We start from the raw sequence: 230,686 nt of genomic DNA, 5'->3' as shown, positions 1-230,686 counted from the left end.
AGGGAGAAATCCGGATACTTCCGGCAATCTTCATACATATGCCACATCATAGAAGCTCTTTACCTGTAATTGAAGTTCATTAAGGTATGTGTCTGCTTTCACTTGCCTGAAATGAAGTTTTGGGCGATGTGTTGTTGGCAATGTATCAATAGTACTGCTGGTGACACATGTCTCTCATCATCCCCATCGAACGGTTTGTTCGACGGGGATTTTTTAATATCAGTAAAGTAAAAACTTCGAAGTATGATGCTCTTGATATTGCAAGAAAAAATTCCGCTAAACGCGGTCTGGCTTCCTTGGAGTACTTCGATAGACGTTTTTTCTTATTGGATATGGAACATGCCTCTCTGTTGGAAGGGAGGTCTATAACTTGAGATTTTAACCGTGGGGTGAACGGACTTGGAAATGATTAATGATGAATTTTATATGGCGCTGGCACTGGATATGGCAGAGCGGGCACAAGGACAGACTGGAATCAATCCGGTAGTAGGTTGTGTCGTTGTTAAAGAAGGACGTATCGTGGGCCTCGGAAGTCATCTCAAACGGGGAACGGGTCATGCAGAGGTTCATGCGCTGAACATGGCGGGCAGTGATGCGGAAGGCAGTACAGTATACGTTACGCTTGAACCCTGTAGCCATTATGGCAAGACTCCACCATGCAGTGAACGTCTCATTCATGAGAAAGTGAAACGTGTCGTCGTATGCTGCGAAGATCCGAATCCGCAAGTCTCAGGCAGAGGGATCAGCATGCTGCGTCAACAAGGGATCGAAGTTGAAGTTGGAGTGCTGCGTGAGCGCGGAAGACGGATGAACGAGAAATTCATCAAATACATTACAACAGGTCTCCCCTTTGTAACTTTGAAGACGGCCTCTACTCTGGATGGCAAAATCGCTACGCGTAGCGGTGACAGCAAATGGATCTCTAACGAGTCAGCTCGCGAGATTGTACACGCACTTCGTCATCGCCATCAAGGAATTATGGTTGGTGTGGAAACGGTCATTGCAGACAATCCCGAACTCACGACTCGCTTGCAAGTGGAAGGGATCAGCCCGGTACGAATTGTGGTCGATTCCAAGCTACGTCTGCCTGTAGGAGCCAAAATGGTTAAGGATGGCCTTGCACCAACCTGGGTGCTTACAACGGATGAGGCGAGCCCTGAAGCCGCTGAGCGGCTTGAGGCCTATGGGGTGGAGATTATACGTTGTGGTCCAGGACCACGTGTTGATCTGCTAAGTGCACTCAGCAAGCTCGGTGAGCGTGAAATTGGTTCGATTCTGCTTGAAGGCGGGGGTACTCTGAATGGTGCCATGCTGGAAGCGCGATTGGTAGATCGACTGCTCATGTTCATTGCTCCGAAAATTGTCGGAGGATACGAAACACCAGGCAGTTTCCGCTTCGAGGGTGTTGAGCGCATGAGTCAGGCGATTCAATTGCATCAGCTGGAAATTGAGCAAGTTGGAGATAATATTAGCATTGGCGGAATTCCGGTTTGGCCTGAATAAATGAATTGATTGAATTAACAATAACGAAATAAATAAAGGAGGCGGTAGCATGTTTACCGGTTTGGTGGAAGAAGTCGGTCAGATCCGGCGTATAGGTCGGAAAGGCGAAGCGATGGTCCTGAATATCGGAGCTTCCGCCATCATGAACGACTTGAAGATTGGCGATAGTGTAGCCGTAAACGGGGTATGCTTAACTGCGACTACCCTGGAGGGTGGCGGTTTTACTGCTGACGTGATGCCTGAGACCTATCGACATACCAATCTTAGTCAATTGCAATCCGGCAGCAAAGTTAATCTGGAGCGAGCCATGTTGTCAGGTGGTCGTTTTGGCGGGCATATCGTTCAGGGCCATGTCGATGGCACTGGGGTCATTGGCAGCATTACACGTGACCAGAATGCGATTGTTTTCGAGATCAAACCTGATGATACGCAACTGTTCAAATATCTGATACCCAAAGGGTCTGTAACCCTGGACGGAATTAGTCTGACCGTTGTGCATACTTCACAGACCGCATTCACTGTATCCATTATTCCACACACCATTGGTGAGACCGTATTAAATGTGAAAAAGACGGGGGATACCATCAATATTGAGTGTGATATTTTGGGCAAATATGTGGATCATCTGTTGCACTATGGTAAGGGACATCAGGAGACAGGTACGGGCAAGCCGAGAAGTATCAGTGAGGATTTCCTTGCTAATCACGGATTTGCTTAACAAATCGTAATTGCTTAACTACAAATATAAATTGAAATAGAAACTGGAGGGGGACCTATGTCAGAGAAATCCATTCTGAATTCTATTGAGGAAGCCATCTACGATCTCATGCAGGGTAAACCAGTTATTGTGGTGGATGATGAGGATCGGGAGAATGAAGGTGACTTTATCGCTTTGGCGGAAAAGGCTACACCTGAAGTGATCAATTTCATGATTACCGAAGGCAGAGGTCTGGTGTGTGTTCCCATTACGCAGCAACGTGCCGATGAACTCAACCTGAAACCTATGGTCCAGCAAAATACGGACTTTCATGGGACGGCTTTTACCGTCTCTGTAGATCATAAAGATACCACAACGGGCATCTCGGCTCATGAACGCTCCATTACAGTTAAGGGTCTAATTGATCCCGAAGCGAAAAGCGGAGATTTCCGCAAGCCGGGCCACATGTTCCCACTTATTGCTAAAGATGGCGGTGTGCTACGACGCGCGGGCCACACGGAAGCGGCTGTAGATCTCGCCATTATGTGCGGTTCCTATCCGGCAGGTGTAATCTGTGAAGTGATCAAGGAAGATGGCACGATGGCCAGACTTCCGGATCTACAGGAGATCGCCCGCAAGCATGATCTGAAGCTAATCAGCATTCAGGATATGATTCGGTACCGGAATGAGAAGGAACAGCTGGTTCAACGCGAAGTAGCTGTACGTATGCCAACGGACTTTGGTGAATTCCAGGCGGTGGCCTACACCAATGCGGTGGACAACAAGGAGCATGTTGCTTTGGTTAAAGGCGAAATTGATGGTTCGAAGCCTGTATTGGTCCGCGTACACTCCGAATGTCTCACAGGGGATGTTTTCCATTCCCATCGCTGTGACTGTGGTCCACAATTCGATGCAGCTTTGAAACAGATCCATGACGAAGGCAATGGCGTCCTGCTCTATATGAGACAGGAAGGACGAGGCATTGGACTGATCAACAAGCTCAAAGCCTACAAACTGCAAGAAGAAGGTCTGGACACCGTGGATGCCAATCTGAAGCTTGGGTTTGCTGCCGATCTTCGAGATTACGGCATTGGTGCCCAAATTCTCAAGGATCTTGGCGTTCGTCAAATCCGTTTGTTAACCAACAATCCACGCAAAATTAAAGGGCTTGAAGGTTACGGACTTGAAGTGGTGGAACGAGTTCCGATTCAGATGGAAGAGAACGAGGATAATACGGTTTACCTGCACACGAAGCAGGCAAAACTCGGCCATATGCTAAAGTTCGACGATATCGAGCAGAATGAAGAAAAAAACTGAGTAGCTTTTCTGAGTTAAATAAGTGAAATATTTGCCGAAGATCAGCTGCATACATCATATAATACAATTAGGGAGATGACTTGAATGCCACACTTTTTTGAAGGACATTTGGTATCAGAAGGATTAAAATATGGAGTGGTTGTAGGACGTTTTAACGAGTTCATTACAAGCAAATTGCTCAGCGGAGCACTGGATGCGTTCAAACGTCACGGTGTACAAGATAATGAAGTGGATGTAGCGTGGGTTCCAGGAGCTTTTGAAATCCCGTTGATTGCACAAAAAATGGCTGAAAGTGGAAAATATGATGCAGTCATTACGTTGGGGACGGTTATCCGTGGTTCAACAACACATTATGATTATGTGTGCAATGAGATGGCTAAGGGTGTAGCCGCAATTAACCTGAAAACAGGCGTACCTACAATCTTCGGCCTCGTTACAACAGAGAATATTGAACAGGCCATTGAACGTGCTGGAACAAAGGCAGGAAACAAAGGCTGGGATGCAGCTACTGCCGCGATTGAAATGGCGAACTTGACGAAACAGCTAAAATAGTGCTTATTTAATATAGTGCCCTGCTCTGCGCAGACGAAAACGGGAGACCGGATTCGGCGGCTTAGCGGGGGTTTTTATTTTTCTGGCGGGAGGATTCGTCTAGTGACGGTAGTTACATACAAACTGGAGACTTTTGAAGGGCCTTTGGATCTGCTGCTTCATTTGATCGATAAGGCAGAGATTCATATCCAGGATATTCCCATCAGCGATATTACCGATCAATATATGGCGTATCTGCATTCGATGCAGGAGCTGGAGCTGGATATTACGAGTGAATTTTTGGTAATGGCAGCAACATTGCTGTCAATCAAGAGCAAACTATTACTGCCCAAACCACCGGTAATCGAGGATTTTGAGGATTATGCATATATGGAAGATGAAGATTATGATCCACGTGCCGAACTGATTGCACGTCTGATTGAATATCGCAAATACAAGGGAATTGCGCGTCACTTGCACGAACGGGAGTGGGAACGCAGCCTTATTTTCTCCAAAGAGCCCGAGGATTTGCGGCCGTATATGCCTGTAGAAGCACAATCGAATCCGGTAGAGGGTTTGCATACCTCTGATCTGATTGCAGCCTTTCAGAAGGCGCTGCGTAAGGCGGAGAAGCGGACAACCGTAACTCGGATCCAGCGGGATGAAATCTCGGTTAAGGATCGCATTCGCGATGTTATCGGCGCGTTGGAAAGTATGGGACCGGGGGGCAGGCTGTTATTCTCCAAGCTGCTGGATAACCAAATTTATCGGCATGAGATTGTCGTAACTTTTCTGGCGGTGCTGGAGCTGATGAAGATGAAGCAGATTGTCTGTTATCAGGAGCGGATGTTTGAGGATATCGTTATGGAGTGGAGAGGGGAAACAAAGAATCATGGATTTTCCGAAATTGAAATCGATTATTGAAGGCCTGCTGTTTTTGTCCGGAGAAGAAGGTCTGAGTATCAAACAAATCGCCGAGATCGTGGATCAGCGAGCCGAACTGGTATCGGATGCGATCGAGGAAATGATCGCTGAATTTGCCAAGCAGGGACGAGGCGTACAAATTCTTAAAATTGCAGGGGTAGTCCAACTGGGGACATTACCGGAACATGCAGCTTATTTTGAGAAATTGGCTTATTCACCTGCACGTACCTCTTTATCCCAGGCGGCTTTGGAGACGCTCGCTATTGTGGCGTATCGTCAGCCTATCACGCGGGTGGAGATTGAGGAGATCCGTGGCGTAAAATCCGAACGTGCCATTCATACCCTTGTGAACAAGGATCTCATTCAGGAAGTGGGACGGGCTGAGGCCATTGGACGCCCAATTCTATATGGCACTACCAAGTCCTTCCTGGATTACTTTGGCTTGGCTTCGCTCAAAGATCTGCCTGAGCCAGGGTTGTTTGAAGATTCCGAGAACCTGGAGGAAGAAACACAGCTGCTTTTTGAAAAATTGGATGTGCAGCATGTGGATCTGGATCTTGATAATACAAATCTTGAAGATGATACAAATGCAAACGATATTAATAACGAAGATGATCCTTTGAACTCATAACTTTGCAGTCTGGATCGATCCAAAACCGGTACCCTGTCGGAGGGCCGGTTTTTTTGACGTGGTAAACGGAATGTATTACAAGGTGGTTGTGCAAAGATTAAATGGAATTTTCAGGTCAGACGTGAATTTTTTCCTATATAGAGTGTCATACTAGACGAGAAAAGAATTGAGGGCTTGGAGGTAAGGCCTGTGTGGATTTGGCTTGGAGGAATCGGCTTGTTGATCGCACTGCTTCTTGTCGCAGTCCTCATCTCGTATGTTCATGTGCATTTTACATTCAGGAAACACAATCATGATGATTATGCCAAGATTACGGTTCGTCTGCTATATGGCATTGTGCGTATTAACTATGAAATTCCTAGTATCGTCTTTCGGAATATGAAGGAAGGTTTCCTTGTGAAGACGGAGCAGCGAATGAATCATTCGAGGGGCGAAGCCCAGAGCAACGAGCGTGTTAACAAACGTAAAGTCAAAAAATGGGCTAAGGATGTAAAGATCATGCTCAGGGCAACGGAAGCATTAAAGCTCTGGATCAAGCAAACGCTCACTCGTGTACATATGACTCACTGGTCCTGGTCCACTCGCATTGGCGTCGGCGATGCAGCATATACGGCTGTTCTCATAGGTTGGGTGTGGAGTATCAAGTCGATCATCATTGGATACCTCTCTTATCAAATCCGTTTTGAACAAACGCCAAAGTTACAAGTTGTGCCGGTGTGGGAAGACGAGATGGAGTTCCAAACCGAGCTGGATTGGAAACTAAAGATCCGGATCTCAGCAGTCATGATCGCAGGACTTACGTTGTTAACCCGAGTGCTTCAAGTTGAGGGAGGATGGCGGATGTGGTTCAAACTCCTACAAGAACAACGTCGCAGACGCAAACTAAAGCTCAAGAAACAACACAGTAAATCGCACATATGAGTGCATGTATTGTTCCGTGTTATTTAGCTTTCATGAAAATGATTGCGGGTGCGAGTGGAACAATGGCTCTTGGCTGGATCTATTCGGTAGTTAAAGTGAAGCCGAGTATGCGACAATTTTCTACAGTTTGCTTGCAACTGCCTGGTTTTATTTTGCCGAGTCAGCGGTTTGAAGTATTGAGGTTTAGTTAAATGGCTGGCTTACATAAGTCCCTACAAGTTTGGGGATGATATGGTTAGATCAAACCTAGCTTAAATTGAAACTGGAGGGAATTCAAATGTCAGATCATCCAATTCAAGGCTTAATGGAAACCGCAATGGAAAATATCAAGGCCATGGTGGATGTCAATACAATCGTGGGCGATGCGGTTGAAACACCTGATGGTACCGTAATTTTGCCGATCAGTAAAGTAGGATTCGGATTCGCTGCGGGTGGCAGTGATTTTCATGTGAGTGATGGAAGCAGCAAAGGTGGAAACGGTGGTAGCAGCGGAAACAGTACTACTGAGCATGCCAGCTCCGCATCAGTTGCCTCACCATTTGGAGGAGGAAGTGGGGGCGGCGTATCCATTCGTCCTATCGCATTCCTGGTAGTTGGCAAACAGGGCGTTCATATCGTGCCGCTTGACAACTCAACGCATCTGTTTGAGAAACTGATCGATTCCACACCGTATGTGATGGACAGAATTCAGGACATGTTCCGCAATCGTAATACAGCACAATCTGCCGAGTCCGGTATTCCTGTCACACCTGATCCTTCTACGTACAGCTAAATGATTCGTTTAAAATCCCTTCCGCAGCGCATGCGAGAGGGATTTTTGCTGTTTTCTAACACTGGGACATACTTCGGGTTGTCCAGACATAAGCTAGTACAAGATTCCAAGTGACCCGGAGGAATGAATCGATGCGAAAATTAATGAAATTTATGGCGTGTATGTTTGTACCTTTGTTTCTGTTTCCCTCTATTGGGCTTGCTGAAGCCCAGGGAACCATACCTGGCCCCTCAAACCATGCGCAAAGCGCTGCTCTCATTGATGTGACTTCAGGCCGAATATTGTACAGCAAGGATGGGGATAAGGAACTCAGAATTGCCAGCTTAACCAAAATCATGACAGCAATTGTTGCGATTGAACACGGTAAACTGGATGACAAAGTAAAGGTAACTTCTTCGGCTTTTGCCAAAGAAGGCTCGTCCATCTATCTCAAGCTGGGTGAAGAAATGACGCTGGAAAATATGCTGTATGGGCTGATGCTGCGATCAGGCAACGATGCGGCCTCGGCGATTGCTGAACATGTCGGTGGATCTGAAGAAGGTTTCGTGCTGTTAATGAACAAAAAGGCAGAGCAAATGGGTCTGACGCATTCCCATTTTATGAATCCCCATGGACTTGATGCAGACGGTCACTACTCTACCGCCAATGATCTGGCACGCTTAACCGCGTATGCGCTCAAGAATCCGGTTTTCAAACGAATTGTAGCTACAGAGAACAAATCAGCTCCAAATCCGAATGAGAGCTGGCAGTACTCCTGGCAAAACAAAAATAAAATGCTGCGGTTGTATGAGGGAGCCGATGGCGTAAAGACCGGATATACCAAAAAGGCGTTCCGTTGTCTCGTCAGCTCGGCTACTCGCAATGGACAACAGCTTGCTGCGGTAACCCTGAACGACGGCGATGACTGGAATGACCATGCTCGCATGCTGGATTTCGGTTTTGAAAACTTCCCTTTGGTGGAAATTGCAAAAAAGGAACAGCCTGTACAGAACACGGATGTAGTCACAGGTCGCGGGTTCACCTATCCTCTGGCGAAGAGTGAGACAGCCTCATTGGCGAAAAAGCTGATTTTACTCGAAAACCGTGCCCAGAAGGGTTCGAAGGGAGATGCAACATCGACAGATCCTTCCTTTGGACTGGCCGGTCGAATTGATATGCAGCTTGACGGAAAACTTGTAGGTTCTATTCCTGTGTATCGCAAAGGAAGTTATATTCCGCCGGAGCCGAAGGCAGAGGATGCAACTCTGGGGGGGATTGGTGAAATTTCTACCTGGGCTTCCGCATGGCGTGCAGTATTAAGCCATTTGTTATCTCCATAATGAGGGGAGGGTTATCCTTTGATCAATGTAATCTGGCTTCTCATGATTGTAACCGGCTTTGCTTTTGCAGCAGCACAAGGCAAAATTGAAATTGTTACACAGGCGGCTTTTGATGGAGCAGCAACCGGAGTAACGGTATGTTTTGGGCTGATCAGTGTGCTCGTGTTCTGGATGGGCATGATGAAAATGGCTGAGGATGCCGGGCTGCTGGGCCGAATTGCGAAGCTGTTGGGTCCGGTTGTTGCCTTTCTGTTCCCGGATGTTCCGCGGAATCATCCAGCTATGGGCTATATTTTATCCAACATGAGTGCCAATCTGCTCGGCCTAGGCAATGCGGCAACCCCAATGGGGATCAAAGCCATGCAGCAGCTGCAAGAGTTGAATCCGGATAAACAAACGGCTTCCCCTGCCATGTGTACTTTGCTGGCTCTGAATACGGCGAGTATCACTATTATCCCGACAACCCTGATAGCTATTCGTCTTAATTATCATTCCGCGAACGCCACGGAAATTGTAGGCACAACGCTAATGGCAACCATTATTGCGACATTTGCAGCCATCGTAGCCGATCGCTGGTACCGAAACAGGGCACTTCACAGGCCGCCGCGTGTACATAAAAGTGATAATCCCGGTATGAAAGGATGAGCAACGTTGTTAACCTTCATCAACTGGATTTCCGTCTGGGCCATTCCGGTTATCATCGCGTTTGTTCCATTATATGCGTTTACCAAAAAGGTCCCGGTCTACGAGTCTTTTGTTGATGGGGCCAAAGATGGTTTCTCTACGGCAATCAGCATTATTCCCCATCTGGTAGGCATGATGGTAGCGATCAGTGTATTCCGTGCCTCCGGTGCATTGGATTATGTGATCAGTCTATTCGCACCACTTGTGTCCTGGATGGGGGTTCCGGGAGAAGTATTGCCACTCGGTATTTTGCGTCCTTTGACCGGGACAGGCTCGCTTGCTTTTACGACAGATCTGATCAAAACGTATGGTCCTGACTCGATGATTGGCCGCATGGCTTCTACGATTCAAGGCAGTACGGATACAACACTATATGTATTGACAGTTTATTTTGGAGCGGTAGGTATACGTAATGGTCGATATGCGCTCAAAGTTGGGTTGTTTTCCGATGTGGTTGGTTTCATTGCTGCCTTGGTCATTTGTTTAATTGTATTTGGGTAAAAAATATGCCCTCTCCTTCCGATATACGAATTATGCTAGAATGAAAGCGGAGGAGAGTGAGAACCATGCAAAAGAGTTGGAAAAGAATGCTCCGCTTTGGGATGTCAGGCATGCTTGCCATTGCGTTGCTTGCAGGACAGACGGGATTGGCTGCGGCTCAAGCCGTTAATACGATTCATTTTACAGGTTACTTCGATAAACAGTTACGTGCTCAGTTGGCCGTTACAGCGGATTCTTTTCCAGTTGTGAACGTACGTCTGGTCAAGCAGGATGAACCCGATACAGTATATTATGATGTAGGTACATCCATACTGATCTCCAAGGATGAGGTGCTAACCAACTATCATGTCATTCAGGATTATGCTGAACTGTCTGATGGGGATGAAGGCACACTTACTGTAGCAAGCCCAGGTCATCTGGACAAGCCGGTTAAAGCGAAAATCGTTAAAACAGATCCGGTGACAGATATGGCATTGCTGAAGCTGGACAAAGAAATCGACGCACAACCGGTGACGTTTGCAAATGCGAAAGATAATCAAATCGTCTATACCATCGGTTTTCCTAAAAATTCCGCCGGGGAACTTGTGCTGTTGGACGAACAATTCCCTTCAACTTTCAATACAATCGCCAAAAGCCGAGTATTTAATTCACAGGATTCGGACGTTCCAGGCAAGAAGGGCATTGGCAGTATCGTAAAATCAGTGGCACAAGGCAATTCAGGTGGCCCTGTTCTGGATCAGAACAATCGGGTTATTGGCATGATGACCTTTGTATACGGAGGACGTACTTATTATATTACTTCCAAAACGTTGCAATCCTTCATTAAAGAAAGTGAATCCCCTGGAAAAAAACAGGTCGTTGTTGCAGGTAAAGTATCCAGCTAACCTTATTCACATTGCATTGGTTACATACGGTTGAAATTGAACGGCTCACCTTAACGCTCCTGTCGCATACAGGCAGTGAGAGGGTGAGCTTTTTTGGACTGAATTTATAGCTAAATGCAGCTTAAAAGGTCTTTACAACCCCTGCGTTAACAAAATCGATGGATTATCCTTGTGATTTCCGGCCTTGATGGGTATCATTAGTGTGAGGTGACATGACAAACATGGAAAGATTACAAAAAATTATCGCACAGGCAGGCATTGCATCCCGCCGCAAGAGCGAGGAACTGATCCTGTCCGGCAAAGTAGAAGTTAACGGGGAGGTCGTAACCGAACTGGGTACGAAAGCGAACCCCGAAGAGGATATGATTACGGTTAATGGTAAACCGATCCGCAGTGAAAAGAAAGTGTACATGATGTTGAACAAACCGAAGGGTGTTATCACAAGTGCTTCAGACCCGGAAGGTCGGAAAATTGTATCCGACTATCTTAAAGGTGTCAAAGAACGTGTGTATCCCGTTGGTCGTCTGGATTATGACACAGAAGGCTTGCTCATTCTGACCAATGATGGTGAATTTGCTCATTTGCTCACGCATCCGAAGCATCACGTACCGAAGACGTATCTGGCAACGGTTAAAGGGGTTCCCCATGGTACTGCCCTGGAGAAATTAAAGACAGGCATTATGCTGGATGACGGCATGACCGCTCCTGCAGAGGTTGAATACAAGGATGTCGATACGGCAGGCAATGAAGCTGTAATCTCCATCACGATTTACGAAGGACGTAACCGTCAGGTTAGACGTATGTTCGAAGCGATTAACCATCCGGTAACACGTCTGAAACGGATTTCGTTTGGTGGCATTTTGCTTCAAAACCTGAAACGGGGACTCACACGCAATCTAACCAAAGAAGAAGTCAACAACCTGATTACGCTCGCAAAATCAGAACCCGCCAAAAAAATGAAAAAAAGGTAATGTGAGGACACATAATTTTCATAAAAGCGCCGCAGTTTTGTGACGGAATTCGCTATAATTGTTCATAGGATGTTCACAGTTGTCCAAGACCGTTATATGCGAATGCTAGTCACTCAAGCTTTTTGCATAAATCCCCGGAGCGACTTTCAATCCGCATGAGTTAGATCGAAATGGTTTTAATCGTCTAATTCTTGTACCCGGGAGCGTTTAGAATCAAATTATGCAAAATGCTGAATTAAAAGGGGAGCAGCACATGGGGAAATCAAGAAGAGCGGTGCAAATCGTCATTTTGTTATTGATCCTGGTGTTGGGCGGATATGCGATTACTACATCGGTATCCGGCTCGAATGGCAAGCCAAAAGAAGGGGACAAGGCTCCTTCTTTTGAACTGCTGGGCCTGGATGGACAAGTTCATACGTCTGAGGAATACAAAGGCAAAGCCATGGTAATCAACTTCTGGGGAACTTGGTGTGAGCCTTGTGTCAAAGAGATGCCTGCGCTACAAGCTCAAGCGGACAAATGGAAGGACCAGGGTGTGCAATTTGTTGGTATCAATGTTGGGGAAGACCAGATGACCGTGGAAAATTTTGTTCGACAGGTGGGCGTTACGTTTCCGATTATGCTCGACCGTGACAAAAACTCGATCCGGGATTTCGGTATATCTCCGATGCCAACGACATTTTTTGTCTCCGACACGGGTAAAATCTCCACCATTCATATCGGTCAACTTGATTTGGACACACTTGACGCTCAAATTTCACAATTGGCGAAACAGCCCTGACAGGAGGTCTAGTCGTGTTCCAAAATACGAAATGTGAGTGCGGACACCAAAATCCGGTGGGCACTGTACTGTGTGAAGCATGCGGCAAGCCGCTGCTGGAGGCCGAGGTCAAATCGGATGAAGTATTGGAAATGCGTTATGATGGCATGGCCCGTCGTTCGCAGCGTACGAATCCCAAAATCATTGACCGCATATGGAACTTTTTTTCATCGGTCAAAATTGCTGTTTACATGATTGTGTTTACGCTTGTAGGTTCCATGCTGGGCACGATCTATCCACAAGAAAGTACATTTCTGAATATTGATCCATCCGTATATTATAAGGACACATACGGTCAATTGGGTCATATCTATTATCTGCTGGGTCTATCCCATACATATGAATCCTGGTGGTTTATTTTGCTACTGGTGCTGATCGGTGCCTCACTGGTCATATGCAGTCTTGACCGGGTACTTCCACTGTACAAAGCGCTGAATAAACAGAAAATACGCAAACACATGCAGTTTCTTACACGCCAGCGACTGGTGTACCAAGGCTCCATAGATGAGGCATCAGAAGACTGGATTAAGAAAGCGGTTACGCCGCTTAAAAAGAAAGGTTACCGTGTGCATACCGAGGGTAGTGCATTGCTGGCTGAGAAGCAGCGATTCAGTCGCTGGGGACCTTATGTTATCCATATCGGCTTGATTATCTTTCTGCTCGCAGTACTTGCCCGAGGACTTCCCGGGCTCAATCTGGATGAGCATGTTGCTTTTCCCGAAGGTGAGATCAAGAAAATACCGAATACCTCCATGTATTTGAAAAATGAACAGTTTAATGTTGAGTTTTACAGTGAAGATGAGGTTCCAGAACAGTTCCGTAATTTGAACAAAACCGTTCCAAAACTGTTTGAAACCAAAGTGGTGTTGTACGAATGTACGGCAGATTGTTCTGATCCTTCGAAAAAACCTCAATTGACCGAGGTGGACCGACATGATGTTCGAGTGAATCATCCACTGAATTACAAGGGATTGAAAGCATATCAGTTTGATTATGATCTGACACCAACGATTCGTTCGGTAACGCCTGATTTGGTCAATGCTCAGACAGGTGAGAAATACGGAGCAATCCAAATTGCTATGGTAGATACACAGCGAACGTTCGAAGCTGGACCTTATAACCTGACTGTAAAAGAAAAATATATGGATTTTGGGCTGGATGAAAATGGAGAACCTAAGTCAAAGTCTCCTTCACCGAATGCGCCCGCCTTTCTATTTAATATCAAGGGACCCAATTTACCTAAAGAGGGAATGCAGTACTTGTATTTTGCGAAGCAGATCGATAAACAGCGTTTTCAACAGGATGCAATTAACGAACAGCTGAATGGAGGAGCCATTCCTTTGCAGCTGGAGGTTGACAGCATGGATAAGGTGGACATTATTCAATCCGTGAGTTACCTCAATATCCGTATTGATAAGGCCATGCCTTTTGTATGGGTTGGGGCAGGAATCGTTATGTTGGGTCTGGTTATGGGCTTTTACTGGCACCACCGACGTATTTGGATTCGGATTGATAATGGACAACTCACCCTAGGCGGCCATACGAACAAAAACTGGTTTGGATTTAGGCGTGAGGTTGCAGCTGTGTTAAAACATATGAATGTGGAAGTGGATGAGAAGTCGTTGGATAACGGGGGGAACCAAACATGAGTTTATTGGATTTCAGCAGCGACGCATTTATCGTATCTTTTTTTCTATATTGTGCCGCATTTATGTTATATGGCGTTGCCGTCATGGGCAAAAAATGGAGTAATCGTGACCCGCAAGCTCATGTAGAACGATGGGGAAAACGAGCCTTTATTGCATCAACTGTTGCACTAGCTGCACATCTTATCTTCTTTGGTACACGCTGGGCTGGAGCAGGGCATATCCCCGTAAGTAATATGTATGAGTTTATGAGTTTTCTATCCATGATGATTATGGTCGCATTTATTGTTGTTTACGCCATATATCGTAAATCGTTGCTAGGACTGTTTGCATTGCCACTAACCATCATTATTATGGCATATGCAGCCGTATTTCCTCAGGAAGTACAGCCGCTGATCCCTGCTTTGCAATCGATATGGCTCAAGATCCACGTGACGTTGGCTGCACTTGGCGAGGCATTCTTCGCCGTAGGCTTTGCGGCAGGATTCATGTACTTGTTACGCACGGTCGATTTCAGTGGCAAGGATAAGTCATCCAGACGCCAGCGGGGATGGGTTGAGTTTACATTAATCACTATCGTCGTTGTGGTTGGGTTTATCGGGTCGGTATTTGCTTTCCGTGCATCCGGATATGAGGCGGTTTTTGTTCAGGAAACCACGAGCATTGACACAGAGGTACAGGGAAATAGTACAATAGAGAAAGTGATTTATCGCATGCCTCCTATTTTTGCACCTTATAATAGCGAAGTGGAGAGCATAAAACCGTTTCTTGGCATGAAGGAACCTTTACTTGAAACACCTTCCTGGATGAACGGAGTTAATGCTGGACGTAAACTGAATACGGTGGTCTGGTCTTTGATTGTAGGGCTGATCTTATATGGACTTATTCGTTTAATTATAAGAAGACCGCTTGGACAAACTCTGCAACCGATGCTGGATGGTATTGATGCCGACGATCTCGATGAGATTAGTTATCGCGCAATTGCTATCGGATTCCCGATATTTACATTGGGAGCATTAATTTTTGCTATGATCTGGGCTCAGATTGCCTGGAGCCGCTTCTGGGGATGGGACCCCAAAGAGGTGTGGGCACTGATAACATGGTTATATTATAGTGTGTACCTGCATTTGCGTTTGTCCAGAGGCTGGCAGGGCCGCAAGTCTGCCTGGCTTGCAGTACTTGGATTTTTGGTCGTTATGTTTACGCTCGTTGGTGTGAATTTGATCATCGCCGGGTTGCATTCTTACGCAGGGGCAGACTAGGATAGGTAGTTTCGTGAAGTTCCCGAGAGAAATCCATGAAACACATACGTAAGCCCCTACGTCCAATGGGGCATTCAAATATTGTTCGCCAGATCGAACATAATAGAAGTGATGAGGAGTTATTGCAAAGGGGCTGGAGTGGAATGGCTGAACATGAGAACCGTATACTCGTCGTGGATGATGAGGAAAGAATCCGACGGCTTTTGAAAATGTATCTCGAAAAAGAAGGTTATGAAATCGATGAAGCAGAGGATGGGGAAACTGCGCTGCGAAAAGCAACTGGTGGTGACTATGGTCTGATTTTGCTTGATGTGATGTTGCCGGGCATGGACGGCGTTGAAGTATGTACCCGTTTGCGTCAGGTGAAATCAACTCCGGTTTTGATGCTTACTGCAAAAGGTGAAGAAATCAACCGCGTTCAGGGCTTTGAAGTTGGAGCAGATGATTATGTCGTTAAACCGTTCAGTCCACGTGAAGTGATTTACCGGGTGAAGGCAATTCTGCGTCGTTCTTCTGCGACAGCATATCTGTCCAAGGAGAGTAATTCAAGCAACAATATCGTATTTCCTCATTTGGTCATCGAACATGATGCTCACCGCGTAACTGCGGGTGGGGAGGAGATCAGTCTAACACCGAAAGAATATGAACTGTTGCATTATCTTGCGACATCTCCAGATAAAGTTTTCTCCAGAGAAGAGCTGCTGAAGGATGTATGGAATTATGAATTCTTTGGTGATCTTCGTACTGTGGATACACATGTGAAGCGTCTTCGCGAGAAGTTAAACAAGGTTTCGCCAGAATCAGCGGCGATGATTACGACGGTGTGGGGTGTGGGTTATAAACTGGAAGTACCGAAGTAGTTTTAGTTTCTGGAGATCGCTGGTCGGGAAGTTATGGATTACGATTATTTGCCTTGTGGGCTGTGTACTCATAGCATTGGGTCTTTTTTTGCTGCCGTATATTGATACGAATTTTGCGGAGTCTGAGTCGAGAGATATCAAACGTTTGTTCACGTATGTTTGTATTATCGGATTCAGCTTAACGACCTTTTTTGCGCTGTTTCTTTTCACGAAAATTACGCAGCCGATGCAGCAGTTAATTCAGGCAGCCAATGCGATTCGGAAAGGTAACTACGGTACGCGTCTCTCCCTTGTAACAAGCGATGAGATTGGAGAATTAGGTAATACATTTAACCATATGGCTGCACAGCTGGAAGATAACATTCGCAACCTTAACCATGAGAAAGAACATCTGGCAAGCGTGCTCCGAAGCATGACCGATGCCGTAGTGACATTCGACGGTGAGGGAAAAGTTATTTTGACAAACCCTCCTGGTGAGAAAATCATGCAGGCTTGGTGTGATTTGGATTGGGCACAGATGGATGAGGGACAGGGTTTGGATAATTCTGTGAATTCTTCACGAGAGGTACCGGAACCACTTGTTCCTTTGTTCAAAATGGTGATGGAGCAAGGTGTCGATCAGAACTCTAACGTGCATGTGCAGCAGGGCGTCTGGTCTGTTCAGATGGCACCTTTGTATGCGGATAGTGTCGTACGAGGCGCGGTAGCTGTGCTTCGTGACGTAACGGAGGAAGTGCGACTGGAGAAGATGCGTCGTGATTTTGTCGCCAACGTATCCCACGAAATACGTACTCCGCTATCCATGATGCAAGGGTACAGTGAAGCTCTTTTGGATGGGATGGCGGCTTCTCCGGAAGAAAGTGAAGAATTAATTCAAGTGATTCATGATGAGTCTTTGCGTATGGGCAGGTTGGTTAAAGATCTGCTTGATCTTGCGCGAATGGAAGCGGGTCATACGGATATGGCCGTGAAGGAAGTGGATCTGATTGAACTATTGGAGCGTGTCTATAGAAAGTTCTCTGTACGTTCCAAAGAACAGGATATCCATCTTCGGTTTGAGTGCAAACAGACTTCGATTGAACTTCACCAGGCTGACGAGGACCGGCTTGAACAGGTATTTACAAATTTGCTGGATAATGCGTTTCGGCATACTCCCTCAGGCAAAAATGTTGTCATATCTGCAGAGCTGTTATCCGATATCCGGACACCTCTAGCTAAAGTGACTGTAAAAGACGAGGGCGTAGGCATTCCGTCTTCTGATCTGCCATTCATCTTTGAACGATTCTACAAAGCAGATAAGGCTCGTGTTCGGGGTGAAAGTGTCGGTACAGGGCTGGGGCTCGCAATTGTAAAAAATATTGTAGATGCACATCACGGTACCATTATCGTTAATAGTGTACTTGGCGAAGGTACAGAGTTTATTTTACAATTTCCTGTGGATTCTTCGAAATAGCCCGAATTCATACAAAAAGTGCGAAAGCACCCTCATGCTGAGGGTGCTTTTTTTGTTGAACAGTACCGTTTAATCTTGTTCAACGTGGAACAAGTATGTTCACTTTTTTTGCATCAAAAAGGTGTCCAAGATAATTTTACCTCTTATGAAACATAAGCTTGAAAAGCGAAGAAGTTAGAGGAGGAGTGGATTAGGCATGTCTGATGAAAGAAAAAGGGTGAATATTAAAGCTTTTTTAGAAGGAAGATCCTTTCGAGCGGGATCACCGTTTATTCCAATTACATCGAGTGAAGTGGAGCAGTTTGAGTCCATTTTGAAAGCACTGGCATTGACTATTCCTGTAGCTGTAAGTCAGCCTACAGCGTCTAATATTCTCGCGTTGCAAAACAGTTTACGGAGTTTGCTCACTTTTGTTAATACCTCTGGTTTTCGAGCTGGGGTGAAAGCGGAGTTACAATCCGTTCTGGAACTAACTATAGCAGGTTCTGAAGTTGTACCTGTAGCCGTCATCAATCTGGCTGGCAACTTGCAAAATTTGCTCGATGATTTGTTAAGTATAACGTTGCTTCTGGAAGTTCCGCCTGCGGAAAAAGATAAACTGGTCGGATTGATTCGCTCCATATCTGTATCCTTGAGTCGTGCTACCAGTTCATTTGGTACATCGGGAACACCCGGTCCTCCAGGCCCCCCGGGAGTTCCAGGAGTTCCAGGAGTTCCAGGTGTTCCCGGAGTCCCAGGTCCGGCTGGCCCAGGGGGGACAGTTGGGCCAGTGGGCCCGGTAGGTCCGGTAGGTCCTCAAGGGCCCCAAGGTGTACCAGGTGCGCAAGGGCTGCCGGGAGTTGGACTGTATGATATATCCGTTTTTGATCCAGCTCAGGCACCTGGCTATGTGCAAGGTCAAGTAGTTTCGTATAACGGCAGTCTTTATGTTGTTAACGTGAATGATCCTACCGGAGTACCGGGAAGTTCTCCAGACTACACGTCGTTTTTGTCAGGAGGAACGACTGGAACAACAGGGGCAGGTTTTACGGGCTCTATTCCATTCGATCAGGCGCTCGCACCAGGTTATCCGGCAGGACAAATTGTAACATTTGGCGGTAGTACCTATATTACTAATGTGGCATCGCCAACGGGAACACCGGGTAGTTCACCGGATTATACTTTGCTAGCAGCGGCCGGAGTTACTGGAGCCACCGGGGTAACAGGTGTGGGACTCGGTGGTTCTGTTCCGTTTGATCCGGCAGTAGCACCAACGTATCCAGCGGGTCAAGTCGTAACGTTTGATGGCAGCACGTATATTGCAAATGTCGCATCGCCAACGGGAACGCCGGGAACATCCCCTGATTACATATTATTGGCTGGTGCTGGGGCAACGGGTGCGACAGGGGCAACCGGCGTCGGTGTAACGGGCGCAACCGGAAATACGGGTGTAACGGGAGCCACCGGTGCAGGCCTGACAGGCGTCGTTCCATTCGACCCAGCAGTAGCACCAACGTATCCAGCGGGTCAAGTCGTAACGTTTGATGGCAGCACGTATATTGCAAATGTCGCATCGCCAACGGGAACGCCGGGAACATCCCCGGATTATACGTTGCTGGCTGGTGCTGGGGCAACGGGTGCGACAGGGGCAACCGGCGTCGGTGTAACGGGAGCAACCGGAAATACGGGTGTAACGGGAGCCACCGGTGCAGGCCTGACAGGCGTCGTTCCATTCGACCCAGCAGTAGCACCAACGTATCCAGCGGGTCAAGTCGTAACGTTTGATGGCAGCACGTATATTACGAATGTCGCATCGCCAACAGGCACCCCAGGAACGTCCCCAGATTACACGTTGCTGGCTGGTGCTGGGGCAACGGGTGCGACAGGGGCAACCGGCGTCGGTGTAACGGGCGCAACCGGAAATACGGGTGTAACGGGAGTCACCGGTGCAGGTTTGACAGGCGTCGTTCCATTCGACCCGGCAGTAGCACCAACATATCCAGCGGGTCAAGTCGTAACGTTTGATGGCAGTACGTATATTGCAAATGTAGCATCGCCAACGGGAACGCCGGGAACATCCCCGGATTATACGTTGCTGGCTGGAGTAGGAGCTACGGGAGCGACAGGGTTTACCGGAGTCGGTGTAACGGGAAGTACCGGAGCCACGGGAGATACGGGAGTAACCGGAGCAACAGGGGTCAGTGTAACCGGAAGTACCGGAACAACCGGAGATACGGGTGTAACTGGGGCGACTGGAGATACAGGAGCTACGGGGGTAACTGGAGCTACAGGGGTCAGTGTAACCGGAAGCACCGGAGCCACGGGAGTAACCGGAGCAACCGGAGCAACCGGAGCAACCGGAATAATTGGAGTTACGGGAGAGACAGGAATCACCGGAGCGACGGGATTAACCGGGGCCACTGGGGTTGCGGGCTTAACGGGTGCAACAGGGGTCAGTGTAACCGGAAGTACCGGAACAACCGGAGATACGGGTGTAACCGGAAGTACCGGAACAACCGGAGATACGGGTGTAACCGGAAGTACCGGAACAACCGGAGATACGGGTGTAACTGGAAGCACAGGAACAACAGGCGTTACGGGGGATACTGGATCAACGGGAGTAACAGGTGCTACTGGAGTGAGCGTCACAGGAGCAACTGGGGCAACTGGAGGTACAGGAGCAACTGGTGATACAGGTGTAACCGGAGCCACTGGAGTTACCGGCGATACAGGGGCTGCGGGGGTAACGGGTGCTACCGGTGTTGGTGTAACAGGAGTAACAGGAGTAACAGGAGCAACTGGTGATACAGGTGTAACCGGAACCACTGGAGTTACCGGTGATACAGGGGCTGCGGGAGTAACGGGTGCAACAGGAGCAACCGGAATAACCGGAGCCACAGGAGCCGGTGTAACTGGAACCACAGGAGCGACAGGCGTTACGGGGGATACTGGATCGACGGGAGTAACAGGTGCTACTGGAGTGAGCGTCACAGGAGCAACTGGGGCAACCGGAGGTACCGGAGCGACGGGTGCAACAGGAGCAACAGGTGCAACAGGAGCAACAGGTGCAACAGGAGCAACTGGTGATACAGGTGTAACCGGAGCCACCGGTGACAGTGTAACGGGAAGTACTGGGGCCACGGGAGATACGGGAGTAACCGGAGCCACTGGAGTGAGCGTCACAGGAACAACTGGGGCAACCGGAGGTACAGGAGCGACGGGTGCAACAGGAGCGACGGGTGCAACAGGAGCAACTGGTGATACAGGTGTAACCGGAGCCACTGGAGTTACCGGCGATACAGGGGCTGCGGGGGTAACGGGTGCTACCGGTGTTGGTGTAACAGGTGCAACAGGAGCAACTGGTGATACAGGTGTAACCGGAGCCACTGGAGTTACCGGTGATACAGGGGCTGCGGGGGTAACGGGTGCTACGGGTGTTGGTGTAACAGGAGTAACAGGAGTAACAGGAGTAACAGGAGTAACAGGAGTAACAGGAGCAACTGGTGATACAGGTGTAACCGGAACCACTGGAGTTACGGGAGAGACAGGAATAACCGGAGCCATTGGGGTTACGGGCTTAACGGGTGCAACAGGAGCAACTGGAATAACTGGAGTTACGGGAGAGACAGGAATAACCGGGGCCACTGGGGTTACTGGCTTAACGGGTGCAACAGGAGCAAGCGGAACAACTGGGGTTACCGGAGCCACAGGAGCCGGTGTAACTGGAAGCACAGGAGCGACAGGCGTTACGGGGGATATTGGATCGACGGGTGCAACAGGAGCCACAGGAACCTCTGTAACATCTAATTCAGCTTTTGGTGAAAACACAAATGGAACCATCCTTGTTATTTTGGGTGGAACACTAATACCATTACCAAACAACCAAAATATAGGCACTGGCATAACCATCAATGGAGCGAATGATACTTTCACTCTTGCCAATGCAGGGCGTTACTATATCTCTTACAAAATAAATCTGACAGCCGCACTTGCTATTCAATCCCGTATATTACTTAACGGGGCAGCAATTCCAGCGAGTGTAGTTTCACCATTACTTTCCCTCAGTCAGTTACAGTCTGACTTTATTGTGACGGTAACTGCTGGAGCTACAATACAGTTCCAATTATTTGGTCTTGTTGCTACAGCTGTCCTCTCTCCACCAGGAGCTACAATAAACATTATTCAATTAAGTTAATGCATGAATTACGATCTTAAAAAAGAAGTTTGAGTTTATAGAAAAGAGGCGACCCAATAAGGGTTCGCCTCTTTTTTATCTTATGAGTGAATAGTCCGACAATAATTAATTCAGAACGATTTCAACGGCTGTATTGATTTCCTGAAGAGCAGCGAGTTGCACCAGAACATCTTTTGGAACTTCTTTGTCAACAGTCAGAATCATGATAGCTGCCCCACCAATGATTTTACGTCCGACTTGCATGGAGGCGATGTTAACTTCGTTCTCTCCAAGCAAAGTCCCAACGCGTCCGATAATCCCCGGTTTATCATTATGCGAAATCAGAATCTGGTGACTTTCGGGAGCAATATCTACTGGGAATTTGTCCAGACGCACGATACGTTCACCGTAACCGGCGAGCAGTGTACCCGCAACACGACGCTCCTCGGCATCCTGAGTCGTCACCAGTGTGACGGTAATCAGATTTGTAAATCCTTTCGTCGCCGACGTTTGGCTAACCACTACGTTGAGATCCCGCACTTTAGCCAAATGCATGGAGTTGACAATATTGGCTTCTCCGCCTAAATGTCTTGCCAGAATACCTTTTACAATGTAACGAGTCAAAGGCGAAGTATCCACTTCCGACAGATCTCCAGCGTAGTCGATCCGAATTTCCTGAACTGCATTTTGAGTGATCTGAGCTGCAAAGCTACCCAGTGTTTCACCCAGTTTAAAGTACGGCTGCAGTTTGTTCATTACAGTTGGGGCTACTGCAGGCATGTTAACTGCGTTTTTGAACGGTTCATTGCGCAGGATATGCAGGACTTGCTCGGATACGTCGATCGCTACATTTTCTTGTGCTTCTACTGTGGATGCACCAAGATGAGGCGTTACAATAATGCTAGGATGATTCAGGAACGGGTGATCAGCAGCGGGTGGTTCGCTCTCGAATACGTCAAATGCTGCACCAGCAACGATACCTCCATCAATTGCTTCTACAAGGGCCATTTCGTCAACGACTCCACCACGGGCACAGTTGATAATACGCATACCTTTTTTCATTACTTCGAATTGTGGGCGGGAAATCATATGGCGTGTCTCAGGTGTTAATGGTGTGTGAACGGTCATAAAGTCGGCATTGCGAATGATGTCATCCACACTAGCCAGCTTAACCTGAAGTTTTTCTGCGCGATCTTGAGTGAGGAACGGGTCGTAAGCCAGGATATCCATTCCGAACGCTTTGGCACGTTTAGCTACTTCGCTACCGATTCGTCCCATACCAAGTACACCCAGCGTTTTATTTCTTAACTCTACACCCAGGAAGGTTTTACGATCCCAAGTACCTTGAATGGTTTTGGCATATGCCTGAGGAATATGTCGTGCCAGTGCCATCATCATGGCAAATGTATGCTCACATGTCGTAATCGTATTACCGTCAGGGGCATTAATAACAATGATACCGCGTTGGGTAGCAGCTTCCAAATCAATGTTATCTACACCAACGCCAGCACGTCCGATGACTTTAAGGTTTGTACCTGCTGTCATAATACGATCTGTTACACGAGTCTGACTTCGAACCAGAAGGGCATCATAATTGCCGATAATTGCAACAAGCTCATCTTCGCTAAGACCTGTTTTCTTCTCAACTACAACATCATTTGCATCCACCAGCTGCTGAATTCCCAGATCACTAATCGGGTCCGACACTAACACTTTGTACATGGTTTCTTCCTCCTTAGGTATGTGTATCTATATCGTCAAGGTTTCACCTCACGAAAGAGGCATTCCTTAAAACCATTAAAACTCTTCCTTCCAACAACGCGGTGTCGCAGTAGAGGAGGAGGGTGTAGCGAATAGGGCGATTTCCACGTTTTTACTCTAAAATAAATCAAAAAACTCTCAATCCACATACTGCTTGCGCAATAAGGGACGAGAGTTGTCGTGGTACCACCCTAATTCACCGCCGTTTCGCAACGACAGTCTTAGCGGTCAATGAAGACCGAAGAGGATAACGGGTCTAAACCGATTGCACCTACTCCAATTTCAATGCAATAACTCAGGAGCGCTCAAGATCATTTGCCTGCCACCGATTTACACCATCCATCGGCTCTCTGTAAGACAAAGCAACATCTTTTTTCCATCATCGTGTTTAACGTGACTAATTTTTTCATAATGTATCATGGCTGACATGAGCATGTCAATAGGCTTAAATGTTTTAATTCGATTTACTAATAAGATTTTCTTCAGTGGAGGAGAAGGCGCATAGATGTAAAGAATTGACTTCCTTGATCGTTCAAAATAGCTCGATTACAAGCTGTTTTGTGAATCGGATTTTAACACATTAATGAACTAATTCAATAGATATCGCTTCGCTTAAAAACCGGGACTTGGGGCAGGCCTTGAACCTATTTGGTTTTTTGGCTATCATTTAGTATACTATCCGATTGGACAACGAATTTGTTATCCATCAAATATAAGTCAAGAGGACAGACACAGGCGATGAAAAAATTAAAGTTTCCCAAGTTCAAGATTCAGAAGGCTGAACCACAGCAACTCACCGAGCGTTTGCTTCTGATCAATCTATACTTTACACAAGGGTTAACTTTGATCATTGGGGTTGTATGGATTTTATTGCAGAAGAGAAATCTTTTTGATGTACTTGCGTTGCCAGACAGTTACCAGTTTATATGGTGGGGGCTTGGTCTTGCTGGCATTATGCTTGTTATGGACTTGATTCTTTCTTATGTTATTCCTCAAGAGAGCATGGACGATGGGGGAATTAATGAGATGCTGTTTCGCAAGCGTCCAATCTGGCACATTGTATGCATAGCGGCCATCGTTGCTGTTTGTGAGGAATTGTTATTTCGTGGAGCCATACAACATGCGTTAGGTCCTTACTGGACAAGTATTTTATTTGCGGTCATCCATATACGCTATTTGCGGCACTGGATTCCAACTGGTTGGGTATTTGTTTCGAGCTATGGATTGGGTTGGATTTATATGCAATCCGGCACATTATGGGCGCCTATATTATGTCATTTTATTATTGATTTGGTGTCTGGATTAGCGATACGTTTTCGGAGGGGATCATGAATCAGCAATTAAGTAGAATGAAGACTTACGGCAGTCAGCGCCATCGTCACTCGGATAAAACAGAGACATCTGAGCGTCCTGAAGCTTCTCAGGTAAATTTGGTTGTTGAATCAGCTGCTGCCTCAGAGGTGGGAGGACTCACACCAATTACCTCGGTCTCCATACCAAGATCACAACGCAAGTCTTATGCATCATCGCTGGAAAGTCCGGTACTTCCCCGGCGGGCTCCAGCACGTGCCAATAAAGTACAAAAGCCATCAGATGAAGTCGTTTCCGAAGCGGGTACACTTCCTACGCGGACTGAGCTTCATCCATCTCGCCGTTTACGTCTCAGTAAACGATTTGTTAACTCGCTCATATTTATATTTGTTTTGCTTACAATCAGTCTGGTTTGGTGGGGGATAAAAGGAGCACCTTCATTGGATACTTTCCTTCCATGGCCATGGTAATACTGGCGTGGATCGTTGCCGTTATTTTGGCCGTGTTTGCCTTGCTGGTTCATATGTGGCGTGAGGCGCACCTTCATCACATTGTTTCAGAAGAGGTTGAAGTTCCGAATTTGCCCTCTTCTTTTGATGGCAGCAAAATCCTGTATGTATCTGATATCCATAAACGCATGCTGAAAAAGAATGACCTGGAACATCTTCGGAATCAGGTGGACTGGGTTATCATTGGGGGAGATGTGGCGGAAAAAGGAATTTCATGGCCCATCGTCAGACATAATATGAGCTTGTTATCTTATATCGCACCTGCCTTTACAGTGTATGGAAACCATGATAAAAGAGCAGGAACTGTGCATCTTGAACGTATATTTCGAGATACGGGCGTTCATCTTTTACAGGATTCTACCGCTTATCTTCGTAAAGGAGAAAGTAAATTATGCCTGGTCGGAATTGATTATCGTTCACGGCGAGGGGATTCGCTGCTTGCAGAATTGGACACCAAAGATTGCAAGATTGCCATCGTCCATGATCCCTTAGAGGCTCTTCATTTGAATGCTCCTGTTGATCTGATATTGAGTGGTCACACACATGGAGGACAATTGGTAATTCCAGGCTTCGGCCCTGTCTTTCTTAACAAAGCGTATCGCTCCGTGTCTAGCGGATGGTTCTCTTTGAAAAAGGATGATAATGATACCGAGCAAGCAGGCAAAATGCTGGTAAGCAGAGGATACGGAACAAATCATTTGCCGTTCAGACTTTGTTGTCCCGCAGAAATGCATATGATTACTTTGCGAGTGCTCTCAAACAAACAGCCTTGATCCGCTTAGGACCAAGGCTGTTTGTTATAAATTTGTAAGTTCCTTCATGTCAATTCCAACTCATCAATGATTGATAGTAAGCAGAATGTTGGGCAAATAATCGATGCTCAGCGTGCTTCCAGTTCAATGGAGCGAGGATCGACAAAAGAGTAGCCTTTCTGTTCAAGTTTGGTTAACAACTCATCCAACGCTTCAACCGTCCATGGCAACTCATGCATCAAAATATTACTGCCTGGATTTAATTGATCGAGCACATTCTGGATCACTTTCTCCGGTTTGTTTTTGGTGCTCTTATCCCAATCCAGCGAACCATTGGACCATGTCATGTATAACATGCCGTTCTTCTTGACTGTGGCCTTTAGTGCATCATTTCCAGAACCGAACGGCGGGCGGAAAAACTGAGGTTCCACACCAATCGTTTCTTTCACAATCTTTTGCACATCGTTTACCTGTTTGGCGGCTGCTGTGGTGGACATTTTTTTCAGATCCTCATGATCCCACGCATGATTTCCTACAACTTGACCACGTTCATGAATGATCTTGAGCAACTCGGGATGACTTTTCACGCGGTAGCCGTTAACAAAAAAAATCGCTTTCGCGTCATGGTTATCCAAGGTATCGATTAATCCATTAATCATTTTTTCTTCTTTGGGCCCATCATCAAATGTCAATAATACAACCTTGCTTTCGCTCGTCTTATCGTTGGGTTTGATGTAGTAATTGGCGTTCATGTGATACGTTTTTTCGATATTATCTTCGGTTGCTTGTGATCCTGAAGTAATATCAGTTCCTTCTTTTTCTGTCGGGGATGTTTTGTCATCACTTGGTGATTCTTGATCCGAATTGGAGTCCGTTGAGGACGAGGAATCCGTGGTTGGTGTTTCACCTGTGCCAGCGGAAGTTGGCTCGTTCTGCTGCTCCTGTGTTGAAGTAACCGAATCATTGCTGGAGTTCGTGGATTCAGGTGTTTTTTCCTCCGTTGTACTACAAGCTGACAACAGCATGCATGCGATCATAATTAAGGCGGTGGTGTGTCTAATCATGATTTCAACTCGCTTTCCTGTATTTATGCGGAATGAGATGACGCACTCCCGCAAACACTAGTTGTGATTTTAACATTAAAAGGAGGTTGGTGTAATGAAGGCGTCATCCTTTTTCTGGGGTGTTGTAATTGGCGTAGCAGCCAGCACTTGGCTGTCCAAAGGTAAAATGTCAATGCTGTCTTCCGGTTCATCCCGCAACATGATGAATCAGGCCAAACACAAAATGATGGAGATGACGTTCCCGGGCATGGACGGATTCAGCTCCAAACCAAACGAACAGAGCGGAGATTCCCACAAAAGCACGCATAAAAAAAGTGCTAAGCCGATCACTCCGCAGGAAAAAGAAGAGAACATGAACATGCTCAAAGATTTTATTCGCTCCAATCCGGATGTTAAACATGAAGTTGAGCAAATTTTAACTCAAACAAACACAACAGTACCGGGTTTATAAACACAAACCTCCCATTAGAATCATCCACAGTCCTGTTTTGATGTGGAATGATTCTTTTTTTGTCGATTTTACTTCGTGCATTTGCAGGTATAAAATGATAACATAACTACATAGATTTATTTTCAGCACATATTGTTTTGTGCTTCATAATCTGTTATAAGACTTGCTTATAAAGGGGAGATCCTGTATGAAAATAGAACGATTAAGTCACGATAAGATACGGATTTTCCTGACCTTTGACGATCTGAGCGAGCGCGGAATACAAAAAGAAGATATGTGGCAGGAAATACCTAAAGTTCATGAACTGTTCACTGAAATGATGGACCAGGCCTATTCCGAACTTGGATTTGATGCTACAGGTCCACTTGCTGTCGAAGTATTCGCACTTCCCGCTCAAGGGATGGTTGTCATTGTCACCCGGGGGAAATATGATCCGCAACAATATGGTTCAGGTAATGAGGATGATTTGCCTGAAGAAGTATATGAGATGGAAGTTACACTTGAGCAGAGCGATTCCATCGTCTACGCATTCAAAGATTTTGAAGTGCTAATTGAGGCTGCACATATGTTGCATCAGCACGTAACGGATGCCGGAAGACTTTATTCCTATAAAGACAAGTGGTTTTTGCATTTTGAACCGGATGACTTGGATTCCACCAAACATGCAGCATTGATTGCCTTGCTTGCTGAATTCGGTGAAGGATCTTCCGTTACCCCTGCCGTCATGGAAGAGTACGGAAAGGTTGTTATGCCTGAACAAGCGGTTGAGGTTATCTGCACCCACTTCAAACGTCAGGATTAAGCTCTAGTTGTAATCGCGTCTTAGTTGGAGGAGGGAATTTCGGTGCTTTTGTTTTCGGTTTTAGCGGCAGCAGTAGCTCCGGGTCTCGCCTTGTTAACATACTTTTATCTGAAAGACCGTTATGACTCTGAACCTCTTCACATGGTATTTCGAGTCTTCCTCATGGGGATTCTGATGGTATTGCCTGTGATGATTATTCAACGTGGCATGATGATCTGGCTTGGAGATAATCCTTATGTTGAAGCCATCCTCATTTCGGGTGGGGTTGAAGAGTTCGTCAAATGGTTTGTGATATACCATATCATCTATAACCACACCGAATTTGACGAGCCTTATGATGGGATTCTATACTCTGTAGCTGTTTCACTCGGATTTGCTACGGTTGAGAATGTGTTGTATGCCTTTGCGGGGAATGCTTCCGTCTCAGCCATGTTCATTCGTGCATTGCTTCCTGTATCGGGTCACGCCATGTTTGCAGTAATTATGGGTTATTACATGGGGCGGGCCAAGTTCTCGGATGGCAAGAAAAAACGTTGGTTTCTTATGCTTTCACTCGTCTTGCCGTTCTTCTGGCATGCCCTTTACGATGTCATTATGAATACGATGGTCAATCATTGGTTGTGGTTCATTGCGCCGTTGATGGCCGGATTATGGTACGGAGCGATGGGCAAAATTACAAGGGCCAACAATCGTTCTCCTTTCCGTTTTGTGAAGCGTGAGGAAGAGATTAAATTATAAAAATACGGACACACTGGTGGACATGGAGCGCAACCTGCGCCTAATGCCCCGGTGTGTTTTTTGTTGCAATAAAATAAAAATTCCCGGGGAAAGACAAATAGAAACGGGGATACGCGTGATGAGAATCAAAATTAAAATCAGATGCAAACAATGCGGAGAACGTTTTACACTGCGAGGCAAGAAGGAAAGAGGAAGAATTGAGACCGGTTTTAAACAGTGTTTGTGTGACAATCGGGACCAGTTCGAAATTGAGGAAGATGGCGGCACAAGCTGGGTGCAATTGAATTAAACAGACCGTTTGGGATCATGCGTGATAAGCCCGTCATTGGACAGACTGGAAATCGCATGCATAAGAGGTCTTTCTTCGATCCACAATAGAGGTAGTGGCTTAGAAGAAAGGAGACTCTACCGATGTATAAACGTTTAAGTTCAGTTATGTTTCCGATATTTGCAGTTCTGTTAATCGGTGCTCTCGTATGGGGTTACCAAGAGAACCAGGAGAAAAATGCAATTCTGATCAAGGCAGAGAATCAATATCAGCGTGCCTTTCACGATTTATCTTTTCATATGGACAAATTGCACTCGGAGATTGGGAATACACTGGCCGTCCATGCTACGTCCCAAGGGATGCATCGCAAAGGTCTGATGAATGTATGGCGACTTACCAGTGAAGCGCAGAATGAGATTAACCAATTGCCGCTTACGATGTTGCCATTCAGTGAAACGGAGGAGTTTCTCTCCCGCATCTCCAACTTTGCTTATCAGGCGTCCATGCGTGATCTGACCAATGAACCTTTAAGTGAGAAAGAAATGGGTAACTTGAAAAAACTGTATGCGAATTCATCCGAGATTACCAAAAATTTGCAGGATGTACAGCAGAAAGTCATTTCCGACCGTTTACGCTGGATGGATGCCGAGTCGGCTATGGCAACGGAAGAGCAAACGATGGACAATACCATCGTGGATGGATTCCGGACGGTTAACAAAAAGGTACAGGAATATCCTGAACTTGATTGGGGCCCTTCAGTCTCCAGCATTTATGCCAAACGTTCGGTGAAAAAGCTGGATGGTCTACCTGTGACCAAAGAGCAGATCCAAACTAAAGCTGCGAAGTTTTCGAATGCTGAACACGGCAAGATTCAAGTACAGGAAAATGGTAAAGGTACAGACTGGGAATCGTACACAGCCACGATTGATCAATCCAAAGACAGCAAATTGAGTATGGACTTCACGCGTAATGGCGGTCTGCTCATCTCTTACAGTGACACTCGGCCAATCGGAACAAAGAAAGTAACACGTAAGGAAGCTATGGCAAAAGCAGATCATTTCCTTTCCAATAAGGGTTACAAAGATATGAAGGCAGTCAATTATGACGAATTTGGCAATCTCGGTAACCTGACCTATGTCCGTAAACAAGGTGATACCCTGATCTATCCAGAAAAAATGTCTGTTCGGGTTGGCCTTGATAATGGGGATGTTACCGGCTTTCAGGCAAGTGATTTTGTATATGAGCATCAGAAGAAGCGGGAGATTCCAAAAGCAGCGCTCACGGTTGAACAAGCCCGCAAAAAGCTGAATCCGGAATTCAAGGAGAGCTACGCTCGCAAATCACTCATTAAGAATGATTACAGCAAAGAAGTTCTGTGTTACGAATTCGGTGGACGCATCAATGGTGCAAAATATAAAATTTACATCAACGCCGATACAGGTACGGAAGAAGCCGTTGAGGAAATCAAACCGGTGAATGAGACCACATAACATCAAGAGCCGGGAGCATGATAAATGAAAATGAATTACTGAAACAGACCACGTAGTGGTCTGTTTTTTGTTGTCCACTATGAGAAAGGTCATGGTATAATAGTCCTTGTACATACGATACGAAGATAAAAAGCTAAGGTGGCGGTGAACAGCTTGTTTCCCAAAATAAATGAAGTTTTATACATCCAGATTGCCTCTGCAGATGAAAAAGAGGAAAGCAAAGAATATAAATCACGCATAGCGGATGTGGATGACAACAGTTTCCTGATCGAAGTTCCGATGCAACAGGGAAGCAGTCGGTTGAAACGGTTGTTTTTTGGTGAGGAATTGTCCATTTCGTATATTACAGAAGACGGGGTTCGTCATTATTTCAACACGTATGTGACCGGATTTGAAGAAGATGTAGTTCGGCTAGTACGAATTCGCAAGCCATTGCCGGACGACATCACCAAAATCCAGCGTCGCAGTTTTCTGCGTGTTCATGCAAACCTTGAAATGGCCATCCAGAGCGAAGATCTAACCCGAGCCGTGGGCTTGACTGAAGATATCGGCGGCGGGGGATTGTCCATTTATGGTGAACCCGGTTTTGTTATTGCGGAAGGGCAGAAGCTCAAGTGCTGGTTGCTTATTCCTTATCGGAATGCAGTGATTGAGCATGCGAATTTTGAAGCTGAAGTGGTTCGGATCAAAACACTGGAGACGGGCAGACAGCTATGCATGTTAAAGTTTGTGCAGATTACGGATTCGGAACGACAGAAGATCATCAAGTTTTGCTTTGAACGGCAATTGGATTATCGCACGAAATAAAGAATGGGGATTGGCTGGGATAAAAAGGTGCAGCAGTGGGCACTGTAATGGAAAAAACGGAGGTTCAGCTTGTGAACAATCGCAATGCATCCCGCAGATACGAGCGCCTGTATTATGTTTTATCCAAACGAATGGAAAGAAGGGCTCTGCTGCTGATTACAGCTCTTCTTGTTCTGCTTGTGATCTATCAGTTATTACTTCTTGTGCCTGATATGAAAAAGAATATGACCTCCATTGATCGTCTGGAAGGAACACCAATTCAGATGCAAACGGTACACGAACAATCACATCACTGATTTGTCTGTTTTTGCATCCATGTGTATAGTGTGGTATAATTTTGACGATGCAGGCAATGCCTGTTTTTTTATTGAGGCTTATCGTTTGAGGAGGAATGCCCCGTTGGCAAGCCAGAACACATCAGAGAACGGGAAGATGAACGTCGCAATTGACGGACCTGCCGGTGCCGGGAAAAGCACGGTGGCCCGATTGGTTGCAGAGGCGCTCGCGTATATATACGTCGATTCTGGCGCAATGTACCGTGCGGTAACCCTGCATATGCTTCGAAAAGGTATTTCACCGGAAGATGTGCCAGAGGTGCTTCAGGAAACCCAAAAGCTGGTCATTGATTTACAACCGGATCCCGACGGACAGAAAGTGTTCTGTAATGGGGAAGATGTTACCTCGGAAATCCGCTCCCGTGAAGTGACGGGAATCGTGTCCCGATATGCGCAAATCGAGGGGCTGCGTACGCAATTGGTGGATACACAGCGGCAAATGGCTTTGCGCAAGGGCGTCGTCATGGATGGACGCGATATCGGAACGACAGTATTGCCCGACGCGGAAGTGAAAATCTTCATGACTGCCAGTGTGGAAGAGCGTGCACTTCGCCGCTTCAAAGAACTGGATCCCTCAGAAGGACTGACGTTGCAGCAGCTTGAGCGAGACATCGCCACCCGTGACAAATTGGATGAAAGTCGGGAAATATCCCCGCTTCGCTGTGCTGAGGACGCTACTGTGCTCGACACAACAGAGATGAGCATCCATGAAGTGGTTGACAAAATCGTGTCTTATTGCACAATGGTCAGAGGAGAGATCGGTCTATGATTTACACATTTTGCAGCACATTACTGCGGATCATTTACACCATTCTTTTCCGCCTGGAGGCAGTTGGACGGGAGAACATCCCGAAAGAAGGCGGCGTACTTTTATGTTCTAATCATATCAGTAACTTTGATCCTCCAACGGTTGGTATCAAGATTCGTCGTCAGGTGCGCTTCATGGCCAAAAGCGAATTGTTTGATATCCCGGTCTTTGGCCGAATTATCAAAGCCGTAGGCGCTTTTCCCGTTAAACGTGGAGGCGTCAGCAAGGAATCCATCAAGACCTCACTCAACATTTTGCGTGACGGTGAAGTGCTTGGTATTTTCCCTTCGGGAAGCCGACACAATGATGGAGGCATCGGCAAAAAAGGGGCAGCGAGTTTCGCTCTCCGAAGTGGTGCTACAGTTATTCCTACTGCTATTATCGGTAACTACAAGGTTTTTCGTAAGATGAAAGTGGTTTATGGAGCACCGGTGAATTTGGACGAGTTCAAGGAAGATCCATCCGGCGATGCGCTGGAGAGAGCGACGGAGAAGATTATGTCCAAAATTAATGAAATGGTGCAAACAGGCGTGCCGAGCAAATAACGGCATCGTCGGACAACTGAGTGCATGTTTCCATTTCTTTGAGGGAAGCTAAGTTAGGCATTCAGTTCTGAAAGTGTTTTGAACTCTGCTACAGGCAGGTTTGAATATAATGGGGTTTTTGAATTGAGGAGGGTATTTGACATGTCGGAAGAAATGAAAAATCAAGAAGCAACCCAAGATGAGTTGGATCAATTCGTTTCCTTGAAAAAAGGAGATACCGTAAAAGGAACCATCGTCAAATTGGAAGATAACCAAGCCTATGTGAGCATTGGATATAAATATGACGGTGTAATTCCAATTCGTGAACTGTCTTCCCTACACGTAGACAGCGCGTCTGATGCAGTTGAAGTTGGACAAGAAGTTGAAGCTAAAGTACTTAGCATCGACGACGAGAAAGAAAAACTCGTTCTGTCCAAACGTGCAATCGACAGCGAAAACGCTTGGGATCAATTGCAAAAGCATTTTGAAGACCAAGACGTATTCGAAGTTGTTGTAGCTGACGTTGTTAAAGGCGGTCTGGTAGCAGACGTGGGCGTACGCGGATTTATCCCGGCTTCCATGGTAGAGCGCCATTTCGTTGAAGATTTCAGCGATTACAAAGGACGCACATTGCGTGTTAAAGTGAAAGAGATCGACCGTGAGAACAACAAAGTGATCCTTTCCCAAAAAGACGTACTTGAGCAAGAATTCGAAGCAAACAAAGCTACGGTTATGGCTGGTTTGCAAGAAGGTCAAGTTATCGAAGGTACAGTACAACGCTTGACTCAATTCGGTGCTTTCGTTGATGTGGGCGGAGTAGACGGATTGGTTCACGTATCCGAGCTGGCTTGGACACACGTTGACAAACCATCGGACGTTCTGTCTGAAGGCGATAAAGTAAACGTTAAAGTGCTGAAAGTTGATCCTGAAAAAGGTAAAATCAGCCTGAGCATGAAAGCTGTTCAACCAGGTCCTTGGGAAACAGCTGGCGACAAATTCAATTCTAGCGATATCGTAACAGGTGTTGTAAAACGTCTGGTTGACTTCGGTGCTTTCGTTGAAATCGCTCCTGGTGTTGAGGGACTTGTGCATATCTCGCAAATCTCCCACAAACATATTGGCACTCCGCACGAAGTGTTGAAAGAAGGACAAGAAGTTCAAGTTAAAATCTTGGATATGAATCCTTCTGAGCAACGTGTAAGCCTGAGCATTAAGGAAACTGAAGAAGCTCCTGCTCAAGCACCAAAATCAGAAAGACCTGCTAGAAACAACGCTCCACGTGAAGAAATCAACAATCCGAACGTTTCCTTGAGCAATCAAGGTCTGAGCATCACGCTCGGTGAGCGCTTCGGTGACAAACTCAGCAAATTCAAATAAGTTAACAATGCATGGTTCTTAGTTATATACTGCATATTTTGCTGAACAATAAAAGCAAGATCGGCGAGCCCCAGCGGGTTCGCCGATTGTTGTTATTGCGAGTATAACGGCATGAAACGTTAGCCAAGACAGGTGTTTTTTGCTATGATGAGTATCGTAAGTATGGACAGGAGGAGTGGAATGTATGGCAAGACCCGTTGTGGCAATTGTCGGGCGACCGAATGTGGGCAAATCCACCATTTTTAATCGGATCATCGGCGACAGATTGGCCATTGTGGAAGACAAGCCGGGCATTACCCGTGACCGTATCTACGGAATCGGCGAATGGAACGGTAAACCATTTAGCATTATCGATACAGGTGGTATCGAAATCGACGGCGAGGACGTCATTTTAAAATCAATCCGGATGCAGGCAGAGCTCGCCATTGAAGAAGCGGATGTTATTGTATTCATGTGTGATGCAAAAGCAGGGATTACGCAATCTGATGAAGAAGTCGCAGAGATGTTGTACCGCTCAGGCAAGCCTATCGTTGTAGCCGTTAACAAAGTGGATAATATCGGGCGCAGTGAGCTCATTTATGAGTTTTATGGATTTGGATTTGGTGATCCAATCGGAGTATCGGGAAGTCATGGTACAGGTGTAGGTGATTTGCTCGACGCCATCGTAGAGAAATTGCCTGAACTTGAGGAAGAGACTTACGATGACGATGTCATTCGTGTAGCTCTGATCGGACGTCCTAACGTGGGTAAATCTTCATTGGTGAACGCCATTTTGGGGGAAGAGCGTGTTATTGTCAGTGATGTTGCTGGAACGACGCGGGACGCGATCGATACACCGTTTGAAAAAGATGGCCAGCGCTATGTGCTGATTGATACAGCAGGTATGCGTAAACGTGGTAAAGTCTATGAAACCACGGAGAAATACAGCGTGATGCGTGCGATGCGTGCTATTGAGCGTGCAGATGTTGTTCTGATTGTTATTAATGGCGAAGAAGGCATTATTGAGCAGGACAAGCATATTGCAGGTTATGCATTTGAAGCAGGCAAAGCCTCCATGTTTGTTGTGAACAAATGGGACGTTGTAGAGAAGTCTGATAAAACAATGAATGAGTTTGAGAAAAAAATTCGGGATCATTTCCTGTTTATGACTTACGCTCCGGTTGTATTTTTGTCAGCTAAGACAAAACAACGCTTACAAAAATTGTTGCCTGTGGTGCAACGTGTGGCCCAGCAGCACTCTATGCGTGTTCAGACGCATCTGCTTAACGATGTAGTGTCTGATGCCGTAGCCATTAATCCGCCACCAACAGATAAAGGACGCAGAATGAGAATCAACTATGTGACTCAGGTTGCCGTTAAACCTCCGACCATGGTTATTTTTGTGAACGATCCGGAATTGATGCACTTTTCTTATGAACGTTACCTGGAGAATAAAATTCGTGCAGCGTTTGATTTTGAAGGGACGCCAATTCGCATATTTACTCGGAGGAAGTCCGACGAAGGTTAGGGGAGAAGTTTGTGATTTTACAAATCGCAGCGATTGTACTGAGCTATCTGCTCGGTTCAATCAGCTTTAGTGTCCTCCTTGCAAAAGCACTACGGGGGATCGATATCCGTCAACACGGAAGCGGAAATGCAGGGGCTACCAATACTTTGCGGATATTGGGTAAAGGACCAGCAATTCTGGTACTGCTGTTGGATGTACTCAAAGGTATTGCGGCCGTTTGGATTGGTGTTTGGTTCAGCAATGGTTCTGATTGGATTCCTGCACTTAGTGGTATAGCTGCCATTGCAGGACATAACTGGCCGCTGTACTTCCGTTTCCGTGGAGGAAAAGGAATTGCGACAGCGATTGGTGTACTCGTGACTCTTGCACTTATTCCTGCGCTATGCGCCGGGGTATTTGCGATCCTGTCCATCGTATTGACACGATATGTTTCATTGGGTTCCCTTATTTTTGTAGCTTTGACACCGCTCTGCATCCTTGTGTTACCCGGATATTCGATGAGTATCTTCTGGGGAAGTCTGATTATTTGTCTGTTTGCGTTCTGGAGACATCGTACCAATATTGCGAAGCTCGCCAAAGGACAGGAAAATAAATTGGGATCGAAAAGCCCTGGAGGGGGAAAACGCGTTGTCTAAAAAAGTTGCTGTTCTGGTTGCGGGCAGTTGGGGTACTGCACTTGCCAGTGTATTGGCTGCCAATCAACTGGATGTGATCATGTGGACACGTGGTGAAGACCAGGCCGCAGAGATCAATACTAAACATACAAACCAACGCTTCCTTCCCGATGCAGAGCTGTCACCCCGTATTCAGGCAACCACGGATATGGCGACGGCAGTTGAAGGGGCTTCTGCTGTGTTAATTGTTGCTCCTTCATCGGCGATGCGTTCGGTAGCTCATCAGCTTAAGGCCTATTACAAACCGGAAATGTTAATCATTCATGCAACCAAGGGATTTGAGACAGAAAGCCTGAAACGCATGTCCACAGTCATTTCGGAAGAACTCGAATGTGAAGAAGGACGTATCGTTGTACTTTCTGGTCCAAGCCATGCGGAAGAAGTGGTTAAGCGTTGCCCAACAACGGTTGTTGTGGCATCACTGGATAAAGCTTCTGCCGAGGCAGCCCAAGGTTTATTTATGAATGCTTATTTCCGTGTGTACACAAATCGAGATATGATCGGTGTAGAACTGGCGGGAGCGTTCAAAAATATTATCGCGCTGGGAGCAGGGATGTCAGACGGGCTTAACTTTGGTGACAATGCCAAAGCAGCGTTGCTAACACGTGGGCTGGCCGAGATCACACGCATCGGTGTGGAGATGGGAGCGAATCCGCTCACGTTCTCTGGACTTGCAGGGATCGGCGATTTGGTCGTGACCGCGACTAGTCAGCATAGTCGTAACTGGAGAGCCGGTTCCTTGCTGGGCAAAGGACAGAAGCTGGACGATGTTTTGAATTCCATGGGCATGGTTGTGGAAGGTATTCGGACCACACAGGCCGCCCACTTTATTTCTCAGAAATACGGTGTGCAAATGCCGATTGCAGATCAGCTTTATCACGTTCTTTTTCAGGAGAGACAGCCGCGGGATGCTGTTGAAGCTTTGATGGGACGTGATCCCAAGACCGAAATGGAAGTCATGACGCTTGAAACCTGGGAGCAGTGGCATTCCTGATGGCAGCGTAGGCTGTTTTCCCGAAATGAGAAGCTTATTCACCTTTTTTGCGGTGCACTCATATTATACACATGAGTATTGCCGGAGGAGGGGAGACGAATGGCTAACAACATTTCCAAGGAAGCGCTGAAAGCGATCAACAAAAAAACAGGGAAATCGATTACGGAAGGTGCCGTCAAGAAATTGGCGAGTACAGTAAAACCGTCCACCATGCAGAATGAAGCTCAGTTGCGCCAACTGATCAAGCAAGTATCCGCCATGGCAAAAGTGCCGGTATCTGAGGATACAGTTCAGGATATCGTGAGTGCCGTCAAAAAAAGCGGATTAAACCCAAACAGTATGGAATCATTAATGAAAATGATGATGAAAAAATAATAGATCGCGCCTGCGTGCAGGCGATCGAGCAAGACAAAAAGACAAGTCGGCATCTGCCGGCTTGCTTTTTGTCTTTTTTTTGGAAAGCTGAGCAATGTTTCGTGTTATAATAGTTGCAATTGTCACAGTGTCAGTGATGAATAACGGACTGAAGGGGAGAACTCTGGATTATGAACGCGATGGACAAGATGTGGCTATCATTGGTCGCAATCCTCATTATGGGACTATCTGTATTCCTGATTACGTTTGCTCGATCCAAAACGAAAGGCATTGTACGGGGGATTCTTTCTTTAATTGCTTTTCTCATTATGCTGATTGGCTTTTTCGGCGGAATAGCTTCTCTGACCTGATCTTTCTCACCTGAGAGATAACATCCGCATAAACACATCATAAGAACTGACACAACGAAAACGGATGAAGGGAAGTGAGCGGATGAGGCCGCATGAAACGGAGGATCGGACAGAGCGCTATCCGGAATTACACGCGGCTTTGCTGGAAACGGCGAAAGCTTGGGATGCAGAGCCTTATACGTGGCTGCTTGGGGGAAGCTGTGGGTTGTTGCTCCAACAGGTGGAATTACAGCAGGCTCCCAGAGATATTGATGTTTACGCTGATATCACCGCCGCGAAGTTGCTTCATAAATCTGCGCCTGGAATGGTGCTGGACGAGCCTGTCGTAGATAAGACGGGACCTTATGCCTCGCTGCTCAGTCATTATCAGGTAGGGACTTGTTCGTTGGAACTGGTTGGTGGTTTCGAAGTATGGTCACGTAAAAGCTGGTACCGCATTGAAATTGAGCATGTATTGGCCAAGTATGCACCTGAAGCCAAAGTGGGTTCTTACACATTGCGTCTAATGCCACTTGCTCATGAGCTGTTGTTCAATCTAATGAGAGGCCGTGCCGATCGTTACGAACCCATTGCAAGACAGATTCGGCAGATGCCCGAATTACATCAACCTCTAATGACTTTATTGGGGAAGCAAAATATATGGACAAGCCGATTTAGAGCAGAAGTGGAAGAGCTTGTTGGCTTCGAATGGCCTCAGTAGGTTGGGAGGAAGAATGATGGATTACAATATTACATTTTTACCGCAAAATAAAACGATTCGGCTAAAGCCAGGGGTAACGCTATTAAATGCTGCACGCCGTGCAGGGGTGAAAATAGCAACGCGATGTGATGGAAAGGCAGCCTGCCTGATGTGTAAGGTGAAAGTAGATTCGGAACATCTTGCAGCACTGCATCCTCCAACAGATGCGGAGAGGCGTAAGCTAGGTTCACTGCTGGATGCAGGCACTCGGCTGTCATGTCAGGCGAAGGTTCGGGGATCGGTGACAGTTCATGTTCCGGAGGACCCGCTGAAGGCAGCGATTCGTAAACAATTGGAGCGTCAGCAGCAGGAAGAGGACGATTGGTTCTAAGAATACCTGAGTGGAACGATTCAAGGAGGATACGGATGAACGTGAATATGACGAAGAACGTGAAACCAAGAGGGCAGAGGCGTCATTTGCAGAAGATGTCCTGTCTGCTCTTATTCCTGTTGTTTTCTATCACTGCAACGGGGTGTATGTATCAATCCCAGAGTAATCCCGATCCCAAAATAGCTTATAGGGAAAGCGTAAGCCGTATTCAAACTGCGGTAGAAGCATTCCAACAGGATCAAGGGATTTTGCCCATGGTCAATGCAGATATGGAAACACCGAAATATGAAAAATTCAGAGTTGATCTGTCCAAGCTGAAACAGCAGGGGTATCTGGATGAAATACCGGGCACTGCGTTTGAGAGTGGTGGGAGCGCTTACTTTCTCATTCAGGATGAAGAAGTGAACCCGACTGTCAAAGTCATGGATCTTCAAACGGTACAGAAAGTAAATGATGTTCAACGAATGGTCAATCAGTACAAGTCCGTACATAACAATCAACTGCCAAGTGGGGAAGAACTGTACCCGGGTCTGTACGCTGTAGATATGGAGCAAGCCGCACAGGCGGGTGCCCCAGCGGTTACACTGAATAGTGTATATTCGGGTCAGGAGCTGCCTTTCATGATGGATGATGAGGGCAATGTGTATGTGGATTATGCTTTTGACATTATGCAGGCTGTAGAGAAGTCAGAGAATCCTCCATCGAAAGTGGAAGATATGCGTGATTTCTTGCTGGAGCATTCTTATTTTGTCCCTGTAAAATCGGTTGCCTACACCTGGCAGAATAATACCCCAGTTGCAAGAAAGTAATCATGAGCGTTAATTCGATTCGAATGCACATAATCCAATGAATTGACCTTAAAGTAAAAAAAGAGATATTCCGCATCACGGAATATCTCTTTCTTATATGCTGGTTTATAGTTCATATCATATAGTACCCATCATATGGTCCACAAGCTATCTTTCGATTACTTTGTTCAGACCTCGACTTTATAACTCAAGTCAAGTTCATCGCCGGGTAATCCCCGAATACCCCAATGACTGCGCGGTGTTTCAAAAAGGGTAATCTCCACATCATTAGGCGACAATTTCAACTGTTCATCTATTCGTGTGAATAATTGCTGAATGAGTTCTTTCTTGACTTGATCTGTGCGGCCTTCGAACATGCTGATTTCAATAATGGTGTACCCTGCTGAACGATCAGAGGGAAAAAGAAAATCATCCGTGCTCATGGGAAAGTAGCGTTGAAACTTCTTGTTCTCTGGTAATCCCACAACGTCCATCATAACCGAGTGTATGACTTGTGAAAGCTGTTCTTTCAATGGGTTCAGATGCTCACCTAGTCCATATACTTTAATCTGTGCCACGCTCATCTCACCTTTCTCAGCTCGTTATCTCTGCTCTTCTCTGCTAAAAAATGCCTTACTCTCACATTATACCTCCTGTACGGCTTGAACGGTACCACGAAACCCAAATCAATGATCCGGCATAAAAGCTTCGGCACGCTCATAAAGTAGATTGAAATAAAGACGCGCAGTCCGAGAGCGGGGCGATTCTCTTAAGGCAACTACCTTGAGAAAAAAACAAAAAATACGCGTCATAATGCTGCATACGGATACATAAGATGATACTAGTCCAATTGCATGTACGAGTTAACGCCGCTTTCGCCGGTTTCATCAGAATGCAACGTTCGGCGGCGGACGACTTCCGGGCACTCACAAAGGCGGCTCTACCGTTGCAGGGATTTCAGTCTTCTGATTGAAAAAACGAAGCGGATGCTCTTTAGCATTTTTCCTTCGGAGTAATTTAGGGAGGGGATTTCATTGGAGAAAGTGGACATTTTTAAGGACATTGCCGAGCGGACCGGAGGGGATATCTATCTCGGGGTTGTCGGCGCAGTCCGGACAGGTAAATCAACATTTATCAAACGTTTCATGGAAACGATTGTCTTGCCAAACATCACAAACGAGGCAGACCGCGGGCGGGCAGTTGATGAATTGCCACAGAGCGCAGCTGGCAAAACAATCATGACTACGGAGCCAAAATTCGTACCGAATAACGCGGTTCAAATCAAGGTCGCTGAGGGACTTGATGTCAATGTGCGCCTTGTGGATTGTGTAGGTTACGCGGTGGAAGGAGCCAAGGGATACGAGGATGAGAATGGACCACGCATGATCTCCACGCCTTGGTTCGAAGAACCGATTCCTTTTCAGGAAGCAGCCGAAATTGGCACACGCAAAGTCATTCAGGAGCATTCCACACTGGGTGTGGTGGTCACAACAGATGGCACGATCGCTGAGATTGCCCGGAGTTCATATGTGGAATCAGAGGAACGTGTCATTGCCGAACTGAAGGAAGTGGGCAAACCGTTTGTGCTGGTCATCAACTCCACTCGCCCTCGCAGTGAAGAAGCGCTGCAGTTGCGCAGTGAGCTTGCTGCCAAGTATGACATTCCGGTTATGACACTCAGTGCAGCTACAATGACCGAAGATGATGTAACAGGTGTGCTTCGCGAAGTATTGTATGAGTTCCCTGTGCATGAAGTGAACGTGAATCTGCCGAGCTGGGTGATGGTACTGAATGAAAACCACTGGCTGCGCAGCAACTACGAAAATTCCGTTCGCGACACGGTTAAGGATATCCGCAGGCTGCGTGACGTGGATCGGGTTGTTGCTCAGTTCATGGAATATGAATTCATCGATCGAGCCGGACTGAGCGGCATGAACATGGGGCAGGGTGTGGCAGAAATCGATCTGTATGCACCGGATGAATTATACGATCAGATCCTCGTGGAAGTTGTTGGTATTGAAATTCGAGGCAAGGATCATCTGCTGCAATTGATGCAGGAATTCTCCCATGCGAAGAGGGAGTACGATCGCTTCGCTGAGGCGCTGGAGATGGTCAAAACGACCGGCTACGGTATCGCAGCGCCATCCCTCGCTGAGATGGCACTGGATGAGCCAGAACTCATCCGCCAGGGTACCAAATTCGGCGTCCGCCTGAAAGCAACCGCACCATCCATTCATATGATCCGGGTCGATGTGGAATCGGAGTTTGCACCGATTATCGGAACGGAAAAACAGAGTGAGGAACTGGTGAGGTACTTGATGCAGGACTTCGAGAACGATCCGATCAAGGTATGGGATTCAGATATGTTCGGTCGTTCGCTGCATTCCATCGTGAGAGAAGGCATTCAGGGTAAAATTGCGATGATGCCAGATAACGCACGATACAAATTGCAAGAGACATTGGGACGTATCATTAACGAAGGTTCAGGTGGATTAATCGCCATCATTCTGTAAGTCCAAAAGGCCGTAGGGGTAAACCTCGCGGTCTTTTTCTTGTTTTATTTTCATGATTCTGGATGAACTGGATAAGATACTTTAGTTTCGAATAAAAACTTAGCGAGTTTTAGCTTTAAATTACTAAAACCCATTTACATACTAGGGATTAGCCGTTATATTAATATTCAACTATTGTGATCGAGATCACAGAGAGTGTGAACAGGGGGAGAAAGAGATGAGAGGGAAAAATTCAAAATGGGTATGGTTGAGTGTGCTGCTTGTATTTACATTGGCGCTGTCCGCTTGCGGAATTAAAAAAGAACCTGCTTCAACTACAGCTTCCGGCGCAACGGAGGACAAGCCTCAAACCGAAGCAGTAACAGGTCCACTCAGCGGAAAACGAATTGCACTGATTATGGAATTTAACACAGGTACGTTCTCACAACAATACGTGCAAGGGGTTAAAGAAGAAATCGAAAAATTCGGTGGACAACTGACTACGTTTGTCGCCGATAATGATAAAGCCAAAATGGTTTCGTTGCTCGATAGCGCAATTAACCAGAAATTCGATGCCATTCTAACGGATCATGGGGATTCCTTGCTGACGCCGGGCGTGAAAAAGGCAGTAGAACAAAATATCCCGGTTGTTGTTTTCGATGCAGATATTAACGTTCCGGGAGCAACAGTGTTGTCCCAGGATGATCAGAAGATGGCTGAGCTTACGCTCGAGCAAATGAAAAAAGATATTAACGGACAAGGCAATATCGTAAAAGTATGGGTAGCCGGCTTTGCACCAATGGAACGTCGTCAGATTGCTTATGGCAAGTTCCTGAAAGAGAACCCGGACATCAAGGAGATAGCAACGTTTGGTTCAGCACAGAACCCGGCGCTGGATACACAAGCTAAAATGGAAGCGATTCTGAAACAATATCCAAAAGGTGAAATCACGGCGGTATGGACTGCATGGGATGAGTTCGCTAAAGGTGCGGCGCGTGCCATTCAGCAAGCAGGACGTGACGAGATCAAGGTATATGGTATCGACATGAGTGATGAAGATTTGCAGATGATCCAGGATCCGAAAAACCCTTGGGTAGCTTCCGCAGCGGTTGATCCAACCGACATTGGACGTGTTCAGGTTCGTTATGCATACCAGAAGCTGAATGGGGATGAGACTGAGGATCAAGTGGTTCTCAACCCGGTTTATGTACAGCGTGATGCGCTGCCAGACAAACAAATCTCCACTTCAGAGCTGTCCGAGTATGTGGAGGGCTGGGGAGGAAGTACACAGGGAATCAAGGATTGGATGTCGGAATACGGAGTTACTGCTAAATAAAACAGCGTAACGGGGGCGCGCCACAAGGCGCGCTTTTTCCTACCATGATGAAAAAACTACATGAGAATGTGATACTCCCGGAGGGGAGCGATTGGAGGTTGGCGTCATGAGTACTGCACCGATTCTGCTTCAAATGGAACATATCCACAAGCAGTTTGCAGGCATTCCTGCACTGAAAGACGTGGAGTTCTCCGTCAAAGGTGGGGAAATACACGCGCTGCTTGGTGCGAATGGTGCCGGCAAGAGCACATTGATGAAAATTCTGTCTGGTGCCTATCAACTGGATCAGGGCAGCATCCAATTAAGTGGGCAAACGCTTCATCTAAATTCACCGGGAGATGCCAAAGCGAGTGGAATTCACTGTGTGTATCAAGAGGTAGATGCTGCGTTGGTTCCCCAATTGACAGCTGCCGAGAACATTATGCTGGATCAATTGGCGTCACCTGACGGAGGTTGGTGGAAAAGTCCGCGGAAACTGCAACAGCGTGCGGCTGAAGCTTTACAGCAATTAGGAGCGGCTATATCCGTTCACAAAAAAGTAGCCGACCTGACGCTCGCGGAGAAGCAGATGATTCTGCTCGCACGTATCCTGATTCAGGATGCCAAGGTCATTATTTTTGATGAACCAACTGCACCGCTAAGCCAGGAAGAAACGGATGCTTTTTTCCGAATTGTTCATTTATTGAAAGAACGCGGTGTGGCATGTATTTTCATTACGCACCGTCTTCCTGAAGTTACGAGTCACTGTGACCGCGTTACCGTTATGAGAGATGGACAACATGTGTTTACGGGTGAGGCAAAAGAGCTTACGATCAATGATCTGGTGACGCAGATGCTCGGAAAACCGTTTGAGGAAGAGTTCCCCAAGACAGAAGCACCGGTAGGTGAAGTGCTGCTGGAAGCAAGAGGACTTCGGCGTGGAGTCCGCGTCAAGGGGGTGGACCTGTCTGTTCGTCGAGGCGAAGTGCTTGCTGTGGTAGGGCTTGTAGGTGCGGGGAAAACGGAATGTTCCCGTTTGTTGATTGGTGCAGATCGGCTGGAGAGTGGAGAGATTCGGCTTAACAATCGTGAGCTCCGTCTTTCCCAACCTGCTGATGCTGCGGCTCTGGGCATTGTCTCAGTGCCTGAGGAACGGCGGAAACAGGGGATTCTGATTGAGGAAAACGTGGAACGGAATTTGAGCCTGCCTTTGCTTGGACGTCTTAGTAGATTAGGTTTTGTAAGTCGAAAGCGAGAGCGTGAGAATGCGGAATCTTTAGTGCAGCAGCTCGGTATCAAAACATCCTCAGTGCGGCAGGAAGTGAAGTATTTAAGCGGTGGAAATCAGCAAAAGGTGGCCATTGGCAAATGGCTGAATGCCGACGCAGACGTATTTATCTTTGATGAGCCAACAAAAGGTGTGGATATCGGCGCCAAAAGTGACATTTTTCGCATCATTAACGAACTGGCTTTGGCGGGTAAAGCTGTTATCTATTTCACGTGTGAACTGGATGAAGGATTGGGCATAGGTGATCGGATTGCAGTCATGTGTGAAGGGACCATTGTAAAAGAATTCAAACGGGGCGAGACCAATCAAGAACAGCTGCTATACTACGCAAGCGGTGGACAAGAGGTGGAAGCATGAAGGATAAATCATTGGATTTTGCGTTCCGTTATGGCGCGATTATCGTTATTATTGGTGTTATCGCATTTTTCGGTATTAAATTGCCTTATTTCTTCACGTATAGTAACTTGACCGATATTTTGGGTTCAATCTCTATCGTGACATTTGTGGCGATAGGTGTTACCTTATCTCTCATTGTAGACGGATTTGATCTTTCAGTGGGGGCAACCGTCTCGCTGACAACTGTCGTTACCGCTTCATTAATGATTTGGTATCAGCAGCCGCTGGCAGTTGTCATTATCGTCCCACTGATTATTGGGGCTGTGATTGGTTGGCTTAATTCCTTGCTCATTGTGAAACTTCGTATTCCCGATCTGCTGGCTACCCTTGCCACAATGTACATTATCGGAGGAATTCATAAAACGTATGCTCAAGGATACACGATCTATAACCATATGCAGTTTCCAGACGGAAGCAAGGCTGCTGGAGAGATGGATCCTACATTTCTGCAGCTGGGGCAAGGGAAATGGCTGGGAATGCCGATTTCGGTCATCCTGCTGCTCATTGCGGTTATCGGTGTGCATATCTTTTTGACGTATACGAAGTATGGGCGCCAGATGTATGTTACTGGGGGAAATGAAGAAGCGGCACGCCTATCCGGTATTAAGGTGAAAAAGGTGCGTACACTCGCTTATGTAGCTGCTGGAGTGTTTGCTGCAATCGGCGGTATTATCTATGCATCGAAAGTAGGTTCAGGGCAAATTGATGCCGGTTCTCCGTTGTTAATGGAATCTGTGGCCGCTGTGTTTGTCGGATTCTCTGTATTTGGTGCAGGTAAGCCAAACGTGATCGGAACATTCATTGGCTCGGTTCTAATTGGTGTACTGGTGAACGGTTTGACGATGATGAATGTTCAATATTTCACGCATGATATTGTAAAAGGTGGGGTACTCGTGCTTGCTCTGGCCGTTACATTTTACGTGTTAAACCGCAACCGCACTTGAAATTGTGTGCTGTCTGTATTAGTATAAAATTTGTTCGGCGTCTGAAACAACCTTTGTTTCAGGCGACATTCTGCCGGAAATGACTGTTGACCGCAGGCCGAGATTTGTGTTCATCACGCTCAAGATGTACGTAGATTTTTTGTGTATGAACGTATATTTCGCTATAAAACGGAAACACAGTATAACATTCAGGACATTGATTCAGGAGGTGAAAAAACAAATGAACAAATCAGACTTGATTACACACGTGTCTGAAGCGACAGAATTGTCCAAAAAGGATGTAACGAAAGCGGTTGATGCCGTATTCGAAGCAATCTCTGAGGCTCTTCAAAGCGGAGACAAAGTACAATTGGTTGGTTTTGGGAACTTCGAAGTTCGCGAGCGCTCTGCACGTAAAGGACGCAACCCGCAAACAGGTGAAGAAATCGAAATTCCTGCGAGCAAAATTCCTGCATTCAAACCAGGTAAAGCGCTCAAAGACGGAATTAAATAAGATTTCTACATATTCCATATGTCGACAAAAAGACCGTGACTTGTTCACGGCCTTTTCTTTTGTCTTTAATCATTGTTCTTCCTGTCGTTTAGCGACTCCGGTTCATCCGGTTGCTGCGCATAGGCAATCAGAATCAGTTCTTCTCCAGCAGCTGAGGACAGTTGCTGTTCGGTTTCTTTTAACTGGCGAATATGCTCGTCTGTCAGTGCTGCGGGAATGTATTTCATAGAGACTCTCCTTTCTGTGGCTGGATCACTTGTAGTATGACCTGGGAGTAACAGATTATTGCGCTCCATTCACATAAGGGCTGGTTGACAAATGAAACAATCTTAATCATCATTAACGCTATTGAACAAGGAGAGGGGATGTGCGTGATGGATCATCCAACCGGCAGTGATTATATCGTAATTAAGGCGGAGGAGAACGGTGTTCAGGTGATCGGCTTAACCCGAGGTCAGGATACCCGTTTCCACCATACCGAGAAGCTGGATAAGGGAGAAGTCATGTTTGCCCAATTTACCAATCATACTTCCGCCATTAAAATCCGTGGAAAAGCCACGCTGATCACCAAGCATGGACAGATTCAGTCTGAATAATGAAAATTGCAGGCATAGCCTGCTTTTTTTCATTGTACAATGAGGTATGAGCCTTTACCGGACAGACTACACTAACAGGTAAGGGCAGGGAGGCATTTATGAAACCGCGGATGATCGTGACTGCTTCGCTGCTGGCAACGGTTGCGGCGGTCCTTCTGCTTGTTGCCATACAAACCTTACATATGCGTACCTTGGGCGGTGAAAACATACAACCCGTTTCTGCGACGCAGCATCCCGTCCAGCTAACGGAAGACAATCTGGTGGATGTGCTGAGCACCATGAAATTATCGACACCCATTGCCAGGGTGGAGTGGAAACAATCCATTTTGACGCTTGATCTAAAGGTGACCGGAACCAGCACAAGTTACACCGAAATCTATGGTAATATGGCTACTGTGGCAGATTTGGGCTTTCGAAGTCTGGATAACGTTGAACAGGTGATGCTGCGTGTTATGGCAGAGGATGAATGGCTTCACAAAAGACATTTGTTGATCGCTGCGGATTTTCGACGTGGGGAATGGCCGATGTATGCGATCGAAACGCTTCGAGACTGGAATAGCCCGATCCTCTCCGACGAATTGAAGGACTGGTTTCACATGATGGAGACCGAACTTTGGAAGAAGCAATTCGAAATGTCAAGTCAGGGGTAATAGAATAGCAGGATTCAGTGCGTGCCCGATAAACATATGCTATAATATATAAGATTGTAGTGCAGAAATGGTTTAACAATGCAAAGGCTCGGAGGCTGAGAATGAATTCATATCGCGTACCCCAACTAGCAAAGAAATATACGGATTACGACATGATTCGACAACATACGGAAATCCCATCATTTCCGGATAGCCGGGCTCGTCTGCTGCAGGTATTTGTGGGCCGCACAGACGAAAAGGTGCATGATGAGCTATACGCTCTCGCAACCTCGCTCGTTCAGTTGGCCATGGATACGCATGATCGAATCGATACGATATCCGGAGAGCGTAGAGAAGTGGAGATGCGTTCACGCCAGCTGAATGTTCTTGCCGGAGATTATTTCAGTAGTCGTTTCTATCAGTTGCTTGCCCATGCAGGCAAAATTGAAATGATCGGTAAACTTAGTGGTGCTGTATCCGAAGTGAATGCTCGTAAGATGACGCTGTATGAACGGATGAAAAAGCTTCTCGTTTCGGCTGAAGAATACTTGCGTGAAACAATACAGCTGAAGATGCAGCTGTTTCTTTCTTTTACAGGCATGATTCGCGATGACGAAGCATCACTATGGAACGACCTGTTGACCGAATTCAGCTACTGCGAGGCAATTATGGAAGAGCTGCAGCAGATGAATGACGAACAGAACTTTTATCACAGTTATGCTTTCTGGCATATTTACGAGTATGGCAATGACGACGAGCGGAATATGCTGCGTCAGCCAGAGCCGGATACAAGAGCATGGAGCGGTATGGTGCTGAAGTATCGGATCGGCGAGTTTTTGCTGGACAAGCTTCGTGAGTGTACACACCGTATACAACTGTTGCTGCAAGACGAGGAAGATCAACTGGGCCTGCATGAGATCAATGCAATTCTGGAGCCTTACCTGACGTATTTGCAGCCTTCACATGCGGCAGTAAGGGAAGATTGAGGGGGAGACAGACGAATGGGGAGCGGAGAGACCAAACCTAAAGAAGAATTTGTCCATTCTGTTTTTCAGAGTATAGCCGGTAAATATGACGTCATGAATGATATTCTGAGTTTCCGCAGGCACAAGGCTTGGCGTAAATTCACCATGAAGAAGATGAATATGTCCAAAGGTGATACCGGTCTTGATCTGTGCTGCGGCACATGTGACTGGACGCTCGCGATGGCTGAAGCAAGTGAAACAGGTCACATGCATGGACTGGATTTCAGCAGCAACATGTTAGAGGTGGGACAAACCAAGGTTGACGCTGTAAATCGTCAAAAACAAATTACGTTGGTACAGGGCAATGCGATGTCGCTTCCCTTTGAAGACAATTCATTCGATTATGTGACGATCGGTTTTGGACTGCGTAATGTACCGGATCTGAGACAGGTTCTGTCGGAGATGAAACGTGTAGTGAAACCGGGTGGCATGGTGGTGTGCCTGGAATTGTCCAAGCCGACATGGCAGCCGTTTAAAGGTATTTATTATTTTTATTTTGAACAAGTATTACCCAATCTTGCCAAATTGTTTGCCAAACGTTATGAGCAGTATAAATGGCTGCCGGACTCACTTGCACTTTTTCCAGGAAGAAAGGAACTGGCCGATATTTTCGCTGAAACTGGATTAAAGCAAGTGCAGGCCTATCCTCTGACCGGAGGTATTGCGGCATTGCATATTGGAACCAAGGAGAATCAGCATGTTTAGGAAAATTCGCATCTTTTTAGAAATGATCAAAATTGAACACACGCTTTTCGCTTTACCTTTTGCATTTATGGGAGCCATCCTCGGTTCCATGGTAGTGAATGATACATTCCCGACCTGGATGCAGATTATGTGGGTACTACTGGCTATGATTGGTGCAAGAAGTGCTGCTTTTGGCTTGAACCGCATGATTGACCAGGCCATAGACAAGAAAAATCCACGTACCGCGATGAGAGCAATTCCGGCCGGTTTGTTGAAAAATGGTGAGGTCGTTATTTTTATCATAGTATCATTTGTGCTCTTGTTCTGGGCCTCATCCAACCTTAACGTGTTATCCATGCAGCTGTTGCCGATAGCTGTATTTATGCTGGTATTGTATTCATATACCAAACGTTTCACCTGGTTGTGTCACGTAGTGCTTGGTATGACCATTGGTCTGGCTCCACTTGGGGGTTGGGTAGCGGTAACGGGTACGATGGATTGGACAGCGATTGTGCTGTACGTTACGATTGTGTTCTGGACTGCAGGGTTCGATATCATCTATGCATGTCAGGATCTGGATTTTGATCAGGGCGAGGGTCTTCATTCCATACCTTCCCGTTTTGGTCTTAACAAATCATTGCAGATCGCAAAGTTCTTCCACGTGATTACAGCAATCGGTTTTCTTGCTTTGTTATTGTTGACCGATCTGAGCTGGTGGTATGGTGCCGGAATGCTGATTACTTATGGTATCCTCTTCTATGAACACTATATTGTATCGCCAAATGACATGAGCCGGGTGCAGACCGCATTCTTTACAATGAACAGTGTGCTCAGTCTGGTTGTATTCACATTTACTTTAATTGATCTGGCGGTGAAATAAAGATGCAGCAGCCGGACAATAAACGACTAGTTGTCGGAATTACCGGGGCCAGTGGAAGTATATATGGCATCAGATTAATTGAAACGCTGCTTGATCTTGAATACACCGTGCATCTGGTGATCTCCAATGCTGGGTGGCGTGTATTAAAAGAAGAAATGGACTGGGATGTTGCGAATCGGGACCGTGTACTGGAAGAAAAATTCGGCGGCCGTGCGGGTTCCCTGATCTATCATCCCGTTAGTGATATTGGTGCCTCCATTGCAAGTGGTTCTTTCCTGGCAGAAGGCATGATTATAATGCCGTGCTCCATGGGTACTCTTTCATCCATTGCACAAGGCTCGTCGGACAATCTGATGTCCCGGGCTGCTGATGTCATGATGAAAGAGGGAAGAACGCTGATTTTGGTGCCACGTGAGACGCCACTGCATGCCATCCATCTGGAAAACATGCTGAAGCTCTCACGGCTTGGTGTCCGAATGATTCCGGCCATGCCTGCTTTTTATTACAAACCCCAAACGATGGACGAGTTGATTCTGTTTCTGGTGGGTAAAGTGCTCGATAGTCTGCGCATCCCGCATCAACTGTTTACCAGATGGGGAGAACCGGATGAACGGGGATAGCTTCTGAGTTTCCTTTAATTTTGAATCTGCTGACCGAAATGCAGTGGCAACTCAACTTGCTGTCCCCCAATCCCGGGGTATTGGTGAGCGCTGATGGTGATGTTTGATGGAACCACAGCCTTGACCCATGCTCCGGCAACTTCTGTACTTATGTTTCAGAACAAGTCGCAGAGTTTAATTCCCGGATGTCGGCCTTGACATTCGAAGAAGATTAGTACGTCTTAGAAGAACACAAGCAGGAAAGGCAAGCCCTGGTTTTTCGTTATGCCTGCAGGCCCGACTTGCTGGAGGGGAAGGTAAGCATGGATTTATGGACTGACAATACGCTGACACGGGTGAACGAATGAAACTATTGGATATTTTCGGGTTGTTAAAAAAAGACATGGACTACATTGAAAAAGAGCTGTATCGCAGTGTTCAGGGAGAACAGAAGCTGCTAAGCGAAACGTCACTTCACCTGCTCAAGGCAGGGGGGAAACGTTTGCGTCCGGTATTTGTGTTACTGGGTGGGAAATTTGGTACATACGACATTGAACGTCTGAAGCTGGTAGCGGTTCCGCTGGAACTGATTCATTCGGCTTCTCTGGTTCACGATGATGTTATTGATAACGCCGCGACACGCAGAGGTAAACCTACGGTGAAGTCCAAATGGGATAATCGGATTGCCATGTACACCGGAGATTACATTTACGGCAAGGCGCTTGAAATGACTGCGGGCCTGTCCGATCCGGCGATACACCGTATTCTGGCCAAAGCGATGGTGCAGATGTCCATTGGTGAAATGGAGCAAATTCGGGACTTTTTCAATACGGGACAAAGTGTACGTAATTATCTCTTGCGCATTCGTCGCAAAACGGCGCTTCTTATTGCTGTCAGCTGCCAATTGGGGGCGCTTGCTACTCGTGCGCCGGAACATGTATCTTCGTTGCTGTACACCTACGGTTACAACGTGGGTATGGCGTTCCAGATTCAGGACGATGTGCTTGATCTGGTTGGAACCGAGAAGCAACTGGGCAAGCCTCCAGGCAGTGATATGAAGCAGGGAAATATTACGCTGCCTGTACTGTATGCATTGCAGGAACCCAACTTGCGTGAGCCTTTGCTGGAGGAGATAAGCCGCGTTCAGCACGAGGAGGGACGGGCGAGTGCATCCGATGCGATTGGAATGATTCGCCAAAGTCAAGGAATTGCTAAAGCAGAAGCCTTGGCTGACCGATATATGAAGAAAGCGCTCGATGCTCTGGATCAACTGCCTAACATCAAGACCACCAAAAACTTGCGTGATATCGCTCATTTTGTAGTCAAACGTACGCATTAATATGTTTGGACTTTACTCTGCTATGGACGGCGCCTTTTCATGATGCAGTTTTTCGTGTAGCTGTTCTCACTCAAAAAAATAATGTTCATGTGATATTCCTCATTGGGGGGATTTGGACATGTATGTTACAATCAAAGGGATTGCGTTTACATAATGAAATAACTTTGAACCGTGAGTGAGGAGTGAGCCTATGGATCGTACATTTTTGATGGTGAAGCCGGATGGTGTGCAGCGTGGTTTGATTGGGCGTATCGTTAGCCGTCTGGAAGACAAAGGATTTAAGTTGGTGGCAGGCAAGCTGGTGCAGATGTCTGAAGATCAGGCCAAACGCCATTATGCTGAACATGAGGGGAAACCGTTCTTCGATGATCTGGTTCGTTTTATCACATCTGGACCTGTATTTGCTATGGTCTGGGAAGGTGACGACATCGTGGCGCTTGCGCGCATCGTAATCGGGAAAACCAATGTGAAGGAAGCGGCTCCGGGTACCATTCGCGGAGATTTCGCCAGCCACACACCGCATAATCTGATTCATGGGGCGGATTCACCGGAAAGCGCCACTCGTGAAGCAGCAAACTTCTTTGCTCCGGATGAGCTGGTAACGTACGACAAGAGCATCGCAGCCTGGTTGTAATTTTTTAGCCAGAAGGGTGATACGATGCTGGAGCAGGAACAACTACTAGACCCGGATTACGCCGGATTTATTCGGAAAATCAAAGAGAGCACAGGCATTGATCTTGCTCAATACAAGGAAGGCCAGATGAAAAGACGGCTGACCACACTTCGTAACAAAAACGGATTTCATACGTTTTCTATCTTTTTTGATGCCATGCAAAAGGACAAGTCTCTATTTTATGAGTTTCTGGACCGCATGACCATTAACGTCTCGGAATTTTGGCGCAACCCTAATCGCTGGGAAGTACTGCGGGATGAAATCTTGCCCGAGTTGCTGGGTCCGAAGCGTGGCGTTAAGGTGTGGAGTGCCGCTTGTTCCACAGGCGAAGAACCTTACACGCTGGCGATGATTCTGGACACGATGGGCATTCTTAAGGGAAGCTCCATTACGGCAAGTGACTTGGATGAAGGTGCTCTCGCAAAAGCCAAGGAAGGGCGTTATATGGAACGCTCGCTTAAAGATGTTCCGAAGGAAACGGCCAATCGATACTTTAAGCAGGATGGCTTGGTGTACCGTATTGATGAACAACTGAAAAGTTCAGTTAAGTTCATGAAGCAAAATCTGTTGCTGGATCGTTTTGACGAGGGATATGATCTGATTGTGTGCCGCAATGTCATGATCTATTTTACCGAGGAAGCCAAAAACCTGTTGTATCACAAGTTTGCAACAAGTTTGCGTCCAGGTGGTATTTTGTTCGTGGGCAGTACGGAACAGATTTTCTCCCCAGGACAATATGGTCTGGAGACAGCGGAAACATTCTTTTATCGCAAAAAATAATTTTAATTATTTCATAACCGTCTGGCGTGCACATGTATATGTGTCCAGGCGGTTATTTGCATAATGGATGAATGGATATTTCCCAGACACGTCGGAATCTCAAACAATCACCATTCGAGTCCAATCCATTTTAGGACAAGAAACGACCGGCTTTCTTGTCAAAGCCGGTCAGCTATACTATAATAAGCAAAGAAATTATGGGATTTTAGCAATGTGAAGTTTAACAGTTTAAAGGGGGAACGTATTATGAGTTTACGCTATTTAACCGCAGGGGAGACGCACGGACCCCAATTAACCGCAATTATTGAAGGCTTGCCAAGCAATCTGAATATTGACTTTGAAGAGCTGAATTTTCAGCTTCACCGCCGCCAGAAGGGATATGGCCGTGGACGTCGCATGCAAATTGAGAAGGATCAGGCCAATTTCGTTGGTGGTATCCGTCACGGATATACAACGGGTGCTCCCGTAGCGTTGGTTGTTCAAAATAATGACTGGAAACACTGGCAGAATATTATGAATATTGAGCCGATTGAAGGCAGTGACGAAGAGAAACGTCGCGTTCATCGTCCACGTCCGGGACATGCCGACTTGAATGGCGGGCTCAAATATAACCTGAAAGATTTGCGTAATGTGCTGGAGCGTTCCAGTGCGCGTGAGACAACGGTGCGTGTAGCGTGTGGTGCTATTGCACGTCAATTCCTCGCTGAATTCGGAATCAAAGTAGCTGGACGTGTGTTGCGTATCGGAGAAATTGAAGCTCCTTATCAAGATCTGCCGATCGATGAACTGATCGAAGTGACAGAAGCTTCCTCCGTACGTGTAACTGATGCAGAAACCGAGAAGAAGATGGAAGCCTACATCGACCAGATCAAGCAGGAAGGCGACTCCATCGGTGGAATCGTTGAATGTATCGTTGAAGGTGTGCCTGTGGGTCTTGGTAGCCACGTACAATATGACCGTAAACTGGATGCACGGATTGCTCAGGGCGTAATGTCCATTAACGCATTCAAAGGTGTGGAAATTGGTATCGGGTTCGAAGCCGGAACGATTCGTGGTTCTCAGGTGCATGATGAGATTGTGCATAGTGAAGAGCGTGGTTATCACCGGGCTACCAACCGTTTGGGCGGATTCGAGGGCGGAATGACTAACGGTATGCCAGTTGTGGTACGTGGGGTTATGAAACCTATTCCTACGTTGTACAAACCGCTTCAAAGTGTGGATATCGATACCAAAGAAGCATTTACAGCTCAGGTTGAACGTTCTGATGCATGTGCTGTTCCGGCAGCGAGTGTCGTAATGGAGCATGTGGTAGCCTGGGAAATTGCAAAAGCTTTCCTTGAGAAATTTGGCGGAGACTCCATGGAGGAAATCCGCGCGAACTTTGCCAACTACAATAATCAACTGGAGAATTACTAAGATGCGCCAGCTGACAGTGCAGTTGGAGGAGCGCTCTTATCCAATCCTGATTGGCAGCGGTCTGTTGGCTCAAGCGCCTCAATATTTTGAGCAATATGGCTTAACCAAAAAAAGCCCCTTACTCATTATTACCGATGAGCATGTGGCCCCCAAATACTTGTCTGGTCTGGAACAAACATTGCGTACGGCTGGTTTTACAGTCGTCTCCGCAGTTGTTCCATCGGGTGAAACATCCAAATCCCTTTCGGTATATCAGGATATGATGACTGTCGCCATTGAAGGCAAACTGGATCGCAGTTCGGCGATTGTTGCTCTAGGCGGGGGTGTAGTAGGGGATCTGGCTGGTTTTGTTGCTGCTACATATATGCGTGGAATCAAGTTTGTACAAGTGCCTACGACGATTCTGGCGCATGACAGCAGTGTTGGCGGCAAGGTGGCTGTCAATCATCCGCTGGCTAAAAATATGATCGGTGCATTCCATCAGCCAGAGCTGGTACTTTATGATGTGGATACTCTTCAAACCTTACCGCCACGCGATGTCTCGGCTGGTTTGTCAGAGATGCTGAAGCATGGACTGATTCGTGACGAAGCTTTTGCATACTGGTGTGAGGAGCATGCGGATGAGCTGCTTGCCCTTGATCCGGAAGCTCTGGGATATGGCTTGGAACGAGGCTGTGGTATTAAAGCAGAGATTGTATCGCGTGACGAACGGGAAAATGGAGAACGCGCATTGTTAAACCTGGGTCATACGATTGGTCATGCCATTGAAGCGATTGCCGGTTACGGCGAATTTCTGCATGGTGAAGCCATCTCGATTGGTATGGCGGGTTCGGCATTGCTCGGTGAGAAGTTGGGAGCCCCAGCAGGCCTCTATGACGATACGGTTCGCATGCTGCGTTCACTGCGCCTGCCGGTGACGATGCCAAAACATTTGGATACGGATGCATTAATGGATGCAATGATGCACGACAAAAAGTTCCGTGAAGGCCATATGGTCTTCATTATTCCTGACCGGATCGGCGCTGCCAGAATTGTGAAAGATGTACCGGTATCGGCAGTACGCGACGTCATTGAATTGCTCAAGAAGGGAGATTAAAAGCGATGGTTACTCGGGGAATTCGCGGGGCTACTACGGTCACGCATAATAACGAAGAACATATTTTGAAAGAAACGGCTGTACTATTGCAGGAAATCGTGGATCGTAACGAGATCCAACCCGAAGATATTTGCAGTGTGTGGATTACGATGACTGGAGATTTGGATGCTGCTTTCCCGGCAAAGGCAATTCGCCAGTTGGATGGCTGGGAGCTTGTACCCTTGATGTGTGCGCTGGAAGTTCCGGTTGCAGGCGCCTTGCCACAGTGCATCCGTTTTATGGTACATGTTAACACTGCAAAAGGTCAGAATGAAATCAACCATGTGTATCTTAACGGAGCACAGTCTCTGCGTCCCGATTTGGCGGCACCTTCCAAATCGTAAGATTAGAGTGGTTGTCAAATCATTCGGAATGCTGTATAGTGAGAACCAGTTGAGTAGAGTAGAGATTGAGCTGAGAGCAGCTGAGATGAGTGGAGTATATAGCAGAGTCTAGCGGGTGGTAACCGGAGCAACAGAAGCCGGTCAACTGATTCGCGGTACGTCGTGCTACGGAATTGTTGGAAACAGGATGAAGGAATGCAAACGTGTCTAGCGACATCGTTTTGTTTAGGTATAACACAACCGATATCCTCATGCATTTCATGAAAGAATGAGTGCTATGGATGAGAATCAGTGTATACCGGTACATTTCCTTATGATTTGATGGATATATATTACATCAATACAACAGCCTGTGTGATAATTCGGTAAGGATGCATGTATATGGACTTGTTATTTATGAAGCACCAACCTGTTGAAACAGCTTATAACCAAACCTCTACCTGATGGTAGAGGTTTTTTTGTATATTGAATTGTTTCTTCTACCCATATAGGTTCAACTAAACTTTTTACACAAAAACGGAGAGGACAGAAATAACCTGAAGAAGCGGAGCGTTCGCCTTTATCACCGGATTTTCCCTTTAGAAAGGGAATCAAAAAATCTGGGGATAACAGCGATCGGAAGGTTGTTCTGTCATCGGAGTGCTCAGTGTAAACCTCTTTAGTTGAACTTATATAAATCTGAAAGGACGTGATCTGATGATAACGCCAAACGTTAATCAAGTACTGAAAATGTCGAATGAATATAATCTGATTCCGGTAGTCAAACGGATTCTGGCAGACATGGAGACCCCGATTCGGATTTTTCGCCGTTATGCTGACAACGACCGGGCATTTCTGCTGGAAAGTGTGGAGGGTGGAATTCAATGGGCGAGATATTCCTTCATTGGTACAGATCCGTTCCTGATGATCTCCGCCAAAAAAGGCCGGATCGTGGTAGAAGAAGCGGGACAGATTCGAGAACTGCCAGGCAAGCCGATTGAAGAACTCAAAGCGCTGCTGCGTAAGTATCGTAGTCCGAAGGATGATGAACTGCCCCCATTTACAGGCGGGGCCATCGGTTTCTTTGGATACGATCTGCTGCAATATTATGAGAAGCTTCCGGCCCACGCGCTGGATGATCTGAAAATGGATGATATTCGCTTCATGTTCTGTGACCAGATTATCGTGTTTGACCATGTGAAGCAGCAGATGCTGCTCGTGGGCAATGTGCACGTGAAAGACGGTGCAACGGATGATGATATCCGTAAAGCTTATGCTTTAACTTCTGAGAAGCTGGAACAGGCGGCTGAACGCTTGCAGCAGCAAGGACCAGGGGAGAACCTGAACCCGCGTTCCATCCCAGGAGACGTGGAACTGGGAGATATCCAATCCAATCTCACGAAGGAGCAGTTTATCGGGAATGTAGAACAGGCCAAAGAGTACATTCGGGCAGGAGATATTTTTCAGGTGGTGTTATCCCAACGTTTCCATATTGATACCGAAGTTTCTCCGCTGCATGTATATCGCGTGCTTCGGACGTTGAATCCATCACCCTACATGTATTATCTGAAGATGGACGATGAAATTATTGTAGGGACTTCACCGGAAGCGTTGGTAAAAGTGGATGGAAACCGCGTAGAGACACGGCCGATTGCGGGAACCCGTCCAAGAGGAGCTACGGAAGCAGAAGATCGTGCATTGGCCGCAGATCTGCTGCAGGATGAGAAGGAACGTGCGGAACATCTGATGCTTGTCGATCTGGGTCGTAATGATCTGGGACGTGTGTCTAACTTCGGAAGTGTGAAATGTGACATGTTCATGGAGATTGAACGATATTCCCACGTCATGCACATGGTGTCCAACGTTACAGGTGAGCTTAGAGAAGACAAGGATTTCTTTGATGCATTTCTTTCATGTTTGCCTGCGGGTACCGTATCAGGTGCGCCGAAGCTGCGTGCGATGGAAATTATCGCCGAACTGGAAAAAGAAGCACGGGGTGCTTATGCAGGTGCAATCGGTTATCTTGGTTTCTCAGGCAACATGGACTCCTGTATTACAATCCGAACGATTATTTTCAAAAAAGGAAAAGCTTATGTGCAGGCTGGAGCCGGAATCGTATGGGATTCGGTGCCTGAGAATGAATATGAAGAAACAGTAAACAAAGCCAAAGCGTTGCTCAAGGCAATTCGTACAGCAGAAGCGATGTTTCCTGCCAAAGAAAAGGATCACACGTTGAAACTTGCCAACGCCGATTATTTTGTTACCCCGGCCACGGCCGCACAAAACTGAGAGAGGAGAGACCGGAAATGAATATGAACCCAGTCATGAATGAAGAATTCGAGCGATCTGTAACTGAAGTTAGTCATGCTGAAGGCATGAAGAATGGCCTTGCCAAAATTTTGGAGGGCAGCCACCTGGAGCAGGCAGAAGCGCGCGACCTAATGTACTCCATCATGAGAGGTGAGGCGACTCCGGCTCAAATCGGAGGTTTGCTTATGGGCTTGCGGATGAAGGGGGAAACGGTGGATGAAATCACGGGGTTTGCCGAAGCCATGCGTGGACAGGGCGGACGGATTCTGACGGACGGCAATGGACTGCTGGACACCTGTGGAACAGGTGGTTCAGGGATTCATAAGTTCAACATTTCAACGGCGTCAGCCATCATTGCCTCAGCAGTCTCTGTCCGGGTGGCTAAGCACGGTAATCGCTCTGCCTCAGGCAAGGCGGGCAGTGCGGATGTACTTGAAGCATTGGGCGTGAATATTCATCTGGACGGAGAGCAGGCGAGACAATGTCTCGATGAGATCGGAATCTGTTTTTGTTTTGCTCAGGTGTACCACCCTTCTATGAAACATGCTGCTGCGCCAAGAAAAGAGCTGGGTGTGCGTACGATCTTTAACATGCTCGGACCTCTCACCAATCCTGCGGGAGCGGATCGACAATTGCTTGGTTTATATGACCGCAGCCGGACACCGATGATCGCTGAAGTGTTGAATCGTCTGGGGCTGAAAAGAGCTTTGGTCGTAGCGAGTCATGATGGACTGGATGAAATCAGCATTTCCGCACCTACCCAGGTATCCGAGCTGCGCAATGGTGAAGTGCATACGTATGACATTGATCCACGTGACATGGGATTATCGTTGCATCCGCTGGAATCGGTTCTTGGAGGAGATGCGGCTCAGAATGCCGAAATTATTAAAAGGATCTTCCAGGGAGAACGGAGCGCATACCGCGATGTCGTTCTGTTGAATGCTGGAGCGTGCATCTATGTATCCGGTCTAGCGAATACCATTGCAGAAGGTGTGTTGATGGCAACAGAAGCTGTAGACTCTGGTAAGGCTGCCAGAAAGCTGGAACAGTTAATTCATACAACGGAGGCGTACAGTCATGTATCTTGATCGAATCGTAGCAACCAAACATAAAGAAGTTGAAGTTCTCGCACAAACATTTCAGATGGACGATGCGCTGAAAAAGATAGAGGCATTACCCAATACTCGTGGATTCGAACGTGCTTTATCAGAGAGACGTAATCGTAAACTGGGTCTCATTGCCGAAGTGAAGAAGGCTTCTCCGTCCAAAGGACTGATTCGTCCTGATTTCCATCCGGTAGAGATTGCTTCCGCATACGAACGGGCTGGAGCGGATTGTATATCCGTATTGACCGACGTTTCTTATTTCCAGGGAAATAGCGAATACTTGCAGGCTATTCATGAAGCTGTGAACATACCGCTACTGCGCAAGGATTTTATTATAGATGAGCGACAGATTGCCGAGGCAAGGCTGCTTGGCGCGGATGCCATTTTGCTGATTGCGAGCATTCTGACACCCGAACAGATGCGTCAATATCTGACGTTTGCCAAAAGTCTGGGCCTTGATGCATTAATTGAAGTCCATGACCGTGCAGAGCTGGAGCAGGTACTTGATATTCCGCAAGCAACACTTGTAGGCATCAACAACCGCAACCTGAAAACATTCGAAACCAGTCTCAACACCACGTTGGATTTGATGAACTTGATTCCGGATGGTGTAACATTAATCAGTGAAAGTGGAATTGACGGCCCTCAACCATTGGAATCTCTTATTGAGGCAGGTGTGCATGGTATCCTTGTTGGGGAGCATCTGATGCGCAAGGACGATGTTGAGGCAGCTGTATATGAACTGATGGGAACAAAAGCATGAATGCATTCAATCATGACGGCAAAGGCAGCAGAGACGTGGATCTGCGAAACCGGCCGGCAGCGGCTGTAAAAATATGTGGACTTCAGGACGTTGAAGTGCTAAAATCGATGATAAACTTGCCTGTGGATTACATTGGTGTTGTTTTTGCCCCATCTCGTCGCCGTATTACACCTGAACAGGGTGCCGAGCTAAGAACGGTTCTCTTGGACTGGACGATGTTCGATCGGCCGAAGCTGGCGGGTGTTTTCGTGAATCCCACGCTCGAAGAGCTGGAAAGCATCATGCAGATTTCACGCCTGGATGTCATTCAGCTGCATGGACAGGAATCGCCGGAATTTTGTGAACAGGTGAAGCAGCGCTTCGGTACCGAAGTGTTTAAGGCTTTCTCTTTTCCCAAGGATGAAACAGGTTCATTATCTGACGATACCGCCTTGCTGGCACTTGATCCATATAAAAATGTGGTGGACGCCATATTGCTCGATACGTTTGACCCGCTCTATGGAGGGGGCTCCGGTAAAACCTTTGCCTGGGAACGAATTCCTTTCTATGCCGAATGGGCAAGAAAACATGGAATCGCGTTGTTCGTGGCAGGAGGATTGCAGCCGGATAATGTGCAACAACTGATACAGACATATGCACCGGACGGCGTCGATGTATCCAGCGGCGTAGAGTCCGAAGGTGTGAAGGATATTGCGAAAATTACAGCATTTGTAGAAAGGGTGAAGCAGGCATGACACATCAATTGCCGGATCAACACGGGCGTTTCGGTCCCTTCGGAGGCCGCTTTGTACCTGAGACACTAATGAACGCTCTAATCGAACTGGAGGAAGCGTATAGCCACTTCTCCGAAGACGAGGATTTCAACAAGGAACTGAATTACCTGTTAAGCGAGTATTCTGGACGGGAAACGCCTTTATATCATGCAGAGCAATTGTCCCGCCGCTTGGGTGGACCCAAAATTTATCTGAAACGTGAAGACCTGAACCATACGGGAGCGCACAAGATCAATAACGCTATTGGACAGGGATTGCTGGCTAAACGGATGGGGAAAAAGAAAGTCATCGCTGAAACAGGTGCAGGACAGCATGGTGTTGCCACGGCAACCGTTGCTGCATTGCTAGGGCTTGAATGCAAAGTGTTTATGGGCGAAGAAGATACGCAGCGACAACAATTGAACGTATTTCGGATGAAGCTGCTTGGGGCGGAAGTCATTCCGGTGACATCTGGAACGCGCACATTGAAAGATGCAGGCAACGAAGCACTCCGCTACTGGGTTAGCAATGTGGAAGATACCTTCTACGTGCTTGGATCGGTAGTCGGTCCTCATCCGTATCCAATGATGGTACGTAACTTCCAGCGAGTGATCGGTGATGAGACACGGCGCCAGATTCAGGAGATTGAAGGACGGCTGCCGGATGTGATTGTTGCAGCTGTAGGCGGCGGAAGTAATGCAATCGGCATGTTCTATCCGTTTATTGGCGATCAGGATGTGAAGCTTGTTGGTGTTGAAGCAGCAGGTAAAGGGGTGGACACCGAGTTCCATGCGGCTACGATGAGCAAAGGAACACATGGTGTATTCCAGGGTTCGATGAGTTATCTACTGCAAGATGAATACGGACAGGTTCAGCCAGCCCATTCCATTTCGGCGGGACTTGATTATCCAGGTGTTGGTCCCGAGCATTCCTATCTCAAAGATATTAAACGTGCAAAATATGTCCCGATTACGGACCAGGAGGCATTGGATGCCCTGCAGTTACTGAGCCGAACCGAAGGCATTATCCCTGCTTTGGAGTCAGCCCATGCTGTTGCGCAGGTCATCAAGCTTGCACCTGAACTCAGCGCTGATGATATCGTTGTGATCTGTCTTTCCGGTCGTGGTGATAAAGACGTTGAATCCATTATGAAATATACAGGAGGGGACTTGGCATGAACCTGATGGACCAGACCTTCCAGCAATTGAAAGAACAGAACCGGACAGCACTTATCCCATTCCTTACGGTTGGAGATCCAGATGTAGACACCACGGTAGAAATCATTAAGGAATTGGAACAGGCGGGGGCAGACATTTTGGAGCTCGGTGTTCCCTATTCTGATCCGCTCGCAGATGGACCTGTAATCCAGCGTGCTTCCGAGCGTGCATTGAAAAGCCAGATCACGATTCGGACTTGTATGGAGACAGCGGCAAGAGCGCGTGCTGCGGGTGTAAAACTGCCTTTTGTACTGTTCACCTACTATAATCCGGTATTACAGACGGGACTGGATGTATTTTTTGACGAGTTGATCAAACACGAAATCAGCGGCATGATCATCCCGGATCTTCCGATTGAGGAAGCGGAGGATATGCGACGCCGTGCGGATGCTGCAGGTGTGCATCTGGTTCCGCTCGTAGCTCCTACGTCCAATGCGAGAATCGAGCGTATTGTCACGGGAGCACGTGGTTTCATCTATTGTGTCTCTTCTCTAGGTGTTACGGGAGAGAGAGCTTCCTTTTTCGATGGGGTAGAGAGCTTCATTGAAACTGTAAAGAGTCTTACAGATCTTCCGGTCGCTGTTGGCTTCGGCATTTCCAGTCACGAGCAGGTCGCTCGTTTCTCCCGTATCTGTGACGGCGTTGTTGTAGGCAGTGCTATCGTTCGTCAGGTGGAAGAAGCCATACCTCTTCTTGGAAACCCGGATACACGTCAGGCGGGACTGTTGCAAATTCGCAACTTTGTGGCACAATTAAAAGGATAGGGATTCAATGATGTTACATCCACGGGGCATGCTCAGCACAGGCTGAGGCATGTCCATAACTATTTTAATAACAGGAGGCGGTCGAGTTGAAACCGAAGTCCCAGATTGTCAATCTGCCTGTATATAAACCGGGCAAACCGATTGAAGAAGTGAAACGTGAACTGGGTTTGGAGCAAGTGATTAAGCTGGCCTCCAACGAAAATCCATATGGAAGTTCGCCTGCTGCGCTTGAAGCGATCACCAGAGAGCTGGTCAATGTAAGCATATATCCGGATGGAAGTTCCAAGGAACTGACTGAAGTGCTGGCGAAGCATCTGGGAGTGGAACGGAATAATCTGATCTTTGGTTGTGGATCGGATGAGATCATTGCGTTGATCACTCGTGCATTTTTCCTCCAGGGAGACGAGAACATCATGGCCGACCAGACGTTCTCTGTATACAAAAGTAATGCTGACATCGAAGGTGCTGTCAGCATTGAAGTGCCACTTAAAGATGGAACTCACGACCTGACTTCCATGCTGGCGCAAATCAATGATAAGACCAAAGCAGTTTGGGTGTGTAACCCCAATAACCCAACGGGTACAATTATCTCTGAGCAGGAATTGACGGCATTCCTGGATCGTGTACCTTCTCATGTCATGGTTGTGCTGGATGAAGCCTATTATGAATTTGTAACGGATGAGGCGTATCCACAAAGCATCCCTATGATTGAGCGTTATCCTAACCTGGTCATTTTGCGGACATTCTCCAAAATCTATGGCTTGGCTTCATTGCGTATTGGATACGGTATTGCACGTCCCGAAGTGATCGATCTGATCAACCGCGTGCGTGAGCCGTTTAATACTTCACGCTTTGCTCAGGTTGCCGCAAAAGCAGCGCTGGAGGATCAGGCTTTTGTCCAAGCATGTGCGGAGCGTAATGCAGTAGAGCGAGCGTATTTGCAAAATGAATTCAAGCGGTTAGAATTGCCGTTTTTCCCTTCCCAGGGTAACTTTATCATGGTTGATCTGGATATGCCTTCCGCAACGGCGTTCCAGTCGCTATTAAAACAAGGTATTATTGTTCGTCCTGGATTCGATGTATATCCAACATACATTCGTGTGTCCGTCGGAACATCAGAACAGAACCGTGCGTTCGTCACGGCACTGGAGAACACGCTGGCTGAGAAGGCGGTAGCACGCCCTTAAATCTGGCGACGAAAAGAGTGAGGACCCATGAAATTAAAAATTGCAATGATCGGTGTAGGGCTCATCGGCGGTTCATTGGCGCTTTGCTTTAAAGGCAAGCCCGGTGTAACGGTGATGGGCTATGCCCACCTGCCTGAATTGAAGGACAAGTACATAGCGAGTGGTGTAGTGGATGATGCTACACTCTCCCTGGAGGAAGCGGTACAGGATGCCGACTTTATTTTTTTGTGCGTACCTGTTGGGCTGCTCGAATCATATTTTGAACAGTTGGCCAAGCTTCCCTTGAAAAAGGGATGTATCATTACAGATGTTGGCAGCACAAAGGCGTCCATCGCAGCCTGTGCGGAGCATGTACGCATGAGTGATGCCTACTTTATTGGCGGTCATCCTATGGCCGGATCTGAGCGTGCAGGTGTGGATGCAGCCTCAGCTGTGTTATTCGAGAATGCATACTATGTCTTGACCCCTTCAGAATATGTACCTGAAGAAGCTTACGACAGGTTATCTGATCTTCTTGCGTATACACGTGCCCAGATTGTTCGTGTAGAGCCGCTGCTGCACGATGACATTGTGGGAGCGATCAGTCATTTGCCACATGTCATTGCAGTTGCGCTCGTCAATCAGGTGCGCGAATATAATGAATCGAACCCTTTATATAAAATGCTGGCTGCAGGCGGTTTCCGGGATATTACCCGGATTGCCTCCAGTGATGCCATTGTATGGAGAGATATCCTGCTGAGCAACCGTGAGGTGCTGCTGGGCTTGCTGAAGGACTGGAACAGCCAGATGACGGCTTTCACTGAAATGCTGGAGCAACAAAATGGTGAGGGCATTGAGGAAGCGTTCCGTCAGGCACGCGAGTTCCGCAGCGTGCTGCCAGAACGTCGGAAAGGTATGATCTCGTCGTTGTTTGATCTTTATACGGATGTGCAGGATGCGCCGGGAATGATCGGCAAGATTGCCACCGAGCTTGGGGCGAATGATATTAACTTAAGCAACATGGAAATTATTGAAAACCGGGTCGATGTGCCGGGCATTATGCGTTTGTCGTTCCGGCAGGAAGAAGAAATGGAACGGGCCAAAACGTTGCTGGATTCCCTGGGGTATCAAGTATGGGTTTAGGTTTTTGAAAGGGGGCGAAAGCCCTCTTTTTTATGTTGAAAACCGTCTGTTACAGGATATGTCCTAAAAAAGGACAAAAAAAAGACCGCTTACATAAGCGGCCATTGCTCACGTGGAGCAATACAGTTATTGGATAGGAGTGGAGAGAAACCATACTGTACTTTTATTATATGTATACGTTTTCATTTTGTCAACACTTTGAGTAAAATTGTTTAAAATAATTATAACATTCGTAAATTAAGGAAATATAATCCTTGCTTAAAGTGGAATTGATCCTTATTTGGACAATTGCATGGTAACGAAATTCTTCTGAAATTTTAAATTAATTCTTTATTCGCATAAACTTTTTGAGGCTTTCGTTCGTCCAATATAATAGTGGCTTCACAAAAGGGATCAAATTGAAGTCATGGACGAGAAAATGGCTGCATAATAATGACTGGTCGGGCTTCAATGGAAGCCATGGATTTGCCAGGATGATGCAGACCGTTGTACAATAAATACTGTTAATGTAGAAACGTTGGGGAAATTGCCATTACATAGGGGAATTTGGCGGGAAGGCCTGTTTTGGCGCTGAACGCTGTTTTATGCGGTGAAAACCGCAACTTTTTTGTGCCTGTTCGGTAATACATGGATAGAGTCGAACGGGGAGAAGCACATGGATGGGCGAGGAGGGGTCGCACTCAAATGACGGATTCCCAGTTGATTCGAGAGATCAAGGAAGGTAACCTAGAGTTATATTCCGAGCTGATGAGTCGTTATCAGCGTAAAATACTGGCTTTCGTATATCATATGTTGAAAAGTTCTAATATGGAGCTGCTTGCGGAAGATCTCTGTTCTGAGACTTTCTATAAGGCGTTCCGCAGTCTGCACTCATTCCGAGAGGTGGATGCCTCGTTCTCAACCTGGTTATATACCATTGCGAGAAATACGGTATTGAGTGAGCTTCGCAAACAGCGTAGTGGGAGTGTTCCACTTGAAGAGAGCGGTATTGTACCTGTTGCTCCTTCTGAGAATGCGCCAGAGCATGCTGTATTGCGCAGTGAGCGGGTGATGCTGGTTAGGGATGCAATTAACAATTTACCGGAGAAGCAGCGTTCTGCCATTATACTCCGTGAGTATGATCAACTAGATTACCAGGAGATTGCAAATATTCTTGGGCAGAGCGTTAGTTCTGTGAAATCGTTATTGTTCAGAGCAAGATCAAGCGTAAAAACTCAATTGGAACCTTATTTCTTCGAACCGGTCTACGAGCCATATGAAGGGATGAAGAACCGATGAATTGCAATGAAGCCCAGGAGCTGTTTGCACTGGTCTGGGACTTGCCGGAAGCTCATCCTCAGCGGATTGCATTTCATGCTCATCTCGCTGGTTGTGAAGATTGCTCGCAGCAATTTGAGGTTTGGGAAGAAGCTCAAATTCTGCTGCACAGCATACCGGTCCCAGTGACAGAACAACAGGCAGAGAGAGTAAACCGTAATGTTATGGAACGGATCTATGCGGAGTCTCCATGGCTATTGCCGGAAGAGGCAAAGGTTAATCGTTTCTCTGCTGTGATCCGCAAGCATATGTCTTTGTGGATTGCTGCTTTCCTGGCAATTTTCTTATGCAGCTTTTTGTACATGGCGATGTTTAAGCCAGACGTAACAGAAGCTGAGCAGACCAGCGTGGTCTCTACAGGTATTTTGGAGACAGGGGTAGCGGGCAGTGAGCCTACTTCCTCCGGATTGTACAAGTACAACATGACGGGAGCGGACAGAGGGAGCATTATTGAGCCCTTCGTTGTGAGCATGGGCCCAGCGTATCCTCAGTACTGGATGGCGTTGTCGTTGCTTGCAATTGGTATGGCTCTGTTCTCTCTTGGGCGTATGCATCGTTCAACGAACAAACGCAAACAAGGTGCACGTGCTTAGGTAAAGCTTTCGTTCACCGTATAGAGAAATGAGGGATGAGATGCGGATCGGGCTTATTCGTCACGGCCTAACCGACTGGAATGCGGCAGGACGTATTCAAGGACAGACAGACATACCTCTGAATGCAGAAGGTCGAGAGCAAGCTGAGCGTCTGGGTAGACGTTTGCTTACCGAAGAGTATCGTTGGGACCACATCATAACAAGCGGGCTGTCCAGGGCTCAGGAGACAGGAGAGATCATCTCCGGGCTATTGAATGTTCCTTTGCTGGAGCCAGATGCACGCTTGAAGGAGCGTGCTTTTGGTCAGATTGAAGGTCTGACGTCCGAAGAACGTGTGGCTCGCTGGGGCGCTTCCTGGGAGACGCTGGATCTGGGACAGGAACAGATTGTTGATATTCAGACACGTGCATTGGGCTTTCTGGAGGATTTATGGGAGGCTCATCAGGACCAAAATGTGCTGATTGTCTCCCATGGCGCTTTTTTAGCCAATCTGCTATCAGCTTTGTACAAAGACCGCTATACGGAACGAATTGGAAACCTGTCACTCACGATCCTGGAGAAGGAACGTGACGATTGGAGACCATTGCTTTACAACTGCACACGACACCTTTCATTGGATCTGGCGAAACAACCTGAGTGATTGACTCAGGTTGTTTTTTTTGCATTATGGGCGTTTATTACCATCTTTCTATATGATTTGGAACCTCTCATTCTTCTTCTGAGCAGGCAACTTTGGGCATAGTATGGTTAAAACATAAAAGATTTGCAAAAAAGAGGTTTAGATCATGGGAATTCCGTCAACGATGTTTACAAAACCAAACTACTCCAGGCCCCGAATCAACAGCCAAAAAGTAGTCAAGGGCGAGGCGATGGACCCATGAATCTAGCGGATATGCTTACTTTTGCCGATATCGGCCAGCTTAATCGAATAGCAGACTATTACCAGTGCGAGTGTAAGCCCAATTCCAAACATGAACTCATCCAGAGTATTCTCACTACATTGGGCAGCAGACCATTTTTTGAGCAGCAGGTTCGTGAACTAAACCAGGTAGATCTGCGATTTTTAAACAACTTGCTGTTTGATACCCGCCAATACTTCGGTATGGAGGAACTTGTCGCCATTGCTCGTCAATCGATGGATAAAAAAGATAGCGAAGCTGGAGCCAGTCCACGTGATCTTATCGTACGCTTCACGAAGAGTGGATGGTTGTTCAATGGCACAACTCAGCAGACCAGATACCTGTATCAGGTACCTAAGGATTTGCAAATGAGATTTCGGGATGTGTTATCCAATCATCTGAAATCAGGCATTGCACAGACGAGCGAGCCTCCCGTTTACAGGGATGAATACCATCTACTCGCGGATGATCTGAAACTGTTTCTACAATTTGTCCAGCAGCATGAAATCGCACTAAATGCAGAAGGCATGATGTACCGTCGTTCCCAGCAGCAGATCATGGAGCATTTACATGTGAGTGAGGCGCTGGTGGGTAAAGCTGGATGGAGATTTGGTTATGGTCGTTCGTTCAAAGACTACCCCGACCGATTTGCATTCATCTATGACTACGCTTTTCATCATCGTCTGGTCCGCGAGGAGCAGGGCACGCTGAAATTGTCACCTTCCGGTGAAGACAAGCTGGGTGCGGAGAAAACAGCCGAGATTATACAGCTATTTCGGTTTTGGTTAAGACTTTATAAAGGTGCTATTCCCAATCTGTCCTCCATTGTGTACTGGACAGGGGAATGTGCAGCTGGCTGGTCCACAGTAGAGTCTTTGTTCCGCCAGATTGGTCCTTACATTCAGCCGTTCTATTATGACACTGCAGAGACAATTTATGACAACAGGATACTTAAAATGATGCTGCACCTAGGCATGCTTCGCATTGGAGAACATGCAGATGGGCGAACAGTACAAATGACAGCATGGGGTTTACGTCTTGCGTCATCCTGTCGCTCGCTGTCCGGGGATATTACGCCCGTTATGTTTGACAAGTGAAGGACAAGTTGCTAAAATCACTCCCAAATTAAGGAGTGATACTTATGATAATTCCATACCAAGGTATGCAACCCCAGTTACACCCTTCGGTATATATGGCTGAAGGCGCCAAACTTATAGGTGATCTGACAATGGGTGAAGAATCTACGATCTGGTTCAATGCTGTGCTGCGCGCCGATCTGGCACCCATTGTGATTGGACGGCGCTGTAATATACAGGATAATGCTGTTGGGCATGTCAACACGGATCAGCCTTTGATTTTGGACGACGATGTGTCGGTGGGGCATTCTGCGATTATCCATGGATGTCGTATCGGAACAGGTTCGCTGATTGGTATGGGCGCTATCCTACTCAATGGAGCCGAAATTGGTGAATATACGCTGATCGGGGCCGGTTCTGTTGTTACTGAAAATACTAAAATACCGCCTTATACTCTTGCTTTGGGCACACCAGCCAAAGTGATACGTGAGTTGACTGACGCAGATCTTGAGCGGATGTCGAGAACTACACTAGGTTATGTTGCCAAAGGAAAGGAGTATAGGAGCTCTTAAATCCGTTTTGGAGGTGCATCCTATTGGATAAAATGAAAGTTACGTATGAAGTCATGTTGGGGCTGGCTGCTGAGATGGTGTGGGACGACGCGCTTCGTAAACAGCGCAGCGAGAAGCTGTATATGGAAATCGATAAGGCATTGGCTACCGGAGACGAAGTAGCTTTCCGGAATCTGACGGATGAACTGAAGGCCATAAACTGATGAGCATGTAAAAATAAATATATAACACAGGAAATGCGTGAAACACGCATTTCTTTTTTTGCGTTTATTACCATTCCTGCACAGAAAAAGTATGAATCTCTGGATTTATAATATACGCTCATATATAATATGGGAATAAAATGGATAGAGAGGGGAATTAGGGAATTGAAATTCAGTGAGATGACTCAAGACAGCTGGGCGGAACTGCAACTCTATCTGGATACATGCCTTATTCCATATACAGCCCTGACGGGCAAGCAGTCCCCTGTTGAAGCAACCGAGGCTTTGGAGCGGCTTAGAGATTTTTTGGATATGGTAGAGATTCCGTTCAAAGGGCGTATCATGACTTACCCTGCATTCCATTATGCGTGTCCGGATATGTCAATGGCATTAAATACCTTATCCGAGCAACTCAAATCCTCCGGTTTCAAATATGTGGTTATAATGTCATCCGATGGAGAATTGGAACAGACCCAAATGACTTCAGCTGATTTGGTATTAAGTCGTTCTGTTTTAATTCAAGAGGTTGGAGAAGAGGGGATTTCGCGTTTGGTCGGGGAAAAAATTCGTGAGTTATGGAAAAGATGACCTTCCTATGACAAATGTGACAATTTACCAACAATTTTTTAATAACGCTTACAAATGAACCTTAAAAATGTGTGACAAATTCTTGACGGTGTTCTAGGGCTACTATATGATTATGTATGTTCTAGTAAGTCGTGGAATTTTTGATAATGAAAACGATTGAGAGAGTTGGCTGAAAAAGGGGGTTGGAGACAGTATGAGCAGTGAGCATGACCAGCACGAAGCTTCGATGAAATTGCCAAGCCGCATGGAAATGTCACGCAGGCAGTTTTTGACGTACACGCTTGGTGGAGCTACAGCCTACATGGCCGCCGGTGCAATACTCCCCATGGTCCGTTTTGCGGTGGACCCGATATTGCAGCACAAGGGAGAAGGCACCTCTGTCAAAGTAGCGGAAATCAGCAAAATTACGAATGAACCTCAAGAATTTACGTTTGAATTGAAACAGCAAGACGGTTGGTATTTGAGCAATGCTTCGTTAATCGCCTGGATCAGGAAAGATGAGCAGGGCAAAATTTATGCGCTTTCACCCATTTGTAAACATTTGGGATGTACCGTAGGTTGGAACAGTGATAAGCAATATCCCGACGAATATCATTGTCCATGCCATGGCGCGCATTATGACAAGGAAGGCAAGAATCTTGCCGTAGCCCCGAAGCCGCTTGATGAGTATGTGGTGAAGGAAGATCAGGGTTGGGTTTATCTGGGCGACATTATTCCGAACACCCGAGTCAAATAGGAGGCGTGAACGCAGATGTTTAAAAATGTCTATGACTGGATTGACGAGCGTCTCGATATCACGCCAATTTGGAGGGACGTTGCGGATCATGAAGTTCCAGAGCACGTAAACCCGGCTCATCACTTTTCCGCATTCGTGTACTGCTTTGGTGGATTGACGTTCTTTATCACTGTTATTCAAATTTTGTCAGGGATGTTCCTGACCATGTATTATGTGCCTGATATTATTAATGCTTACGCCAGTGTCGAGTATCTGCAGACTAAAGTAGCCTTCGGCCAAATTGTACGCGGGATGCACCATTGGGGAGCCAGCTTGGTTATCGTTATGATGTTTTTACATACGATGCGTGTGTTCTTTACCGGCTCTTACAAAGCGCCACGCGAGATGAACTGGGTTGTCGGCATGCTGATCTTTTTTGTCATGCTGGGTCTGGGGCTTACCGGGTATCTGTTGCCTTGGGATAACAAAGCCTACTTTGCAACCAAGGTTACGCTTGAGATTGCGAATACGGTTCCTTGGCTGGGACCGATCATTAAGGAATTCCTGCAAGGCGGAACTATTGTAGGTGCGCAGACGTTAACACGGTTCTTTGCCCTGCACGTCTTCTTCCTTCCGGCTGTGCTTCTGGTGCTTCTGGTCGGTCACTTTATTATGATCCGCAGACAGGGCATTTCGGGACCACTATAATCTGAGAAGGGAGGAATCGACATGGCTCACGGACACAAGTCAGATGACCAGGAAAAGATTATCTTCGTCGGGGACTCACGCGTCCGTAAAGGAGCGGGGTTTATAACTCCACCGGATTACACGGCGTATCCCGGCAAATCAGAGGCTTTTATTCCTAACTTCTTGCTGAAGGAATGGATGGTTGGTGTCGTTGTACTGGTTGGTATTCTGGTATTAACGATTTCGGAACCTGCACCACTGGGCTACCCGGCCAATCCAAGTGCATCGGTTATCCCGATGCCGGACTGGTACTTCCTTTTTCTGTATCAGTATTTGAAATACCCATATGCCTCAGGTGATTATGTCCTGCTCGGGGTACTTGGAGTCAGCGGAGTTGCTTTCGGCGCTTTGTTACTGGCCCCTTTTCTGGATACAGGCAAGGAGCGGCGTTTCTACAAACGTCCGATTGCATCATCACTTATGATTCTATCGGTGATGGCCGTTTTCTACCTGACCAATGTTGCGTGGACACACTACGCGCATGAGTTGGAAGCAAGCGGCCAGAAGCCGGAACATATTCAGCGTGAAGAAGAAGCGCGGGAGAAACACGCGCAGGGCCTTCCTACGTCGAATGCGCCAGGTCAGAAAGAAGAAGTGGCGATCGTCGAGAAGGATGACCCTGCAATGGAAACCTTCAAAAAGGCCGGATGTATCGGATGTCATGCGGCAGATATGAAGGGAGCAGGAGGCCCTTCGCTTCGGGGTGTGGGCGACAAACACAGCCAGGAAGAAATCCTGACGATTATCAAAGAAGGATATAACAGCATGCCTGCTCAGTACGACAATGCCATCGCCCAAGGGCTGACAGATGATGACATCAATCACCTGGCAGAATGGCTTGCGAAACAGAAGGCAGAACAGTAAAATCGAAATAAGCAATGAAACCTGATCGTTTATGCGGTCAGGTTTTTTTGAGGCGTTTTTCGCAACATCATTTTTTGGAACGTACAATACATATGATGAAAGGGGCAGAGCCTGTGGCTTTATCGTACTTTTGGAGCCGGGAATTTCTAACGAACCGTTATTTCCTGTGGCTTCTTTTTTGGTGTAACGCATTAGGAACAATATATGGATACATATGGTACGGGGATCAATTGGAGTATACGCTGGCACAGCAACCACTGTGGCAAATTGTGTTTGTGCCGGACAGTCCGACTGCGAGTCTGTTTTTCACACTATCCTTGTTGTGGATTTTGTACAAGCCGAAATCGATGCTTCTGAATCGGATTGGACATGTCGTACAGGCGCTTGCTGTGGTTACTTCGGTAAAATACGGAGTATGGGCAGTCTCCATCATTTTTGCAGGCTGGATGCAGGGGGGCGCACAGAATTGGCAGGATTGGATGTTAATTGCGTCGCATAGCGCCATGGCTATCGAGGCTTTGCTGTATGTGCGATTCTTTGGGTTCCGTTGGGGTGCTCTGGTGATTGCTGCATTATGGACGCTGTTAAACGATACAATGGATTATACCTATGATATCTTCCCTTGGCTGCCTGCATCGCTGATGGACCATCTGGATGGTGTCCGCAATTTCACCGTTGGACTGACGCTAGTGAGCATTCTTTGTGCATGGCTTGCCTTAAGGCAGGCCAAACGGGCCTGATTCATCATGTAAGCTTGTTCTAAGGCACCCTCCCCTGCCATACATTGGTGATGGGAGGGATGTCCATGAAGAGAACGTTCAGGATCAAAACTGGATTTATGGTGGCGTCGTTCATGACTCTATTGTTCTGGACGAACTTATCATACAGCGTATCAGCAGACAGTACAGGTGCGAACGGAAATACAGATCAGCAAGTATCAGCCAAAAATTCAATTGAGCAATTAAATGAAGAAGCGGCCCTGCTGTATCGACATGCCTTGGAGAATGATATTGAAGAGGTTAGAGGCAGTATTTTGCGAATCAGTAAAGGTCTGGAGCATATATCCTTTGAGGGTCAGACGACAGTAGAAGGCATTCATGCCCTATCCGAGACCATTGTTGAAGTGAAAGAAGCTGCGGTCAGGGTGAAAAGTGATGATGCGTCTTTGCAGCAGGCCTCTGCCAAACTTCGACTTGCGGCAGATAGTCTCGCCAACCCGGCCAAACCTTTATGGCTCCAGTATTATAAAATCGTAAAAAATGATATTGATGCGCTGTCAACCGCGGCAGATCAGCAATTAAGTTCGGCGATAATCGCAAGCCGCTACGCCTTGCTGGAGGAGCATTACGAGACCATCCGGCCTGCGGCGATGATCCGCCGTGAACCTTACGAGATCGCCCAACTGGACGCCTGGTTATCTCATACCAAGGGTCTGGCTGAGGCCAAGCAGACTGACATTGCACAATTGAAGAGTATGGTAGCCCACGGTGAAGAGCTGGTAAACCAGTTGTTCGGTCGTGAAAAGGACGAAAGTGCCTTTGTACCGTTTGTTCAGGGGCCTAATCGGAGGGTAGCCGGGTTGCTGATTACTTCCATAATCATAGCAGCGCTAAGTTATGCGGGGTACCGAAAATATCGGGCGCAGCAGCAAGGTATTTTTCCGTTTCGGCGTTAAGCTATTACTGCTATTACTGCCATTAGAATATGACAAAGACCTCTATCTGCAAGGAAGGCCAACCCGTGGCTCTTCTCTTGGGGAGAGAGGTTTTCTTTTGTGTACAAATATAAGGTCAGCTTTCCTTGAACCCTTCTCCATGTACATCATGCACATCGCTAATAATAACAAAAGCTCTTGGGTCAACCGAACGCACAATCGTCTGCAAACGTCGGAATTCCTGCCTGGAAATAACACAGTAAGCAACATGCTTGGCTTGTTTCGAATACGCACCAATGGCGGGAATGAGCGTTACACCGCGGTCCATATCACGGGTAATCAGATCTGCAATTTCGGGTGCATGGTCACTGATGATCATAAATGCGCGAGCCGAGTAGGCTCCTTCCTGAATAAAGTCGATCACTTTAGAGGCGATAAACACAGCTACAAGGGTATACAGTATTTTTTCTTTGGGAATGTAGACGAGGGAGATACCAATAATGATGAAATCGATACCTAATAGAACACGTCCCATACTCCAGCCATATTTTCGATTAAGTATGCGGGCAATAATGTCAGAGCCACCTGTCGTTCCGCCCCAGCGGAATACGATACCAAGGCCTGCCCCCAGGGTAACTCCAGCGTAAAGCGCCGCAAGTAAAAGGTCATTCTGGGTATGAAGCGGTTCAATCCAGCCAAGATGAATCATTTTCTCAAATAACCACAGAAACACCGTAAGTGCTCCTATGCCCACGCCTGTATAGATCATCTGTCTGCCGCCCAAAATCTTGAGCCCCACCAGAAAGAGCGGAATATTAACAACCAAGGTTGTAAGCGAAGGAGAGATGTTGAATGCATAGTTCAGCAGGACCGTAATCCCGGTTACGCCGCCTTCCATAAGCTGGTTGGGGATGATGAAGTACAGAAGTCCAAAGGCATATAATGCCGTACCCAATAGGATGGGGAGAATCAATTTGAATTGAACCCAGGTTTTGGAAGTGCTCATAAGTTCCCTCTCCGTTTTACAAATTAGAATGAGAAAGCAATCATTCCCATCTTAGTATACCTGTTTATCGATTCTTTAAAAATGATTTGTCGTTTATGATGGTGGAAGTGAATCTAAATAACTGATATATTAGGAACAAATACGACACAATTTCAAAAGGAGAATCCGTTCTCATGGAGAAAAGCATTGCAGAAATGCAGCGTGAGGTTGATCTGTATATTTCTCAGTTCAAAGAAGGATACTTCAGCCCGCTGGCCATGCTCGCCCGTATGTCTGAAGAGGTGGGAGAGCTTGCAAGGGAAGTGAATCACGAATTTGGTGAGAAGCCGAAAAAATCTTCCGAAGCAGACAATTCCATTGAGCTTGAGCTCGGGGACATATTATTTATCACGATTTGTTTTGCTAACTCTCTAGGGATCGACCTGGCTGAGGCGCACGACAAAGTCATGCATAAATTTAACACACGCGATGCAAATCGGTGGACGCCAAAAAACACCGATTAGGCGTAGATTACATATGCTGTACCATCACCTCATTGGGGAGGGACAGCTTGGATGATGACACCGGAAGAGTATATGCAGCATGCTTATCGCTGTATTTTGCAAAATGATTTTGAGCAGGCGATTCGTTGGTTTGAATCTGCTATTAATGCTCACCCGGAACATGCGGAGCTCTATTATCGTTGTTCCATTACACATGCCCGCAGTCAACACCTGGCTCCAGCGCTTGAATATGCGCGTAAGGCTGTTGAACTGTCACAGGGGATAGAGGAATATGTTTTGCATTTGCAGACCCTGGAAGCCAAACAGATAAGCCTTCAGGCCAAGGTGCTGCTGGAGCAGGCCGGAGACGGAACGCATGAACGATATGTGCAGGCGGCCGATCTGCTGAAACAGGCGGTTAAACTTGATCCGTTATATGTGGAAGCGCATATCATGCTTGCACTTGCTTACAGCGATCTGAATGAGTTCGATCTTGCAACCCGGTCCGTTCGTGACGCATTGTTACTGGACCCGCAGAATGAGCAACTGCATCTAATGTTACAGGAAATTAAGCAGCGTATGAAGTCCATTCAATAAGGGTCCATTTCATAACGGAATGGATATCTGTTGAAATGGATTCAACCAAACGAACCAACATAGTGAGGAGATGCAGCCAAGATGAGTGAAGTAATAAGAGTTGCCGTAATCGGAGCGGCTGGCCGGATGGGCCGTGAAGTAGTGAAACTGGTGCTTCAAGATCCTGAACTGGAGCTCGCCGCAGCGGTCAACCGCTCCGGAGTAGGCACGGATGCCGGAACACTTGTCGGTCTGCCCGAATGTGGGGTGCTTCTGACCGATGATATCGAGATGGCTTTTGCAGAGACTAAACCACAGGTTATGGTGGACTTCACAGTCCCTCAATACGCCTTTGCCCATACAGAGATTGCCATTCGTCACGGTGTAAGACCTGTTATGGGTGTTACCGGCTTTACGCCGGAGCAGATTGAACAGCTGGACAAGCAGTGTCAGGACAAAGGCATTGGAGGGCTAATCGCCCCGAATTTCTCGATCGGTGCTATTCTGATGATGAGATTTGCCGCACAAGCTGCCAAACATATGCCGAACGTGGAGATCATCGAATATCACGGCGATCAGAAGCTGGATGCTCCTTCAGGTACAGCAATCAAAACAGCCGAGCTAATTGCAGCAAACCGTGAGGAACTTCGTCAGGGCAATCCGAATGAAGAAGAGACGATCGAAGGATCGCGTGGCGGATATTATAATGGATTCCGAATTCATAGTGTACGGTTGCCGGGGGTATTCGCCCAGCAGGAAGTGGTATTTGGAGACTTTGGCCAATCTCTCAAAATTCGTCATGACTCTTATGAACGGGCAGGTTATATGCCTGGTGTTAAGATTGGTGTACAGAAGGTTATGGAATATACAGGACTCATCTACGGATTTGATCACTTTATCGACTAAAAGAGGTAGTTCAAAAAGTCAACTTTTGATCACGAGGTCACTCGAGAAGCGGATACGACATCGAATCTTGAATTCAGCCGGGCCTTCCGTTGCTCACGTAGGTTCGCAAGCACATGCTTCCGAAGCCGTTTTCTCCGAAAACGTGTAGCTCCGCTACTCAGTCCCTAGCTTTATCCAACCTTCTTGGTGCTGAAAACCTGACTTTTTGAACACACACTAAAAGGAGATTGTCATGTTGAAAATCGCATTTATTGCCCATGATCGCAAAAAAGAAGAGATGGTTAACTTCGTGACAGCCTACGAAAATGTATTTACAGACCATCAACTCTACTCGACAGGTACAACAGGTCTTCGTATTATGGAAGGCACCTCATTACAGATCCATCGGTTTGAATCCGGTCCACTGGGCGGGGATCAACAGATCGGAGCTTTGGTTGCGCAAAATGAGATGGATTTGATTATTTTTCTGCGTGATCCATTAATGGCACAGCCGCATGAACCAGATATTAACGCTTTGCTGCGTTTGTGCGATGTACAGGGAATACCGCTTGCTACCAATATTGCAACGGCAGAGATTCTCGTTAAAGCGCTCGATCGCGGTGATTTTGGCTGGAGAGAGCTTGTACATAAATACAAGCCTGAGGGTGGATTGAATTCGGGTGATGCTCAATGAGTTTGGACATTCTCATATTTGGTGCACACGCGGATGATGCAGAGATTGGAATGGCAGGAACGATTGCCAAACATACTGCAGCGGGACTGAAAGTAGGCGTGTGTGATCTGACCCGGGCAGAGATGTCCTCCAACGGGACAGTAGAGCGCAGAGCCGAGGAAGCGGAGCAAGCCTCCCGCGTCCTCGGTCTTTCGTGTCGAAGCAATCTCGGTTTGCCTGATCGGGGACTGTATATGACTCCTGAACACATCGAAGCTGTGACTGCCGAGATACGGCGTCATGCCCCTCGAATCGTGTTTGCGCCTTATTGGGAGGATCGTCACCCGGATCATGTGATGTGCAGCAAGCTGGTGCAGGAGGCTGTCTTTAATGCCAAGCTTAGAAACTATAAGCCGGACATGCCCGCAGTTCAGGTGAAAGAATTGTATTTTTACTTCATTAACGATATCGGACCAACGGATTTGATTGTGGATATTACGGAACACTATGAGCAGAAGGAAAATTCATTGCTCAGTTATCGTTCCCAGTTCGAATTGGGAGAAGGCGCAGTTGCCACTCCATTGACTCAAGGATATATTGAACGTGTAAAAGCCCGGGATTCTTTGCTCGGACAGCGTAGCCTTATTCCATTTGCAGAAGGATTCGCTAGTATTACACCATATGTAGTTCATCAATTTGGCCAAGCTGCCAAGTCATAAAACGATTGAACTTTCTCGTATAAATCATTTATCAATTGCAATTCCGTTGCATTACATCAACCTGCACACGCGGGAGATTAAAGGAGCGTCCACCGGATGGATCAAAAGCTAAAAATTGGTATAACCTGTTATCCGTCCCTCGGAGGGTCTGGCGTTGTCGCAACGGAGCTGGGCAAATTGCTTGCCGAACAGGGTCACCAGGTTCATTTTATTGCCAATAGTATTCCGTTTAGACTGGGTAAATTTCAGAAAAATATTTTCTATCATGAAGTTGAGGTCAACGATTATTACGTCTTCCGTTATCCACCGTATGACCTGTCATTGGCCACGAAAATGGCGCAAGTAGCCAAAGCACAGCAACTGGATCTGCTGCACGTACATTATGCAGTGCCACATGCGGTGTGTGCCTTTTTGGCTAAACAAATGGTGGGTGAGGATTTAAAGGTGGTCACAACGTTACACGGAACAGATATTACCGTACTGGCGCAGGATGAGTCGTTGAAGGATTTGATTCGACTTGCCATCAACGAGAGTGATGCGGTTACGGCCGTTTCCCAGGATTTGATTCGTGAAACGGTTGAATTGCTGGATATAAGACGTCCAATTGATCTGACCTATAACTTTATTGATAAACGAATTTATTATCCGCGTGACGCCGCAAGTCTGCGTAGAGACTTCGCAGCACCTCACGAAAAAATACTGATGCATATCTCCAACTTCCGTCCTGTGAAGAGAACACAGGATGTTGTAGAGGTGTTCCGCCAAGTACAGGAGCAAGTACCTGCCAAACTGTTATTTGTTGGAGAAGGACCGGATTTGCCGAAGATTCAATGGAAGATTAATGAGCTTGGACTGAATGACAAAGTTCATTTCCTGGGTAAGCAGGATGATATTGCTCAAGTCATTTCGATGGCTGATGTGCTTATGCTGCCGTCCGAGAAGGAAAGCTTTGGTCTGGTGGCACTCGAAGCCATGGCTTGTGGCGTACCTACCATTGGTTCACTAGCAGGAGGTATCCCTGAGCTGGTATTGCACGGCAAGACCGGATTTTTGTCTCCAATCGGCGACACGCAATCGATGGCGGAGAACACGATTCGTTTGTTGACAGACGATCGTTTGACTGCGGACTTCAGAGAAGCGTGCTTGAGACGGGCACACCATGATTTCTGTAATGATGCCATTCGGCACGAATATGAACAAATATACTACCGGGTACTGGGACGTGAAGTTCCAAATCTGAAGCCGGTTTGTGGCTGATCGTCAGATAGGATAGTTCCATCTTGGAAATAGTTCTGTGTAAGCCACACCAAGCAACACGTAGTTATGGGGTGAGAGTAAGTGGTTGAATGGACACAGGTAGACCATGAAATGGCAAGACAAAGTGAACAGGTGCTGCGGACATTAAATGAAAAAGGGTACGAGGCCTACTGGGTCGGTGGTTGTGTACGTGATGAACTGCTGGAACGTAGCGTGGATGATATGGATATCACCACGTCCGCTTCCCCTGAGCAAGTCATGGAACTGTTCGCCGATTGCATTCCTACAGGCCTCCAGCATGGAACGGTTACTGTTCGTTCAGGAGGTTTTTACTTTGAAGTTACGACCTTCCGCACCGAATCTGAATATAAGGATAATCGAAGACCCGCTGCCGTTCAATTTGTGCAGGATGTCAAAGAAGATTTGCAGCGGCGTGACTTCACAATGAATGCTCTCGCTATGGATCGAGACGGAAATATCGTTGATCCTTTCGGGGGACAATCGGATATTCAGGATGGGCGGGTCAGATGTGTGGGATCGGCAGCAGAACGCTTTGGTGAAGATGCGCTGCGGATGCTTCGCTGTGTTCGTTTTGCTTCGGTATTTGATTTCAAAATTGCCTACAACACCTGGAAGGGGCTTGTTCATCAAAAGGATCTGCTCCAACATATCGCCATGGAAAGAGTACGTACCGAAATGGTGAAAATGATGGCAGGCCCCCATCCGCTGCGCGGTCTGGAATTGCTGTTTCGCAGCCAGGCGCTGGAGCATGTGAAAGCACCGATCCATATGGAACGATTCAATAAAGCCCTCATGTGCAATATGGAACAATTGATGGAAGAGAACGTTTTATTGCGCTGGTCCATGATACTGATTGCAGGTCGTTATACCCGAGATGAAGCAGATGCTTTGCTTCGAAAATGGACGTTTTCTAATGACGATCGTTCCCGCATTAGTGGAGTTCTCCAGGTCGAACAGTTAATTCAGACTGTCGTACAGGAGCTGAGGGATGAAGAGACACTACGATCAGAATGGATCGTGACTGTGCTAGCTTGCGGACGTCAGGCAACAGAGGACTGGCTCATCGTTCAACGACTGTTTCCAGCAGGTTGGCGAGATCAAGAGGTTCTGCACGAAGAACAGATCGACATAATACAATCCCGAGGTGCTGCATGGAGTCAATCTATGAAAGTGCATGAACTGAAAGATCTGCAAATTACAGGTGAGAACGTTCTGCAGCTGCTTGGACGTAAGGGTGGACCATGGCTGGGACAATTGATGAAACATCTCTTAAGAGAGACTGCGATCGGAAATATAGCGAATCAGCATGACATGCTGACCAACGAAGTAAAGCGGGTGGCTGCAGATGACAAAGCATGAGGAACTGTTACATATGTTACTGAATGCCGAAGGGGAGTTTGTGTCTGGTGAGGAGATCAGTCGCAACCTTTCCATTAGCCGTACGGCCGTGTGGAAGCACGTAAACAAACTGCGCGATATGGGTTATGAGTTTGAAGCAGTATCTCGCAAAGGGTATCGCTTGGTGACGAAACCGGACAGTATCGATGCTACAGCGCTTCAGCTGGCTCTGGAAACGACGGTGTTTGGTCGGAAGGCGATCATTCTGAATTCCACGTTGTCTACCCAAGGTGATGTTCAGCACATGGCTGAGCAGGGGCAGGGCGAAGGGGCAGTGGTTCTGGCAGAAGAACAGACGGGTGGACGAGGTCGCTTTGGACGTAAATGGTACTCCCCACCTGGACGAGGCATCTGGATGAGTGTTCTAATGCGTCCGGAGCTTGCACTGCAAAATACACCACAGCTTACGTTATTAACGGGTGTGGCGGTGTGTCGTGCCATTCGGTCATATACAGGTGCTGATGCCGGGATTAAATGGCCTAATGATCTTTTTATTGATGGTCGCAAGGTATGCGGGATTCTGCTTGAATCGACTGTTGAAGACCACGAATTACGCTACTGTATCGCAGGCATAGGCGTAGATGTGAACTTTGATCCTAAGGATTATCCTGAGGATCTGAGTTCAATCGCAACTTCACTTAAGATGGAAACGGGACAAACCGTAGACCGAACCAAACTTGCAGCGGCCATTCTCTCAGAATTGGAGCGTTTGTATTTTTTGTATCAAAAGGAAGGGTTCGATGTGATCTCTTCGCTCTGGGAAGCTTTGTCCGTATCCATGAATCGTGAAATTAAGGTGGCTAATCCACAGGGGATCATCGAAGGTACAGCCATAGGCCTTGATTCTTCTGGCGCATTGATTTTGGAGAAGAAAAACGGTGAGCGTGTATCGGTTTACTCCGGTGAAGTTTCATTGGTAAATTAAACAATTTGTCGAATTTACACCGTTAAAATGAACATAAGACGTGAACTTTGGGCAGAACTTTGGTATACTGTGTTCGTGAGGCGATATCGGCTAATGCAGACCGAATTGCACTCCGGCAGTAGTATGCTTTGTTCTGCTTCAAAATGTTGCAGTGACAAGGCAGCAATGGTAATAAAGTGAGTTGTTGGATTCTGCTCTGAGCCGAAGAGGACCGAGACAGAAGGGACGATCGCAAGTGACTCTTTTTTGACTTTTCGGGACTTTTTAGTGGAAACTAAAAGGTTTTTTTGTTGTTTTTAAATTGAAAAGATGAGAGGAGCCATGACGAAAATGGCAAACAAATCAGCGTTGAATATTGTGAAAATGAAAAAATATAAGCAGGACGGCGTGCCGCTTAGCATGATTACAGCTTACGATTATCCGACAGCCCAATTGGCTGAGGAAGCGGGTATCGATCTGATTCTGGTTGGTGATTCACTGGGAAACGTGGTATTGGGTTATAACTCCACCTTGCCTGTTACGATCGACGATATGGTGTACCATACACGCTCTGTGGTACGTGGTGCGGGAAATACGTTTATCGTTGCTGACATGCCCTTCATGACGTATCATGGCAGCCTGGATGAGACGCTCAAAGGTGTTCGTCGCCTGATGCAGGAGGGGCATGCACAAGCAGTCAAGATGGAGGGCGGTCTCGAAATCGCGGATACGGTAAAAGCGGTTGTGCAAGCCGGTGTACCTGTACTTGGACATATCGGACTTACACCACAGTCCGTGAATCAAATTGGCGGTTATCGTATTCAGGGCAAGGATGCTGCAGATGCCAAACGGCTGATGGACGAAGCCAAGGCGCTTGAAGCAGCCGGAGCTTTCGGCATTGTACTAGAGCTGGTTACGGAAGAAGTGGCTAGAGCAATCTCGGAAGAACTGTCTATTCCTACGATTGGTATTGGGGCAGGTAGAGGGTGTGATGGTCAGGTACTGGTATTCCATGATGTGGTTCAGTATGCTTCCCCATACACCCCAAAACGCTTTGTCAAATCGTATGGAGACGTAGGTACATTAATTCGTAATAGCATTGAGTCCTATGTGAAAGAAGTCAAAGATCGCTCATTCCCGGCAGAAGAGCATATATTTACCGCCGCTGACGGCGTTCTGGATCAACTGTATGGACATCGCAAAGAAAAGGTGGAGACGAACGCATGAAAGTGATACGGACAATCGCAGAATTAAGACAAGAACTGAGCTTGAAACGTCAGTCGATTCAGTCCAGAGAGTCCGTTGTAGGACTTGTGCCTACGATGGGATTTCTTCATGATGGCCATGCAAGCTTGATGCAAGCGGCCAAACAACAGAGTGATATCGTGGTTTTGAGCATATTCGTAAATCCCATTCAATTTGGTCCGAATGAAGACTTTGACAGTTACCCTAGGGATGAAGCCAGAGATGTGGAAACAGCACGAGCAAAAGGGGTGGATATCGTATTTATTCCCTCTGTTGAAGAGATGTATCCACAGCCTACACAAACGACCGTATCGGTTTCCCGTTTAACAGATCGCTTGTGCGGTGCTTCTCGTCCAGGGCATTTTGACGGAGTGACTACGGTCGTGTCGAAGCTGTTTAACATTGTACAACCGCAGCGTGCATTTTTTGGCATGAAGGACGCACAGCAGGTAGCTGTGATCCAGCAGATGGTTAACGATTTGAACATGGCAGTTGAGATTGTACCTTGTCCTATCGTTCGTGAAAGTGATGGATTGGCGCTTAGTTCGCGCAACGTGTACCTCAGTACAGAACAGCGTCAGGAAGCTCTCGTTCTGTCCAAGGCGTTACGTGAGGCACAGGAAGCTGTAGATGCGGGGACGGCGTTGACGGCAGCGGATATCCGCGGCATATTGCGTCAGAACATTGAACGTTCACCAATGGCTGTGATTGATTATGCTGAAATTCAGGCTTTTCCAAGTCTGGAGCCACTTGCGGATCAGGAAAAAGTTCATGGTCGTGACGATTTGTTGATCGCACTTGCAGTAAAATTCGGCAAAACAAGATTGATTGACAATATAAGGCTGCAAAAATCGGAGGTACTGTCCCATGTTTAGAACACTAATGAAATCCAAAATTCACCGGGCAACCGTTACGGAAGCAAACCTCAACTATGTGGGTAGCATTACCATTGATGAAGATCTAATGGAAACTTCCGATCTGATGGAAAATGAGAAAGTGCAAATTGTGAATAACAACAATGGCGCACGTTTGGAAACCTATGTCATTCCAGGTCCACGGGGAAGTGGAGTAATCTGCTTGAATGGAGCAGCGGCCCGTCTGGTACAGCCTGGGGATACCGTCATTATCATTTCCTATGCGATGATGTCTCAAGAAGAGGCAAATAATCACAAGCCTACCGTTGTATTTGTGGATGGACAGAATAAACCTGTGCAAACGATGAAGCAAGAAGTTCATGCGACGATTATGTAATCGACTGGTAAGGGGAATGAAATCGCCCCATTCTACAAAAAATGAGTACAGGTCACTGCACTAATCCATTTTTTCAAGGGTGGGGATGCATCGATGTTCCAGCATGTTTTCGCAGAAATGAACGACATGTTAGATGAAATTATCAAGCGCTACCCTTCTGCTGAAGGCCTAAACAAACAGGAATTGCTGCAAAAGTGGAATTTTCTGAAGCGGATGAGTGACGGGATGATTGATGAGTGGCTGATGTTTGAAGAAAAAATGAGCCAGGTAAGGGAAAGGGAGCTGGATAAGCCCGCTACCCTCGAACCTGAACAGGAAGCTGTTACCGCTCTGCCGGAACTGCATCTGGAGTGTTTCAGTCGCGGTCAGGGATATTTCAAACTGCAAATGTACCCGCAGGCGATTATGCAATTTTCCAGGGTTGTGACCGACTATCCAGAAAGTGCATTAACTCGTTTTTACCTGGCTCTTGCTCATCTTAACCTGGAACAAACCGAGGAAGCAGGAATACACTTGCAGCGGATCATGCATCTGAATGGTTCGCCGAGATTGAAGGGGCTGGTGTGTAACGTCCTGGGCTGTATCGAGGCCAAGCTTGCGAACCCTGAAGGTGCATGTTCACTATTTGCTCAGGCGCTTCAGTATGACCCCACGTTGACCGAACCGCTGTATAACATGGAAGCCTGTCGTTTAAACAGCGGAAAATTGCAATATGCAAATCAGCTGACTGCCTTAAATTAAAGGCTATTCGGCGGCAAAAAGACGGTGTTCCCTCCTCTGGCATAGCGGCGGGGACACCGCCTTTTTTGTCAGTTAATTTTCAAATGCCCTTTTTTTTGCTATGCTGTAACATAGACTGGAATGGAAGGGACCGTACATTGCAATGAAATTTGCCGTATTGGATTTCGAAACAACCGGCACGCAGTCCGACGGTGAGATAATACAGGCCGGACTTGCCATCATAGATCATGACTACAGCATAACTCAAATATATAGTTCTTATGTGAACCCAGGTGTACCGATTCCCCCGTTTATTACGGGGTTAACCGGTATTACCGATGAAGATGTGGCGGATGCTCCCTCATTGGAAGAGATGATGATGGAGATGGTTCCGCTGCTTGACGATGTGGTTCTTGTTGGACACAATGTTGCTTTTGATTTTCATTTTCTTCAAAATGCACTTGATCGATGCGGTTATTTGCCATTTACCGGACGGATTCTGGATACGATTGATTTCCTGAAGATTTCGTTCCCGTCACTGGGCTCTTACCAACTCGGTTATGTGTCTTCAGAATTCGGATTTCAGCATGACCGCCCTCATCAGGCAGACAGTGATGCACTTGCCACAGCTTTTGTATTACTGAAGTGTCTAGATGAGCTGCGTGCATTGCCTCTGATCACGATTCAGCGCCTGAGTGACCTGTTTGCACCGGAAGACAGTGACTTGGGTTGGTTCTTCGACGGAATGCGTACTGAGAAGGAAGCAGAGCCGATTCAGGATCTGGATGGTCATACGTATTACCGCCAGCTTGCCTTGAACGTGAGTGACTGGACCGATATAGGCTCACCACGCGATGAGCGAGAAGGTAATCCGCTGGAAGGCGTAAGTTTTGAGCAGTTTATGGATCAGGTTAGAGATAACCTGAAGGAGACGCTGGACCATTATGAGGAGCGTGAGGCGCAAACTCAGATGTTCAGCAGTGTACGACAAGCTTTGGATGAAGAGAAACATCTCTTGATCGAAGCTGGGACAGGTACAGGCAAATCACTTGGTTATTTGCTGCCTGCCATCTATGAAAGTGTGAAACAGGAACAGAAAGTCATGGTCAGCACACATACCATCAACCTGCAGGAGCAATTGAGAGAGCGGGATATTCCTATGCTGACCCAAGTGGTTCCGTTCCCGTTCAAGGCAGCAGTGTTCAAAGGACGTGGGCACTATCTGTGTCTGCGTAAGTTTGAGCATAAAATCAATAAACGTGAATTTGCTACACCGAAAGAGGATTATTTTACAGCGGCTCAGATGATTGTCTGGCTTACCCAGACGGAGACTGGAGACGACGAGGAACTGAATCTAAGCGGGCGCGGAGGAGACTTCTGGGAGACGGTACAGAGCGAGTCTGAATCCTGTCTTGGACGTTCCTGTCCTTGGTTCCGCAAATGTTTCTATCATCGTGCCAAACATGAAGCCGGGCTGTCCGATATCGTCATTACGAATCACTCGAAATTATTTACGGATGTCAAAGCAGCACATCAGCTGCTGCCGGCCTACGAAAGTCTCGTCATCGATGAAGCACATCATCTGGAGGACGTAGCAGGTAAACACCTTGGTCTTCATATGAAATACTTTACGTTGGTTCATACACTGACCCGACTGTTTAAAGATAGCCGTAATGGCCAACTGCCGATGCTTCGTTCTCAATTGTCGGGACATGAAAATTCGGTACAGTGGGGCTCCATGATTGATCAGATGTTCCCGCTTGCTGTAGAAGTCAAGGAGATGTGGGATCGACTAAGCGATACCTTGTTCGGCCTGCTGCCTGAACGCAGCGATGCCTCTCCAGGGGAGACAGGACAATTTTCTCTTAGACTGAAGCCTTCGCAAAAACCAGCCAAATGGCAGGAATTGCAGGATGCTGAAAACCAAATCTATGTCACTCTAGGTGATTTGATTCGTAAAGGCGACAAGCTACTGCTTGAAGTGAAAGAAGATCAGGACGATTATCAGTCCGATAGTCTGATTACGGATATCTCAGGTCTGCTGAAGGATTTGGCAACGATCAAGGATAACCTGCGTTTCTTCATGCGGATGGATGATGCCAACACCGTGTACTGGATGGAGGCCAGCGGCCAGTTCCGCAGTAAATCACTGCAGCTCTACGCTGTTCCTGTCGATGTCAGTGCCCAATTGAAGGATATGTTCTTTGATAAAAAGAAAAGCGTTGTGCTTACATCGGCTACGCTCTCCGTTGACAAGTCATTTCAATTCATGATCGAACAGCTGGGCTTGCAGGAAGCTGCCGAGAATAACCGTCTGTTGACGTCCATGCTGCCGTCACCGTTCAATTATCGCGATCAGGCTTTGCTTGTCATTCCGCGTGATTTCCCAAGCGTGAAGGGCAGTGTAGGCGATGCCCACTTTGTGGATATGCTCGTACACTCGCTCGCGGAAACGGCTATTGCGACTCGTGGACGCATGATGGTGTTGTTCACCTCCTACCGCATGCTGCGCCAGGTCTATGACCCGCTCAAGGAGGCTTTGTCAGGCAATGATATATCTTTGCTGGGGCAAGGGGTGGACAGTGGCAGCCGTTCCAAGCTTACACGCCGCTTCCAAGATGCGAAAGCAACGGTGCTTCTTGGCACAAGCAGCTTCTGGGAAGGGGTGGACATTCCAGGAGAGGCTCTGACCTGTCTTGCGATTGTCAGACTGCCATTCCAGCCACCGAATCATCCATTGGTCGAAGCGAAGAGCGAGCTCTTGCAGCAGCAGAAGAAAAACCCGTTTATGAAGCTGTCCGTACCACAAGCTGTCATCCGCTTCAAACAGGGATTTGGCAGACTGGTTCGTACAGGCAAAGACAGAGGCATTGTAATTGTATACGATACACGCGTTATTGAAGCGTATTATGGCAAGTACTTTTTATACTCATTACCTGGTCCCAAAATGGAGCACATGCTCACTGAGCAGATGGTTCCACGCATTTCGGAATGGCTCGAGAGACCCACTGAAGAGCAACAATAACAGATACGCTCTATAGCTTCCATTATTGCATGACGCCACTGATTGGCTGTAAAATTGAGTAATATCATGTATTCGTTTCATGGATATGCGAGTAAGGCGAATAAAGCAATTATCCATTATATAACAAGGAGCATCCTGTTTAATTCAGAAATCATGTTGCATCGTTTTAGACAGGGTGCTCATCTTTCATCTATCTATCGTGGCTTTGGTAAGGGGGAGCAATTGAATGAAATCAGATAAAATTTCGGAAGCCGTGGTGCGCAGATTGCCTGTTTACTTGCGTTATTTGAATGAACTGCATCAGCGCGAAGTCAATACGGTTTCTTCACAAGAACTTGGACTGAGGTTGGATTTGAATCCGGCCCAGATTCGTAAAGACTTGGCTTACTTCGGTGACTTTGGTCGTAAAGGAATCGGGTATGACGTTTCATATCTCATCGAGAAAATTCGCCATATTTTAAAAATAGACCAGCAGATCAATGTGGCTCTTGTCGGAGCTGGTAATTTGGGACATGCCTTGTCCAATTACAATGCTTACCTCAAAGACAACATGAAGATTGTCGCTGTATTTGATGCCTATGGTCCGAAGATTGGGAGTCAAATCAACAGTTTGACGGTGCAGCCGATGAATGAATTAACGGATTCGGTCAAAAAGGATAACATACGCATCGGTATTATCACGGTTCCGGATACAGAAGCCCAAAATGTTGCGGATCAGCTAATTGAGTCAGGAATCGAAGCAATTCTTAACTTTGCGCCAACCATCCTGAAGACCCCGCCGCATATTCGCATTCACCATGCTGATTTTACGACGGATCTGCTTAGCCTGGCTTATTACTTGGAGAATGGAAAGGACGACGAGGAAGATGACGACAAATAGATGGGTAATTCACAACGGCAAATTTGCCGTGAGTGAAGGCGCGAATTGGAACGTGGTTCAAGGCTTTATGGTTGTAGAGAATGACAAGATTGTGCATATTGGTGAGACATTGCCGGAAGGAGACGAAAGTCTGACAAAGGTGGACGGAAAAGGACTGTTCTTCTTGCCGGGTCTGATCAATACGCATGGTCATGCGGCCATGTCGCTTCTGAGAGGCCATGGAGACGATCTGGCGTTACAAGTATGGTTGCAGGAGAAAATGTGGCCGATGGAAGCCAAAATGACGTCTGAAGACGTTTATTGGGGTACATCCCTATCCGTGCTTGAAATGTTGAAAGGTGGAACAACAGCTTTCCTGGATATGTATGATCATATGGATCAGGTTGCGAAAGTGGTGGAACAATCCGGCGTTCGGGCTGCTCTGGCACGTGGGGTCATCGGACTTTGCTCAGAAGAAGAACAACTGCGCAAGCTGGAAGAGTCCGCCGCATTTGCTCGTCAATGGAATGGACAAGCAGACGGAAGAATTACAACCGTAATCTCTCCACACGCACCTTACACTTGCCCTCCGGATTACATAGAGAAGCTGGTACAGGTTGCTCATGACCTGAATCTGCCTTTGCATACGCATATGTCTGAAACGCTTCGCGAAGTGGAGCAGAACGTGGCTGATTACGGACTGCGTCCAGTCGCACATCTGGAGAAGCTAGGATTTTTCTCCCGTCCTTCTCTGGTTGCACACGCGGTACATCTGAATGATGAAGAGATCGAGATTCTCGCAAAGCATGATGTAGCAGTGTCCCACAATCCAGGCAGTAACCTGAAATTGGCTTCGGGTGTTGCACGTGTGCCTGATCTGTTGAAAGCTGGCGTAACCGTGTCCCTGGGAACAGACGGACCAGCAAGTAACAACAATCTTGACATGTTTGAAGAAATGAGACTGGCTGCCTTGATTCACAAAGGGGTGTCCGGTGACCCTACTGCAGTGCCGGCAGGGGAAGCACTTCTGCTTGGAACTTCATATGGGGCCAAATCTATATTCCTGAACAATACAGGCGCTCTGCAAGTTGGCATGAAGGCTGACTTCATCGCGTTGAACATCGAGCAGGCCCATTTCTATCCGCATACGGACCTGATTTCCCATACGGTCTACTCGGCTTCAGCCAAAGATGTGGAGCATGTGTGGGTGGATGGTAATCAGGTGGTTAAACATGGCGAATGTCTTACGATGGATGAAGAGCGCATTCTGCGTGAGTCTCAACTGGCATTTGACAGTTTGCTGGCCCGTTAATTACAAGGACAGCAGCGTCATAGGGAAAGGAAGTTCGGCTTTTGAAGAAAAAAAAGAAGTGGATATGGATTTCGCTGCTGCTCCTGGTTCTGATTCTGTTTGGACTTCAGCGTTATTATGTCTATGTTACCCAGGATCAGCGCAAGGAAGAGGCGTTGGCCATACAGGCGGCTCAGAAACAGCTGGGGATTACGTCCCACGAAGAGTTGCGTAAGTATGTCTGGGGGCAGAAAGACGGCGGAGACAACATATACTGGACCCTGATCGGCAAAAATAAGGATAACCAGGATGTCATGGTGTGGATCAAGTTTGATGAGAATAACAAACCGGTGTCGGGAGCCAATGCGGTGCACAGTGAACTGTTGAAGAATGGCATGTCTGAAGCTCAGATACGAAATCGGTTCAGCTCTGAAGTTCCCGGTGGAGAGATCAAACGAATCATGCCAGGCGTTGTCAATGGAATCTATGTATGGCAAGTGTATTATAACGATGATACTCACAACTATTATCGGTTTTACCGTTTCAGTAACGGGGAACAGGTGGACCTGGTCTATACGATCCCGAACAGCTAGAATTGGCAGACCTGCTATGGTCTGAAAAGAATAGATTAAAGAACCGGCAGACGGAAACCCGACTGACCGGTTTTTTGACGTACTTTGTTGATCATTTTGGATTTGAATAGTTAAAATTCATATTTTCGCCTTAGATATTGTATATACGATGTGATATACTCAAATATGTATTCAAGGATACATCATACACAAATAAATCCTGTTAGGCACATCACAGGACATTATGTACACATATTCATATTCTTGCCTACAAGTTATAGGATGGGCCAAAATTTAGGAGGGGTAACTCACTTGAAGATAAAAGTATTGCCTATTGCTCTGACTGCCGTCATTTCAGCCGTTGTGTTGTTTGGAGGTTGGTTTGTGTATCGTCATGTGGCTGTGCAAAGCCCAATTGAAAAGATGGTTACCCAGTACGATGGAGTCAATGATGTTCAATTAACTATTAACCGCAATGATGTACAGTTGAAACTTGATCTGCAGCCGGATGTTGATCTGGGCAGATTGGTACAATATATTCACAAAGAAGGACAGACCTTGATTGGCACTCGTTCGTTGAAGCTGGATGTCGTGGATCATTCGAACGAAGCGTTAGAAAGCTGGTGGGGAAGCGCGATGTTTACCGTAGCTCAAGCGATGGAGAACAAGCAATACACCGAGATTACACCGACCTTGTCCAAAATGGCTACGAATGGAATCAAGGTAAATACAGCCATGGATGACAATAATGTATATGTCAGTCTCAGAGATGGAGATGCCAGCAAGTTTATTATTCTGCCGCGTGTGCCCGGTCAGATAGGAGTGTGGCCAAATGCCTAAATGGACGAAAGAAATTGTCATTGGATTTGTACCCGTATTGATTATCTTTATTGCTTTTATCGGTGTAAACATGATTCCCATTCTGATCGCTGCAATGCTTGTGGGTGCTCTGCTGCTCATGATGCAAATGCGTGGTGGAATTACAGTGGGCGCAGGTCAGGAACGTAAACGCAAGAAAAAAGGACCGTCCAAGCTGACTTTTGAAGAAATCGGTGGTCAGGAGAGTGCCAAGCAGGAACTGCGGGAAGCGCTCGATTTTCTCATTCGACATGAAGAAATTCAGAAGTTTGGTATTCGTCCTTTGAAAGGTATCCTGCTTACTGGGCCTCCAGGGACTGGTAAAACCTTGATGGCCAAAGCTGCTGCTCATTATACCGACTCTGTTTTTGTAGCTGCATCAGGCAGTGAGTTTGTTGAGATGTATGTTGGTGTAGGTGCTGGCAGAATACGGGATTTGTTCCGTGATGCAAGAACACGTGCCGCTAAAGAAAATAAGGAAAATGCCATTATATTTATCGATGAAATTGATGTGATTGGTGGAAAACGGGAAGGTGGACAACAGCGTGAATATGATCAGACGCTGAATCAGCTGTTGACGGAGATGGATGGCATATACTCTTCCGACACACCGCGCATACTTGTGATCGCCGCTACAAACCGAAAAGAAATGCTGGACAGCGCGTTGACACGTCCAGGTCGTTTTGACCGTCATATTCAGGTAGACTTGCCGGATAAGAAAGGCAGACAACACATACTGGAGCTGCATGCAGTCAATAAACCTCTTCTTGAAGGGGTCAGCCTTGAGAAGACAGCAGAAGAATCCTATGGTTTCTCTGGAGCACAGCTGGAAAGTGTGATGAACGAAGCCGCAATTTACGCCATGAGAGACGGGCTGCCTAACATTGAACAGCGTCATCTGTCCCTTGCAATTGATAAGGTAATGATGGGTGAGAAGACAGACCGCGAATCCAGCGTGGAAGAGAAGAAAAGAGTCGCTATCCATGAATTGGGACATGCCATCATGGCTGAACTGGTTCGTCCTGGCAGTGTGAGTCAGGTTGCACTCAGCCCTCGTGGACAGGCCCTGGGATATGTACGTCATAACCCGCAACAAGAGCAATTTCTGTACACGAAGCGCTTCCTTGAAGAGCAAATCATGATTGCCCTTGGAGGTGCAGCAGCGGAGGAAATGTATTACGGTGGACGCAGTACAGGATCACGCAATGACTTTGAGCAGGCAACGAATGTGGTACAGACGATGATGGCTTCCGGGCTCACAACGTTGGGCATTGTTAACATGGATATGGTCACTACGGAAGAATTAATGCGGGAGAACAAATTGATCCTGCAAGACCTGATGGAACAGACCAAACGATTGCTTGAAGAACAGCGGACAATTTTCGACAATTCCCTCGACACATTGCTCAGGGAAGAAGTATTGTCTGGCGATCAATTTCGTTGTCAATTTCGTGACAGCGCCCTTCTACCGGCATAATTTATTTATGTCGGTTATTTTTTTTTACATTTCAGTCGTGCTAAGATATTATTATATGTTGGGTCGAAATTTGTAATTTTCGGCGAACAGGGTACAATAGAGAAATAGAGAACCGAAAGGATGGAGCAGAACCATGTTTTTCAAAAAGATAGGAGTTGTCGGCGGCGGCACGATGGGGCAAGGTATTTCCCAGATGCTTGCAGCCAAAGGACTTGATGTGCTTCTGGTGGAACACACAACGGAGAAGCTGGATCATGCATATAACATGATTGAGACCAACCTCGATAAACAACTGGAGAAATGGGCGATTACAAAGGCTGAGAAGAAATTGATTCTCTCCCGTATTACCAAAGTTGCTCATCTGGCTGAACTCGGAACTTGCGATATGGTCATTGAGACTATTTCTGAAGATCTGGAAGCGAAAAAAGCGGTATTCAGTCAACTGGACCAAGTTTGCCCAAGCAACGTAATTCTTGCAAGTAATACATCCACGCTGAGTTTGACTGAGCTTGCAAGCTCAACCAAATACCCAGAGCGTGTTATTGGTATGCACTTTATTCACCCGGTTTCCCGGGTTGATCTTGTAGAGATTATTCGTGGTCTGAAAACATCCGATAGCACTTTTGCAGAAACGAGACGTTTTGTGGAAGAAGTTGCGGACAAAAAAGGCGTTATGATCTATGAATCACCTGGATTTGTGACGTCCAGACTGATCTGTCTTCTGATCAACGAAGCGCTGCATGTACTGCAGGAAGGTGTCGCTTCCGCTGAAGATATAGATGACGCTATGCGTATCGGATACAATTTCCAGCACGGACCGCTTGAGATGGCAGACCGTTTCGGATTGGATTCGGTAGAAGCTGCACTCGAAAGAATGTTCCGTGAATTCGGTGAATTGAAATATCGTCCTTCCACAGTCCTGAAGAAAATGGTGCGTGCAGGACACCTGGGTGTCAAAACAGGCGAAGGATTCTTCAAGTACGACAAGGATGGTGACCGGCTGTGAAAGTACTCGTAATTAATGCGGGGAGTTCCTCGCTCAAATATCAATTGTATAACATGACGGATGAATCCGTATTGGCAAAAGGTCTGGTAGAGCGGATCGGGATGGATTCTTCCATTCTGACTCATAAACCAACCGGCCGTGAGGATGTTACGGAAGTTAGCGAAATTCTTGAACATACTACAGCGATTCGTAAAGTTATTGACATCCTGACAGACAAAGAAAACGGTGTGCTTGGTTCCGTTGATGAAATTCAGGCTGTTGGGCATCGTGTAGTTCACGGTGGTGAAGCATTTAAGGAATCAGCATTGGTTGATGATGCTTCCAAAGCAGAAATTCGCCGTCTGTTCGATCTGGCTCCACTGCATAACCCTGCAGCAATGATGGGTATTCGTGCGGCTGAATCCAACATGCCAGGCGTACCACAGGTAATGGTCTTTGATACGGCTTTCCATCAAACGATGCCGGAAAAAGCATATCTGTATGCCATTCCACGTGTGCTTTATAAAAAGTATAAAGTGCGTCGTTATGGAGCACATGGTACTTCCCATGATTACGTAAGCAAGGCAGCAGCTGAATATCTCGATCGTCCATTGGAAGATCTGAAGATCATCACATGCCACGTTGGTAATGGTGGTAGCGTAACAGCTGTACAGGGCGGCGTATCCGTGGACACGTCCATGGGCATGACACCACTCGAAGGATTGATGATGGGCACACGTAGTGGTGACCTGGATCCGGCCATTGTACCTTATGTTATGAACAAGGAAGAACTGAGCGTGAGCGAAGTAAACTCCATGTTGAACAAACATAGTGGACTTCTTGCAATCTCCGGTATCAGCAGCGACATGCGTGAAATTACGGAAGGTATGGAGGCTGGCGATGCTAACTCCACGCTTGCATTCGAGATGTACGAATACCGTCTGCGTAAATACATCGGTTCTTATGCAGCAGCAATGAACGGTGTAGACGTGATCGTATTTACGGCTGGTGTAGGTGAAAACTCCGTTGTTCTTCGCCAAAAAGTATGTGAGCAACTCACGTACCTGGGTGTTGAACTGGATGAAGCGCTGAATGCAATCCGCTCTGGAGAACCACGCCGCATCACAACAGCCAATTCTAAAGTAGACGTTCTCGTAGTTCCTACGAACGAAGAATTGGTGATTGCAAGAGATACACACCGAATCGTATTGAATTCTCTGTAATCTAATTGTAAAGTGAATATAGCATGACAAGGAAGTGCAGGGGACAGGCATATAGCCTGCCCGCTGCATTTTCAAATTCAGGATTCCAAGGAGAGATATGTGCATGAGTACGGATTGTGTAATTCGTAATGTGAGTGAGCATGTGGGCGAGACTGTTAAGATCGGCGCCTGGATTAACAACAAACGTTCCAGCGGCAAAATTCAATTTTTGCAACTGCGTGATGGAACCGGATATATTCAAGGGGTAGTCGTTAAAAGTGAAGTCAGCGAAGATATCTGGAATGCTGCGAAGAGCTTGACTCAAGAAAGTTCATTGTATGTAACGGGAATTATCCGTGAAGAACCACGTAGTGCATCCGGTTATGAGATGACGGTTACTGGCGTGGACATTATTCATCTTACTGAAAACTATCCAATTACTCCGAAAGAGCATGGGGTAGACTTCCTGATGGATCATCGCCATCTGTGGCTGCGTTCGACAAAACAACGTGCGATTATGGTTATTCGTGCGGAAATCATCCGCGCTGTTCAGCAGTTCTTTGATGGTAACGGATTCACACAGGTTGATCCTCCGATTCTTACACCTTCATCTGCGGAAGGAACAACGAACTTGTTCCATATCAAATACTTTGATGAAGATGCCTATCTGACACAAAGTGGACAGTTGTATATGGAAGCTGCGGCTATGGCGCTGGGCAAAGTATATTCCTTCGGTCCTACGTTCCGTGCCGAGAAATCCAAAACACGTCGTCACCTGATTGAGTTCTGGATGATTGAGCCGGAAATGGCGTTTGTGGATCACGAGGAAAGCCTGCGAGTGCAAGAGAAGTTTATTGCTCACGTGGTTCAAACGGTTCTGAAAAACTGCCGTGCTGAACTGGAGTCCATCGGACGTGATGTATCCAAGCTTGAAAAAATTGTAGCTCCATTCCCGCGCATTACGTATGATGAAGCGATTGAATTCTTGAATGGACAAGGCTTCGATATTCCTTGGGGAGAAGACTTTGGTGCTCCACACGAAACGGCGATTGCTGAGAAATACGAAACACCGGTCTTTATTACCCATTATCCGGCTGGAATCAAGGCATTCTACATGAAACCTGATCCGAATCGTCCTGAAGTGGTCCTCTGTGCAGATATGATCGCACCAGAAGGATACGGAGAGATCATTGGCGGTTCCCAGCGTATTGATGATCCGGAACTGATGCAGCAGCGCTTTGATGAGCATCAGTTGTCGGAAGAGGCATATCAGTGGTATCTGGACTTACGTAAATACGGATCGGTTCCTCACTCCGGCTTCGGTCTGGGATTGGAGCGGACGGTAGCATGGATCTGTGGATTGGATCACGTACGTGAAACAATTGCATTCCCGCGTATGCTCTATCGTCTGTACCCTTAATGCTTAACCGCGAGTCCATGGAAGAAACCGGCTCCAAAGCCTGGTTGAACGGAGCAGCTTACGGTATGGCATCAGGGACAGCGCAGCTCCCATATGCTTTATTGCGCTATTATCATCAGCTGGGGTTAAGTGACGCAGAGGTGCTTCTGCTGATTCAATTGTTTGGATTCCGGCAAGTTGAATTCAATGAGTTTCCAACGCTTGAAGAGCTTGCAACCCGTATGGGTCTTGCTCCTGAAGGTATCGCCAGAATGCTGCAGCGTCTTATGAGAGACGGGTACATTCACATTGACGAGCATCGGGATGAAGAGCGTGACATTCAATATGAACGGTATGATCTGCATGGATTATATGCCAAACTAGCAGGATGTACAGCAGAGGATATGGCCGTTGCTCGTAAGCAGCAGCTGGACAGTAATGCATTGCGCCCGGATTCGAACAGTGTTCAAAAAGAAGAGGAAGAACGAAATATGTTCTCTATTTTTGAAAAAGAATTTGGCCGCCCGCTTTCCCCGATGGAATGCGAGACGATATCCGGCTGGCTGGATCAGGATCGCTATCAGGAGGAACTGATTCTCATGGCATTGAAGGAAGCGGTCTTTGCTGGTAAAGTACATTTTCGCTATATCGACCGAATTCTGCTTGAATGGAGCCGTAACCGCGTGAAGAATGTGCAGGATGCCAAGGCATATACGCAGCGGTTCCGTAACGGTGGACGTTAATACCAATGTTAATTTAAGCAACAATTTCATTCAGAATAAACCAAAAACAGGCCAGAATTTATTCTGTGCCTGTTTTTTTTAGATTATAGAGATGTTAAGTAAGATACGTTAAATTCCTGGTAGGACTGACTTTTCAGGCAATGTGTAACCTTTTTATAAAAAAATAAATGAATACGCAGGGGTCAACAAACAAGTTGTCGTCTATTGTAGTGGAGAGGAGGGGAGAGTCATTGATGAAGCGCGCTTAATCGAACAAATCCGTCAAGGCGATACATCCCAGATACGCTTGTTGATCGAAAAGTACAGTCAGCATGTATACCATGTGGCCTATTCCGTATTGCGGAACGATCAGGATGCACAGGATGCAGCGCAGGAGGCGTTCATTCAGATGGTTAAATCTCTCCCCGATTACCGATCCGAAGGTTTCAAAACGTGGTTAACCCGAATTGCCTTTCACAAAGCAATAGATGCCAAACGCAAGCTGGGCAGACGAAGCGCTGAGGATCTGGGCGGAGAAGAAAAAATAATGAACATGCCCGGTCGTGAAGAAGATGTTCTTGCCCGCCTCGTGCGTGAAGAGCGTCAGGAGAAGTTGCGCGAGCGAATCAACCAGCTGCCTGCCCAGCATAGGGACATTATTACTGCGTATTACTTAAGCGAAAAAAATTATGAGCAGATTGCCCGTGATGCACAGGTAGCAGTGAAAACCGTGGAGTCCCGTCTGTATCGTGCCCGGCAGTGGATTCGAAATCATTGGAAGGAGGATGAGTGGCGTGAGGAATAAAAGGATGTATACCGTCCAGGAATGGACTGATTATATTGAAGGCCGAATGACTGCAGACCAGGCAAGTATGATGGAACAGATGCTTATGGACGTTCCGGAAGCGATGGACAACTATCTCGAAGCACTCGACATTCATCGGGAGCTGCCACAACTGAAGGACCCGGTAGGCTTCGCCGATTCGGTGATGAATCAAATTACGGAAATGCAATCCTCCAAGCCAAAGCGCAAATCGCGTTCTGGACGAAGACGTATCTGGCTGGATCACAAAGTGTTTCATTATGCCGTAGCGGCTTGTCTGACGTTAATCTTCCTCTCCTCAGGATTGTTTGACAAGGTAGCGCCATATCATAAGTTCCAGGACGGTGAGCACAGGGGGTCATTTACGGAAAAGTGGACAGAGGCAGCCACGTCATGGCTGGATCACTTCAAGCCTGGACCATAAATTGTTTCGCATTGCCTGAAAAGAAAGGATGAAGACTGTGCAATCAGATCGTAACAAAATACTTGCATTTTTATTAAACCTGATACCGGGTCTTGGTTTTCTCTATTGGAGGCGGCCTACCAGAGCTGTGGTCTATCCATTACTCTTTTTTGGAACAGGCATTGGCTTCGTCATGTTGGCGTTGTTGACTGATGAGAAGGATTTGATGATTGTCGGGTTCCTGGGAGCCATATTCTTCTGGTGTATCAGCATGCTGGATATGATTATCGTTCTGCTCCGTGCTCCTTCACTACATGATGCCCGATACCATGGATATGGCGCACATTACAGTGGACCGCATCAGGGGGCGGCATATCAGGGAGCATACACTGGGCAGGAAGGTCATCTGGGACAGATGGAGATGGACATGGAGGGGATACATCAGAATCAGAACGGTGAGTATGGCGTGCCTGCGGCTCCTTATGGTCAACCCATGTATCAAAAAGGCAGTGAAAGCGAACGATTTTTTACGATTCTACTTTCTTTTGTTCCAGGTCTGGGACATCTTCATCTCGGACTGTTACATCGTGGTTTATCATTCCTGATGGCGTTCTTTGGCTCATTTGCGATGATGGTATTTGTAGCTTCGATTACGAATGAATCGGTATTTCTGATGTTCTTGCTCATTCTGCCTGTCATCTGGGTATACTGCATGTTTGATGCGGTTCAGCATGTGCATCGCAAACAGGCCGGTGAGGTATTGCAGGATCGTACGTTGTTCGAGGAGCTGGAGATGGGCAGGGCTTCTGGACGGCGAAGCAAAGTGCTGGCAACCCTGTTATCAGCCTTCCCGGGTGCGGGACATCTGTATCTGGGACTGCAAAAAAGAGGCATGCAACTCATGTTCCTGTTTCTCGGCAGTATCTACGTTCTGGACCTGCTTCATTTATCGGTGTTCCTGTTCATGATTCCGTTGATCTGGTTCTACAGCTTCTTTGACGGACTTCAGTGTTCAAGCCGTTATGGCCGCGAACCGTTGACCGATCAACCCATTTTCAAGGATTGGGCTCGTCACCAGCGCCTGATTGGATTCGGAATTGCTGCATTGGGATTGTACTATCTGTTTATCCGCCTGGTCATTCCACAGCTGAATGAAATGTTCCCGAATGCATTTATGACGTACGAGATTCGTTCGTATGTGAACACCGTCATTGTGTCCTTGCTGCTCATTTTTGGCGGTCTGAAGCTGCTGTTTGGCAAGCAGCGCGGTGCGAGTACGAATAGTACGGTTCATCGAACTGATGAGGGAGCAGACAGTCTCTTTTTATTCAAGGATCGGGAGGATCGATTGTAGAACTTTACAGATTTTTTCGATTCCCTTTTCCAAAGGGGAACAAAGAGAATCATAGAAAACAAGGAATTAACCAAACATAAAAACACGCCGTGGGCTATGTCTATCAGCCTTGGCGTGTTTTTGGTTGTGCAGCTTTGATTTCGAATGAATGATTGCTATTTCGTAGCACCCTTCAGTAGAAGTTGACGGTACATCACTTCGAACAGGAACTCGAACGCTTCCAGATGACGTTTCGCTTCAAAAGCATCTTTGCCCCAGGCATAAATCCCGTGATTACGCAGCAAAATTCCCGGTACATTCGCGTCAAGTACACCTGGTACCAATTCAGCGATGGATGGAATATCAGCGAAGTTAGGCAGAACTGGTACACGAATCTCTGCATTTTCTTCCCAGATGTTGAAAGCCTTGATCAATTCGATGCCTTGAATCGGTACGTGTCCATCTGCTCCAAAGAACTCACTGATCAGGTTGTTAAATACGGTATGCACATGGAACACCGCGCCACAGCCGGTTAAACGATAGATTTCGCAGTGAATCAACGTTTCAGCGCTTGGTTTCAGGGTTGTGGTCTCAATGGCTTTACCATGCTTGTCTACAAATAGAAAGTCTTCCGGTGTACGGAGAGATTTGTCTTTGCCTGATGCAGTAACTGCAAAGTAGAATTGCTCCGGGTCGAAGTCGCCCACACGCATTGACAGGTTGCCACTTGTACCAGGGAACCAGTTACGGCTGGCAAACAGCGCTTTGATATCAGCCAGTTCTTCGAGCACCTGACGTTTATGTTCCAATGTAATCTTTTCAAAACCCATCTTTACAGCACTCCTTGTGTTTGCTTCTGTTTCATATCTTTCATAATATCGTAGAAGGTTGTGAATGGGACATGATCCACACCCAGCTCTATACACTTATCCGTCAGGATAGAACGAGAGTAGACAAGATCAGCGATTTTGGCACCTTCAAAATCCGTCAGACTGTCTCCAATGAGGATACGATTATATTGTTCTTCCGGGAATGTACGAATAACCGTCGTTTTACACATGCCGCAGCCGTTCTCACAAGGAGGCCGACATGGATTAGGCCATTCAATACGTATGAATTCATCTGTGAAATCCGCCCCGTTGCAATAAACATGATCCTGTGGAATATCGAATGGAGCGAGCAAAGGCTCGATAAAAAAGTCCATTCCGCCGCTCGTGACATTAAATTCAATGCCCTCGTCCCGAACGTATGCAAGAAATTCGCTGAACCCTTCTCGGATGCCAGCCTGTCCAAGTACAAATTCCACAATCTCATCTTTTTGCGAAGAAGGCAACAGAGCGAACATCGCTCCCACACCTTCGCGAAGCGAAATTCGCTGTTCAATCGTGTCTTTCATAATTACTTCAATACCTTCGGGTTTAAAATGTTTCATAATCGCTACGATATTGTCCGAAAGGGTGATCGTGCCATCAAAATCACAGAAAATAACTGTTTTTTTATCACTTCTCATCGTTCGCCACCCCACAGATCTATTGCACTTTTCAGTTCGGGATGTTCGACTGCATATTCTGCCAGTGGAATGGAACGTTGGGCTGCCTCGATAGCCTGCAAGAATGCCCGTCCGCCTGCCTCAGTACCCATGGGATGCCCATGAATACCTCCGCCGGCATTAACGATGACATCGGTGCCGAAGTCACGCAGAATAAGAGGTACAAGCCCTGGATGTATACCAGCCGAAGGCACAGGCATGCTGGTTCTGACAGGAAGCTCAGGTGACAGCAACTGTTCTGTAATGGCCATATTCTCTTCCTTCGGCATCGTCACCGATCCGTAAGGGGAAGGGAAGAGCACCAGATCCGCTCCGGCAAGTCGCATCAGCTGTCCCAGCAGGACGGAAGCCGAGATTCCATAGTGTGGTGAAGGATACAGTGCACCTGCAAGCGCAGGGTGAGCCATGATCGGTACGTTGATGTCCGGATCACTGCTTAGTTCGTGCAGCACGTCATATCCGTATGACAAGACATTGAACAACAGCGCATTTGCTCCTGCACCTATCGCGCGTTCAGCCTGTTGTTTCAGGCGTGAGGTAGGTCCAGTTAAATTTGCGGCATAAAGAAGTTTCTTACCCGTTTCCTTGCGTGCCTGTTCCGCAGCTTTCATGCAGACCTCGACTCTTTTCTCAATCGGAGTCAGTTTGTTCTCAAACAGAATTTCATCATCTTTAATCAAGTCTACTCCACCAAGAGCTTGGCGAATAAACTGTTCCCTCAGTTCGTCAGCATCCAGTCCAATGACTGATTTAAAAATACTCATTAACAACGGACGATCATGTACACCTAGCAGATCACGAACACCGTTCAGTCCAAACTTGGGACCAGGGAATGCGCTGAGGAAGCCGTCCGAGAATCCAAGCCGTGTCAGTTTGATGCGTCCATCCATTGAAATTTTGCCAAAGACCGTCACGAGCAGAGCAGGAATATCACGGCTAAAGTTGATATCGGGATAGCCGATGGTAATGTCAGCGTAACGCTCACCCGCAGCCATTCCATCAGCTTCATGTACTTCTACGCTTATGACTTCACCCAGATGCTTCTGCATTGCTTCACGCTGGGCTTGCGGCAACTCCGTCCAGCTACCCACGGTCATGCCGATCGCGATGGACTCGGCCTTCTTGCGAAAGTCTGCATGATCATCATGCAGACGATATGTGGCTGTGCACATGTTATTCATTTTTTAAATCCCCTTCCAAAGCAGCTCCCATCTCCCGTGAGCGCTCTGCACAGCGGTTGACGGCTGCGATTACATTTTCAAAGAAATCTCCCTCGTCCAGCGTTTTTAGTGCTGCCTGAGTTGCACCTCCCGGGGAGGTTACATCACTACGAAGTTTCATTGGTTCCAAGCCAGTTTGCTGCACCATACGTGAAGCACCCAGCACGGTCTGAACAGTCAGATCGCGGGATTGTTGGCTGGACAAGCCGCCACGAATACCTGCGGCAATCATGGCCTCCATCAAATAGTATACATAAGCCGGACCACTTCCGGAAATACCTGTGAGCACTTCGAGTTTATCTTCAGGCACGATGGTCACGATTCCAACAGCTTCGAACATCGTCATGACTGTACTGCGCTGGTCATCCGTAATTTCTTCAGAGAAGGCAAGTCCGGTTGCGCCAAGCCCGATTGTACTGGACGTATTCGGCATGGTGCGGGCGATCGGTTGCTTGCGTCCCAGCAGGGATTGCATCGTACGGATCGATAATCCGGCAATAACGGAGACGATTAATTGATCCGGAGACAGGAGCGGCCCAAGCTCACGCAGCGCTGCGGCAGCATCCTTCGGTTTCATGCAGAGTACAATAACGGGAGAAGCGGCGAGATGATCCAGCGATTGTGCAGCAGTTCCGGTATGTACGGCATAACGGGTACTGAGCTCCTCCTGACGTTTCTGGTTGCTGCGGTTCAGCATCGTAATATCCTGAGGACGAACGACAAGGCGGGAAATTAATCCGCGCACGATGGCTTCCGCCATCGCACCTGCTCCGTGAAAAGTAATCTTTTGTTGTAATAACGTCTGTTGTTCTTGACTCATATTTATCGTTCCTCCTATATAACTGTAGCTGCGATATTATTGCCGGATTTGTCCATTGCCAGTGATACGGTATTTGGTTGACGTTAATGCAGGCAGACCCATCGGTCCACGAGCATGCAGCTTCTGGGTACTGATCCCAATTTCGGCTCCATAACCGAACTCAAATCCGTCTGTGAAACGTGTGGAAGCATTATGGTATACAGCAGCTGCATCTACATCATGTAAAAAACGTTCTGCATTGCTCGTATCCTTGGTGACGATACACTCTGAATGCTTTGTGCCATAACGTGCGATATGCTCCATCGCTTCATCCAAATTCTGAACTACACGAATATTTAAAATATAATCATTGTACTCTGTCGCATAATCTTCTTCCGTCACAGGAAGGGCAGAGGGAACCAGACGACGAACCGTGTCACACCCCTTCAACAGGACGTTCGCCTCACGGAATTGTTCAGCCAGTGTCGGCAGATGCTCCTCGGCGTAAACAGCGTGCAGCAACAAGGTTTCCATGGAGTTGCATACGGATGGACGCTGTGCCTTGGCATTAACAGCAATCTCCGCTGCCATGACCGGATCGGCAGATTCATCCACATAAGTATGACAGATACCTGCGCCGGTTTCGATCACAGGCACTGTTGCATTGGTGACCACATTGCGGATCAGTGAAGCTCCGCCGCGTGGGATGATGACATCGAGCAGTCCATTTAACTTGAGCATTTCGTCCACGGAGGAACGGTCTGCATCCTCAACAAGCTGCAATGCATCAGCTGGCATGTCTGTTGTTGCCAGTGCCTGATGAAGTACCTCCACAATTTTGCGATTGGAGGAGAGGGCAGAGGAGCCGCCTCGCAGCAGTACAGCGTTGCCTGTTTTGAGGCAAAGTCCCGCTGCATCTACTGTAACATTTGGACGTGCCTCGTATATGATGCCGATTAGACCGATAGGCACTCTCAATTTTTCAACGTGTAATCCGTTCGGACGAGTGAATGTTTCTAGCACTTCGCCTACAGGGTCCTGCAACTCCACGATCTGACGCAGTCCTTCAGCGATGCCGGCGATCCGCTCCTTATTCAAAGCGAGGCGATCCAGCATCGATTCTGGCGTGCCTTGCTGTCTGCCTCGTTCCAGATCGTCAGCGTTTGCTGCAATAATGGAATCCGCTTGCGCAATCAATGCGTCCGCCATGACCAGCAGGGCGTTATTTTTTTGTTCTGTGCTCAGTCGATTCAGCTGTGGAACGACGGCTTGGGCCTTACTCGCTTTTTCCCTGACTTCACTCATTATAAATTCCTCCCATATATAAATTGGAAACAAAAGATTATTTAATGGCTATATCATATGATTTTGAGCAGTACACTCGGTAGGATTATAGGAGTTCTATTTTAACGTAATCCACTCGTCCCGATGAATAACCTCAAGTCGATGGATGCTGTTCAACTGCTTCATTACTTCGCCACTTGGCAGTCCTGCGATGAGGCGTAGCTGGTCATCATCATAATTGACGATACCACGACCGAGCAAGGTGTCATCCATACCCAGCACCTCTACAACATCTCCTGCATGGAAGGTACCCAGCACGCGTTTGACACCTACAGGCAGGAGGCTATGACCACCATGGACCAGTGCTTCTTCGGCACCATTATCCACAACGACGGTGCCGAGCGGAGTAGACATGAAGCCAAGCCATTGCTTTTTACGAGAGAGAGCCGCAAGGCGAGTCTCGAAGTAGGTTCCTTTTCCGGTCCCATCAACTGCCCTCTGCATATCTCCAGGTTCCTTAACACTTCCTACAAAGACAGGTACGCCTCCACGCGTTGCCACTTTGGCTGCATCTACCTTGGATCGCATGCCGCCTGTACCTACGGATGATCCTGAACCGCCAGCATAGGCGTAAATTTCTGCCGTAATTTCGGGGATGCGGTCATAACGAAACGCAGACGGATCTTTTCGCGGATCAGCCGTGTACAGACCGTTGGTATCCGTAAGAATGACCAGATGCTGTGCCTTGACCAGATTCGCTACCAGAGCAGACAGGAGATCATTATCTCCGAACTTCAATTCATCGACAGATACGGTATCATTCTCATTAAAGATTGGAATGACGCGCTGCTTGAGCAGCTCTTCCACCGTCATGCCCGCATTGCCCATACGTTTCCGGCTGTGAAAGTCGGTACGGGTGAGTAGAATTTGTGCTGTAGTAACGCGGTGCGCTGCAAAAGCCTGTTGATATGACTGCATCAGCAAAGCTTGCCCAACAGCCGCTGCAGCTTGTTTTTCATGCAATTGCTTGGGACGCTGGGGGTAACCAATCTCCCGGAATCCGGCAGCTACCGCTCCTGATGTGACCAGAAGAACCTCATGGCCTTGTTCAGCCAAGCCAGCAATTTCTCCGGCAAAAAAAGTAATGGCATTTCGATCAAGTCCGCCTTCTTCCGTAGTAAGCGAACTGCTTCCGATCTTAACTACAATACGTGAGGTCATGTTTTCACTTCCTTAAACAATATTAATGATTGACCCTGGAGCAGACCGTTGGGTACAAAAAAAACTCCCGCCCTTTTAATTAAAAAGGACGAAAGTTCGTTACTTCCGCGGTACCACCTTTATTGATGATTGGATCATCCGGCTTCATGCCCTGTAACAGAAGGCACTGTCCTGTGCATCACAGGCCGCTCAGGGGTAGGTTTCGGAGAGAAGTCGCGGTAAATTCTTGCAGCCGGGTGGAATTTACTCTCTGGGCGCGGCTGATCCTCTCGTACTGGTCCCGTCATCACGTTTCGTTCAATATTTCCTTATAACATACCATGGAAACTTGGCAGATGCAAAGGGGTTATGCACCTGTAAATTACTTGAATAAATTCAACTTGCCAATCCGCTCTACAGCTTCCCTTAATCGATCTTCATCACTTAGTAGCCCTGCGCGCACATAGCCCTCACCATGTGAACCGAAACCAATACCCGGTGCTACCGCGACTTTTGCTTCACGTAGTAACACGTCGGCAAATGAAGCAGAAGTAAAGCCTGCTGGTACAGGCAGCCAGCTAAAGAAGGAACCTCCCGGTTTTGGGGCCAGCCAGCCGATGGCTGAGAGTGCTTCATAGAAAGCATCGCGGCGTGATTCATAACGTGCAACCAGTGAAGTGACACATTCCTGGGAAGATGTCAGTGCTGCCGCAGCAGCGGCCTGGATGCCTCCGAAGAGGCTCACGTAGATATGATCCTGCAGCAGATTGATTTTGGAGATGATCTCTGCATTGCCCAGAGCAAATCCGACACGCCAACCCGCCATATTGTAGGTTTTGGATAACGTGTAAAACTCAATGCCCACTTCTTTGGCACCTGGTGCCTGCAAAAAGCTTACCGGACGATGGCCGTCGAATCCAATTGCACCATAGGCGAAGTCACTGGCTACGACAATTTTATTTTGAATGGCGAACTCTACCGTATCTTTATAGAAGGAAAGCGGGGCTGTTGCCGATGTTGGATTGTTGGGATAGTTCAGGAACATCAGCTTGGCCTTTTCCCGATCCTCGGTAGAGATTGCTTCATAATCAGGCAGAAATGCATTGGACTCCAGCAGTGGCATAAAAGACATGTGCGCTTTTGCCAGTGCCACACCGGACCAATAATCCGGATAACCTGGATCAGGTACGAGACATACGTCGCCAGGATTGAGCAATACCTGAGGTAGCTGGACCAAGCCCGTTTTTCCGCCAAATAAAATTGCAACTTCCGTTTCGGGGTCCAGGTCCACGTTGTAATCTTCCTTATAACGCTTCGCAACGGCTTCCTTCAGGAAAGCATGCCCGCTAAAAGGCGAATATTTGTGATAGAGCGGGTTCTCCGCCGACTCCTGCAATGTTTTAACAATGTGGGGTGGTGTAGGTGTGTCCGGGTTACCCTGACCCAGGTTAATCACGTCATGACCACTTGCGATTTCGCGGTTTACATTTTGAACTAGGGTCGCAAAAAATTGTGTGGGAAGCTGTGTCATTACATCGGATGTAGGTATGGTAAAGGCTGAACGACCCGATGTTTTAGGCTGATTAGTCATGCTTTACATCACTCCGGTTATTAAAGATGGCAATATAGTACTCATTAATTTATCACGTCAATCCCGAGCTGTATAGGGGGAAAACGCTTCATGAATACTTGAATGGAGCCAATATCCGAGTTTTTGTACAAAACTGAAATGAGGTATTTTAATTTGTCCATTGAGATTAGGATAAAGCCTGTTTTATGATAATATTCGATAATGATAATCAATATCATTGATGAAATAGGAACGAAGCACTTATTAGGGAGAGAAATAGAAATGAAAAAGGGTATACGAAATACGGCAGTATTATTGACGGTGACGTGGTTGTCCATGCTTCTGCTTGCTTGCGGAAATCAGGCTTCAACTCCATCTGCCGGAGCGGATGATTCCAGAACGGTCGGTGAAACACAGACAGATGGGGAAAATGGGGATCAGTCCAATCAGGAACAGACGGCATCCGCGGATAACAGTGAGGGTGAAACCCGGATGTTCAAGGACTGGACAGGCCATGAAGTGGAGGTTCCGGTTACGCCAAAGCGTGTGATTTATCATGGTGAAGTTACAGGAGATCTGTTAGCGCTGGGCGTTGTACCTGTAGGTATTCTTCGTCAGAATGGAACGGTATATGATGATCAGGTGGCACAAGCGGAAGATGTGGGTTTCCCTATGAGTGTTGAAAAGGCGCTTACCTTGAATCCTGATCTGATCATTTTCTCGAATAGCGATGAGGCACAATATGATCAAATCTCGAAGGTAGCGCCAACGGTTACCTTTGATTCATTTGCCTCATTGGACGACCGCATGCGTATTCTCGGCGATCTGTTGAACAAAAAGCCGGAAGCGGGAGCTTGGATCACGGCCCATCAAGAAGCAACGGAAGAGATGTGGAAGCAGCTTCATGAGAATGGACTGAAAGAAGGGGAAACGGCTTCGGTATTCACCATGTATCCTGGTAATCGACTGTTTGTCATGGCCGGAGCAGGATTGCCACAGTTGTTATATGGAGCCGATGGGATGAAGCCAACTGCGGAAATTCAGAAAGTGTTAGATGAAGGAATGGGCTTTGCAGAGATTTCTACTGAAAAGCTGCCTGAAATAGCGGGGGATCGCGTATTTATACTGAATCCAGTAACGGATGATGCGAAGCAGTCCACCAAAGAATTGCTGGATAGCCCGATTTGGAAGAAATTGCCTGCTGTAAAAGAAGGAAAAGAATATCGCTTTGATCTGGTTAAGGCTTCAAGTGATGCAACTTCAAGAGAATGGCTTTTGAAAGAGTTGCCGAAACAAATGATTCAATAGTTGTTTATCGATTGATACATCATAATATAGTATTGGATTAAGAACGAGAATGCCGACTATAAAAGAGCCTTCAACATTTCGTTGAAAGCTCTTTTTTTGTGCTGATTACAGCCAGATCTGGATTAATGACAAAAGCTCGCTTATAATCAGTTCATACAGAAATAATGATAATCATTCTCATTTTAAAAAACGAGGTGAACCATCATGCAGGCTTTGAATGCCGATGCGGGAGGGTTGTATTTTTCAGCATTCATGTTTCGGCTGGCTCATCTGGAACAACGAATTGAACCACCAGAGCAGGTGATGCTTGAAGTAACATGCGATAAACATACATTCTTGATCTGCGAAGAAGGGGAAGGTTGCTTATATATAGGATATGAACAGTTTCCCTTTACCACCGGATGTGTTTACCCGCTTTCTCCGAGCGAGGGATACCAAATTGAACATGGAAACCGAATGGAATTGAAATATATGGTGATATCATTTGATGTTATTCATGTGTTGACAGGAGATCCGGAACAGTATACGCGCCCTGTATTCGAACATAGAAATCAATTGAACGGCTATCCTTATGCCCCGTTAAGTGGGCTGCTGGAGCAGATGTATGCCATTCGGGATTATCAAACAGATGCCGAATACAGCCATTTGAATGCACAGTTTCAGAGATGGATGGAGATGGTCATCACCTGGTACACTTCACCAAAAACGGAGCAGAGTATGGAATCCAGACTACACAGTACAATTCAATATGTAGAAGACCATTACGCTGAAGAAATCACAGTAACGAAACTGGCCCGTCTTGCAGATATCCGACCCGTGCAATATACAACCTTGTTCAGACAATTAACCGGCCACAAGCCGCTTGATTATGTGAACCATATACGAATTAAACATGCCAAGGATTGGCTGCGCAAATCCGATGAACCACTTCGGGATATAGCAACCCGGGTGGGCTTTAAGGATGAGTATTATTTTAGCAGGCGTTTTCGTCAAATGACCGGATTATCGCCTCGTCAATATGACCGATCTATTCAGCAACAAACACTGGTTCAGGATTGGTTGGGTCATGATGTGAATATTCCGGCACGGCCGGAGCGAATTATGTTTTATGGTGATTCCGGTGGAGATCTTCAAGTGCTGGGCATAGGTCTATTAGGAGATCAGACATATGATGCGGTTGCCCCGGTTAATGTGGAAGAGGCAGTCCGGATGAGACCAGACCTGATCATTTTCGATAGCACCAACGAACAACAATATGACCAATTTTCCCGAATTGCACCCACACTGGCATACAACTCTCACGCAACGCTGGAAGATCGGATTTGCAGGGTGGGAAGCTGGTTTGGCAAGCAAGTAGAGGCTGAGAAATGGCTCTCCTCCTATCAGGAGCGTATGGAAAAGATGTGGATGAAGATTCATGCTTCAATTGAACCGGGGGAAACGGCGTCCGTATTTACATATCATCGGGGTGCACGATTGTTTGTCATGGGCAATATTGGTCTGGCCTCGCTCTTGTATCATTCGATGGGATTCAGACCCGTTACGAAAGTGAAGGAGGCGCTTGTGGCGGGCAGAGCATATAAGGAGATTTCGTCTGAAGCGATTCGTCAGTATGCGGGTGATCATATATTTGTCTTGGTTCCTGAAGAGGTTATTGCAAGGCAGGCCACAGAGAAGTTGATGCATAGTCCAAGCTGGCGAGCACTTCCAGCCGTGCAGAAGGGGCAAGTGTACGGAGTGGAGGAAACAACATGGAATTTGGACGATGCAATGACTAGCAACCGTTTGTTAACTTTGTTGCCCGAATTATTATGTAGGAGTTCAGCACGAAAACAGGTTGCAGATGATTGAATGATCAAGCTATGATTACAGGTATTACGGTTCAGAGGAGTGCTGGTTATGACAGAACAACAACAAGGGGAAATGCGTGTAGCCCTGATTCAGGGCGATATTCAGATCGGAGACCCTGAGGCCAACCATAAACATATGCAGTCTTTGCTCGAACGAGCGGTAGAACAGGTTCCCGACTTGGGATTGGCTGTGCTGCCCGAGATGTGGAATACGGGCTATGCTTTGGAACAAATTCATGAGCTTGCTGACCCGGAAGGCCAGAAATCAAGAGAGTGGCTAGCGACTTTTGCCCAAAAACATCGAATCTCCATCGTTGGCGGTTCCATTGCGGAGAAACGTGATGGCCAAATCTTCAATACAATGTACGCCTATAATAGTGAAGGAAATCAGGTGACACGTTACGATAAATTGCATTTGTTCCGCCTGATGGATGAAGAGAAGTATTTGCAGCCTGGTGCAGAACCGGAAATATTCGAATTGGAGAACGGCCTCACCGCTGGAGCTTCGATCTGTTACGATATCCGTTTCCCTGAGCTTGCTCGAACGCTTGCCTTGAACGGAGCCAAAGCATTAATTGTCCCCGCTGAATGGCCGAACCCGCGCTTGCATCATTGGCGCACACTGCTTACAGCAAGGGCCATTGAGAATCAGATGTATGTTATTGCCTGCAATCGCGTTGGGAAAAGCGGAGACACCGAATTTTTCGGGCATTCCCTCATTATTGATCCTTGGGGTGAAATTGTGGCTGAAGGCGGAGAAGGAGAAGAGATTGTGACCGGAATTATCCGTCCTTCGCTTGTGGATGAGGTTCGTGGCCGTATTCCGGTATTCGAAGACCGCAGACCTGGCATTTATTTTGGCAGCAAATAAAAATCTGTAATTTTCCAATAAAGTGTTTATTGTTCCGGGAGGCGGGTAATGATAACTATCCCGTCACCAAGGAGGATGATCAATCAATGGACAACCATGTGAAAGATACGCTCAGGAGACTGGAACAGGAAAACACTAGGGTAGATCACTTGAGGCCATTCTTAGAGAATGGGGCAGGAGGGCTATCACCCCCTGAACAATCTGTTCAGGACGAAGGCCGCCTTGTGAATCGGCAGAACAGGCTGACAAGTGAACGTAATTTGCGAAAATAAACCGCCAAACTTGAAATTCTTATATGTACGTTTTTACGTTAACAATTCAATGGTGATATCAGCAACATTGTACTGTAACGATGATGTACTGCTAATACCATGTAAGAACTTTATCCTGCGGATGCGGGAGACGAGTATAGAACAAAGGCTTGGCCCTTATGGGTCAAGCCTTTGTTTATTTTATTGCCATGTATGGCGGGCTAGTTCGCTGACTGTCCAATTATTCTCCTTGAGAGAGCTCGGCAACGGTTTGTTGAAACGTATGAATGAACGCCTCCGCGGCTTTGGAGAGAACCCGTCCTTGGCGGTATGCAACGACAAGAGTACGACTGGGAGTTGGCTCGGCCAATGGTACATAAACAGGAATAAATTCACTGCGCGGCGCGCGAGCAATAAAGCGCGGAACGAGCGTAATCCCCATACCTGTAGCCACCAGTGACTGCACCGTCTCAATATTCGTGCTCTCAAACACCACGTTGGGGTCAAACCCGGCTTCTTCACACAGATCAAATGTAAGCTTCCGGAAGCCTTGTCCTTTCTTCAGCACAACAAAGGGTTCATCGCGAAGCTCTTCCATCCGTACTGGAACCGGATGTTCCGGATCTCCTCTACGTGCAAGAGGGTGATTTGGTGGAACAGCCAGATCAATTCGCTCTTCACCAATCGTCACATAAGATAGGCTTGACTCCTGCAATGGGAGCGAGAGAAGGCTTAAGTCGGCCTTGCCACTGGCGGTCAACTTTTCAAGCGTAAGTCCGGAGTCTTCCAGCAACGTTACTTCAATCTCGGGGTAGGCCTGCTGAAATGCGGGAAGCACATGCGGAAGCAGGTGGGAGCCAGTGATCGGCATACTGCCTACAACGACTTTACCTTTACGCAGCTGGGAGATGTCCGACATTTCCTGTCTGAGCAGCTCGACTGCATCAATAATTTTCTGAGCCTGCTCTACAAAAGTCACCCCTGCATGGGTCAACTCCACGGTGCTGGTATTACGCTGAAATAACAGTACACCCAGTTCCTTTTCGAGTTTGGATAGCTGCTGACTTAAAGAAGGCTGGGCAATGTGCAGCTTCTCGGCTGCCCGGGAGAAATTCCGCTCTGCCGCAATTTGCAGCGTATATTGAAGTTGTCTGAATTCCATATCCACACGTCATTCCTTTCGTTATGCCATCATTATATCACTACAGATGAAGAAATCATTATTTTTGCTGAAACGCTTGCACTGCTTAAAAAGAGCTGATATACTGTGTCTGAAAACGCTTAATGGTTTAAACTTACCCGGGTATAACAAGAAAATCGTTTTCAGATGTATTCTTTTTCAGTACAGATAAAGTCCAGCTATTCATATTCTTTTCGTTAATATAATTGAATAATAGTTCATCCAACGATGGCGTGTTACTGTTCGGCAGGCAAGACCTAGATTGGGTGGGAAGAGTTTCTTTTTCCTACCCTATTTAGGTCTTTTTTTGTTCCCAGCAGAAAAAAGGCGGAGGTGCACCATGAATCACAAACAATTAGCCCAATCGATTATGGAGCTGGTTGGTGGCAATGATAATATCAACACGGCAATTCATTGCTCCACCAGGCTCAGACTTACTTTGAAGAACCCTGATTTAGCGAAAACGGCCGAGATCAAAAACCTGGATGGCGTCATCGGCGCAGTGAATAGTGGCGGCCAATACCAGGTAATCATCGGCAATGATGTTGGATATGTCTATAACGAACTTGCCAAGATGGTGGATACCCAGCAATCCAGTGAGGTTCTGGAAAAGAAAAAAGCGGATTACAGTCCCAAAGGTCTGTTTAACACCTTTGCCAGTGTAATTGCAGGCATCTTCCAGCCGATTATCCCGGCCATTGCTGCTTCAGGCATGTTGAAGGCGCTGCTGCTTCTGGCGACCGTGACTGGATTAATGTCCAAAGAAAGTCAGACGTATACCGTTTTGAGTGTTATGTCGGATGCAGCCTTTTATTTTCTTCCGGTCCTGCTGGCCTATTCTAGTGCAAATAAATTCAAGACCAACCCTTTTGTAGCTGTCCTGTTCGCAGGAATCATGCTGCATCCCAATATGATTGGATTGCTTGGCGGTGAAGATCCGGTATCCTTTATCGGATTGCCTGTGGCTTCTGTTCAATATGCATCATCGGTTGTACCGATTATTTTAACAGTCTGGTTTATGTCCTATATCGAACGTTTTGCCGACAAGGTCTCACCAGGACCCGTTAAGATATTCCTTAAACCGTTGATTGTCATTCTGATTGTTGCTCCAATTGCGCTAATTGTACTTGGTCCACTGGGCATGTATCTCGGCACAGGCATGTCCAACCTGATCTACTGGATTCAGGACAAAATTGGCTGGTTGACTGTTGTCATTATGGCGATTCTGATGCCTTTAATTGTGATGTTCGGTATGCACAAAGTGTTTTATCCCATTATTTTCGCAGCACTCGCTTCACCTGGTTACGAGACACTAGTACTGGTTGCCATGCTGGCATCTAATATGGCGCAGGGAGCAGGATCGCTGGCTGTATCGTTCAAAAGCAAGGATGTGAAGCTCAAACAAGTCGCGCTGTCTGCGGGCATCTCCGGTGTATTTGGCATCACGGAACCAGCATTGTACGGTGTACATTTAAGACTCAAGAAAACGCTGTTTGCATGCATGATCGGTGCGGGCATCGGGGGATTATTCGCAGGAATTGTGAATCTCAAGGCGTATGCAGCCGTGGGACCAGGGATTGCATCCATGCCTATGTTTATCAGTGAAGACAACATGAACATTATATATGCCATTATTACGATGTTAATCTCCTCCATTATCGCGTTTATTGCAGTGTATGTTATTGGATTTCAGGATGTTGTTCCAGCAGCAGTTCCAGCAACAGACTCTTCGGTAGCAAAAGTGGAAGTAAAACCTGAGATCAGGCCTTCGGCTGGAATCAAATCAAAAAAAATGGTATTTGCGCCACTGGAGGGTACAGTCCTTTCCTTAAGAGAAGTGAAGGATGAGGCTTTCTCCCAAGAGGCAATGGGACAGGGGATGGCGATTCAGCCAAGCATCGGCAAAGTGTTTGCTCCGTTTGATGGTACCGTTGAGACGGTATTTCGTACCAAACATTCGATCGGGTTGAGATCGGTGGATGGGGTGGAACTCCTAATTCATGTAGGACTGGATACTGTGAAATTGAAAGGGCAGCATTTTGATGTAAAAGTAACTGAAGGGGAACCAATCTCCCATGGTCAACTTCTGATGGAGTTTGATCTTGCAGCAATACAAGCCGCAGGTTATGACACCACGACCCCTGTAATTGTGACCAATTCCTCGGATTACCTGGAGGTATTGGGTAATGAATCATCACCAATAACGGGACCGGAGAAACCATTAATTACAGTGTTATAACCGCCCGAAATATCAATGAGAGGCAGGCAGCCAGATATGGAAGTCGTGAAAATACTGAACTCGAGCGTTGTTCTTGCCAGACGTGGCGAGGATGATAAGGAAATTATTGTGATGGGGAAGGGCATCGGCTTCAAGAGCAAACCTGGAGATGTCGTGAATGAGGACGAGATTGAGAAGGTATATGTGCTTGAAAATGAAACAATTTCTTCGGATCTCACCGCTCTGATGAAGGAAACGCCAAAAGAATATCTCATTCTGGCTGACGAAATCATTTCTTATGCCAAACATACATTGTCCCGACATCTGAGTGATCATCTCTACGTCTCATTGACGGATCATCTGTATATGGCGACTAAACGGTTCAAGGACAATATGACCATCCAGAATCGTATGCTTTGGGAAGTAAAGAAGTTCTATCCACAGGAATTCAGCATTGGCATGCATGGTCTGTCTCTCATTCACAATCAGCTTGGTCTCTCCCTGCCTGAAGAAGAAGCGGCCAATATCGCTTTTCATCTCGTCAATGCTCAGCAGAATGATGACAATATGAATCAGGTCATGCTGATGACGGGCACGGTCAAGGATGTACTCAATATTATTAAAATTCATTATCAGGTGGAGCTGGATACACACAGCATTAACTATTCCCGCTTTTTAACCCATTTGCAATTCTTCATTCAGCGACTGTTTGAGCATAAAACGTTAAATACGCAGGATCATGAGCTGTTTGACCAGATTGCGAGCAAATATCCGCAGGAAGAACAATGTGTACAGCTGATCAAAGAGTACATTGAAGCCCGCTTCGAACATACGATTTCTAGCGAAGAAATGATGTACCTGATTATTCATATTAATCGTGTAATGAGTCGCAATTAAGATAGAACCAATCAAGGAGGAATACACAATGACCAATACAACAAGAACGTTCCCGGAAGGTTTTTTATGGGGAGGAGCCATTGCAGCCAATCAGGCGGAAGGTGCCTGGAATGTGGATGGCAAGGGTCTGTCTACAGCTGATATCGCCATTTATCGAAAAGGTGTTTCCAAGAGTGAGTACAAAAAACATAACGCAATTACGGAAGAACAGATCCAGGAAGCGATGGAATCAACGTCGGACAGAGAATATCCGAAACGCAGGGGCATCGATTTCTACCATCGTTACGAGGAAGACCTAGCCTTGTTTGGGGAAATGGGTCTAAAAACATTGCGTTTGTCCATTGCATGGACACGGATCTTCCCTAATGGGAATGAAACGCAGCCCAATGAAGCCGGTTTGCAATTCTATGATCGTGTCATTGATGGCATGTTAAAGGAGGGCATTGAACCGTTGATTACGTTGTCTCATTATGAGATGCCGATGTATCTGGTCAATCATCATGGGGGATGGACGGATCGCATAGTGGTCGATTACTTTGTTCACTTTTGCCAAACGGTGTTCAATCGATATAAAGACAAAGTGAAATATTGGATTACCTTTAATGAGATTGACAGCATCGTTCGTCACCCGTTTACGAGTGGTGGTATCGTTTCGGATCGTTTCAACAACGTGGAACAAGCTGTATATCAGGCGCTGCATCACCAATTTGTGGCCAGTAGCCTGGCGGTGAAATATTGTCATGAGATCATTCCTGGTTCTCAGATCGGATGTATGCTTACCAAGCTTACGACATATGCCCATACGTGTAACCCCGAAGATGTATTGGTCGCTTCCCGGGATAATCAATTTAATCTTATGTTCACGGATGTTCAGGTCCGTGGGGCATACCCATATTTTACGAAGAGATTGTTTGCTGAAAAAGGGATTGTACTGGATATGCTGGAAGGTGACGAGGAGATTCTGAAAGTGCACACGGTGGACTTTATTTCATTCAGTTATTACATGTCGCTTGTATCGAGTGTTGATGGGGATCGATTGGAACAGGTGAGTGGTAACACTACTGGGGGTGTAAAGAATCCTTATCTGAACACCAATGACTGGGGCTGGCAGATTGATCCGGTAGGTCTGCGCATTTCCCTGAACGAACTTTATAGTCGCTATGGAGTGCCATTATTTATTGTTGAAAATGGGATTGGAGCCGTCGATACGTTCGAAGAAGACGGTAGCATTCAGGATGATTACCGGATCGATTATTTCCGTTCCCATATGGAACAGATGCATGAAGCAATTCTCGATGGAGTCGAATTGATGGGTTACACGAGTTGGGGCATTATTGATCTGATCAGTTATTCTTCCTCCGAAATGGAGAAAAGATATGGTTTTATTTACGTTGATCAGGATAATGACGGTAACGGAACGCTGGAGAGAAAGCGCAAAAAGAGTTTCTTCTGGTACAAAGATGTGATTGCCAATAACGGTTTGTAGAATCCGTGTAGTAGTCTGGCATAATTACAAAACCGCGCATACAGCAATTGATTGTAAAAAGTTAATGAAGACAGCGCAGCCCTGGTATCAGGGCTGTTTTTCTGTTTAACATAAAAAGCATTGACAGCGAAGAGGCTGGAACGTAGTATAGATTTATATGATAATGATAATTGTTATCAACTGAAACCTCTGCGTAGAGCAGTGGTTTATTTGCGCTCCCCTCATTATAGGTTAAACCTATTACATCTATAGATATTATATCTTGGAACAATCAAGGACAGGGTGATATATTTATGTCATTCAAGAGCTTCACTTTTAGAGGAATACAACATGAGGCTCTTCCAAGGACCGAACTTATGATGAGGTGAAAATGATGAGTAAAAAAACGATGTTTGAGAAAATTTGGGAAAATCACGTGATTCATCAGGAAGAAGGCAAACCAAGCATTTTGTATATCGATCTGCATCTGGTGCATGAAGTAACATCCCCGCAGGCGTTTGAAGGTCTGCGTCTGAGCGGCCGTAAAGTTCGTCGCCCTGAGCTGACGTTTGCAACCATGGATCACAACGTTCCAACGAAGGATCGGTTTAACATAACAGATCCAATCTCCAAACAACAAATTGACACCCTTTCACAAAACTGCCGTGACTTTGGCGTAAAACTGTATGACCTGGATACGATTGATCAAGGTGTCGTACACGTTATGGGTCCTGAACTCGGTCTGACTCATCCAGGTAAAACGATTGTATGTGGCGACAGCCACACATCCACACATGGTGCATTTGGCGCACTCGCATTCGGGATCGGAACGAGTGAAGTAGAGCACGTTATGGCAACTCAATGTTTGCAGCAAGCCAAAGCCAAAACGATGGAAGTTCGTTTTGTCGGCAAACGTAACCCGGGTGTAACGGCGAAGGATATGATTCTCGCAGTCATCGCCAAATACGGTACAGACTTTGCTACTGGATATGTTATTGAATACACAGGTGAGTCGATCCGTGAACTGAGCATGGAAGAGCGTATGACCGTCTGCAACATGTCCATTGAAGGTGGAGCAAGAGCGGGCATGATTGCTCCGGATGAAACAACTTTTGAGTATCTGCGTGGACGTGAATACGTACCTGCCGATGGCCAATTCGATGAAGCGGTTGCTGCGTGGAAAGAGCTTGTAACTGACGAAGGTGCTGAATTCGACCGTGTGGTTGAAATCGATGTGGAAACATTGATTCCGCAAGTAACTTGGGGTACTAGCCCAGGTATGGGAACCGATATTTCTTCGAAAGTTCCTGTCCCGGCTGAACTGCCAACTGAAAACGAACGTAAAGCTGCTGAAAAAGCGCTTGAATATATGGGCTTGGAACCTGGAACACCGATCTCCGAAATCCCGGTTGATTATGTATTTATCGGTTCATGCACCAATGGACGGATTGAAGATCTGCGAGCTGCTGCACAGGTAGCCAAAGGTCACACCGTATCCAGCAATGTTACAGCGATCGTTGTACCAGGCTCGGGACGTGTTAAAATTCAGGCAGAAAAAGAAGGTCTGGATAAAATCTTCACGGAAGCTGGATTTGAATGGCGTGATGCAGGATGCAGTATGTGTCTGGCAATGAACCCGGATGTACTGAAACCAGGACAACGTTGTGCTTCGACATCCAACCGTAACTTCGAAGGACGTCAAGGACGCGGAGGACGTACTCACCTTGTATCTCCTGCAATGGCGGCAGCAGCAGCGGTTAAAGGACACTTCGTTGACGTACGTGACTGGAATTTCAAAACGGAAGCAGCTATTTAACTAGGAACGGATTGAAGGGAGAACGAATGATATGGATGAATTCAAAACACTGCAAGGCATCGTTGCACCGGTAGACCGGGTCAATGTAGATACAGATGCAATTATTCCAAAACAATTTTTGAAACGGATCGAACGGACCGGATTTGGACAATTCTTGTTCTACGAATGGCGTTTTGACGAAGAGGGCAACAACAATCCTTCTTTCGAAATGAATAAACCTCGCTACGAAGGAGCATCCATTCTGATCTCACGCGCTAACTTTGGTTGTGGATCTTCTCGTGAGCACGCACCATGGGCGATTATGGATTACGGATTCCGTTGTGTAATTGCACCATCGTATGCGGATATTTTCTACAATAACTGCTTCAAAAACGGCATTTTGCCAATCAAACTGTCGGAAGAGCAGGTAGAAGATCTGTTCCAGCGTACAGCGACTCATGAAGGTTATGAACTGAATGTCAATCTGGAAAACAAAACGATTACAGATGCGCTCGGATTGCATATTGATTTTGATCTGGATGAGCACCGTCGTCAGTTCCTGTTGCAAGGCCTGGATGATATTGGCCTGACACTCCAGCATGATGATGAAATTACCGCTTATGAACAGCGCCACGCGGCAAAGCTGTTTGGACAAACGGCCTCAGTCTAATCTTTCATCTGTAGTTCGTATATCTAACCTCCAATCATGCAGGGAACTTCACCGTTCCTTGGATCGAATTGGAGGTTTTTTTGCATTTGGCAATGAAGCGATTTGTCTTCGAATTGCAGGATAATCCGACTAAATATGACAACGTTGTAACCGGATGAAGTGACAATATCTGATAAACTGATTAGTAGATTATGGAAGGGTAGATAGAGTCGAGTGTTGCACCACAGCGAATCAGGTCGAAGGTTCAAAAGACAAACAGAATGGTGGTAGATGTATGAAGAAATGGTGGACAGCAGTCTTTGTTTTTCTGTTCCTATGTTTATTTCCTGTCATGGCAAATGCCGATTCGTCTCCCTCGATTGTGCTGGACGGTGTGACCATTAATCAGCCGTCGGGAGCTCCGGCCGAGAATACTGGCAAAATCGTGATGGTGCCCATTCGGATCGTCTCGGAAAACCTCGGTTATCAGGTGAAATGGGAGAAAGCTACCCAGACGGTTCGTATTCTCAAAGGCAACAGCAGTATCCAGATGACGGCAGGCGAAGATGCGGCCACCGTGAATGGAAATCGGGTGAGTCTCGATTCTCCGCCTCTAATTAAACAGGGGACTACACTGGTTCCGTTACGTTTTGTTGGTGAAGGCATGGGCCTTCAGGTGGGATGGGACAATGGAACCAAGACAGTTAGCCTATCTAGCATTCCTCCTGTAGCCGGTACGGAAAGTGAAAATGACCCAGTGGAAGCTCCTGAACCGGATGGTCTGTCAAAGCTTCAAAGCATCAGCTTCGGCGGGGATCGTCTGATCCTGGCGACGAACGGGAAAATCACACCGAAGGTTTCCAGTCTTAGCGAACCTGATCGTATTATCGTAGATCTGCCCGGCACCACATTTGCCAAGGAATTTATCCAGGGACAGGCTTCCAATCCGGATGGTAGCGGAACTCTGCTGGTTACGGATTCATCGCTGGTATCCAAGGTGCGATATGCAATGTTCAGCCAAACGCCTTCAACGGTTCGTGTGGTCCTTGATCTGAGTCAGGTAGCGACAGCCAAATGGTCACTGGGCGAGAACAACGTGTTGCTTGTTGACGTTGCGGCGAGTAATGGAGAACCAACAAGTCAGCCTGCTGTGCCAACCAATGATGGCAAAAAGGTTGTCATTATCGATCCAGGACATGGCGGACGACAGTCGGGAGCCGTCAGTGTGACAGGCGCCTATGAAAAGGACTTTAATTTGGCAGTGGGACTCAAAGTTCAGGCACTTCTGCAGCAGCGTACAGAGATTCAGACTGTGATTACAAGGCAGGACGATACGGAATTATCCCTGCAGCAGCGTGTGGATATCGCCCAACTGAATCAGGCAGATATTTTTGTGTCGATCCATGGAAACAAGTTTACAACGACTGTTCCTAATGGAATTGAAACGTTGTACAGTCGTAAGGAGAGCAAGGATCTGGCTGACATTTTGCACAAGCATGTATTGCCGATTACGGGATTTAAGGACCGGGGAGTGAAGACGGCAAGTCTGCATGTAACCCGTGAAACAACGATGCCCGCAGTTCTGCTTGAACTCGGATTTCTGAGTAATCCTGCGGATGAAGCAATGATGCTGACCGAAGATTATCAAAATAAATGTGCACAGGCCATCATTGACGGAATTGTTGAATATTTGGGTCTTTAATGTGGATCGTGCGCAAATATGAAGGTCAGGCTAGTGCGTTGTTTCGAGATGCATAATTGATAATTAAGGAAAAATACAGACAATAAAATGTAGAAAAAGCTTGATTTGACAACGTTTTTTTTCTGTTATGTTGGAATATATTCGCAACTTTTGAGAGTGCGAGGCGTCTAATAGGTGTCTGGTAATGCCTCAGTGGTCAGTCGGAGCTGAAGGTTCACAACATGCGGCAAAAAAATATGAGAATGGTAGGGGTGAAGGATGAAGAAGTTCGGTTTTTTGGTACTGTTATTTGTCTTTGGGCTCGTTTTCCCGGGCTATAGTCATGCAGCAGCAGATACGCATATTATCCTAGATGGGAAAGAAATTGTGCAGCCTTCGGATGCCAAAGCGGAAATCATCAATAGCAAAGTGATGGTTCCGATTCGGGTTATTTCGGAGAGCCTGGGATATGGTGTGGACTGGAAACAGGCAACAAGCACCGTGACTATTAGCAAAGACAACACTGCCATGCAGATGATTGTTGGACAGAAGACGGCAACGGTGAACGGCAGTAACGTGAACCTGGATGCCCCGCCACTCGTGAAAAATGGAACTACACTTGTGCCTTTAAGGTTCATTGGTGAGCAAATGGGCCTTAAGGTGGGTTGGAACAATACAACGAAGACGGTAACATTAGTTACCCAGAATTCAGGTTCCGGAAACGGGGCAACCACTCCTCCGAACTCTGGTAATGATGGTGGAGGATCGGATCAGGAGGGTCTTGTACTGGTGAACGGCATCAGCTTCAGTGACAACCGCTTTTTGATTGCAACAAGCGGAAATACGAAGCCGAACGTCTTCACGATGACAGGACCGGATCGAATCGTTATAGACTTGCCAAATACCGCATTCGCTGATTCTTTCAGTGAAGGACAAGCTCTGGACAGCAACCAGAATGGACAGCTTGTAGTGAGTGGATATCCGGATGTATCGAAGATTCGTTATTCTTTGTACAGCAATAGTCCTTCTACTCTTCGTTTTGTCATTGATCTGAGCACTGCCAAAGGTTATGACGTGCAAAGTGACTCCGGTCTGGTTATGATTGATCTGAACAAAGAAGGCACTACAACGCCGCAACCTCCTGTTGGAAACAATGGCAAAAAAGTTGTTGTTGTAGACGCTGGACATGGTGATCAGGACCCGGGAGCCATCGGTGTAACCGGCAAGAAGGAAAAAGACTTCAATCTGGCAATGGCTCTGAAAGTAGAAGCATTGCTGAAAAAAGAATCTAACATTGACGTTGTGCTGACGCGCAGCGATGATACATTTTTGGCTTTGAGTGAACGAGTAAAGATCGCAGAAAAATTGAAGGCGGATATCTTTATTTCCATTCATGCGAACAGCGGGTCTGCAGCGGCAAACGGTGTGGAGACGTATTACACCCGTTCGAATAGCAAGGCATTGGCTTCGGTGATGCACAAGTACCTTCTGCAATCATCTGGTCTGAAGGACCGCGGAGTAAAAACGGCAAGTCTCCACGTAACCCGTGAAACAACGATGCCGGCTGTTTTGCTGGAAGCTGGTTTCCTGAGCAACAAGAGTGATGAAGCGGCATTGTTCACTGAAAGTTTCCAGAACAGTGTAGCCAAAGGGATTGTTGCAGGGATCAAGGAGTATCTGGGAATTAAATAAGGGTTCAACCCTTATGATCAGGAGGCGGAGTTAGAATGAACAAAAAATTATGGATTGCAGCGCTGCTGGTAACGGTTATGACAGTTGCTGCTGGATGTGGAAGCAAGCCAACAGCTGCTCCAGCTCCAAATCAGACTCAAGGTGCGGGAACAGAGAATAATGCGTCTGAGAATCAGAATGAGACGGATATTACTGAACCTGTAACCGTGGATCCGGAGGATACAACGACAACGACACCGGGTACAACAGAAGGCACTACGGAGGGTACAACGACTCCATCGGGTGGAACTACTTCAGAGAAGCCTGGAACATCCGAAGGTAATGAGAAGAAAACCATTGATGTGTACTACACAGATCTGGAAGAGTTGGAATTGCACAAAGCAACGGCAGATATTACTTACGCTTCGGATGATGCCAAGTACAAGGCTGCATTTGCAGCGCTGCAACAAAGCAAGGACGATAAACTTGTTCCGCTTTGGGCGAAAGAAATTGAATTGAAATCTGTTCAGTTCAAAGACGGTGCGCTTACCTTGGATATCCATATGCCGGATACAGCACGTCTTGGTGCAGGTGGTGAAGTATTTGCCATTGATGCTTTGAAGCAAACGTTCTTCCAGTTTGATGAAGTCAAATCGCTTGATTTGCTGGTAGACGGCCAGAAATCCGAGAGTTTGATGGGACATGTGGATCTTGAGCATCCAATGACACGATCCGAATAGGTTGTACAGCATGTTGTTTTACCGTGAATCTGCGGAATATCGGCCGTTTTACATGAGAGAGGGGAATCACAGGTGACTTTTAAATATAACAATCCATCACACTCTAAAAAAGTAGTTTCAGCCGTGCTTGCAGGCATGATGGCCCTTAGCGCCGGCGGAGCTGCCATGGCAGCAGAATCAACAGATACGGGGCAAGGCCAGACTGCAACTGTAAGCAATACAGCTGCACCAACCGGTTTGTTCAGTGATATCAAGGTCGGATACTGGGCTGAGAAACATGTGTACAAGCTGGCCTATCAAGGTATTCTTCTCGGTAACAACGGCCTGTTCCGTCCGGGAGACGCGGTAACGCAGCAGGAAGCTGTGACGATGGCGATCCGTTTTATGAACAAGGAGAACCAGTTGAACGACAGCACGGCTACGGCATTACCGACAAATATGGAAGTGGGAAACTATTTCAAGCCATATGTCGCTTTGGCGCTTCAACTGGGACTCATTGATAAAACGGAAGAATCCACTGTGGATGTATCGAAAACATCATGGGGACAGAAACCAGCATCACGTGAATGGATTACGAAATTGCTGATCCGTTCGTTGAACAAAGATGCTGAAGCGAAGGCGCAAAACAACCAATCTACCGGATTTGCTGATAATGATAGTATTTCCGAAAGTGGCAAAGGGTACATCAATCTGGCTGTAAGCCTGGATCTGGCCAAAGGTGTAGATGGCAACAAATTTAATCCAACTGGCTCTGTAACGCGTGCCCAACTCGCTACATTCTTCAGCCGTGGCGAAACGTTAACGGATACGAAGTATGCGAACACATCCACGGGTTATGTAACTGGATTAAAAGATGGGCAGATCACGCTGGTTGTGGACGGAAAAGCTGTCAACTTCGCAGTGAACAGCAGTACACCTTACTTTACAAAAGACAGTGAATCCCGTGCATCGTCTGCGGATGTGAAGCTGTATACAAAAGTTCAGATTGTAGGTACTACCGGTACGGCTTCCTATGTCGAAGTGGTTGATGCTACACCACAGGTAGAAAGCGTTGAAGGTACGTTTGCCCGTTCATTGTCAGGGAATAAAATTGGCTTGTTTGTAGGCGAGAATTATGAAACGTACGGCTATGATGAGGCAACGGCATTTATCGATCAAAACGGAAATGCAATCAAACTGTCTGATATAACAGCAGACAGCACCATTGAAGTACAGCGTGAGACGTTCTCTGCTGACAAAAAGACAGTTGTTATTCGTGTGAAGTCCGGTATTGTCAACAAAAGTGATAGTGGCGTTGTTGCGGAAGTAACGACTGCTGCCAAAACGATCAAGCTTACCAATGCTGCCGGAACTACAGAGCAATATACCTACAACGATAATCTGATCATTCGTTACCAGGACCGAATCCTTTCCCTGGCCGAGCTCAAAGCGGGAAGTGCAGTGAAGTATACGGTGAAAGACAGCATCCTGCAAACGATCGAATTGTCGCAAGGTGTAGAGCAGTCTTTACGCGGTACACTGGTGGAGGTCGGTGGTAACCAATCGACACTGACGTTTAAACGTGAAGGTGGATCACTGGAAGCGAAGCTGCTAGCAGAGAAGCCGGAAGTCGTAATTAATGGAATCCAGGATGCTACGCTGAATGATCTGATTTCGGATGCAACCAATGGGGATCAGGTTGAGCTTACGTTAAATTCTGAAGATCGTGTAACGCGCATTCAAGTGATCGGACGACAGATGGAGCCAATGAACGGGGTTTCCGTTGTATCCTACAACAGCAAAACAAAAGTATTGACGATTCTCGACAGCAATAAAAAACCGTTTGTGTTCACGCTCGATGACAAAACGAAGCTGGACTATAACACAACGAAGCCTACACTTGCTGGGTTGGAGCCTTTGTTGAATGATGGCCGCAAATTGGATCTGACGTATGTGGGAACTCGTGCGTTATCCGTTAAAGTGATCTACAAATACGAAGGCACAATTAGCAGCATCGATACTGCGGGCAGAAAAATCAGTTTGTTGTCCGGAAGCCAGACGGTAACAGTACCGTACTCTACAGTTCCAACCATCGAGATCTACAACAAATCTGGAGCAAGTCTGAGTGATCTGAAGATCGGTGACAGTGTCACAGTTACGCTGGGTTCGAATCAGGACTATGTGCAAAAAGTGGCTTTGAACACCGTGGCTCAATTTGAAGTAGTCTCTGTAGAGACCAATGGTCGTGTTCGTGTGAAATCGGATTCGCTGACAAGTCAGTTCTACGTTGATCAAGCGGTACTGACAGGGGAAAGCGGTCAGACTATTACGGTCTCGCAGTTGACAGCCGGCAACCTGATTAACGTTACATTTGAGGGAACGACGCCTAAAGCGGTTCAAGTTGTTAAACGTACGCTTGCGGAGGTTACATCTGTTGATGCTTCGTCAGTTACACTGAAACTGTTTAATGGTCAAAGTGAGACGGTTCCTGTTAGTGGTTCTGTAAAAGTGGTCAAATCGGGATCTACATTAACTACTCTTGGCAGTCTTACTGTAGGTGATCGTGTTGAAATGACGAAGGATACGGATAATTCCACCCGTTTCAGAGTGTTGACAGTCATGAGCAAACAGTTCTGGTCTTATGATGGAGTTGGTAACCAAATTTTGGTTAAACGTGAGTCCACATCGGACACGAATTATCGTTTTGCACTGGGTACAGGCGCATTTGTTCACCAGGGTGACAACACTTTAAGCGTGCAATCTCTCAAAGATAATGATAATATTGTATTGTATCTCCTGAACAACGTTGTACTGGAGATCCAAAAACAGTAATCGTTTCTTTTCGAGGATCAAAAGAATGACCGTCTTGATGCGGGATCTTTCCCGCATCAGGACGTTTTTTTTGCAAGATTTTTGGGGTCTCCGCAAAGTACTCGAAAGAAGCTTCGAAGTAAGGCTCCACCGCGTGGAGTCATTTTGTGGGAGGTAGCTCTTCATGAATGCAGCCACTGTTAGGCATATACTCGATACAATGGAAGCAATGTTTCCTGATGCACATTGCGAATTAAATCACAGCAACGCGTTTGAATTGACTGTAGCTGTCCTGTTGTCTGCCCAGTGCACCGACGAAACGGTAAACAAGGTAACCGCAGACTTGTTCAAAAAGTACACCAGTCCTGCCGATTATCTGTCTGTTCCTCTCGAAGAGCTGGAGCAGGATATCCGGCGTATCGGCTTGTACCGAAACAAGGCCAAGCATATTCAGAACATGTGCCGAATTTTAATAGAGCAGTATGGCGGTGATGTACCGCAGGAACATGATCAGCTTGTGACGCTCCCTGGTGTCGGGCGGAAAACGGCAAATGTCGTTGTATCCAATGCATTTGGAGTCCCGGCAATTGCCGTGGATACGCATGTTGAACGTGTATCCAAAAGGTTGGCATTGGCAGGTTGGGATGATTCCGTACTTGAGGTCGAGAAAAAACTAATGAAGCGCGTACCCCGGGATGAGTGGACTTTAACCCATCATCGGATCATATTTTTTGGACGCTACCATTGCAAGGCACAGAACCCTCAATGTCATGTCTGTCCATTGCTGGACATATGCAGAGAAGGTAAAAAGCGTATGAAAACGTCCCAAATCAGGAAAGATAAGGAACGTGCCACAACCCCAAAACGAAAAATAAATTAATGAGCAGAAGAGGATGAGTAATCATGAAATGCATTTCCGTGTACACTGACAATTTTGAGGCCTTCTCCGATATTTTCGAACAAATCGTTGAACAGGAAATGGCTGAAAACGAAGAAAAAGAAGTAGAAGGCATCACTGTAAGCCATTCTGGCGATGTGCCTGAACATTATCTGGAGCGTATGTCCACGAAACCAGAAGTGGTTGTCATGAGAGACAAAGGTCGTAACATTACGATTTTGCAGCATGGCCAAGTATTTGAAATTTTGCTGCCTTCGATGGAGAACGCTGTTTCTTAAGAGATTTGAAATAATAAGATGTGCTGCTTCTATGTCACAGGTTATCCTTTTGAAGGTGATCCATGGGGCATGGACGCAGCAAGCTTATGGTATCCAATCGTTTCACAGATAAAACCGATAGCATCGGTTTTATTTTTTTATGTGGAGAATTCCAACCGTTCAATTTCAAACTTGATAATGGTAAAATAAATGAATTATAAGATAAAGACATCGGACCAGATGTCAAATTAGAGGAGCCAGGGGGAAGGCCAGTCATGTCCAGAACAGATTACCCAGTAGAGATGGCTAAACCTCTGCTTCCACTGCGAGAAGCGATGGAGCAGACAGGGGACCATACTGCTGTAAAGGCTTTAACGGATTTGATCAGTAAGGCGGAAATGAAACAGTTAACGATTGCGTTTTGTGGACACTTCTCGGCGGGCAAATCGAGTCTAATTAATAGTTTATGCGGCAAGCGGGTTTTGCCTTCGAGTCCTGTACCTACAAGTGCGAATGTTGTATCCATCCGTAACGGTGAGCCGAGAGCACTTATTTATACGTCATCGAACGTAAGCGCTGACAATTCAGCGGGAGTTCTTGAGGTTTCGCCAGAACAATTGGAAGAGTATTGCAAGAATGGTGGGGCATACACCTCCATTGAAGTATGGGATGACATTCCCTTACTGAAAGATGATGCGGTATTACTTGATACGCCAGGCGTGGATTCGACCGATCAGGGGCACAGCCTTGCAACCCATTCAGCACTGCATCTTGCCGATGTGGTGTTCTATGTGATGGATTATAACCATGTGCAATCGGAAAGCAATCTTTCTTTTGCCAAAAGTCTATCGGATTGGGGCAAACCGTTGTTTCTGATCGTAAACCAGATTGATAAACATCGGGAACGGGAGCTTTCGTTTGACGAATATGTTGAAGGTGTAGAAGCTATTTTTGCAGCCTGGGAAGTTCGGTATGATGGTCTGCTGTTTACTTCGCTTCGTGACAAGGAGCATCGTTACAGCCAGTGGGCGCAGCTTCCTCAACTGATTGAACATATGATGAATGAGAAGGAAGGGTTAATGAGGCACAGCCTTGCAAGCTCTGCGAGCCATGTGACTGAGCAGCATCTGACAAGACAGGCAGAGGAACGCGAAGAGGAAGAGACAACGCTCCTGGAGGAAATTGGGGGCAAGGAAGGTATCGAACGTCTGGAACGGGAGTTGGGTCTGCTGGATCAAAAGGAAGCCGAACTTCGTTCCAAACCATCGCGTGAACGGGAGAAGTTTCGGGCGGAACTGGAACCGCTTCTGGCGAATGCGAACCTGACACCGGCCGATATTCGTACCTCTGCCGCGGCTTATTTGGAGAGCCGTAAACCCGGTTTCCGGGTAGGCTTATTATTCTCTGGGGGCAAGACCGAGCAGGAGAAACAGCGTCGGGCTGCTGAGCTTGTGAGACTTTTGCAGGATCAAGCATCAGGACAAGTTGAGGTGCATATCCGTACCATGCTCAGACAGTTGGGTGAAGCCCATCAGCTGTGGAGTGCTGAGTGGGAGCAGGCGCTGAACGCGGAGCTGCCTGCGGTAGATGAAGCACTATTGGAGATGAAACGGAGCGCCAGTGCAGAGGTATCTCCCGAGTATGTGCTTCAATTCAGCAAAGATATACGGGGCGAGATTGAGGCCCGTTACCGCAGGGCGGCCATGATGCTGGCCGACCGCTTGCTTGAAGCGCTGGGCGCGCAGGGCGAAGCCGCGCTCCAGGCGCTGGACGCCAGCCGCGCAGCGCTGCTGGCGCAATCCGCGTCGGCGGCGCGCTACACGGCGCTGCAGCGCGCCGCCGACGCCGAGGCAGCAGGGCTGCGCAGCCTGCTGCCGCCTGCGGGCCCCCTCACCTCCGGGCTGTTGCCGGAGGTGCAGGGCCCGCCCGTGCCCGCGTACGAGCCGGGTGAAGCACTCGGCCCGCACACGGGCACGGCAGAGTCTGTGGCTGCGCAGCCACAGACTCCAGGGGCACCGCCGCCGCGCAAAGCGGCGGTGCATGGGCAGCCGACAGCTGGCGCACAGCGCCGCCGGCGCCTGGACGCAGCGGCGGCACGGCTGGAAGCCGCCGCTGCGCTGGTAGAGCCGTACCCCGCCATGGGGTCGGCGGTACGGGATCTGCGTGCCCGCGCGGCTTCGCTTGCGGGCGGCACGTTTACGCTGGCGCTGTTCGGAGCGTTCAGCGCCGGCAAGTCCTCCTTCGCCAACGCGTTGCTGGGCGAAGCTGTGTTACCGGTCTCGCCGCATCCAACGACAGCGGCCATTAACCGGATCATGGCTCCTTCCGGTGGCGCGGAGCATGGAACTGCCCGGGTCCGGATGAAGACCCCGGACGCCTTCCAGGAGGATCTCGCGTACTCCTTCCGCTTGCTTGGACTGGGCGAGCCTGGGGCAGACTGGCAAAAACGCGTCAAAGCCCTTTCACCACAGGATGTGCATCCGGCAGGGCGTCCGCATTACAGCTTTTTGCAGGCAGCCGCAGCAGGCTGGGAGGATACCGCAGCTCAACTCGGCCAGGATGTGCTGGTGGATCTGAACGGATATCGTAACTTTGTCGCGAATGAAAAGAAATCTTGTTTTGTCGACAGTATTGACCTGTACTACAGTTGTGATGTGACAGAACAAGGCATTGTCCTTGTAGATACGCCAGGGGCTGACTCCGTGAATGCCCGTCATACGGGTGTCACTTTCAATTATATGAAGAATGCGGATGCACTCATTTTCGTAACGTACTACAATCATGCCTTCTCTCAGGGAGACCGACAGTTCCTGAATCAATTGGGACGTGTGAAAGACAGCTCGGCGATGGATCAGATGTTCTTTGTAGTTAATGCGAGTGATTTGTCTTCCTCTGAAGAGGAGTTGGAGCAGGTTCTGGACCATGTGAGCACGCAGCTGCGCAGTAATGGCATTCGGGCACCACGTCTCTTTCCTGTATCCAGCATGCTGGCATTGGAAGGCAAGACGGGCAACGATGCGACATTATTGGAGCAATCCGGCTTCATTCGGTTCGAGGAAGAATTTAACCGGTTTGCAGGAAGTGAGCTTGCGGACCTTGCGGTTGGTGGAGCTTCTGAAGAGATCGCACGGGTGATCAAACGACTGAAGACACGTGCCGAGGATGCGGCTCAGGGGGAAGAGGTGCTACAGCGTCGCCGGGATGAGCTGGGCTCCATCCAGGAACAGTCCCTTCAGAGGGTACATTTGCTCGCGGAACGGTCCATGAAGGCAGAACTGGCTCAGGAAACGGCTGAACTGCTCTTCCATGTGCGGCAGCGCCTGGGCTACCGTTTTGGTCTGTTCATGGCTGAAGCGTTCCATCCATCCGTTCTTCGCGAGGATCGCGGGAATCTGAAAGCAGCATTCGCAGCCTGTGGTCGTGAATTGCTGCGCATGATCGCCATTGAACTGGAGCAGGAACTGCTTGCCACTACACTCAGACTTGAACAGGCGGGTCAGACTTGGCTGCACAAGCAAGTGACCGATTGTGTAGATGAATTGAAACGAGTGTCCGGAGGTATGGATCTGTCGTTGCCGCTGAACGAATGCTGGAGTACACCTGTCCTGGAAGAGGTGCGTCTGGAAGAACCTTCAGGTTGGAAAGCATATCTGAGTTATTTCCGTAATCCGAAGCAGTTCTTCGAAGGAGATGGACGACAGCGGCTGCAGGAGGCACTTGACCCCATAATTAAACAGATGGTGATCGATGTTCTGCCTGACGCGGAGAATAAGCTGGTTCAATTCTATGACAACCAGCTTGGGCAGTCTTTGCGGCATCATTCTCGTCAATTGGAAGAGAGACTTGAGGAGGCCGTGAGTGCCCTTCACGAGACGCTGACCAGTGGAATTCCTGCCGAAGAATGGGAGGGTCTGGCTGTACAACTGGGGCAGATCGAACGTGAATAAAAGGGATTCAAATCCATGTATGTATGGAAACGGTTTTAAAACAAAATGAGTTATACAGCGATATGTTGAAATGTTGTCGTTGTACCCAAAAAGGCCCCTGCCTGTAAAGGCATACAGGGAGCCTTTTTTGGTACGAACAACCTGAAAGGAAGAGAATATTCAAACATTTGATTGATAGGAGGGTATCTACCTCCCTTAATGACGCATTAAGGTGAAAGTAGCCTGAATATGGTCGCTTATTCGCTTTGCCGCGAATGGGGGACGGTGATAAACTTCATAAATGTTCATACTGTTTTTGAACGATATAAGAGGAGGAGAGACATGGATGTTCTCAGGCAATTGCAGATCTTTTTCTGGGAGAAGCGCACGTATTTATTTTTATCGATCTTATGCCTCGCCATAGCGACCGCGCTTGGGCTGGTGTATCCGAACCTGCTAAGGATACTGATTGATGACGTCATCACTCCGCGCAATTTTGAAGACGTTCCCAAACTTGCTTTAACGGTATTAGGTGTCGTTATTTTGAAAGCGGGAATGCAATTTTTACACGGTCTTTTTGGAGGGCGTCTCGGAAACTTCCTGGCTTACCGACTTCGTAACGCTTGTTACGAAAAGCTTCAATTTTTATCCTTCCGGTATTACGACACGGCCAAAACGGGAGACTTGATGTCCCGCCTCACGGGAGATCTCGAAGCGATCCGCAACTTTATCGGATTTGGCTTCGCTCAAATTCTCAACATGGTTCTGATGGTCGTATTCGGCGCAATCATGATGATGACCATGAGTTGGAAGCTTACCTTGCTAACGCTCATATGTATTCCTCTGCTTGCCTTCGTTGCGCTGAGATTCGAATCCCGAATTCACCCTGCGTTCCAAGAAATGCGGCTGGCACTCAGCTCTTTGACGACAGCAGTACAGGAGAATATTACAGGTGTGCGTACTGTAAAGTCATTTGCACGTGAGCCTCACGAAGTGGAGAAGTTTTCCGTCCGCAACGAGCGTTACAAAACGAACCAGATTCATGCAGCAACCTTATGGAGTCAATATTTTCCGATCATGGAGATTCTCGCTTCGGTCAGCGTAGTTCTTCTGCTCCTCATTGGTGGAAACATGGTTATTCAGAAAACGTTAACACTCGGTCAACTCGTTGCCTTTTTCAGTTTGATCTGGTACATAATCGGTCCAATGTGGAACCTTGGATTCCATATCAACAACTATACGCAATCCAAAGCATCGGGTGAACGGGTGTTGGAACTTTTGAATACGCCGGTAGATGTACAAGAGACAGAAGATCCAGTCATTGTAGAAGCAGATCAAGTCAAAGGGCATGTGACCTTCGAGTCCGTTACCTTTGCCTACGGCAATAAAATGCCGGCAGTGACTGATATTAACTTTGATGCCCCACCAGGCTCTGTCATAGGCTTCCTGGGAGGAACAGGCTCGGGTAAATCAACTATTATTCAGCTCCTGATGCGTGCATACAACGTGAACTCGGGCACCATCAAGCTGGACGGCAAAAATATTAAGGATATTGGCATTCGCAGCCTGCGGAGTCAGATTGCTTCTGTGTTCCAGGAAACGTTCCTGTTCTCATCCAGCATTCGCAACAACATTTCATATGGACTCAAAAATGTAACAATGGACGAAATTATCCGTGCCGCTAAACTGGCGAAAGCCCATGATTTTATCATGGAATTCCCTGAAGGATACGATACGGTTGTAGGGGAGCGTGGAATGGGCTTGTCGGGAGGACAGAAACAGCGGATTGCAATTGCAAGGGCTCTGCTCAAAAATCCGAAAATTCTCGTTCTGGACGATGCAACCAGTGCAGTCGACATGGAAACTGAACATGAAATTCAATCTGGATTCCAGGAAGTCATGCGTGGCAGAACGACGTTTATCATTGCGCATCGGATCTCTTCCCTGCGTCACGCAGATGAGATACTGGTGCTGGATGAAGGACGGGTCGTTCAACGTGGCACACACAAACGTCTTATTGAAGAGCCTGGGCCTTACCGGGACGTATATGAGATTCAATACGCAGATTATATTGCCCGCGGTAAGCGAGAGGCTGGGGAGCAGGTGAATTCATGAGTGCCGAAACGGTAGCCGACAGGCGCGAGGTCAAAGAGACCTCTGACAAGAAAATGAATGAACGTTTTGTATATCAGGACGACGAAATAATTGAAAAACCGTTTAACTGGCGTGAGTTCGGACGTTTGTTCTCGTACATGAAACCTTATGCAAGACAACTTTTGCCACTCATTATTCTAATGATGATTTTGGGTACCATTACGAAATTGTCCGTTCCATTTTTGATCAGTTTGGCGATTGATAAAGCGATTGCACCTGCAACGGGGTTGCCAAGCTTAACGATGCTTTATATTATTGCTGGTTCTGTGCTTGTGTTGTATCTGATTCAATGGGCGGCTAATACGTACCGAATCAAATTGACGAACGTTATCGGGCAACGGGTCATTTACGATCTTCGCTCGGATCTGTTCAAACATATCCAGAAGCTGTCCTTTAACTTCTTTGACAAAAGACCTGCGGGCTCGGTGCTGGTGCGTGTCACCAATGATATCAACTCCCTGCAGGATTTGTTCACTAACGGTGCGGTCAACGTCATGATTGACTGTGTGCAGCTGCTCGGTATTATCGTCATTTTGCTGCTGATCAACTGGAAACTGGGCCTCGCGGTCATTATTACGGTTCCGCTCATGTTTATTATTTCGACCAAACTGCGTGTGCTGATCCGCCGGGCCTGGCAGGATGTACGCATGAAGAACTCCCGTATTAATTCCCACTTGAATGAATCCATTCAGGGGATTCGTGTGACTCAGGCGTATACGCAGGAAAAAGAAAACATGAAGTATTTTGACAACATGAATCTGTCGAGCAAAAAATCATGGGACAGAGCATCGGCCATGAACCAGGGCTTTGGTCCTCTGATTGAAATTACGGGCGGCTTCGGAACGTTAATCCTGTTCTGGTTTGGTGCTTATCTGATTCAAGAGGGGCAGCTGACAATCGGATTGCTTGTAGCCTTTGCCAACTATGTCGGCAACTTCTGGGACCCGATTAACCGTCTGGGACAGATGTACAATCAATTGCTCGTAGCCATGGCTTCCTCCGAACGGATCTTCGAGTTTATGGATGAAGAGCCGAGTATTGCAGATAAACCTGGAGCCAAGCCGCTTGCTTCTATTAAAGGAGATATCGTATTCGACAATGTCGTGTTTGAATATGAGAAGGGCAGACAGGCGCTGAAGGGAATCAGTTTTGCTGCAGGTGCCGGACAATCGATTGCCCTTGTAGGTCATACGGGTTCAGGTAAAAGTACCATTATCAATCTGATCAGCCGGTTCTATGACATCTCTGGCGGACGTCTCACCATTGATGGTCAGGATGTAAGGGATGTAACGGTTGAAAGTCTGCGCAGCCAGATCAGTATTGTGCTGCAGGATACGTTTATCTTCTCTGGCACCATTCGCGATAATATTCGTTTTGGACGACTGGATGCAACCGATGAAGAAGTGGAAGAAGCTGCGAAGGCTGTTAATGCCCATGAATTTATTATGAAGCTGCCGGGTGGATATGATACGGAAGTTGAAGAACGCGGGAATGTATTATCCATGGGCCAAAGGCAATTGTTATCCTTTGCCCGTGCCTTGCTGGCTGACCCTCGAATCTTGATTTTGGATGAAGCGACTGCCAGCATCGACACCGAAACGGAGCTCAAAATTCAGGAGGCTTTGAAAGTGCTGCTGAAAGGAAGAACTTCCTTTATGGTGGCCCACCGTCTCTCCACGATCCGAAATGCGGATAACATTATCGTGCTGGATCATGGTGAAATCAAGGAAGAAGGAAACCATGAGCAACTTATCCAGAAACAAGGAGTTTATAATGGGTTAATAGAAGCTCAATACAGATTTTTGTAAAAATTGATCGAAAAAACACAAAAAATCTTGTAAAATTCACAAGAAAAATAGGGAGCACTCTTGCAATCTTTAACCAAAACCCCGAAAATAGAGAGATAGATATAGAAGATTTCTCTTTGGGAGGATTGGAAAGAACATGTGGGGTGCTCCATTTTCGGCTCAAGCCAAAAAAATGCTGCTACTGGGCAGCGGAGAATTGGGAAAAGAGGTCGTTATTGAGGCCCAGCGACTGGGAGTAGAGACGATCGCTGTTGATCGCTACGAAAACGCACCTGCCATGCAGGTTGCACATCGGTCTTACTGCATCGACATGTTAAATGCCGAAGCTTTGAAGCAATTGATCCGAAAGGAACAACCTCATTACATCGTACCTGAGATTGAAGCAATCGCAACAGAAGCTTTACTCGAGCTTGAGGAAGAAGGATTTTGTGTCGTTCCTACGGCCCGTGCTGCTCGTTTGACGATGGATCGCGAAGGCATCCGCCGTCTGGCAGCCGAACAATTGAACCTTCCGACAGCGGCCTATCTTTTTGCGGACAACCTGGAACAACTTCAGGAAGCTGTTCGTGAATTGGGTACACCTTGCGTCATCAAACCACTAATGAGTTCTTCCGGTAAAGGGCAGAGTGTATGCCGCACACCGGATGACGTAGAGAATTGCTGGAACATTGCTCTTTCTGGAGCACGTGGCAAATCCGTACGTGTCATTGTGGAAAGCTTTGTGAAGTTTGACAGCGAAATTACGCTGCTCACGGTTAGATCTGTCTCAGGGACTGTATTTTGTCCTCCGATCGGTCATATTCAGAAAGATGGGGATTATGTCGAATCGTGGCAGCCTCACGCGATGACACCGGAGCAATGGGAGCAAGCTTGTCATATTGCCAAGTTGGTTACCGATGAACTCGGTGGTTATGGACTGTTCGGGGTTGAATTATTCCTGACATCAGATGGAGTTGTGTTCAGCGAGGTATCGCCTCGTCCGCATGATACAGGTATGGTAACCATGGTCACGCAAGATAGTTCCGAGTTTGCGCTGCATGTGCGTGCAATTCTTGGTTTTCCGGTCACAGATGTACATTTACTGACACCGGGAGCTTCAGCAACGCTGAAGGCTAATGATGAAACATCTGACTTTACTGTAGGCGGGATTGAAGAAGCACTGGCGCTTCCTCGTACTCAGGTTCGTGTATTTGGCAAACCTGAGACCAAAGTGGGACGCCGAATGGCCGTAGCGTTAAGTGCCGGCCAAGATGTGGAAGAAGCTCGTAAAACAGCGGTACAAGCCGCTAATATGCTGAAAGTGGAGGTAAATCATGTCCAATAATGTTGAGGCCCCTGTACTGATGATCCGAGAGTGTGAACTGCGAGATGCTGAAGCGGTAACGGGACTGATGCGAGAGGTCAGCTATCCGACAACAGCCAATGTCATGAAAGAGCGCATTGAATGCTTGGAAAGCAATCCAAACGCATGCATGCTTGTTGCCGAAGTGGATGAACAGATTATTGGTGTGATTGGCTTGCAATGTGTGCAAAGTCATGCCTATCCAGAACCTGCCGCCCAAATTACGTCCTTGATTGTAGGGCAAGAACATCGTGGGGGCGGAATTGGCCGTCGTCTGATGGCTCGTGCTGAGGATTGGGGCAGACAGCAAGGTGGGAAACAATTGTTTGTCACCGGAGCAAACCGTGAAGTGACTTCAACAACCTATTCTTTCTACGAGCATATTGGTTTCCAGAAGAGAGGCTATCGTTTCAGTAAAGTTCTTCTATAGAAAAAGAGTTTATTATATCGCGATCTTCACGTTTTTGGTGTGGTGAATGATAAATAGAAGCTAAGTGGCATTCGGCGAGCATTTCTTGTCCGGATGCCATTTTTTTATGCTGTATTTTATGTGTAATGTGCTGAATTTCAGTTGATATATCAGCGTTTTAAGAACAGGTTGCAGCATATGGTGCAATGTACTATAAACCATCCACACCTCTTTGAAACGGGTTGAAAAATGACAAAAAAGTTACTTTTCCATATTTTACGGGTTCACAATCTACTATTCAATTGATATACTCCAAGAGTATTAATTACAAAGTTGTCATAACTAATATTTCTAAGGAGATGAATGAATTTGAATAAGAAATGGATGAAAACCGTCGTAACCAGCAGTCTGACAGCCGTACTCGCTGTAGGGGTTATGCTCCCTGCTTCCGCTTCAGCTGCAGATGCATCATATAAAACAACGACTAAAACTGCAACGTATAAAATTACGAGTGCGGAAAGCTTAAAAGCGTACATTGAACAATGGCTGAAAGATAATGGTTACAATGTATCCACTGGCGAAGGGCAAACAACAGTAGAGAAGCCTGCAGCACAGCCTGATCAAACGACGAAGCCAGCTCAACCGACAACACCAGCAAAACCAGCAAAACCAGCTCAAGAAGAGAAACCGGCAACTACACCAGCCAAAGATCCTTCAAATAGTGGAACTGGAACTGGAACAACTACAGGCAACACAGGCAACAGTGGCAGCGAGAGCACACAATCGGATTTTGCAGCTCAAGTCGTAAAACTTGTGAACGCTGAGCGTGCCAAAGCTGGCCTGAGCGCATTGGCTTCCGATGCTCTGTTGGACAAAGTGGCTGTAGCCAAAGTTAAAGACATGAGCAACAACAATTATTTTGATCACCAATCACCGACTTATGGTTCTCCGTTTGACATGATGAAACAATTCGGAGTAACTTACAGCTATGCTGGCGAGAATATCGCAAAAGGGCAAAAAACACCTCAAGAGGTTGTTACTGCCTGGATGAATAGCGAAGGTCACCGTGCGAATATCCTGAACAAAAACTTCACAAAAATCGGTGTTGGATACTATAACGGATATTGGGCTCAAGAATTTATCGGCAAATAATTAATCTTATTGAAGAAAATTCTGATTTTAGTTCAAAAAAAGGTTATGTCATCACAGCTTGAAGCTGTGTGTGACATAGCTTTTTTTTGTAGAAGCATATTTAATATTGAATTCTACTTATATAGCGGCAAAATTTGCAAATTAACGACAGAACATTTATGTTATTTAGAAAAAGCGTCATCTTAATGTAAAATCATTTTAAATTTTAAGTACCCGGCCAGGTGTACATGAGCGGAGATGTGATGAATGAAAAAAAGAAATCTTGATTCAGCGCCATGGATCTGGAGAACCATTAGTACAGTATCCATATTAACAACATTACTGCTGTTATTTGGATTTGGATACGCCATTAAAGACGTTATTTTTCCTGAGGGAGATGCCCAATTAGGTACAGGACAGCAAACAACGTCACCTGCCAAGGAAAACGGACAATCAAAGCCTGCGGTGAATGATGGCAAAATTCGAATGGCTGTGATTGGTGATTCCCTGGCAAGAGGTACAGGGGATGACGAAGGGCTTGGATTTGTAAGACGGGCAGGTAATTTGCTCAAAGATCAGGGATATGATGTGCAGGTGCTGAACAATATGGGTGTGAATGGTTTGAGAACAGACGCATTGTTGAACAAGTTAGATGAACAGGGCGTACGTTATGTCTTACAGCAATCCAACTTTATACTGTTGTCGATCGGAGCCAATGATCTGTTCCAGGGTGGACAGGTTCTCCAGGGAGAAGACGCGCCAACGGCAGAAACACTTGCTGCGGCGTTACCGGAGACGTCGAAGCGTTTGCAGGAGATTTTGAAGAAAGTGAAAGAAATTAACCCTGATGCACAGATTGCCTACATAGGGCTATACAATCCGTTTGGGGATGTGAAAGAACTCAAAGAGCCAGGAAATGCGGTTGTAGCTGCATGGAACGATGCTGCAATGAAGGTTCTGAACAACGAGGACAAGATGACACTTGTGCCTACATTTGATCTGTTTGAAAATCACCTGGGACAGTATTTGTCGTCAGATCATTTTCATCCCAATGGAGAAGGCTACGAGCAGATTGCGGTTCGGATTGCACAGGAATATCAGGCAGGGACTCCAGCAGAAGGGAGCGGAAAATAAATGGCACAAGAACAGACTGATTCCGTATTGTCCGTGCATCATCTGAAGAAAAAGATTGGACGCAAATGGATCATTAAGGATGTCACTTTTGATGTTAAACCAGGCGAAATTTTCGGTTTTCTGGGGCCCAATGGTGCCGGGAAAACAACTACCATCCGGATGTTAGTCGATCTGATTAAACCGACAGAAGGCAAAATTCAAGTCTGCGGATATGATGTCAATCGTGATCCTGAACGGGCCTTGAAATACGTCGGTTCCATTGTTGAAAACCCGGAAGTGTACACGTATTTGACCGGATGGGAGAATCTTGAGCATTTTGCCCGTATGCAGCCCGGTGTAGATAATGACCGTATTCAGGAAGTTGTGGATATTGTACGTCTCGATCAGCGGATTCATGATAAAGTAAGAACCTACTCTCTGGGGATGCGTCAACGACTTGGCATTGCACAGGCATTGCTTGGTCGCCCACGGCTGCTGATTCTGGATGAGCCAACGAACGGACTTGATCCCAAAGGGATTAAGGAACTTCGTGTCTTTATCAAACAGCTTGCAAGCGAAGGCATGGCAGTATTCGTCAGTAGTCATTTGCTCAGCGAGATCCAGCTTCTTTGTGACAGGGTGGCAATTATCAGTGCCGGGCGCGTGCTTGCAGTTGGCGGCGTCAATGAACTGATTGAAGACCATTCCAAATTGGCAATATGGCATGTTACTCCGTTGGAGAAAGGTAAAAAAATGCTGTTGAATGCAGGTGTTTCCCTGGTGGATCGGCCTGCGGATGTTATGGACGATACCATTGTTGCAGGGCTTGGTCTGAATGCGGTCGTTGCTGAAATGCATGAAGATCGGATTCCCGCCTTAGTCCAGCAAATGGTGCAAGCCGGAATTCAGGTTGAAGGAGTGCAGCGAATTCAGCCTACGCTGGAACAGCTATTCTTAAAAATGACAGAAGGTGAATCCATTGAGTAACATCATGCCGCTGATCCGAAACGAAACGATCAAGATGGTAAAGAAAAAACGCCTTTATATTATTTTTATCGTACTCGCGGTCCTGGTTCCGATGTTTACGTATGCCCAGATGAAATCTGCGGAAAATAATCGTGACAAGTTTGGCGGCGACTGGCGGCTTGAACTGCAACAAGCCATTACGGATAATCAGAACTCGCTTGGCAGTGACCGGGTACCTGAAGAGTACAAAAAGTACAGGACTGTGTACATCCAGCAAATGCAATACTATCTGGAGAATGACATCAATCCGAAGGAGCCTGGTGGTGTAACTTTTACGCGGGAATTCATGAATAACGCAGTTGGATTGTTTATCCCACTGCTCATTATGGCGATTGCTTCGGATCTGGTATCTGGTGAGCGCACTACAGGTACGATTAAAATGCTGCTGACCCGACCCGTCAAACGTTGGAAAGTGTTGCTGAGTAAGCTTATAACGTTGATTATGTTCGTGTCGATTATCGTGGTGTCGGCGTACATTATCTGTTATGTCATCTCGGGAGCGGTGTTCGGATATAAAGGTTTCGGCATGCCGATCTTTACCGGGTTCAGGGTTGTGGGCACAGATGTCGATATGTCGGCAGTCCATGCTGTGGACCAATGGCTGTACATGCTAATGCAGGCAGGGCTGATCTGGTTTGTCAGTATTATTGTGGCGATGCTTGCCTTCATGGTCTCTGTATTAGTGCGAAGTACAGCTGCAAGCATTGTTATCATGATGGCAGCACTTATAGCAGGGACTATTCTCACCAGTATGGCCGCGTCCTGGCAGTCAGCCAAATATTTGTTTATGGTTAACCTCGAACTTCCGGATTATTTGTCGGGCGGATTGCCACCAATTGAAGGGATGAATTTGGGTTTTTCCCTTATTGTGCTTAGTGTTTGGGGCATCGCTTCACTCTTTGTGTCATTCATTGTCTTTACGAAACGGGATATCTTGAATTAAAATGGACAAGGATAAGAAAACATCTGTTTGCATTTCAGGCATTTTTTTAGTTGCAAGTTAAGAAGGGGGAGCATGAATGGTCGAGCAAATCGATATGTCGGCAGGTTCGACAGGCGGAGGACAAGGGTCTTCAGGCTACGACGCGGACGACATTCAAGTACTTGAAGGACTGGTAGCGGTACGGAAACGGCCGGGGATGTACATCGGCAGCACCAGTACTTCGGGTCTACATCATTTGGTATGGGAAATCGTGGACAACGCTGTCGACGAACATCTCGCCAAATTCTGCTCCAAAATCGATATCACGCTGCATAAGGACGGTTCTGTTACAGTTCAGGATAACGGAAGGGGAATTCCGACAGGTATACATAAAACAGGGATTCCTACTCCCCAGGTCGTGTTTACGATTTTGCACGCAGGCGGAAAGTTCGGTGGATCAGGATATAAAAAATCCGGCGGTTTGCACGGTGTAGGTGCGTCAGTTACAAACGCATTGTCCGAATGGCTTGAAGTCGAGATTTTCCGCGATGGCAAGATTCATCGTCAACGATTCGAGTATTGGCAAGACAAAAAAGGCGTTGAGCATGTCGGAGAACCGGTGTCTGGTCTCGAAGTATTGGGCAATACCAATCGAACGGGAACCAAAGTTACGTTTAAACCGGATATTCGGGTGTTCCAGAACGGCATTCAATTGAATTATGATACACTGGCAGAACGTCTTCAGGAGATTGCTTTTCTGAATTCGGGTCTGAGAATTGTGCTCAAGGACGAACGGTCAGGCAATCAGGATGAGTACATGTACGAAGGCGGAGCAAGCCAGTTTGTTGCTTTTCTTAACGAAAATAAAGATGTGCTGCATGATGTCATTCACTTCTATGCGGAGAAGGATGACATTGAGGTCGAAGTAGCGATTCAGTATAACGCGGGTTATACCGAAACGCTGGCGTCGTTCGTGAACTCGATTCCCACTAGGGGCGGCGGTACACATGAGACCGGATTCAGAGCCGCTTATACACGTGTGATGAATGACTACGCACGGCGTACCAGCATGATCAAAGAAAAAGATAAAAACCTCGAAGGCAATGATCTTCGTGAAGGCATGATGGCGGTCATCAGTGTCAAAATGTCGGAGGTTGAATTCGTAGGCCAAACGAAGGATCAACTCGGTAGCGCTTCCGCACGTAGCGCAGTGGATTCTGTCGTGTCCGAGAATATCCAGCGTTTTTTGGAAGAAAACCCGCAGGTTGCGCAAACGTTGATTCGCAAAGCGGTTCAGGCCTCCAGAGCCAGAGAAGCTGCACGAAAAGCTCGGGATGAGATGCGGACCGGCAAAAAACGCAGTGAAAGCTCCAACCTGAACGGCAAACTGACTCCGGCACAATCCAAGGATTTTACCCGAAATGAACTGTTTATTGTCGAAGGGGATTCCGCAGGGGGTTCAGCCAAACAGGGACGTGATTCCAAGATTCAGGCGATACTCCCGCTTAAGGGTAAACCACTCAATCCGGAAAAAGCGAAATTGGCTGATATCCTCAAAAATGAAGAATATCGTGCCATTACATCGGCCATCGGAGCAGGTATTGGAACCGAATTTGCAGTTGAAGACAGCAATTATTCCAAAATCATAATTATGACAGATGCCGACACAGATGGCGCACATATACAGGTATTGTTGCTGACTTTCTTCTACCGGTATATGAAACCGCTCATTGATGCAGGCAAAATATATATCGCTCAGCCGCCATTATACAAACTCACACGCAAATCAGGAAAAATGGCTAGTGTACGTTATGCCTGGACTGATGAAGAGCTGGCGAATTACATGAAAGAATTTGGAAACAATGTGGAGCTTCAACGTTATAAAGGACTTGGCGAGATGAACCCGGATCAACTGTGGGAGACAACGATGAACCCTGAAACACGCGCATTGCTCAAAGTAGAAATTGTCGATGCAGCAAAAGCGGAACGTCGTGTATCTACACTCATGGGTGATAAGGTTGATCCGCGCAAACGCTGGATTGTAGAGAACGTCGACTTTACAGAGTACGAAGAATAGAAGGTGCTTGGAATGAGTCTATCAGAACAATTTATGCCGGCCTTTCTCGAAGAGGTCGTAGGTGACCGTTTCGGTCGCTACTCCAAATACATTATTCAGGACCGGGCCATTCCCGATGTACGGGATGGATTGAAGCCGGTGCAGCGGCGTATTCTTTACGCTATGTACGATTCAGGTAATACACCGGAGAAACCATATCGGAAGTCCGCAAAAACAGTTGGGGATGTTATGGGTAACTACCATCCTCACGGGGATTCCTCCATTTATGATGGTATGGTACGGATGGCACAGCCATGGAAAATGGGGCATATGCTTGTGGACGGTCATGGAAACTGGGGATCACAGGATGATGACCCGGCAGCGGCCATGCGGTATACGGAGGCCCGTTTGTCGCCCATCGCAATGGAGATGCTTCGCGATATCGAGAAACGGACTGTTCTGTTTAAGGATAATTTTGATAATACGGCCAAAGAACCGGTGGTATTACCATCCCGTTATCCGAATCTGCTGGTCAATGGTGTAAGTGGGATATCGTCTGGTTTTGCTACAGAGATTCCTCCACATAATTTGCGTGAAACCATTGATGCTTGTATTGCCGTAATGGAGAAGCCGTCAATTGAACTGGATGAAATCATGATGTTTATGAAGGGTCCGGATTTTCCAACAGGCGGATTAATCATGGGCGGCGACGGCATTCTGGATGCTTATCGCACAGGTAAAGGACGGATCTATCTCCGCTCCAAAACCGATATCGAGAATATGCGCGGTGGCAAACAACAAATCGTGATTACCGAGATTCCTTATCAGGTCGTAAAATCCCGTTTGGTTACGGCGATGGAGAACATCCGACTGGAGAAAAAGGTTGAAGGCATTGCCGAAGTACGGGATGAGAGTGGGCGTGAAGGCCTGCGTATCGTCGTTGAGCTGAAAAAAGAAGCAGATGCACAAGGGATTTTGGCTTATTTGCTGAAGAAAACCGATCTTCAAGTCACTTACAACTTCAACATGGTTGCGATTGTGAATAAAGCCCCACAGCAATTGGGATTGAAATCAATCCTAGAGGCTTATATTGCCCATCAGCGTGAAGTAGTAACGTTCCGTACCCGCTTTGAGCTGGAGAAGGCGGAAGACCGTGCACATGTGCTGGAAGGTCTGGTAAAAGCTCTTAACATCCTCGATGAGGTCATTGCGGCTATCAAAGCGTCGAAGAACCGTCAGGATGCTCAAAATAACCTGATGTGGATGTTTGGTTTCTCCGAACGACAGGCGGATTCCATTCTCACTTTGCAATTATACCGTTTGACCAACCTGGAGATTACTTCTCTGGAAAAGGAACTCGGCGAACTGATGAAGAAGATCGCGCAATTACGCTCTATTTTGGATAGTGACCGCAAGCTGATCGGAGTCATCCGCAAAGAGCTGATGGAGATTCGTGAGAAATATGGAATTGATCGTCGCTCAGCCATTCAAGGCGAAGTAGAAGAACTCAAGGTTAATCTGGAAGTGCTGGTGAACGCCGAAGATGTATTTGTCACCTTGTCCAAAGAGGGATACATCAAGCGTACAGGCATGCAATCATTCACACGATCCGGCGGGGAACGTAACGCAAGTGGTGTGAAGGAAGGCGATTATATCGCCCAGGTCCTTGAAGTTAACACGCTGGAGAACCTGCTGGTATTTACGCAGAAAGGCCAGTATTTCCTGTTGCCTGTACATCAGGTACCGGAATTCAAGTGGAAAGATCCGGGGACGGCAATCGTCAACGTTATTCCTCTGGCAAAAGACGATCGAATCTCAAGTGTGCTTGCTGTTAAATCCTTCGAAGAGCCGGATCACAGTCTGGTCTTTGTCACCCGCAAAGGGCAGGTTAAACGTACCGAGCTGAAGGAATACGTCACCAAGCGTTCCGGCGCAGTAGCCGCATGCAAAGTTGGCAAGGATGATGAGGTATTATCCGTTCATCTAAGCACAGGTGGCAAAGATATTATGCTGATCACCAAAGAAGCCATGGCTATCCGTTTCCGTGAGGATGAAGTAAATCCGATGGGGCGTGTGTCTGGAGGCGTACGTGGTATTCAGTTAAAAGAAACGGATGAAGTTGTATCTGTTCTGTGGGTGGAAGGCGATGAAGGCGAGGTTGCTATATTGTCTGACTTGGGTTATGGCAAACGCTCGTTACTGCTGGATTATGCTCTGCAGAGCCGTGGCGGCAAGGGACTGGCAACATTTGAATTCAAGGAAGGCAAACGGGTGAAACCGAACGGTAGCCGAATTGCCGGAGCATTCTATTGTCGGGAACAACGAAATGTAACGGTGATGACCAAGGAAGGTCAATCACATCACATTTCTTCCGAAGCTGTACCTATTACTGAACGGAAACATATTGGTAAATTGCTTGTGCATGTGGACAAACAGGATGAAATTGTGGAGCTTATGATGGATCTCATAGAGAATCAGGCAGCTTCTTCGTCCTAATAAGGATTCAATAATGACTTAATAATGACTCTTTGCAGATCAGGGAAACCTGTCATGTGAAGAGTCTTATTTTGTTGTTCCGACGCGGATTACAAGAGGACCTCCATGCGAAGATTAACAACCTTCGTCGATTACGGTCGATCGCTGGGAAATTGAAAAAAGGCAGCAGGAATGCGGCTTTGAAGGGCGAAAACTTAAGCAGGTGAAGTGATAACCGGTTGCAGAGAGGAGCGATTCAAGATGTATAATTCCGATTTTGCCAAGTGCTGGTCAAGGCTGACTAAGGACTACAAGCTGCATATGGATCATGAGCTGGCACCCTCGTTAACAGAGGCACAGCTGGCCGTACTGGAGGTTCTTGAGGATCATGAGAAGATGAAACCTTCCGATCTGATTCCTTTTCTGGCTACAACACCCGCAGCAGTAACGATGTTGTTGGATCGTATGGAGAAAAACGGACTGATTCGCCGGGACCGGGATGATCAGGATCGACGAATTGTATGGATATCCCTATCAGATAAGGGACGCATGGAGACCGAACGGGGAATCACGATTCGTAATGAATTTATGAATTCCGTTCTCAGCAATATTTCAATGCATAACCAGCAGTTGCTGGTTTATCTACTAGGCAAAATGACGACACCAAAAACAAAAGAGCATGCCTTGTCCACTTCTTAATGACGATGGACGGATGAATAATAGTAACCATGGAACTCTTGCTTAACATGCAGGAGGGCTGTGGTTATTTTTTTATTGATGTGTACTTTAAAGAGTTTTGCCTGTTTTGGAGGGATAAGAATAAAATCTAAAATTATATATGTAAAGAGTTGACTATGTAAATATTTTTGCTATAATAAGTAATTGTTCCCCTGATATTTCGTGTACGAAATATTATATTCCATAAGTAAAAGGGTGAATTAATGTCTGACACATACGAAGTATTCTACATTATTAATTCGTTTCGGCAGGTCAATCAAATGCTCTTCCGGGTATTCTGGAATGAAAACAAAGAAATTGAGCTCACTTCAATTCAATTCATGGTGTTATCCATTCTGAGAGAGCGCCCTTCAATTGGTATCAATGAAGTGGCTGACCTCTGTCATATGGGCAGCAGCTCCATGAGCGCTGTGGTGGAGCGCCTGGTCAAGGGTGAGTACATTGTGCGAACACGTTCCGACTCGGACCGCCGATCCGTAAAGCTTCAGATTACGGATAAAGGGGAAAAGGCCCAGCAGGAAACACACCGTTTGTGGATGGAGCGAGTGTCACCGATTCTGGATATCCCGAAGGAAGACCTTGAGCACCTGCTAAGAATTCATAATCAAATGATGGAAAAGCTAGAAGGAAGAGAGATGAACAACCAATGAGTACTACTGCAGCAGCAGCGCCATCCTCTGCGATGGACAACATTAAGAAAGGCCCGATTGTGGCCGCATTGTTAATCGGTGCATTCGTCGCCTTCCTGAACCAAACTTTGATGAACGTAGCTCTTCCTAAAATTATGGAGGACCTCGGCATCGGAGCGAATAAAGCCCAATGGCTGACTACGGGTTATATGCTCGTCAATGGTGTGTTGATTCCGGTTACGGCGTATCTGATCGCCAAATTCTCAACACGTCAAATTTTCATTACGGCCATGACGCTCTTTACATTAGGGACCTTGGTCTGTGGTCTAAGTCCGAACTTTGGTATTCTGATGGTCGGTCGTGTTATTCAAGCGGCAGGGGCAGGTATCCTGATGCCTCTGATGACGGTTGTATTCTTGACCATCTTCCCGATTGAGAAGCGTGGTCAGGCTATGGGTACGATGGGGATCGCGATGATTCTTGCTCCTGCCATTGGACCGACACTGTCAGGTTATGTGGTTGAGCATTATTCCTGGAGACTGTTGTTCTATATCATTTTGCCATTCTCCGTGATTGCAACTGCAATCGGTATTGCGTTTGTCAAAAATGTAACACGTCAATCCAAACCTAAATTGGACTATCCAGGTGTTATTTTATCCACACTCGGTTTTGGTAGCTTGTTGTACGGCTTCAGTGATGCGGGTACAGACGGATGGGGCAGTGCAATTGTAATTGCATGTCTGGTCGTAGGGGCCATTTCCCTGATCCTGTTCGTTATTAGACAGATGACAACCGATCATCCGCTGTTGGAGTTCCGTATTTTCAAATACAACATGTATACATTAACAACGATCATTAACATGCTTGTTACGATGGCGATGTTCGCTGGTATGATTTTGCTTCCGATTTTCTTGCAAAATATTCGTGGGTTCTCACCGATTGAATCTGGTTTGCTGATGATGCCGGGTGCCATCCTGATGGGGATTATGTCTCCAATCACAGGTCGCATCTTCGATAAAGTCGGAGCACGCTGGTTGTCCGTTGCCGGCCTTGCCATTACCGCTGTCACAACTTGGGGGCTCAGCCGACTGTCGATTGACACTACTTATGGTTACATGATGTTTATCTACACAGCTCGTATGTTCGGTATGTCGATGTTGATGATGCCAATTCAAACAGCGGGTCTGAATCAGCTTCCACAGCGCCTGAATGCACATGGTACAGCGATGTCCAACACATTGCGTACAGTTGCGGGTGCAATTGGTACAGCGATTCTTGTTACGATTATGAGCAGCAAGCTGAAATCCCATCTGGCTGATACTTTGGCAACTGGTCAAATCTCTCCAGATGATAAGGCTGCGATGCTTCGTGCTACTGCAGATGCAACAATTTACGGCGTAAACTATGCGTTTGTTGTAGCGACAGCGATGACTGTAGTTGCGCTGCTGCTGGCGTTCTTTATCCGTAAAACAAAACCGGCTACTGAACCTGTAACCACTGAGCAACAAAAAGTGAATGCAACAGCTTAAATCAAACTCGATTACTGTTATTATTCATGTAATAAAGGTCTTATATATACAAAAGAGAGTTCAGGCAGATCACACTGCTTGAACTCTCTTTTTGTTATGCCTTGTTTGGACTTTATTCTTCATCGGTCGATACATCAAGATCAAGTAGGAAGGCAGGACCAGGATCATGACCAAAGAGTCGGAGGTTGATGCTTCCATCCATCTGAAATTCAACGCCCTCGCTAATGAGCTCCGACTCCTGCATCAAACGGGAATGCTCGTCGGGAATGGCTATCAGCCCTTTGGCGTTGACGACGCGGTGCCAGGGAAGGCGCTCCTTCCGGCTCATGGAGTGCAGAATGCGTACAACCTGTCTGGCAGCTCTTGGGCTGCCTGCATGAGCGGCGATCTGTCCATACGTCATGACTTTTCCTTCAGGGATTGCTGCGATGATAGCGACGACCTGTTTCGTAAACGGTGTCATAAGAGTGGCTCTTCCTTTCCATTGGAGTAAAAAACCGTGCCATTCAGATAGGAATCTGGATGACACGGTTGACGGTCGGATTGATCTGATCTTGTGAATGATTATTAAAAATAGATCGATTAATGTTCCGCTTTAAATGATTTATCATACACAGCCGCCGGCCACTCTGCCCATGGGAATTCACGGGGAGGCAGGGATTGCAGCACAATTTCTTCCTTCGTTACCGGGTGGGGAAAAGCAGCGATCGCAGACCAGAGCGCAATTTGTTGTCCGGGCTTATTCACATCTGCACCATACTTTTGATCTCCGAACAGCGGACAGCCCATTTCTTTCATTTGGACCCGGATCTGATGTGATCTGCCTGTGTGCAGCTCGATGTGAACCAGACTGTAACGGTCGGTTTCGCCGATGACCCGGTAATCCAGAACAGCATCTTTACCACCAGTTGTACCCTTGGGCACAACAGTAACGGTATTGGTACGCGCATCTTTCAGCAGCGTGTGCTTTAACGTCCCGTGTTGTGCAGGCAGCTTGCCATGTACAACAGCCGCATATATTTTGCGAAAATGACGTCCCCGAACCGTCTCGGATAATCTTGAAGCAGCCTTCGATGTTTTGGCAAAAATCATCGCACCACCAACGGGGCGGTCCAGTCGATGTACTAATCCGAGATAAACGTTACCAGGTTTGTTATATCGTTCTTTCAAATCCTGCTTCAGCAGTGTAAGCAGATCCGGATCACCCGATGCATCTTCCTGGGTAGGCACATTGACTGGTTTCGTAATGCCTAACAAATGATTGTCCTCAAACAGAATCGGAATATTTCCCGTTGTTTGCGAATGTTCGGACATCATCAGGACTCCCAGCGGCCCAAGATGCCGCATGGCAGATCCAGACCACTACGGGTAATGGGAAGACCAATTTCACCTGCTGTAATTTGACCGCCGTATTGAGCAGACATCGTCATTGTCAGCATGTTGCGCAGAACAGTAGACGAAATACCGGTTGTATAGGAATTGACCAGCATGAATAATGGGTTATCGGACAAAATTTCCATACACGATTTCAGGAAAGGGTAGAGGTTCTCTTCCAGCTTCCATGTCTCTCCGTTAGGGCCGCGGCCATAGGAAGGCGGGTCCATAATAATCGCGTCATACCGATTGCCGCGACGTTGTTCGCGCTGTACGAATTTGAATACATCGTCTGTAATGAAACGAACAGGACGATCCGCGAGACCGGATAATTGAACATTCTCTTTAGCCCACTGTACCATGCCTTTAGCGGCATCCACGTGCACAACGGAAGCTCCGGCATAAGCAGCAGCAACAGTTGCACCACCTGTATACGCAAACAGGTTCAATACAGAGATGGGACGGCCTGCTCCAGCAATTTTATCCATCATCCAGCTCCAGTTAGCCGCTTGTTCAGGGAACAGACCGGTATGCTTGAAGCTGGTTGGTTTAATATGAAATTTCAGGTTTTCGTATCCGATGGTCCAGCGTTCCGGGATCGTTTTTTTCATGTCCCAGCTGCCGCCGCCCGAAGAACTGCGGTGATAATGACCGTGAACCTGGCGCCATTCATTGGTTTCTTTTTCAAGGGGCCAAATGATCTGTGGATCGGGTCTGCGCAAAATTACATCGCCCCAGCGCTCCAGCTTTTCGCCGCCTCCTGTATCGATTACTTCATAGTCCTTCCAATTCTTTGCTACGTACATAATGATTTATCCATCCTTCAAAAGTCATTTGGATACTATTGTACAACAAAAAAGGGCCTGTACGCCAGTTAGGGTGGGCACCTGAAAGGGTGAATTGCTTTTCGTGGTGTTGAATTTGGTTCATCCCCATATACTGAATTGGAATGTGAGTGAAAATTTAATTTGACAATGATAATCATTATCACATATGATTTTGATAATTTCAAATGTTACTTCTTCAGGAACAGTATGACATGATCAATAAAAAGTGAGGGAAAAATAGATGGCTAAATTGTTAGTGGCTTATGCAAGTATGACAGGAAATACGGAAGAGATTGCGGAACTGATCGTCGAAGGAATCAAACAAGGTGGGCATGAAGTGGATCTCAAGTCCGTAACGGATTGCAATGCAGCTGATGTGCTTGATTATGACGGGTTTCTCATTGGCGTATACACGTGGGGAGACGGTGAACTGCCGGATGAATTCCTCGATTTTTACGAAGAGTTGGATGAGCTTGATCTGAGTGGCAAACGGGCAGCGGTGTTCGGAAGTGGCGATACTTCTTATGAGCAGTACTGCGGGGCCGTAGATCTCGCGGCAGCGAAGCTGGTGGAGCGTGGGGCGGAGGTATCTCCAGAGATGCTGAAGATTGAATATAGTCCGATGGAGCAGGAGAAGGATACGTGCCGTGACTTTGGCAAACGTTTTGCTGCTGCCGGATTACAGGTGTCCTAAAAATCATGTTAAGACATAATGTTCAGGCAGCTCTGCAGCCGGGAATGTCAGACACCCCGCTACGTCTGCTTGAAGATTACAGATTGGAAGAGATGCTGCGCAGCCCGCATCGGTTCATCCGCCCGGAACCGGAGGCTGAACAGCGCTCAGCGCTGCAATGGAGACACCGTGTTCAATATGCAGTCAGCCATGCAGTCAATGCTTTTTACAGTTTGGACCCGGAAGTGCGCAAAGAGGTGCCTGTACAGTATTTACTCGAAAAGTGGTGGCCTAGAAAAGCGACCGGATTCGAATCTGTACTTCATTACTGGGATGTAAAAAACAAAATTACGGATGAATTATCCCTTGCAATTGCGATGAACGATGATTTGAAGCATCCGACCATTCTGTTTGAACAATGGCGAACGGAGCTTCCTACCTTGTCGATGCATCTGTCCATGATCTTCCAGGCGGCTTGGCAGCCAGAGGGCTGGGATTCGCTGCTCATCCAAAAATATATGGTTGTCCATGATCCAAACGTCGTTGAGGCGTTCCAGCATATGGTGAGCGTGTTCTGCTGGAAAGCATTTGGCAAGCTGCCAGGCATGATCGAAATTTATTGTTTGCTTGAAGGTCGCAAGATTAGATGTATCCCGGGACGTCAATCGCTTGTCCGATCGATGGACTATATTCGACTGATTCGTGACAGCATTCCGAGCATAGAGAAGGTCGATTCTGACCAATTTACGGTTCAGGACAAAGCGAGAGTGCATGATGAAGTCGATCGGTGGAGAAGTGAGACTGAACCGAAAAAAAACTGGTTGATGTAAAGAATGACAAGGGATGTTGCGAACTATCGTGCAGATTAAGGAGGGATGAGCCATGTCTACCGGTTTGAGACAAGATACAGCAAACGGCAAGAAACGTACAGGAACTTGTGAATTCAGCCCGTTGCCTGTACCGCAGTCGGTGATAAGACGGTTGCTGGATGAAGCAGATCCATCTTTATATGTGATAAGTTCAGAGCCTTGGCGGTTTATGTTGTTTGCCAGTGAAGGCCGTCAACTGTATCTGGAGGCGGTCAGACAGAGTTACCCACCACATTTGGCAGATCGTTACGGGGACTGGGCTACATATCAATATACAGAGGCTATTCCGGCACATCTGGTTGTTGTCGCTCCTTCGAGTGCCAGGGAGGACCATGTATTGCCTGCAAAAGCCTGGAGCAAACGTTTTTGCATCCTGGCAGCAGAACAAGGGTTGAATGCCGTCTGGAAGATCAATGATTATCAACAGCATCCCGTGTTTATGAATTTGATGGGTTTAACGAGTGAGGAAAAGGTATTGGGTGTATTCCACATCGGTTACGGAGACCAGTCTGCACTTCGGGACATCGACGCAGGCAGACCAGCCTCTGAACTGATGACGGTTTACGACCATCTGGTTTAAACGGGGGGATTATCCCTCATTCCTCATTCTTATTTGCCGGTTTTGGCAATAAACTTACGAACGAGCTGACGATAGGATTGATCTGCAGAAACTGCTGAATACAGCCGGTTCGACACGGTGATCGTGTTACCAAAAAAGAAACGTTCGAACTGGGTCTGTCTGCCACCGAAAGATCCTGCTCCAAGCTCCCAGATCAGACGAAACAATGCTGTGCGTTCCTGAGATACCATGTCGGTTCCTCTCAGGTACGTATCCAGGTGCGGTGCGATATCGGAGCGGAATTCTTCTTCCTGAGGCACCATAATTACACCGCTGGAACCCAGGAGCTGTAAGATTTCAATCATCTCTGGATACAGCTTGGGAAATAAAAGGTTTGCTGCCATTAACGGTTTGGGGGCAGGTATTATAAATCCCCGTCCATCATCTATAGCACCGGCTTCTGCTGCCAGAGCCAGTGCTTTTAACGATTCAAGACCAGCGAGTACCCTGGCTGTTTTCTCTATCACATGCGTTTCAGCAGCTTGATCGAGCGTGTCAGCGAGTAACTGGATGGTGCCCAGGACAAATTCCGTTTTGGCTATATACCGGCATATGACCTGATGTCCTGCGTGAATGTGAAAATGGCTTCCACTAAAAAGACGGCCAGACAAATCCTCATTACCGGCGAAGAATATCCGTTCATGAGGTACAAGCACATGATCAAAAATGACGATGTTATCCATCTCTTCATACCTGGAACTGAGTGGATAGTTGAAATTGGATTCGGCTGCGTAGGTATCCCGGCAGATCAGACTAATTCCAGGCAGGTCATTCGGCACAGCAAAGGCAAAAGCGAACGGATTTTCATCGTCGAACGGTGCCGGTGAAGGGGAAGGATATACCAGGATTTCGTCTGACGTGGCGGCCTGAGTGGCCATCATGAATGCACCATTGATGATCAGACCTTCTTGAGTGCGATCAACCACTTTGGCGGCGATGGCATCTTCGGTCGCGTCCAATTGTCCTGAAATTTTACTGGCATGAGGCTGGATAAAGGCATGGGAGAGGGTAATATCATTATCCCGGCAGTAGGCATAGTAGTTTCTCAAATTTTCGGCGTATTGTGGCGATACTTCTTCAAGAATATCTGCTCCGGTATAAAAGGCCATAATTGCTGTGTTCATATAATCGGGTGATCGTCCCAGAAAACCATGGTGTGTCCCTGACCAAATGTTCATTGCTTCTCGGCGTCTGCGCAGGTCATCCACACTGGTTGGAGGCAGAAAGGACATACCGACTGGTTTTCCGTCAGCTGGGGATGCATAAGTCATCGTATCGATCAAGTGCGGATCTGACTGAAGATCGTACAGCTTCGCTTGTGTCTGCATCAAACCTGCAAACGCAAAATGTTCAGAACGTTTTCCAGTAACAAGTTCTCCTTTGTACCAGCATGGGACCGTCTGGGCATCGATACGTTCAATATACTGTTTGCCACTTTTTACGGGCATCGTTACTCACCTCTATGATCTATTCGTTCATGGGCAGTTTGACTGCTCTCGTAGTGTACGTGAATAGGCAGTCCAATGTGCATGAAGAGAGGGGAGTTCAGATTTTGCAGAAAAGAGCTTGATAATAATTATCATTCTTGTTACAATGAAAAAAGAAAAAGGAACCGTACGGCTCCTTTAACTTGTACAATTTGAATTTGTTATTTTACTTCAAAAGTTTTGCAGTCTGTTTCAGCGGACTCACTCACTTTTTTGGAACTGTGACTCACGATGTAGATTGAAGATGCGTTGCATTTGTTCTCTTCAGCCCAGTGACGACAGGAGTTAACTTCGCATAATACGTCTTTTGCCATGATTGATAACCTCGCTTTAATTGGATTACAGTCGTTGGTATAAAAGAACATCCGGAATTGGCAAGTTGCCGCTTGCAAATCTGGAAATATTTTGTGCTCTCTCGAGTAAATAGAGGGCTTTTTTGCGTTATACACAACGATGCATATTTAGAATAGCAAATTTTACTACCGCTTGCAACAAATTGGACTGGACTCACGATAAATGATGGACAAGTCACATAAACTTTGCAAAGAGGCCGTCTTATGTTATTATTTAATAGTAATAATTACGATTAAAAGATCATTAAATATAAATGAGAATGAATCGATACGATATAACCTGGATGACTTCCTGAGACATCGAAGAAGGAGAACGATCAACGATGAGCAAAACCAATCACATAAACCGGATTCCCCGAGCGAAAGGCATCGATATGGCCGCTTTTTATTCGCCGAAAGAGTGTGGCCGCAAGGCAAAGCATATTGTATTCTCTGCAGACAATGCACGGGTTGTGGAGGAGTTTATTACGATTCTCGGTATGAAAGAGCAGTTTGCAGAACATGATGTACCGATGCCGAACAAAATGGTGATGTTTGGTCCACCGGGCACAGGCAAAACCTTAACTGCTTTCCATCTGGCCCACCGACTTCAGCTTCCTCTGGTCCTTGTAAGGCTTGATGCCATTATACACAGCCACCTTGGGAAGACGGGAAGCAATGTCCGTAAATTATTTGAATATGCACGGGCTAACCCCTGTGTGTTATTTCTAGATGAATTTGATGCCGTAGGTCGTACACGTGAAAGTAATGATGAGGTTAAAGAAATGGCTCGTGTCGTCAATACATTGTTGCAGTGTCTTGATGAATTCGATGGAGACAGCATTCTGGTTGCCGCTACGAATCTGGAGACACAGCTGGATCATGCGATATGGCGGCGATTTGATACCAAAATGACCTATGGGATGCCGGATGAATCAAGCCGCAGATTATATATTAGCAAGCTGATGGGGCAGTTTGAGCAGGAGAGCCGACTGGAAGAATTCACGTGTGAACGCCTCGCAGGATGCAGTTATGCGGATGTAGAGCAGATTGTCTTAAAAGCTAAGCGGAAAGCCATTATTGCCAACAGCCCATTACATGAGCAATTCATTAATGACGCGTATGCAGAATATATGCCGCGGGTTCTGGCCACATAGCTTGTATATGAATATCAGCAACCACTGTCACATAACGAATAGCCCGGTTCCTGTGAAGGAATGTCGGGCTATTCGTTATTTCAGCAAGCTGCATAGGCCGTTGGGTCTTGTTCTTTGGCAGATGAAGAAAGCCCGTTTATGACATGCATGCATTGATTTGATGCATTGAATTTAGGCGTTAGCCGTTGCGCGGTAAGACGGTTCTTTCTCTGTTTTTTCAGGACCAGACCATCGTGGCAAAGTTAAGGTGAAAAGACTGCCTTCAGGACTGCTGGAGGTTAAGGATAGCTCCCCTCCCTGAGCACGAGCAAGCAAGCGGCTGTAGGTCAGTCCCAGACCCAGCCCACGGGTAAGGCGTTTTTTGATCTCGCCACGGTAAAAACGTTCGAAGATCTTGGGTTGATCTTCTTTAGTGATCCCCATACCGTTATCCTGCACATCAACAAACAAGTTGTCCTCCTCCGCGCGCAAACGGATATGAAAGACGGCAGCTTGGTCGGAAGTGGCTGCTTGCAGCCCGTTATTGAGCAGGTTGACAATGATCTGCTGAATCCGAAGGGCATCACCGATGGTATAGAGCGTACCCGATGGTGTATGCAATTCAATCTCGGGAGACTTGTCCTCATAAGCGATTTTCCACTGATAGATAATCTCACTTACCAGCAAATTCAAATCTAAGCGTTCCCGACGAACAGCAACACTTCCAGCGCTCATCGCATTGTAATCCAGCAGGTCAGCGACCATGCGTTCCATCCGTTCGGATTCTTTGAGTGCGATGTCCAGAAATTCCTTTCCTTCCTTCGGACTAACAATATCGTCCCGGACAGCCATCACGAGTCCTTTAATGGACGTTACCGGCGTTTTTAATTCATGGGTTACCCCAGCAAGTGACAGGGCACGCCATTCCTCCAATTGCTGCAAACGAATGGACATCTCGCGAAAAGACTCTACGAGTTCATTCATCTCCCGTTCCCGTGTGTTCAGATCCAAATTCACTTCATAGTTTCCGTTTCGAATCTGCTCCGCGGCATGGGCGACTTGACGAATAGGCCTGGACAGCTTGCGGGACAGGAGGTAGATCGTAAACCAACCACATAGGATTAAAGCAACGAACAGGATGCACACCACCAGCATCGTTTCCGGATTGTATGCAATGGACTTTTTGGATTGCATGACCCACACTTTACCCAGCATCTGATCGTCATCTATCACGTTAACCATCACCCCGGCGAATTTTTTGTTTCTTGGTTCGCGTAGGTCGTCAGACAACCTGTAATACACATCCTGCTGCGTCATTTTCGGTTGGGAATAAATCAATTGATTATTGTTGTCGAGCACCATAATACAAAAGTAATTATCTGTATTGAAAAGCTTGGTACGCTTGTCCACGAGCCTGTCGAGATCCGGAGGAATATAAAGGTTGTTTTCTGTTCCTGTTACCTTCTCGGCGATTTCCAGCCCTAACAGCTGGGCCGTTTTGAGACCTTTTTCAATGGAAGTGGTTCTGATCCAGTAGAGTGCCCCTGCAACAATAATGGTGAAACCGATGCAGAGGATTAGAAAATAACGAAGCGTCCAGTAGGACAGAATGGATGTTTTACGTTTTGGTGTATTTCGTTTTAGTTGGCGATCCAAAATTGATACCCCATTCCCCGTAAAGTCCGGATTTCTCCCGTTTCAGGCAGCCAGTGGGATAACGCCTGACGCAGCCGTTTGATCGACAGGTCCACAGCCCGGTCACTTCCGTCATAGTCCATGCCCCATACCTGTTCAATCAGATGGTCCCGGGTGAATGTGCGATTGGGGTATTCCGACAGAAACAGGAGCAGTGACAAATCACGTGGTGTGAGTGCAACCTTGGCACCGTTCAAAAGTACCTGTTTGGCAGCCAGATCAATGACCAGATTGCCAAAGTAACGTTTGCCTTCACCTTCAGCTGTCCAGTGTGGATTGCGGCGAAGCACAGCATTGACCCTGGCGACCACTTCCTCGGGCACAAAGGGTTTGCTCATATAATCGTCAGCACCGGCATTCAGCCCATTCAGGCGGTCCTGAATATCATCCAGTGCGGTTAACATGATGACGGGACAAGCACTTTTTTCGCGGATGATTCGCAGCAGATCCCAACCGTCCATTCCAGGCAGCATCACATCCAGCAAGACCAAGGAAGGCACATCCGAATCAAATAAAGTTAGGGCAGTGGGCCCATCCGCTGCCTGGCGAACGTCGAATCCCGCTTTTCGAAGATAGGCAGCAAGCACGCGTGCAATGGCTTGTTCATCTTCGACGATAAGTATGGATTTCAAGAAGGTGTCTCCTTTCACTTCAGAAGCTTGTGTACTGATTTTACATGAGCGGAAGCACAATGCCAATGAGGCAATTATTTTCAGAAAAAAATGCGTTATAAGTCATTTCTTGACGTCATCCTGACACATTGGGCTGTTAAGATGCTGATAAATAACCAACTTATACAGTTACCCATTGGAGGAAAATAGAGATGAATAAAAAGACAAAAACATGGATGATCTCAGGCGCGGCAGCAATTGTTATTCTTGGAGGCGGAGGGTACTATTTCGCGAACAGTTACCTGGGCAACAACGTTGAGATTGAACAGGTGCTTCCTGTCAGCACCGCCGCGTCCACTACGGAAGCCGGATCGCACAGTGGTACAAGCGTATCCAACGTTGCAGCGGGAGCAGAGCAGTTAAATGGAGACTGGAACATCAGCGAAGGTTCAAAAGTATATTTCTCGGTCACGACATCCCAGGAGACGGTCAATTTTGCGGACGAGCAGGTCAGTGGTAACCTGACCCTTAATGTTGACGATGCGTCCCAGATGAAAGCGAATGGACAGATCGAGATGAGTGACATTGATTCAGGCAATAGCCAGCGGGATGGACATGTGAAAGAAGCAGATTACTTCGATGTTTCCACCTATCCACAAGCTACATTTACGGCTACCTCATTTGAAGGTGTACCCACGGAGTGGCCGGCAGGACAGACTGTAGACTTTAAAATGAACGGCACCCTAACGGTAAAAGGGATGGAGAAAGAGGTAACGTTTGATGTAAAAGCTGCTTATGAAAATGACCAGGTGTTGTTGTCCGCCACAACGATGGTTACCTTTGAAGATTTTGGTATGGAGAATCCACATTCGGTGGTCCTGTCTACTGAAAATGACATTCAGGTCCAACTGGAGCTGAAGCTCAGTAAATAAGCATTTGGGTATGTAAGGCTAAAATCTGTTCTAATCTGCCTAGTGAGGCGGAGGGACAGATTTTTTCTGTTAAGAATGGGAATCGATCCGCGATGAGCAAGGAATTACCATTCGATCTGTTAAAATAACTGCTGTTTCCTTGGCATAATACCGTGTCCTCGATTGTTGTAAAGCGCTTACAATAATAATGGTTTACAACATGCATTGTTCAAGTTGAACCAAACACGATAAGGGGGAGATCAAGCGTGCACAAAAGATACATAAGCGGCTGTCTCGTATTACTGATGTTGTTCTGTGATTTGAATTTGGCAGTTCGACCCGCAGCGGCAGCAGCGAAAGTAAACGTTGCGCTGAATAAGGCGGTTACGGTCAGCTCAGAGGATCTACAATGGGGGGGCAATAAAGAAAACGCGGTGGATGGTAAAGGAGATACAAAATGGAGTGCGAGCAGTCCTACTTCAATAGATCATCCGCATTGGCTGACGGTAAACTTGGGAGCTTCATACAACCTTTCCGGTTTGGAACTAACGTGGAAGGATGCAAATGAGGTTGTGAAGTTTTTGGTTGAAGTGTCTGAGGACGGAAATACATGGACACCTGTGGCAGATCACTCTGCCAATGATAAAGCGGAATCACAGGTCAATCTGGATTTCGAAGCAGAGGCGGTTCATTATGTGAAGGTCACGATTCCTTATTATGCGGGTACCGACTGGTGGCCTGGCATTTCCGAGCTTCAAATCTGGGGGGAGGAAGAGGTGCGGAACCCGGCAGACATCGAGCATTATGATCAAGTCAACGTGTCTACTGTAAGTCGTACTGCTCCTGTTCTGCCAGAAAAAGTTACGGCACATTACAAGAACGGGAAATCGGGCCTAGTCCCGGTTGCATGGGAGGAAATTAATCCTTCACAATATGCATCAGCAGGCAGCTTTACTGTTACGGGTGACGTATATGGGGCTCCCATTCAACCTGAAGCTACCGTTACGGTAGAAGGATATCGCAGTGATTTTGTCAGAGGTGTGGATATTTCCACGTTAACAGCCATTGAGGATAATGGAGGTTATTATCTGGACAGTAATGGTGCAAAACGCGATCTGCTCGATATTCTCAAAGACCGTGGCGTGAACTATGTGCGGCTTCGGCTGTGGAATGATCCACAGAAGTCCAATGGGTACAACGACAAGGAAGATGTGATTCGTCTGGCCCAGCGGGTAAAGGGGAAAGGTATGAAGGTTTTGCTCGACTTCCATTATTCTGATGAATGGGCACATCCGGGCCAACAGCTTCGTCCAAAGGCCTGGGAAAACCTCTCGTTCGAAGACCTGAAAACTGCGGTGTATAATTACACGCGTGAAGTGGTTGGAGACATGGAGAAAGCAGGCGCCATGCCCGACATGGTTCAGATTGGTAATGAAATCAACAGCGGTGTATTAAACGGGTTGAAAAGTGAAGTCAATTTTGATGAGAACGTAGCATTGCTTAAGCGTGGAGTGGACGGCGTTCGCGATGTCCCTGGTGGAGAACAGGTTCAAATTATGATCCATTTGGCTGAAGGAGGCAAAGCAGATACCTTTGATTGGTATTTCGGCGAATTGGAGAAACGGGATTTGAAATACGATATTATCGGGCTGTCCTATTATCCATTCTGGCATGGGACATTCGCAGATGTGCGCAAAACGATGAATGAAGTATCTGTGAAATATGGAAAAGAAGTCATTATTGCTGAGACGTCCTATCCATTCTCGTATAAAAACGGGGACGCTCATGGCAATATTATTGGCAATCCCGAAACGCTGAATGTCGGAGGGGCGACCTTCCCGGCAACCGTACAGGGACAATATGATGCGATTGCAGGCATTATGGACATGATCTCACAAGTTCCAAATCAGAAGGGAGCGGGGTTCTTCTATTGGGAACCGGCATGGATTGCGGCCAATGTAGGCTGGATTGCTTCCGAGGGAGACGCATGGGAGAATCACGCCATGTTCGATTATGACGAATATCCGGCGAATGGCGGTTACTCGTATGAAGGGCGTGCCCTGCCATCGCTGGATGTGTACAAACGCGGCCTGAACATTCTTCCCGCAGATCGGAAGGAGCTGTCGGCAGCGATTACACGTGCAAAGGCGCTTGAATCCAGTGATTTTACCTCTGAAAGCTGGACCACACTCGCTCCAGCCATTGCAGCAGCCGAGAATACGTACAAATTGGCTTATACATCTGGTGGTGTAACCCAACAGGATACCGACGATGCGACTGCTGCTCTTCATGAGGTAATGCAGAAGCTTGATGTTATAGCGGCGAATCGGAATGCTCTCGAGGCGATCATTGCCGAAGCCAAAACATATAAACAAGCGGACTGGTCTGCTGCAACCTGGGCTGTTCTGACCAAGGCTCTTACTCGTGCAGAACAGATCATGGCAGATCCAAGAGCCACCCAGACCGAGGTGAATACGGCTGCAAAACAAGTGGAAGCAGCCATTCATGGTCTGTCCAATGTAGACAAAACCGAGCTGACACAGTTCATCGGTGAAACCCAGCAGCTGACCGAATCATCATATACACAGCGAAGCTGGGCAAACCTGAAAGCGGCTTTGTCATCGGCTATCACAGTCAGAGACAAGCAGGATGCCATTCAAGCCGAAGTGCAGGAGGCTCTGACAACACTTCAAAAAGCCAATAACAATCTTGTTTTGCTGGAGGCGGTAACAACAGGTAAAACAGCTACCGCATCAAGCAGTGCCGGTACAGGTGGTGGAAAAGACAACTCGCCTGGGGGAGCGATTGACAGTGACCCCACTACTTCATGGGGAACAGACGAAAGTGTGCAAAGTTGGTGGCAAGTGGATCTGGGGGCGACCGCTGTGATCCGCAAGCTGGAAATGTCCATGTGGAGTGGAGGCATTAAATACAAGATCGAAGTATCCAACGATAACAAGAACTTTGTCAAAGTCGTGGATACAACAAGTGATGTGGTTGTTTCCACCAGTCCGAGGCATATCCTGCCCGCAGGCACGGAGGCGCGTTATATTAAACTGACCATTACCGCTGGTTCTCAGTGGGTAGGCTTTATGGATTTTGAAGCTTATGGTATGTTCCCGGCGGACAAATCTGCGTTGGAGACTACCGTGAATTCTGCTGCGATGCTGCAACAAAGTAATTACACGACCGCAAGCTGGAATGGGTTTACACAGGCCCTGTCATTTGCTCGTGTGCTTATGGATGATGCAGAAGCCAGTGCACAGGAAATCAGTGCTGCGGATAACGCGTTGAAAGAGGCTGTTAGTCAGCTTGTAAGGCAAGAGTCAACCCCAGGTCAGCCGTCACAGCCCGGTCAACCTGCGCAGCCTTCCACGCCTGGATCATCGCAGAATTCCGGCAATCCTCCTGTTACGCCGCCTGTTGAATCCGGTAATCCGGCAGAAAGTGGTGTCATTACATTCAAAGGGAAAAGTACCGGGGTGAGCACCTATGTGATTCAACCTGATATGAAGCAGTTGTCTCAAACGATTGAAGGAATGGGAGCAGGGAGCAAAAAGTTAATCTTGATTGCAGATGTTCCTAAAGATGCAAAGGCTACGACCTTTCAGCTCAATGCAAATCAACTTCAGGAATGGGCACGTACTCAGGCATTACAGTCGCTGGAGCTGTCCATGAAACAGACATCTGTCCGCATCCCATTAAGTTTATTGAAGGATGCTCGTAGTGAAGATGGGGATACAATGGATATCGTTCTGGCCGAAGACTCCACAGCAAATCTGTCTGAAGCGCAAAAGAAAGCTGCTGGCAATCGCAACGTGGTCAGTGTGGATCTGTTGTTGAACGGACAGCCTTTACAGTGGACAGATAGATCCATTGAAATTGCGATGTCGAATGTGCAACATTCAAATGCAGAAGACGTTGTGCTGGTCATCCAATCCCTTTTGCCAAATGGTGAAATGAAACCAGTAACCTTTGCTCAATATGATGAAATGACCCAAAGTCTGGCTTTCAAGCCACTTGAATCAGGCCGTTTCGTGATTACTGAAGTGCAGGTGCCGTTGAATGATTTGCAATCCTACTCCTGGGCCATTAAAGAGGTTCAGAATCTGTATGGCAAAGGAATCATTTCAGGCATGACGGATACCCGATTCAGTCCGCAAGGTGAACTGACACGTACACAATTTCTGCAAATGATCATGAAGGGTATTGGCGAATCACGTTTGCCGGATACATCCACTTCAGCTCCAATGGATGTGAAGAATGATCAGTGGTATTCAGATTCCGTACGCCTTGGTTTGGAGATGGGAATCGTGCAAGGCCGAGCAGACGGTTCGTTTGCAGCTAATGAACGTATTACCCGTGAGGACATGGCGGTGATGTTAAACCGTGCAATACAGATCATGAAGCAGAACACCAGTGCAGCCGTTGATTCAACACCTAACAGCACCGCATTTAATGATAACGCAGATATCGCTGAATATGCAAAACAAGCGGTTGCAGCGATGCAGGAGCAAGGCCTGCTTAAAGGAATGGCAGATGGCTCGTTTGCGCCTAAAATGCAAGCCAATCGTGCACAGGGTGCAGTGGCTGTAGCCAGAATGATGGAGCAGATCTATAAATTCTAATTGTATATATGATATAGGGATCGGGTCTTTCTGGCTCGATCCCTATGTTTATGGGTTTGAAATGGTAGACAGTTAGTAATCAATTCTGCTATGATTCCAATGATAATGATTACCATTATCACAAAAAGCATTGAATTATAGGGGGCATCATGTTTATGTTTAAATCCAAATCGATTCTTTCCATTTGCACATTATTCATTGTGTTTACGCTAGTTCTTGTGGGCTGCGGAAATGCAGGAAAGACAACGAATGAAACGGGGAACGGCTCAGGACAGACGACTGAGAATCAGGAATCCACTGGAACCGATACAGCTCAGAATGAATCAGCGGAAAGTGAAACACGCGAATATGAGACGGATAAAGGGACGGTTACTATTCCTGCACATCCGAAACGCATCGTGACCGATTACTACGGGGGCGAAATTTTGTCTGTAGGCGGTAACTTAATTGGTGTAGAGCCAAGTGCCTTTGATAATCCGTTTATTAAGGACAAGCTCAAAGACACTACAGATGTGGGTTATCCGGTGAACGTGGAGAAGACGCTGGAACTAGCGCCTGACTTAATCGTTGTGATGTATGATGATAACTACGAGGAACTTTCCAAAATTGCTCCAACCGTGCATATCCCATATGGTACAGCGACAGATATTTACAAGACCGTTGAGCTGTTTGGTGATTTGATCGGTCAACCGGAGCAGGCGAAGGCGTTCATTGCCGATTATGAGAAAAAGGCGGCAGACGGACGTGAGAAGCTGAAAGGCATCGTGGACGAAAATACGACCGTTGGATTATACGAGTTAACGGACAAAGGAGATCTGTGGATTTTTGGCGACAACGCAGGCCGGGGAGGACAAGTTGTATACAATGCTTTGAAGTTGAAAATGCCGAGCAAGGTAAGCAAAGACAATCAGACTGTACAGCTATCACTCGAAGTATTGCCTGAATACGCTACGGATTACATGTTCATGACGGTGTACGATCCTGAGAAAAAAGGCGAAGCGCTGAAGGAATTCAAACAGTCCAAAGTATGGAACGGTCTGGATGCGGTGAAGAATCACCGATTCTTCGAGAATGATTTTGACACATTCTATCGATATGATCCGATCGCCATTACAGCCCAGATTGATTTGTTTGTTGATCTGATCTTGAAGAGCGCTGAACAAAACAAATAAATGATGAATGTTGATTAACAACGAGATGACTCATAATGGTTTACGCTAGCGCTCGCATAACCCATAATGAGTTGTCATTACTGAAACTATAATTATAGAAAATGGACCTGCTTTAAGGCTTCTGCCTAAGGTAGGTCTTTTTTTGATGTAAAAAGCAAAAAAAAAAGTTGTTAATGTCATATTGACAATATCAAATCCGTTTGTTATCATTTCGATAATATCATAATGATATTATTAAGAAATGGGGAATGAACGATGTTTGGATTCCGATTCGTGAAGTTTCAACCCAGTGAGTACGTAATGAAAGTGAAGAATGGGCAGGTACAGCGTCAAGGTGTAGGTTTATCCTTTTATTATTATGAGCCGACGACATCGGTGGTGGTTCTGCCTGTATCTTCGGTGGATGTACCCTTTATGTTCGAAGAAATAACAGCCGATTATCAAACGGTTACCATTCAGGGTCAACTGAGCTATCGTATCGTTGATTATATGAAAATCACCCAAAGCTTGAACTACACGTACAATTTGCGCAAAAACAGATATATCTCCGACGATCCTGGCAAGTTGGATCAACGTGTGATTACGACCGCCAAGGTGCTGACCAAAAAACATCTGGAGCAAATGCCCCTGAAGGAAGCCATTCAATCGAGTGAACGGCTGGCCAGCAGCATGAAACGGGAAGTGGTGCAGAGTGAGGAACTGGAGAAATTGGGCGTAGAACTGATGAGTTTGTCCATTCTGGCTATTTTGCCTAATAAAGAGACGATGCGTGCACTGGAAGCACAAGCGCGGGAAGAGATTTTGCGTCAAGCCGACGAAGCGCTGTATGTACGTCGCAATGCATCCATTGAACAGGAGCGGAAAGTGAAGGAGAACGAGCTGAACACGGAAATTGCCGTGGAGACGAAGAAACAGCAGATTCGAGAAACGCAATTACATGCCGAGCGTTCGGTGAAACAGAAACAAAATGAGATGGAACAGGAACAGCTCCAATTCAATACCGCGATGGAGGAACGGAAGCAACAGCTCATTGAATTAACGATTGCCAATCAGAATGCCGAAGCCGATGCCAAAGCCTATGAAATTGCTGCCGTGATGAACTCGTTACAACAGGTGGAACCTAGCGTGCTACAGGCAATGGCTAACATGGGTATGAACTCGGATAAACTGATTGCCCTTGCATTCCAGGAGCTGGCTGAGAATGCCGGGAAAATTGGACAGCTTAACATTTCGCCGGATCTGTTGCAGGGATTGATGAATCCACCAACAAGAGAGCAGGGAGGTCGGGCACGATGAGACTTGGGAAGGCAAGCCAGAATGTAGCTGCACACACTGGGGGAGGAGAACCCATGACCGAATACAAGTTGATTCTGGTCAAACGCAGAACAAGGCTGGAAGAATTGGTGGTCCGCTATAATACGGTCCAACAAGCCCAATTCTACATTGAACGCTTGGGAGCAGACTTCAGTGATTACCTGGAGGAGGACAGACGTTATCATCATTCCGTGCAGCAGGCCCAGCAGCAGCTCAGCCAACTGGGCCGGGTTCAGACCATTGATCGGGAACATGTGCCCAACTTTATTTTTGGAGCACAGGACATTGTGGTAGTGATCGGACAGGATGGACTTGTTGCCAATACGCTCAAGTATGTAACCGAGCAGCCGCTCATTGGTGTGAATCCTGACCCCATGCGTTGGGACGGGGTATTGCTGCCATTTACGGTAGAGGATCTGAGCTTCATAATTCCTGATGTTATTCGTAAACGCCGCTCCCTGAAAGAAGTGACTCTGGCCAAAGTGGAGCTGAATGATGGGCAGTATCTCTATGGCGTCAACGATCTGTTCATTGGCCGTAAGACGCATGTATCCGCTCGTTATGAAGTTCGCATGGGTTCATCGGTAGAACAACAATCCTCCAGCGGAGTGATTGTATCCACGGGAATGGGATCGACGGGCTGGTTCAAAAGTGTGCTGGCAGGTGCTGCTGGAGTTGTGGGTTCGGAAGCGTGGCAGCATATCCAAGCGGGTGAAGCGTTCATCTCCGATAGAGACAGCAAAAGCTCTCATTCAACCTCGAACTCTAGAGGGAAAGGTTATTCAGAATCATATATCGCTGCGACAGCATCAGCACAGGGAAGCATGAGCGGCATGAATCATTTCGGTTGGGATGCGCCTTATCTGTATTTTACAGTACGTGAACCCTTCTCCAGCCGGACGACTGCAGCCAATCTGGTGTTTGGACAGATTCATCCGAAACAGCCATTACAGATTGTCTCCCAGATGCCGGAGGATGGCGTTATTTTCAGTGACGGGGTAGAACAGGACTTTCTCGAATTTAATTCTGGGGTAGAAGCCACCATAGGTATAGCGGAGAAGCGTGGACGGCTCGTAGTCTGACCTTTATTTCCAAACCGTTTCCGGCTAGAATGGTAAACTAGATGTAGAAGATATGTCAGGGAACGGAAAGAAGGTTGACGATGCAATCGATATTGCTGGTTGAAGATGATGCCAAGCTCGCAGCATTGCTGGGTGAATATCTGATCCGAAATGGTTTTCAAGTGCAGATTGTGGCAGATTTCCGTCATGTTCTGGATGAATTCGTGCAGATCGGCCCTGATCTAGTATTAATGGATGTGAATCTTCCTCAGTTTGATGGTTACTACTGGTGTAGACAGATCCGTTCGCATTCCATTTGTCCCATTCTATTTATTTCGGCCCGTGACAGTGGCATGGATCAGGTTATGGCGTTGGAGCATGGGGCCGATGATTATATTACGAAGCCTTTTCAATACGAGGTCGTTCTTGCTAAAGTTCGTAGTCACCTGCGTAGAGCATATGGGATGTATGCAGCTGTTCAACCAGAAATGAAAGTGAAAAATGGCCCCATGTTACTGTACCCCGAAAGATACGTACTGGAGTACGATGGTCATTCCGTAGAGCTGACACAGAAGGAATCCGTATTGGTTGAGGCGCTGATGGCCAAGGCAGGCCGGGTAGTGGGTCGTGAGCGTTTGCTCGAACTGATGTGGGAAGATCAGCATTTTATTGATGATAATACGTTGAATGTGTACATTACACGTGTTCGCCGCAAGCTGAAGGATCTGGGGGCTGAAGAGGTTTTGGAGACTGTTCGCGGAGCGGGCTACCGATTACTTGATTTGAAGTCACTTGCCCATGAGGACCGACAATGAAACTCTTCTTAAGGGATCAGCTGCCCCTCATCGGATTTTATTTGCTGCAAATGCTGCTTGTTCCATGTGTATATTGGCTTTCAGGTGAGGGTCGCCCCATGAGGATTGTTCTTTATGGCATGTTACTGAGTACAGTGGTATTGATCGTGTATCTGACCGTACGTTATTTCCAGCTCCATCCATATTACCGTGTGCTCCAACAGCCAAAACAGCTGGTAGACGAGCCTTTCCAATCACTGGGCAGTGCCCCTTTGGCTGATTCATTACAGGATTTAATGCGTGAACTGGAGCGTAACCGTCAGGATGAGATAGGTCGATTGCGCAGTCATACTGAGCAGCATATTGTCTTCATGAATCGTTGGGTCCATCAGATGAAGACACCACTGTCCATCATTCAGTTGACCCTGGAAGATGTGGATGATGATAAAACTGCAGGAAGCATACAGGATGAGCTGGATAAAATGCGCAAAGGGTTGGAAATGGTACTTCATTCTTCACGCCTGGATCAGTTCGAAGGGGATTTTCGCGTTGAGCCTCTGTCTCTACCCGAGGTGGTTCGAAGCAGCATAGCTGAGAATCGACGTTTGTTTATTCGTAGAGGAATTACGCCGGATATCCGATTGGACAACGACCTTCAAATCTACAGTGATTCCAAATGGCTGCGATTCATGTTTACCCAGATTTTAACGAATGCCGTTAATTACTCAGATAGCAAAGCAGGTAAAAAAGTCATCATTACCGCATATATGAAGGAAGAACGAATCGTATTAGATATTCAGGATCAGGGTATCGGCATATCGGCTGAAGATATTCAACGAGTGTTTCATCCTTACTTCACCGGAGAGCGGGGAAGACAGTATCATGAATCTACGGGGATGGGGCTGTATCTGGTCCGTGAGATCAGTACACGTTTGGGTAACCAGATTGAATTGTTCTCCAAACCGGATGAAGGAACATTGGTCCGATTCAGCTGGATGAATCGAAAATAGAGGTGCTTTGCCTGTGGGCAAGGTGCTTTTTTTATGGATGTAGGAGCAGGGGAACATAACCTTAAACGCTGTGTAAGGAAAGTTTAAGGTAAATCGATAGCAGGGTTGTAGGAGGTCGTTTAGGATAAGGATATGAAAACAAAGCATAGTTTAGTTGGAGGGGAAACACCTATGGAAATGTTGCAAGTTACGGCTCTAAACAAAGTGTATCAGGGCAAAGTGCAGACTCAAGCCCTTAGTGATATTCATCTGACCATCAAGCAGGGTGAATTTGTAGGGATTATGGGACCATCGGGCAGTGGGAAAACGACGTTGCTCAATATGGTCTCGACCATTGATGAGCCAAGCTCAGGCAAGGTGCTAATTAATGGCTTGAATCCGTTTGATATGAAAAAGAAAGAACTCGCCATGTTCCGACGCCGGGAACTCGGGTTTGTATTTCAGGATTTTAATCTGCTCGATACCTTGACCGTTGCTGAAAATATATTACTCCCGTTGACGCTGGACAAGGTCAAGCTGAAGGAAATGGAGAACAGGCTTGATCGGATTACGACTCAGCTTGGAATTGATCATATTTTGGATAAACGCGTCTATGAAATCTCGGGCGGACAGCGGCAGCGTACAGCCATTGCCAGGGCCATGATTAATATGCCATCTATTGTACTGGCCGATGAGCCGACAGGTGCGCTGGATTCCACATCATCTCAAGCGGTAATGGAGTCGCTTGAACAGATCAACCAGCAAGAGAAAACAACGATTATGCTGGTCACGCATGATCCACTTGCCGCAAGTTATTGCCATCGGATTGTGTTTATCAAGGACGGCAAGCTCGCAGCCGAAGTGCATCGTGGTGATAACCGCCAGACGTTCTTTCAACGGATTATTGATACATTATCCTTCTGGGGAGGGAATTCGCATGAGCTTTCCTCAGTTCGCCTTTAACAACATTCGTCGTAACGGGCGAGCGTACATCGCCTTTTTCCTGAGCAGTGCCTTTATGGTCATGATTTTCTTTGCGTATGCGATGTTTATCTATCACCCGTTTGTTGAGAAACTGCCGATTGGCAAAACCACTGCAGCGGGAATGCAGGTTGCCTCCATCATCGTGTACGTATTCGCGATCTTCTTCGTTATGTATTCCATTAGTGCATTTCTGAAATCACGGAATAAGGAATTCGGTATTCTAACCATCTTGGGAGCAGAACCGGGACAGATCCGAAGACTGGTCATTCTGGAAAATATGTTTATCGGATGTCTGTCCATTGTGGCTGGAATAGGTGGAGGCATGTTATTGTCCAAGCTGTTTCTGATGTTAACTACCCGATTTATCGGTATGGAAGATCTGCCTTTTTATTTCCCTGTAAAGGCCATGTTGATTACGGTGATTGCTTTTTTAGTACTGTTCTTTTGCATTTCCCTGTTCACACTGGTCTTTATCGGAAATAAGCGGGCATTGGAGCTGCTAACTGGCACGAGTAAACCCAAAAAGGAACCTAAAGCTTCATGGGTATTCTCTATTCTTGGACTTGCGTTCCTGGCTACGGGATTCATTGCGATATACGGGAGTTTGTCGAATGAGGGCATTCTGATCGCTGCTGTGACAGGCATTGCAGGTACGTATTTTTTCTACTCACAGCTCTCCGTGCTGGCCATTCGTCTGTTGAAGCGTAATCGCAAACGGGTATGGCATGGTACACGCTTGCTGTGGATTTCGGAGATGAGTTACAAAATAAAAGATAACGCACGCATGCTGTTTATGGTAACAGTGGTTATTGCGATTGCTTCCATGAGTGCAGTGGTCATTTTGTCGCTGGATCAACAGAATCGACAAGTATTTAGAGACAATCCTTTCCCAATTCGGTATAACGTGTACAGTGCATCGGAAGAGCCTAATATGGCACCCGTGAATGAAGTTCTTGATGCTGCTGGTCTTCAATATCAGGAGGCTTATCTGGAATATTTTAGGACGAGTACGGATGACGGTGGCATCAGTGTGATGTCTCTAAGTGATTTTAACCAGTTCAACACAATCCAGAACAAACCGACCTATACGCTCACATCCCATACCGGTATATTCATTGATTCCCGAGATGTGGAGAACTCTCGAAATCAGGAAGGATTTCGTGCCTATGCCAAGGGGGATCAGTTAACGCTGGATATGAATTCAGGACCGGTTACACTCGATATTAAATACACTGAAATTGAACCGGAATTCAACGGGCTTATGTATACCTCAGCCCTAGTTATTGTAAGTGATGATGAGTTTAAGGCGCTTGCCGGACAATTGGACAAAGATGCTGTTTCCGGTAAATATCTTTATCATATCCCTTCATGGGGGGGATCGGTGCCTGATCGGCAATCATCCGAAGCGATGGTTAGTGATCGGCTGGCTGGCATGGATGAGATCATTAGAAATAACTCTAATAATAAAGACTTTTCCGGCTTTTTCACGACGCGATATGCTGACTTCGAAAATTTCAGACAGACAACGGCACTCTTTACCTTTTTGGGGATATTCATTGGACTGATCTTCTCGATCTCCTCAGCCAGCTTTCTGTATTTCAGACTGCATACGGATCTTGAAGCTGATGGGAAAATGGTACATTCTCTCTCGAAAATGGGACTTAGCTTTCAAGAGATGAAACGATCATCGACGATCCAGATTGCGATTCTCTTTTTCTTCCCAATTCTGATCTCGATTATTGAAACCCTCGTTGTGGTGAAACCGTTCCTGAAGGAATTCGGTATCACGGAATATTCGGTGCCTGTGTTAACTGTGTTTGGCGCATTTCTGCTGGCGCAGACCTTCTATTTCTTCATTATTCGTTCAAGATATATATCTTCACTGCGCAAAATGATGGTTTAGAGTTAGCGGTTTATATTAACCTGTTGATGTGTCCCCTGTTTTTGTTCTCTATGCTCCGGTTAATGGAGTGATAGATCATATATGAACATGAGAGGGGTCATCCCGGATGTGGACTGCATTCATGTGGGGCGGCATCTCCGCCTCGGCTGTTGTCATTGGAGCACTTGCCGCGCTATTTCTGAAAATTCCGAAACGAGTTATTGGCTGGATTATGGCTTTTGGTACAGGGACCCTGATTGGTGCAGCCGCATTTGAATTGATTGGGGATGCGCTCAATGATGGGGGGATTGTGCCGACGGCGATTGGATTTACCTCAGGGGCCGTAGTGTACACGCTGTTCGATTTGCTCATTTCCAGTAAAGGGGGAGCCGGGCGCAAACGTTCGGAAAACGCCGGTAACGGAGATTCCAGCCAGAGCGGACTTGGTATTTTTGCAGGGACGGTTATGGATGCCATTCCCGAATCGATCATGCTGGGGGCCAGTCTACTCGCCGGGAACGGTGTCAGTGTGGTGTTGGTTGTTTCTATCTTTGTCAGCAATATTCCTGAGGGCCTCTCCAGTACGGTTGGATTACAACGCAATAAATACACCCGCTCCAGAATTATCCTCATGTGGCTGGGTGTACTGATCATCTCTGCACTTGCAGCTTTGGGCGGATATTTGTTCCTGGAGCAGCTTCCTGATGAGATGGCGGCGGCTATTGGGGCATTTGCCGGAGGGGGCATTATTGCGATGATCTGTTCCACCATGATGCCGGAAGCGTTCGAAGAAGGTGGGCCGGTAGTAGGTTTTATCGCTTCGATGGGATTGCTTGTATCCCTTTTGCTTGACCTATGATTCATTCAGTTATATGGGAGAGAAGAGTACCTTTCGGATGATGATCTGGAATAAGGTGCTCTTTTTTTACGCTGTGTTTTCTTGTGCTAAGCACTGGAGTTACATATAATTTTAGGTAGAACAACTGGCAAATGTTGAGTGATTGCTTTTAGCGATGGTTAATATGCAGGGGAAAGGCGGGGACTAAAAATGAAACGTTTCGAGGATGAAGGCGCTTATAAATACAGCTTCTACGCTGTTCTTCGCCGGGGAGAGCAGGTCGATGTGAAATGTAAATCATGCGGCGGGCATGCCTTTATTGTCGTAGAAGAAGATCATTTGGCATGGAAATGTTTGCAGTGTTACGCTCATGGAATTCAAGAGACGGAATACCATTACATGGCCAAGAACAATTGCGTCCGATGTGAGCGCTGGTTCAATGTTGAAGTGACGGATGAGAAAAAGATAACTCACAAAGCGTCACATATCGAATGCCCGCACTGCGGGACTATTAATCATGTCGAATTACATAAAAAGCGAGCATACCAAGAGTGTTATCCCGATATTCAGGATGGGTGCGATCCTGTGTTTGATATGGAATTGTATTTTCTGGACTATATCAGAGGTAAGGTGGTGTGGGCTGTTAATCGGGAGCATTTAAACTATCTCATCTCATATATTTCGGCTGATTTGCGTGTGAAACCTGGAAATGTAGCATTGAAGACGGCTTCACATTCCATCCCAGCTTATATCAAGAACGCCAAGAACAGGGAACTTGTTGTCCGCATCTTGACCAAACTTCAGCATAAGACAGGATAAACGGGGATAAGGCGAGGCGTTACGTTAAGGAGGACAAACATGAAATTCCGCTTAAAGCTTACGATATTTGCAGTGATCATAGGCATATTACTCATTCCAACTTATTTCATTTTACAGACGTATGGTGTGTTTCAAAAAGAGAAGGTACTCTCTGATTATGCTCTGGCTGTCGACGTGAATGGCAAATCCTATGAAGCCTGGCCGCTCATCAACAGTTTTGCGGCCATGGATAAGGAGGAAGACAACAGGCAGTTGTATTACCGTGTGGATATGAATCATATTCAATATCTTTTTCACATCGCGTATCAGGAGTTTGATGTTAAACCGAGTGAAGAGAATCCCTATCTGGCGGGTAAAGTGAGCTATCACTCCACAGAAAATGAATATGTAAAATCCGAAAAGCAATATACCAATGCCAACGATTTTACAACGGCGTTGAATTTTTATAATAAGGACAAAGAGGTGATTTATACTTATCAAAATACTGGAAAAGGGGATGGAAAGCTGGTCCAATCCATTATTCATCAGGGGATGAGTCGTTCTAGCAATGGGGGCAGCGAAGCTGCTCGTGATCCTTATATCAACGTTACGGCTTTGTTCCATGATAAGTTAGGCATCGATGTGAAGCTGGATGTGGATGAAGAACATAAAGTTGTAACCATTCGAATGAATAAAGCGGAGGCGAGATGATGAATTTATTTGGTGTACATAAAGGACCTACCTATTTGGAAGGTTTGGTTCGGGAGATTTCGGATGTTCAGACTCATGAAGTCGAATGGAAAGGCAAATTGCAAACGAGCGATGGACATGACAAGTTCCATATTTTTTATTATGGTGACTTAACCGATGATGATCTGATAACCTGGCATGATTCGACACCACTCATTGTATATGCAGAGCATACCTTAACAGGGGAACGTTACTTACTCATCGATTCAGCCAAACACGGTTATGATGCGATGTTGTGTGAGACATATCCAGAGGAAGACCTGAATAACAGACCGCTACGTCCCTATCTGGACGTCGAAGGGGAAGACATATTTGAAGTACAGCTATCTGCCTTTTACAACGTACCGTGGGATGATGAGTTCGGGGAAGATGTGGATGAAGACGGAACCTACGAATTAATTACGGGAGAGCGCATGGATTTTGAGCAGGTGAAACGTGACGGCTATGATGCATTTGCCATTAGCATTGTAAACCGCAAGGGTGTACTAACCGAAATTGTGCAGGAAGAATTGGCCTAGCCTTAACCTGGTTGAATTACTAATCGATTGAATGAACTGTCTTGATTGAACGAAACGATCGTAGGGAGATGTCGTGAATGTATATAGTAACTCGTGCGTTGAAGCCCGTACCGGCTAAGGAACTGGATCATTTTGAAGAACAGCATTCCATCTCGTTACCTGCGTCATATCGCCAATGGCTGGAACAATACGGGGAAGGCACGTATACGGGCTGGATGAATGTGCAGCGGCCGGATCAGGAGGTACTGAAACCTTTTGCTGAATATGATTTTTGGATGCACACGGACGACACACCGGTTACTCAGAATCAGCTTCAGGAGTGCATCAGTATCGGCAGTTCGGTGGATGGGGATTTCCTGGCGATTCATCCAGAGGTTAAGGGATTGTTATGGTTCCCGCGTCATGATGAGCATATTATCCTGTGGACGTGCTCAGAAGCTGACTTTGGAGAGACACTGGACCGGATCTATTGCGGATATTACCATCAGGATAAACCGCTGACCCCGGCGTATTTCGAACCGTGGAACGAGCTGCGAAACCATACGTTCTACCACTTGGTTAACGTTGAACGTGAAGGCTCCATGAAAGAACTGGCCGATTTGTGTAAGAGCAGATTCAAATGGGATGCAGTGATGGAAAATGAGTACACATGTAAACTTTTTATGATCTCCATGGGTGGATATTTACGTTTTAATTATGCGAACGGCAGGGAAATTGCGCTTTTCTATGAAGAGATGCACGGGACGGAAGGTGCGAGGGATCACGATCTGGATCAATTTTTGCTGGCACACCATTGTACAGTCATCAATAGAGGCGGAGTGGAGGAATAACATTTGCGTTGGTTGAAAGAAAATATTGCAGAAACATGGCGTAATGAAGGCAAACGATACGCAAAAGATGTCAATGCATTTGTACGCAGAGGCATGGCAGGAGAGCAAGTAGACGAATCGGAGCTGGAGGGGGATGGAAGAACCTCGATCAGTACTGAAGTGTGGAATATGGTGAAGCAAGCCAATCTTCAAGGAGATGTGGAACGGCTTCGACTTGAACTGCCTGCTGCAACCTGGCCAATGAACGAACATTTTCAATCTTCCATGCAGGCCGTTCGGGTGGTTGGTTATTTGGATGCGGAAACAATGGTCTTCATAACCGGCACCTTCACGGAGAATGGCTGTGTATATACGGCTGATCAAGATGGATGGCTGCCTTTCTCTCAGTATACCTTCGCAGGCTGTTCGCCAAATGGTGAAGACTATGCGCTGGCCGGATCGGACGGTATTCGCATCATCAGACAACCAGATCGCCATCTGGAAGGACAAGAGCTTGCGGTGTATCGCTGGGAAGATATCCAATCCAGTATTCAGAAGGTTCTGCCGCGCATCGAATCCCTTGCTGACTGCGAGCATCCGGAACGCACACTTGAAGGACTTATTCCTTTTAATGATGGGAAATCCGTTCTTATCTTCTCCAATTATGGAATCTACATGGTAGATCAAGAGGAAGTATCCCTGCTTCACCCGAATCCGGCAGAGATCGAAGAATATGAGTTGGAAGATACGCAGATTGATATGGGTCATGCAGCAGTCTCACGGGACGGTCGCTGGATTGCCTACGGCAGCCAGGTAAGTAACCATATGGTACTGGATCGCAAACAAAATAAGACGTATTCCCTTTATCCTGAATCCAGCTATCCTCATTATGCGGTATTCACTGCTGACAGCTCAGAGGTATGGTTTAATGCCTGTCACTTTTATAACGGTGCTACAATACAAGTTCAGCTGGAAACGATCGATGGTAATGAAAATAAAGAAGATTGGCCTGTAATGGATGAGAACGCCCGTGTATACGCTGCAGTGGAATTGGATGCAGGCATGGTGCTTGGTGACGCATATGGATATTTATACTGTGTGAATGGTGACGGGCAGGAAGTGTGGAGACATTTTGTAGGCAGCACCATCTATTCCTTGGCAAGCTCTCCTGACCAGTCCAAACTTGCTGTCGGTACGTTCGGAGGCATGCTGCATATTCTTGATCTGCACTCGGATCAGATGGATGAGTATGGCATAGGCACAGGCACCCTCCGTGAAATTGAGCGCTATGTGTTATGGCGTGGAGAAGAACCTTTACGTTGGTGAACACCAATGATTGTAGATCAAGATTGGATAAAGTAGGGATTGAAATGAAGCGTGAAGAAGCAGTGATTTTGTTGAAATGTCATGCCTTTACTTACGATGATCTGAATCATTCGAAGATGGAAACCGGTTTTCTTGGTAGCTTGCGCCCCTTTCGCGGTAACCTGAATGAAGAAAATTTTCATGAACTCATGGAAATCCTGCATGTCTTGGCTCCTGAACTAAAACAACCTACGTTGGATCGTGAAGTTATGGCTTCACTATGGGGAATCACCCACCTAGGACGTGCTTGGGCTGTCGAACCTGAAGGAATGTTGCAGAGTAACAACTTGATCACAGATGATCAAGTTGCGTTGATGGAACGTTGGCTGGATCTGTTTTCCTACGCTGTTATGGTCCTGATCGAAGGCGGAGGGGAAGAAGAGGCATTCTGGGGATATCAGGAATATGTACGGGAACGGGTAGAGAAGAGTTGAAAAGGGAGGGATCCATCATGACATCTGAAATGAATGCAAAATGGAATGAATTGTTCGATACGCTGAATGAGCTTTTGAACGAAAAAATCCAAGATGATGAAATTCGGCAGTTATACGACGAATACCAGCATCAGGAGGGTGCTTCTGAGCAAAGTCTAACCGCATTTGAAACGGAGTATGGCGTCCGGCTGCCGGAGGATTTCCGTGCCTTCTATAAGCGTAAGGACGGGAGTGGTTATGCATTTCATATCTTGTATCCGGGTGATGCGGAGGCAGAGGAATGTACTCCGTTTTATCTGATGTCGTTGAAGGAAATTCGGGAAACCAAACAATACTTCTGTGAAGTAGATGAGAAGTTGGATGAGTACTATTCTGCGGAAGAGATCAGCAAACTGGACCCGGAGATTAAGCCTTACTTATTCCATAAAGCGTGGATTCCTTTTGCAACGATGGCGGGAGGCTCCCTGTATTTGATGCTAGATTTTGATCCGACAGAGAAAGGAACCTACGGGCAAGTGATTATGTATGTGCATGATCCGGACTTTGTTTATTATGTGTCGGAGACGTTTATAGATCTGTTGGAAATGTCCAACCGTAATCTGAAGATCATGGATGAGATTGAGTATTGAACAGGCAGAAAGCCGTTCAACGAAAGGGCATCATTGGATGTTTTAAAAGAAAATTGAACAAGGACAGGAGCTGCCCGTAGCAGCTCCTGCATGGCTATTCTACTCTTAGAAACGATGGCCGTGGAAACCTCCGCCAGGTCCACCGGGTCCTCCGCCATGTGGTCCGCCGGGATAGCCGCCTCCAGGGAATGGACCGTGTGGACCACCGTGGTAACCGCCATGCCATCCTGGGCCTCCGATATGTCCGATGGGAAAGGGCAGTGGAAACGGTACGATGGGTGGATAGGGATATGGATATGGATATGGATATGGATAAGGGTAGGGATAGGGCGGCGGTGGATAATAAGGGTAAGGATAACCCGCAGTTGGCGGGATAGGAACTGAACCAGGTCCGTATGCCATGTTGCATGCCTCCAGTGTTTGATTGATGATATTAGCCTATGCTGCGATGCGATGGAGTGACACAGAGGGCTTAATAGAACGTGGTATGGGTGAAGGGGATATGATGTGGTTGCTGTATCGTTTCATACTGATCCAAGAGGCGCTGCCTATGAACATTTAATTGACGAGTTGATTGAGAAAACAGATCGTTTTTTGCTGGTGGACAGAGGAAGTTACGATGACGACGAAATACCAGGGGTTTCAAGAGTATTGCAGAGACTGAAGCCTTACCTTATTGAAAGCTGTACGATGGAAGAAATGATGATGCAAAGTGGAGCCATGTATTTAGAGGGGATCTATTACATATATCGCTGTAAACCGAAATCAGGGCAGATCCTTAAGGAAGAAGCAAATCGTTTTCATGACTGGTTGTACCCATCACTGCCGGATGATCTTTGTTTTTTGAAAGAGGATGGGAGAGGTTTTTTCTTTAGTGTTGCTCATGAGAACATATATGGAATGGGGATTACACAAGAAGAAGCTAGTGAGTTTAAACATTAGTTATTCTGGCATAAACGAGCTTCCTCCTGAGCTGGAGAAGCTGGAGAATCTGCATTATCTGGGTGTGACGAATAGTTTAATTGAAGAGACTCCTGAATTTGTGTCACGGATGACTTGGTTGCAGCATGTGGACTTGTCCTGTACATAAGTAGGCGTCAGTTCGGAAGAGATTTTGGCGAGAAAAGATGATGAATAACAACAACAAACCAATCCTGACGAGGCTTCCTGTGTCAGGATTGGTTTGTTCTGTAAATGTATCTTCCTCAGAAATGGGCTCACGCATAGTAGCCCGGAGCATAAGCTGGCGTATAGGTTATCACCTAAACCGAGAGCGAAAGGCAGGCGTTTTATTTTGGCAACTTCCTATATGGACTATACCTTACCAACCACCCAATTTACATTTGACGTGAACCAGAATCCTTTCTTTCAAAAAGACGGAAATAACTATATTAACTTTCTCTCCATTCATCAATTAAACACATTGGGAAACGTATCCTTGCTGGATATTTTTCTTAGCACAGGCAATGTGGTTGAACCTCATATTCATCAGAATGCAACCGAGCTGGTGTATTGCATCAGTGGTTCCGCCGTCGTTTCCCTCATCAATCCGTTTACCAATGAGTTGTTAAACTTTACGATTACTCCGGGTCAAGTGGCGAATGTTCCGCAAGGTTGGTGGCACTATGAAATTGCAACGGTAGATCAGACCCACCTGCTCGCTATCTTCGATGCGCCGGTTCCTGAAGCTATATTTGGTTCGGATATTTTACGACTGACACCTGCCAGTATTCTGGCCCATACGTATTGTTTGGATGAGAATAAGGTAAAGGATACACTTGCTCCCATTCAAAAAACGGTAATTGTTGGGCCGCCAGTGGACTGTGTAACTCAAGTTTCTCCGGCAACAAACATGCCTGACTCGAATAGCCATCCCAACGTTCAGCCTTATGTGAATCGACTTCCATATTGGGGAACCTGGGTTGATCCCCGTATTATCCACGAACCCGGTTGTCCGTATTATACCGAACCTCCTATGAGCACGGATAATCAAGGGTAAGTGACTGATATAAGGCGTTTAAGTGGGGTTCATCCCAGTACATTGTCACGAGTGAAAGTATAGAAATTATACAAAAAAAGAAGCGTCCGAGTTCGGAGGAACGCTTCTTTTTTTGTCCATTTGTTTTCCATAGTTGTTTTCCATTTATGATGTATAGTTTCTTCCCAATCCAAGCTCCGTCAATAACTGACGATAAGCGATCGAGGTACGGTCTGCGGGAATATGCGCTTCAGCATGCAGATCCAGTGGTAAATCCTCTGGCTTTTGGGATTCCACCATTTCTCGATCTTCCTCAAATACTTGCAAATTAAACTTGATTGTATCTTCAATTGGAGCATCCTTGTCAAAGTTACGGGTAATCGGACAGAACAATCGCGTAAAACGTGCGGAGATGGGAGAGGCACAGTTGAGAATGTTCAGCTTGTCGTTCTCCGGGAAGTGAACGGTAAGTGATGCGGCGAATGGTGGAAATACGCGGAATTCACGCAGCCACTGAAAACCCTCGGGTGCCACGTTGTCCTGCCCTTTGCCATAGTTGCTGACAGAACTCCAGTATTCGGCAAGCAGTTCATTGCCTTCGCGTTTTACTTTGTATTGGGGCACTTCCGTGTTGTTCCGGTCCCCGAACGTCTCGGTATGCACGTAGGCAAAATGGGATACATCCAGAAATCCTTCCATTTGACGTCCGGCAGAACCTGCGATATCAAAGTTCGGGGGCAGGATGTTGATATAATCCGGATCATCCCATCCCGGGAATGCAGGAATCTGCTCGTCAGTATCTGCGAGTGAAGTCCAGATCAAGCCATAACGTTCGACCGCAGGATATACGATAAGTTTCAGTTTGGGAGAGATTTTGGAGCTCGGATGCGCAGGTACGGCGGTACATTTACCCTCACAGTTGTAACGGAAACCATGATATGGGCAGACAATTTCCCCATTTTCTACCCAACCTTTACTGAGCGGAGCACCACGGTGAAAACAAAGATCCTTGGCAACGACAACCTTGTCATTGCTGCGATACAGGACCAAGCGGACATCAAGCAATTGAGCGGCAAGTGGTTTATCTGTCACTTCGCTTGCCTGGGCAACTGGATACCAATATTGAGATAGTACATGCCAGTCTTCAGGGGAGAACGTGCAGCCGCGAGGCAGTTCGGATGTAAGTGGAGAATTGGAATTGGAAGTTATCATGGAAGTCACTCCTTGCTAGGATAATGAAACGTTCATTTTTTATGTCAGGAAAGTTTACTTTGTAGCTGTATGTTACTACTCTTTTGTTTCGTGTATCAATATGTATCCTGATTATTTGTTCAAAATCACAAACAAAACATCAAACAGCTAACATAAATACGGAAAAATCTTGTTTATACATAACGCATTACGTGAACTATATTCATACCTAGCAAGGTCCATTCAGGTTACTCATCTTAACTTTGCCGAGTTAAATTCTGTGCCCAAAATATGCTGAAGAAATTTTTTATAGAAAAGTGTCACAGATGTGAGCCTTGATTTGTCTTCAGGTTGTAGACCAAAATACGGAGGCGAATGCAATGAGTTTAAGAGTGAATTATAGAAGGGCTAACCCGGGTGCTTTCAAAGCAATGATGGCATTGGAGCAGCACATTTCGGGTCAGTTTAAAGACAAGCCATTATATGAGCTGCTGAAAATCCGTGTCTCGCAAATCAATGGCTGTGCGTTCTGTCTCGATATGCATGCCAAAGATCTGTTGAAGCTTGGAGATTATGCCGATCACATTTTGCTGCTGAGTGTGTGGCGCGAGGTGCCTTTGTTTACGGAAAAAGAACGTGTTATGCTGGAGCTGGCTGAAGCGGTAACACTTATTTCGGAGCAAGGCGTACCACTTGAATTGTATGAAAAAGTTAGAGAGCATTTCAGTGAGGCCGAACTGGTGGATCTGATCATGGCGATTAATACCATTAATAGCTGGAACCGGATTGCCATTACAACAGGGATGTACCCTGGCTGCTTTGAATAAGTAAACTTTCGACCATCTGCCAGAGGAGGCCATCTCATGCAATTCAATTCCTTCACCAATGAGCCAGAAGTGTCTTCTCTGGAAGTTGGTGAATTGTATATTCGTTACAAAGCCTACGCCTTTTCCATTGCTTATCGTATGCTTGGCAGTGTTGTGGAGGCTGAAGATATGGTGCAGGATTGTTTTACGGAACTTCAGAGCAAGTCTCTTGATGATATCCGTAATGCCAAGTCCTATATTGCTAAACTAATCGTAAACCGAAGTCTGAACCTATTAAATTCTGCCCGTAATCAAAGGGAAAGCTATGTTGGAGAATGGCTTCCCGAGCCAATGAGTGACAGTGAAATGGGTAACATCCCGGAAGAAACTGTGCAGCAGAAGGAGATGATTTCCTACGCTTATCTGGTTATGCTGGAACAGCTTTCCCCGATGGAGCGAGCCGTTTTTGTGCTTCGTGAGGCATTCCAGTATGAATATACGGAAATAGCGGAGTGGCTGGGCAAATCAGAAAGCAACTGCCGTCAGATCTTTAGCCGGGCGAGACGTAAGCTTCCCGACAGACCTTTGCCGATCGAACAGAGTTCTGCGAATTATGCTGCAAAAGAGCAATTGCTGGCTCGTTTTACAACCGCTTTTCTAAACTATGATGTCTCCGAGATGCTCGAGCTTCTTGCGGAACAACCCGTATTTACGGCAGATGGCGGTGGACGTGTGCATACGGTTATGAGAACGATGAGAGTTCGTAAGGGCGTACTTGCCTTGTTGACCTCTCGCCGGGTGCTTACCCGATTGCGAGAACGAGAGTGGGTGCCCACATTTATCAACGGAGAGCAACACCTTGCGTTACTGGAAAACGGACAGTTGTCCGAAGTGCTGTGTTTGGAACTGGACTCTCTTGGAGAGCGAATAAAGGGATTCTATCTTGTTGTGAATCCAGACAAACTTACATCGGTATCGAGATAATACTTTTCTGGAATGGAATAAGAAGGGCTCAAGGTATGCTAAAGCGGCACATCCTGTAAAGAGGAGTGCCGCTTCTTTTTTATTTATTAATCATTGGCAAACAGGCTTTCAACATGGTCAGTGATTTCTTTGATTTCTGGGGTAAGTTCGTCGTTACTCTTATCGAGAAGATGCAAAATCTTATCCACTGTATCCAGAAGTACACTCTTCGTGTTAGGCTCCCTATTTGCCACAGCCTTCTCGTATGCTTTTTTCACTTCTGGATCGATAGTACGAATTTCTTCTTCCGTGTACCAGTCATAGGCGGGAGAGTTATCACTTCCATAAAACAGGTAATCAACATACAGCGAATTCTTAACTGCTGACGTACGATTAGAGCTTGGGAAGTTGTTCAGGAAAGCCTCCTTCTCTAGAGTACGCCGGATGAGTTCATCCCAGGTTATGATAAAGGCCGCATCGGAAGTTGTGGGCTGGTTGGATTCCGCAGCCATAATATCAATGTAAGCAAAAATGTCAGGTTTCACGTAGGGCTGAAACTTTTTGTACATCTCATAATTGATGATGGGATAGTATAGACCTTCACTGGTTTCCAGTTTGAATCTCAGATCGGAAGCTTCCTGCAAGAGCTTGCGAACCGTCGGATCTTTAATCACTTTGAGCAGACTGCTATATGTAAGCTTTTGTTCATAACCTATGCTGGAATGGGCTTCATAGAGAACACTTTGAAACAGTTCCGTATACATTTTTTGATCCAAGTCAGCCAGTCTGATCTTTTGCAAATTCTCCAGTTGAAGGGTCATCAAGGTAGCCTGCCAAGGGCCGACTTCATCGATATGATTCAATAGATATTTACGTGCCTGATCCAGGCTGGGTGTGGATTTCACTGCATTTTTTGAAAATATTTGAAATTGTTGATATACCGTTTTGGAAGCTGCGTCAGGTGCAGCCAATGTAGTTTGAGATGTTGTCAGAGTTGCACAGATGGCTGTAAAGCTTAATGTGATGGCTAGAAAACCAAGTTTAATCGATGGATTCAATCGCATTCAAAAACCTCCCATGTTACATAATGAGTAGTGTGACCACATTCTGATTAAACCAGTTTCTGGTAATTGAATCAAGGTAGAATTCCTTAAAAATAAAATGTGTTACCCAAGGTAGTAACAACACCGGATGATTCTGGAAACAACAAAGAACAGCATCTTTCAACCTTGAGTGGGTTGAAGATACTGTTCTTTGTTGATCAAGCTTATTTTAAATTAATGGAGAGGTGGTTTATTGTTGATTGGCATCTGAGGTGTGCCGTTTGCTGGAACGTATGCCTGAAGCATCTGCGTGGTATCATTTGCATTTAGCTGAGGCACTTGATAATAAGCGTGTTGATTTTGATACATGAAAATTTCGTAGGCCATCTCGATAAACTGTTGAACCTGCGAAGCGATGACTCGGCGCACGGCTCCATTCGTAATTTCAGGAGCAGACATGGCCAGCAGGGAGGCGTGAGACTTAATTAATCCCAGCATATGACCACTGATGCCTGCATCTTTCACATCCGAAAGGGATTGGTTTGGCTTTTTTGGAGCGGACGGCTTAAGGCCATATACAGGTGGTACGATGTTTGGAATCATGTAGGTTGCAGTCTCTTGCTGCGGTTTGTGTCCGGTTGAGAAACATTCCGCAGTCAGATTGTATTGGGACAACATGAAGTTGTATTGACGATCAAGGATACCCAACAGTTCGTTGTCTTGTACAAACGTCCTGAAGATCATGTATTGATCCAACACGTTGATGGCTCCTGACAGAATTTCATGCATATCGAACATTTCATGTCCGCCATGGTTCATCTGAGGTGTGAAGCCTGGATTTGCATTAGTTGCAGGTTGTATTCGGTTTGGAGGCTGCATTGAATTTGGATTCATTGTGAATTTGATTCTCCTTTGGGAAATGGTATGATCTTAGTATGGTCTTCAACAGTAAAATTATGTAATGTGTGTTGGTTTTAAGCGAAAATAGAGACAGGTATGGTGGTGGTTGGATGGAAACTGATTGGAGTGTTCCCAAAGCGTTATTCGTTAAACATTATGGGAGCGCTGTTCAGATGCATCGTGGTGGAGTTTATACAGAGTATAAGCAATGGGATGTGCCGCAGGAGCTGGAGCAGACATGGATGGATGAAAGAATAGTTCAGTTAACCTCTGAATTATCTATAATGAACTGGGACGCGATTGATGAGCTTACGTCAATTGCCAGATATCATGCGAATCCGCTAATTATTAATGCAATCACAGCATTCGCATCAAGACAACTGACGAGTGCGGACAGTATGGTGCGTCTGATGTATGCGGAACGTGTGATTGAGTTGATTAAGCGATATGAATCGATTATTCCGGTGCATAAGCTGCGTGAAGCCTATCAACTGACAATGAACTTGTTGGAGGATGTAGTAACGAAACCGTTGGTGCTTGATCCGGGACATGAACTACAGCAATATGGGTTAAAGGATAAACGTGGACTGAATCTGCGTGTGGAAAAGAACAAGGAAGAGATCATCCGATATTTTCGGAACTGAATGTATTTCATTGAATCAAGCGAGGTAAATATCATTGAGAAAACTGAACTATATCAAAATATTTATTTTCCTTAGTGTGGTCACAGTGGTGACTATAGGTTTGTATTACGCGGCAGCGGATTGGCTGGAGCAGCGCTATTTTCGCTTCCTTATCTGGAATCTGTTTTTGGGCTGGATTCCGTTTGTATTCTCCTATGTGGCCTATGGCTTTAGCCATGCTAAATGGAAAGGGGCAGCAGGGTTTGCCGTTGCAAGCGGACTGCTCTGGCTATTGTTCTTTCCGAACTCGTCTTACATTGTAACGGATCTTGTTCACCTGACGGCACGCAGTTCCCGCTATTATGACGGAGGCAATGGATTGGACTACAAGTACTGGTATGATTTAATTGTGGTCTTGATGTTCGTTTGGACAGGTTTATTGCTCGGATTTCTGTCGATGTATCAGCTTCAGGAAGTGATTCATCACAAAATGGGGCGATGGGTTTCATGGATCTTTGTGCTTGGAGGTTGTGCTCTGGGAAGTTACGGTGTCCTGCTGGGACGTGTTTATCGCCTGAACAGCTGGGATGCGTTAACCAATCGAGAGACGCTGGTTGAACTTATGCATGAGAGTGTAAGTCGTCCATCGCTGGCTTTCTGTATGTTCTTTGGTACGTTTATTCTTACGATTTACGCAACGTTATACTATCTAATTAATACAAGAACTTTCCGTGATAGGAAGACGGAGGTCGGAAGTTCGGAGGCTGATCTGCAAAGCTTGTGATATACAAGAGTATGGCATGTCTAGTTCTAATAAAGCTAAACAAATAACCCTCAACTATTCGGGAACACGCCCAAATGGTTGGGGGTTATTTATTATCCATTAAACGAAACGTAAGAATGTTATAGGCATTTTAACAGTTCAGGTGCAATCCGTTTGGGGAATACATCCAGCGGAGGTTTTTCCTTCTTTCGTTTGTCATTGGTGAGCACGGCAACGAGTTCCAGACCCGGGACGATATATACAAATTGACCGCCAAATCCACGGGCGTAGTAATAGTGAAGTATGGGAGCGGGCTGTTCCGCAACCTGAGCTTCGGAAGTTTCGTTGGTGTAGGCATCCACCCACCAATGCCAAGCGTAACTGCCATGATTGGGTGGGGTAACTGGAATGGCAGGTTTTGTAGAGCGGCTAACAAGATCACTCGAAATCAGCGACTGCCCGTCCCACATGCCTTGTTGCAAAAACAGTTGTCCGAATTTCAGTAAATCCTTCGGCAACATCTTTAAGCCGAACCCCCCGGTATGTACCCCCTGTGGGTCGCTTTCCCATTCATACTGTTGAATTCCCAGTGGGCAAAATAGATAACGTTCCGCAAACTCAGCTACGGACATACCTGTACTATGCATGAGGATGGCAGACAATATCTGTGATACCCCTGAATTGTATTCCATATATGTACCTGGCACATGACTTAAGCGTTGCTCCAGCGCAAAATTCACCCAGTGATCTGTACGCGTCATACGCGGAAATGAATTCTGTCCTCCGAATTCATCCCAGTTGAAGCCAGCCGTCATGGTTAATAACTGCTCCAACGTTATTTCCGGTTTGCGGGGGTCAGGGTCTGATATCAGCTGTGGGAAGAAGGTGGAGATCGGCGTGTCAGCCTCAGGCAGCACCCCTTGATCCATAGCAATACAGATGAGCGCGGACAGCACACTTTTGGTACAGGAATTGACTTTGGCAATATGGGTTGCTGCTTCTTGATTGCGGTAGTGCTCGTATATGATCTCACCACGTACGCTGACTAAACAACTGCGCAGATCCAGCGGCGGGATCATTGGATGCAACATGGATGGTATGGATGAAGGATTCATAGTGTCCTTTCTTATCGGGGACTTGTCCCATAAATTGAGTGTTCATTAGAAAAGGTTTGAATCATTATCTTAGCATATGAATAAATAAGTTCTCAATTCATCGACCTCAGGCTCTGGGAGTAGTAAGAACTGGACCGCAGACTGATTCAGATGTTCATATTTATTGGTACAATCGGGGCACATAATAAATGGGGTTATTTTACAGAAAAAAAGGAACATGAGCTTTGGTCCGTAGGGTTTGACATATCGGTAAAAGTAATTACATAAAGTGTACCTGATTATTCCAAAGTAGTGTTCCATGCAAAGGAGCTAGTGGTTATTCATGCTATTACGTATGCTGAGAAATGATCTTATGAGGAAAAAAGGAATCAACATCGCTCTATTTGTTTTTATTTTACTAGCGGCTTCACTTGTTTCTTCGGGTACAAGAATGATTATGGAGCTAACAAGTTCAATTCACCATTTATTCACAGAATCGAAGACGCCTCATGTTGTGCAAATGCACGCAGGGAAACTGGATAAAATGAAGGTGAATGAGTGGGCACAGGCCAATGAGATGGTAGATAAACACCAGATCGTAGAAATGATTAACATAGACGGTGCTCATTTGTTTTTTGGAGCGGAGGCTGAGAAAAACAGCATCATGGATCTTGATTTTGTTGTACAAAATCAGGATTTTGATTTTCTGCTGAATCTGGATAGTGAGATTGTGCAGGTGAATGATGGAGAAATTGCGGTTCCCGTTTATTATTTGCAGCAAAAGAAATTGAGTATTGGTGACCCTATTCATATTAAAGACGGTTCTTTCAGCAGAACATACAAGATCGTGGATTTTGTACGTGATGCTCAAATGAATCCATCGATCATTCACTCCAAACGTTTTGTCATCAGTCAGGGTGAATTCCAAGCCTTGAAACAAAATACGGGAGAGTCGGAGTATCTGATTGAATTTCGACTTAGAGATTCCAAGATGATCAGCGAGTTTACCCAAGCCTATCAAAATACGAGTTTACCGAACGCTGGTCCTGTGGTGAACTACAATCTGTTTCAGTTGTTGAATGCTTTGACCGATGGGGTTGTGGCGGCTGTAGTCATTCTGGTCAGTTTGATATTGATTGTGATCGCTGTACTCTGCATTCGTTTCACTATGCTCGCTACCATTGAAGAGGATTATCGAGAGATTAGCGTCATGAAAGCTATCGGCATATCTGAGCGTAATATTAAGAAACTCTACTTGAGTAAATATGTTGTTATGGCAGGATTGGGCTCTATCTCAGGTTTTCTTGCATCACTATGGGTTAACAATCTGTTCATGTCCAATATGATACTCTACATAGGGGCAGCTCCCAAAACATGGCTGCATTACGGCATAACATTGTTTGCGGCTGTCTTCATTTTTGCCATCGTTGTATTTTTCTGCAACCGTGTGCTTCGGCGTTTTAATTACATTTCAGCCGTCGAAGCATTACGTTCGGGCAGTATGGGTGAGACGAGAATAAGTCAAAAAAGACTGAACCTTTCCCAAAATCGGTGGTTATCGGTTCCGGTTTTTCTGAGTTTAAAAGAAGTCATCCAACGAATGAAAATGTTCCGTTTGCTGTTGTTTGTGTTTATTATAAGTTCATTTATTATCATCGTACCTATAAATTTCCTCCATACTTTACAAGCTCCTAGCTTTATTTCTTACATGGGTGTAGGTCAAAGCGATATGCGTATTGATCTGAGACACTCTGAAGATATCGAACAGCGTTACGCTGAATTAATTGATTATGTTCAAAAGGATAAGAACGTACTTCGATACTCACCTCTTGTCACAAGCCAATTCAAAGTGTTGAACAGTGAAGGTAGCTATGATCATTTGAGCGTAGAGACAGGTGACTTTGATGTTTTTCCTTTGTCTTACGTGAATGGCGAGGCACCGAAAAATGAAAATGAAATTGCTTTGTCTGATGCGAACAGTAAAGACATGGAGAAGAAGACAGGAGATTCCTTGGTACTGATCGTAAATGGACAGGGAAAAAAAATGACAGTCAGTGGTGTATATCAGGATGTGACCAACGGTGGAAAGACTGCCAAAGCACGGCTGGCCTATAACAAGGATCGTGTGCTCTGGTATGTCGTAAGTTTGGATTTGAAAGATGACGGTAATAAAATCTCAGATAAAATTGCGGAATATGAGCAAGCGTTCTCACCTGCAAAGGTGACCGATTTAAAAGGCTACTTATATCAAACACTTGGAGGAACGATTCATCAGCTTAAGCTGGTTGCGGTGTTGGCGCTTGTTGTAGCAGTATTGGTTACTATCCTGATCACATCATTATTCCTGAAAATGCTTGTCGCAAAGGACAGCGGTGATATCGCGATTTTCAGAAGTTTGGGATTTGGCCTCTCCACAATTAAATTCAAATATGTATCGATGTCCCTTATTGTTTTGGGTGTTGGGGTCCTTGTAGGAACGATACTATCAAATACGGCAGGTGAGTGGTTGATCAGTGCAATAATGGCTTCTTTCGGGGCGTCCAATATCGTTTTTGTCATTGACCCGCTACAAGCGTACGTACTTTGTCCGCTGCTGCTGGCAGCAACGATTATCTGTACCGCTCTAATCAGTATTCAATCCATCAAAGAATCCAGCATTTCCAAAATGATTATCGAATAGGGGGACAACCATGACTATAATCCTGGAAGCCAAAAACGTGAACAAATCGTACAGTACTGGTGAGCATGAGAAGCATCCTATTTTGAAGGATATTAATTTTCAATTGAAGAAGGGCGAATTTGTCTCCATTATGGGTCCATCGGGCTCAGGAAAATCAACCTTGTTATACAATGTCAGCGGCATGGATCAGGTAAGTAGCGGGAGTGTTTATTTTGCTGGCAAGAAAATTTCGGAGTTCTCAGAGAAAGAATTGGCACAGCTTCGCTTGAATAAGATGGGCTTTATATTTCAGAACATACATCTGTTGAAAAATCTGAATCTACTCGACAATATCATTCTTTCTGCCTATCTGGCCCAAAAAAGTAGTAGAGATTCCATTAATAAACGAGCGCTCAATCTGATGGAAAAAATGGGGATTGATGAACTAGCCAACCACAATATTACCCAGGCATCGGGTGGACAGTTGCAACGGTTCGCCATTTGCAGGGCCCTGATCAATCAGCCTGATATTCTGTTTGGCGACGAACCCACTGGGGCACTGAATTCACGTTCAACCAGTGAAATTATGGATATTCTAGGAGATATTAATGCTTCTGGAACGACCATATTAATGGTTACCCATGACGTCAAGGTCGCCGCGCGATCTGAACGGGTTTTATTCATGATGGACGGCAAACTGGTGGCAGATCGTAATATGGGCAAGTTCAACAAGCAGCATGATCTTAAAGCGAGAGAGAGCAGCTTAGGTAAGTGGCTTGCGGATCACGGGTTCTAACACGGTTTATTGGAGAGGAGCTTAACCAATGAAACAGACGGAACACAGGTCATTTGGCAAATTTCTGATCGTATGGTTCGGACAGCTCATATCTACCATGGGAATCGGAATGACGGCATTCTCCCTTGGTGTTTACGCATTTGAGAAAACCCATATGGCGACAGCTGTGGCGCTGATTACACTGTTTACCTTTTTGCCTAATATCCTGTTGCGTCCTATTGGCGGAGTCCTAGCCGATCGTTTTGACCGGCGCATGATGATGGTTATAGGTGATCTTGGTTCTGCTGCAGGCTTAGTATTTATTTTGACCATGATCCTGACGGGGAAGATTGAACTATGGCATCTGTATGTAGGGGTTGCTTTCAGTTCCGTGTTCTCGGCCATTCAAAGTCCAGCCTACAAGGCTTCAGCCACCGATTTGCTTGATAAAGATCAATATTCAAAGGGCAGTGGCTTGGTACAGCTCGCCGAATCATCCAAGTTTCTATTTTCACCCATAATAGCGGGCATTCTGCTCAGTATAACAACCATTGAAGTCATTCTAGTCATTAATATGTTGACGTATCTGGTTGCCATTCTAGCGGTGCTTGCTATTCGGAAAAGCATTAAAGCAGCGCGAAGCGATGCCGAGAGGAAGCCTTGGCTTGCTGAACTTAACGAAGGCTGGATTGAAGTCACGACAAGTAAAGGCGTGCTGCTCCTTGTTATTATTATTTCGATTGTCACGTTCTATCTGGGATTCCTCGAGACGCTCATTGGTCCTATGATCTTATCATTTTCGGATTCAAGGACACTTGGAACATTTCAATCTGTGAGCGCGATCGGCATGCTGATCAGCAGTCTGTGTATTGGCATGTTCACCCTAAGTAAAAAATATTCAAAAATACTTGTTCTGGGTCTGGTTCTATCTGGATTATCATTCTCCTTCTTGGGGGTTTCCACCAATATTTATTTCATTATCTTTGCAGGCTTCCTGTTTTTGGCCTCCCTGCCTTTTGTCAACATGAGTGCAGACGTATTGGTGCGCAATAACATATCCAACGAGAAACAAGGTAGGGTGTGGGGAATCATCGGCATTTTATCACAATTGGGTTTTATTGTATCCTACAGCCTTGCAGGATTTTTGGCAGACCGTGTCTTTAACCCGCTTTTGGTGGAAGGTGGAGCACTTGCTTCGACCGTAGGATCATATATCGGCGTTGGTCCGGGAAGAGGCATTGCGTTGTTGTTTATTATTGCAGGAATATTTGTTATCGCTATTGCAGCTATCACTTCTCAACTTAAATCCATTAAGGGGTTAGAGAAGGGGATTGATATTGTGTCAACAGACCCAACGAATTTAGCGCATGATTGAGTTGATGTGATGTAGTTTAAAGGATGATATTGGCCCCGGAACTTTATGTTTTGGGGTTGGTGTGTATGAAAGGCTTTAGGACTGGAATCATGATTTTGGTAGAGGGTTTGTACAAATGAAAAGGATAGCAGGTATACTAGTAGTAACGAGCATCAGGGGCTTTTAGTTGTGTAGATATTAACCAGGGGGAGGTTACACCTTTGTTCAAAATCGGAAATCAAGGTACGTTTGAAACGTTGCCTGATGAAGCTATGGCGATTTACAAGGGAGATGTTATTGCTGTAGAAGAATTCATTAAACAGGGTATGGATCTTGAAAAAGAGATTACGCTCAGCAAATACATAGCATTGACGCCATTGGATATTGCCCTAATCACCAATCAACTTCCAGTCATTAAGGTTTTGGTGGAGCGCGGAGTGAACCTGAACGTGAAGGATAATCCAGCAATCCTCAAAGCGGTCAGATATGGCGGGGAAGAGCTCATCCGATATTTGCATCAGAAGGGTGCCAAGTTGAACAGTTTGAGCAAGGTGAAGTCGAATGCATATGATGAAGCCTATTACGGTAACAAAAAGAATATCGCAGTGCTGAAGGACCTCGGACTGGATATTCAAAAATATGGTGGAAAAACACTGCGAAGAGCAGTGTCAGATCACGATCTGCAAACCATTCAGTATTTACTGGATGAGGGTGTAGATATTAACTATAATGAGCCGGATATGGTGTATCCATACAAGGCTACACCGCTTACGGTAGCTGCTCGCAACAACAATATGAAGATGGTTCAATTTCTGGTAAAGCGTGGAGCGGATGTAACTATTCAAGAGAAGGATGGGGAGCGGGCGTATACGATTGCGGTCAGTCAGAAGAATGCGGAAATGGCAGAGTATTTGAAATCTCATGAGCCGCAAGACTTTCACAGTCTGAGCAATAAATTGCATGTGCTCAAATCGTACAAGCTGCCTGATGTATTAATCCGTTTTCTAACGGAAGGTCCGCGCAGAATCGACTTGCCGGACAATCCATCCGGCGTGGGATACATCGAATTTTTCCATCTGATCGATACGGTAGAGATGAAGCTGGGCAGACAGAAACTGCTGCGCATATCCTCTGACGTGGATCAGTACTCCCATATCCTGATCGTCTGGAACCCGAGCAAAAAAATGATTGGGTTCGCTGACATTGAACATCAGGAGATTGGAAATATATGCACGTTCCCTGAATTTCTAGCTGACCCGGGTGAGAAGATCACAGAATTCTTCGATCAAATGTAGCTAAGCATGGATGCAATTATTAAATATTTATTCACTGATATATATATAAATTAACAAGAAAGAGCCGGATTCGAATGAATCCGGTTTTTTTTTTTTTTTTTTTGTATTACTTGTTCGATTGTTTAGAATTTGCAATACAAATTAGAAATCCCTCAACTGATCAAACACCTCATATAACGCCTCATGGTTAACTTTAATAGTACTCTCATTACCAAGTTCCTGTTCCAGTTGATCAAGCAAGCTCGCAAGAACAACATAGATTTCTTCACGTTCAACCGTTTCAATAAAGCCAGTTTTAGCATCCATTTTGTTGAAGGTTTGTGTGTAGTTTTCAACCATGGAAAATAGCTGTTTCTGGATAACTTCGTTGCTTATCTGGCTTTGAGCCAGCTGACGAATTTCCTTGAGACATTGTTTATACAGTTGTGCTGCCTTCTTGGCATGAGCAGACTTTATATGATCCCGTCCGTCCCAGTCTCGAAAAGGATTCGTTAGATTCTCTGCGAGCCATTCCGGTTTTCGCGGTTTACTGATTTCGAGTTCGAGCCCGGCTGCGGCTGCTTTTTTATATCTCGTTTTAATTGATTTGGCGGCTTCTGCTGGCAAACTGGTTAGCCATAGTTTCGATAGCTTAGGGAATTGTTCTGGGTTAGGGAACTGTTCTCCAATGAATCCGAACAAGTCATATGTACTAAATTCCTGTAACGCCTTCAAATGCTGAATGGATTCAAGTTGAATCAGACTGCCTGGTTTACCCCACAAACGCAATTCCGTAAGTTCCGGATAACGTTTCACAAGGGGGGCTAAATCCAGCCCCGTGATTTCTCTAATATGTAAGCCATCCAGACGTGGAACTCCGTTGATATGTGGCAGACTAGCAGCAACATTCAATGTTAACCATTTTCCATCCTCATGAGCATCAATACAAAGGCCGGCAGACAGGTTTCCTGTAAAATTCAGACTTTTCATCTTGGTATTCAAAGTGAGACGTTCCAATCCGCTGACATCGATGACGAGTTTGGTCAAATGACTTTTACTGAGGTCCAGCGACTTTTGAACGTGGTTCGTGATATGGAGTTCATTGATAATCGGCTCCTTGGTTAGGAAGGGTATCAGTGATTCCGAATATCCGTCCATTTGAATATTTGTCAAACAAGGCAGTTTGGCAAGTTCGGCCACATCTTCTTCAGACCTCGGCTTGAAATTGCGTATTACACTCGAATTGCGTCTGATCATCTGATGGCCAACCGAGATCTCTTCAAAGTCTTCAGCGGCTTTCTTAAACCGTATTCTTCTTGTTTCATCAATGGCATCCCATTGAAGTTGCCGGTACAGACTGTCCCCAATCAGCCATCCTCCGCTATAACTATTTGTCTGTTCAGTGACAAGCGGAGGGATATTACCTGCCAGAATATAATTGGAAGGGACATTGGCATTCACAAAGGTATGATCCAGCCGATTTTTCCAGAAATAAAAGCTGCAAATGAGCGGTTTCATCTGATGAAGTTCCGTTTCATCGGGCCGCTGATCTCCTGTCCAGTCCAATTGCAGGATTGCAGCAAGCTGGCGTGATCCCTTACTCCCGGTTTCTTTCAGGCCAGTTACCTGGCAGGCAGCATATTGTTGTAAATTTTCGACGTATACACAGTATATGTCTCCGACCGTTGGGACCATGATGTGCTCCTTTCGTTTTGCATAAATCAATGCTAAGCTTCTTGTAAACTAGGGATTTTGCAAAAATGATAATAAAAGAATTATATCAAAGGCGTTCGATCACATCCATTTTGGATAGAGCCATATTTGAATCGATAGAAATCTGAATATCTAAGGGAGGTTATTTATGACTACAGGTATTAGCCGTAATAAAACGCTGGGTGAATTTTTGAAATCTCGGAGGAGCCGGATTCAGCCAGAGCAAGCCGGGATCACTCCAGTTAAGTGAGGAAGAGAAGGACCATCTATTTCGTTTATGGGACCCCAATGCAGAGCATGTATTCCCTGCCTCCGATTCACATCTCGAAGCGAGATGGCAGAGCATCATTATTCAACTTGCTTACCCGTTTTCGAATGAAAGTAAAGATCCCTGGTACTCGCAGTCTGGAGAGAGTTCATGAGAATCTGGGTGCATTGCAGGTTTCTTTCACCAAGGATGAATGGGCTGAGATTGAACGAATATCTCCTAAAGGATTTGCCGCAGGGGGAAGATACCCGGGACTTGCCTAATATAAAGCAAGACTATAGATAAAACACTTAACGCCCCAGACCTGTTTTCAGAAAAGGGTGTTTTTGTGTTTTACTTGAGAGTGGATGATTTTCACCTAATTGACAGATGAAATTACTCGGCTGGATAAAAATTGCAATGGAACCGTGTCCTCGGTATTATCTCCGCTAATTAACGCATACAGTACAACAATGAGATGTACGCCTACAAGGAGGAAACAGCGGTATGACTAATCCGATTCTGCAAGCCCCGAATGTTCAGCTGGCGGCCGATTCGACAGCGGTGTTGAATTATCAGCGTGATTCGCGCAATTATATTACCCAGTTATTTGGACCGCAGCTGCCTACGATCAAAAATGGATTCTTCAATGTACACATGAGCAAAGGTATTATTGTGCAGCCACACTGGCATACAAATGTGACCGAGATGGTCGTTCTGATCAACGGGGAAATTACCACCTCTGTCTACGATCCGTTCAAGCGGGAGCGGATTAGTTATCACTTGAAGCCAGGTCAGGTTTCGATATTCCCTCAAGGATGGTTTCACTGGTTTGTGGCGGAGACTGATGAAGTACACCTGTTGACGATTTTTGATCAACCTACACCGGACATTGTGCTCGGGGCAGATTTCCTGGTTGCAACGCCGCCTGAAGTTGCCCATCGTGCATACTGCATTGATGAGGAGGCATACGCAAAGGCAGTAGCATCAATTAAAAATGACGCTATTTTGGGACCACCGATTGGCTGTGTGGATTCTGTTTCCGATCAGGCAATCAAAGCATCCAAATCCTCCAAAAACTCAAAGGGATAACATCAACACGTTCTCCTATCTAATGACCGATTCAGGTCCGTGACCGGAACATTTTCCGAGTACGGGCCTATGTTTTGTTCCAATTAACACATTCCGAATTCTCTGTTAAGATAGGCATAACACTGGTTTGTTACAGTAGTAGCACTCAAAGAATCTGGAGGGACGATCCATGACCATGACTGAGCAGGAAATGCTGGAAACTGCGATGAGCTATGCACCTGTATTGATGTTTGATCGCAATGAACCCTTTTACCCTGATTTTGTAGGCGTTTCCATTTTGGATCAATCAGGACCTTCACCGTCATTCCAGCGTGAAATTCATTTTCCGGTTGAGGCGGTCCAATATGTGATTGAATTTTCGATTTGGTGGGATTATGAAATTGGACATTTGTACGAAATGGAGCATGTGTGGATATATGTGGGTCATGATGGTGAAGTCGTGGACTGTGAAGCCAGCTTCCATGGCAAAGTACTTCGGGGATTGCTGAAGGATCGAGTGAATGTGGTTGGACGCCATGTGTATCTATACTCGCAGCCAGGCAAACATGCTTTTTCTCCGATCCCTGTGGTGTTTGAACTTCTGCCAGATTTGTATAGTGCAGCAGGCGCCAATGCGGGGTGTGACGGTCTGCTCGTGAACGAGATGTTCAAAGGTTATTTCGAAACCAATGAAGAGATTGATGCCAGCGTGCGGAGTTTCCTGCAGACTAAGGCGTTTGTTCCCTCTATGGAGTTTGAAGAGTTTTTGCTTGAGCCGAGTCTATTCATGCCCTGGGAGCAACTGTTTGCTATGATTCCTGAGAGAATTGAGAGTAGATTGAGAGAACTTGAATCAGGTAGAGTTGGCAGGTTGTTTACTTAGGAAAATGAATATAACAAAAAGTGCTTCATCATCTTTTTAGGATGACGAGGCACTTTTTTTGTAAACCAGTAGAACAACGAGTTTCTTAATCTGCTTTGAAAATGAGATCCATAAACCGGTTGGCTGCCAGGGAAATCGGCATATTACGTTTTGTCATGATGCCCACATGCGAAGGGGGCAGGGCAACATCCAGCTGAATTTCGAAGAGAGAACCTTCTTCCAGCTCTTTGGAAATAAATTCACGGGTGACATACGATATGCCCAATCCCCGCCGTGCAAATTCAATTAACAAATCGACACTGCCGACCTCAATCTCGGGCTTGAGGGTATAGCCATAGCTGTTGAACAGCTCCGTGATCGCCATCCGAACCCGGCTGTTTCTGGAGAAAAGAATCAGTTGATGCTCCAGCAGCATGTCCAATGTCATAACTTTATCCTTCAGTTGAGCATAACGTTCACCCGCAACGAAGCAGTCTTTGAGCTGGATACTTTCCCTGACCTCAAGCTGTGGATCAACAATGGGCATCCGCACAACACCCAAATCAATTTTACCTTCTTTCAGAAAGGTAATGACTTCCGGCGTTGTCCCATGACTTAGATGCAGCTTGATGTTAGGGTAGAGCACATGGAATTCTTCCAGATAGGACAGCATGTAATGCTTGAACAGCGAATCACTGCCACCAATCCGTAGTTCTCCGTTGTCTAAACTCTTCAATGCAGCCATTTTCTCCTCGGCCAGCGAGATCAAAATCTGTGATTGTTCAATATACGAATAAAGACTTACACCTTCCTGTGTTAGCGCAACTCCCTTGGAGTTCCGGTAAAACAACGTGAGACCAAAGCTTTCTTCCAGCTGTTTAATGGCATGACTGACACTTGGTTGAGTAATATATAGCGCTTTGGCGGCTTGGGTCAAACTGCCTGTTTTGGCAGCCCAATAGAATACCTTATATAATTCATAATTTGTCGTCATAGATATTGTCTATAGCTCCTGTGAAATATATTAATTACTTGTATGGCTATAAAACGTATTATAGTGTAACTACAGCAAAGAAACCAGAGTTACTTGGAAGGAGAATAGTGAGATGGAACCAACGAGCATTATTTTATTTGGTGCGACTGGCGATTTAGCCAAAAGAAAAATATATCCAGCCTTATATAATTTATACATTGAGCAGAAACTTCCGGCATCCTTCTCGCTGATTGGTTTGGGACGCAGAGAATGGTCTGATGAATTCTTTCAGGCACAAGTGGAAAAATCATTAAATGAATTTTCCAGACGCCCGGCTGATCCCCAAGTTGTGAAATCTTTCGTGCAGGCTTTCCGCTACAGTGTATTGAATATAAGCCATAAGGAAGATTATATAGAGCTGTTAAATTTGGTTGAACAAAGAGAGGCTGAACTTGGCATTCCGTCCAATCGTCTGTTCTACCTTTCGGTTGGTCCAGAATTCTTTGAACCCATTGCAGAGAACATTCAGGAAAGTGGACTTGGATCAACTGAGGGCTGGAAACGCCTTGTGATCGAGAAGCCATTTGGACATGATCTGCAATCGGCTCGTGACCTCAATCGCAAATTAAGCGAAGCGTTCACCGAAGAAGAAATTTATCGAATTGACCACTATTTGGGCAAACCGATGGTACAGCGTCTTGAAACCTTGCATCAGAGCAATCCGATCATGAAGGCGTTGTGGAACAACCGTTACATCTCCAATGTGCAGATCACCGCTAATGAGACTGTTGGTGTGGAAGAACGGGCATCCTATTATGATCATGTAGGCGCCGTGCGTGACATGTTCCAGAATCATATGCTGCAATTGCTTATGATGATGGCGATCCAGCTTCCGTATAACAGCACCTCGGAAAAAGTCGGTTTGAAGAAAAAACACATCATGGAATCAATCCAGCCACTGCAAAAGCAAAACGTGGGTGCAAGTGTCATTCGCGGACAGTATGCTGAAGGAAACATCCATGGCAAATCCGTTAACGGATATGCAGCTGAGCCGGGTGTTGCCGAGAATACGATGAATGATACGTTTATTGCTGCCAAATTGCAGATTGATGACTTCTTCTGGCGCGGAGTACCATTCTATATCCGTACCGGTAAACGAATGAAGGAGAAATCCACTCGTATCGTCATCGAATTCAAGGAACCATCCGGACAGTCCAACGTGGTTAACGGTTCCAAACCGAATCTGCTTGTGATTGAGATGAGTCCTGACCAGAGCATGACGCTGCAGCTGAATGCGAGCGACCCGCAAAACAAAGGGGAGTTCAAGCCGGTTCATATTGATCTGTCACCAGATCGCGAGGATCTGGCGGAGGCTTATGAGAACTTGATTCATGATGCATTGCATGGTGATCCAACGTTCTTTGCTCATTGGGATGAAGTAGAACTGTCTTGGGCTTGGGTACAACCTATTCTGGATGCATTCCAGGAGAATTTGCTCCCACTTCATCTGTACCCGGCGGGAAGCTATGGACCCGCAGAGTCCGATGCGATGCTCGCTGCGGAGGGGCACCACTGGTGGTTTGATCAACCTGCCGATCAGCAGGCTGAAGATGATATTGAAGTTCCTATGGCTGTTAATGCTAATCTGTAACCTAAAAAACATATCCTTTGGAGGTAATTGAATATGAAATTTTTCATCGATACAGCAAACTTGGTAGACATCAAAAAAGCTTACAAAATCGGCGTCCTGTCTGGTGTAACAACAAACCCGTCATTGGTAGCCAAAGAAGGCGTGAAATTCGAAGACCGCATTGAAGAAATTTTGCGTGAAGTACCTGAAGTTGAATCCGTATCTGCGGAAGTAACACCAGATGCGATCACAGCTGAAGAGATGATTGCTCAAGCAGACGAACTGATCAAAATCAATAACAACGACAAAAACATCACCATCAAGCTGCCAATGACACTTGCAGGACTGGAAGCTTGCCGTTACCTGACCAAAAAAGGCGTGAAAACCAACGTAACGTTGATCTTCACCGTGAACCAGGCGCTGCTTGCTGCTCGTGCAGGTGCAACATATGTATCCCCGTTCCTGGGACGTCTGGATGACATCTCCGAAGATGGCGTTCAATTGGTTGCTAAAGTTGCTGAGCTGTTCCGTACACATAACCTGGATGCACAGATTATTGCGGCTTCTGTAAGACATCCGGACCACGTTACACGTGTAGCAATGGCAGGAGCACATATCGCTACTGTTCCATTCTCCGTCATTGAACAAATCTCCAAACACCCGCTGACAGATCAAGGCATGGAGAAATTCGCAGCAGACTGGAAAAAAACGGTTCAATAATAAAGGATTGTTGATTTCCAATTTTAAACTACTATATATAAAGAGTATTGGGAGGACATAATGAGTAAACAACAGATCGGTGTCATCGGACTTGCAGTAATGGGTAAGAACCTTGCCCTTAATATTGAAAGCAAAGGATTCTCCGTATCGGTATATAACCGTTCCCCGGAGAAAACGAACGATCTTCTGAAAGAAGCCGAAGGCAAAAACCTGACAGGCGCATTCACGATTGAAGAGTTCGTAGCTTCCCTGGAATCCCCGCGTAAAATCCTGATCATGGTGCAAGCAGGTAAAGCAACGGACGCTACCATTGAACAACTGCTGCCACACTTGGACGAAGGGGACATCATCATTGATGGAGGAAACGCATACTTCCCTGACACCCAACGCCGCAGCAAAGATCTGGAAGCCAAAGGTTTCCGTTTCATCGGTGCGGGTGTATCCGGTGGGGAAGAAGGCGCGTTGAAAGGCCCGGCAATCATGCCAGGTGGACAAGAAAGTGCTTATCAGTTGGTAGAACCGATCCTTACAGCGATTTCGGCCAAAGTAGGCGATGACGCCTGCAGCACATATATCGGACCAGATGGTGCCGGACACTATGTGAAAATGGTGCACAACGGTATCGAGTATGGAGATATGCAGTTGATCGGTGAAGCATATCACTTGCTCAAATCCGTGCTGAATGTGTCCGTTGAAGAATTGCATGCAATCTTCTCTGAATGGAACCAAGGTGAGCTGGATAGCTACCTGATTGAAATCACAGCAGACATCTTCTCCAAATACGATCCGGAAACCGGCAAACCCATGGTTGATGTCATTCTGGATGCAGCTGGACAAAAAGGAACAGGTAAATGGACAAGCCAAAGCGCGTTGGATCTCGGCGTACCATTGTCCATGATTACGGAATCCGTATTCTCCCGCTTCTTGTCTGCGATGAAAGATGAGCGTGTGGCGGCAAGCAAAATCTTGAATGGACCTGCGGTTGAAGCCTTCTCTGGCGACAAAAAAGCATTCATCGAGAATGTGCGCAAAGCCCTCTTTGCAAGTAAAATCGTATCCTATGCACAAGGTTTTGCTCAAATGCGTGCAGCTTCAGACGAATATGGCTGGGATCTGAAATACGGCAACATCGCCATGATCTTCCGCGGTGGCTGCATCATCCGTTCGCAATTCCTGCAAAACATCAAGGAAGCATATGACAAGGATGCAGCATTGAAAAACCTGCTGCTGGACCCATACTTCCAAAATATTGTTGAATCCTACCAAGGTGCATGGCGTGAAGTCGTTGCAGCTGCGGTAACTCAAGGAATTCCGGTTCCTGGATTCTCCAGCGCGTTGTCTTACTATGACAGCTACCGCACTGAGCGTTTGCCTGCGAACCTGTTGCAAGCACAACGTGACTACTTTGGCGCTCACACATTCAAACGTGTGGACAAAGAAGGTTCATTCCATTTCCAATGGATGGACACTAACGAGTAATATGTAATTCGAGATCATTCAGCATTCCTGTGCTCGTTCATGATGTTAGTCATCTTGAGCGGACGCAGGAATGTTTTTTTATTCAGATGAACAGGCTATGGGTTAACGTATCGGCTACTATATAATAATTGGAATTCAAATATTCCAAATTGTAATAAAATGTACGCATATAAGTATTGGAAACAGATGTCCTGTCGCCTTTAACTACGTTATACTTGTTCAGATGGACTGGAATTTGGTTAAGAGAAAATTCAGCAATCAACTTATTGACGTGGAGGTTAACGGAGGCATGTTTGTACTTGCAGGCATCTTGTTTTTGGTAGTGTACGGTTTATTAGTGTTTTACATAGGACGGAGCGGATGGAGCTGGATGAAGCCGGTTGTATCTGCGAGATTTCGTTGGTTTTACATCGTTGTGCTTGTATTCCTTGCATTTTCATTCATACTGGCAAGGTTGTTTGGAAGTATTTCCTTCCTGAGTGTTATCGGTTCGTATTGGCTTGCAATCTTTTCTCTGCTGTTATTGATCCTTCCCGTGGTTCATCTAACGCTATGGTTGCTTAGACTAACCCGTATTCCAAGACATTACGCTCACAAATGGGCAGGTGTGGTCACTCTCGTGCTGTTGCTGTCCACGTTGGGCTATGGTATCTATAACGCCTATAGTCCAGTCGTAAGACAATACAGCATTCAGATTGATAAAAAAGTGGAAGGTGTCGACAGCCTCAACATTGTTATGGCTGCGGATATGCACTTTGGCCTGCTGTCCGGCCCTGCTCACGCTAAACGCATGGTGGAAGAAATTAACACACTGAAGCCGGATTTAGTGCTGTATCCTGGTGATATTATCGATGACAACCTGGATATGTACCTCAAGAGTGGGATTGCGGATATTATCAGCGGCATTCAAGCCCCTTACGGAGTGTACGCTTCACTGGGCAATCACGACAAGTATAATGGTCCGATCGAGGATCTGATTGCTGCTTTGGAGAAGAGTAATATGCAAGTTCTGTATGATGATAAAATTACATTGGACGATAAGATTACACTGATTGGACGGAAAGACCGGACAGAGAAGGATCGTGCAGAAGTAGCGACGTTGATGCAGGATACCGACTTGAGCAAGCCTGTGCTCATGATGGATCACCAGCCTTATGATTTGGATATTGCGGAACAGAACAACGTAGATTTGGTTGTGTCTGGCCACACCCATCGTGGTCAGATCGCACCCGCTCAGTTTATTACTAAGGCCATCTACGAGAATGATTGGGGTTATCTGCAAAAAGGGTCCATGCACTCTATCGTCACCTCTGGATTTGGCTTCTGGGGACCTCCGATTCGAACAAGCAGTCGATCCGAGATTGTACAGATTCATGTGACGTTCCAGCAATAATCAGCGATAATAGTAACTATGAGCCCTTCCGTCGAAGGGCTCATAGTTGTACTCCATTCCAAAAGACGACGGATAGACATGTTTCATGTGATTGCTTTTATACAAGGCCCGTGTATCCTTTTGTATGCAGATGGCTGACTAATTCCGCATACCATTCAATGGCTGAACCTCAAGCGAATAGAATACCCCTTTTTTGTTGATTTCCCCAACAACAGTAGCAGCTCCTTTTTTCGTAAAGGTGTACTGATTTTCTTTAATTGTGACCGTATAGCCTTTCAGTTGGATTCCAAAAAGAGATTTTACTTTCGATGATGCAGCGGACAAGGCTTGTGATTTGCTCAGCTTAGGTTTGGCGAAGGATTTGTTGAAATCCTTGTACCCGCTCCAGTCCTTGCCAAAATCATTTTGGATTGCCCACACCTTGCCTGTCTTGGCTCCAATAAATACATGATTAATATCACCGTCATCGCGATAGTTCCAGAAGGAGTCTTTTCCTTTTTGCTGACGCAGCACAAAATCAAACGCCTTCGTTTGTGAAATGCCCAAAGTTTTCAATGCGTTTCTGGCTTTGTTGGTCAGGGAAGCATCAGCGTTTTGCAGGGCGTACGTGAAACTGGCTGTAATTTCATTGTTGTTGTCTACATCGATGTAAACACTTTGATGTTCTCCCCAGATTACCCAATAGTTATTGAGCCCGCCTTCTTTGCCTGTATTATTGACCCGCCACACGGCATCAGGCTTGAAGGTTTGCTTGGGGTCAAACGATTTCAGAAAGGTGTCTATTTTGAGACGAAGCGCATTATCCATAAATGTATGTATATCTGAAGCTCGGTAGATCAGGACGGTCGACTCTACACGGTCTTCTTTTTCATTATAGACCTGCGAAGATGTAGCGGTTGCGGCTCCCTTCACGATGCCTTCCACCGACAACTCGTCATCGCCCAGCCCTGGACTGGAACTGGTGAATTGCACCGTCTGTTTACCTACCAATGCTGTGATGGCTTCGGTTAATCGTTTCAGCGCTGTTTCATTGAGATTCAGGGGAGCCTGGGTATTTGCTATTACTGCTGAGGAATTGCTCTGCGTTGCTGCGGATATGGGGGTTGCGGATAATAGCAGGGTTATGGCTGCAAGAGTTGCTGTAACGGATTTGAATTTGTTCATTGTAAAGAATCCTCCTGTTTGTTTAATTGATAAAAGGTAAACAATAAAGCTTATATTCCTTTTGACGTGGAATTTAAGGGGAATGTTGCATGTATATGGAATGTAGTGAATTAGCAGTGGTAGCATTTTGGGTTGACACCGTTTTCAGGTTGTGATAAATTATACCCGAGGCTTGTTACCGGTAATGCGGGCAAAACCACTATGGAAATGATTTTTATTATTTCTATTTTGGTTTTGCCCTTTTTTGATCCTCAAAAAAAACAGGTGGGTCCAACATGATTATTAAACAGATATTTAATAACAATATTGTCAGTACCGTGGATGACAAAAATCAGGAACTGCTGATCCTCGGCCGGGGTATCGGATTTAAGTTCAAGGCGGGCGATGAGATTGATGAAGAACGGATTGAGAAAGTCTTCCGGCTTCAGGATGCATCGATCTATGAGAAGTTCAAGTCCATCGTCACAGAAGTGCCGATTGAAATCCTGCAGGCGACAGATGATATTGTGACACTGGCACGTACGCAATTGAACAAAACCATCAGTGACGGGATTTATGTCTCACTGTCGGATCACATTCATTTTGCTGTCCAGCGTTTGGAAAAGGGAATGATCACACGAAATCCGCTCTCTTGGGAAGTGCAGCATTTTTACAAGGCCGAGTTCGACGTGGCCCGGGAAGCGCTCACCCTGCTGAAGGAAAGACTGGATGTGGAATTTCCCAAAGATGAAATTTGCAACATAGCGCTGCATTTCATCAATGCCGAAGTCAATGATTCCATGAACGACGTCACCCATTTGATGCAGCTGCTGCAAGAGATTATGAACATTATCAAATATCACTTCAATGTTGAATTGGATGAAGATAGCGTCAACTATTTCCGTTTCATTACTCATTTGAAGTATTTCTGCCAACGGGTAATTACTCACTCGTCACACGACGATGCGGAGGAGTATTTATATGAAGTTGTACGGAAAAACTATCCCGAAACCTTCAAATGTATCGGCAAGATTGAAACATTTATCCAGAAGAACTACCAGTATGATATGACGCATTCGGAACAGTTGTATCTGACCCTTCATCTGGAGCGGTTAATGAAACCGAAGCGTGAGCAATGAATGATAAGAACATGAACCAGAACCTAACTAAATATCAAATGGGCTTGTTACTGTTCAATCAGGCAATACCCGAATGAATGACACGTAGAAGACGTGGCTATTTGTTCGGGTATTTTTTATTGGAAAAATGAGGAGGAAACGATCATGAAACATCAGGAAACGGCACAGGAAATCATCAAAGCCGTTGGGGGAACAAACAATATCAACTCGGTATATCATTGCGTCACACGACTGAGATTTGATCTGAAAAATAACGATAAAGTGGATAATAACTCACTCAAGAAGCTGGATAAAGTCATGGGAACGAATATCTCTGGAGATCAATTCCAGGTGATTATCGGGAATGACGTATCCAAAGTATTCGATGCTATGGTGAAGGAACATCCGGCAATACAGCAAAGTTCAGAAAATAAACAGGCTAAACCGGAAAAAAATAAAAATGTAATTCTTAATATTTTTGAGACGATTGCGGGTGTCTTCGCACCAATGCTGCCAGCGATTACAGCTGCGGGTATGCTCAAAGGATTACTTGCCCTGTTCGTGTCTGTAGGCTGGATGTCTGCTGGAACAGATACGTACCGTATTCTTTCAGCCATTGGTGACGGCGTATTCCATTACCTGCCTTTACTGATTGCAGTCAGCGCTGCTCGTAAATTTGGCAGTAATCCATTTGTTGCGATTGCACTGGGAACAGCCCTAATGTATCCAGACATGACAACATTGTTATCTAGCGGTGAATCGGTTGGATTTTTGGGAATCCCGGTTACAGCAGTAAGTTATGCTTCATCTGTAATTCCGATTTTACTCGCTGTATGGTTGATGTCCTATGTTGAGAAGTGGGTTGACCGCGTTATCCCTGCTGCACTCAAGCTATTGCTTGTGCCGCTGATTACCTTGCTTGTTATGGTTCCAGTAACGCTGATTGCGATCGGTCCATTGGGTACATTTGTAGGTAGTGGATTATCTGGCGGCATTAACTGGCTGCTGAACGAAGGCGGATTAATTGCAGGGATTGTTCTGGGCGGCGCGATGGCGCTCATTATTATGACAGGTATGCACTATGCGCTCGTACCGATCATCCTGAGCAATATTGCTACATTAGGCTTTGATAAATTCTTGCCACTGACGTATATCTCCAATATGGGACAGGCCGGAGCGACGTTGGGCGTATTCTTCCGTGCAAAAGACAAAAAGCTGAAAACTGTTGCATTGTCCACCAGCTTCACAGCTCTGATGGGTGTAACCGAGCCAGCAATGTACGGCGTGAACATGAAATATAAAAAACCGTTTGCTGCAGCAATGATCGGTAGTGCTGTAGGTGGCGGATTTGCCCTGGCCTTCGGGGCAAAGGCTTATGTGCTTGCAGGTAACGGCGGACTTCCTGGACTGCCTGCCCTGATTGGACAGACGTTCTGGTATTCCCTCGGTGGTATGATCCTAGCCTTTGTAGTAGGGGCGATTATGTCGACTGTATTCGGAATCAAGGAAGAAGAAGGAGACGCTGAGGCGTTGGCTCAATTCTCACCAGGCGCTTCTGCGACACCAGCGGCGGTACCGTCCAGCAATGCTGCAACCGTGAACGTGGACGAAATGGATGCTCCAACACCAACAAGTGATGCGGTAGCCGTTGCACCGATGACAGGTAAAGCGATTGCGCTTAAAGAAGTCAATGATCCAACGTTTGGCGATGAATTGATGGGTAAAGGTGTGGCATTTGTTCCAACGGTGGGCGAACTGGTGTCACCAGTTACAGGTACCATCATGAATGTGTTCAAAACAAAACATGCGATCGTCGTTCGCAGTGATAACGGAATGGAGCTTCTGATCCATGTAGGGATCAACACTGTGAAACTGCGCGGTCAGTATTTTGAGGCCCACGTCGCTACGGGAGCACGTGTACAGGCAGGAGACAAGCTACTCACGTTTGAAGTTGATCAAATTGCCAAGGAATATGACATTACAACGGCGATGGTCGTTACGAATACAGCAGATTACAAGCAGGTTCTGCCTGTGAAATTGGGAGCAATTACGATCGGTGAAGAAGTATTGAAGGCTGAAATTTAAAGCCGAAAGACGAACTTAAGACGACATCCATAAGAAGAGGAGAGATACGCATGATCAATCGACAAGGGTTTCCGGAAGGTTTTCTGTGGGGCGGCGCAATTGCCGCCAACCAGGCTGAAGGTGGATTTGATGCAGGGGGTAAAGGCTGGTCGACAGCGGATATGGTTCCTTATTTTGAGAAAAAGGATTACACCAACCTTAGAGAACTGATGCACGTGACCAGTGCAACGGTTGAGAAAGCGATGGCTCATCACAGTGCGAAGGGATACCCGAAGCGTTACGGTATTGATTTCTATCACCGCTTCAAAGAGGACATTGCGTTATTCGCCGAGCTTGGTTTCAAGACATTCCGTCTTTCCATCAACTGGCCGCGTATTTTCCCGAACGGGTACGATGCTGAGCCGAATGAAGAAGGATTGCGTTTCTATGATGAAGTGTTCGACGAATTGCGGAAGCACCATATCGAACCTCTCGTGACGCTCTCTCACTATGAAATGCCGATGTCATTGGTATTGAAGTACAACGGCTGGGCAGGACGGGAAGTGATCGGGCATTTTGTAAGATACGCCGAGACCGTGATGAATCGCTACAAAGACAAGGTGAAATACTGGCTGACCTTTAATGAGATCAACACAACCATTATTGAGCCATTCACGGGTGGAGGCATCATTGAAGATCGTGTCGATAATGTGATGCAAGCTTCCTATCAAGCACTTCACCATCAGTTTGTTGCCAGCAGTCTGGTAACGCAGAAGGCGCGTCAGATTAACCCTGATTTCCAGATTGGCTGTATGCTTGCGCGCATGATTCACTACCCGGCCACGTCAAAGCCGGAGGATGTACTGCAAGCTCAGATCGATAATCAGCTGAACCTGCTGCATACCGACGTACAGGTGCGAGGCAGTTATCCTACCTTCATGGCTCGTTATTGGGCTGAACATGACATTTCCATTGTGATGGAAGCTGGAGACGAAGCGATTATGAAAGAACATACGGTTGATTTCATCTCGTTCAGCTATTACACATCGCTGGTATCCGCAGTGAATCCCGAGGAATATGGAGTAACTGGCGGCAACCTGTACAGTACGATTAAGAACCCGAACCTGGAGCGTACAGAATGGGGCTGGCAGCTTGATCCGATCGGACTTCGTGTGGCGTTAAAAGAGCTATATGACCGTTACCAACTGCCGTTATTTGTCGTGGAGAACGGACTTGGTGCCAAGGATACAGTAGAGGCCGATGGTTCCATTCATGATGATTATCGGATTGATTATCTGAGAAAACATATTACACAAATGAAAGAAGCAGTCATGGATGGGGTAGACCTTATGGGGTATACCAACTGGGGTGCGATTGATATCATCAGTGCATCCACTTCGGAAATGTCCAAGCGTTATGGCGTAATCTATGTCGATCAGGACGACAACGGACAAGGCACATTGAATCGCTATAAGAAAAAGAGCTTTGGTTGGTATCAGAACGTCATCGCTACGAATGGCGAAGATTTGGGCTGATTTCGGGGGCAGTCCTTGCGCAGCAGTTATTGCGGCGCAGGGGCCGCTTTTTATTTTGAGGTCAAAAAGGATAGCGCTGTTACATTGATGATGATATACTGTGATCCTATTGGAGGGGATAAAGATAAAGAAACCTATTATTGCTGTAGATATGGATGACACCATATGTCATCTGGTCAAGCGAGCCATCTATCATAACAATATCCATTTCCCAACCCATCCGCTGCGATATGAGGATATGATACATTGGGATACATCCCATTTGCGCCATCCGGATTGTACACATGATGTATTTTACGGTCGACCAGGGCTGTTTGAGGAACTGGAGATTTACGATGAATATGTGGTAGAAGAGGTGGAAAAGCTCCATCAAGCCTATGATCTGCTGATCCTAACCGCGGCTGAGCCCAAAACGGTTGTAGAGAAGTGGAATTGGCTTCAGAAGCATATGCCATACATATCTCCAGAACAGTTTATAACCTGTAAACGGAAGAACTTGATTAACTTCGATCTGTTAATTGATGATGGAGCACATAACCTGATACCTGCGATGAATGACGGAAAAAAAGTCATCTGTATCCCTCATCCTTGGAATATAAATGAACGGGAGCAGCATCAGTTTCCGTTGATGACGTCTTGGAAAGGTGCAAAGGCTTATGTAGATCGTCTGCTTGAAACAGAACAGGAAGAAAGCCGATTTTATCCAATAAAGGGATGAACCCAGAGAAGGAACGGAAGGTAGGAACACTTAATTCAATGGTTCTGCTCTGAAGTTCCTGCGATAGCCCTGCGGGGTTTCTCCCGTAATTCGTTTAAAGACGGCATAAAATGAATCTACATCCCGGTAACCTACAAGTTCAGCAATTAAACTGACTTTATGTTGTGAATTCTTCAGCAATTCACAGCTTTTTTGTATGCGCAAATGTTGCAGGTAGGAACCAAACGTCCGCCCGGTATGGGTCACGAACATGCGTCCAATATGTCTTTCGCTCCAACCAGAAATGCTCACCAGTTCGCTTAAACGGATTCGTTCGTGAACATGCTGGTCCAGGTAATGAAGAATATGTTCCATATCAGTCGCATGTTCCTTCTCATTACAGGTCGCTTGATGAATCTGTCTGTACGTTGTCACAACGAGTTGACTAACAAGCGTATACAGGATCGTGGAAGAGCCGATTCCCGGAACGGCAGATTCGCGGTACAGCTTTACCATTAATTCCTCCAGCCGTTGGCTGTAATCTGTGATGGATACATAAGGCACCCGATTCTTTTCTAGGTCCGTCAGATGCTCTCGAATATCCTCCTCCTGAATCATAATGGACAGGGTGTGGATCAGTTCGGAATTGAACAGACAGTTATAGATAATGAGTGGATGCTCTGATACATTTGCGGTAGCCGGACGGAACACATGAGGTACGCCGACCGGAATGACAAATAACATGCCTTTGTGTACCGGAATAATATCGTCACCAATGTGATGAAAGCCCTTTCCTTCTGCCACATAACTATACTCAACAAACTCGTGTGCGTGAAAAGGAACCACAAAATCCTCGGAACATCGGTTCACGAACAGCTTCAGATTATTTTGAAAAAAGGATTCGCTCTTGAACAGTTGTATGGTTGGATTCACGAGACAGCCTCCTTGGTTGGAATGACCAGATTACCGGGTTAAACTGTCCTCATTGCCGGGTATTTCCGATCACAGAATCGATATAATTATATCGTAACCTTGAATAGGAAACCACGATGGAAAGGGATGTTTCTCTGATGTTGACCGTAAGTCATCTGCGTTGTGAGTATAGAATAAATCCGATTGGACTAGATATCACGTCGCCCAGATTAAGCTGGCATTTGCAATCCGATCACAGAAATTGTGTACAGTCAGATTATCAAATTCAGTTGTCACGGACGGAAGATTTTGCTCAGATGGAATGGGATTCTGGCAAAAAAAGCTCTGATCAGTCCATTCATGTTGAACTGGATCAATGGGTGCCCGAAGCACGAACCCGTTACTATTATCACATTCGTGCCTGGGATCGTGCAGGAGATGAATCAGACTGGTCGGAGACAGCGTATTTCGAGACGGGATTCATGGGTAGGGAAGATGCCTGGCAGGCGGAGTGGATCACAGTCGATCCTTCCTCTCAGCAGGATGAGTCTTGCCCACGACTGCGTACCTTGTTTGAACTGATAAAGCCTGTAACATCGGCAAGAATTTATGTGACAGCACTTGGATTGTATGAACTTCATCTGAATAACCAGAGAGTGGGTGAAGCATACTTCACCCCCGGCTGGACCAGTTATAGTAAGCGATTGCAGTATCAGGTCTATGATGTTACCGATCAGCTTCAGAATGGACAGAATATACTCGGTGCTTATCTGGGAGATGGCTGGTACAAAGGACATTTGGGATGGGAGAAAAAGCAGAAGATATACGGTACGAACGCAGGCTTGCTGCTGGAACTTCATATTCATTATACCGATGGTTCAGAAGAACGTATTATTTCGGATCGAAACTGGAAGACTTCCCCCAGCGCCATTCGCAGCTCGGACATTTATATGGGCGAAACGTATGATGCACGTATGGAATCTGAATGGCAGGATTCATCCTCAGTCCAATGGTCGCCAGTACGTGTGCTGGATTACTCGAAGGAGATTATTATTGCACAAGAGAACGTTCCCGTAACGCCAATAGAGCAAATTAAACCGATTGCTTTGCTTACAACTCCACTGGGAGAGCGTGTGCTGGATATGGGACAGAATATGGTCGGTTGGGTAAGATTCAGCATTCAGGGTGAAACGGGGCACACCGTTGAGTTGCTACATGCCGAGATATTGGATCATAAGGGTAATTTCTACACTGAAAACCTGCGTGGGGCAACGCAGTGCATTCGTTATACCCTAAAAGGCGGTGCAGTAGAGACGTACGAGCCACGTTTCACATTTCAGGGATTCCGTTATGTGAAGTTGATTGGATTCCCGGACGAGATTCGGCTCGAGGATTTCACCGGTGTAGTGCTGCATTCCAATATGGAGCGAACCGGTGATTTTAAAAGTTCCAGTTCACTCGTGAATCAGCTTCATCACAATATATTGTGGGGGCAAAAAGGGAATTTCCTTGACGTACCGACAGATTGTCCGCAGCGGGATGAGCGGCTGGGCTGGACGGGAGACGCACAGATGTTTATACGCACATCCTCATATCTGATGAACACAGCGCCTTTTTTCACCAAATGGCTGAGGGATCTGCAGTCCGATCAGGGAGAGGATGGAGGCATTCCTTTCTATGTTCCTGATTTGAGGAGCTCGACGTCAGACGGATGGGGGGATACGAATCATTCTTCCGCTGCCTGGGGGGATGCCGCAGTGATCTGTCCATGGACGATCTACGAGATGTACGGGGATGTCAGGCTGTTGGCCGAGCAATATGACAGCATGAAGCGCTGGATTAATTACATTCATGCTCAAGGAGAGAATCCTTACTTGTGGAATACTGGTTTCCACTTTGGGGATTGGCTCGGGCTGGATTCCAAGCCGGACAGCTATATTGGAGCTACAGATAAGGATTTCGTAGCAACTGCATTCTATGCTTATTCGGTTTCTCTAACACGGAAGGCTGCTGAGGTGTTGGGGCATACAGAAGATGTAACTTATTATGATAAGCTGCATGACAACATTGTTGCTGCATTTCAAAATGAATTTGTGACACCTGCGGGCAAACTTGCAGTCCCCACACAGACCGCGCATGTGCTTGCTTTGCATTTTGACCTATTGGATTCTACAGCTCGGAAACGGACCATTGATCAATTGGGAAAACTGGTTGCGGATGCAGGAAACCACTTGACCACCGGTTTTGTTGGAACACCTTATCTGAATCCGGTATTGAGTGATACGGGGCATCATGATCTGGCCTATACGCTGCTCTTTCAGGAAGACTATCCATCCTGGTTATATCAAGTGACACAAGGTGCGACTACGGTTTGGGAGCATTGGGACGGAATCAGGGAGGATGGCAGTCTGTGGAGTGCAGACATGAATTCGTTCAACCATTATGCTTACGGCGCCATAGGGGAGTGGTTATATCGTTATGTTGCCGGAATTAACACAGATGAGCATGAGCCAGGGTTCCGCATCGTACACATTGAACCCAAACCAGGACCTGGACTGGAGTGGGTGGAAGCGAGCTTCAAGACCATGTACGGTTCTGTCACATCCAACTGGTATCGCCGCGATAATAACGAGATGCAGGTACATGTGACCATTCCTGCCAATACGAAGGGCACGGTCCTTCTTCCTGGAGCAGATGTGCAGACGGTTGTGGAGAACGGAAAAGCTTTGGATCAAGTAGCGGACATTCATGAAATTCTAACGCAGGGATCAGATGTACGAATTGCTCTGGGCTCAGGAAGCTACCAATTCACATACAAGGTACTTGAAGCGGATCAGGAAGTCCACGCACAACAGGTGGAGTCAGTATAACTGGGTGTATTAGAGGAATCTGCCAACAGGATCGTGAACTAATATAATAGTGAAAGCTGGACCCGAGTAGAGGATCTGCACACGCAGGTTCTCTTTTTTTACTTGGAAAGAGACACTTTTCAGCATTTCGATACGAGGCTCAAAAATTAATGATGCAATGAAGGGAGAAGGCTATATTTGACGACTGGAAAAATATTAGGTATTGCATACAATGTCATTCCTGTATCCAATGTTGAACAGTCCGCCGCTTGGTTTGTGAACCATTTTGGATTTAATATTAGACAGCCAAGAGAAGGCTATATCAGCCTTTTTAGAGACAATAGACCGATTCTCGATCTGATTGAAAGTGATCATGATTCCAGAGGCGTATTCCAAGTGAAGCAGAAAAAGAGATGGGTGATCACCTTTTTTACAGACGATATCGTTAAACTCCATACTGAACTCACTGCTGGTCATGTCCGTGTTGGGAAAGTTAGTGATGAGGGCATATACGGAAAGTTTTTTACTTTTGAGGATCTGGACGGTAATCTGTTCGACGTCTGGGAGCATCACGACTGTGAATTAATATATTAGGGTGAAGGAGCATAGCAATATCAATATGAGTAAGGAGGACGTATGCAGAATGAGCAAAGAAAAAGTCAGACTGGTTAAACCTTCAGCTGAATACAAAGAAGCGTATGTAGCATTTTATGAAGATTGGGTTGCAAGCGGAGAATCAATGGTACCGTGGGTCATTACGAAAGAGCCTTATCCTTATGAAGAGATGTTAGCTTTTTTGGAACGCAGCGAACAAGGCATCGATATCCCGGAAGGCTGGGTCAGAGACAGTACATACTGGCTCGTGACGGAGAGTGAGCGAGTTGTTGGAGCCGTAAATATACGACATGAATTGAATGAGAAGCTGTTCCATAGCGGAGGGCATATTGGTTATGGAATTCGTCCAGGCGAGCGACAGAATGGATACGGTGCGGAGATCCTCAAGCTTTCCTTGGAAATTACCAAACATCTCGGAATTACCAAAGTATTAGTCGTATGTAACGCCCATAATGAGGCATCCAGAAGAGTTATTCTTCGTAACGGGGGCATTCAGGACCAAGACTATGTAGAGCCTGACGGAAATATCGTTGAGCGGTTCTGGATAGGTAAATAGCTAATGTCGAATAATGCTGAAAATTGGTGTGATTTAACGAAAATAATATAGATTATGATTGTATTACTAACGTTTGCTGATTAAAATAAAGCTTAGAATCTGGATTGCGGCCGGAAACTATCATCCTATCAGGCATAAGTGAGGTTTTACTATGAATCAACCGGTTAATCGGCCCCGGCGTATTGAGTATCTGGATCTCTATCGTGCTTTTGCAATTATGGCAGTGGTCGCCATTCATGCGACTTCAACAGCCGTTGCACATTATCCCAAGCACACGTTGGATCATAACTTTTATTATTTTTGGAACAGCTTTCTGCAATTCGCCGTACCTGCATTTTTGTTCTTGTCCTCATTGGTGTTGTTTTATAATTACAGCTCCAAGATGAAGGAAAAGGGCTGGATGCCCGCTTTTTATAAAAAGCGATTATTTTATGTTTTTGTGCCTTATCTGGCCTGGTCACTCATTTATTTTATCGTCAAACAATGGCTAGCAGGCAAAGAGCCTCTGGCACATGTGAAGCAGTTCTCGGAGCAATTGTTAACGGGTACTGCACATACGCATTTATATTTTTTTCTGATTATTTTGCAATTTTATGTGGTTTTTCCACTGCTTCTTTCGTTAACACGTTACCGTTTATTTAATCGATATTTACCGTTGTTCTTTATTGCGGCGCAGGCTGTTTTTTACGCACTGCATTTGCAGTTTCATTTCTCACGGATGGGGAGTTTGCTGCCCAGTTACCTGATTGTTATTGGATTCGGTGCTTGGATTGGGTTGAACTTCGATGCGGCATTGAAGAAATTGTTCTCGTACCGTTATGTGCTGATTGCTGCATTGTTGAGCGGAGGAGCAGTCTTTATTTACGGCAATACTTATATAAAAACGGCTTTCGCCGCAACTCCGGCGCTAACCTATACGCTGCTATTTCTATTCCGTAATCTGTTTACCCTCTCAGCCTGCTTACTCTTACTGATCGTATGTGAACGAATAGGTGCATGGAACCAGAATGGATCTAATCGGACAACTCGCATTCTGAACTCTTTGGGTACGGTGGCGTTTGGTGTATTTTTAATACACCCATTAGTGCTTTTGTTCTGGAGAAGAGAGCTTTCCGTGGAACTCGCTCCACACTTCAGCCTGGGCATTATGCTGTCTTATGTTGTGGCAATTCTGCTCTCATGGATGATTGCCATGGGACTTAGAAGAATGAAGTGGGGATGGGTTCTGATCGGACGTTAACGTTGGGTAGACTGTGAAATGATGAATATAAAGTGAAGCCGAAAAGAGAGATTTCAAGCCCTGTAATTTTCAGTGGATGACTTGAAATCTCTTTTTTATTTGTCCAAGAGGCGTTATTATGGACTAATGTCCAGAAAATTCAAGTAATGGTATACATATCGTTGATGTCAGGAGTGATGGGATGAAGTTTATCATTATTTTTGGTCCACAGGCTGTGGGGAAAATGACGGTGGGTCAGGAATTGGAGAAGATCACCGATCTGAAATTGTTTCACAATCATATGACGATTGAACTGGTGTCACCTTATTTCAGTTATGGTACACCTCAAGGAAAGAGACTTGTTAATCTGTTCCGTCAGGAGATTTTTGAAGAAGTGGCGAAGAGTGAGCTGCCCGGTTTGATTTTTACATTTGTGTGGGCATTCGATATAAAAGAGGATTGGGAGTACATACGCAAAGTCAGTGCGTTGTTCGAGTCCAGAGGTGCAGAGGTATATTATGTTGAACTGGAGGCTGATCCGACCGAACGAGTGGAGCGTAACAAGAGTCCACATCGGCTGCTGCACAAAGCAACGAAGCGTAATATCGAATGGTCTGAGCAGGACCTGCTTTCGAGTATGGAGAAATATCGGTTGAACTCAGAGCCCGGAGAAATTACGCATGAGCATTATATTCGGATTAATAACACCAATAAGAGCCCGAAAGACGTGGCGCAGCTAATCCAAGAACGATTCAAACTGTAATTATAAGGGGAGGCGAATAAAGTATGTATCTCATTTTGGCTCTAATAGTAGGATTTGTTCTGTGTCTTCTGTTCCCATATGGTACGATTTTGGTAGGTGCTATTATATTTGCACTTGTTGCAGACAATTATCGTCAGACCATGAGTATGCGCGAGGATATTCGTTCCATTAAGCATCATCTAGGACTGATGCACAAAGGTGAAGCGGAAGAGTACCAGATCGATAAACAGTTAACCGATATGGATCACTTGGACTCGGATCAGTTGAAGATCATTAATCGAAGAATTGAAGCAGAGCTGGAGAAGGAAAGCAAAAAGAATAAATCATGATCAAACACTACACGAAAAGGGAAAAGGATTGGCATGTTACGCCGTTGACTGATGATAGTCTTGAGATGATATATGTCTGCGAAAAAAGTGAGCAAATCGTGACAAAATAATAATAATTAATTTTTTTTGTATGCCATTTTTCATCATTCGGACACATTAAGTCCTCCTCTAGGGAGGGCTTTTTTTGTTTATTTATGATCGGAATTCAGCAGGATTTTAAGAGGCGGATAATCAAAAAAATAGCGAATAAGTGCAAGCGCTTTTAATCTGGAATGACGCTAAAATGTTCATAAACGTACTTATTAATTTTGGTTTATAAGTGGACGAAGTGGAAGGTGAGTAGTAGGCTGTCTGACACAGATCTGGTGCAGGCAGGTATTGAAATTATCGATCTAATGCTCTCTGTGTAAGTATAATTCACTGGATAAAACGTCATGCTAAGGGCGTGGTTTGTGAGGGAAGGTAAATAGATGCAGATTCGATATGCGCAAACAGAAAAAAATACAAAGCGACTAAACAGTTCCATTTAGACATTCAAAAAATGGTTGTTAGGGGTAAAGCATCATCGATTTTTATGTTGCACAATGTAGAAAAATGTAATACCATGAACGCACATATAGTTAACATTGATGTGAAATGGGCAAGGCCAGTGACCTCGTAGAAGGTACGGTTTGCCTTTTTCTGTATATTGGAGTGGATAAAGTGAAGATCGAGAAGGTGTTAAACAATAATGCTGTAGTTGCGATGAAAGACGAACGTGAAGTCATTGTCATTGGCCGGGGAATTGCTTTTCAGAAGCGAGCCGGTGATGAGGTGTCCGAGCAGCATATTGATAAGATATTTACTTTACAGAATGAAAATATTCAGGAAAATTTCAAGGCATTAATCGCGAGCATACCACTGGAATACATGAAAGTGTCTGAGGAGATTATTGCCTATGCCAAGCTGAAGCTTGGGAAAAAGCTAAACGAGAGCATCTACCTGCATCTGACGGATCATATTCATTTTGCCATCGAACGTTATCGTAATAATCTGCCTATCCGTAATGGACTGCTGTGGGAGACCAAGCAGCTCTACAAGGATGAATATGAGGTAGGGCTGGAAGCGCTAAATATGATTTGTGATCAGTTTGGTATATTGTTGCCGGAAGATGAGGCAGGGTTCATGGCGCTTCATTTTGTGAATGCGGCACTAAACGAAGAGATGCCTAACATCCGAAGCATGACTCAGGTCATGCAGGAGATTTTGACGATCATCAAATATCATTTCAAGATGGACTTTGACGAGAACTCACTGAATTATTATCGATTTGTGACCCATCTGAAGTTTTTCGCTCAACGGCTGGTAAAAGGCAAGCATTACAAGAGTAACAACGACGATGAGTTATTCGAGATGATTCAGAAAAAGTATCCAGAAGCGCACAAGTGCTCGGAGAAAATTCGAAAATTCATTGAAAACAACTACACGTATCAACTGACTAACGAAGAAATGATGTATTTAACCATTCATATTGAGCGTGTGGTACATGCCACATCTGAGTAACGATATTACAAAATAAAGATTCTTAAAAAAACGCTTGCAATAGTTCAGAAGTTATTATATTATGAATCCATAAAGTAAGCGCATACATCAATCGGATTGTAACTGTTCAATCAGGCAATTCCGATACTTCCGACCACTCTGGTCCGTAAAGATGGGTTGCAACTTACTTTAAGATGAAGTTGTTAGTGTAACAACTGAATATCGCTGTGTACAGCCTTACAGGGTTGCAACCGTTAAGGGCAAAACCTGAATTGCTGAATATCACGACTTGTTTCCGGATTTTTCGGTACGTTGTGTATGTTCAGTAGTTCAGGTTTTCTTTGTTTCACAAGCATCGGGAGTCTACTTAGAGAGGGAGAATTACTATGAACTACGATCAACTGGCCAAAGACATTTTGTCTGGTGTAGGTGGAGCTAAAAACGTAAACAGTGTATTCCATTGCGTAACCAGATTGCGTTTTAAACTCAAAGATGAAAGCGTTGCTAAAACGGAAGAACTTAAAAATCTGCCGGGTGTCATTACCGTTATGCAGAGTGGTGGACAGTATCAGGTCGTAATCGGCAATGAAGTGCCGGATGTATATAAAGCCGTAGTAAAGGCAGGTAACTTGTCTGCTGAAGGTCAAGTAGATGAGACAGATTCAGATTCAGGTCCAAAAGGCAGTTTGTTTAACCGCTTTGTAGATATGATTTCTGGTGTATTTACTCCAGTGCTTGGATTACTCGCAGCGACGGGAATGATTAAAGGTTTCACTGCTATGTTCGTGTCCTTGGGTTGGGTAGACAATACTGCTGGTACGTATGCATTATTAAATGCCATTGGGGATTGTTTATTCTACTTCTTCCCGATCTTCCTTGGATACACAGCTATTAAAAAATTCGGTGGAAGTCCATTCCTAGGTATGGCCATTGGTGCATCATTAGTCTATCCAACACTTGCAGGAATTCGTGCTGGAGAACCGTTGTACACTTTATTTGCAGGCACACTGTTCGAATCACCGATTCGGATCGAGTTTCTAGGTATACCGGTTATTTTAATGGATTATGCTTCATCCGTTATTCCGATTATCTTAGCAACGTTCTTTGCGGTCAAAATCGAACGTTTCTTCAAAAAGGTTATGCCTAAAGTAGTCAGCAATTTCCTAGTTCCATTTTGTACTTTACTAGTTATTGTACCACTTACGTTCTTGGTAATTGGGCCGGTTGCGACATGGGCGGGTCAACTGTTAGGTGCATTTACATCTTCGATTTACGGACTGAGCCCTTTACTTACAGGACTTGTAATCGGCGGTTTGTGGCAAGTATTCGTCTTGTTTGGACTCCACTGGGGACTCGTTCCATTGGCATTCGTTAACCTTGCAACGCTTGGTTATGATTCGATTCTGGCATTGTCATTTGCAGCTTCCTTTGCTCAAATCGGTGCAGTGCTTGCGGTTATTCTGAAAACGAAAAGTCAAAAAATAAAAACACTCGGTGCACCTGCGTTTATATCTGGTATTTTCGGTGTCACTGAACCAGCGATTTACGGCGTAACATTGCCACTGAAAAAACCGTTTATCATGAGCTGTATTGCTGGTGGTATTGGTGGTGGTATCCTTGGTTTTGCCGGAACTAAAGGTTATATAATTGGTGGTCTTGGAATCTTCGGTTATCCGAGCTATGTAAGTCCTACAGAGGGTATGAATTCCGTATTCTTCTGGACGGTTGCAGCAACCATTATTGCATTCATCCTTGGTTTCATCTTGACGTATGTTGTTGGTTTCAAAGATCCGGTGGACAAAGCGGCTACACCAGCTCCAGCCCCGGTACTCGATCCAAACCCGAACAACAGATATGAAATTTTCAGCCCAATGGCTGGTGAAGTGGTTGAACTGAAAGAGATCAATGATGTTACCTTTGCAGGAGAGCATATGGGTAAAGGGATTGCGATTCGTCCAACCAGCGGCAGAGTTGTATCTCCAATCACGGGAGTTGTACAAACGGTATATCGCACCAAACACGCTATTGGACTTGTAACGGATGATGGTGTTGAGATGCTGATTCATATCGGACAGGATACCGTGCAATTGAAAGGTCAGCATTTCACAGCTCATGTAAAAGATGGCGACCGTGTTAATGTGGGCGATCTGATTATGGAATTTGATCTGCAAGCGATCAAGGATGCCGGGTATGAGACAGTTACACCGATTATTATTACGAACACGTCCAATTATCTGGATGTAGTGGGCACGAAAGATGCATCTGTGAAAGAGAAAGATAAATTGATCACAGTGCTCGGTTAATTAAACGTTCATTATGGATAGGAGGCAGATGTGAATGTATGAAAAATTAACAGCCTTCCCGGAGAATTTTCTCTGGGGAGGAGCAACGGCAGCGAATCAGCTTGAAGGAGCCTATCTTGAAAGTGGCAAAGGGTTAACTACAGTCGACCTGATCCCCACAGGGGCTAATCGCTTCCCTATTGCTTTGGGTAATCTCGATTCATATGAGCCGAAAGATGGAGAGTTTTATCCTTCGCATGAAGCGATTGATTTTTACCATCGGTATAAAGAAGACATTGCGCTATTCGCGGAAATGGGATTCAAGTGCTTCAGAATGTCCATTGCCTGGGCACGGATTTTCCCTAATGGTGATGACGCTGAGCCGAATGAGGCAGGATTGCAGTTTTACGATGATGTCTTCGACGAATTGTTGAAATACAATATTGAACCTGTGGTCACCATCTGTCACTTTGATGTCCCTGTGCATCTGGTCGAAACATATGGCGGTTGGAAGAACCGTAAGATGATTGGTTTCTTTGAGACTTATGCAAAGACTTTGTTTAATCGTTACAAGGACAAGGTCAAATACTGGATGACGTTTAATGAAATCAATATGCTGCTGCATCTTCCGTACATTGGAGCTGGTATTGTTCTTCAGGAAGGTGAGAATAAAGAGCAGGTTCTCTATCAGGCAGCGCATCATGAATTGGTTGCGAGTGCTCTGGCTGTAAAGGCCTGTCATGAGATCATTCCAGGTGCACAGATTGGCTGCATGCTAGCAGCGGGCATGGTTTATCCGTACACTTCCAATCCAGACGATGTATGGAAAGCCATGGAGCAGGATCGGGAGTCGTTCTTTTTTATCGATGTTCAGTCCAAAGGAGCGTATCCTGGGTATACGAAGCGTTTCTTCAGAGAACACGAGATCGTCATTGATATGCAGCCGGAAGATGCAGATATTCTCATGCAGAATACAGTTGACTATATTGGATTCAGTTATTACGCCAGTCGCTGTACAAGTACCGATCCAGAGATTTTGAAGGATTCGACCGAAGGTAATGTGTTTGGTTCAGTGAAAAATCCGTATCTTCAAGCTTCCGAATGGGGCTGGACGATTGATCCGAAGGGTCTTCGAATTACCTGCAACCAGCTGTATGACCGTTATGGTAAACCATTGTTTATTGTGGAAAATGGACTTGGCGCAACGGATGTGTTGCTGGAGGATGATACCGTTGAAGACGATTATCGTATCGACTATCTGAATCGTCATTTTGCCGAGATGGCTGAAGCCATTCAGGACGGGGTTGAGCTTTTGGGTTACACGAGCTGGGGACCGATTGATCTGGTCAGTGCGGGTACCGGGGAGATGAAAAAGCGATACGGTTACATTTATGTAGACCGGAACAATGACGGAAGCGGCACACTTCGCAGAGTGAAAAAGAAAAGTTTCCATTGGTATAAAGAGGTTATTGCCAATAATGGAGCGCAATATTTTTAACTCCAGGTGTAGTCCCTTTTGAGTATACGAAGAGCAGTCTCGTTGACGCGGGATTGCTCTTTGCTTATAGGGATGAATTTGACTCATGATTTGTTTCACATATATAATCAAGAGATCAAGAGAATCTTGTCACTTAAGAAGGGAGGAGCATCCAATCATGAAGAAAAAATCACTTGCATTTATATCTACGGGATATGGATACTCCACTGCTGTCTTTTTCTAGAATCTATTCCAAGGGAGAAGTGCGCCCAAATTAGGAAGAAAACTAGGGAATAACGCAGAAAAATCTTAAGAATGACGAGGTAATCAACATGAAAATCGACAAAATTACTAGAAAAAATCCAGCTAATATGCCAGCTCCTGTAGGACAGTACACGCATATTACAAGAATTCCGAGGAATGCAGAGTTGTTCGTGACGTCGGGTCAAATTGGAGCAGATCGTAGCGGACACTTTCCAGAAAGTCTGAATGAACAAGTCACGAATACATTCAATAATATTAAAACAGTACTCGAATCCGAGCATTTAGATGCCGAACATATTATCAAAGTTAACATATGGGCAACGGAGAAAATCGATTGGGATTTCTTATACGCTGAGTGGGGACAATTATTCAGTCATGATTATCCTGCGATGACAATTGGATATATTACGGAATTAGGTTTACCAGAAATTAAAATTGAAATCGAAATTTGGGCAGCAAAAGTGTAGAACCAATTAAACTTATTTAAACCATGGAGCTTCAATAGAAGCACCATGGTTTTTTTTGGTTTCTTTATTCGTGAGAAATGGTATGGCGATCATCCATGCCATTATGAGTGAATGTAAATGTTATGGCACTTGCAGACTCTGATAGGCATTCAGTCGCCCATACGTCCAGTAGACACCGGAGCCGGATACGGGATCGGATGCGAAGCATAGGGCATCGCGAATCTGGGCATTGGTTTTCCCTTGAGCAGCCAGTAATGCAGCCACTCCCGCTACATGGGGAGCCGCCATGGACGTTCCGCTTAGATAAGCATAGGAGCCGCCCAGGTATGTGGACAAAATGCTATCACCCGGTGCAGCCATATCTACCCACGATCCATAGTTTGAGAAATTCGATTTGAGATCGGAAGGATTGGTTGAAGCTACCGCAATGACGTTGGGATAAGATGCAGGTACAATCGGATACGAAGTATTATCATTACCTGCTGCCGCGATGATGACAGCGCCCCGATCCCATGCATATTGCACGGCAGCTTGAAGGAAAGCTTCTCCCGTTGGCCCACCGAGACTCAGGTTAACGACTTGAATACCGTTGTTGGCCGCGTAAACAAGTCCGTTTCCGACGTTGCCCGTTGTACCTTGTCCATTGTTGTCCAACACTCGTAGCGGGACAATCGAAGCGAGCGGTGCCACACCAGCAATGCCAACTCCATTATTGGTTATAGAAGCTGCAATTCCAGCTACATGGGTGCCGTGCCCGTTACCATCTTCGGGAATACTATCATAATTAACGTAATCGTATCCGGGAAGGAGCTTGCCAGCAAGCTCAGGGTGGTTTAACTGCACGCCAGTGTCAATGATCGCGATTTTCACCGAGCTGTTACTCTGGGAAATATCCCAGGCAGCAGGAGCATTGATTTTTGGTAGATTGTACTGGTAAGGAAAAAACGGGTCATTTGGCGTAAATGATGCCTGTAGGTAGTAGTTCGGTTCAGCGTGCTCGATGAGCACATGGTCCTTGTAGTGCTTCAACATACGCTGCATTTTCTTTCTTGATTCAATGCGATACCAGCCCAGATCTTCATACGTTTCGGCTACGTTACATTTTGCTTTTTTATGCAGAGTGTACATCTCGTCGGATGTCGTACCTTCCTTGAACTTGATTAACAGCTGCTTGGGTGCGTGGGGATGAAACTTTTTGGCTGCAAGTTTATCTTCCACATAACGATATACGAACCCAATGGCCAGCAGAGCTGCAGCAGAGATTCCTAGCGATAACCACATATGTTCTCCTCCCTCGAATTTTGATTGATGACACGCCTTATCGTATGCAATCCCTATCAAATCGCGCGGGCTTTCTTTTATTTTGGTTAGTCGTTTAGATAGATTGATAGGAAGAGTTTATTTCGGTAGAATTGTAAACAGAGAGCGAACTTGCGCTTAGTTGGATTCGTATACGGAGCTGAAAAGGGGCTCGAAACTAAAGATAAGGAATGTGGATTTTATGACACACCTTCAGGCCACACCGAGAGTGATAGCTATTCAGGAACACCAAATGAATGATGCAATTGATTTTGCCATGCGTGTTCGCAAAGAAGTATTTCCAATGCTGGATCATGGGAAATTACCTGTAGATCTGGAGCAATTCAAAGAACGTTATCTGGATGCAGCCGATGCTATATTTCTGGTTGCTGTCACCGAAGACAAAGAGATTGTGGGTTCCATTGGCATCCTGCCTTATAATGGGCGTATCGAAGTTCTGAATGGACGATATCCTGAGCAGTCTGCTGCCGAAATTGTGAAATGTTATGTGGATTCTAAATATCGCAGATACGGTATCGGTTCACTCCTCGTAAGAGAACTGGAGAACGTGGTGGCAGAACTGCACTATACAACGTTGTATTTGCATACACATCGCTTTTTGCCTGGAGCCGTGGATTTCTGGAAACGTCAGGGATATGTGGTTGTAGTGGAGCAGGACGATGATTGGCAGACGGTGCATATGGACAAATTGCTGCAAAATAAGTGATTATGACTATGATTACTTTGATGTACGAACTGTGGATACCGAAGGGAAGATAGCGTGATGCGCTTGGATTACTTTAATGGGGGATACGAGATGAGTACAACGAATCGAAAGATTGTTTTTATAGATATTGATGGCACATTGGTAGATGATGACGGTAATATTCCGTTGTCTGCACAACAGGCGTGCAAACAAGCACGTGAAAATGGACATTTGCTTTATTTATGTACAGGACGATCGAAGGCGGAAATCTACGATTCTATATGGGATGTAGGATTTGACGGTCTGATCGGTGCCGGTGGTGGATATGTTGAATTCGGTCAGGATGTGCTGTATCACAAAAGGGTAACGGCAGAAGATGTACGGCATATGGTGGATTTCTTCAATGAACACCAGATTGACTTCTACCTGGAATCCAATTCGGCCTTGTACGCCAGCGCCAATCTTCAACCTCACTTGGAACGTCGTATCTATGGTGATGTGGAGAATGATCCCAATGCCAGAGCGAAAAAAGAACAAAAGCCGCATCCGTTTATTGCCGGTTTGACGTATGGTGAAGCCGATTTATACAAGGACGACGTGAACAAAGTTTGTTTTCTGGAAAGCTCTACGATTCCATTCGATCGAATCAAGCAGGAGTTCGAAGGCAAATTCGAAGTCATTCAGTGCACGGTGCCCATCTTCGGAGAAGGAAGCGGTGAACTGATGATCCCGGGCATTCATAAAGCCATTGCTATAGCGGATCTGTTGGAGCATCTGGATATGTCACGTGAAGATACACTCGCCATTGGGGACGGCATGAATGATGCCGAGATGCTGGAGTATTGTGCTGTAGGGATTGCGATGGGTAATGCCAAGCCAGGTCTCAAAGCCATTGCTGATGATATAACTGGAACTATTGAAGAAGATGGTTTATACCACAGTTTTGTGAAATATGGATTGATTGAGTCCTGATCAGTCTCAAACAAGTGGAAGAGGTGAAACCCATGTCGGAAGGAATAAAAGTGGAGCTGGAAGTTAGTGCATTCGGTCAGGAAACCGTACCATCGTACGATGATTCTGTTCGTAAATATGAGATCGCAAGAACTCGTATTTTACCTAAAGAAACAACATTAGCCCAACTGGAAGAGATGGTAAAAGAATTGATGGCAGAGATCAAAGAGGATTTTCAGCAACCCGAACAGTTATTAGCCAAAGTAACCCTAAGAGCCAAAGAAACGGATGGGGTATTGAAATATTTGGGTTAGAGTGAATGTTAAGCTGATGAATATGAAGGAGAGGATTACATATTTTATCACATCTGACCGATATAAAATAGGTATGCCTATAGACCAGAAAACGAAAGGAGTGCAGAACATGGATATTGCAGCATTATCAATGGCTATGAGTCAAGTCTCAGTGGCACAGTCGGCGAGCTTGCAAGTCATGTCCATGTCGAAAGACATGGCAGAGCAGCAAGGTCAGCAGCTAACAGAAATGTTAAAGTCGGTTCCTGCTCCTCATCCCAAGCTGGGTGGAAGTCTGGATATTTCGGTCTAGACGATATTTGAGTTTTCGTTCTCGCGTTAAATTTGCAGCAAGCAGAACCCAAACGGCTTCAATTCCAAGGAATTGAAGCCGTTTGGGTTGTTTATTTTCGTTTTAGATGATTTCATACAAGCTTGGCGATCTGCCTTTCAACGGAAGTGTCTCTTTCAGCGTCCATAACTCATCGTAACTGGAAATCTGAAGATCGGCTTTGGATAAGTCCTGGTCACCTGATCCCGGATTACGGTATCCGATGCAGCGCATACCTGCACTTTTGGCGGCCTGAACTCCATTGCGCGAATCCTCAATGACGAGACAGTTCGAAGGGGATGCTCCAATCATTTCAGCTGTAGTCAGGAAAATATCCGGAGCCGGTTTGCCGTTTGTAACTTCCTCACCTGTCATTCGGACCTCAAAGTATTTTCCAAGTCCGGTCTTGTCCATGATCAGGTCGATCAGTGCACGTGGAGATGAAGAAGCAACGGCTATCGGAATGTGCTGCTCATGCAGCCAGCTTAACCAGCGTTCAACGGAAGGCATGGCTGTTAGCTTCGGGTGAGCCAGCATCGTCTGCATCACATTATGTTGATGGTAGGCGAGGGCTTCTTCCACGGTAGCCGTCAACTGGTGCTTGTCCAATACTTGCCGCCACATCGATTCCAGCGTGACTCCAACATAGGTGTGATGTTCTTCCTCCGTCATCTTCGCGCCGAAATGGGCAAAAGAGCTGCGTTCAATCTCGAAATAAATCGGTTCGCTGTCAATCAG

The 230,686-nt window shown here is 46.3% G+C and carries 218 protein-coding genes and 1 other annotated feature (1 of these 219 only partly in view); of the genes, 187 read left to right on the top strand and 31 right to left on the bottom strand.

The window, feature by feature from the left end:
• The first annotated feature begins 399 nt into the window (after nucleotides 1-399).
• The 19 genes from ribD to BMY78_RS16265 all read left to right on the top strand — a co-directional run bounded on the left by ribD (nucleotide 400) and on the right by BMY78_RS16265 (nucleotide 21,870).
• Nucleotides 400-1,503 carry a bifunctional diaminohydroxyphosphoribosylaminopyrimidine deaminase/5-amino-6-(5-phosphoribosylamino)uracil reductase RibD gene (gene ribD / locus BMY78_RS16355; RefSeq protein ID WP_076291914.1) on the top strand — a complete coding sequence of 368 codons (1,104 nt, stop codon included), beginning with the start codon at nucleotides 400-402 and terminating at the stop codon, nucleotides 1,501-1,503.
• Nucleotides 1,504-1,552: 49 nt separating this feature from the next.
• A complete protein-coding gene (ribE, locus tag BMY78_RS16350) occupies nucleotides 1,553-2,221 on the top strand; it encodes a riboflavin synthase (RefSeq protein WP_090900696.1) in 669 nt (222 codons plus the stop codon).
• Nucleotides 2,222-2,278: 57 nt separating this feature from the next.
• Nucleotides 2,279-3,517, top strand: coding sequence for a bifunctional 3,4-dihydroxy-2-butanone-4-phosphate synthase/GTP cyclohydrolase II (locus BMY78_RS16345; RefSeq protein ID WP_090900693.1), 1,239 nt, complete (start codon nucleotides 2,279-2,281; stop codon nucleotides 3,515-3,517).
• 84 nt (nucleotides 3,518-3,601) lie between these two features.
• The gene (ribE, locus tag BMY78_RS16340) at nucleotides 3,602-4,069 is read left to right on the top strand and encodes a 6,7-dimethyl-8-ribityllumazine synthase (RefSeq protein WP_062324408.1); all 468 of its coding nucleotides are present in this window, start codon (nucleotides 3,602-3,604) and stop codon (nucleotides 4,067-4,069) included.
• Nucleotides 4,070-4,171: 102 nt separating this feature from the next.
• Nucleotides 4,172-4,972 (top strand): segregation and condensation protein A, encoded by an 801-nt coding sequence (locus BMY78_RS16335; RefSeq protein WP_024630942.1) that lies wholly within the window; start codon nucleotides 4,172-4,174, stop codon nucleotides 4,970-4,972.
• Nucleotides 4,941-5,603, top strand: a complete 663-nt coding sequence (gene scpB, locus BMY78_RS16330) for an SMC-Scp complex subunit ScpB (protein ID WP_090900690.1) — start codon at nucleotides 4,941-4,943, stop codon at nucleotides 5,601-5,603. Before BMY78_RS16335 ends, scpB begins: the two co-directional genes overlap by 32 nt.
• A 189-nt stretch (nucleotides 5,604-5,792) precedes the next feature.
• Nucleotides 5,793-6,524 carry a DUF2953 domain-containing protein gene (locus BMY78_RS16325; RefSeq protein WP_090900687.1) on the top strand — a complete coding sequence of 244 codons (732 nt, stop codon included), beginning with the start codon at nucleotides 5,793-5,795 and terminating at the stop codon, nucleotides 6,522-6,524.
• A gap of 277 nt (nucleotides 6,525-6,801) precedes the next feature.
• A complete protein-coding gene (gene ytfJ, locus BMY78_RS16320; RefSeq protein WP_090900684.1) occupies nucleotides 6,802-7,296 on the top strand; it encodes a GerW family sporulation protein in 495 nt (164 codons plus the stop codon).
• 131 nt (nucleotides 7,297-7,427) lie between these two features.
• On the top strand, nucleotides 7,428-8,615 hold the full coding sequence (locus BMY78_RS16315; protein WP_090900681.1) for a D-alanyl-D-alanine carboxypeptidase family protein: 1,188 nt from the start codon (nucleotides 7,428-7,430) through the stop codon (nucleotides 8,613-8,615).
• Nucleotides 8,616-8,657: 42 nt separating this feature from the next.
• Complete coding sequence (locus tag BMY78_RS16310; RefSeq protein ID WP_371129172.1) at nucleotides 8,658-9,260, top strand: nucleoside recognition domain-containing protein; 603 nt, start codon at nucleotides 8,658-8,660, stop codon at nucleotides 9,258-9,260.
• A 6-nt stretch (nucleotides 9,261-9,266) separates the two neighbouring features.
• Nucleotides 9,267-9,800, top strand: coding sequence for a spore maturation protein (locus tag BMY78_RS16305; RefSeq protein ID WP_062324415.1), 534 nt, complete (start codon nucleotides 9,267-9,269; stop codon nucleotides 9,798-9,800).
• A gap of 65 nt (nucleotides 9,801-9,865) precedes the next feature.
• Entirely contained in the window at nucleotides 9,866-10,684 is an 819-nt protein-coding gene (locus BMY78_RS16300) for a S1 family peptidase (RefSeq protein ID WP_090900675.1), read from the top strand.
• 221 nt (nucleotides 10,685-10,905) lie between these two features.
• Nucleotides 10,906-11,655, top strand: coding sequence for a pseudouridine synthase (locus BMY78_RS16295; RefSeq protein ID WP_024634051.1), 750 nt, complete (start codon nucleotides 10,906-10,908; stop codon nucleotides 11,653-11,655).
• 253 nt (nucleotides 11,656-11,908) lie between these two features.
• Nucleotides 11,909-12,436, top strand: a complete 528-nt coding sequence (locus tag BMY78_RS16290; RefSeq protein WP_063568320.1) for a redoxin domain-containing protein — start codon at nucleotides 11,909-11,911, stop codon at nucleotides 12,434-12,436.
• Nucleotides 12,437-12,450: 14 nt separating this feature from the next.
• A complete protein-coding gene (locus tag BMY78_RS16285) occupies nucleotides 12,451-14,124 on the top strand; it encodes a cytochrome c biogenesis protein ResB (RefSeq protein ID WP_090900672.1) in 1,674 nt (557 codons plus the stop codon).
• On the top strand, nucleotides 14,121-15,383 hold the full coding sequence (gene ccsA / locus BMY78_RS16280; protein ID WP_090900669.1) for a cytochrome c biogenesis protein CcsA: 1,263 nt from the start codon (nucleotides 14,121-14,123) through the stop codon (nucleotides 15,381-15,383). Before BMY78_RS16285 ends, ccsA begins: the two co-directional genes overlap by 4 nt.
• A 143-nt stretch (nucleotides 15,384-15,526) precedes the next feature.
• Nucleotides 15,527-16,243, top strand: a complete 717-nt coding sequence (locus tag BMY78_RS16275) for a response regulator transcription factor (RefSeq protein WP_090900666.1) — start codon at nucleotides 15,527-15,529, stop codon at nucleotides 16,241-16,243.
• Complete coding sequence (locus tag BMY78_RS16270) at nucleotides 16,212-17,696, top strand: ATP-binding protein (protein ID WP_305729131.1); 1,485 nt, start codon at nucleotides 16,212-16,214, stop codon at nucleotides 17,694-17,696. Before BMY78_RS16275 ends, BMY78_RS16270 begins: the two co-directional genes overlap by 32 nt.
• A gap of 196 nt (nucleotides 17,697-17,892) precedes the next feature.
• Nucleotides 17,893-21,870 (top strand): BclA C-terminal domain-containing protein, encoded by a 3,978-nt coding sequence (locus BMY78_RS16265; RefSeq protein WP_090900663.1) that lies wholly within the window; start codon nucleotides 17,893-17,895, stop codon nucleotides 21,868-21,870.
• Nucleotides 21,871-21,975: 105 nt separating this feature from the next.
• On the opposite strand, the gene serA is transcribed toward BMY78_RS16265, so the two are convergent.
• Complete coding sequence (gene serA / locus BMY78_RS16260) at nucleotides 21,976-23,571, bottom strand: phosphoglycerate dehydrogenase (RefSeq protein ID WP_090900660.1); 1,596 nt, start codon at nucleotides 23,569-23,571, stop codon at nucleotides 21,976-21,978.
• Nucleotides 23,572-23,771: 200 nt separating this feature from the next.
• Nucleotides 23,772-24,002: a binding site (T-box leader), on the bottom strand.
• A 346-nt stretch (nucleotides 24,003-24,348) separates the two neighbouring features.
• On the opposite strand from serA, the gene BMY78_RS16255 reads away from it, so the two are divergent.
• The 3 genes from BMY78_RS16255 to BMY78_RS16245 are packed head-to-tail and all read left to right on the top strand — an operon-like array spanning nucleotide 24,349 to nucleotide 26,203.
• Complete coding sequence (locus tag BMY78_RS16255; RefSeq protein WP_090900657.1) at nucleotides 24,349-24,942, top strand: CPBP family intramembrane glutamic endopeptidase; 594 nt, start codon at nucleotides 24,349-24,351, stop codon at nucleotides 24,940-24,942.
• Entirely contained in the window at nucleotides 24,939-25,391 is a 453-nt protein-coding gene (locus tag BMY78_RS16250) for a hypothetical protein (RefSeq protein ID WP_090900654.1), read from the top strand. Before BMY78_RS16255 ends, BMY78_RS16250 begins: the two co-directional genes overlap by 4 nt.
• The gene (locus BMY78_RS16245) at nucleotides 25,379-26,203 is read left to right on the top strand and encodes a metallophosphoesterase (RefSeq protein WP_090900651.1); all 825 of its coding nucleotides are present in this window, start codon (nucleotides 25,379-25,381) and stop codon (nucleotides 26,201-26,203) included. Before BMY78_RS16250 ends, BMY78_RS16245 begins: the two co-directional genes overlap by 13 nt.
• A 107-nt stretch (nucleotides 26,204-26,310) precedes the next feature.
• Here BMY78_RS16245 and BMY78_RS16240 read toward each other — a convergent pair whose 3' ends face one another.
• A complete protein-coding gene (locus tag BMY78_RS16240) occupies nucleotides 26,311-27,246 on the bottom strand; it encodes a polysaccharide deacetylase family protein (RefSeq protein ID WP_090900648.1) in 936 nt (311 codons plus the stop codon).
• A 94-nt stretch (nucleotides 27,247-27,340) separates the two neighbouring features.
• On the opposite strand from BMY78_RS16240, the gene BMY78_RS16235 reads away from it, so the two are divergent.
• The 18 genes from BMY78_RS16235 to BMY78_RS16155 all read left to right on the top strand — a co-directional run bounded on the left by BMY78_RS16235 (nucleotide 27,341) and on the right by BMY78_RS16155 (nucleotide 40,625).
• Nucleotides 27,341-27,697 carry a hypothetical protein gene (locus tag BMY78_RS16235; protein ID WP_090900645.1) on the top strand — a complete coding sequence of 119 codons (357 nt, stop codon included), beginning with the start codon at nucleotides 27,341-27,343 and terminating at the stop codon, nucleotides 27,695-27,697.
• A gap of 187 nt (nucleotides 27,698-27,884) precedes the next feature.
• Nucleotides 27,885-28,499, top strand: a complete 615-nt coding sequence (locus tag BMY78_RS16230) for a genetic competence negative regulator (protein WP_090900642.1) — start codon at nucleotides 27,885-27,887, stop codon at nucleotides 28,497-28,499.
• 42 nt (nucleotides 28,500-28,541) lie between these two features.
• Nucleotides 28,542-29,237, top strand: a complete 696-nt coding sequence (prsW, locus tag BMY78_RS16225; protein WP_076288920.1) for a glutamic-type intramembrane protease PrsW — start codon at nucleotides 28,542-28,544, stop codon at nucleotides 29,235-29,237.
• A 118-nt stretch (nucleotides 29,238-29,355) separates the two neighbouring features.
• On the top strand, nucleotides 29,356-29,526 hold the full coding sequence (locus BMY78_RS32865) for a hypothetical protein (protein ID WP_167434663.1): 171 nt from the start codon (nucleotides 29,356-29,358) through the stop codon (nucleotides 29,524-29,526).
• Nucleotides 29,527-29,648: 122 nt separating this feature from the next.
• Entirely contained in the window at nucleotides 29,649-30,995 is a 1,347-nt protein-coding gene (gene ypeB, locus BMY78_RS16220; protein WP_090900639.1) for a germination protein YpeB, read from the top strand.
• A gap of 153 nt (nucleotides 30,996-31,148) precedes the next feature.
• Nucleotides 31,149-31,802, top strand: coding sequence for a flagellar brake protein (locus tag BMY78_RS16215; RefSeq protein ID WP_090900636.1), 654 nt, complete (start codon nucleotides 31,149-31,151; stop codon nucleotides 31,800-31,802).
• A 71-nt stretch (nucleotides 31,803-31,873) separates the two neighbouring features.
• Entirely contained in the window at nucleotides 31,874-32,098 is a 225-nt protein-coding gene (locus BMY78_RS16210; protein WP_143067039.1) for a hypothetical protein, read from the top strand.
• 103 nt (nucleotides 32,099-32,201) lie between these two features.
• On the top strand, nucleotides 32,202-32,906 hold the full coding sequence (gene cmk, locus BMY78_RS16205; RefSeq protein WP_090900630.1) for a (d)CMP kinase: 705 nt from the start codon (nucleotides 32,202-32,204) through the stop codon (nucleotides 32,904-32,906).
• Entirely contained in the window at nucleotides 32,903-33,490 is a 588-nt protein-coding gene (locus BMY78_RS16200) for a lysophospholipid acyltransferase family protein (RefSeq protein WP_090900627.1), read from the top strand. Before cmk ends, BMY78_RS16200 begins: the two co-directional genes overlap by 4 nt.
• Nucleotides 33,491-33,631: 141 nt before the next feature.
• Nucleotides 33,632-34,846, top strand: coding sequence for a 30S ribosomal protein S1 (gene rpsA / locus BMY78_RS16195; RefSeq protein WP_076288924.1), 1,215 nt, complete (start codon nucleotides 33,632-33,634; stop codon nucleotides 34,844-34,846).
• 184 nt (nucleotides 34,847-35,030) lie between these two features.
• On the top strand, nucleotides 35,031-36,353 hold the full coding sequence (gene der / locus BMY78_RS16190) for a ribosome biogenesis GTPase Der (protein ID WP_024630683.1): 1,323 nt from the start codon (nucleotides 35,031-35,033) through the stop codon (nucleotides 36,351-36,353).
• Between the two features lie 11 nt (nucleotides 36,354-36,364).
• Entirely contained in the window at nucleotides 36,365-36,988 is a 624-nt protein-coding gene (gene plsY, locus BMY78_RS16185) for a glycerol-3-phosphate 1-O-acyltransferase PlsY (protein ID WP_090900624.1), read from the top strand.
• Nucleotides 36,981-38,021 (top strand): NAD(P)H-dependent glycerol-3-phosphate dehydrogenase, encoded by a 1,041-nt coding sequence (locus BMY78_RS16180; RefSeq protein ID WP_090900621.1) that lies wholly within the window; start codon nucleotides 36,981-36,983, stop codon nucleotides 38,019-38,021. Before plsY ends, BMY78_RS16180 begins: the two co-directional genes overlap by 8 nt.
• Nucleotides 38,022-38,120: 99 nt before the next feature.
• Nucleotides 38,121-38,396: a stage VI sporulation protein F gene (locus BMY78_RS16175; RefSeq protein WP_024630680.1), complete on the top strand. Its 276-nt coding sequence runs from the start codon at nucleotides 38,121-38,123 to the stop codon at nucleotides 38,394-38,396.
• 170 nt (nucleotides 38,397-38,566) lie between these two features.
• Nucleotides 38,567-38,746 (top strand): DUF2768 family protein, encoded by a 180-nt coding sequence (locus BMY78_RS16170; RefSeq protein ID WP_053780676.1) that lies wholly within the window; start codon nucleotides 38,567-38,569, stop codon nucleotides 38,744-38,746.
• Nucleotides 38,747-38,828: 82 nt separating this feature from the next.
• Nucleotides 38,829-39,446, top strand: a complete 618-nt coding sequence (locus BMY78_RS16165) for a hypothetical protein (RefSeq protein WP_090900618.1) — start codon at nucleotides 38,829-38,831, stop codon at nucleotides 39,444-39,446.
• Between the two features lie 16 nt (nucleotides 39,447-39,462).
• Complete coding sequence (locus tag BMY78_RS16160) at nucleotides 39,463-39,816, top strand: 2Fe-2S iron-sulfur cluster-binding protein (RefSeq protein ID WP_090900615.1); 354 nt, start codon at nucleotides 39,463-39,465, stop codon at nucleotides 39,814-39,816.
• 35 nt (nucleotides 39,817-39,851) lie between these two features.
• Entirely contained in the window at nucleotides 39,852-40,625 is a 774-nt protein-coding gene (locus tag BMY78_RS16155; protein ID WP_256222167.1) for a hypothetical protein, read from the top strand.
• A gap of 167 nt (nucleotides 40,626-40,792) precedes the next feature.
• On the opposite strand, the gene BMY78_RS16150 is transcribed toward BMY78_RS16155, so the two are convergent.
• Nucleotides 40,793-41,182 carry a tautomerase family protein gene (locus BMY78_RS16150; protein ID WP_090900612.1) on the bottom strand — a complete coding sequence of 130 codons (390 nt, stop codon included), beginning with the start codon at nucleotides 41,180-41,182 and terminating at the stop codon, nucleotides 40,793-40,795.
• Between the two features lie 456 nt (nucleotides 41,183-41,638).
• Here BMY78_RS16150 and spoIVA point away from each other — a divergent pair, with 456 nt between their 5' ends.
• From spoIVA to BMY78_RS16125, 5 genes are all read left to right on the top strand, one after another.
• Complete coding sequence (gene spoIVA, locus BMY78_RS16145) at nucleotides 41,639-43,117, top strand: stage IV sporulation protein A (protein ID WP_076288931.1); 1,479 nt, start codon at nucleotides 41,639-41,641, stop codon at nucleotides 43,115-43,117.
• Between the two features lie 217 nt (nucleotides 43,118-43,334).
• Complete coding sequence (locus tag BMY78_RS16140; RefSeq protein ID WP_090900609.1) at nucleotides 43,335-44,432, top strand: sugar ABC transporter substrate-binding protein; 1,098 nt, start codon at nucleotides 43,335-43,337, stop codon at nucleotides 44,430-44,432.
• A gap of 106 nt (nucleotides 44,433-44,538) precedes the next feature.
• Nucleotides 44,539-46,056, top strand: coding sequence for a sugar ABC transporter ATP-binding protein (locus BMY78_RS16135; RefSeq protein WP_090900606.1), 1,518 nt, complete (start codon nucleotides 44,539-44,541; stop codon nucleotides 46,054-46,056).
• A complete protein-coding gene (locus BMY78_RS16130) occupies nucleotides 46,053-47,039 on the top strand; it encodes an ABC transporter permease (RefSeq protein WP_063566763.1) in 987 nt (328 codons plus the stop codon). Before BMY78_RS16135 ends, BMY78_RS16130 begins: the two co-directional genes overlap by 4 nt.
• 220 nt (nucleotides 47,040-47,259) lie before the next feature.
• On the top strand, nucleotides 47,260-47,532 hold the full coding sequence (locus tag BMY78_RS16125; RefSeq protein ID WP_024630670.1) for an HU family DNA-binding protein: 273 nt from the start codon (nucleotides 47,260-47,262) through the stop codon (nucleotides 47,530-47,532).
• 65 nt (nucleotides 47,533-47,597) lie between these two features.
• On the opposite strand, the gene BMY78_RS32860 is transcribed toward BMY78_RS16125, so the two are convergent.
• A complete protein-coding gene (locus BMY78_RS32860) occupies nucleotides 47,598-47,759 on the bottom strand; it encodes a hypothetical protein (protein ID WP_177185752.1) in 162 nt (53 codons plus the stop codon).
• 147 nt (nucleotides 47,760-47,906) lie between these two features.
• Between BMY78_RS32860 and mtrB the strand changes: the two genes are divergently transcribed.
• The 32 genes from mtrB to BMY78_RS15965 all read left to right on the top strand — a co-directional run bounded on the left by mtrB (nucleotide 47,907) and on the right by BMY78_RS15965 (nucleotide 76,081).
• Nucleotides 47,907-48,128 (top strand): trp RNA-binding attenuation protein MtrB, encoded by a 222-nt coding sequence (gene mtrB, locus BMY78_RS16120; RefSeq protein WP_024630669.1) that lies wholly within the window; start codon nucleotides 47,907-47,909, stop codon nucleotides 48,126-48,128.
• Nucleotides 48,129-48,226: 98 nt separating this feature from the next.
• Nucleotides 48,227-48,778 carry a hypothetical protein gene (locus BMY78_RS16115; protein WP_090900603.1) on the top strand — a complete coding sequence of 184 codons (552 nt, stop codon included), beginning with the start codon at nucleotides 48,227-48,229 and terminating at the stop codon, nucleotides 48,776-48,778.
• Between the two features lie 101 nt (nucleotides 48,779-48,879).
• Nucleotides 48,880-49,743, top strand: coding sequence for a heptaprenyl diphosphate synthase component 1 (locus BMY78_RS16110; protein ID WP_090900599.1), 864 nt, complete (start codon nucleotides 48,880-48,882; stop codon nucleotides 49,741-49,743).
• Nucleotides 49,744-49,758: 15 nt separating this feature from the next.
• Nucleotides 49,759-50,487, top strand: coding sequence for a demethylmenaquinone methyltransferase (locus BMY78_RS16105; protein ID WP_090900596.1), 729 nt, complete (start codon nucleotides 49,759-49,761; stop codon nucleotides 50,485-50,487).
• Complete coding sequence (locus BMY78_RS16100) at nucleotides 50,480-51,346, top strand: UbiA-like polyprenyltransferase (protein ID WP_063566766.1); 867 nt, start codon at nucleotides 50,480-50,482, stop codon at nucleotides 51,344-51,346. The genes BMY78_RS16105 and BMY78_RS16100 overlap by 8 nt, the downstream gene beginning before the upstream one ends.
• A gap of 2 nt (nucleotides 51,347-51,348) precedes the next feature.
• A complete protein-coding gene (locus BMY78_RS16095; protein ID WP_090900592.1) occupies nucleotides 51,349-51,966 on the top strand; it encodes a UbiX family flavin prenyltransferase in 618 nt (205 codons plus the stop codon).
• A 343-nt stretch (nucleotides 51,967-52,309) separates the two neighbouring features.
• On the top strand, nucleotides 52,310-53,284 hold the full coding sequence (locus tag BMY78_RS16090; RefSeq protein WP_090900589.1) for a polyprenyl synthetase family protein: 975 nt from the start codon (nucleotides 52,310-52,312) through the stop codon (nucleotides 53,282-53,284).
• Nucleotides 53,285-53,474: 190 nt separating this feature from the next.
• Nucleotides 53,475-53,918, top strand: a complete 444-nt coding sequence (gene ndk / locus BMY78_RS16085; protein ID WP_090900586.1) for a nucleoside-diphosphate kinase — start codon at nucleotides 53,475-53,477, stop codon at nucleotides 53,916-53,918.
• 24 nt (nucleotides 53,919-53,942) lie between these two features.
• Nucleotides 53,943-54,737, top strand: a complete 795-nt coding sequence (locus tag BMY78_RS16080) for a CheR family methyltransferase (protein WP_076288938.1) — start codon at nucleotides 53,943-53,945, stop codon at nucleotides 54,735-54,737.
• Between the two features lie 246 nt (nucleotides 54,738-54,983).
• Nucleotides 54,984-56,153 carry a chorismate synthase gene (gene aroC, locus BMY78_RS16075; RefSeq protein WP_063566771.1) on the top strand — a complete coding sequence of 390 codons (1,170 nt, stop codon included), beginning with the start codon at nucleotides 54,984-54,986 and terminating at the stop codon, nucleotides 56,151-56,153.
• Between the two features lies 1 nt (nucleotide 56,154).
• Nucleotides 56,155-57,249 carry a 3-dehydroquinate synthase gene (gene aroB, locus BMY78_RS16070; protein ID WP_090900583.1) on the top strand — a complete coding sequence of 365 codons (1,095 nt, stop codon included), beginning with the start codon at nucleotides 56,155-56,157 and terminating at the stop codon, nucleotides 57,247-57,249.
• Nucleotides 57,250-57,254: 5 nt separating this feature from the next.
• Complete coding sequence (gene aroH, locus BMY78_RS16065) at nucleotides 57,255-57,632, top strand: chorismate mutase (RefSeq protein WP_090900580.1); 378 nt, start codon at nucleotides 57,255-57,257, stop codon at nucleotides 57,630-57,632.
• Nucleotides 57,633-58,328: 696 nt separating this feature from the next.
• Nucleotides 58,329-59,900, top strand: a complete 1,572-nt coding sequence (gene trpE / locus BMY78_RS16060) for an anthranilate synthase component I (RefSeq protein ID WP_090900577.1) — start codon at nucleotides 58,329-58,331, stop codon at nucleotides 59,898-59,900.
• 86 nt (nucleotides 59,901-59,986) lie between these two features.
• A complete protein-coding gene (gene trpD, locus BMY78_RS16055; protein ID WP_371129171.1) occupies nucleotides 59,987-61,009 on the top strand; it encodes an anthranilate phosphoribosyltransferase in 1,023 nt (340 codons plus the stop codon).
• Nucleotides 60,999-61,790, top strand: coding sequence for an indole-3-glycerol phosphate synthase TrpC (gene trpC, locus BMY78_RS16050; protein ID WP_090900574.1), 792 nt, complete (start codon nucleotides 60,999-61,001; stop codon nucleotides 61,788-61,790). The genes trpD and trpC overlap by 11 nt, the downstream gene beginning before the upstream one ends.
• Complete coding sequence (locus BMY78_RS16045; RefSeq protein WP_090900571.1) at nucleotides 61,787-62,524, top strand: phosphoribosylanthranilate isomerase; 738 nt, start codon at nucleotides 61,787-61,789, stop codon at nucleotides 62,522-62,524. Before trpC ends, BMY78_RS16045 begins: the two co-directional genes overlap by 4 nt.
• Entirely contained in the window at nucleotides 62,521-63,720 is a 1,200-nt protein-coding gene (gene trpB / locus BMY78_RS16040) for a tryptophan synthase subunit beta (protein WP_090900568.1), read from the top strand. Before BMY78_RS16045 ends, trpB begins: the two co-directional genes overlap by 4 nt.
• Nucleotides 63,717-64,523, top strand: coding sequence for a tryptophan synthase subunit alpha (gene trpA / locus BMY78_RS16035; RefSeq protein WP_090900565.1), 807 nt, complete (start codon nucleotides 63,717-63,719; stop codon nucleotides 64,521-64,523). Before trpB ends, trpA begins: the two co-directional genes overlap by 4 nt.
• An 86-nt stretch (nucleotides 64,524-64,609) precedes the next feature.
• A complete protein-coding gene (gene hisC / locus BMY78_RS16030; RefSeq protein ID WP_090900562.1) occupies nucleotides 64,610-65,710 on the top strand; it encodes a histidinol-phosphate transaminase in 1,101 nt (366 codons plus the stop codon).
• A 27-nt stretch (nucleotides 65,711-65,737) separates the two neighbouring features.
• Entirely contained in the window at nucleotides 65,738-66,832 is a 1,095-nt protein-coding gene (locus BMY78_RS16025; RefSeq protein ID WP_090900559.1) for a prephenate dehydrogenase, read from the top strand.
• 684 nt (nucleotides 66,833-67,516) lie between these two features.
• Nucleotides 67,517-68,110 carry an RNA polymerase sigma factor gene (locus BMY78_RS16020; RefSeq protein WP_053780698.1) on the top strand — a complete coding sequence of 198 codons (594 nt, stop codon included), beginning with the start codon at nucleotides 67,517-67,519 and terminating at the stop codon, nucleotides 68,108-68,110.
• Complete coding sequence (locus BMY78_RS16015; protein ID WP_090900556.1) at nucleotides 68,107-68,742, top strand: anti-sigma factor family protein; 636 nt, start codon at nucleotides 68,107-68,109, stop codon at nucleotides 68,740-68,742. Before BMY78_RS16020 ends, BMY78_RS16015 begins: the two co-directional genes overlap by 4 nt.
• Nucleotides 68,743-68,782: 40 nt before the next feature.
• Complete coding sequence (locus BMY78_RS16010; protein WP_090900553.1) at nucleotides 68,783-69,382, top strand: histidine phosphatase family protein; 600 nt, start codon at nucleotides 68,783-68,785, stop codon at nucleotides 69,380-69,382.
• Nucleotides 69,383-69,619: 237 nt separating this feature from the next.
• Nucleotides 69,620-70,738: a hypothetical protein gene (locus BMY78_RS16005; protein WP_090900550.1), complete on the top strand. Its 1,119-nt coding sequence runs from the start codon at nucleotides 69,620-69,622 to the stop codon at nucleotides 70,736-70,738.
• 44 nt (nucleotides 70,739-70,782) lie between these two features.
• Complete coding sequence (locus tag BMY78_RS16000; protein WP_090900547.1) at nucleotides 70,783-71,289, top strand: gamma carbonic anhydrase family protein; 507 nt, start codon at nucleotides 70,783-70,785, stop codon at nucleotides 71,287-71,289.
• Between the two features lie 23 nt (nucleotides 71,290-71,312).
• Nucleotides 71,313-71,492 carry an IDEAL domain-containing protein gene (locus BMY78_RS15995; RefSeq protein ID WP_024630643.1) on the top strand — a complete coding sequence of 60 codons (180 nt, stop codon included), beginning with the start codon at nucleotides 71,313-71,315 and terminating at the stop codon, nucleotides 71,490-71,492.
• Nucleotides 71,493-71,657: 165 nt separating this feature from the next.
• Entirely contained in the window at nucleotides 71,658-72,080 is a 423-nt protein-coding gene (locus BMY78_RS15990; protein ID WP_090900544.1) for a DUF2487 family protein, read from the top strand.
• A 193-nt stretch (nucleotides 72,081-72,273) separates the two neighbouring features.
• The gene (locus tag BMY78_RS15985) at nucleotides 72,274-72,816 is read left to right on the top strand and encodes a QcrA and Rieske domain-containing protein (RefSeq protein WP_090900541.1); all 543 of its coding nucleotides are present in this window, start codon (nucleotides 72,274-72,276) and stop codon (nucleotides 72,814-72,816) included.
• Nucleotides 72,817-72,831: 15 nt separating this feature from the next.
• Nucleotides 72,832-73,503, top strand: coding sequence for a menaquinol-cytochrome c reductase cytochrome b subunit (gene qcrB / locus BMY78_RS15980; protein WP_017687726.1), 672 nt, complete (start codon nucleotides 72,832-72,834; stop codon nucleotides 73,501-73,503).
• Between the two features lie 21 nt (nucleotides 73,504-73,524).
• Nucleotides 73,525-74,406, top strand: a complete 882-nt coding sequence (locus BMY78_RS15975) for a menaquinol-cytochrome c reductase cytochrome b/c subunit (protein WP_090807379.1) — start codon at nucleotides 73,525-73,527, stop codon at nucleotides 74,404-74,406.
• 113 nt (nucleotides 74,407-74,519) lie between these two features.
• Nucleotides 74,520-75,146: a DUF1405 domain-containing protein gene (locus BMY78_RS15970; protein WP_090902507.1), complete on the top strand. Its 627-nt coding sequence runs from the start codon at nucleotides 74,520-74,522 to the stop codon at nucleotides 75,144-75,146.
• A 65-nt stretch (nucleotides 75,147-75,211) separates the two neighbouring features.
• Entirely contained in the window at nucleotides 75,212-76,081 is an 870-nt protein-coding gene (locus BMY78_RS15965; protein WP_177185751.1) for a sporulation protein YpjB, read from the top strand.
• A gap of 115 nt (nucleotides 76,082-76,196) precedes the next feature.
• On the opposite strand, the gene BMY78_RS15960 is transcribed toward BMY78_RS15965, so the two are convergent.
• Nucleotides 76,197-77,066 carry a YitT family protein gene (locus tag BMY78_RS15960; protein WP_063566789.1) on the bottom strand — a complete coding sequence of 290 codons (870 nt, stop codon included), beginning with the start codon at nucleotides 77,064-77,066 and terminating at the stop codon, nucleotides 76,197-76,199.
• Nucleotides 77,067-77,239: 173 nt separating this feature from the next.
• On the opposite strand from BMY78_RS15960, the gene BMY78_RS15955 reads away from it, so the two are divergent.
• The 25 genes from BMY78_RS15955 (at nucleotide 77,240) to BMY78_RS15835 (ending at nucleotide 102,167) form a co-directional block, all read left to right on the top strand.
• Nucleotides 77,240-77,569 (top strand): nucleotide pyrophosphohydrolase, encoded by a 330-nt coding sequence (locus BMY78_RS15955; RefSeq protein ID WP_024630636.1) that lies wholly within the window; start codon nucleotides 77,240-77,242, stop codon nucleotides 77,567-77,569.
• A 51-nt stretch (nucleotides 77,570-77,620) separates the two neighbouring features.
• Nucleotides 77,621-78,145: a tetratricopeptide repeat protein gene (locus BMY78_RS15950; RefSeq protein ID WP_090900535.1), complete on the top strand. Its 525-nt coding sequence runs from the start codon at nucleotides 77,621-77,623 to the stop codon at nucleotides 78,143-78,145.
• A gap of 81 nt (nucleotides 78,146-78,226) precedes the next feature.
• Complete coding sequence (gene dapB, locus BMY78_RS15945) at nucleotides 78,227-79,030, top strand: 4-hydroxy-tetrahydrodipicolinate reductase (RefSeq protein WP_053780709.1); 804 nt, start codon at nucleotides 78,227-78,229, stop codon at nucleotides 79,028-79,030.
• 232 nt (nucleotides 79,031-79,262) lie between these two features.
• Complete coding sequence (mgsA, locus tag BMY78_RS15940; RefSeq protein ID WP_024630633.1) at nucleotides 79,263-79,703, top strand: methylglyoxal synthase; 441 nt, start codon at nucleotides 79,263-79,265, stop codon at nucleotides 79,701-79,703.
• Nucleotides 79,700-80,401 carry a bacillithiol biosynthesis deacetylase BshB1 gene (bshB1, locus tag BMY78_RS15935; protein ID WP_090900532.1) on the top strand — a complete coding sequence of 234 codons (702 nt, stop codon included), beginning with the start codon at nucleotides 79,700-79,702 and terminating at the stop codon, nucleotides 80,399-80,401. Before mgsA ends, bshB1 begins: the two co-directional genes overlap by 4 nt.
• Nucleotides 80,402-80,497: 96 nt before the next feature.
• Complete coding sequence (bshA, locus tag BMY78_RS15930; protein ID WP_090900527.1) at nucleotides 80,498-81,658, top strand: N-acetyl-alpha-D-glucosaminyl L-malate synthase BshA; 1,161 nt, start codon at nucleotides 80,498-80,500, stop codon at nucleotides 81,656-81,658.
• An 81-nt stretch (nucleotides 81,659-81,739) separates the two neighbouring features.
• Complete coding sequence (locus BMY78_RS15925) at nucleotides 81,740-83,038, top strand: CCA tRNA nucleotidyltransferase (protein ID WP_306459201.1); 1,299 nt, start codon at nucleotides 81,740-81,742, stop codon at nucleotides 83,036-83,038.
• Nucleotides 83,025-84,002, top strand: coding sequence for a biotin--[acetyl-CoA-carboxylase] ligase (locus BMY78_RS15920; RefSeq protein ID WP_090900524.1), 978 nt, complete (start codon nucleotides 83,025-83,027; stop codon nucleotides 84,000-84,002). Before BMY78_RS15925 ends, BMY78_RS15920 begins: the two co-directional genes overlap by 14 nt.
• Before the next feature lie 330 nt (nucleotides 84,003-84,332).
• A complete protein-coding gene (gene panB / locus BMY78_RS15915; protein ID WP_090900521.1) occupies nucleotides 84,333-85,208 on the top strand; it encodes a 3-methyl-2-oxobutanoate hydroxymethyltransferase in 876 nt (291 codons plus the stop codon).
• The gene (gene panC, locus BMY78_RS15910; RefSeq protein WP_090900518.1) at nucleotides 85,205-86,101 is read left to right on the top strand and encodes a pantoate--beta-alanine ligase; all 897 of its coding nucleotides are present in this window, start codon (nucleotides 85,205-85,207) and stop codon (nucleotides 86,099-86,101) included. The genes panB and panC overlap by 4 nt, the downstream gene beginning before the upstream one ends.
• Entirely contained in the window at nucleotides 86,094-86,477 is a 384-nt protein-coding gene (gene panD / locus BMY78_RS15905; protein WP_062327492.1) for an aspartate 1-decarboxylase, read from the top strand. Before panC ends, panD begins: the two co-directional genes overlap by 8 nt.
• A 93-nt stretch (nucleotides 86,478-86,570) precedes the next feature.
• Nucleotides 86,571-87,218, top strand: a complete 648-nt coding sequence (locus tag BMY78_RS15900; RefSeq protein ID WP_090900516.1) for a tetratricopeptide repeat protein — start codon at nucleotides 86,571-86,573, stop codon at nucleotides 87,216-87,218.
• Between the two features lie 142 nt (nucleotides 87,219-87,360).
• A complete protein-coding gene (dinG, locus tag BMY78_RS15895) occupies nucleotides 87,361-90,222 on the top strand; it encodes an ATP-dependent DNA helicase DinG (protein WP_090900513.1) in 2,862 nt (953 codons plus the stop codon).
• A gap of 226 nt (nucleotides 90,223-90,448) precedes the next feature.
• On the top strand, nucleotides 90,449-91,102 hold the full coding sequence (locus BMY78_RS15890; protein WP_053780717.1) for a redox-sensing transcriptional repressor Rex: 654 nt from the start codon (nucleotides 90,449-90,451) through the stop codon (nucleotides 91,100-91,102).
• Nucleotides 91,089-92,393, top strand: coding sequence for an amidohydrolase (locus BMY78_RS15885; protein ID WP_090900508.1), 1,305 nt, complete (start codon nucleotides 91,089-91,091; stop codon nucleotides 92,391-92,393). Before BMY78_RS15890 ends, BMY78_RS15885 begins: the two co-directional genes overlap by 14 nt.
• Nucleotides 92,394-92,434: 41 nt before the next feature.
• Nucleotides 92,435-92,965: a cell wall elongation regulator TseB-like domain-containing protein gene (locus tag BMY78_RS15880; RefSeq protein WP_090900505.1), complete on the top strand. Its 531-nt coding sequence runs from the start codon at nucleotides 92,435-92,437 to the stop codon at nucleotides 92,963-92,965.
• A gap of 291 nt (nucleotides 92,966-93,256) precedes the next feature.
• On the top strand, nucleotides 93,257-93,784 hold the full coding sequence (locus BMY78_RS15875; protein WP_063566800.1) for a hypothetical protein: 528 nt from the start codon (nucleotides 93,257-93,259) through the stop codon (nucleotides 93,782-93,784).
• Nucleotides 93,777-95,279 (top strand): AAA family ATPase, encoded by a 1,503-nt coding sequence (locus tag BMY78_RS15870; RefSeq protein WP_090900502.1) that lies wholly within the window; start codon nucleotides 93,777-93,779, stop codon nucleotides 95,277-95,279. Before BMY78_RS15875 ends, BMY78_RS15870 begins: the two co-directional genes overlap by 8 nt.
• Nucleotides 95,280-95,412: 133 nt before the next feature.
• Nucleotides 95,413-96,285, top strand: coding sequence for a 3-hydroxyacyl-CoA dehydrogenase family protein (locus BMY78_RS15865; RefSeq protein ID WP_063566802.1), 873 nt, complete (start codon nucleotides 95,413-95,415; stop codon nucleotides 96,283-96,285).
• Complete coding sequence (locus tag BMY78_RS15860; protein ID WP_076288965.1) at nucleotides 96,282-97,487, top strand: acetate/propionate family kinase; 1,206 nt, start codon at nucleotides 96,282-96,284, stop codon at nucleotides 97,485-97,487. Before BMY78_RS15865 ends, BMY78_RS15860 begins: the two co-directional genes overlap by 4 nt.
• Before the next feature lie 103 nt (nucleotides 97,488-97,590).
• Nucleotides 97,591-98,886: an asparagine--tRNA ligase gene (gene asnS / locus BMY78_RS15855; protein ID WP_090900499.1), complete on the top strand. Its 1,296-nt coding sequence runs from the start codon at nucleotides 97,591-97,593 to the stop codon at nucleotides 98,884-98,886.
• Nucleotides 98,887-98,903: 17 nt separating this feature from the next.
• Entirely contained in the window at nucleotides 98,904-99,608 is a 705-nt protein-coding gene (locus tag BMY78_RS15850; RefSeq protein ID WP_090902502.1) for a DnaD domain-containing protein, read from the top strand.
• 286 nt (nucleotides 99,609-99,894) lie between these two features.
• Nucleotides 99,895-100,392 carry an RNA polymerase sigma factor gene (locus BMY78_RS15845; RefSeq protein ID WP_256222166.1) on the top strand — a complete coding sequence of 166 codons (498 nt, stop codon included), beginning with the start codon at nucleotides 99,895-99,897 and terminating at the stop codon, nucleotides 100,390-100,392.
• Nucleotides 100,382-100,834, top strand: a complete 453-nt coding sequence (locus BMY78_RS15840) for a hypothetical protein (RefSeq protein WP_090900493.1) — start codon at nucleotides 100,382-100,384, stop codon at nucleotides 100,832-100,834. The genes BMY78_RS15845 and BMY78_RS15840 overlap by 11 nt, the downstream gene beginning before the upstream one ends.
• Nucleotides 100,835-100,871: 37 nt before the next feature.
• Nucleotides 100,872-102,167 (top strand): multi-tm2 domain protein, encoded by a 1,296-nt coding sequence (locus tag BMY78_RS15835; protein WP_371129139.1) that lies wholly within the window; start codon nucleotides 100,872-100,874, stop codon nucleotides 102,165-102,167.
• A 155-nt stretch (nucleotides 102,168-102,322) separates the two neighbouring features.
• On the opposite strand, the gene BMY78_RS15830 is transcribed toward BMY78_RS15835, so the two are convergent.
• The 7 genes from BMY78_RS15830 to BMY78_RS15800 all read right to left on the bottom strand — a co-directional run bounded on the left by BMY78_RS15830 (nucleotide 102,323) and on the right by BMY78_RS15800 (nucleotide 109,789).
• Nucleotides 102,323-102,976 carry a methylthioribulose 1-phosphate dehydratase gene (locus BMY78_RS15830; RefSeq protein ID WP_036607600.1) on the bottom strand — a complete coding sequence of 218 codons (654 nt, stop codon included), beginning with the start codon at nucleotides 102,974-102,976 and terminating at the stop codon, nucleotides 102,323-102,325.
• A gap of 2 nt (nucleotides 102,977-102,978) precedes the next feature.
• Nucleotides 102,979-103,656 (bottom strand): 2-hydroxy-3-keto-5-methylthiopentenyl-1-phosphate phosphatase, encoded by a 678-nt coding sequence (locus BMY78_RS15825; RefSeq protein ID WP_090900487.1) that lies wholly within the window; start codon nucleotides 103,654-103,656, stop codon nucleotides 102,979-102,981.
• Entirely contained in the window at nucleotides 103,653-104,876 is a 1,224-nt protein-coding gene (locus BMY78_RS15820; RefSeq protein ID WP_177185750.1) for a 2,3-diketo-5-methylthiopentyl-1-phosphate enolase, read from the bottom strand. Before BMY78_RS15820 ends, BMY78_RS15825 begins: the two co-directional genes overlap by 4 nt.
• Nucleotides 104,869-105,735, bottom strand: coding sequence for a pyrroline-5-carboxylate reductase (proC, locus tag BMY78_RS15815; protein WP_090900484.1), 867 nt, complete (start codon nucleotides 105,733-105,735; stop codon nucleotides 104,869-104,871). The genes BMY78_RS15820 and proC overlap by 8 nt, the downstream gene beginning before the upstream one ends.
• 36 nt (nucleotides 105,736-105,771) lie before the next feature.
• Nucleotides 105,772-107,019, bottom strand: coding sequence for a glutamate-5-semialdehyde dehydrogenase (locus BMY78_RS15810; RefSeq protein ID WP_090900481.1), 1,248 nt, complete (start codon nucleotides 107,017-107,019; stop codon nucleotides 105,772-105,774).
• A 96-nt stretch (nucleotides 107,020-107,115) separates the two neighbouring features.
• Nucleotides 107,116-108,219, bottom strand: a complete 1,104-nt coding sequence (gene proB / locus BMY78_RS15805) for a glutamate 5-kinase (RefSeq protein ID WP_090900477.1) — start codon at nucleotides 108,217-108,219, stop codon at nucleotides 107,116-107,118.
• 361 nt (nucleotides 108,220-108,580) lie between these two features.
• Nucleotides 108,581-109,789: a pyridoxal phosphate-dependent aminotransferase gene (locus BMY78_RS15800; RefSeq protein WP_090900474.1), complete on the bottom strand. Its 1,209-nt coding sequence runs from the start codon at nucleotides 109,787-109,789 to the stop codon at nucleotides 108,581-108,583.
• A gap of 261 nt (nucleotides 109,790-110,050) precedes the next feature.
• Between BMY78_RS15800 and BMY78_RS15795 the strand changes: the two genes are divergently transcribed.
• The 3 genes from BMY78_RS15795 to BMY78_RS15785 all read left to right on the top strand — a co-directional run bounded on the left by BMY78_RS15795 (nucleotide 110,051) and on the right by BMY78_RS15785 (nucleotide 113,797).
• Nucleotides 110,051-111,076, top strand: coding sequence for an ABC transporter substrate-binding protein (locus BMY78_RS15795; RefSeq protein WP_090900471.1), 1,026 nt, complete (start codon nucleotides 110,051-110,053; stop codon nucleotides 111,074-111,076).
• 204 nt (nucleotides 111,077-111,280) lie between these two features.
• Entirely contained in the window at nucleotides 111,281-112,927 is a 1,647-nt protein-coding gene (locus tag BMY78_RS15790; protein WP_090900468.1) for an AraC family transcriptional regulator, read from the top strand.
• 48 nt (nucleotides 112,928-112,975) lie between these two features.
• Nucleotides 112,976-113,797 (top strand): carbon-nitrogen family hydrolase, encoded by an 822-nt coding sequence (locus tag BMY78_RS15785; protein ID WP_076288978.1) that lies wholly within the window; start codon nucleotides 112,976-112,978, stop codon nucleotides 113,795-113,797.
• A gap of 492 nt (nucleotides 113,798-114,289) precedes the next feature.
• On the opposite strand, the gene BMY78_RS15775 is transcribed toward BMY78_RS15785, so the two are convergent.
• Complete coding sequence (locus BMY78_RS15775) at nucleotides 114,290-115,210, bottom strand: LysR family transcriptional regulator (RefSeq protein WP_090900462.1); 921 nt, start codon at nucleotides 115,208-115,210, stop codon at nucleotides 114,290-114,292.
• Nucleotides 115,211-115,568: 358 nt separating this feature from the next.
• Between BMY78_RS15775 and BMY78_RS15770 the strand changes: the two genes are divergently transcribed.
• From BMY78_RS15770 to BMY78_RS15650, 25 genes are all read left to right on the top strand, one after another.
• The gene (locus tag BMY78_RS15770; protein WP_090900459.1) at nucleotides 115,569-117,467 is read left to right on the top strand and encodes a beta-glucoside-specific PTS transporter subunit IIABC; all 1,899 of its coding nucleotides are present in this window, start codon (nucleotides 115,569-115,571) and stop codon (nucleotides 117,465-117,467) included.
• A 36-nt stretch (nucleotides 117,468-117,503) separates the two neighbouring features.
• Nucleotides 117,504-118,343: a BglG family transcription antiterminator LicT gene (gene licT / locus BMY78_RS15765; protein ID WP_090900456.1), complete on the top strand. Its 840-nt coding sequence runs from the start codon at nucleotides 117,504-117,506 to the stop codon at nucleotides 118,341-118,343.
• Nucleotides 118,344-118,371: 28 nt separating this feature from the next.
• A complete protein-coding gene (locus BMY78_RS15760; RefSeq protein WP_090900453.1) occupies nucleotides 118,372-119,829 on the top strand; it encodes a glycoside hydrolase family 1 protein in 1,458 nt (485 codons plus the stop codon).
• Between the two features lie 373 nt (nucleotides 119,830-120,202).
• Nucleotides 120,203-121,624 carry a 3-isopropylmalate dehydratase large subunit gene (gene leuC / locus BMY78_RS15755; protein ID WP_090900450.1) on the top strand — a complete coding sequence of 474 codons (1,422 nt, stop codon included), beginning with the start codon at nucleotides 120,203-120,205 and terminating at the stop codon, nucleotides 121,622-121,624.
• A 31-nt stretch (nucleotides 121,625-121,655) separates the two neighbouring features.
• Nucleotides 121,656-122,273, top strand: a complete 618-nt coding sequence (gene leuD, locus BMY78_RS15750) for a 3-isopropylmalate dehydratase small subunit (protein WP_090900448.1) — start codon at nucleotides 121,656-121,658, stop codon at nucleotides 122,271-122,273.
• A 274-nt stretch (nucleotides 122,274-122,547) separates the two neighbouring features.
• On the top strand, nucleotides 122,548-123,954 hold the full coding sequence (locus BMY78_RS15745; protein WP_090900445.1) for an N-acetylmuramoyl-L-alanine amidase family protein: 1,407 nt from the start codon (nucleotides 122,548-122,550) through the stop codon (nucleotides 123,952-123,954).
• A gap of 258 nt (nucleotides 123,955-124,212) precedes the next feature.
• Nucleotides 124,213-125,625 (top strand): N-acetylmuramoyl-L-alanine amidase family protein, encoded by a 1,413-nt coding sequence (locus BMY78_RS15740; protein ID WP_090900442.1) that lies wholly within the window; start codon nucleotides 124,213-124,215, stop codon nucleotides 125,623-125,625.
• A gap of 35 nt (nucleotides 125,626-125,660) precedes the next feature.
• On the top strand, nucleotides 125,661-126,344 hold the full coding sequence (locus tag BMY78_RS15735; RefSeq protein ID WP_090900439.1) for a GerMN domain-containing protein: 684 nt from the start codon (nucleotides 125,661-125,663) through the stop codon (nucleotides 126,342-126,344).
• 72 nt (nucleotides 126,345-126,416) lie between these two features.
• Nucleotides 126,417-129,155 carry an S-layer homology domain-containing protein gene (locus BMY78_RS15730; protein ID WP_090900436.1) on the top strand — a complete coding sequence of 913 codons (2,739 nt, stop codon included), beginning with the start codon at nucleotides 126,417-126,419 and terminating at the stop codon, nucleotides 129,153-129,155.
• A 163-nt stretch (nucleotides 129,156-129,318) separates the two neighbouring features.
• The gene (nth, locus tag BMY78_RS15725; protein WP_090900434.1) at nucleotides 129,319-130,014 is read left to right on the top strand and encodes an endonuclease III; all 696 of its coding nucleotides are present in this window, start codon (nucleotides 129,319-129,321) and stop codon (nucleotides 130,012-130,014) included.
• Between the two features lie 23 nt (nucleotides 130,015-130,037).
• Nucleotides 130,038-130,310 carry an NAD/NADP transhydrogenase alpha subunit gene (locus BMY78_RS15720; protein ID WP_090900431.1) on the top strand — a complete coding sequence of 91 codons (273 nt, stop codon included), beginning with the start codon at nucleotides 130,038-130,040 and terminating at the stop codon, nucleotides 130,308-130,310.
• Nucleotides 130,311-130,564: 254 nt separating this feature from the next.
• Nucleotides 130,565-134,236, top strand: coding sequence for a dynamin family protein (locus tag BMY78_RS15715; RefSeq protein WP_090900429.1), 3,672 nt, complete (start codon nucleotides 130,565-130,567; stop codon nucleotides 134,234-134,236).
• A gap of 321 nt (nucleotides 134,237-134,557) precedes the next feature.
• On the top strand, nucleotides 134,558-136,330 hold the full coding sequence (locus tag BMY78_RS15710; protein ID WP_090900427.1) for an ABC transporter ATP-binding protein: 1,773 nt from the start codon (nucleotides 134,558-134,560) through the stop codon (nucleotides 136,328-136,330).
• Nucleotides 136,327-138,177, top strand: coding sequence for an ABC transporter ATP-binding protein (locus BMY78_RS15705; RefSeq protein WP_090900424.1), 1,851 nt, complete (start codon nucleotides 136,327-136,329; stop codon nucleotides 138,175-138,177). Before BMY78_RS15710 ends, BMY78_RS15705 begins: the two co-directional genes overlap by 4 nt.
• A gap of 136 nt (nucleotides 138,178-138,313) precedes the next feature.
• Nucleotides 138,314-139,501 carry a formate-dependent phosphoribosylglycinamide formyltransferase gene (purT, locus tag BMY78_RS15700; RefSeq protein ID WP_090900421.1) on the top strand — a complete coding sequence of 396 codons (1,188 nt, stop codon included), beginning with the start codon at nucleotides 138,314-138,316 and terminating at the stop codon, nucleotides 139,499-139,501.
• On the top strand, nucleotides 139,491-139,949 hold the full coding sequence (locus tag BMY78_RS15695) for a GNAT family N-acetyltransferase (RefSeq protein ID WP_062328403.1): 459 nt from the start codon (nucleotides 139,491-139,493) through the stop codon (nucleotides 139,947-139,949). The genes purT and BMY78_RS15695 overlap by 11 nt, the downstream gene beginning before the upstream one ends.
• Before the next feature lie 348 nt (nucleotides 139,950-140,297).
• Nucleotides 140,298-141,080, top strand: a complete 783-nt coding sequence (locus BMY78_RS15690; RefSeq protein ID WP_256222164.1) for a CAP domain-containing protein — start codon at nucleotides 140,298-140,300, stop codon at nucleotides 141,078-141,080.
• 246 nt (nucleotides 141,081-141,326) lie between these two features.
• A complete protein-coding gene (locus BMY78_RS15685; protein ID WP_090900415.1) occupies nucleotides 141,327-142,193 on the top strand; it encodes a GDSL-type esterase/lipase family protein in 867 nt (288 codons plus the stop codon).
• Nucleotides 142,194-143,159 carry an ABC transporter ATP-binding protein gene (locus BMY78_RS15680; protein ID WP_143067038.1) on the top strand — a complete coding sequence of 322 codons (966 nt, stop codon included), beginning with the start codon at nucleotides 142,194-142,196 and terminating at the stop codon, nucleotides 143,157-143,159.
• The gene (locus tag BMY78_RS15675) at nucleotides 143,152-144,141 is read left to right on the top strand and encodes an ABC transporter permease (RefSeq protein ID WP_090900412.1); all 990 of its coding nucleotides are present in this window, start codon (nucleotides 143,152-143,154) and stop codon (nucleotides 144,139-144,141) included. Before BMY78_RS15680 ends, BMY78_RS15675 begins: the two co-directional genes overlap by 8 nt.
• Before the next feature lie 76 nt (nucleotides 144,142-144,217).
• Nucleotides 144,218-146,197: a DNA topoisomerase IV subunit B gene (parE, locus tag BMY78_RS15670; RefSeq protein WP_090900409.1), complete on the top strand. Its 1,980-nt coding sequence runs from the start codon at nucleotides 144,218-144,220 to the stop codon at nucleotides 146,195-146,197.
• Between the two features lie 12 nt (nucleotides 146,198-146,209).
• Nucleotides 146,210-148,672 carry a DNA gyrase subunit A gene (gene gyrA, locus BMY78_RS15665; RefSeq protein ID WP_090900406.1) on the top strand — a complete coding sequence of 821 codons (2,463 nt, stop codon included), beginning with the start codon at nucleotides 146,210-146,212 and terminating at the stop codon, nucleotides 148,670-148,672.
• Between the two features lie 240 nt (nucleotides 148,673-148,912).
• The gene (locus BMY78_RS15660) at nucleotides 148,913-149,350 is read left to right on the top strand and encodes a MarR family winged helix-turn-helix transcriptional regulator (RefSeq protein WP_090900403.1); all 438 of its coding nucleotides are present in this window, start codon (nucleotides 148,913-148,915) and stop codon (nucleotides 149,348-149,350) included.
• Nucleotides 149,351-149,592: 242 nt separating this feature from the next.
• Nucleotides 149,593-150,039, top strand: coding sequence for a MarR family winged helix-turn-helix transcriptional regulator (locus BMY78_RS15655; RefSeq protein WP_090900400.1), 447 nt, complete (start codon nucleotides 149,593-149,595; stop codon nucleotides 150,037-150,039).
• Complete coding sequence (locus BMY78_RS15650; protein ID WP_090900397.1) at nucleotides 150,036-151,547, top strand: DHA2 family efflux MFS transporter permease subunit; 1,512 nt, start codon at nucleotides 150,036-150,038, stop codon at nucleotides 151,545-151,547. The genes BMY78_RS15655 and BMY78_RS15650 overlap by 4 nt, the downstream gene beginning before the upstream one ends.
• Nucleotides 151,548-151,659: 112 nt before the next feature.
• Here BMY78_RS15650 and BMY78_RS15645 read toward each other — a convergent pair whose 3' ends face one another.
• From BMY78_RS15645 to BMY78_RS15635, 3 genes are all read right to left on the bottom strand, one after another.
• Entirely contained in the window at nucleotides 151,660-152,010 is a 351-nt protein-coding gene (locus tag BMY78_RS15645) for an MGMT family protein (RefSeq protein WP_090900394.1), read from the bottom strand.
• 119 nt (nucleotides 152,011-152,129) lie between these two features.
• The gene (locus BMY78_RS15640; protein ID WP_090900390.1) at nucleotides 152,130-152,864 is read right to left on the bottom strand and encodes an RluA family pseudouridine synthase; all 735 of its coding nucleotides are present in this window, start codon (nucleotides 152,862-152,864) and stop codon (nucleotides 152,130-152,132) included.
• Nucleotides 152,864-153,727, bottom strand: coding sequence for a class I SAM-dependent methyltransferase (locus BMY78_RS15635; protein ID WP_090900387.1), 864 nt, complete (start codon nucleotides 153,725-153,727; stop codon nucleotides 152,864-152,866). The genes BMY78_RS15640 and BMY78_RS15635 overlap by 1 nt, the downstream gene beginning before the upstream one ends.
• A 262-nt stretch (nucleotides 153,728-153,989) precedes the next feature.
• Between BMY78_RS15635 and BMY78_RS15630 the strand changes: the two genes are divergently transcribed.
• The 3 genes from BMY78_RS15630 to BMY78_RS15620 are packed head-to-tail and all read left to right on the top strand — an operon-like array spanning nucleotide 153,990 to nucleotide 155,870.
• Complete coding sequence (locus tag BMY78_RS15630; protein WP_064636952.1) at nucleotides 153,990-154,442, top strand: flavodoxin; 453 nt, start codon at nucleotides 153,990-153,992, stop codon at nucleotides 154,440-154,442.
• Between the two features lie 5 nt (nucleotides 154,443-154,447).
• Nucleotides 154,448-155,251 carry a hypothetical protein gene (locus BMY78_RS15625; protein WP_090900384.1) on the top strand — a complete coding sequence of 268 codons (804 nt, stop codon included), beginning with the start codon at nucleotides 154,448-154,450 and terminating at the stop codon, nucleotides 155,249-155,251.
• Between the two features lie 52 nt (nucleotides 155,252-155,303).
• Complete coding sequence (locus BMY78_RS15620; protein ID WP_090900381.1) at nucleotides 155,304-155,870, top strand: nitroreductase family protein; 567 nt, start codon at nucleotides 155,304-155,306, stop codon at nucleotides 155,868-155,870.
• A gap of 29 nt (nucleotides 155,871-155,899) precedes the next feature.
• Here the strand turns inward: BMY78_RS15620 and BMY78_RS15615 are convergent, their stop codons facing one another.
• Both BMY78_RS15615 and BMY78_RS15610 read right to left on the bottom strand, forming a co-directional pair.
• Nucleotides 155,900-157,357 (bottom strand): 4-hydroxyphenylacetate 3-hydroxylase family protein, encoded by a 1,458-nt coding sequence (locus BMY78_RS15615; protein WP_090900378.1) that lies wholly within the window; start codon nucleotides 157,355-157,357, stop codon nucleotides 155,900-155,902.
• Nucleotides 157,358-157,557: 200 nt separating this feature from the next.
• Nucleotides 157,558-157,710 carry a DUF1540 domain-containing protein gene (locus BMY78_RS15610; protein ID WP_090807335.1) on the bottom strand — a complete coding sequence of 51 codons (153 nt, stop codon included), beginning with the start codon at nucleotides 157,708-157,710 and terminating at the stop codon, nucleotides 157,558-157,560.
• A gap of 362 nt (nucleotides 157,711-158,072) precedes the next feature.
• Here BMY78_RS15610 and BMY78_RS15605 point away from each other — a divergent pair, with 362 nt between their 5' ends.
• Nucleotides 158,073-158,885 (top strand): AAA family ATPase, encoded by an 813-nt coding sequence (locus BMY78_RS15605; RefSeq protein WP_090900375.1) that lies wholly within the window; start codon nucleotides 158,073-158,075, stop codon nucleotides 158,883-158,885.
• Between the two features lie 171 nt (nucleotides 158,886-159,056).
• On the opposite strand, the gene BMY78_RS15600 is transcribed toward BMY78_RS15605, so the two are convergent.
• Both BMY78_RS15600 and BMY78_RS15595 read right to left on the bottom strand, forming a co-directional pair.
• On the bottom strand, nucleotides 159,057-160,520 hold the full coding sequence (locus BMY78_RS15600) for a HAMP domain-containing sensor histidine kinase (RefSeq protein ID WP_090900372.1): 1,464 nt from the start codon (nucleotides 160,518-160,520) through the stop codon (nucleotides 159,057-159,059).
• Nucleotides 160,505-161,191 carry a response regulator transcription factor gene (locus BMY78_RS15595; RefSeq protein WP_090900369.1) on the bottom strand — a complete coding sequence of 229 codons (687 nt, stop codon included), beginning with the start codon at nucleotides 161,189-161,191 and terminating at the stop codon, nucleotides 160,505-160,507. The genes BMY78_RS15600 and BMY78_RS15595 overlap by 16 nt, the downstream gene beginning before the upstream one ends.
• A gap of 191 nt (nucleotides 161,192-161,382) precedes the next feature.
• On the opposite strand from BMY78_RS15595, the gene BMY78_RS15590 reads away from it, so the two are divergent.
• The 17 genes from BMY78_RS15590 to BMY78_RS15510 all read left to right on the top strand — a co-directional run bounded on the left by BMY78_RS15590 (nucleotide 161,383) and on the right by BMY78_RS15510 (nucleotide 181,046).
• Nucleotides 161,383-162,102: a YceI family protein gene (locus BMY78_RS15590; RefSeq protein ID WP_090900366.1), complete on the top strand. Its 720-nt coding sequence runs from the start codon at nucleotides 161,383-161,385 to the stop codon at nucleotides 162,100-162,102.
• A gap of 245 nt (nucleotides 162,103-162,347) precedes the next feature.
• Nucleotides 162,348-166,709 (top strand): glycosyl hydrolase 53 family protein, encoded by a 4,362-nt coding sequence (locus BMY78_RS15585; RefSeq protein WP_090900364.1) that lies wholly within the window; start codon nucleotides 162,348-162,350, stop codon nucleotides 166,707-166,709.
• A 155-nt stretch (nucleotides 166,710-166,864) separates the two neighbouring features.
• Nucleotides 166,865-167,881, top strand: a complete 1,017-nt coding sequence (locus tag BMY78_RS15580) for an iron-hydroxamate ABC transporter substrate-binding protein (RefSeq protein ID WP_090900362.1) — start codon at nucleotides 166,865-166,867, stop codon at nucleotides 167,879-167,881.
• A 255-nt stretch (nucleotides 167,882-168,136) separates the two neighbouring features.
• On the top strand, nucleotides 168,137-169,177 hold the full coding sequence (locus tag BMY78_RS15575; RefSeq protein WP_090900359.1) for an SPFH domain-containing protein: 1,041 nt from the start codon (nucleotides 168,137-168,139) through the stop codon (nucleotides 169,175-169,177).
• Complete coding sequence (locus BMY78_RS15570; protein ID WP_256222162.1) at nucleotides 169,174-170,277, top strand: diacylglycerol kinase catalytic domain-containing protein; 1,104 nt, start codon at nucleotides 169,174-169,176, stop codon at nucleotides 170,275-170,277. The genes BMY78_RS15575 and BMY78_RS15570 overlap by 4 nt, the downstream gene beginning before the upstream one ends.
• Nucleotides 170,278-170,357: 80 nt before the next feature.
• Entirely contained in the window at nucleotides 170,358-171,071 is a 714-nt protein-coding gene (locus tag BMY78_RS15565; RefSeq protein WP_090900356.1) for a response regulator transcription factor, read from the top strand.
• Nucleotides 171,068-172,060: a sensor histidine kinase gene (locus BMY78_RS15560; protein WP_090900352.1), complete on the top strand. Its 993-nt coding sequence runs from the start codon at nucleotides 171,068-171,070 to the stop codon at nucleotides 172,058-172,060. The genes BMY78_RS15565 and BMY78_RS15560 overlap by 4 nt, the downstream gene beginning before the upstream one ends.
• Nucleotides 172,061-172,231: 171 nt before the next feature.
• Nucleotides 172,232-173,002 (top strand): ABC transporter ATP-binding protein, encoded by a 771-nt coding sequence (locus BMY78_RS15555; RefSeq protein ID WP_090900349.1) that lies wholly within the window; start codon nucleotides 172,232-172,234, stop codon nucleotides 173,000-173,002.
• The gene (locus BMY78_RS15550; protein ID WP_090900347.1) at nucleotides 172,977-174,926 is read left to right on the top strand and encodes an FtsX-like permease family protein; all 1,950 of its coding nucleotides are present in this window, start codon (nucleotides 172,977-172,979) and stop codon (nucleotides 174,924-174,926) included. The genes BMY78_RS15555 and BMY78_RS15550 overlap by 26 nt, the downstream gene beginning before the upstream one ends.
• Nucleotides 174,927-175,032: 106 nt before the next feature.
• Complete coding sequence (locus BMY78_RS15545; protein ID WP_090900344.1) at nucleotides 175,033-175,764, top strand: ZIP family metal transporter; 732 nt, start codon at nucleotides 175,033-175,035, stop codon at nucleotides 175,762-175,764.
• 189 nt (nucleotides 175,765-175,953) lie between these two features.
• Nucleotides 175,954-176,562, top strand: a complete 609-nt coding sequence (locus BMY78_RS15540; RefSeq protein WP_090900341.1) for a hypothetical protein — start codon at nucleotides 175,954-175,956, stop codon at nucleotides 176,560-176,562.
• 39 nt (nucleotides 176,563-176,601) lie between these two features.
• Nucleotides 176,602-177,252: a hypothetical protein gene (locus BMY78_RS15535; protein WP_090900338.1), complete on the top strand. Its 651-nt coding sequence runs from the start codon at nucleotides 176,602-176,604 to the stop codon at nucleotides 177,250-177,252.
• Nucleotides 177,249-177,809 carry a hypothetical protein gene (locus BMY78_RS15530; protein WP_256222160.1) on the top strand — a complete coding sequence of 187 codons (561 nt, stop codon included), beginning with the start codon at nucleotides 177,249-177,251 and terminating at the stop codon, nucleotides 177,807-177,809. The genes BMY78_RS15535 and BMY78_RS15530 overlap by 4 nt, the downstream gene beginning before the upstream one ends.
• Before the next feature lie 77 nt (nucleotides 177,810-177,886).
• Entirely contained in the window at nucleotides 177,887-178,639 is a 753-nt protein-coding gene (locus tag BMY78_RS15525) for an SMI1/KNR4 family protein (protein ID WP_090900333.1), read from the top strand.
• A gap of 3 nt (nucleotides 178,640-178,642) precedes the next feature.
• Nucleotides 178,643-179,944, top strand: coding sequence for a beta-propeller fold lactonase family protein (locus BMY78_RS15520; RefSeq protein WP_090900330.1), 1,302 nt, complete (start codon nucleotides 178,643-178,645; stop codon nucleotides 179,942-179,944).
• A 44-nt stretch (nucleotides 179,945-179,988) separates the two neighbouring features.
• A complete protein-coding gene (locus BMY78_RS15515) occupies nucleotides 179,989-180,417 on the top strand; it encodes a hypothetical protein (RefSeq protein WP_090902493.1) in 429 nt (142 codons plus the stop codon).
• A 17-nt stretch (nucleotides 180,418-180,434) separates the two neighbouring features.
• Entirely contained in the window at nucleotides 180,435-181,046 is a 612-nt protein-coding gene (locus tag BMY78_RS15510) for an SMI1/KNR4 family protein (RefSeq protein WP_256222156.1), read from the top strand.
• A 105-nt stretch (nucleotides 181,047-181,151) separates the two neighbouring features.
• On the opposite strand, the gene BMY78_RS15505 is transcribed toward BMY78_RS15510, so the two are convergent.
• Nucleotides 181,152-181,448, bottom strand: coding sequence for a hypothetical protein (locus tag BMY78_RS15505; protein ID WP_090900327.1), 297 nt, complete (start codon nucleotides 181,446-181,448; stop codon nucleotides 181,152-181,154).
• 105 nt (nucleotides 181,449-181,553) lie between these two features.
• On the opposite strand from BMY78_RS15505, the gene BMY78_RS15500 reads away from it, so the two are divergent.
• The 3 genes from BMY78_RS15500 (at nucleotide 181,554) to BMY78_RS15495 (ending at nucleotide 183,045) form a co-directional block, all read left to right on the top strand.
• Nucleotides 181,554-181,988, top strand: a complete 435-nt coding sequence (locus BMY78_RS15500; protein ID WP_090900324.1) for a hypothetical protein — start codon at nucleotides 181,554-181,556, stop codon at nucleotides 181,986-181,988.
• On the top strand, nucleotides 181,972-182,136 hold the full coding sequence (locus tag BMY78_RS32855) for a hypothetical protein (RefSeq protein ID WP_177185749.1): 165 nt from the start codon (nucleotides 181,972-181,974) through the stop codon (nucleotides 182,134-182,136). Before BMY78_RS15500 ends, BMY78_RS32855 begins: the two co-directional genes overlap by 17 nt.
• 204 nt (nucleotides 182,137-182,340) lie before the next feature.
• A complete protein-coding gene (locus tag BMY78_RS15495; RefSeq protein WP_090900322.1) occupies nucleotides 182,341-183,045 on the top strand; it encodes a cupin domain-containing protein in 705 nt (234 codons plus the stop codon).
• A gap of 144 nt (nucleotides 183,046-183,189) precedes the next feature.
• Here BMY78_RS15495 and BMY78_RS15490 read toward each other — a convergent pair whose 3' ends face one another.
• Nucleotides 183,190-184,236 carry an aromatic ring-hydroxylating oxygenase subunit alpha gene (locus tag BMY78_RS15490; RefSeq protein WP_090900319.1) on the bottom strand — a complete coding sequence of 349 codons (1,047 nt, stop codon included), beginning with the start codon at nucleotides 184,234-184,236 and terminating at the stop codon, nucleotides 183,190-183,192.
• A 359-nt stretch (nucleotides 184,237-184,595) separates the two neighbouring features.
• Between BMY78_RS15490 and BMY78_RS15485 the strand changes: the two genes are divergently transcribed.
• Entirely contained in the window at nucleotides 184,596-185,042 is a 447-nt protein-coding gene (locus BMY78_RS15485) for a carboxymuconolactone decarboxylase family protein (RefSeq protein WP_090900316.1), read from the top strand.
• Nucleotides 185,043-185,078: 36 nt separating this feature from the next.
• Nucleotides 185,079-186,005 (top strand): sigma-70 family RNA polymerase sigma factor, encoded by a 927-nt coding sequence (locus tag BMY78_RS15480; protein WP_090900314.1) that lies wholly within the window; start codon nucleotides 185,079-185,081, stop codon nucleotides 186,003-186,005.
• An 86-nt stretch (nucleotides 186,006-186,091) separates the two neighbouring features.
• Here BMY78_RS15480 and BMY78_RS15475 read toward each other — a convergent pair whose 3' ends face one another.
• Both BMY78_RS15475 and BMY78_RS15470 read right to left on the bottom strand, forming a co-directional pair.
• On the bottom strand, nucleotides 186,092-187,048 hold the full coding sequence (locus BMY78_RS15475) for a hypothetical protein (RefSeq protein WP_090900311.1): 957 nt from the start codon (nucleotides 187,046-187,048) through the stop codon (nucleotides 186,092-186,094).
• Between the two features lie 213 nt (nucleotides 187,049-187,261).
• The gene (locus BMY78_RS15470; protein ID WP_256222219.1) at nucleotides 187,262-187,906 is read right to left on the bottom strand and encodes a spore coat protein; all 645 of its coding nucleotides are present in this window, start codon (nucleotides 187,904-187,906) and stop codon (nucleotides 187,262-187,264) included.
• Between the two features lie 131 nt (nucleotides 187,907-188,037).
• On the opposite strand from BMY78_RS15470, the gene BMY78_RS15465 reads away from it, so the two are divergent.
• Together BMY78_RS15465 and BMY78_RS15460 are read left to right on the top strand one after the other, a co-directional pair.
• On the top strand, nucleotides 188,038-188,571 hold the full coding sequence (locus BMY78_RS15465) for a hypothetical protein (RefSeq protein ID WP_090900308.1): 534 nt from the start codon (nucleotides 188,038-188,040) through the stop codon (nucleotides 188,569-188,571).
• A 34-nt stretch (nucleotides 188,572-188,605) separates the two neighbouring features.
• Nucleotides 188,606-189,334 (top strand): DUF1361 domain-containing protein, encoded by a 729-nt coding sequence (locus BMY78_RS15460; protein ID WP_090900305.1) that lies wholly within the window; start codon nucleotides 188,606-188,608, stop codon nucleotides 189,332-189,334.
• Between the two features lie 119 nt (nucleotides 189,335-189,453).
• Here the strand turns inward: BMY78_RS15460 and BMY78_RS15455 are convergent, their stop codons facing one another.
• A complete protein-coding gene (locus BMY78_RS15455) occupies nucleotides 189,454-190,428 on the bottom strand; it encodes a serine hydrolase domain-containing protein (protein WP_090900302.1) in 975 nt (324 codons plus the stop codon).
• A 322-nt stretch (nucleotides 190,429-190,750) separates the two neighbouring features.
• On the opposite strand from BMY78_RS15455, the gene BMY78_RS15450 reads away from it, so the two are divergent.
• From BMY78_RS15450 to BMY78_RS15435, 4 genes are all read left to right on the top strand, one after another.
• Nucleotides 190,751-193,087, top strand: coding sequence for an ABC transporter permease (locus tag BMY78_RS15450; RefSeq protein WP_090900299.1), 2,337 nt, complete (start codon nucleotides 190,751-190,753; stop codon nucleotides 193,085-193,087).
• 10 nt (nucleotides 193,088-193,097) lie between these two features.
• Entirely contained in the window at nucleotides 193,098-193,862 is a 765-nt protein-coding gene (locus tag BMY78_RS15445; protein WP_090900296.1) for an ABC transporter ATP-binding protein, read from the top strand.
• A 28-nt stretch (nucleotides 193,863-193,890) separates the two neighbouring features.
• Entirely contained in the window at nucleotides 193,891-195,216 is a 1,326-nt protein-coding gene (locus BMY78_RS15440; RefSeq protein ID WP_090900292.1) for an MFS transporter, read from the top strand.
• A 200-nt stretch (nucleotides 195,217-195,416) separates the two neighbouring features.
• Entirely contained in the window at nucleotides 195,417-196,490 is a 1,074-nt protein-coding gene (locus BMY78_RS15435; RefSeq protein WP_090900289.1) for an ankyrin repeat domain-containing protein, read from the top strand.
• A 141-nt stretch (nucleotides 196,491-196,631) separates the two neighbouring features.
• On the opposite strand, the gene BMY78_RS15430 is transcribed toward BMY78_RS15435, so the two are convergent.
• The gene (locus BMY78_RS15430) at nucleotides 196,632-198,164 is read right to left on the bottom strand and encodes a hypothetical protein (RefSeq protein ID WP_090900286.1); all 1,533 of its coding nucleotides are present in this window, start codon (nucleotides 198,162-198,164) and stop codon (nucleotides 196,632-196,634) included.
• A gap of 306 nt (nucleotides 198,165-198,470) precedes the next feature.
• Between BMY78_RS15430 and BMY78_RS15425 the strand changes: the two genes are divergently transcribed.
• The 3 genes from BMY78_RS15425 to BMY78_RS15415 all read left to right on the top strand — a co-directional run bounded on the left by BMY78_RS15425 (nucleotide 198,471) and on the right by BMY78_RS15415 (nucleotide 200,383).
• Nucleotides 198,471-198,713 carry a hypothetical protein gene (locus tag BMY78_RS15425; protein WP_090900283.1) on the top strand — a complete coding sequence of 81 codons (243 nt, stop codon included), beginning with the start codon at nucleotides 198,471-198,473 and terminating at the stop codon, nucleotides 198,711-198,713.
• Between the two features lie 223 nt (nucleotides 198,714-198,936).
• Nucleotides 198,937-199,521, top strand: coding sequence for a cupin domain-containing protein (locus BMY78_RS15420; protein WP_090900280.1), 585 nt, complete (start codon nucleotides 198,937-198,939; stop codon nucleotides 199,519-199,521).
• Nucleotides 199,522-199,690: 169 nt separating this feature from the next.
• Nucleotides 199,691-200,383: a hypothetical protein gene (locus BMY78_RS15415; RefSeq protein WP_090900277.1), complete on the top strand. Its 693-nt coding sequence runs from the start codon at nucleotides 199,691-199,693 to the stop codon at nucleotides 200,381-200,383.
• Nucleotides 200,384-200,468: 85 nt separating this feature from the next.
• Here the strand turns inward: BMY78_RS15415 and BMY78_RS15410 are convergent, their stop codons facing one another.
• Nucleotides 200,469-201,356: a LysR family transcriptional regulator gene (locus BMY78_RS15410; RefSeq protein WP_090900275.1), complete on the bottom strand. Its 888-nt coding sequence runs from the start codon at nucleotides 201,354-201,356 to the stop codon at nucleotides 200,469-200,471.
• 112 nt (nucleotides 201,357-201,468) lie between these two features.
• On the opposite strand from BMY78_RS15410, the gene zwf reads away from it, so the two are divergent.
• The 4 genes from zwf (at nucleotide 201,469) to BMY78_RS15390 (ending at nucleotide 206,557) form a co-directional block, all read left to right on the top strand.
• Nucleotides 201,469-202,986: a glucose-6-phosphate dehydrogenase gene (gene zwf / locus BMY78_RS15405; protein ID WP_090900272.1), complete on the top strand. Its 1,518-nt coding sequence runs from the start codon at nucleotides 201,469-201,471 to the stop codon at nucleotides 202,984-202,986.
• Nucleotides 202,987-203,019: 33 nt separating this feature from the next.
• Complete coding sequence (gene fsa / locus BMY78_RS15400; RefSeq protein WP_063563123.1) at nucleotides 203,020-203,685, top strand: fructose-6-phosphate aldolase; 666 nt, start codon at nucleotides 203,020-203,022, stop codon at nucleotides 203,683-203,685.
• A 60-nt stretch (nucleotides 203,686-203,745) separates the two neighbouring features.
• Nucleotides 203,746-205,164: an NADP-dependent phosphogluconate dehydrogenase gene (gene gndA / locus BMY78_RS15395; protein ID WP_090900269.1), complete on the top strand. Its 1,419-nt coding sequence runs from the start codon at nucleotides 203,746-203,748 to the stop codon at nucleotides 205,162-205,164.
• Between the two features lie 289 nt (nucleotides 205,165-205,453).
• On the top strand, nucleotides 205,454-206,557 hold the full coding sequence (locus BMY78_RS15390) for a metallophosphoesterase (protein WP_090900266.1): 1,104 nt from the start codon (nucleotides 205,454-205,456) through the stop codon (nucleotides 206,555-206,557).
• A gap of 138 nt (nucleotides 206,558-206,695) precedes the next feature.
• Here BMY78_RS15390 and BMY78_RS15385 read toward each other — a convergent pair whose 3' ends face one another.
• Nucleotides 206,696-207,721: a hypothetical protein gene (locus BMY78_RS15385; protein ID WP_090900263.1), complete on the bottom strand. Its 1,026-nt coding sequence runs from the start codon at nucleotides 207,719-207,721 to the stop codon at nucleotides 206,696-206,698.
• 275 nt (nucleotides 207,722-207,996) lie between these two features.
• On the opposite strand from BMY78_RS15385, the gene licT (BMY78_RS15380) reads away from it, so the two are divergent.
• The 4 genes from licT (BMY78_RS15380) (at nucleotide 207,997) to BMY78_RS15365 (ending at nucleotide 213,135) form a co-directional block, all read left to right on the top strand.
• Nucleotides 207,997-208,839: a BglG family transcription antiterminator LicT gene (gene licT / locus BMY78_RS15380; RefSeq protein WP_090900260.1), complete on the top strand. Its 843-nt coding sequence runs from the start codon at nucleotides 207,997-207,999 to the stop codon at nucleotides 208,837-208,839.
• Nucleotides 208,840-208,983: 144 nt separating this feature from the next.
• Nucleotides 208,984-210,903: a beta-glucoside-specific PTS transporter subunit IIABC gene (locus BMY78_RS15375; RefSeq protein ID WP_090900257.1), complete on the top strand. Its 1,920-nt coding sequence runs from the start codon at nucleotides 208,984-208,986 to the stop codon at nucleotides 210,901-210,903.
• Nucleotides 210,904-210,953: 50 nt separating this feature from the next.
• A complete protein-coding gene (locus BMY78_RS15370) occupies nucleotides 210,954-212,417 on the top strand; it encodes a glycoside hydrolase family 1 protein (protein ID WP_090900254.1) in 1,464 nt (487 codons plus the stop codon).
• A gap of 124 nt (nucleotides 212,418-212,541) precedes the next feature.
• Nucleotides 212,542-213,135, top strand: a complete 594-nt coding sequence (locus tag BMY78_RS15365; protein WP_090902484.1) for a 5' nucleotidase, NT5C type — start codon at nucleotides 212,542-212,544, stop codon at nucleotides 213,133-213,135.
• 30 nt (nucleotides 213,136-213,165) lie between these two features.
• Here the strand turns inward: BMY78_RS15365 and BMY78_RS15360 are convergent, their stop codons facing one another.
• Nucleotides 213,166-214,047, bottom strand: coding sequence for a helix-turn-helix domain-containing protein (locus BMY78_RS15360; RefSeq protein ID WP_090900251.1), 882 nt, complete (start codon nucleotides 214,045-214,047; stop codon nucleotides 213,166-213,168).
• Nucleotides 214,048-214,184: 137 nt separating this feature from the next.
• Between BMY78_RS15360 and BMY78_RS15355 the strand changes: the two genes are divergently transcribed.
• From BMY78_RS15355 to BMY78_RS15310, 10 genes are all read left to right on the top strand, one after another.
• Nucleotides 214,185-216,896 carry an alpha-L-rhamnosidase gene (locus BMY78_RS15355; RefSeq protein WP_090900248.1) on the top strand — a complete coding sequence of 904 codons (2,712 nt, stop codon included), beginning with the start codon at nucleotides 214,185-214,187 and terminating at the stop codon, nucleotides 216,894-216,896.
• A gap of 177 nt (nucleotides 216,897-217,073) precedes the next feature.
• Nucleotides 217,074-217,469: a VOC family protein gene (locus tag BMY78_RS15350; protein ID WP_090900245.1), complete on the top strand. Its 396-nt coding sequence runs from the start codon at nucleotides 217,074-217,076 to the stop codon at nucleotides 217,467-217,469.
• Nucleotides 217,470-217,518: 49 nt separating this feature from the next.
• Nucleotides 217,519-218,046: a GNAT family N-acetyltransferase gene (locus BMY78_RS15345; protein ID WP_090900242.1), complete on the top strand. Its 528-nt coding sequence runs from the start codon at nucleotides 217,519-217,521 to the stop codon at nucleotides 218,044-218,046.
• A gap of 151 nt (nucleotides 218,047-218,197) precedes the next feature.
• The gene (locus tag BMY78_RS15340) at nucleotides 218,198-219,286 is read left to right on the top strand and encodes an acyltransferase (RefSeq protein WP_090900239.1); all 1,089 of its coding nucleotides are present in this window, start codon (nucleotides 218,198-218,200) and stop codon (nucleotides 219,284-219,286) included.
• Between the two features lie 181 nt (nucleotides 219,287-219,467).
• Entirely contained in the window at nucleotides 219,468-220,028 is a 561-nt protein-coding gene (locus BMY78_RS15335; protein WP_090900236.1) for a DEAD/DEAH box helicase family protein, read from the top strand.
• Between the two features lie 23 nt (nucleotides 220,029-220,051).
• Nucleotides 220,052-220,357 carry a DUF456 domain-containing protein gene (locus BMY78_RS15330; RefSeq protein ID WP_090900233.1) on the top strand — a complete coding sequence of 102 codons (306 nt, stop codon included), beginning with the start codon at nucleotides 220,052-220,054 and terminating at the stop codon, nucleotides 220,355-220,357.
• A gap of 702 nt (nucleotides 220,358-221,059) precedes the next feature.
• The gene (licT, locus tag BMY78_RS15325; RefSeq protein WP_090900230.1) at nucleotides 221,060-221,899 is read left to right on the top strand and encodes a BglG family transcription antiterminator LicT; all 840 of its coding nucleotides are present in this window, start codon (nucleotides 221,060-221,062) and stop codon (nucleotides 221,897-221,899) included.
• A 365-nt stretch (nucleotides 221,900-222,264) separates the two neighbouring features.
• On the top strand, nucleotides 222,265-224,181 hold the full coding sequence (locus tag BMY78_RS15320) for a beta-glucoside-specific PTS transporter subunit IIABC (protein ID WP_090900227.1): 1,917 nt from the start codon (nucleotides 222,265-222,267) through the stop codon (nucleotides 224,179-224,181).
• A 34-nt stretch (nucleotides 224,182-224,215) separates the two neighbouring features.
• Nucleotides 224,216-225,658 carry a 6-phospho-beta-glucosidase gene (locus BMY78_RS15315; RefSeq protein ID WP_090900224.1) on the top strand — a complete coding sequence of 481 codons (1,443 nt, stop codon included), beginning with the start codon at nucleotides 224,216-224,218 and terminating at the stop codon, nucleotides 225,656-225,658.
• A gap of 311 nt (nucleotides 225,659-225,969) precedes the next feature.
• On the top strand, nucleotides 225,970-226,368 hold the full coding sequence (locus BMY78_RS15310) for a RidA family protein (RefSeq protein ID WP_090900221.1): 399 nt from the start codon (nucleotides 225,970-225,972) through the stop codon (nucleotides 226,366-226,368).
• A gap of 120 nt (nucleotides 226,369-226,488) precedes the next feature.
• On the opposite strand, the gene BMY78_RS15305 is transcribed toward BMY78_RS15310, so the two are convergent.
• Nucleotides 226,489-227,649, bottom strand: coding sequence for a S8 family peptidase (locus BMY78_RS15305; protein ID WP_090900218.1), 1,161 nt, complete (start codon nucleotides 227,647-227,649; stop codon nucleotides 226,489-226,491).
• A gap of 220 nt (nucleotides 227,650-227,869) precedes the next feature.
• Here BMY78_RS15305 and BMY78_RS15300 point away from each other — a divergent pair, with 220 nt between their 5' ends.
• The 4 genes from BMY78_RS15300 (at nucleotide 227,870) to BMY78_RS15285 (ending at nucleotide 229,930) form a co-directional block, all read left to right on the top strand.
• Complete coding sequence (locus tag BMY78_RS15300) at nucleotides 227,870-228,394, top strand: GNAT family N-acetyltransferase (protein ID WP_090900215.1); 525 nt, start codon at nucleotides 227,870-227,872, stop codon at nucleotides 228,392-228,394.
• Nucleotides 228,395-228,484: 90 nt separating this feature from the next.
• Complete coding sequence (locus BMY78_RS15295) at nucleotides 228,485-229,345, top strand: Cof-type HAD-IIB family hydrolase (RefSeq protein ID WP_090902481.1); 861 nt, start codon at nucleotides 228,485-228,487, stop codon at nucleotides 229,343-229,345.
• 32 nt (nucleotides 229,346-229,377) lie between these two features.
• The gene (locus BMY78_RS15290) at nucleotides 229,378-229,638 is read left to right on the top strand and encodes a hypothetical protein (RefSeq protein WP_090900212.1); all 261 of its coding nucleotides are present in this window, start codon (nucleotides 229,378-229,380) and stop codon (nucleotides 229,636-229,638) included.
• Between the two features lie 109 nt (nucleotides 229,639-229,747).
• A complete protein-coding gene (locus tag BMY78_RS15285; RefSeq protein ID WP_090900209.1) occupies nucleotides 229,748-229,930 on the top strand; it encodes a YjfB family protein in 183 nt (60 codons plus the stop codon).
• 102 nt (nucleotides 229,931-230,032) lie between these two features.
• Here BMY78_RS15285 and BMY78_RS15280 read toward each other — a convergent pair whose 3' ends face one another.
• A protein-coding gene (locus tag BMY78_RS15280; RefSeq protein WP_090900204.1) for an HAD family hydrolase crosses the window boundary here: on the bottom strand, nucleotides 230,033-230,686 show its 3' portion. The gene runs 84 nt beyond the window's last position; only the last 654 of its 738 coding nucleotides appear in the window; the start codon falls outside the window, past its right edge; its stop codon occupies nucleotides 230,033-230,035.

Origin of the sequence: Paenibacillus sp. OK076, assembly GCF_900110055.1 — a bacterium.
In the GTDB taxonomy this organism is placed as follows: domain Bacteria; phylum Bacillota; class Bacilli; order Paenibacillales; family Paenibacillaceae; genus Paenibacillus.
The sequence above is the reverse complement of the archived record's forward strand: the minus strand, read 5'-3'. Positions and strand labels throughout refer to the sequence as shown.

What these genes read in the sequence shown, in the direction of transcription:
- BMY78_RS16105 (WP_090900596.1), top strand. Translation starts at nt 49,759, where the DNA reads ATGGGGAGCGGAGAGACCAAACCTAAAGAAGAATTTGTCCATTCTGTT.
- BMY78_RS15450 (WP_090900299.1), top strand. Translation starts at nt 190,751, where the DNA reads ATGCTATTACGTATGCTGAGAAATGATCTTATGAGGAAAAAAGGAATC.
- BMY78_RS15760 (WP_090900453.1), top strand. Translation starts at nt 118,372, where the DNA reads ATGACCAATACAACAAGAACGTTCCCGGAAGGTTTTTTATGGGGAGGA.
- BMY78_RS15390 (WP_090900266.1), top strand. Translation starts at nt 205,454, where the DNA reads ATGTTTGTACTTGCAGGCATCTTGTTTTTGGTAGTGTACGGTTTATTA.
- BMY78_RS15575 (WP_090900359.1), top strand. Translation starts at nt 168,137, where the DNA reads ATGTTTGGATTCCGATTCGTGAAGTTTCAACCCAGTGAGTACGTAATG.
- BMY78_RS15985 (WP_090900541.1), top strand. Translation starts at nt 72,274, where the DNA reads ATGAGCAGTGAGCATGACCAGCACGAAGCTTCGATGAAATTGCCAAGC.
- BMY78_RS15810 (WP_090900481.1), bottom strand. Translation starts at nt 107,019, where the DNA reads ATGAGTGAAGTCAGGGAAAAAGCGAGTAAGGCCCAAGCCGTCGTTCCA.
- BMY78_RS15490 (WP_090900319.1), bottom strand. Translation starts at nt 184,236, where the DNA reads ATGATAACTTCCAATTCCAATTCTCCACTTACATCCGAACTGCCTCGC.
- BMY78_RS16130 (WP_063566763.1), top strand. Translation starts at nt 46,053, where the DNA reads ATGAAGGATAAATCATTGGATTTTGCGTTCCGTTATGGCGCGATTATC.
- BMY78_RS15655 (WP_090900400.1), top strand. Translation starts at nt 149,593, where the DNA reads ATGTCTGACACATACGAAGTATTCTACATTATTAATTCGTTTCGGCAG.
- BMY78_RS16155 (WP_256222167.1), top strand. Translation starts at nt 39,852, where the DNA reads ATGAACGTGAATATGACGAAGAACGTGAAACCAAGAGGGCAGAGGCGT.
- BMY78_RS15640 (WP_090900390.1), bottom strand. Translation starts at nt 152,864, where the DNA reads ATGATGTCCGAACATTCGCAAACAACGGGAAATATTCCGATTCTGTTT.
- BMY78_RS15565 (WP_090900356.1), top strand. Translation starts at nt 170,358, where the DNA reads ATGCAATCGATATTGCTGGTTGAAGATGATGCCAAGCTCGCAGCATTG.
- BMY78_RS15770 (WP_090900459.1), top strand. Translation starts at nt 115,569, where the DNA reads ATGAATCACAAACAATTAGCCCAATCGATTATGGAGCTGGTTGGTGGC.
- BMY78_RS15740 (WP_090900442.1), top strand. Translation starts at nt 124,213, where the DNA reads ATGAAGAAGTTCGGTTTTTTGGTACTGTTATTTGTCTTTGGGCTCGTT.
- BMY78_RS15650 (WP_090900397.1), top strand. Translation starts at nt 150,036, where the DNA reads ATGAGTACTACTGCAGCAGCAGCGCCATCCTCTGCGATGGACAACATT.
- BMY78_RS16110 (WP_090900599.1), top strand. Translation starts at nt 48,880, where the DNA reads ATGAATTCATATCGCGTACCCCAACTAGCAAAGAAATATACGGATTAC.
- BMY78_RS15870 (WP_090900502.1), top strand. Translation starts at nt 93,777, where the DNA reads ATGCCTAAATGGACGAAAGAAATTGTCATTGGATTTGTACCCGTATTG.
- BMY78_RS15320 (WP_090900227.1), top strand. Translation starts at nt 222,265, where the DNA reads ATGAACTACGATCAACTGGCCAAAGACATTTTGTCTGGTGTAGGTGGA.
- asnS (WP_090900499.1), top strand. Translation starts at nt 97,591, where the DNA reads ATGAGTACGGATTGTGTAATTCGTAATGTGAGTGAGCATGTGGGCGAG.
- BMY78_RS15830 (WP_036607600.1), bottom strand. Translation starts at nt 102,976, where the DNA reads ATGGGTTTTGAAAAGATTACATTGGAACATAAACGTCAGGTGCTCGAA.
- BMY78_RS15515 (WP_090902493.1), top strand. Translation starts at nt 179,989, where the DNA reads ATGAAGCGTGAAGAAGCAGTGATTTTGTTGAAATGTCATGCCTTTACT.
- ribE (WP_090900696.1), top strand. Translation starts at nt 1,553, where the DNA reads ATGTTTACCGGTTTGGTGGAAGAAGTCGGTCAGATCCGGCGTATAGGT.
- BMY78_RS15615 (WP_090900378.1), bottom strand. Translation starts at nt 157,357, where the DNA reads ATGCCCGTAAAAAGTGGCAAACAGTATATTGAACGTATCGATGCCCAG.
- BMY78_RS16090 (WP_090900589.1), top strand. Translation starts at nt 52,310, where the DNA reads ATGAAACTATTGGATATTTTCGGGTTGTTAAAAAAAGACATGGACTAC.
- licT (WP_090900456.1), top strand. Translation starts at nt 117,504, where the DNA reads ATGGAAGTCGTGAAAATACTGAACTCGAGCGTTGTTCTTGCCAGACGT.
- bshB1 (WP_090900532.1), top strand. Translation starts at nt 79,700, where the DNA reads ATGAGTTTGGACATTCTCATATTTGGTGCACACGCGGATGATGCAGAG.
- BMY78_RS15370 (WP_090900254.1), top strand. Translation starts at nt 210,954, where the DNA reads ATGATCAATCGACAAGGGTTTCCGGAAGGTTTTCTGTGGGGCGGCGCA.
- BMY78_RS16200 (WP_090900627.1), top strand. Translation starts at nt 32,903, where the DNA reads ATGATTTACACATTTTGCAGCACATTACTGCGGATCATTTACACCATT.
- BMY78_RS15470 (WP_256222219.1), bottom strand. Translation starts at nt 187,906, where the DNA reads ATGCAGCCTCCAAACCGAATACAACCTGCAACTAATGCAAATCCAGGC.
- BMY78_RS16100 (WP_063566766.1), top strand. Translation starts at nt 50,480, where the DNA reads ATGTTTAGGAAAATTCGCATCTTTTTAGAAATGATCAAAATTGAACAC.
- BMY78_RS15335 (WP_090900236.1), top strand. Translation starts at nt 219,468, where the DNA reads ATGAAGTTTATCATTATTTTTGGTCCACAGGCTGTGGGGAAAATGACG.
- BMY78_RS15530 (WP_256222160.1), top strand. Translation starts at nt 177,249, where the DNA reads ATGATGAATTTATTTGGTGTACATAAAGGACCTACCTATTTGGAAGGT.
- BMY78_RS15620 (WP_090900381.1), top strand. Translation starts at nt 155,304, where the DNA reads ATGTCTACCGGTTTGAGACAAGATACAGCAAACGGCAAGAAACGTACA.
- BMY78_RS15455 (WP_090900302.1), bottom strand. Translation starts at nt 190,428, where the DNA reads ATGAATCCTTCATCCATACCATCCATGTTGCATCCAATGATCCCGCCG.
- proB (WP_090900477.1), bottom strand. Translation starts at nt 108,219, where the DNA reads ATGACCTCACGTATTGTAGTTAAGATCGGAAGCAGTTCGCTTACTACG.
- BMY78_RS15775 (WP_090900462.1), bottom strand. Translation starts at nt 115,210, where the DNA reads ATGGAATTCAGACAACTTCAATATACGCTGCAAATTGCGGCAGAGCGG.
- BMY78_RS15445 (WP_090900296.1), top strand. Translation starts at nt 193,098, where the DNA reads ATGACTATAATCCTGGAAGCCAAAAACGTGAACAAATCGTACAGTACT.
- BMY78_RS16315 (WP_090900681.1), top strand. Translation starts at nt 7,428, where the DNA reads ATGCGAAAATTAATGAAATTTATGGCGTGTATGTTTGTACCTTTGTTT.
- trpD (WP_371129171.1), top strand. Translation starts at nt 59,987, where the DNA reads ATGAAGAATGGCCTTGCCAAAATTTTGGAGGGCAGCCACCTGGAGCAG.
- rpsA (WP_076288924.1), top strand. Translation starts at nt 33,632, where the DNA reads ATGTCGGAAGAAATGAAAAATCAAGAAGCAACCCAAGATGAGTTGGAT.
- BMY78_RS15420 (WP_090900280.1), top strand. Translation starts at nt 198,937, where the DNA reads ATGACTAATCCGATTCTGCAAGCCCCGAATGTTCAGCTGGCGGCCGAT.
- mtrB (WP_024630669.1), top strand. Translation starts at nt 47,907, where the DNA reads ATGGATCATCCAACCGGCAGTGATTATATCGTAATTAAGGCGGAGGAG.
- BMY78_RS16015 (WP_090900556.1), top strand. Translation starts at nt 68,107, where the DNA reads ATGAATTGCAATGAAGCCCAGGAGCTGTTTGCACTGGTCTGGGACTTG.
- mgsA (WP_024630633.1), top strand. Translation starts at nt 79,263, where the DNA reads ATGTTGAAAATCGCATTTATTGCCCATGATCGCAAAAAAGAAGAGATG.
- BMY78_RS16255 (WP_090900657.1), top strand. Translation starts at nt 24,349, where the DNA reads ATGAAAAAATTAAAGTTTCCCAAGTTCAAGATTCAGAAGGCTGAACCA.
- BMY78_RS15850 (WP_090902502.1), top strand. Translation starts at nt 98,904, where the DNA reads ATGGAAGAAACCGGCTCCAAAGCCTGGTTGAACGGAGCAGCTTACGGT.
- aroH (WP_090900580.1), top strand. Translation starts at nt 57,255, where the DNA reads ATGGTTACTCGGGGAATTCGCGGGGCTACTACGGTCACGCATAATAAC.
- BMY78_RS15485 (WP_090900316.1), top strand. Translation starts at nt 184,596, where the DNA reads ATGAGTTTAAGAGTGAATTATAGAAGGGCTAACCCGGGTGCTTTCAAA.
- BMY78_RS15715 (WP_090900429.1), top strand. Translation starts at nt 130,565, where the DNA reads ATGTCCAGAACAGATTACCCAGTAGAGATGGCTAAACCTCTGCTTCCA.
- BMY78_RS16095 (WP_090900592.1), top strand. Translation starts at nt 51,349, where the DNA reads ATGCAGCAGCCGGACAATAAACGACTAGTTGTCGGAATTACCGGGGCC.
- BMY78_RS15610 (WP_090807335.1), bottom strand. Translation starts at nt 157,710, where the DNA reads ATGGCAAAAGACGTATTATGCGAAGTTAACTCCTGTCGTCACTGGGCT.
- BMY78_RS15355 (WP_090900248.1), top strand. Translation starts at nt 214,185, where the DNA reads ATGTTGACCGTAAGTCATCTGCGTTGTGAGTATAGAATAAATCCGATT.
- trpE (WP_090900577.1), top strand. Translation starts at nt 58,329, where the DNA reads ATGATAACGCCAAACGTTAATCAAGTACTGAAAATGTCGAATGAATAT.
- BMY78_RS15695 (WP_062328403.1), top strand. Translation starts at nt 139,491, where the DNA reads ATGTCCAATAATGTTGAGGCCCCTGTACTGATGATCCGAGAGTGTGAA.
- BMY78_RS16080 (WP_076288938.1), top strand. Translation starts at nt 53,943, where the DNA reads ATGCTGGAGCAGGAACAACTACTAGACCCGGATTACGCCGGATTTATT.
- BMY78_RS15605 (WP_090900375.1), top strand. Translation starts at nt 158,073, where the DNA reads ATGAGCAAAACCAATCACATAAACCGGATTCCCCGAGCGAAAGGCATC.
- BMY78_RS15465 (WP_090900308.1), top strand. Translation starts at nt 188,038, where the DNA reads ATGGAAACTGATTGGAGTGTTCCCAAAGCGTTATTCGTTAAACATTAT.
- BMY78_RS15955 (WP_024630636.1), top strand. Translation starts at nt 77,240, where the DNA reads ATGGAGAAAAGCATTGCAGAAATGCAGCGTGAGGTTGATCTGTATATT.
- BMY78_RS15635 (WP_090900387.1), bottom strand. Translation starts at nt 153,727, where the DNA reads ATGTACGTAGCAAAGAATTGGAAGGACTATGAAGTAATCGATACAGGA.
- ribE (WP_062324408.1), top strand. Translation starts at nt 3,602, where the DNA reads ATGCCACACTTTTTTGAAGGACATTTGGTATCAGAAGGATTAAAATAT.
- leuD (WP_090900448.1), top strand. Translation starts at nt 121,656, where the DNA reads ATGGATGAATTCAAAACACTGCAAGGCATCGTTGCACCGGTAGACCGG.
- trpB (WP_090900568.1), top strand. Translation starts at nt 62,521, where the DNA reads ATGACACATCAATTGCCGGATCAACACGGGCGTTTCGGTCCCTTCGGA.
- BMY78_RS15630 (WP_064636952.1), top strand. Translation starts at nt 153,990, where the DNA reads ATGGCTAAATTGTTAGTGGCTTATGCAAGTATGACAGGAAATACGGAA.
- BMY78_RS15285 (WP_090900209.1), top strand. Translation starts at nt 229,748, where the DNA reads ATGGATATTGCAGCATTATCAATGGCTATGAGTCAAGTCTCAGTGGCA.
- zwf (WP_090900272.1), top strand. Translation starts at nt 201,469, where the DNA reads ATGGAACCAACGAGCATTATTTTATTTGGTGCGACTGGCGATTTAGCC.
- BMY78_RS15825 (WP_090900487.1), bottom strand. Translation starts at nt 103,656, where the DNA reads ATGAGAAGTGATAAAAAAACAGTTATTTTCTGTGATTTTGATGGCACG.
- BMY78_RS15340 (WP_090900239.1), top strand. Translation starts at nt 218,198, where the DNA reads ATGAATCAACCGGTTAATCGGCCCCGGCGTATTGAGTATCTGGATCTC.
- BMY78_RS15580 (WP_090900362.1), top strand. Translation starts at nt 166,865, where the DNA reads ATGTTTAAATCCAAATCGATTCTTTCCATTTGCACATTATTCATTGTG.
- BMY78_RS15415 (WP_090900277.1), top strand. Translation starts at nt 199,691, where the DNA reads ATGACCATGACTGAGCAGGAAATGCTGGAAACTGCGATGAGCTATGCA.
- BMY78_RS16160 (WP_090900615.1), top strand. Translation starts at nt 39,463, where the DNA reads ATGGATTACAATATTACATTTTTACCGCAAAATAAAACGATTCGGCTA.
- BMY78_RS15505 (WP_090900327.1), bottom strand. Translation starts at nt 181,448, where the DNA reads ATGGCATACGGACCTGGTTCAGTTCCTATCCCGCCAACTGCGGGTTAT.
- BMY78_RS15540 (WP_090900341.1), top strand. Translation starts at nt 175,954, where the DNA reads ATGAAACGTTTCGAGGATGAAGGCGCTTATAAATACAGCTTCTACGCT.
- BMY78_RS15300 (WP_090900215.1), top strand. Translation starts at nt 227,870, where the DNA reads ATGACACACCTTCAGGCCACACCGAGAGTGATAGCTATTCAGGAACAC.
- BMY78_RS16000 (WP_090900547.1), top strand. Translation starts at nt 70,783, where the DNA reads ATGATAATTCCATACCAAGGTATGCAACCCCAGTTACACCCTTCGGTA.
- proC (WP_090900484.1), bottom strand. Translation starts at nt 105,735, where the DNA reads ATGAGTCAAGAACAACAGACGTTATTACAACAAAAGATTACTTTTCAC.
- ytfJ (WP_090900684.1), top strand. Translation starts at nt 6,802, where the DNA reads ATGTCAGATCATCCAATTCAAGGCTTAATGGAAACCGCAATGGAAAAT.
- licT (WP_090900260.1), top strand. Translation starts at nt 207,997, where the DNA reads ATGATTATTAAACAGATATTTAATAACAATATTGTCAGTACCGTGGAT.
- BMY78_RS15920 (WP_090900524.1), top strand. Translation starts at nt 83,025, where the DNA reads ATGACAAAGCATGAGGAACTGTTACATATGTTACTGAATGCCGAAGGG.
- BMY78_RS15960 (WP_063566789.1), bottom strand. Translation starts at nt 77,066, where the DNA reads ATGAGCACTTCCAAAACCTGGGTTCAATTCAAATTGATTCTCCCCATC.
- BMY78_RS16115 (WP_090900603.1), top strand. Translation starts at nt 48,227, where the DNA reads ATGAAACCGCGGATGATCGTGACTGCTTCGCTGCTGGCAACGGTTGCG.
- trpA (WP_090900565.1), top strand. Translation starts at nt 63,717, where the DNA reads ATGAACCTGATGGACCAGACCTTCCAGCAATTGAAAGAACAGAACCGG.
- BMY78_RS16265 (WP_090900663.1), top strand. Translation starts at nt 17,893, where the DNA reads ATGTCTGATGAAAGAAAAAGGGTGAATATTAAAGCTTTTTTAGAAGGA.
- BMY78_RS32865 (WP_167434663.1), top strand. Translation starts at nt 29,356, where the DNA reads ATGAGAATCAAAATTAAAATCAGATGCAAACAATGCGGAGAACGTTTT.
- BMY78_RS16025 (WP_090900559.1), top strand. Translation starts at nt 65,738, where the DNA reads ATGAAATTAAAAATTGCAATGATCGGTGTAGGGCTCATCGGCGGTTCA.
- BMY78_RS15680 (WP_143067038.1), top strand. Translation starts at nt 142,194, where the DNA reads ATGGCACAAGAACAGACTGATTCCGTATTGTCCGTGCATCATCTGAAG.
- BMY78_RS15900 (WP_090900516.1), top strand. Translation starts at nt 86,571, where the DNA reads ATGTTCCAGCATGTTTTCGCAGAAATGAACGACATGTTAGATGAAATT.
- BMY78_RS16275 (WP_090900666.1), top strand. Translation starts at nt 15,527, where the DNA reads ATGGCTGAACATGAGAACCGTATACTCGTCGTGGATGATGAGGAAAGA.
- BMY78_RS15295 (WP_090902481.1), top strand. Translation starts at nt 228,485, where the DNA reads ATGAGTACAACGAATCGAAAGATTGTTTTTATAGATATTGATGGCACA.
- BMY78_RS15865 (WP_063566802.1), top strand. Translation starts at nt 95,413, where the DNA reads ATGTTTTTCAAAAAGATAGGAGTTGTCGGCGGCGGCACGATGGGGCAA.
- nth (WP_090900434.1), top strand. Translation starts at nt 129,319, where the DNA reads ATGAATGCAGCCACTGTTAGGCATATACTCGATACAATGGAAGCAATG.
- BMY78_RS16230 (WP_090900642.1), top strand. Translation starts at nt 27,885, where the DNA reads ATGAAAATAGAACGATTAAGTCACGATAAGATACGGATTTTCCTGACC.
- BMY78_RS15525 (WP_090900333.1), top strand. Translation starts at nt 177,887, where the DNA reads ATGTATATAGTAACTCGTGCGTTGAAGCCCGTACCGGCTAAGGAACTG.
- scpB (WP_090900690.1), top strand. Translation starts at nt 4,941, where the DNA reads ATGGATTTTCCGAAATTGAAATCGATTATTGAAGGCCTGCTGTTTTTG.
- BMY78_RS16175 (WP_024630680.1), top strand. Translation starts at nt 38,121, where the DNA reads ATGGCTAACAACATTTCCAAGGAAGCGCTGAAAGCGATCAACAAAAAA.
- gndA (WP_090900269.1), top strand. Translation starts at nt 203,746, where the DNA reads ATGAGTAAACAACAGATCGGTGTCATCGGACTTGCAGTAATGGGTAAG.
- BMY78_RS15475 (WP_090900311.1), bottom strand. Translation starts at nt 187,048, where the DNA reads ATGCGATTGAATCCATCGATTAAACTTGGTTTTCTAGCCATCACATTA.
- BMY78_RS15735 (WP_090900439.1), top strand. Translation starts at nt 125,661, where the DNA reads ATGAACAAAAAATTATGGATTGCAGCGCTGCTGGTAACGGTTATGACA.
- BMY78_RS15555 (WP_090900349.1), top strand. Translation starts at nt 172,232, where the DNA reads ATGGAAATGTTGCAAGTTACGGCTCTAAACAAAGTGTATCAGGGCAAA.
- trpC (WP_090900574.1), top strand. Translation starts at nt 60,999, where the DNA reads ATGTATCTTGATCGAATCGTAGCAACCAAACATAAAGAAGTTGAAGTT.
- BMY78_RS16300 (WP_090900675.1), top strand. Translation starts at nt 9,866, where the DNA reads ATGCAAAAGAGTTGGAAAAGAATGCTCCGCTTTGGGATGTCAGGCATG.
- BMY78_RS15385 (WP_090900263.1), bottom strand. Translation starts at nt 207,721, where the DNA reads ATGAACAAATTCAAATCCGTTACAGCAACTCTTGCAGCCATAACCCTG.
- der (WP_024630683.1), top strand. Translation starts at nt 35,031, where the DNA reads ATGGCAAGACCCGTTGTGGCAATTGTCGGGCGACCGAATGTGGGCAAA.
- BMY78_RS15590 (WP_090900366.1), top strand. Translation starts at nt 161,383, where the DNA reads ATGAATAAAAAGACAAAAACATGGATGATCTCAGGCGCGGCAGCAATT.
- BMY78_RS16140 (WP_090900609.1), top strand. Translation starts at nt 43,335, where the DNA reads ATGAGAGGGAAAAATTCAAAATGGGTATGGTTGAGTGTGCTGCTTGTA.
- BMY78_RS16235 (WP_090900645.1), top strand. Translation starts at nt 27,341, where the DNA reads ATGAAGGCGTCATCCTTTTTCTGGGGTGTTGTAATTGGCGTAGCAGCC.
- BMY78_RS15890 (WP_053780717.1), top strand. Translation starts at nt 90,449, where the DNA reads ATGAAATCAGATAAAATTTCGGAAGCCGTGGTGCGCAGATTGCCTGTT.
- BMY78_RS16240 (WP_090900648.1), bottom strand. Translation starts at nt 27,246, where the DNA reads ATGATTAGACACACCACCGCCTTAATTATGATCGCATGCATGCTGTTG.
- BMY78_RS15560 (WP_090900352.1), top strand. Translation starts at nt 171,068, where the DNA reads ATGAAACTCTTCTTAAGGGATCAGCTGCCCCTCATCGGATTTTATTTG.
- panD (WP_062327492.1), top strand. Translation starts at nt 86,094, where the DNA reads ATGTTTAGAACACTAATGAAATCCAAAATTCACCGGGCAACCGTTACG.
- BMY78_RS15545 (WP_090900344.1), top strand. Translation starts at nt 175,033, where the DNA reads ATGTGGACTGCATTCATGTGGGGCGGCATCTCCGCCTCGGCTGTTGTC.
- BMY78_RS15480 (WP_090900314.1), top strand. Translation starts at nt 185,079, where the DNA reads ATGCAATTCAATTCCTTCACCAATGAGCCAGAAGTGTCTTCTCTGGAA.
- BMY78_RS15965 (WP_177185751.1), top strand. Translation starts at nt 75,212, where the DNA reads ATGAAGAGAACGTTCAGGATCAAAACTGGATTTATGGTGGCGTCGTTC.
- BMY78_RS32860 (WP_177185752.1), bottom strand. Translation starts at nt 47,759, where the DNA reads ATGAAATACATTCCCGCAGCACTGACAGACGAGCATATTCGCCAGTTA.
- BMY78_RS15310 (WP_090900221.1), top strand. Translation starts at nt 225,970, where the DNA reads ATGAAAATCGACAAAATTACTAGAAAAAATCCAGCTAATATGCCAGCT.
- BMY78_RS16010 (WP_090900553.1), top strand. Translation starts at nt 68,783, where the DNA reads ATGCGGATCGGGCTTATTCGTCACGGCCTAACCGACTGGAATGCGGCA.
- dapB (WP_053780709.1), top strand. Translation starts at nt 78,227, where the DNA reads ATGAGTGAAGTAATAAGAGTTGCCGTAATCGGAGCGGCTGGCCGGATG.
- BMY78_RS15345 (WP_090900242.1), top strand. Translation starts at nt 217,519, where the DNA reads ATGAGCAAAGAAAAAGTCAGACTGGTTAAACCTTCAGCTGAATACAAA.
- fsa (WP_063563123.1), top strand. Translation starts at nt 203,020, where the DNA reads ATGAAATTTTTCATCGATACAGCAAACTTGGTAGACATCAAAAAAGCT.
- BMY78_RS15330 (WP_090900233.1), top strand. Translation starts at nt 220,052, where the DNA reads ATGTATCTCATTTTGGCTCTAATAGTAGGATTTGTTCTGTGTCTTCTG.
- BMY78_RS16125 (WP_024630670.1), top strand. Translation starts at nt 47,260, where the DNA reads ATGAACAAATCAGACTTGATTACACACGTGTCTGAAGCGACAGAATTG.
- BMY78_RS16170 (WP_053780676.1), top strand. Translation starts at nt 38,567, where the DNA reads ATGAACGCGATGGACAAGATGTGGCTATCATTGGTCGCAATCCTCATT.
- aroB (WP_090900583.1), top strand. Translation starts at nt 56,155, where the DNA reads ATGCGCCAGCTGACAGTGCAGTTGGAGGAGCGCTCTTATCCAATCCTG.
- BMY78_RS15785 (WP_076288978.1), top strand. Translation starts at nt 112,976, where the DNA reads ATGACAGAACAACAACAAGGGGAAATGCGTGTAGCCCTGATTCAGGGC.
- BMY78_RS16295 (WP_024634051.1), top strand. Translation starts at nt 10,906, where the DNA reads ATGGAAAGATTACAAAAAATTATCGCACAGGCAGGCATTGCATCCCGC.
- panC (WP_090900518.1), top strand. Translation starts at nt 85,205, where the DNA reads ATGAAAGTGATACGGACAATCGCAGAATTAAGACAAGAACTGAGCTTG.
- BMY78_RS16310 (WP_371129172.1), top strand. Translation starts at nt 8,658, where the DNA reads ATGATTGTAACCGGCTTTGCTTTTGCAGCAGCACAAGGCAAAATTGAA.
- BMY78_RS16135 (WP_090900606.1), top strand. Translation starts at nt 44,539, where the DNA reads ATGAGTACTGCACCGATTCTGCTTCAAATGGAACATATCCACAAGCAG.
- BMY78_RS15550 (WP_090900347.1), top strand. Translation starts at nt 172,977, where the DNA reads ATGAGCTTTCCTCAGTTCGCCTTTAACAACATTCGTCGTAACGGGCGA.
- aroC (WP_063566771.1), top strand. Translation starts at nt 54,984, where the DNA reads ATGAGTTTACGCTATTTAACCGCAGGGGAGACGCACGGACCCCAATTA.
- BMY78_RS16245 (WP_090900651.1), top strand. Translation starts at nt 25,379, where the DNA reads ATGGCCATGGTAATACTGGCGTGGATCGTTGCCGTTATTTTGGCCGTG.
- BMY78_RS15660 (WP_090900403.1), top strand. Translation starts at nt 148,913, where the DNA reads ATGTATAATTCCGATTTTGCCAAGTGCTGGTCAAGGCTGACTAAGGAC.
- BMY78_RS15795 (WP_090900471.1), top strand. Translation starts at nt 110,051, where the DNA reads ATGAAAAAGGGTATACGAAATACGGCAGTATTATTGACGGTGACGTGG.
- BMY78_RS15820 (WP_177185750.1), bottom strand. Translation starts at nt 104,876, where the DNA reads ATGAATAACATGTGCACAGCCACATATCGTCTGCATGATGATCATGCA.
- serA (WP_090900660.1), bottom strand. Translation starts at nt 23,571, where the DNA reads ATGTACAAAGTGTTAGTGTCGGACCCGATTAGTGATCTGGGAATTCAG.
- ndk (WP_090900586.1), top strand. Translation starts at nt 53,475, where the DNA reads ATGGATCGTACATTTTTGATGGTGAAGCCGGATGGTGTGCAGCGTGGT.
- BMY78_RS15720 (WP_090900431.1), top strand. Translation starts at nt 130,038, where the DNA reads ATGAAATGCATTTCCGTGTACACTGACAATTTTGAGGCCTTCTCCGAT.
- leuC (WP_090900450.1), top strand. Translation starts at nt 120,203, where the DNA reads ATGAGTAAAAAAACGATGTTTGAGAAAATTTGGGAAAATCACGTGATT.
- BMY78_RS15535 (WP_090900338.1), top strand. Translation starts at nt 176,602, where the DNA reads ATGAAATTCCGCTTAAAGCTTACGATATTTGCAGTGATCATAGGCATA.
- BMY78_RS15410 (WP_090900275.1), bottom strand. Translation starts at nt 201,356, where the DNA reads ATGACGACAAATTATGAATTATATAAGGTATTCTATTGGGCTGCCAAA.
- BMY78_RS15790 (WP_090900468.1), top strand. Translation starts at nt 111,281, where the DNA reads ATGCAGGCTTTGAATGCCGATGCGGGAGGGTTGTATTTTTCAGCATTC.
- BMY78_RS15625 (WP_090900384.1), top strand. Translation starts at nt 154,448, where the DNA reads ATGTTAAGACATAATGTTCAGGCAGCTCTGCAGCCGGGAATGTCAGAC.
- BMY78_RS15570 (WP_256222162.1), top strand. Translation starts at nt 169,174, where the DNA reads ATGAGACTTGGGAAGGCAAGCCAGAATGTAGCTGCACACACTGGGGGA.
- BMY78_RS15430 (WP_090900286.1), bottom strand. Translation starts at nt 198,164, where the DNA reads ATGGTCCCAACGGTCGGAGACATATACTGTGTATACGTCGAAAATTTA.
- BMY78_RS15375 (WP_090900257.1), top strand. Translation starts at nt 208,984, where the DNA reads ATGAAACATCAGGAAACGGCACAGGAAATCATCAAAGCCGTTGGGGGA.
- BMY78_RS16345 (WP_090900693.1), top strand. Translation starts at nt 2,279, where the DNA reads ATGTCAGAGAAATCCATTCTGAATTCTATTGAGGAAGCCATCTACGAT.
- qcrB (WP_017687726.1), top strand. Translation starts at nt 72,832, where the DNA reads ATGTTTAAAAATGTCTATGACTGGATTGACGAGCGTCTCGATATCACG.
- BMY78_RS15645 (WP_090900394.1), bottom strand. Translation starts at nt 152,010, where the DNA reads ATGACACCGTTTACGAAACAGGTCGTCGCTATCATCGCAGCAATCCCT.
- purT (WP_090900421.1), top strand. Translation starts at nt 138,314, where the DNA reads ATGTGGGGTGCTCCATTTTCGGCTCAAGCCAAAAAAATGCTGCTACTG.
- BMY78_RS16020 (WP_053780698.1), top strand. Translation starts at nt 67,517, where the DNA reads ATGACGGATTCCCAGTTGATTCGAGAGATCAAGGAAGGTAACCTAGAG.
- BMY78_RS16045 (WP_090900571.1), top strand. Translation starts at nt 61,787, where the DNA reads ATGAATGCATTCAATCATGACGGCAAAGGCAGCAGAGACGTGGATCTG.
- BMY78_RS15950 (WP_090900535.1), top strand. Translation starts at nt 77,621, where the DNA reads ATGATGACACCGGAAGAGTATATGCAGCATGCTTATCGCTGTATTTTG.
- BMY78_RS15975 (WP_090807379.1), top strand. Translation starts at nt 73,525, where the DNA reads ATGGCTCACGGACACAAGTCAGATGACCAGGAAAAGATTATCTTCGTC.
- BMY78_RS15710 (WP_090900427.1), top strand. Translation starts at nt 134,558, where the DNA reads ATGGATGTTCTCAGGCAATTGCAGATCTTTTTCTGGGAGAAGCGCACG.
- BMY78_RS15290 (WP_090900212.1), top strand. Translation starts at nt 229,378, where the DNA reads ATGTCGGAAGGAATAAAAGTGGAGCTGGAAGTTAGTGCATTCGGTCAG.
- BMY78_RS15305 (WP_090900218.1), bottom strand. Translation starts at nt 227,649, where the DNA reads ATGTGGTTATCGCTAGGAATCTCTGCTGCAGCTCTGCTGGCCATTGGG.
- bshA (WP_090900527.1), top strand. Translation starts at nt 80,498, where the DNA reads ATGGATCAAAAGCTAAAAATTGGTATAACCTGTTATCCGTCCCTCGGA.
- BMY78_RS15705 (WP_090900424.1), top strand. Translation starts at nt 136,327, where the DNA reads ATGAGTGCCGAAACGGTAGCCGACAGGCGCGAGGTCAAAGAGACCTCT.
- BMY78_RS15425 (WP_090900283.1), top strand. Translation starts at nt 198,471, where the DNA reads ATGCAGAGCATGTATTCCCTGCCTCCGATTCACATCTCGAAGCGAGAT.
- ypeB (WP_090900639.1), top strand. Translation starts at nt 29,649, where the DNA reads ATGTATAAACGTTTAAGTTCAGTTATGTTTCCGATATTTGCAGTTCTG.
- BMY78_RS15885 (WP_090900508.1), top strand. Translation starts at nt 91,089, where the DNA reads ATGACGACAAATAGATGGGTAATTCACAACGGCAAATTTGCCGTGAGT.
- BMY78_RS16005 (WP_090900550.1), top strand. Translation starts at nt 69,620, where the DNA reads ATGAATCTAGCGGATATGCTTACTTTTGCCGATATCGGCCAGCTTAAT.
- dinG (WP_090900513.1), top strand. Translation starts at nt 87,361, where the DNA reads ATGAAATTTGCCGTATTGGATTTCGAAACAACCGGCACGCAGTCCGAC.
- BMY78_RS15745 (WP_090900445.1), top strand. Translation starts at nt 122,548, where the DNA reads ATGAAGAAATGGTGGACAGCAGTCTTTGTTTTTCTGTTCCTATGTTTA.
- BMY78_RS16290 (WP_063568320.1), top strand. Translation starts at nt 11,909, where the DNA reads ATGGGGAAATCAAGAAGAGCGGTGCAAATCGTCATTTTGTTATTGATC.
- gyrA (WP_090900406.1), top strand. Translation starts at nt 146,210, where the DNA reads ATGAGTCTATCAGAACAATTTATGCCGGCCTTTCTCGAAGAGGTCGTA.
- BMY78_RS15685 (WP_090900415.1), top strand. Translation starts at nt 141,327, where the DNA reads ATGAAAAAAAGAAATCTTGATTCAGCGCCATGGATCTGGAGAACCATT.
- BMY78_RS15510 (WP_256222156.1), top strand. Translation starts at nt 180,435, where the DNA reads ATGACATCTGAAATGAATGCAAAATGGAATGAATTGTTCGATACGCTG.
- BMY78_RS16165 (WP_090900618.1), top strand. Translation starts at nt 38,829, where the DNA reads ATGAGGCCGCATGAAACGGAGGATCGGACAGAGCGCTATCCGGAATTA.
- panB (WP_090900521.1), top strand. Translation starts at nt 84,333, where the DNA reads ATGGCAAACAAATCAGCGTTGAATATTGTGAAAATGAAAAAATATAAG.
- ccsA (WP_090900669.1), top strand. Translation starts at nt 14,121, where the DNA reads ATGAGTTTATTGGATTTCAGCAGCGACGCATTTATCGTATCTTTTTTT.
- BMY78_RS15315 (WP_090900224.1), top strand. Translation starts at nt 224,216, where the DNA reads ATGTATGAAAAATTAACAGCCTTCCCGGAGAATTTTCTCTGGGGAGGA.
- BMY78_RS15800 (WP_090900474.1), bottom strand. Translation starts at nt 109,789, where the DNA reads ATGACTAATCAGCCTAAAACATCGGGTCGTTCAGCCTTTACCATACCT.
- BMY78_RS16250 (WP_090900654.1), top strand. Translation starts at nt 24,939, where the DNA reads ATGAATCAGCAATTAAGTAGAATGAAGACTTACGGCAGTCAGCGCCAT.
- BMY78_RS15440 (WP_090900292.1), top strand. Translation starts at nt 193,891, where the DNA reads ATGAAACAGACGGAACACAGGTCATTTGGCAAATTTCTGATCGTATGG.
- parE (WP_090900409.1), top strand. Translation starts at nt 144,218, where the DNA reads ATGGTCGAGCAAATCGATATGTCGGCAGGTTCGACAGGCGGAGGACAA.